This window comes from Halomonas sp. CH40 (genome assembly GCA_041875495.1).
In the GTDB taxonomy this organism is placed as follows: Bacteria; Pseudomonadota; Gammaproteobacteria; order Pseudomonadales; family Halomonadaceae; genus Vreelandella.
Genome location: CP112982.1, coordinates 459,794 through 690,479 on the forward strand (window position 1 = coordinate 459,794; position 230,686 = coordinate 690,479).

189 protein-coding genes, 7 tRNA genes and 1 pseudogene (2 of these 197 cut by a window edge) are annotated in these 230,686 nt (G+C 56.3%); 116 read left to right on the forward strand and 81 right to left on the reverse strand.

The features are described from left to right. Nucleotides 1-54, forward strand: the 3' end of a protein-coding gene (locus tag OR573_02210; GenBank protein ID XGA80497.1) for an ATP-binding protein. It extends 1,515 nt beyond the left edge of the window; only the last 54 of its 1,569 coding nucleotides appear in the window; its start codon lies beyond the left edge, outside the window; the stop codon is at nt 52-54. Between the two features lie 258 nt (nt 55-312). Here the strand turns inward: OR573_02210 and OR573_02215 are convergent, their stop codons facing one another. Then, a complete protein-coding gene (locus OR573_02215) occupies nt 313-1,353 on the reverse strand; it encodes a Fe(3+) ABC transporter substrate-binding protein (GenBank protein ID XGA80498.1) in 1,041 nt (346 codons plus the stop codon). A gap of 340 nt (nt 1,354-1,693) precedes the next feature. Here OR573_02215 and OR573_02220 point away from each other — a divergent pair, with 340 nt between their 5' ends. Further along, nucleotides 1,694-2,791 (forward strand): ABC transporter ATP-binding protein, encoded by a 1,098-nt coding sequence (locus OR573_02220; protein XGA80499.1) that lies wholly within the window; start codon nt 1,694-1,696, stop codon nt 2,789-2,791. Between the two features lie 40 nt (nt 2,792-2,831). Here the strand turns inward: OR573_02220 and OR573_02225 are convergent, their stop codons facing one another. The 4 genes from OR573_02225 to OR573_02240 form a co-directional block, all read right to left on the reverse strand. Continuing rightward, complete coding sequence (locus OR573_02225; GenBank protein XGA80500.1) at nt 2,832-4,517, reverse strand: iron ABC transporter permease; 1,686 nt, start codon at nt 4,515-4,517, stop codon at nt 2,832-2,834. Between the two features lie 342 nt (nt 4,518-4,859). Next, nucleotides 4,860-6,227, reverse strand: coding sequence for a TRAP transporter large permease subunit (locus OR573_02230; GenBank protein XGA80501.1), 1,368 nt, complete (start codon nt 6,225-6,227; stop codon nt 4,860-4,862). Nucleotides 6,228-6,248: 21 nt separating this feature from the next. Continuing rightward, entirely contained in the window at nt 6,249-6,824 is a 576-nt protein-coding gene (locus OR573_02235; protein XGA80502.1) for a TRAP transporter small permease subunit, read from the reverse strand. Between the two features lie 78 nt (nt 6,825-6,902). Further along, a complete protein-coding gene (locus OR573_02240) occupies nt 6,903-8,018 on the reverse strand; it encodes a TRAP transporter substrate-binding protein (protein XGA80503.1) in 1,116 nt (371 codons plus the stop codon). A gap of 395 nt (nt 8,019-8,413) precedes the next feature. Between OR573_02240 and OR573_02245 the strand changes: the two genes are divergently transcribed. The 4 genes from OR573_02245 (at nt 8,414) to OR573_02260 (ending at nt 14,329) form a co-directional block, all read left to right on the forward strand. Further along, nucleotides 8,414-10,522, forward strand: a complete 2,109-nt coding sequence (locus tag OR573_02245) for a GNAT family N-acetyltransferase (GenBank protein ID XGA80504.1) — start codon at nt 8,414-8,416, stop codon at nt 10,520-10,522. Between the two features lie 83 nt (nt 10,523-10,605). Then, the gene (locus OR573_02250) at nt 10,606-12,063 is read left to right on the forward strand and encodes an aminoacyl-histidine dipeptidase (protein XGA80505.1); all 1,458 of its coding nucleotides are present in this window, start codon (nt 10,606-10,608) and stop codon (nt 12,061-12,063) included. A 44-nt stretch (nt 12,064-12,107) separates the two neighbouring features. Further along, nucleotides 12,108-13,130, forward strand: coding sequence for a PDDEXK nuclease domain-containing protein (locus OR573_02255; protein XGA80506.1), 1,023 nt, complete (start codon nt 12,108-12,110; stop codon nt 13,128-13,130). A gap of 260 nt (nt 13,131-13,390) precedes the next feature. Next, nucleotides 13,391-14,329: a sugar ABC transporter substrate-binding protein gene (locus tag OR573_02260; GenBank protein XGA80507.1), complete on the forward strand. Its 939-nt coding sequence runs from the start codon at nt 13,391-13,393 to the stop codon at nt 14,327-14,329. Between the two features lie 29 nt (nt 14,330-14,358). On the opposite strand, the gene OR573_02265 is transcribed toward OR573_02260, so the two are convergent. Continuing rightward, complete coding sequence (locus OR573_02265) at nt 14,359-14,484, reverse strand: hypothetical protein (GenBank protein ID XGA80508.1); 126 nt, start codon at nt 14,482-14,484, stop codon at nt 14,359-14,361. 76 nt (nt 14,485-14,560) lie between these two features. Here OR573_02265 and OR573_02270 point away from each other — a divergent pair, with 76 nt between their 5' ends. The 10 genes from OR573_02270 to OR573_02315 all read left to right on the forward strand — a co-directional run bounded on the left by OR573_02270 (nt 14,561) and on the right by OR573_02315 (nt 24,755). Beyond that, nucleotides 14,561-15,508 carry an ABC transporter permease gene (locus tag OR573_02270; GenBank protein ID XGA80509.1) on the forward strand — a complete coding sequence of 316 codons (948 nt, stop codon included), beginning with the start codon at nt 14,561-14,563 and terminating at the stop codon, nt 15,506-15,508. Between the two features lie 13 nt (nt 15,509-15,521). Beyond that, a complete protein-coding gene (locus OR573_02275) occupies nt 15,522-16,484 on the forward strand; it encodes an ABC transporter permease (protein XGA80510.1) in 963 nt (320 codons plus the stop codon). Beyond that, a complete protein-coding gene (locus tag OR573_02280) occupies nt 16,481-18,022 on the forward strand; it encodes a sugar ABC transporter ATP-binding protein (GenBank protein XGA80511.1) in 1,542 nt (513 codons plus the stop codon). Before OR573_02275 ends, OR573_02280 begins: the two co-directional genes overlap by 4 nt. Nucleotides 18,023-18,088: 66 nt before the next feature. Then, entirely contained in the window at nt 18,089-19,168 is a 1,080-nt protein-coding gene (locus OR573_02285) for a maleylacetate reductase (protein XGA80512.1), read from the forward strand. After that, the gene (locus OR573_02290; protein ID XGA80513.1) at nt 19,165-20,538 is read left to right on the forward strand and encodes an amidohydrolase family protein; all 1,374 of its coding nucleotides are present in this window, start codon (nt 19,165-19,167) and stop codon (nt 20,536-20,538) included. Before OR573_02285 ends, OR573_02290 begins: the two co-directional genes overlap by 4 nt. Further along, nucleotides 20,539-21,468 carry an NAD(P)-dependent oxidoreductase gene (locus OR573_02295; protein XGA80514.1) on the forward strand — a complete coding sequence of 310 codons (930 nt, stop codon included), beginning with the start codon at nt 20,539-20,541 and terminating at the stop codon, nt 21,466-21,468. After that, a complete protein-coding gene (locus tag OR573_02300; protein XGA80515.1) occupies nt 21,461-22,324 on the forward strand; it encodes an intradiol ring-cleavage dioxygenase in 864 nt (287 codons plus the stop codon). The genes OR573_02295 and OR573_02300 overlap by 8 nt, the downstream gene beginning before the upstream one ends. Nucleotides 22,325-22,382: 58 nt before the next feature. Continuing rightward, nucleotides 22,383-22,973, forward strand: coding sequence for a malonic semialdehyde reductase (locus OR573_02305; protein ID XGA80516.1), 591 nt, complete (start codon nt 22,383-22,385; stop codon nt 22,971-22,973). A gap of 144 nt (nt 22,974-23,117) precedes the next feature. Then, complete coding sequence (locus OR573_02310; GenBank protein ID XGA80517.1) at nt 23,118-23,855, forward strand: sulfite exporter TauE/SafE family protein; 738 nt, start codon at nt 23,118-23,120, stop codon at nt 23,853-23,855. Nucleotides 23,856-23,903: 48 nt separating this feature from the next. Further along, nucleotides 23,904-24,755, forward strand: a complete 852-nt coding sequence (locus OR573_02315) for a hypothetical protein (protein ID XGA80518.1) — start codon at nt 23,904-23,906, stop codon at nt 24,753-24,755. Nucleotides 24,756-24,758: 3 nt separating this feature from the next. On the opposite strand, the gene OR573_02320 is transcribed toward OR573_02315, so the two are convergent. Then, nucleotides 24,759-25,562 (reverse strand): SDR family oxidoreductase, encoded by an 804-nt coding sequence (locus OR573_02320; protein XGA80519.1) that lies wholly within the window; start codon nt 25,560-25,562, stop codon nt 24,759-24,761. Between the two features lie 337 nt (nt 25,563-25,899). On the opposite strand from OR573_02320, the gene OR573_02325 reads away from it, so the two are divergent. Then, nucleotides 25,900-26,589 (forward strand): pirin family protein, encoded by a 690-nt coding sequence (locus OR573_02325; GenBank protein ID XGA80520.1) that lies wholly within the window; start codon nt 25,900-25,902, stop codon nt 26,587-26,589. A gap of 740 nt (nt 26,590-27,329) precedes the next feature. Here OR573_02325 and OR573_02330 read toward each other — a convergent pair. The 3 genes from OR573_02330 to OR573_02340 all read right to left on the reverse strand — a co-directional run bounded on the left by OR573_02330 (nt 27,330) and on the right by OR573_02340 (nt 30,635). After that, nucleotides 27,330-28,373: an IS110 family transposase gene (locus OR573_02330; GenBank protein ID XGA80521.1), complete on the reverse strand. Its 1,044-nt coding sequence runs from the start codon at nt 28,371-28,373 to the stop codon at nt 27,330-27,332. 552 nt (nt 28,374-28,925) lie between these two features. After that, nucleotides 28,926-29,402, reverse strand: coding sequence for a DNA starvation/stationary phase protection protein (locus OR573_02335; GenBank protein ID XGA80522.1), 477 nt, complete (start codon nt 29,400-29,402; stop codon nt 28,926-28,928). 99 nt (nt 29,403-29,501) lie between these two features. Next, a complete protein-coding gene (locus OR573_02340) occupies nt 29,502-30,635 on the reverse strand; it encodes a glycerate kinase (GenBank protein ID XGA80523.1) in 1,134 nt (377 codons plus the stop codon). A 191-nt stretch (nt 30,636-30,826) separates the two neighbouring features. Here OR573_02340 and OR573_02345 point away from each other — a divergent pair, with 191 nt between their 5' ends. Both OR573_02345 and OR573_02350 read left to right on the forward strand, forming a co-directional pair. Continuing rightward, nucleotides 30,827-31,462, forward strand: a complete 636-nt coding sequence (locus OR573_02345; protein XGA80524.1) for a DUF1007 family protein — start codon at nt 30,827-30,829, stop codon at nt 31,460-31,462. Nucleotides 31,463-31,545: 83 nt separating this feature from the next. Then, on the forward strand, nt 31,546-32,541 hold the full coding sequence (locus OR573_02350) for a nickel/cobalt transporter (protein ID XGA80525.1): 996 nt from the start codon (nt 31,546-31,548) through the stop codon (nt 32,539-32,541). 36 nt (nt 32,542-32,577) lie between these two features. Here OR573_02350 and OR573_02355 read toward each other — a convergent pair whose 3' ends face one another. After that, nucleotides 32,578-33,000, reverse strand: coding sequence for an HIT domain-containing protein (locus tag OR573_02355; GenBank protein XGA80526.1), 423 nt, complete (start codon nt 32,998-33,000; stop codon nt 32,578-32,580). 178 nt (nt 33,001-33,178) lie between these two features. On the opposite strand from OR573_02355, the gene OR573_02360 reads away from it, so the two are divergent. Further along, nucleotides 33,179-33,310 (forward strand): entericidin A/B family lipoprotein, encoded by a 132-nt coding sequence (locus OR573_02360; protein XGA81645.1) that lies wholly within the window; start codon nt 33,179-33,181, stop codon nt 33,308-33,310. A 29-nt stretch (nt 33,311-33,339) separates the two neighbouring features. Here the strand turns inward: OR573_02360 and OR573_02365 are convergent, their stop codons facing one another. From OR573_02365 to OR573_02390, 6 genes are all read right to left on the reverse strand, one after another. Beyond that, the gene (locus OR573_02365; GenBank protein ID XGA80527.1) at nt 33,340-33,867 is read right to left on the reverse strand and encodes an acyl-CoA thioesterase; all 528 of its coding nucleotides are present in this window, start codon (nt 33,865-33,867) and stop codon (nt 33,340-33,342) included. Between the two features lie 33 nt (nt 33,868-33,900). Beyond that, the gene (locus OR573_02370; GenBank protein XGA80528.1) at nt 33,901-35,214 is read right to left on the reverse strand and encodes a short-chain fatty acid transporter; all 1,314 of its coding nucleotides are present in this window, start codon (nt 35,212-35,214) and stop codon (nt 33,901-33,903) included. A gap of 116 nt (nt 35,215-35,330) precedes the next feature. After that, nucleotides 35,331-36,662, reverse strand: a complete 1,332-nt coding sequence (locus OR573_02375; protein XGA80529.1) for an MATE family efflux transporter — start codon at nt 36,660-36,662, stop codon at nt 35,331-35,333. A 33-nt stretch (nt 36,663-36,695) separates the two neighbouring features. Beyond that, nucleotides 36,696-36,944, reverse strand: a complete 249-nt coding sequence (locus tag OR573_02380; protein ID XGA80530.1) for a YfhL family 4Fe-4S dicluster ferredoxin — start codon at nt 36,942-36,944, stop codon at nt 36,696-36,698. An 84-nt stretch (nt 36,945-37,028) separates the two neighbouring features. Then, nucleotides 37,029-37,508: a pantetheine-phosphate adenylyltransferase gene (gene coaD / locus OR573_02385; protein ID XGA81646.1), complete on the reverse strand. Its 480-nt coding sequence runs from the start codon at nt 37,506-37,508 to the stop codon at nt 37,029-37,031. Next, complete coding sequence (locus tag OR573_02390; GenBank protein ID XGA80531.1) at nt 37,508-39,418, reverse strand: beta-ketoacyl synthase; 1,911 nt, start codon at nt 39,416-39,418, stop codon at nt 37,508-37,510. Before OR573_02390 ends, coaD begins: the two co-directional genes overlap by 1 nt. Nucleotides 39,419-39,666: 248 nt before the next feature. Between OR573_02390 and OR573_02395 the strand changes: the two genes are divergently transcribed. The 6 genes from OR573_02395 (at nt 39,667) to OR573_02420 (ending at nt 46,506) form a co-directional block, all read left to right on the forward strand. After that, the gene (locus OR573_02395; GenBank protein XGA80532.1) at nt 39,667-40,332 is read left to right on the forward strand and encodes a methyltransferase domain-containing protein; all 666 of its coding nucleotides are present in this window, start codon (nt 39,667-39,669) and stop codon (nt 40,330-40,332) included. Further along, nucleotides 40,329-40,658, forward strand: coding sequence for a multidrug efflux SMR transporter (locus OR573_02400; GenBank protein ID XGA80533.1), 330 nt, complete (start codon nt 40,329-40,331; stop codon nt 40,656-40,658). Before OR573_02395 ends, OR573_02400 begins: the two co-directional genes overlap by 4 nt. 122 nt (nt 40,659-40,780) lie before the next feature. Beyond that, nucleotides 40,781-42,199 (forward strand): D-alanyl-D-alanine carboxypeptidase/D-alanyl-D-alanine-endopeptidase, encoded by a 1,419-nt coding sequence (gene dacB, locus OR573_02405; protein XGA81647.1) that lies wholly within the window; start codon nt 40,781-40,783, stop codon nt 42,197-42,199. Nucleotides 42,200-42,255: 56 nt separating this feature from the next. Further along, a complete protein-coding gene (locus OR573_02410; protein XGA80534.1) occupies nt 42,256-42,627 on the forward strand; it encodes a diacylglycerol kinase in 372 nt (123 codons plus the stop codon). Between the two features lie 27 nt (nt 42,628-42,654). Next, nucleotides 42,655-45,612, forward strand: coding sequence for a bifunctional [glutamate--ammonia ligase]-adenylyl-L-tyrosine phosphorylase/[glutamate--ammonia-ligase] adenylyltransferase (gene glnE, locus OR573_02415; GenBank protein ID XGA80535.1), 2,958 nt, complete (start codon nt 42,655-42,657; stop codon nt 45,610-45,612). Then, nucleotides 45,613-46,506, forward strand: a complete 894-nt coding sequence (locus tag OR573_02420) for an AEC family transporter (GenBank protein ID XGA80536.1) — start codon at nt 45,613-45,615, stop codon at nt 46,504-46,506. Between the two features lie 10 nt (nt 46,507-46,516). On the opposite strand, the gene OR573_02425 is transcribed toward OR573_02420, so the two are convergent. Continuing rightward, nucleotides 46,517-46,885, reverse strand: coding sequence for a hypothetical protein (locus OR573_02425; GenBank protein ID XGA80537.1), 369 nt, complete (start codon nt 46,883-46,885; stop codon nt 46,517-46,519). A 177-nt stretch (nt 46,886-47,062) separates the two neighbouring features. On the opposite strand from OR573_02425, the gene OR573_02430 reads away from it, so the two are divergent. The 6 genes from OR573_02430 (at nt 47,063) to OR573_02455 (ending at nt 52,289) form a co-directional block, all read left to right on the forward strand. Beyond that, complete coding sequence (locus OR573_02430) at nt 47,063-47,215, forward strand: hypothetical protein (protein ID XGA80538.1); 153 nt, start codon at nt 47,063-47,065, stop codon at nt 47,213-47,215. Nucleotides 47,216-47,231: 16 nt separating this feature from the next. Continuing rightward, complete coding sequence (locus OR573_02435; GenBank protein XGA80539.1) at nt 47,232-48,590, forward strand: MFS transporter; 1,359 nt, start codon at nt 47,232-47,234, stop codon at nt 48,588-48,590. A gap of 40 nt (nt 48,591-48,630) precedes the next feature. Continuing rightward, nucleotides 48,631-49,155, forward strand: coding sequence for a TIGR02281 family clan AA aspartic protease (locus OR573_02440; protein ID XGA80540.1), 525 nt, complete (start codon nt 48,631-48,633; stop codon nt 49,153-49,155). Nucleotides 49,156-49,232: 77 nt separating this feature from the next. Then, a complete protein-coding gene (locus tag OR573_02445; protein XGA80541.1) occupies nt 49,233-49,412 on the forward strand; it encodes a PLDc N-terminal domain-containing protein in 180 nt (59 codons plus the stop codon). 452 nt (nt 49,413-49,864) lie between these two features. Continuing rightward, a complete protein-coding gene (locus tag OR573_02450; protein ID XGA80542.1) occupies nt 49,865-50,623 on the forward strand; it encodes a winged helix-turn-helix domain-containing protein in 759 nt (252 codons plus the stop codon). Between the two features lie 52 nt (nt 50,624-50,675). Beyond that, complete coding sequence (locus tag OR573_02455; protein ID XGA80543.1) at nt 50,676-52,289, forward strand: ATP-binding protein; 1,614 nt, start codon at nt 50,676-50,678, stop codon at nt 52,287-52,289. On the opposite strand, the gene OR573_02460 is transcribed toward OR573_02455, so the two are convergent. From OR573_02460 to hemB, 3 genes are all read right to left on the reverse strand, one after another. After that, entirely contained in the window at nt 52,252-53,190 is a 939-nt protein-coding gene (locus OR573_02460) for a LysR family transcriptional regulator (GenBank protein ID XGA80544.1), read from the reverse strand. The two genes, OR573_02455 and OR573_02460, sit on opposite strands and share 38 nt — an antisense overlap. A 12-nt stretch (nt 53,191-53,202) precedes the next feature. Further along, nucleotides 53,203-55,347, reverse strand: coding sequence for a polyphosphate kinase 1 (ppk1, locus tag OR573_02465; protein XGA81648.1), 2,145 nt, complete (start codon nt 55,345-55,347; stop codon nt 53,203-53,205). A 166-nt stretch (nt 55,348-55,513) separates the two neighbouring features. Beyond that, a complete protein-coding gene (gene hemB / locus OR573_02470) occupies nt 55,514-56,527 on the reverse strand; it encodes a porphobilinogen synthase (GenBank protein ID XGA80545.1) in 1,014 nt (337 codons plus the stop codon). A gap of 154 nt (nt 56,528-56,681) precedes the next feature. Here hemB and elbB point away from each other — a divergent pair, with 154 nt between their 5' ends. Further along, on the forward strand, nt 56,682-57,341 hold the full coding sequence (elbB, locus tag OR573_02475; protein XGA80546.1) for an isoprenoid biosynthesis glyoxalase ElbB: 660 nt from the start codon (nt 56,682-56,684) through the stop codon (nt 57,339-57,341). An 82-nt stretch (nt 57,342-57,423) separates the two neighbouring features. On the opposite strand, the gene tatC is transcribed toward elbB, so the two are convergent. The 14 genes from tatC to OR573_02545 all read right to left on the reverse strand — a co-directional run bounded on the left by tatC (nt 57,424) and on the right by OR573_02545 (nt 71,475). Further along, nucleotides 57,424-58,212 (reverse strand): twin-arginine translocase subunit TatC, encoded by a 789-nt coding sequence (tatC, locus tag OR573_02480; protein ID XGA80547.1) that lies wholly within the window; start codon nt 58,210-58,212, stop codon nt 57,424-57,426. Continuing rightward, entirely contained in the window at nt 58,209-58,703 is a 495-nt protein-coding gene (tatB, locus tag OR573_02485) for a Sec-independent protein translocase protein TatB (GenBank protein XGA80548.1), read from the reverse strand. The genes tatC and tatB overlap by 4 nt, the downstream gene beginning before the upstream one ends. Before the next feature lie 3 nt (nt 58,704-58,706). Further along, entirely contained in the window at nt 58,707-58,973 is a 267-nt protein-coding gene (tatA, locus tag OR573_02490) for a Sec-independent protein translocase subunit TatA (GenBank protein ID XGA80549.1), read from the reverse strand. Nucleotides 58,974-59,028: 55 nt separating this feature from the next. Then, a complete protein-coding gene (locus OR573_02495) occupies nt 59,029-59,394 on the reverse strand; it encodes a phosphoribosyl-ATP diphosphatase (GenBank protein ID XGA80550.1) in 366 nt (121 codons plus the stop codon). 79 nt (nt 59,395-59,473) lie between these two features. Next, complete coding sequence (gene ubiB / locus OR573_02500) at nt 59,474-61,096, reverse strand: ubiquinone biosynthesis regulatory protein kinase UbiB (GenBank protein XGA80551.1); 1,623 nt, start codon at nt 61,094-61,096, stop codon at nt 59,474-59,476. Next, entirely contained in the window at nt 61,093-61,746 is a 654-nt protein-coding gene (locus OR573_02505) for an SCP2 sterol-binding domain-containing protein (protein ID XGA80552.1), read from the reverse strand. The genes ubiB and OR573_02505 overlap by 4 nt, the downstream gene beginning before the upstream one ends. Nucleotides 61,747-61,780: 34 nt before the next feature. Further along, nucleotides 61,781-62,536 (reverse strand): bifunctional demethylmenaquinone methyltransferase/2-methoxy-6-polyprenyl-1,4-benzoquinol methylase UbiE, encoded by a 756-nt coding sequence (gene ubiE, locus OR573_02510; GenBank protein XGA80553.1) that lies wholly within the window; start codon nt 62,534-62,536, stop codon nt 61,781-61,783. Between the two features lie 132 nt (nt 62,537-62,668). Next, on the reverse strand, nt 62,669-63,052 hold the full coding sequence (locus tag OR573_02515) for a DUF971 domain-containing protein (protein XGA80554.1): 384 nt from the start codon (nt 63,050-63,052) through the stop codon (nt 62,669-62,671). Nucleotides 63,053-63,190: 138 nt separating this feature from the next. Then, nucleotides 63,191-64,513: an ATP-dependent protease ATPase subunit HslU gene (gene hslU, locus OR573_02520; protein ID XGA80555.1), complete on the reverse strand. Its 1,323-nt coding sequence runs from the start codon at nt 64,511-64,513 to the stop codon at nt 63,191-63,193. Between the two features lie 3 nt (nt 64,514-64,516). After that, a complete protein-coding gene (hslV, locus tag OR573_02525; GenBank protein ID XGA80556.1) occupies nt 64,517-65,035 on the reverse strand; it encodes an ATP-dependent protease subunit HslV in 519 nt (172 codons plus the stop codon). A 235-nt stretch (nt 65,036-65,270) separates the two neighbouring features. Continuing rightward, nucleotides 65,271-66,293 carry an Rpn family recombination-promoting nuclease/putative transposase gene (locus OR573_02530; protein ID XGA80557.1) on the reverse strand — a complete coding sequence of 341 codons (1,023 nt, stop codon included), beginning with the start codon at nt 66,291-66,293 and terminating at the stop codon, nt 65,271-65,273. A 345-nt stretch (nt 66,294-66,638) separates the two neighbouring features. Continuing rightward, nucleotides 66,639-67,442, reverse strand: coding sequence for an SPOR domain-containing protein (locus OR573_02535; protein XGA80558.1), 804 nt, complete (start codon nt 67,440-67,442; stop codon nt 66,639-66,641). A gap of 3 nt (nt 67,443-67,445) precedes the next feature. Beyond that, entirely contained in the window at nt 67,446-69,131 is a 1,686-nt protein-coding gene (gene argS / locus OR573_02540) for an arginine--tRNA ligase (GenBank protein ID XGA80559.1), read from the reverse strand. Between the two features lie 109 nt (nt 69,132-69,240). Continuing rightward, entirely contained in the window at nt 69,241-71,475 is a 2,235-nt protein-coding gene (locus tag OR573_02545) for a primosomal protein N' (protein XGA80560.1), read from the reverse strand. Nucleotides 71,476-71,620: 145 nt separating this feature from the next. On the opposite strand from OR573_02545, the gene rpmE reads away from it, so the two are divergent. Together rpmE and OR573_02555 are read left to right on the forward strand one after the other, a co-directional pair. Continuing rightward, nucleotides 71,621-71,836 carry a 50S ribosomal protein L31 gene (gene rpmE / locus OR573_02550; GenBank protein ID XGA80561.1) on the forward strand — a complete coding sequence of 72 codons (216 nt, stop codon included), beginning with the start codon at nt 71,621-71,623 and terminating at the stop codon, nt 71,834-71,836. A 226-nt stretch (nt 71,837-72,062) separates the two neighbouring features. Continuing rightward, entirely contained in the window at nt 72,063-73,334 is a 1,272-nt protein-coding gene (locus OR573_02555) for a malate dehydrogenase (GenBank protein XGA80562.1), read from the forward strand. Between the two features lie 101 nt (nt 73,335-73,435). Here OR573_02555 and OR573_02560 read toward each other — a convergent pair whose 3' ends face one another. After that, complete coding sequence (locus OR573_02560; GenBank protein ID XGA80563.1) at nt 73,436-74,296, reverse strand: acyl-CoA thioesterase II; 861 nt, start codon at nt 74,294-74,296, stop codon at nt 73,436-73,438. A 90-nt stretch (nt 74,297-74,386) separates the two neighbouring features. Between OR573_02560 and tadA the strand changes: the two genes are divergently transcribed. Further along, a complete protein-coding gene (gene tadA, locus OR573_02565) occupies nt 74,387-74,839 on the forward strand; it encodes a tRNA adenosine(34) deaminase TadA (GenBank protein ID XGA80564.1) in 453 nt (150 codons plus the stop codon). On the opposite strand, the gene mltF (OR573_02570) is transcribed toward tadA, so the two are convergent. Then, a complete protein-coding gene (gene mltF, locus OR573_02570; GenBank protein ID XGA80565.1) occupies nt 74,823-76,310 on the reverse strand; it encodes a membrane-bound lytic murein transglycosylase MltF in 1,488 nt (495 codons plus the stop codon). The genes tadA and mltF (OR573_02570) overlap by 17 nt on opposite strands. 188 nt (nt 76,311-76,498) lie before the next feature. On the opposite strand from mltF (OR573_02570), the gene purL reads away from it, so the two are divergent. From purL to OR573_02625, 11 genes are all read left to right on the forward strand, one after another. Continuing rightward, on the forward strand, nt 76,499-80,446 hold the full coding sequence (gene purL / locus OR573_02575) for a phosphoribosylformylglycinamidine synthase (GenBank protein XGA80566.1): 3,948 nt from the start codon (nt 76,499-76,501) through the stop codon (nt 80,444-80,446). A gap of 132 nt (nt 80,447-80,578) precedes the next feature. Further along, the gene (gene vapB / locus OR573_02580) at nt 80,579-80,809 is read left to right on the forward strand and encodes a type II toxin-antitoxin system VapB family antitoxin (protein ID XGA80567.1); all 231 of its coding nucleotides are present in this window, start codon (nt 80,579-80,581) and stop codon (nt 80,807-80,809) included. Next, nucleotides 80,806-81,219: a type II toxin-antitoxin system VapC family toxin gene (locus OR573_02585; GenBank protein XGA80568.1), complete on the forward strand. Its 414-nt coding sequence runs from the start codon at nt 80,806-80,808 to the stop codon at nt 81,217-81,219. Before vapB ends, OR573_02585 begins: the two co-directional genes overlap by 4 nt. Before the next feature lies 1 nt (nt 81,220). Beyond that, nucleotides 81,221-82,987: a DEAD/DEAH box helicase gene (locus OR573_02590; GenBank protein XGA80569.1), complete on the forward strand. Its 1,767-nt coding sequence runs from the start codon at nt 81,221-81,223 to the stop codon at nt 82,985-82,987. 51 nt (nt 82,988-83,038) lie between these two features. Then, nucleotides 83,039-83,287, forward strand: coding sequence for a DUF2442 domain-containing protein (locus OR573_02595; GenBank protein ID XGA80570.1), 249 nt, complete (start codon nt 83,039-83,041; stop codon nt 83,285-83,287). 59 nt (nt 83,288-83,346) lie between these two features. After that, nucleotides 83,347-84,195 (forward strand): ScpA family protein, encoded by an 849-nt coding sequence (locus tag OR573_02600; protein XGA80571.1) that lies wholly within the window; start codon nt 83,347-83,349, stop codon nt 84,193-84,195. Continuing rightward, nucleotides 84,192-84,950: an SMC-Scp complex subunit ScpB gene (gene scpB, locus OR573_02605; GenBank protein ID XGA80572.1), complete on the forward strand. Its 759-nt coding sequence runs from the start codon at nt 84,192-84,194 to the stop codon at nt 84,948-84,950. Before OR573_02600 ends, scpB begins: the two co-directional genes overlap by 4 nt. Further along, the gene (rluB, locus tag OR573_02610; GenBank protein XGA80573.1) at nt 84,928-85,797 is read left to right on the forward strand and encodes a 23S rRNA pseudouridine(2605) synthase RluB; all 870 of its coding nucleotides are present in this window, start codon (nt 84,928-84,930) and stop codon (nt 85,795-85,797) included. Before scpB ends, rluB begins: the two co-directional genes overlap by 23 nt. Nucleotides 85,798-85,877: 80 nt before the next feature. Further along, nucleotides 85,878-85,953: transfer RNA gene (locus OR573_02615), tRNA-Lys, on the forward strand. Between the two features lie 14 nt (nt 85,954-85,967). Continuing rightward, nucleotides 85,968-86,040, forward strand: a tRNA-Lys gene (locus OR573_02620). A gap of 276 nt (nt 86,041-86,316) precedes the next feature. Continuing rightward, nucleotides 86,317-88,065, forward strand: coding sequence for a methyl-accepting chemotaxis protein (locus OR573_02625; GenBank protein ID XGA80574.1), 1,749 nt, complete (start codon nt 86,317-86,319; stop codon nt 88,063-88,065). 51 nt (nt 88,066-88,116) lie between these two features. Here OR573_02625 and mltF (OR573_02630) read toward each other — a convergent pair whose 3' ends face one another. Next, a complete protein-coding gene (gene mltF / locus OR573_02630) occupies nt 88,117-89,499 on the reverse strand; it encodes a membrane-bound lytic murein transglycosylase MltF (GenBank protein XGA80575.1) in 1,383 nt (460 codons plus the stop codon). A 352-nt stretch (nt 89,500-89,851) separates the two neighbouring features. Between mltF (OR573_02630) and OR573_02635 the strand changes: the two genes are divergently transcribed. From OR573_02635 to nadA, 3 genes are all read left to right on the forward strand, one after another. Beyond that, on the forward strand, nt 89,852-90,316 hold the full coding sequence (locus OR573_02635) for a hypothetical protein (protein ID XGA80576.1): 465 nt from the start codon (nt 89,852-89,854) through the stop codon (nt 90,314-90,316). Beyond that, nucleotides 90,313-91,434 carry a GGDEF domain-containing protein gene (locus tag OR573_02640; GenBank protein ID XGA80577.1) on the forward strand — a complete coding sequence of 374 codons (1,122 nt, stop codon included), beginning with the start codon at nt 90,313-90,315 and terminating at the stop codon, nt 91,432-91,434. Before OR573_02635 ends, OR573_02640 begins: the two co-directional genes overlap by 4 nt. A gap of 232 nt (nt 91,435-91,666) precedes the next feature. Further along, nucleotides 91,667-92,695, forward strand: a complete 1,029-nt coding sequence (gene nadA / locus OR573_02645; GenBank protein ID XGA81649.1) for a quinolinate synthase NadA — start codon at nt 91,667-91,669, stop codon at nt 92,693-92,695. Between the two features lie 112 nt (nt 92,696-92,807). Here nadA and OR573_02650 read toward each other — a convergent pair whose 3' ends face one another. Continuing rightward, nucleotides 92,808-94,268: a M48 family metalloprotease gene (locus OR573_02650; protein XGA80578.1), complete on the reverse strand. Its 1,461-nt coding sequence runs from the start codon at nt 94,266-94,268 to the stop codon at nt 92,808-92,810. Nucleotides 94,269-94,493: 225 nt separating this feature from the next. Between OR573_02650 and OR573_02655 the strand changes: the two genes are divergently transcribed. Both OR573_02655 and OR573_02660 read left to right on the forward strand, forming a co-directional pair. Next, entirely contained in the window at nt 94,494-94,772 is a 279-nt protein-coding gene (locus tag OR573_02655) for a sulfurtransferase TusA family protein (protein ID XGA80579.1), read from the forward strand. Then, complete coding sequence (locus tag OR573_02660) at nt 94,769-95,872, forward strand: AI-2E family transporter (GenBank protein ID XGA80580.1); 1,104 nt, start codon at nt 94,769-94,771, stop codon at nt 95,870-95,872. Before OR573_02655 ends, OR573_02660 begins: the two co-directional genes overlap by 4 nt. A gap of 56 nt (nt 95,873-95,928) precedes the next feature. Here the strand turns inward: OR573_02660 and OR573_02665 are convergent, their stop codons facing one another. Then, nucleotides 95,929-96,405 carry a peroxiredoxin gene (locus tag OR573_02665; protein ID XGA80581.1) on the reverse strand — a complete coding sequence of 159 codons (477 nt, stop codon included), beginning with the start codon at nt 96,403-96,405 and terminating at the stop codon, nt 95,929-95,931. 342 nt (nt 96,406-96,747) lie between these two features. On the opposite strand from OR573_02665, the gene dapA reads away from it, so the two are divergent. The 3 genes from dapA to OR573_02680 all read left to right on the forward strand — a co-directional run bounded on the left by dapA (nt 96,748) and on the right by OR573_02680 (nt 99,554). Beyond that, nucleotides 96,748-97,650 carry a 4-hydroxy-tetrahydrodipicolinate synthase gene (gene dapA, locus OR573_02670; protein ID XGA80582.1) on the forward strand — a complete coding sequence of 301 codons (903 nt, stop codon included), beginning with the start codon at nt 96,748-96,750 and terminating at the stop codon, nt 97,648-97,650. Between the two features lie 82 nt (nt 97,651-97,732). Beyond that, a complete protein-coding gene (gene bamC, locus OR573_02675) occupies nt 97,733-98,722 on the forward strand; it encodes an outer membrane protein assembly factor BamC (protein XGA81650.1) in 990 nt (329 codons plus the stop codon). 115 nt (nt 98,723-98,837) lie between these two features. Next, nucleotides 98,838-99,554: a phosphoribosylaminoimidazolesuccinocarboxamide synthase gene (locus tag OR573_02680; GenBank protein ID XGA80583.1), complete on the forward strand. Its 717-nt coding sequence runs from the start codon at nt 98,838-98,840 to the stop codon at nt 99,552-99,554. 117 nt (nt 99,555-99,671) lie between these two features. On the opposite strand, the gene OR573_02685 is transcribed toward OR573_02680, so the two are convergent. Beyond that, nucleotides 99,672-100,421: a response regulator transcription factor gene (locus OR573_02685; GenBank protein ID XGA80584.1), complete on the reverse strand. Its 750-nt coding sequence runs from the start codon at nt 100,419-100,421 to the stop codon at nt 99,672-99,674. A gap of 1,160 nt (nt 100,422-101,581) precedes the next feature. Between OR573_02685 and OR573_02690 the strand changes: the two genes are divergently transcribed. The 10 genes from OR573_02690 to OR573_02735 all read left to right on the forward strand — a co-directional run bounded on the left by OR573_02690 (nt 101,582) and on the right by OR573_02735 (nt 133,349). Then, nucleotides 101,582-106,240 (forward strand): ESPR-type extended signal peptide-containing protein, encoded by a 4,659-nt coding sequence (locus OR573_02690; protein ID XGA80585.1) that lies wholly within the window; start codon nt 101,582-101,584, stop codon nt 106,238-106,240. A gap of 27 nt (nt 106,241-106,267) precedes the next feature. Next, entirely contained in the window at nt 106,268-110,935 is a 4,668-nt protein-coding gene (locus OR573_02695; GenBank protein XGA80586.1) for a YadA-like family protein, read from the forward strand. A 69-nt stretch (nt 110,936-111,004) separates the two neighbouring features. After that, the gene (locus tag OR573_02700) at nt 111,005-111,793 is read left to right on the forward strand and encodes an OmpA family protein (GenBank protein ID XGA80587.1); all 789 of its coding nucleotides are present in this window, start codon (nt 111,005-111,007) and stop codon (nt 111,791-111,793) included. Between the two features lie 1,881 nt (nt 111,794-113,674). Next, a complete protein-coding gene (locus OR573_02705; protein XGA80588.1) occupies nt 113,675-126,511 on the forward strand; it encodes a YadA-like family protein in 12,837 nt (4,278 codons plus the stop codon). Between the two features lie 19 nt (nt 126,512-126,530). Further along, nucleotides 126,531-127,346: an OmpA family protein gene (locus OR573_02710; GenBank protein ID XGA80589.1), complete on the forward strand. Its 816-nt coding sequence runs from the start codon at nt 126,531-126,533 to the stop codon at nt 127,344-127,346. Between the two features lie 253 nt (nt 127,347-127,599). After that, nucleotides 127,600-128,040 carry a hypothetical protein gene (locus OR573_02715; protein XGA80590.1) on the forward strand — a complete coding sequence of 147 codons (441 nt, stop codon included), beginning with the start codon at nt 127,600-127,602 and terminating at the stop codon, nt 128,038-128,040. A gap of 167 nt (nt 128,041-128,207) precedes the next feature. Further along, complete coding sequence (locus OR573_02720; protein ID XGA80591.1) at nt 128,208-128,483, forward strand: DUF6447 family protein; 276 nt, start codon at nt 128,208-128,210, stop codon at nt 128,481-128,483. 99 nt (nt 128,484-128,582) lie between these two features. Then, entirely contained in the window at nt 128,583-129,530 is a 948-nt protein-coding gene (locus tag OR573_02725) for an SH3 domain-containing protein (GenBank protein XGA80592.1), read from the forward strand. Between the two features lie 356 nt (nt 129,531-129,886). Next, nucleotides 129,887-131,056, forward strand: a complete 1,170-nt coding sequence (locus OR573_02730; protein ID XGA80593.1) for a FecR domain-containing protein — start codon at nt 129,887-129,889, stop codon at nt 131,054-131,056. Continuing rightward, a complete protein-coding gene (locus OR573_02735; GenBank protein XGA80594.1) occupies nt 130,965-133,349 on the forward strand; it encodes a CHASE2 domain-containing protein in 2,385 nt (794 codons plus the stop codon). The genes OR573_02730 and OR573_02735 overlap by 92 nt, the downstream gene beginning before the upstream one ends. On the opposite strand, the gene tsaA is transcribed toward OR573_02735, so the two are convergent. Then, complete coding sequence (tsaA, locus tag OR573_02740) at nt 133,346-134,074, reverse strand: tRNA (N6-threonylcarbamoyladenosine(37)-N6)-methyltransferase TrmO (protein ID XGA80595.1); 729 nt, start codon at nt 134,072-134,074, stop codon at nt 133,346-133,348. The genes OR573_02735 and tsaA overlap by 4 nt on opposite strands. Nucleotides 134,075-134,268: 194 nt before the next feature. Between tsaA and OR573_02745 the strand changes: the two genes are divergently transcribed. After that, complete coding sequence (locus OR573_02745; protein XGA80596.1) at nt 134,269-134,796, forward strand: GNAT family N-acetyltransferase; 528 nt, start codon at nt 134,269-134,271, stop codon at nt 134,794-134,796. A gap of 89 nt (nt 134,797-134,885) precedes the next feature. On the opposite strand, the gene nadC is transcribed toward OR573_02745, so the two are convergent. Then, a complete protein-coding gene (gene nadC / locus OR573_02750) occupies nt 134,886-135,743 on the reverse strand; it encodes a carboxylating nicotinate-nucleotide diphosphorylase (GenBank protein XGA80597.1) in 858 nt (285 codons plus the stop codon). A 101-nt stretch (nt 135,744-135,844) separates the two neighbouring features. Between nadC and ampD the strand changes: the two genes are divergently transcribed. The 6 genes from ampD (at nt 135,845) to OR573_02780 (ending at nt 144,115) form a co-directional block, all read left to right on the forward strand. After that, nucleotides 135,845-136,417, forward strand: coding sequence for a 1,6-anhydro-N-acetylmuramyl-L-alanine amidase AmpD (gene ampD / locus OR573_02755; GenBank protein XGA80598.1), 573 nt, complete (start codon nt 135,845-135,847; stop codon nt 136,415-136,417). Nucleotides 136,418-136,810: 393 nt separating this feature from the next. Further along, complete coding sequence (gene aceE / locus OR573_02760; protein ID XGA80599.1) at nt 136,811-139,483, forward strand: pyruvate dehydrogenase (acetyl-transferring), homodimeric type; 2,673 nt, start codon at nt 136,811-136,813, stop codon at nt 139,481-139,483. A 57-nt stretch (nt 139,484-139,540) separates the two neighbouring features. Next, entirely contained in the window at nt 139,541-141,547 is a 2,007-nt protein-coding gene (gene aceF, locus OR573_02765; GenBank protein ID XGA80600.1) for a pyruvate dehydrogenase complex dihydrolipoyllysine-residue acetyltransferase, read from the forward strand. Nucleotides 141,548-141,889: 342 nt separating this feature from the next. Then, nucleotides 141,890-142,543, forward strand: coding sequence for an adenylate kinase (adk, locus tag OR573_02770; GenBank protein ID XGA80601.1), 654 nt, complete (start codon nt 141,890-141,892; stop codon nt 142,541-142,543). A 172-nt stretch (nt 142,544-142,715) separates the two neighbouring features. Further along, nucleotides 142,716-143,414 (forward strand): tRNA (adenosine(37)-N6)-threonylcarbamoyltransferase complex dimerization subunit type 1 TsaB, encoded by a 699-nt coding sequence (gene tsaB, locus OR573_02775; protein ID XGA80602.1) that lies wholly within the window; start codon nt 142,716-142,718, stop codon nt 143,412-143,414. After that, nucleotides 143,411-144,115, forward strand: coding sequence for a class I SAM-dependent methyltransferase (locus OR573_02780; GenBank protein XGA80603.1), 705 nt, complete (start codon nt 143,411-143,413; stop codon nt 144,113-144,115). Before tsaB ends, OR573_02780 begins: the two co-directional genes overlap by 4 nt. 31 nt (nt 144,116-144,146) lie before the next feature. Here OR573_02780 and OR573_02785 read toward each other — a convergent pair whose 3' ends face one another. Beyond that, nucleotides 144,147-144,827 carry a YecA family protein gene (locus OR573_02785; protein XGA80604.1) on the reverse strand — a complete coding sequence of 227 codons (681 nt, stop codon included), beginning with the start codon at nt 144,825-144,827 and terminating at the stop codon, nt 144,147-144,149. 51 nt (nt 144,828-144,878) lie between these two features. Between OR573_02785 and OR573_02790 the strand changes: the two genes are divergently transcribed. The 3 genes from OR573_02790 to OR573_02800 all read left to right on the forward strand — a co-directional run bounded on the left by OR573_02790 (nt 144,879) and on the right by OR573_02800 (nt 148,686). Further along, nucleotides 144,879-145,466 carry a SprT-like domain-containing protein gene (locus OR573_02790; GenBank protein XGA81651.1) on the forward strand — a complete coding sequence of 196 codons (588 nt, stop codon included), beginning with the start codon at nt 144,879-144,881 and terminating at the stop codon, nt 145,464-145,466. Nucleotides 145,467-145,742: 276 nt separating this feature from the next. After that, complete coding sequence (gene acs / locus OR573_02795) at nt 145,743-147,692, forward strand: acetate--CoA ligase (GenBank protein ID XGA80605.1); 1,950 nt, start codon at nt 145,743-145,745, stop codon at nt 147,690-147,692. Nucleotides 147,693-148,023: 331 nt separating this feature from the next. Beyond that, nucleotides 148,024-148,686: a response regulator transcription factor gene (locus OR573_02800; protein ID XGA80606.1), complete on the forward strand. Its 663-nt coding sequence runs from the start codon at nt 148,024-148,026 to the stop codon at nt 148,684-148,686. A gap of 207 nt (nt 148,687-148,893) precedes the next feature. Here the strand turns inward: OR573_02800 and OR573_02805 are convergent, their stop codons facing one another. From OR573_02805 to OR573_02830, 6 genes are all read right to left on the reverse strand, one after another. Further along, a complete protein-coding gene (locus tag OR573_02805) occupies nt 148,894-152,835 on the reverse strand; it encodes a PAS-domain containing protein (protein XGA80607.1) in 3,942 nt (1,313 codons plus the stop codon). Nucleotides 152,836-152,981: 146 nt separating this feature from the next. Then, on the reverse strand, nt 152,982-153,410 hold the full coding sequence (locus tag OR573_02810) for a transcriptional regulator (GenBank protein ID XGA80608.1): 429 nt from the start codon (nt 153,408-153,410) through the stop codon (nt 152,982-152,984). 18 nt (nt 153,411-153,428) lie between these two features. Continuing rightward, entirely contained in the window at nt 153,429-153,719 is a 291-nt protein-coding gene (locus OR573_02815) for a type II toxin-antitoxin system HigB family toxin (protein ID XGA80609.1), read from the reverse strand. 148 nt (nt 153,720-153,867) lie between these two features. Continuing rightward, nucleotides 153,868-154,383, reverse strand: coding sequence for a hypothetical protein (locus tag OR573_02820; protein ID XGA80610.1), 516 nt, complete (start codon nt 154,381-154,383; stop codon nt 153,868-153,870). Nucleotides 154,384-154,561: 178 nt separating this feature from the next. After that, on the reverse strand, nt 154,562-156,358 hold the full coding sequence (locus OR573_02825; GenBank protein ID XGA80611.1) for a cation acetate symporter: 1,797 nt from the start codon (nt 156,356-156,358) through the stop codon (nt 154,562-154,564). 6 nt (nt 156,359-156,364) lie between these two features. After that, nucleotides 156,365-156,625 (reverse strand): DUF4212 domain-containing protein, encoded by a 261-nt coding sequence (locus OR573_02830; protein XGA80612.1) that lies wholly within the window; start codon nt 156,623-156,625, stop codon nt 156,365-156,367. Between the two features lie 699 nt (nt 156,626-157,324). Between OR573_02830 and OR573_02835 the strand changes: the two genes are divergently transcribed. Both OR573_02835 and ttcA read left to right on the forward strand, forming a co-directional pair. Next, a complete protein-coding gene (locus OR573_02835; GenBank protein ID XGA80613.1) occupies nt 157,325-159,142 on the forward strand; it encodes a DUF294 nucleotidyltransferase-like domain-containing protein in 1,818 nt (605 codons plus the stop codon). A 128-nt stretch (nt 159,143-159,270) separates the two neighbouring features. Further along, nucleotides 159,271-160,188, forward strand: a complete 918-nt coding sequence (gene ttcA, locus OR573_02840; protein ID XGA80614.1) for a tRNA 2-thiocytidine(32) synthetase TtcA — start codon at nt 159,271-159,273, stop codon at nt 160,186-160,188. A gap of 1 nt (nt 160,189) precedes the next feature. On the opposite strand, the gene fnr is transcribed toward ttcA, so the two are convergent. The 11 genes from fnr to ccoN all read right to left on the reverse strand — a co-directional run bounded on the left by fnr (nt 160,190) and on the right by ccoN (nt 171,443). Then, nucleotides 160,190-160,936, reverse strand: a complete 747-nt coding sequence (fnr, locus tag OR573_02845; protein XGA80615.1) for a fumarate/nitrate reduction transcriptional regulator Fnr — start codon at nt 160,934-160,936, stop codon at nt 160,190-160,192. Between the two features lie 77 nt (nt 160,937-161,013). Next, nucleotides 161,014-162,444: an oxygen-independent coproporphyrinogen III oxidase gene (hemN, locus tag OR573_02850; protein XGA80616.1), complete on the reverse strand. Its 1,431-nt coding sequence runs from the start codon at nt 162,442-162,444 to the stop codon at nt 161,014-161,016. A gap of 173 nt (nt 162,445-162,617) precedes the next feature. After that, the gene (locus OR573_02855; protein ID XGA80617.1) at nt 162,618-163,313 is read right to left on the reverse strand and encodes a sulfite exporter TauE/SafE family protein; all 696 of its coding nucleotides are present in this window, start codon (nt 163,311-163,313) and stop codon (nt 162,618-162,620) included. Further along, nucleotides 163,310-163,546: a cbb3-type cytochrome oxidase assembly protein CcoS gene (ccoS, locus tag OR573_02860; protein ID XGA80618.1), complete on the reverse strand. Its 237-nt coding sequence runs from the start codon at nt 163,544-163,546 to the stop codon at nt 163,310-163,312. The genes OR573_02855 and ccoS overlap by 4 nt, the downstream gene beginning before the upstream one ends. After that, entirely contained in the window at nt 163,543-165,996 is a 2,454-nt protein-coding gene (locus OR573_02865) for a heavy metal translocating P-type ATPase (GenBank protein XGA80619.1), read from the reverse strand. The genes ccoS and OR573_02865 overlap by 4 nt, the downstream gene beginning before the upstream one ends. Next, entirely contained in the window at nt 165,996-166,520 is a 525-nt protein-coding gene (locus tag OR573_02870) for a FixH family protein (protein XGA80620.1), read from the reverse strand. The genes OR573_02865 and OR573_02870 overlap by 1 nt, the downstream gene beginning before the upstream one ends. A 4-nt stretch (nt 166,521-166,524) precedes the next feature. Further along, nucleotides 166,525-167,964 (reverse strand): cytochrome c oxidase accessory protein CcoG, encoded by a 1,440-nt coding sequence (gene ccoG, locus OR573_02875; protein ID XGA80621.1) that lies wholly within the window; start codon nt 167,962-167,964, stop codon nt 166,525-166,527. 276 nt (nt 167,965-168,240) lie between these two features. Further along, the gene (ccoP, locus tag OR573_02880) at nt 168,241-169,170 is read right to left on the reverse strand and encodes a cytochrome-c oxidase, cbb3-type subunit III (GenBank protein ID XGA80622.1); all 930 of its coding nucleotides are present in this window, start codon (nt 169,168-169,170) and stop codon (nt 168,241-168,243) included. Then, nucleotides 169,167-169,385: a cbb3-type cytochrome c oxidase subunit 3 gene (locus OR573_02885; protein XGA80623.1), complete on the reverse strand. Its 219-nt coding sequence runs from the start codon at nt 169,383-169,385 to the stop codon at nt 169,167-169,169. Before OR573_02885 ends, ccoP begins: the two co-directional genes overlap by 4 nt. 3 nt (nt 169,386-169,388) lie before the next feature. Next, complete coding sequence (gene ccoO / locus OR573_02890) at nt 169,389-169,997, reverse strand: cytochrome-c oxidase, cbb3-type subunit II (protein XGA80624.1); 609 nt, start codon at nt 169,995-169,997, stop codon at nt 169,389-169,391. Nucleotides 169,998-170,015: 18 nt separating this feature from the next. Further along, nucleotides 170,016-171,443, reverse strand: coding sequence for a cytochrome-c oxidase, cbb3-type subunit I (gene ccoN / locus OR573_02895; GenBank protein XGA80625.1), 1,428 nt, complete (start codon nt 171,441-171,443; stop codon nt 170,016-170,018). A gap of 255 nt (nt 171,444-171,698) precedes the next feature. Here ccoN and OR573_02900 point away from each other — a divergent pair, with 255 nt between their 5' ends. From OR573_02900 to OR573_02925, 6 genes are all read left to right on the forward strand, one after another. After that, nucleotides 171,699-172,349, forward strand: coding sequence for an alpha/beta fold hydrolase (locus OR573_02900; GenBank protein XGA80626.1), 651 nt, complete (start codon nt 171,699-171,701; stop codon nt 172,347-172,349). A gap of 121 nt (nt 172,350-172,470) precedes the next feature. Further along, nucleotides 172,471-172,546 (forward strand) — tRNA-Val (locus OR573_02905). Between the two features lie 69 nt (nt 172,547-172,615). Continuing rightward, nucleotides 172,616-172,692: transfer RNA gene (locus tag OR573_02910), tRNA-Asp, on the forward strand. A 48-nt stretch (nt 172,693-172,740) separates the two neighbouring features. Then, nucleotides 172,741-172,817: transfer RNA gene (locus OR573_02915), tRNA-Asp, on the forward strand. 49 nt (nt 172,818-172,866) lie between these two features. Further along, nucleotides 172,867-172,942, forward strand: a tRNA-Val gene (locus OR573_02920). A 59-nt stretch (nt 172,943-173,001) separates the two neighbouring features. Further along, a tRNA-Asp gene (locus OR573_02925) sits at nt 173,002-173,078 on the forward strand. A gap of 89 nt (nt 173,079-173,167) precedes the next feature. On the opposite strand, the gene OR573_02930 is transcribed toward OR573_02925, so the two are convergent. The 6 genes from OR573_02930 to OR573_02955 all read right to left on the reverse strand — a co-directional run bounded on the left by OR573_02930 (nt 173,168) and on the right by OR573_02955 (nt 181,360). Continuing rightward, entirely contained in the window at nt 173,168-173,566 is a 399-nt protein-coding gene (locus tag OR573_02930; GenBank protein XGA80627.1) for a heme-binding protein, read from the reverse strand. An 89-nt stretch (nt 173,567-173,655) separates the two neighbouring features. Then, nucleotides 173,656-174,888 carry a glycolate oxidase subunit GlcF gene (glcF, locus tag OR573_02935; protein XGA80628.1) on the reverse strand — a complete coding sequence of 411 codons (1,233 nt, stop codon included), beginning with the start codon at nt 174,886-174,888 and terminating at the stop codon, nt 173,656-173,658. A 14-nt stretch (nt 174,889-174,902) separates the two neighbouring features. Continuing rightward, nucleotides 174,903-176,003: a glycolate oxidase subunit GlcE gene (gene glcE, locus OR573_02940; GenBank protein XGA80629.1), complete on the reverse strand. Its 1,101-nt coding sequence runs from the start codon at nt 176,001-176,003 to the stop codon at nt 174,903-174,905. A 16-nt stretch (nt 176,004-176,019) separates the two neighbouring features. Next, complete coding sequence (gene glcD, locus OR573_02945; protein ID XGA80630.1) at nt 176,020-177,519, reverse strand: glycolate oxidase subunit GlcD; 1,500 nt, start codon at nt 177,517-177,519, stop codon at nt 176,020-176,022. Between the two features lie 145 nt (nt 177,520-177,664). Beyond that, a complete protein-coding gene (dld, locus tag OR573_02950) occupies nt 177,665-179,344 on the reverse strand; it encodes a D-lactate dehydrogenase (protein XGA80631.1) in 1,680 nt (559 codons plus the stop codon). A gap of 309 nt (nt 179,345-179,653) precedes the next feature. Next, a complete protein-coding gene (locus tag OR573_02955) occupies nt 179,654-181,360 on the reverse strand; it encodes an L-lactate permease (GenBank protein ID XGA80632.1) in 1,707 nt (568 codons plus the stop codon). A 298-nt stretch (nt 181,361-181,658) separates the two neighbouring features. Here OR573_02955 and OR573_02960 point away from each other — a divergent pair, with 298 nt between their 5' ends. The 3 genes from OR573_02960 to OR573_02970 all read left to right on the forward strand — a co-directional run bounded on the left by OR573_02960 (nt 181,659) and on the right by OR573_02970 (nt 183,771). Continuing rightward, nucleotides 181,659-182,372 carry a glutathione S-transferase N-terminal domain-containing protein gene (locus OR573_02960; GenBank protein XGA80633.1) on the forward strand — a complete coding sequence of 238 codons (714 nt, stop codon included), beginning with the start codon at nt 181,659-181,661 and terminating at the stop codon, nt 182,370-182,372. A gap of 193 nt (nt 182,373-182,565) precedes the next feature. Then, a complete protein-coding gene (locus tag OR573_02965; protein XGA80634.1) occupies nt 182,566-182,931 on the forward strand; it encodes a phasin family protein in 366 nt (121 codons plus the stop codon). Nucleotides 182,932-183,063: 132 nt separating this feature from the next. After that, nucleotides 183,064-183,771: a GntR family transcriptional regulator gene (locus OR573_02970; GenBank protein XGA80635.1), complete on the forward strand. Its 708-nt coding sequence runs from the start codon at nt 183,064-183,066 to the stop codon at nt 183,769-183,771. Between the two features lie 129 nt (nt 183,772-183,900). Here the strand turns inward: OR573_02970 and OR573_02975 are convergent, their stop codons facing one another. The 3 genes from OR573_02975 to OR573_02985 form a co-directional block, all read right to left on the reverse strand. Next, nucleotides 183,901-185,367 carry an NCS1 family nucleobase:cation symporter-1 gene (locus OR573_02975; protein ID XGA80636.1) on the reverse strand — a complete coding sequence of 489 codons (1,467 nt, stop codon included), beginning with the start codon at nt 185,365-185,367 and terminating at the stop codon, nt 183,901-183,903. A gap of 40 nt (nt 185,368-185,407) precedes the next feature. Then, the gene (locus OR573_02980) at nt 185,408-186,775 is read right to left on the reverse strand and encodes an NCS1 family transporter (GenBank protein XGA80637.1); all 1,368 of its coding nucleotides are present in this window, start codon (nt 186,773-186,775) and stop codon (nt 185,408-185,410) included. 141 nt (nt 186,776-186,916) lie between these two features. After that, a complete protein-coding gene (locus tag OR573_02985) occupies nt 186,917-187,663 on the reverse strand; it encodes an aspartate/glutamate racemase family protein (GenBank protein ID XGA80638.1) in 747 nt (248 codons plus the stop codon). A 325-nt stretch (nt 187,664-187,988) separates the two neighbouring features. On the opposite strand from OR573_02985, the gene puuE reads away from it, so the two are divergent. The 17 genes from puuE (at nt 187,989) to OR573_03070 (ending at nt 206,559) form a co-directional block, all read left to right on the forward strand. Beyond that, the gene (puuE, locus tag OR573_02990; GenBank protein XGA80639.1) at nt 187,989-188,927 is read left to right on the forward strand and encodes an allantoinase PuuE; all 939 of its coding nucleotides are present in this window, start codon (nt 187,989-187,991) and stop codon (nt 188,925-188,927) included. A 9-nt stretch (nt 188,928-188,936) separates the two neighbouring features. After that, nucleotides 188,937-189,761, forward strand: a complete 825-nt coding sequence (locus tag OR573_02995; GenBank protein ID XGA80640.1) for a bifunctional allantoicase/(S)-ureidoglycine aminohydrolase — start codon at nt 188,937-188,939, stop codon at nt 189,759-189,761. An 11-nt stretch (nt 189,762-189,772) separates the two neighbouring features. Continuing rightward, nucleotides 189,773-190,267, forward strand: coding sequence for an ureidoglycolate lyase (locus tag OR573_03000; protein XGA80641.1), 495 nt, complete (start codon nt 189,773-189,775; stop codon nt 190,265-190,267). Nucleotides 190,268-190,411: 144 nt separating this feature from the next. Then, nucleotides 190,412-191,890, forward strand: coding sequence for a pyruvate kinase (pyk, locus tag OR573_03005; protein XGA80642.1), 1,479 nt, complete (start codon nt 190,412-190,414; stop codon nt 191,888-191,890). 3 nt (nt 191,891-191,893) lie between these two features. Next, the gene (modA, locus tag OR573_03010; protein ID XGA80643.1) at nt 191,894-192,682 is read left to right on the forward strand and encodes a molybdate ABC transporter substrate-binding protein; all 789 of its coding nucleotides are present in this window, start codon (nt 191,894-191,896) and stop codon (nt 192,680-192,682) included. After that, complete coding sequence (modB, locus tag OR573_03015; protein XGA80644.1) at nt 192,679-193,350, forward strand: molybdate ABC transporter permease subunit; 672 nt, start codon at nt 192,679-192,681, stop codon at nt 193,348-193,350. Before modA ends, modB begins: the two co-directional genes overlap by 4 nt. Beyond that, the gene (locus tag OR573_03020) at nt 193,343-194,482 is read left to right on the forward strand and encodes an ABC transporter ATP-binding protein (GenBank protein ID XGA80645.1); all 1,140 of its coding nucleotides are present in this window, start codon (nt 193,343-193,345) and stop codon (nt 194,480-194,482) included. The genes modB and OR573_03020 overlap by 8 nt, the downstream gene beginning before the upstream one ends. Nucleotides 194,483-194,492: 10 nt before the next feature. After that, nucleotides 194,493-195,020, forward strand: a complete 528-nt coding sequence (locus OR573_03025; protein ID XGA80646.1) for a DUF192 domain-containing protein — start codon at nt 194,493-194,495, stop codon at nt 195,018-195,020. A gap of 96 nt (nt 195,021-195,116) precedes the next feature. Then, entirely contained in the window at nt 195,117-195,353 is a 237-nt protein-coding gene (locus OR573_03030) for a DUF2798 domain-containing protein (protein ID XGA80647.1), read from the forward strand. Between the two features lie 509 nt (nt 195,354-195,862). After that, nucleotides 195,863-196,843: a TAXI family TRAP transporter solute-binding subunit gene (locus tag OR573_03035; protein XGA80648.1), complete on the forward strand. Its 981-nt coding sequence runs from the start codon at nt 195,863-195,865 to the stop codon at nt 196,841-196,843. Between the two features lie 192 nt (nt 196,844-197,035). Next, nucleotides 197,036-199,630: a TRAP transporter permease gene (locus OR573_03040; protein XGA80649.1), complete on the forward strand. Its 2,595-nt coding sequence runs from the start codon at nt 197,036-197,038 to the stop codon at nt 199,628-199,630. Between the two features lie 11 nt (nt 199,631-199,641). Then, nucleotides 199,642-200,070: a universal stress protein gene (locus OR573_03045; GenBank protein ID XGA80650.1), complete on the forward strand. Its 429-nt coding sequence runs from the start codon at nt 199,642-199,644 to the stop codon at nt 200,068-200,070. 288 nt (nt 200,071-200,358) lie between these two features. Further along, nucleotides 200,359-201,156 carry a DUF2189 domain-containing protein gene (locus OR573_03050; protein XGA80651.1) on the forward strand — a complete coding sequence of 266 codons (798 nt, stop codon included), beginning with the start codon at nt 200,359-200,361 and terminating at the stop codon, nt 201,154-201,156. 141 nt (nt 201,157-201,297) lie between these two features. Further along, a complete protein-coding gene (locus OR573_03055; GenBank protein ID XGA80652.1) occupies nt 201,298-201,810 on the forward strand; it encodes a molybdopterin-dependent oxidoreductase in 513 nt (170 codons plus the stop codon). Beyond that, entirely contained in the window at nt 201,800-204,058 is a 2,259-nt protein-coding gene (locus OR573_03060) for an ATP-binding protein (protein XGA80653.1), read from the forward strand. The genes OR573_03055 and OR573_03060 overlap by 11 nt, the downstream gene beginning before the upstream one ends. Beyond that, nucleotides 204,042-205,220 carry an FIST C-terminal domain-containing protein gene (locus OR573_03065; GenBank protein ID XGA80654.1) on the forward strand — a complete coding sequence of 393 codons (1,179 nt, stop codon included), beginning with the start codon at nt 204,042-204,044 and terminating at the stop codon, nt 205,218-205,220. The genes OR573_03060 and OR573_03065 overlap by 17 nt, the downstream gene beginning before the upstream one ends. Further along, nucleotides 205,198-206,559 carry a hybrid sensor histidine kinase/response regulator gene (locus OR573_03070; protein ID XGA80655.1) on the forward strand — a complete coding sequence of 454 codons (1,362 nt, stop codon included), beginning with the start codon at nt 205,198-205,200 and terminating at the stop codon, nt 206,557-206,559. Before OR573_03065 ends, OR573_03070 begins: the two co-directional genes overlap by 23 nt. Here the strand turns inward: OR573_03070 and OR573_03075 are convergent. Continuing rightward, nucleotides 206,518-207,207 (reverse strand): response regulator transcription factor, encoded by a 690-nt coding sequence (locus OR573_03075; GenBank protein XGA80656.1) that lies wholly within the window; start codon nt 207,205-207,207, stop codon nt 206,518-206,520. The two genes, OR573_03070 and OR573_03075, sit on opposite strands and share 42 nt — an antisense overlap. A gap of 116 nt (nt 207,208-207,323) precedes the next feature. Here OR573_03075 and OR573_03080 point away from each other — a divergent pair, with 116 nt between their 5' ends. Next, nucleotides 207,324-208,844 carry an aldehyde dehydrogenase gene (locus tag OR573_03080; protein XGA80657.1) on the forward strand — a complete coding sequence of 507 codons (1,521 nt, stop codon included), beginning with the start codon at nt 207,324-207,326 and terminating at the stop codon, nt 208,842-208,844. A 163-nt stretch (nt 208,845-209,007) separates the two neighbouring features. Here the strand turns inward: OR573_03080 and betT are convergent, their stop codons facing one another. After that, a complete protein-coding gene (betT, locus tag OR573_03085) occupies nt 209,008-211,059 on the reverse strand; it encodes a choline BCCT transporter BetT (GenBank protein ID XGA80658.1) in 2,052 nt (683 codons plus the stop codon). On the opposite strand from betT, the gene OR573_03090 reads away from it, so the two are divergent. Then, complete coding sequence (locus OR573_03090) at nt 211,051-211,233, forward strand: hypothetical protein (protein XGA80659.1); 183 nt, start codon at nt 211,051-211,053, stop codon at nt 211,231-211,233. The genes betT and OR573_03090 overlap by 9 nt on opposite strands. A gap of 32 nt (nt 211,234-211,265) precedes the next feature. Here the strand turns inward: OR573_03090 and OR573_03095 are convergent, their stop codons facing one another. Further along, a complete protein-coding gene (locus OR573_03095) occupies nt 211,266-211,691 on the reverse strand; it encodes a hypothetical protein (GenBank protein XGA80660.1) in 426 nt (141 codons plus the stop codon). 199 nt (nt 211,692-211,890) lie between these two features. Between OR573_03095 and OR573_03100 the strand changes: the two genes are divergently transcribed. Further along, nucleotides 211,891-212,859 carry an alpha/beta hydrolase gene (locus OR573_03100; protein ID XGA80661.1) on the forward strand — a complete coding sequence of 323 codons (969 nt, stop codon included), beginning with the start codon at nt 211,891-211,893 and terminating at the stop codon, nt 212,857-212,859. A gap of 6 nt (nt 212,860-212,865) precedes the next feature. Here the strand turns inward: OR573_03100 and OR573_03105 are convergent, their stop codons facing one another. The 4 genes from OR573_03105 to OR573_03120 are packed head-to-tail and all read right to left on the reverse strand — an operon-like array spanning nt 212,866 to nt 219,279. Next, nucleotides 212,866-213,558: a response regulator gene (locus OR573_03105; GenBank protein XGA80662.1), complete on the reverse strand. Its 693-nt coding sequence runs from the start codon at nt 213,556-213,558 to the stop codon at nt 212,866-212,868. Between the two features lie 20 nt (nt 213,559-213,578). After that, on the reverse strand, nt 213,579-214,982 hold the full coding sequence (locus OR573_03110) for an ATP-binding protein (protein ID XGA80663.1): 1,404 nt from the start codon (nt 214,980-214,982) through the stop codon (nt 213,579-213,581). Next, on the reverse strand, nt 214,979-218,068 hold the full coding sequence (locus OR573_03115) for an efflux RND transporter permease subunit (protein ID XGA80664.1): 3,090 nt from the start codon (nt 218,066-218,068) through the stop codon (nt 214,979-214,981). The genes OR573_03110 and OR573_03115 overlap by 4 nt, the downstream gene beginning before the upstream one ends. Beyond that, complete coding sequence (locus tag OR573_03120; protein XGA80665.1) at nt 218,065-219,279, reverse strand: efflux RND transporter periplasmic adaptor subunit; 1,215 nt, start codon at nt 219,277-219,279, stop codon at nt 218,065-218,067. Before OR573_03120 ends, OR573_03115 begins: the two co-directional genes overlap by 4 nt. Before the next feature lie 304 nt (nt 219,280-219,583). On the opposite strand from OR573_03120, the gene OR573_03125 reads away from it, so the two are divergent. The 3 genes from OR573_03125 to OR573_03135 all read left to right on the forward strand — a co-directional run bounded on the left by OR573_03125 (nt 219,584) and on the right by OR573_03135 (nt 221,083). Further along, nucleotides 219,584-220,069 (forward strand): GNAT family N-acetyltransferase, encoded by a 486-nt coding sequence (locus tag OR573_03125; GenBank protein XGA80666.1) that lies wholly within the window; start codon nt 219,584-219,586, stop codon nt 220,067-220,069. Between the two features lie 53 nt (nt 220,070-220,122). Continuing rightward, complete coding sequence (locus OR573_03130) at nt 220,123-220,521, forward strand: DUF4019 domain-containing protein (protein ID XGA80667.1); 399 nt, start codon at nt 220,123-220,125, stop codon at nt 220,519-220,521. 142 nt (nt 220,522-220,663) lie between these two features. Then, complete coding sequence (locus OR573_03135; protein XGA80668.1) at nt 220,664-221,083, forward strand: hypothetical protein; 420 nt, start codon at nt 220,664-220,666, stop codon at nt 221,081-221,083. A 180-nt stretch (nt 221,084-221,263) separates the two neighbouring features. Here the strand turns inward: OR573_03135 and OR573_03140 are convergent, their stop codons facing one another. The 4 genes from OR573_03140 to OR573_03155 form a co-directional block, all read right to left on the reverse strand. Beyond that, the gene (locus OR573_03140) at nt 221,264-222,859 is read right to left on the reverse strand and encodes an IS66 family transposase (GenBank protein XGA80669.1); all 1,596 of its coding nucleotides are present in this window, start codon (nt 222,857-222,859) and stop codon (nt 221,264-221,266) included. A gap of 56 nt (nt 222,860-222,915) precedes the next feature. After that, nucleotides 222,916-223,251 (reverse strand): IS66 family insertion sequence element accessory protein TnpB, encoded by a 336-nt coding sequence (gene tnpB, locus OR573_03145; GenBank protein XGA80670.1) that lies wholly within the window; start codon nt 223,249-223,251, stop codon nt 222,916-222,918. Nucleotides 223,252-223,283: 32 nt separating this feature from the next. Further along, nucleotides 223,284-223,604 carry a hypothetical protein gene (locus OR573_03150; GenBank protein XGA80671.1) on the reverse strand — a complete coding sequence of 107 codons (321 nt, stop codon included), beginning with the start codon at nt 223,602-223,604 and terminating at the stop codon, nt 223,284-223,286. Nucleotides 223,605-223,672: 68 nt separating this feature from the next. Beyond that, nucleotides 223,673-224,782, reverse strand: a complete 1,110-nt coding sequence (locus tag OR573_03155; GenBank protein XGA80672.1) for an IS4 family transposase — start codon at nt 224,780-224,782, stop codon at nt 223,673-223,675. A gap of 304 nt (nt 224,783-225,086) precedes the next feature. Between OR573_03155 and OR573_03160 the strand changes: the two are divergent. From OR573_03160 to OR573_03190, 7 genes and pseudogenes are all read left to right on the forward strand, one after another. Further along, nucleotides 225,087-225,245: pseudogene (locus tag OR573_03160) on the forward strand (type II toxin-antitoxin system RelE/ParE family toxin). Nucleotides 225,246-225,254: 9 nt separating this feature from the next. Beyond that, nucleotides 225,255-225,572, forward strand: a complete 318-nt coding sequence (locus OR573_03165) for a HigA family addiction module antitoxin (GenBank protein ID XGA80673.1) — start codon at nt 225,255-225,257, stop codon at nt 225,570-225,572. Between the two features lie 206 nt (nt 225,573-225,778). Next, nucleotides 225,779-226,846 (forward strand): extracellular solute-binding protein, encoded by a 1,068-nt coding sequence (locus OR573_03170; protein ID XGA80674.1) that lies wholly within the window; start codon nt 225,779-225,781, stop codon nt 226,844-226,846. Nucleotides 226,847-226,915: 69 nt separating this feature from the next. Beyond that, complete coding sequence (locus tag OR573_03175) at nt 226,916-228,043, forward strand: ABC transporter ATP-binding protein (GenBank protein ID XGA80675.1); 1,128 nt, start codon at nt 226,916-226,918, stop codon at nt 228,041-228,043. A 3-nt stretch (nt 228,044-228,046) separates the two neighbouring features. Next, nucleotides 228,047-228,904, forward strand: a complete 858-nt coding sequence (locus OR573_03180; GenBank protein ID XGA80676.1) for an ABC transporter permease — start codon at nt 228,047-228,049, stop codon at nt 228,902-228,904. Further along, nucleotides 228,904-229,755 carry an ABC transporter permease gene (locus OR573_03185; protein ID XGA80677.1) on the forward strand — a complete coding sequence of 284 codons (852 nt, stop codon included), beginning with the start codon at nt 228,904-228,906 and terminating at the stop codon, nt 229,753-229,755. The genes OR573_03180 and OR573_03185 overlap by 1 nt, the downstream gene beginning before the upstream one ends. Before the next feature lie 174 nt (nt 229,756-229,929). After that, nucleotides 229,930-230,686 carry the beginning of an OsmC domain/YcaO domain-containing protein gene (locus OR573_03190; protein XGA80678.1) on the forward strand. 1,439 nt of this gene lie beyond the right edge of the window, so the window shows 757 of its 2,196 coding nt (coding positions 1-757); it begins with the start codon at nt 229,930-229,932; the stop codon falls past the right edge of the window.

Sequence of the window (230,686 nt, forward strand, 5' to 3'; positions counted from 1 at the left end):
TCCAGCATTGAGCGGCAGATAGTGGCGTTTGATGTAGAGACGCTGACACCATAAAGATGACGTCGTTATCATTCACTGGGCGTCATCAGGCAAAGGTCAAAATGGATTCCCGATAACCCCATTCGGGAATGACAGTTTTGTGGTTGATTCGGGAATGACAGTTTTGTGGTTGATTCGGGAATGACGGTTTTGTGGTTGATTCGGGAAGTACGGTTCTGTGGTTGATTCGGGAATGACCTATACATGCCCAAACAAAACCGCCCGCAGCCAAGGCTGCGGGCGGTTTACTTAGCGAGTCAGTTCAAGTACGGATTAACGCCATTCCGCGCGGTCAAAGATGCGGATCGCTTCCGGGTTGTTTTCACCGAGTACGCTGATGTTGAGGCTGTCTTTCTTGAAGTCACCCCAGGATTCCAGTACCGGGTTCTTCTTGACCCCATCAACAACCGGGAATTCATAGTTGCCTTCTGCAAAGGCTTCCTGGGCTATGTCAGAGCTCAGGAACTCGAGCAGACGTACGGCATTTTCGCGGTTCGGTGCGCCTTCAACTACGCCGGCGCCGCCAATGTTGACGTGGGTGCCACGGCCATCCTGATTCGGGAAGATAATGCCGACATTACGGGCTACTTCACGATCAGCTTCTTCATCGGAGTGCAGCAGGCGAACATAGTAGTAGTGATTACCGACGGCCAGATCACACTCGCCGCTGGCGACGCCACGAATCTGATCGGTGTCGCCACCCTCCGGGTCACGCGCCATATTGTTCACAACGCCTTCTGCCCATTCCTGAGCGCCTTCTTCACCGTGATGCTCGATCAGCGACGCCAGCAGTGACTGGTTGTAGATATTATTGGAAGAGCGGATGCACACCTGACCCTCAAACTGTGGGTCGGCCAGATCCTCGTAACTGCTGATCTGGCTGGGGTCGAAGTTGTCACGGTTGTAGTAGATGACCCGGGCGCGCTGGCTAAAGCCAAACCACATGCCTTCCGGGTGGCGCATGCTGTCCGGCAGGCGCTCACTGAGGACATCAGAATCAACGCTCTGGAAGATACCTTCCTGCTCAGCGCGCCACAGATTACCGGCATCAACGGTGATCATCACATCGGCGGGGCTTGCCACGCCTTCGCTCTTGATGCGTTCAATCAGTTGGCTGGAGCCGCCTTCAAGAATATTGACCTCAATGCCGGTTTCCTCGGTGAAGGCTTGATAGAGCGCTTCGTCAGAATCATAGTGGCGGGCGGAGTAAACATTTACTTCATCGGCCAGTGCCTGGCTTGCGAAAGCACCCCCTGCCAGCACAGCAGCAAAGGGGGCAACAGCGCGGACAGTTTTTACGCCAGCAGTTTTCATCTATCAGCTTCCTCTTATCAGTGAACAGGACAATGAACGAGTGTCCATATCCGACGTCCTAACAGTATTGAATGATAATAAGTTGCATTACCAGTTTCGTCAATGTAAGGGTCTTTGAGCGCATCGTCAAGCAAATGAGAAAGAAAATCATCCGTTTTCACGGTGGGCGATTTTTACCGCCAGTAGGCGCAAACCCCTTATGCTTTAGGAGATAAACCGCTGTATCTGCCCGCACAGCAGGTGCATTATGTTCAGATAGAAAATAGAATGAGAATAACTTTCAGTTTTAATACGCACTTGCATTTCGCAGGCGTTATATTCAACACGATGGCGGAGAGTCATGACGGCAACAGTGAAAGCAGCAGAAATCGCCGCGCCGACAAATGCCTTGGCGCTGCATGATGTGCGTCATTCCTTTGATGGCAATCAGGTTGTCAAAGGCGTGGAACTTGAAGTTGAGCCGGGAGAGGTGGTTTGCCTGTTGGGGCCTTCGGGCTGCGGCAAGACGACCTTGCTGCGTATCGCTGCCGGGCTGGAAACCCTTCAGGAAGGCAGCGTTGAGCTTAACGGCCAGGTCATTGCCCGGCCCGGTATGCGCCATCTGCCACCCGAAAAGCGCAGTGTCGGGCTGGCCTTTCAGGATTCAGCGTTATTCCCACACCTGAGCGTGGTGGAAAATGTCACCTTTGGGCTGAAGCATCTGCCCGCAGCCAAACGTCGCCCCCGAGCTATTGAGTTGCTTGAGCAGTTGGGTATGGCGGATTACATCGATACCTACCCGCATATGCTGTCGGGCGGCCAGCAGCAGCGCGTAGCGCTGGCTCGCGCCATGGCACCTGGCCCACAACTGATGCTGCTGGATGAGCCATTTTCCAGCCTGGATGCGCGCCTGCGCGACCAGATCCGCGACGATACCCTGCATGTGCTGAAAAAAGTCGGTGCGGCGACTTTGCTGGTGACCCATGACCCGGAAGAAGCGATGTTCATGGCTGATCGCATTGCTCTGATGCGTGATGGCCAGATCATTCAGACCGGTACACCCAGGGAACTTTATTGCGCGCCCAATGACCCCTTTGTGGTGACCTTCTTTGGTGAGGTCAACGAGCTTGAAGGGGTGGTCAAGGATGGCAAGGTGCAAACACCGGTAGGCGAGGTGGAAGCAGGGGGCATCCCTGACGGCAGCCCGGCCAAGGTAATGATCCGCCCGGAGGCGCTGCGCATTGAGGAGCGCGACCTGCCCGCTGAAGCGCATGATCACAGCCACGTTATCATGGCCAAGTTACTGGGCCGCACCAGCCTGATACACCTGTGCGCGCATAACAACAGCGGCGACGAAGCGCATCTGCATGCCCGAGTTTCAGGGCTGTTCCTGCCTGGGGAAGGCCAGCCGGTGGATATTCACCTCGACCTCTCCCAGGTATTTGTCTTTCCGATGTAACGGTGCTTGGTGAATCGTGAGCAGTGAATAGTTTAGCGGCTTAGTGCCCGCTTCCAGGGCGGGCACGGCGCATGGCCATGCTAAGCAGGATAACTGGAATAATCCCCACCACGACAATCGCCAACGATGCCGTTGAGGCCTCTGCCAAGCGCTCATCCGCCGCCAGATTATGTGCCCGCACCGCCAAGGTGTCGAAGTTGAACGGGCGCAATATGATGGTGGCGGGCAATTCCTTCATGACATCCACAAACACCAGAATACCGGCAGCCAGCAGGCTGCTGCGCATCAGTGGGGTATGAATGCGCCGTAGGGTACCGCCGGCTGTCTGGCCAAGCGTGCGTGATGCAGCGTCCATGCTGGGGGTGACCTTACCCAGGCTGGCTTCCACGGCGTTGAAAGACACTGCCAGAAAGCGCACCACATAGGCGTAGATCAGAATAAAAGCTGAGCCGCTGAAAATCAGCCCGATAATCACGCCGTAAGTATCCCGAGTCCACAGGTTGATGGTGTTATCCAGCCAGGCAAAGGGAATCAGAATGCCCACGGCCACCACCGAGCCGGGAATGGCATAGCCCATGGCGGCTATCCGTGAGCTGAAGCGGGCAAAGGGTGTGTTGTGGATGCGCACACCATAGCTGAGCAGCATGGCCAGGCCGACTGCCAGCACGGCGGCCAGCGCGGCCAGCGCCAGGCTGTTAAAGGCGAAACCGAAAAAGCGCGTGCCGAACAGGCTGTCGCCTTCAGTGATGGCCATTTCGAGCAGAATGCCGCTAGGCAGCAGAAAGCCAATCAAGACGGGCAGGAGGCAAAAGATCACCGCTGCTGCCGATCGCCAGCCATACAGTACATACTCGGGCAATTGCTGGTAGCGATTGGTGGTATGAAAGTAGCGCCGCTTGCCGCGGGACCAACGTTCAAGCAGCACCAAAGCAACCACAAAAGCCAGCAGGCAAGCCGCCAGTTGAGCTGCTGCAACGGGTTCCCCCAGCCCGAACCAGGTACGATAGATGCCAGTGGTAAAGGTATCCACGCCAAAGAACTGCACGGCGCCAAACTCGTTAAGAGTTTCCATCAGTACCAGGGAAACCCCGCCCACCAGCGCTGGTCGGGAAAGCGGCACCGCCACGCTGGCAAACAGGTGCCAGGGGCCGCGTCCCAGCGTTCTGCCAACGTCAAGAACACATACCGACTGCTCCAGAAACGAGGCCCGTGCCAGCAGGTAGACGTAAGGGTAAAGTACCAGAGTGATCAGCGTAGCCGCGCCGCCCAGTGAACGGATGTTGGGGAAGTAATAATCACCGTGGGCCCAGCCAAACGTTTCGCGCAGCAGGCTTTGCAGAGGGCCGGCAAACTGCAGAAAGTCCGTATAGGCGTAGGCGATCACGTAAGTCGGCACCGCCAGAGGCAGTAGCAGCGCCCACTCAAAAATGCGTTTACCCGGAAAGCGGCACATGACCACCAGCCAGGCGGTGCCCGTCCCGATCAGTAAAGTACCGATGCCAACAAACAGCACCAGCCAGAAGGTATTGGTCAGGTAACGGGGCAGCACCGTGCTGGCCAGATGCTGCCAGATGCCGTCAGTGGGCATGAAAATATGCGCAAAAATGACGATAACGGGCAGCGCCACCACTAGAGCAATGCCAAAAAGAATCAATGACCAGACATTGAACCGGCTAACCAGCCGCTTGAGTAGCGAGTCGAATCCACGATCGGCAGTCTGAGACAACTGTCTTCTCCTTAAAACTATGAAGGTGTGAAGCGGGTTAGCATTTGCCCATCAACATCGCGAACGGAGTGAACACGGTGACGCAAGGTGTGGATTCTGGTGGTCGTCAAAAGAGTCCGGCGCGATTGATAGCAGCGTGAGGAACTGCGGGCACCCGTAACGGCGATGCGAACCAGTATCAAATGCTAATCATACCATCTGGCACCTGACTTAACGATGTGAAATCCATGCGACATGCCGCCACTTGGCCGCTCGCAGCCTACCATTTTTATAGGCCGGGAAGTAAAAAGCCCCCTGCTGGGCAAGGGGCTAAGAACAATACTTATAGATAGCGCCTGCTTCTTATCTGCTGTAAACCAGATTGGGCAACCAGGTCGCCAGCGGCTCAAAGAAGAATACCAGCATCAGGCCGAGTAGCTGGAGTAATACGAAGGGCGCCACCCCCTTGTAGATGTCCATTGTCTGAATCGAAGGGGGGCAGACCCCTTTGATATAGAAGAGCGCAAACCCGACCGGCGGGGTGATAAACGAGGTCTGCAGGCAAATCGCGAACAGAATCGCAAACCAGACCGGCTCAACGCCCAAGCTGAACACCACAGGTGCTACCAGCGGCAGAATGATCAGGGTGATCTCGACCCAGTCCAGGAAGAAGCCGAGCAGGAAAACTACCAGCAGGATGGTCAGCACGATACCGGCGGTACCAAACGGCAAACCGGTGACGGCATCACGGATAACATCATCGCCACCCAGGCCGCGCAGCACCGCTGCGAAAACGGTAGCGCCAATGAAGATGCCGAAAATGAACGCTGTGGTGCGGGTCGTCTGATAAAGCGCGCTGGACATGACGTTGAAGTTAAGACGGCGGCTGAAAAGAGCCAGCACAGTGGCGCCCAGAGCACCCACGGCAGAGGCTTCCGTCGTGGTGGCAAAGCCGGTGAAAATCGACCCCAGCACCGCAACGATCAGCGCCATAGGGGGCAGCACGGCAATCAGAACCTCCAGCAGTGCGCGCCCGTTGAGGGGCTCACGATTCTTGGGGGCGGGTGCCAGATCCTTCTTGATGTAAGCAGCGATAATGATAAAGGCGATATACATGACGCCGAGCATTACCCCAGGGATCAGCGCGCCCATAAACAAACGCCCGACAGACGCTTCTGAAGTGCCCAGGCGATCCGCCATCAGCACCAGCATGATGCTGGGCGGTACGAGTATCCCCAGGGTGCCGACCGAACAGGCCGTTCCTACCGCCAGCGATTTGTTGTAGTTGGCCTTGAGCATTGGGCCGATAGAAAGCATCCCCAGCAGGACGACCGAGGCGCCGACGATACCGGTGGAGGCGGCCAGCAGAATACCCACAATTACCACGGTGACGGCGTAGCCGCCGCGTAGGCCGCCCATCACGCGTACCAGCGAATTCATCAGGCGTTCGGCAATGCCGGAGCGGTCCAGCATGATGCCCATGAAAATAAACAGCGGCAGTGCCACCATTAGCTCATTGGCCACGATCCCGTAGAACCGCTGGCTAAGAACGCCAATGGTGCCCCCCCAGGTGAACCACAGGTTGGCGTCGAAATACTCGACCATGACGTGGCCGATAATAGCGAACAGAAAGCCGATACCGGCAAGAGACCAGGCAACCGGAAAACCCAGCAGCAATAGCCCCATGAAACTGGCAAACATGCCAATAACGAGAAGTTCTTCAATACCCATATTAATCCCCGGTATCAGGCGTTAGCGGAAGTCGGTCGGGTGCGTTGGCCGCACTTCCCGAGGAAACTTGAAGAGATAGGTGGTGCATCGTAGTAGACGCGACACCATGGCAACGGCAATCAGTATCATGCCGATGGGCAGGGTGCTCTTAAGGATGAACCGGTAAGGCAAGCCACTGGGTGCTTGAGAATTTTCGCCCTGCTCGAATGACCGGTAAGCATATTCAATTAGCTGGTCGATAATGAAATACAGCAAGGGCAGCATCAAAAGCGCGATGCCAAGCAGCTCGATCCATGCCATCAGGCGCAGTGAAAAACGCTCACGCAGAACATCCACGCGCACGTGATCATCGGTCACGATGGCATAGGCCAGTGTCATGATCATGGTGGCACCAAAGAAGTGCCAGGAAAGCTCCTCCAGCGCAATAGAGCCGCGCCCAAGGATAAAGCGGCTGAAGACGTTAGTCAGGACAACCGCAATAGTGACAACCCACAGCCAGGAAAGCAGTTTGCCGGAAAAAGCAATCATGGAATCCAGCCGAAAACTTAACGCATTGGTGGGAAGCGTCTTTGACGGATCCTGGGAAGGCGTAGACATAGTATCAGTCTCATGTGTCTTGGCATGAACAAGGCCGGAGCATCATGACGATGCCCCGGCCAGTCGTATCACAGGCAATTAGTCCAGCTGCTGGATGTTCTCAGGCAGGTAGTATTCTTTCGGCAGGTAGCCTTTGGTGCGCCACTCGCCGTGAATACGCATCCAGTCCTGCTGGCTGTCGAGCACGCGACGGAACATCTCGTCTTCGTTGGCGATTTCCTGCTGGACTTCATGGGTAATAGTGCGCAGTTCCTGCAGAACTTCTTCCGGCAGAACCTGAGCGTTAACACCTTCTTCTACGAAGCCCTGCAAGGCCAGCGGGTTTTCCCACTCGCTTTCAGACAGGCCGAAAAGCGTTGCTGAGCGGCAGCCCATCTCGATCTGGGCGCGGGTGGCATCTTCCAGGCCTTCCCAGGAATCCTTGTTGATCAGCAGGTGAGCCGTTGTAAACGTCTGGTGCCAACCTGGCATCAGATAGTTATTGACGATTTCCTGCATGCCCAGAATGCGGTCAACCGCAGGGGCCGAGAACTCGGTAGCGTCAATGGTGCCGCGCTCCATTGCCTGGTAAAGCTCGCCACCCGGCAGCATGGTAACGGAAGCACCAAGGCGCTCCATAACGCGTCCGCCAATACCCGCAAAGCGAATACGCAGTCCGTCCATCTGATCAAGCGATTCAACCGGCTCGGCAAACCAGCCAGCGGCTTCCGGGCCAATCATGCTGCAAAGTAGCGGATGAACGTTGTAGGGTTCGTAGATTTCCTTTAACAGTTCGTGGCCGTCACCGTGATAGTGCCAGGCCAGATAGGAAGAAGGTTCCATACCGAAGGGGGCGCCTGCATACAGCGGCAGTGAAGGAATGCTGCCCTGGTCATAGCCAACCCAGGTAAAGCCTGCCGGATACTGGCCTTCAGAGACCGCATCGAGAATCTCAAACGCAGGAATCAATTCTCCTGGCTCATAGTAGCGCAGGTTGATATTGCCGCCGGATACAGCCTCAAGGCTTTCAGAAAGGTGCACAACCGGTGTGCTCAAGCCGACAAGATTGGATGGAAACGCAATCGGCACCTGCCAGCGAACACTTTCCTGGGCGTTGGCTGCCGTAGCCATGGTGCCCGTTGCCATCATCACAGCAGCAGCTGTGCCGGCGAGCTTGAAACGCATTGACGCTTTTGTGCGGGTCATCATATTCATGAACCTTTCTCCGCTTACACTGATTGTTGTTTATTCAGATTGAACTGCCTTGGTGAGGCTATAGCCAGCCGTGCAGGTGCTCAAGTAACAGTTTCAACACTATTCAACTCGCTGCCAGCATTGAGGTAAGCGCTGTTTTAACGATTCGCGCTAAAATTACTGCTAAAGACGCTATAACCAGGCTAAATATAGGCTAAATGCTGTTATGTTGCGTTATTTCGGAACTATTTTAAGCCAGGCCCATACGCAGAGGCGTTAGACTAATAGATAGTGCTTTTGGCATTTTTCTTGATGAGTCTGCAGTCTGAAATGGGCGTTGATTGGTCTGACCAATATTAAATTGAAGGAGACGATTTTGCTGAGTGTCTGTTGCAATGACTTCTGATCAGGAAAAGATGCTTAATTGGTCTTACCAATTGCAAGACTGCCGTTGGCGTTGTCTGGTCAGAGTTGCTGGCGAGGCATCACAGCGTCAGGCGACTGCACTGGCGCTTTGGAAGGGTAGGCATTGGCAGTTGCCACTTTGGGTATCCAGCTCCCCGCCTGACCTGCTGGATGCCAGCACCTGCTTACCGCCTGCCAAGGCCACTACGCGCTTGGGTCAAGAGCATCAGCTGGTGGTTTATGACATTCAGCGCGATGGTTTAAACCCGGATGTATTGGGTGCTCTGGGAGGCACATTAAAGGCTGGCGGCCTGCTGGTACTTTTAACAGACTCGGATTGGGGGGCTTTACCCGACCCTGATTACCGGCGTATGGCAGATTACCCCTCCAGCTGGCAGAGCCTGTCAGCACATTATCTGGCGCGCCTGAAACGCCAGTTGAACGCTGATCCTTTGGCTATTCACTGGCAGGCGGGCAAACCGCTTGATTTGCCACGACTACAGCAACACGCCATGTCATCCGAAGACGCTACTGATAAAGGCAGTACTGATGGAGCCTGCTTGACCGGCGACCAGGCCCAGGCGGTGGCCGCCCTGGTCAATCTCAAGCGCCGCCGCCCGCTGGTGATCACTGCGGACCGGGGGCGGGGCAAAAGTGCCGCCCTGGGCATCGCCTGCGCGCGCCTGTTAGCTAAAGGCATCAATAGCCTGTGGATCACAGCGCCTCGGCCTGGGGCGGTTCAGCCGGTGTTTGAGCGGCTGGCAGAAACCTACCCTGAAGCGAGCTGGCCGTCTGCCTATAGCCTGCAGCTGCCAAGCGGCCAGCGCGTGCGTTTTATAGCCCCTGATGCATTAACGCAGGAAGTTGAGCAAGGCAGGTTAGGGGGCGATGGCAGCTACCTGTTCGTTGATGAAGCCGCTGCCATACCCGCCGCGCTGCTGGGGCGTTGGCTGAGTGCTTTCCCACGCATTGCCTTTGCCACCACTGTGCACGGTTATGAAGGCTCCGGGCGAGGCTTTGCACTGCGCTTTCGTGACCAGTTGATGCGCCACACACCGCAGTGGCGCGAAATCACCCTTGAAACCCCGGTGCGCTGGAACCCTGGCGACCCGCTGGAAGCCACCCTCAACCGGCTCCTGTTACTCAAGGCGGAGCTGCCACCCTGTTCGGCCAGCACCCGGTTTGAGTGGCTTTCCCAGGCGGCGCTGGGGCGCGATGAAGCGGCGCTTGAAGCCCTGTTCGGGCTTCTGGTTCAGTCCCACTACCGCACCACGCCCAGCGATATTCGTCAGCTGCTGGATGGCCCCGCCACCCAGCTCGGCCTGCAGGGAGAGCCAACGGCGCCCCGTGGGGTGGTGGTGACCCGCAATGAAGGCGGCTTTCCAGCCGATCTGGCCGAGCAAGTGGCCAGGGGAGAGCGCCGCCCCCAGGGGCATTTGTTGGCCCAATCGCTGGCCGCCCATGCAGGCTGTCGTGAAGCGCTGACGGCAAACTGGCGGCGGGTGACCCGCATTGCCACTCACCCTGAGGTACGCCGCCAGGGCGTTGCCAGCACATTGCTGGCACACAGCGTTGAGCAAGCGCGCCACGATGGTATGGCGCTGTGTGGTGCCACCTTTGGTGCCGAGGCAGGGTTATTGGCGTTCTGGCAGGCGGCAGGGTTTACGCCGGTGCGGCTGGGGATTTCCAAAGATACCACCACAGGGGAAGTGGCCTTGATGGTCGCCAAGGCGTTAACCCCTGAAGGTGAAAAGATCATCCAGGCTCTGCGCCAGCGCTTGCATGCTGGCCTGCTGGCCATGCTGGCGTTTGAGCTTTCCGAGCTGCCGGCGGATATCGTGGTGCCCTTACTGGCCGAAATGCCGACCAGGCCTATCGAGAGCCATCAGGTTCAGGACGCCCGGGATGTGGCCTTTGCCCATCGTGACCCACGCCTGGCACGTGGCGCCCTGCAGGCATTGGCCATTCATACCGCCCAGCAGAGTGTTGAGGAGGGCGTTAGCGCTGATTTACAGGCGGTCGCGAGCTGGGCGCTGCAGAATCAACCGCTGGCCAGCAGCCATAAAGCCTCGGTGGCGGCACTACGCAAGGCAGTCGCGGCCCTGCTAGGTGACGCCTGACCCTTTTTTGAGCACTGCCTGAAATATTTCCTGAAGCCTTGGGGACGTGTAAAGTAGCCCGATTAATCTCACGATGAGTGTTTATGAACGAACATCTGGAAACATTGACGCCAGCGCCGGTATGGCGCCATTTTCGTACCCTGTGCAATACGCCACGCCCCTCCGGGGAAGAGGCAGAACTGGTCGCCCTGCTGGAAGCCTGGGCGGACTCACTGGGGCTTGCCCATGACCGCGACAGCTTCGGCAATCTGCGCATCTGCAAGCCTGCCTCGCCAGGCTACGAGGATGCCAAGGGCGTTATCCTCCAGGGCCACCTGGATATGGTGGCCCAGGCAAACGCCGGGCACGAACACGACTTCAGCCGCGACCCGATCAGCACCTACGTCAAGGACGGCTGGCTACATGCCGATGGCACTACCCTGGGGGCTGATAATGGCCTGGGCGTAGCCGCCATACTGGCGGCGCTCGAAGATACTCAGCTGGTTCACGGCCCTCTGGAAGCGCTCTTCACCCTGGAAGAGGAAACCTCCATGGGCGGTGCGCTGAACCTGGCGCCGGATTGGCTCACCGGCCAGCGGTTGATCAATCTGGACAGCGAAGAAAGTGGCGATGTGTATATCGGCTGTGCCGGTGGCAGTGATGTGGTGGTCAATGCCCAACTGCCCGGCGCCGCTCTGCGTGATGACGAGCGTGGGCTGGCGCTTGCCCTGACCGGCCTGAAAGGTGGTCACTCCGGCATGGATATTCATCAGCCGCTGGGTAATGCCAACCGCCTGATGATGCGCGTGCTGCGTGAACTCGCTGAAATGGGCGCGCGCCTGAAAAGCTATCAGGGCGGTACTCTGCGCAATGCGATTCCCCGTGAAGCTTTTGCCACCCTGGCGTTGCCCGCTGACGCCTGGGACGACGCCCTGGAACAGATTGCAGCATTTGAACAGGTGTTCAAGCGTGAACTGGGCAGTGCCGACCCTGGCGTGACTCTGAAAGCCGCGCCTACTGACCTGGATGGAGAAGCGCTGAGTCATGATGCCAGCGCCATGCTGGTGGCTACTCTGCACGCCGCGCCTTGTGGGGTGGAAAAAATGAGTGCCGATGTCCCCGGTGTGGTGGAAACCTCAAACAACCTGGGAGTGCTCAGCCTGGAAGACGGGCGCTTTCATCTGTGCGCTCTGGTACGTTCGCTGCATGATAGCGCCGTCACCTCAATGATTGACCGCTTCAAGGCGCTGTTTGGCCTGATGGGCGCCAGAGTCAAAGCGGAAAACAGCTACCCCGGCTGGGTACCTGACCCTGAAGGAGAAATGCTGGCGCTGTTCAACGCCCAGCACAAAGTGCTTTTGGGCCATGAGCCCCAGGTCAAGGTGATTCACGCCGGGCTTGAATGCGGGATTATCGGCAGTAAATACCCGCACCTGGATATGGTCTCTTTCGGCCCCTCCATCCGCGGCGCCCACTCGCCGGATGAACGCGTTGAGCTGGAGGCCGTCACCGAGTGCTGGGCACTGCTCACGGCGCTGCTGGAAGCCGCCGCAAAGCGTTAAGCAAACCAGGGAAATAGGAGACTGGCATTTAAAGGAGCTTGGTTATGGTGCCTGAAAAAAACAAGGAATCTCAGGCTGATCTCAGTCCTCGGCTGGTATCTGACATCCGTGAGCTGGTTGCCACTGCCCGCCAGCAGGTGGTGCAAGCAGTCAACAGCACCATGGTGCAGACTTACTGGCAGATTGGCCGCCTGATTGTGGAAGACGAGCAACAAGGTGAATCCCGCGCGGCCTATGGTAAACAGCAGCTTCAGCGGCTCTCCGGCGAACTGACCCGTGAATTTGGCAAGGGCTTTGATGTTCGAAACCTGCGCAATATGCGTGCGTTTTATCTGGCGTTTCCAAATCGGAACGCACTGCGTACCGAATTGAGCTGGACGCATTATCGTATTCTGCTGCGGATTGATAACCATCAGGCCAGAGAGTGGTATATGGCTGAAGCGGCAAGCCAGCATTGGAGCAGTCGAGCATTGGAACGCCAGGTCGAGCAGGAGGCCGAGACGCTTACGCGCCCGTTAGCCCAGCAGGACGCCCGGCACTACCTGCGTGACCCCTATATTCTGGACTTTCTCGACCTGCCTGCCGAGCGCTATCTGGAGGCGGATCTTGAACGCGGTCTGATTGATAACCTACAGGATTTTTTGCTCGAGATGGGTAAAGGCTTTGCTTTTGTTGCTCGCCAGCAGCGCCTCTCTACCGAAGATCAGGACTTCTATATCGATCTGGTGTTCTATAACTTCAAGCTCAAATGCTTTCTTCTGGTGGATCTCAAACTGGGCAAGCTTACCCATCAGGATGTGGGGCAGATGGATAGCTATATCCGCATCTACGATCAGCATTACAAAGAGCAAGACGACAATCCCACCATTGGTCTTATCTTGTGCAGCCAGAAAAGCGAAGCGGTGGTGAAGTATTCGGTACTCACCGACAGCGCACAGATGTTTGCCGCTAAATACCATCCTTACTTGCCGACGGAAGAAGAACTGCGCCGTGAGCTGGAGCGTGAGCGGAGCTTGGTACAGCAGCAGCTTGCACAGGCGAAGGCATCTGGAACGAAGCCTGATTGAACAGATGTATCTGTATACCATCACCCCAGCCTTGACGCTTACCATTGAACAGTTTTGCTGTCGATGACCACAGCGATGAGGTAACCCCTGCGAAAGTGGATATCAGCCGCCGCCCGCCGTTAATAAAACAAAATATCCAGAGTGGCCATTTCTGACGGTTGATCGCATTGTGCCTTACTGAACCCTGAACGTAAGCTCCTATCCAGGCTTGCACGGCCTGCAAGCTAACAACAATTACTAAAAACGCTAGGAGAAACGCTATGTTCTTGAAAACCGCTATTGCCGCCTCGGTATTGATGGTGTCTGCCACTGCCGCTCAGGCTGAAAGCACGTACCGCATCGGTATTACCCAGAATAACGTCGGTGTGGACAGTTATCAGACCACTTATGAAAGCGCTTTTGAGGAAGCCGCTGATGAGATGGATAACGTTGACGTGGTTGTTCTGGATGCGGGTGGCGATGTGGCGCGCCAGATTGGTCAGGTGCGCAACCTTATTCAACAGGAAGTGGATGCGATCATCATCTGGCCTACCAACGGCCAGGCGGTCATTCCGGCCATTCGTCAGGCGCATAGTGCTGGCATCCCGGTGATCGTCACCAACTCCAAGATTGCAGAAGCAGGGCTTGAGTTTATCTCTGCTTTCTCTGGTCCGGATAACGTTCAGCAAGGCATTTCATCTGCCGAGATGATGTGTGATGCCTTAGGCGGCGAAGGTCAGATCTTACAGATTTCCGGCCAGCCGGGTTATACCACCGCCATGGAGCGTGCCAGTGGCTTTGAGGATCGTCTGGCAGAAGTCTGCCCTGATGTCGAGCTGATGGAGACCCAGCCGGGTAACTGGAACCGTGAACGTGCCCAGCGGGTTATGGAAGATTTTCTGACCAAGTATGAGCGTATTGATGGTGTCTATTCCGGCGATGACAACATGGGCGTGGGCGCTCTGAATGCGGCCAAGGGTGAAGAGCGGGCCGATGAGATCATCTTTATTGGCGCCACCAACTTTGCCGTTGGTTACGATGCCATTCAGCGTGGCGAGTACTACGGCTCTATCTATCAATCTCCTGTCGATGATGCCGAAGCGGCCCTGAAGACGGCCCTGGATGTTTTGTCGGGCGAAGAAGTACCGAAAATGAACTTCTTCGAAACGCCAAAAATCACCGCTGAAAACCTGGATGAGTTCGAACGCCCGGTATTCTGATGGCACAAGGGCTTTATAACGCCAGCCCCTTAGTGGCTGGCGTTATGGTTCTTCTCTGCCAGTAAGCGCAATTCCTGCACGGGCGTGCGCTGACCGTTGTGGTGATCAAGTCGCTTGATCACCACAATACAAAGTGCCTGCCAAGGTGATTTCATACAGGTGACCAGAATGGCTTCTGCAGATCAAACAAAACCTAACCTGCCCGCAGCAAAGCTGAGCAAGGCAGGTGTCATGAGCTTTTTGTCGGCTCAAGGGATTCTTATTTTCTTTCTGCTCGGGATGTTTGCGTTTTCGCTGTTTTCCGAACAGTTCCTCTCCCAGTCGAACATTATGACCGTGGTTCGACAGGCATCCATTATCGGGATTATTGCCATCGGCGTGACGGTGGTGATTATCGGCGGCAACCTGGATCTTTCGGTCGGGTCGATGCTGTCATTTTCAACCGTTCTGGTGGTGGATCTGCACGACAAGATCGGCCCCACTAACGCCATTTTGCTGATGTTTGCATTGACCTTGATGATTGGCGCCGTCAATGGCTTTCTGATTGGTTTTCTGCGCTTGAATTCGCTGATTGTGACACTGGCCATGCTGTCTGCCATTCAGGGGCTGGTACTGATCTACAGCGGCGGTCAGAACGTCGATATTGCGGATCAGGAAGGCACCTGGTTTGCCTTCTTTGGCCGTGGCTATCTGGCCGGTATTGCCGTGCCTGTCCTGATGTTTGGCCTGTTGGCCATTGTGATGCAGATAGTAATGTCCTACACCGGATACGGTCGGCGTATCTTTGCGGTGGGCGGCAACCCCATGGCGGCGGTTTACTCGGGTATTCGCAACAACTGGTGCGTGTTCAGCACCTATCTGATTTCTGCTTTCTGTGTGGCCTGTGCGGCGCTGGTGCTGGGGTCCCGGGTGATGGGGTCGCAGAACAATGTGGGCCAGGGCTATGAGTTGCTGGTACTGGCGGGGGTCATTCTGGGCGGCACCAGCCTGCTGGGCGGTGCGGGCAGTATCTGGAAGACCGTGATTGGTGTCTTGATTCTGGGCTTTATCCAGAACGGCCTGCTGCTGATGGGCTACCCCTATTACATCCAGTGGCTTGTCACCTGGGTGATTATCATCCTGGCCGTATGGCTGGATCTTGCCAACAAGCGCAAGCGCTTGCTGACCACCCACTCATAGCGCGGAGGAATACATGATGTCGTTTTTTAAAGGGTTCTTCCGTGGCAGAACAGTGATACAGCCCATCTGGGTGTTCGTCATTGCCATCTTTATCTTTTTCAGCTTCATGTCGGAGTACTTTCTGTCCTGGGGCAATATCACCAACATCCTGGTGCAGACGTCCACCATCGGGCTGATTGCGCTGGGCATGACGCTGGTCATGATCAACGGCAACATTGATCTCTCTGTAGGAGCAGTGCTGGGGCTGGCCGCATCGCTGGTGGTCGGGCTGCAGGAAACCAGCATGGTATTGGCCATTGTGGCGGCGCTCTCCTGCGGCGTCGTGCTGGGCGCCATCAATGGCCTGGTTGTCTGGAAAACAGGCGTTAACGCCTTCATCGTCACGCTTGGTGCCATGATCGGTGTAAGAGGGCTCATCTTTGTCTACACCGAAGAGCAATCTCTATATGCAATGAACTTTGCCTTTTCCGATTTTGGCATGAGCTCGATTGGGCCAATGCCGGTTCTGGCGATCATCTTCCTGGTCTGCGCGCTGATCATGCACCTGGTGCTAACGCGTACGAGCCATGGCCGCAATACCTTTGCCGTTGGCGGCAACCCTGAAGCATCCATCGATGCGGGCATCTGCCTGGGCCGCCATATGATGATCAACTTCATGATCGTGGGCTTCTTCGCTGCCTTGGCAGGGGTGTTGCTGGCCAGCCAGATGGGGGCGGCGACGCCTAACCTGGGGCGTGACTATGAGCTGTGGGTGATTACGGCGGTGGTGCTAGGCGGCACCAAGCTGACCGGTGGCTACGGCAGCATAGTGGGCACCCTGGGCGGCGTACTGGCAATCGGTATCCTGCGTAATGGCATGAACCTGATGCAGGTGCCCGCCTTCTATGTACTGGTGGTTCTCGGCCTGATTCTTATCTCGGTGCTGATCATCGACAAGAAACTCAATGCGCCCTCAACCAAGGAGGTGCGGGTATGAATGCTTCTTCTCAGTCACGTCGGCCGGTTGAGGCCGCGCCGATACTTGAACTCAAAGGCATTACCAAACGCTTTCCTGGCGTGGTGGCACTCAGCAACGTGGATTTTGACGTGCGCCCCGGCGAGGTACACGCCTTGCTGGGTGAAAATGGCGCGGGTAAGTCAACCCTGATGAAGGTGCTGGCCGGTAAACATCAGGCCAATGAAGGCAGGATCATTCTGGGCGGCGAGGAAATGGCCTTTGAAAACCCCAAGCATGCCAAGCGTGCAGGGGTGGTGCTGATTCACCAGGAACAATCGCTGGTGCCGGAAATGACGGTCGCCGAAAACATCTTCCTTGGCAGCCTGCCCAGAAAACCCTTCAACCGCGTTGACTGGCGCAAGCTGCGTGAGGATACCAACAAGATACTGGAAACCCTCAAGTGTGGCTTTCAGCATGATGACCTGGTGGGCTCGCTGTCGATTGCCAAGAAACAGATGGTGGAAATTGGCCGGGCTCTGGCGTTTACCCCTCAGGTGGTGATCTTCGACGAGCCGACCGCGTCACTGACCGACCACGAAAAGCCGGTGCTCTATGACGTGATCAATTCACTGTGTGAGCAGGGTGTGGGGATTGTGTATATCTCCCACCGTATGGACGAGATCTTTCATCTTTCCCACCGCATTTCAGTACTGCGCGATGGTGAATACACCGGCACCGTCAATACCGCAGATACCAACGAAGACGAAATCACCCGGATGATGATCGGCCGCAGTCTGGAGCTTGATCATGACAGCAAGCCAACGGAGTTCGGCGATAACCTGCTGGAAGTGCGCAACCTCTCGGTGAAGCGGGTGTTCGAGGACGTCAGCTTTAACGTGCGCAAGGGTGAGATTGTCGGCATGTATGGCCTGGTAGGCGCGGGGCGCTCTGAAGTGGCCGAAACCATCTTCGGCTTGCGTACGCCAGCTGCCGGTGAGGTGTTGCTGGAGGGCGAAGTCGTCAACTTCCGCAGCGCCCACGATGCAGTCGCCAGTGGCGTTGCGTTAGTCCCGGAAGACCGCAAAGACCAGGGGCTGATTCTGGGCATGAACTGCCGAGACAACATGACCCTGGCAAGCCTGTCTAGTGTGTCGTCAATGGGCTTTATGACGAGTTCGAAAGAGCGTGAAGTCTACGACAAATACCACCAGGCGATGAAGATCAAGACGCCCAGCTGGCGCCAGAAGGTGGGCAACCTCAGTGGTGGTAACCAGCAGAAGATTGTCATCGGCAAGTGGCTGCATACCCATCCGAAGCTATTGATTCTTGATGAGCCTACCCGGGGTATTGATGTGGGCTCCAAGGCGGAGATTCATGCTCTGGTGAAAGACCTGGCCAAGTCCGGCTATGCCGTGCTGGTGATTTCATCGGAGATGCCGGAAGTGCTCGGACTGAGTAACCGCATTATCGCCATGTACGACGGCCGCGTGACCGCTGAGTTTGATGGCGACAACGTCAGTGAGGATGCGCTGGTGCAGGGGATTACCGGCATGGGCAAGCAGGCCCAGGTGAGCTAGCGGTGTCGTGATGGGGGCGCTCTCGGGAGTGCCCGGAGACCACTTCAAACGTATAAGGAAAGTTCCATGCAACCCTTTGTTTATAATGGCTTGCCATCGCGGGTGGTATTTGGCCAGGGAACCCTGTCGCGTCTGGGGGAAGAGCTGGCTCTGCTAGGCTGTGAGCGCGCCCTGGTATTGGCCACGCCGCAGCAGCACCAGCAGGCCGAGGATGTCTTGCAGCAGTTGGGCAACAAGGGCGTCGGTGTCTATGCCCAGGCTGCGATGCACACCCCGGTGGATATCACGGATGATGCCATGCGGGTCGTCAAGGAACTGGACGTGGACTGCACCATCGCGATTGGCGGTGGCTCTACCATTGGCTTGGGCAAGGCGATTGCGCTGCGCACGGGGTTAGCCCAGATCGCTATTCCCACCACCTATGCCGGGTCGGAAATGACGCCGATCCTGGGTGAAACCCGCGACGGTGAGAAAACTACCCAGCGCACTCTGGACGTGCTGCCGGAAACGGTGATTTATGACGTTGACCTGACCCTGACGCTGCCAGCTGGCATGTCGGGCACCAGTGGTGTCAACGCCATTGCCCATGCGGTGGAAGCGCTGTATGCCCGCGACGGCAACCCGGTGATTACACTGATGGCCGAAGAAGGCATTGCGGCCCTGGCACGCAGCCTGCCGGTTATTGCCAGCGATCTGTCCAACGTCGACGCACGTGCCGATGCGCTTTACGGCGCCTGGCTGTGCGGCGCCTGCCTGGGCTCGGTAGGCATGTCGCTGCACCACAAGCTGTGCCACACCCTGGGCGGCTCCTTCAACCTTCCCCATGCAGAAACGCACACCATAGTGTTGCCTTATGCGGTGGCCTACAACGCCCCGGCCGCGCCGCAGGCCATGGCGCGTATCCAACGCGCCCTGGGCTGCGACGATGCGGCCACCGGCCTGTATGACCTGGGGCGTGCGGTTGGCGCACCCAGTGCGCTCTCGGAGCTGGGCTTCGGCATCAAAGACGTGGACAAAGCCACGGCGATGGCCACCCGTAACCCTTACTGGAACCCAAGAGAGATCACCGTTGATGGGATAGCGCGCCTGCTGGGTAATGCCCAGGCAGGCCTGCGCCCACAATCTGAACGCGGGGAGGCGCTATGAAAACCCTGTTTATTAACGCCAGCGTGATCACCATGGACCCAGCGCTGGGTGAGTTAAGCAACGGCCAGGTGCTGGTTGAGGATGAGCAGATTGCGGCCGTGGGCCATGATCTGGTGGTAGGTGCGGATGCTGAGGTGATTGACTGTAGTGGCGGCATCCTGATTCCCGGGCTGGTGAATGCCCATATGCATACCTGGCAGACCGGCCTGCGCGGCGTGGCGGCCAACTGGACGTTGCTGGAGTATTTTCGCCACGTACACCGTGGTCTGGCAGCGCTGTTCACGCCGGATGATATTTATATTGCCACCCGCATGGGTGCGATCAATCAGCTGAACTGTGGCACCACCACACTGGGTGACTGGTGCCATAACAACCCGACGCCAGAACACACCGACGCCGCCGTGCGTGGGCTGAAGGAGTCGGGGATTCGCGCCCTGTTTATGCACGGCTCGCCCAAGCCTGACCCCAAGCCCGGTCAGCCGCACTTTAGTGAAATTCCCCACCCGCGTCATGAAATCGAGCGCCTGTTGGCAGGGGAGCTGTCTGACCCTGATGGCCTGGTGACCCTGGGGATGGCGATTCTGGGGCCGCATTATTCCACCCTGGATGTCACTCTGCAGGACTTCGCGTTGGCCAAAGAATTCGGTCTGGTGGCGTCCATGCACCAGGGCGGTGGCGAAGCCGTGGCCCCCGGCGCCTGGGACGAAGTAGAAGCCCGTGGCCTGCTAGGCCCGGATATCAATATTGTCCACGGCCAGAGCCTGGATGATGGCCAGATGGCTAGGTTCTGCGCTAGCGGCGTGACCTTTTCAGTGGCGCCGGAAAACGAGATGACTCAGGGCCACGGCTTTCCGGTCACTGGCCTGGTACGCCAGCACGGCGGCGTAGTTTCACTGGGCGTGGATCTTGAGTCAGTGCTTTCTGGCGATATGTTCAGCGTGGCCCGTGCTGCCCTGGGCATGCAGCGTTCCCTGGATAACGATGCCTCGCGCCGGGAGCAGGGCAAGATCCCCGATACCTCGACCATTACCACCCGGGAAGCGCTGGGCTGGATCACCCTGGATGGCGCGAAAGCCCTGGGGCTTGATGACCGCATTGGCAGCCTGACCCCAGGCAAGCAGGCGGATCTGGTACTGCTCGATAGTAATCAACTCAATATGCAGCCGGTTAACGAGCCGATTTCCAGCGTTGTCATGCAAACAAGCCTGGCCAACGTCGACAGCGTCATGGTGGCCGGGCAGTTCAAGAAACGTGGCGGTCGCCTGTTGATAAACACCCAGCCGGGTATTACCGAGCTTGCCGCGTCAGGCCATCGCATTCACGCCGAGTTGCTGGCGCGTGAAGCGCAATCCACACAGGAGGCACATTAAATGTCCCATTCATCCTCCAAGGTCGCCTGGGTTGGCCTGGGCAAGCTGGGCTTGCCGATGGCCACCCGGATTATTCAGGCAGGGACGGCCGTTCAAGGCTTTGATCTTTCAGCACAGCGTCTGGCGCTCGCCGAAGACATAGGCATTACCCCGCATCCATCGCTTGCCAGCGCCGTAGCGGATTGTGATCTGGTGTTTGTCTCGATTCCCGATGACCGCGCCTTGATCAGTCTGTGCCTTGAGCCCGGCGAGCTGATCCGTCATATGGCACCCGGCAGTATTCTGATCGAGACCAGCACGGTCAGCGTGGAAGCCTCAGCGCGGGTAGCTGAAGCAGCCAAGGCTCAAGGCATTGCCTATCTGCGCAGCCCGGTGTCAGGCAACCCGGTGGCAGCCGAGGCAGGCACGCTGTCGGCGATGGTGTCTGGCCCGCAAGCGGCGATGGAAACCGCCAAGCCGGTGTTTGATGCCTTTACCAAAGCGCAGTATTGGCTGGGTGACGAAGAGCAGGCTCGGGTCGCCAAGCTCGCGATCAACCTAATGATTGCGGTGAGTGCCGGGATGCTGAGCGAAGCCCTGACCCTGGCGCGTAAAGGCAACATTGAATGGGACGCCATGCTGGAGCTGATTTCTGACAGCGCGGTGGGCTCACCTATGGTGAAGTACAAGGTGCCGCCGCTTTCCCAGCGCGATTTTACCTCGACCTTTTCCGCCGCCCAGATGGCCAAGGATCTTGACCTGATCCTGAACTGTGCCCATGGCTCAGGGGTGTCGGCGCCGCTGGCAGCGCAAATGCGCGAAGCCTATACCGCGCTGATCGCCACCGGGCACGGCGATGATGACTATATCGCTACCGTACATCACACCGAGCGCCTTTCCGGGCTGGGTGAGCCAACGCCTGCACAGCAGGGAGGGCAAACACATGCGTAACCTGACCACCGACAATATTACCCAGGCAGTGATTGATGAATTTTCAAGCTGTGAGGACGAACGGCTTAAAACCTTGCTCAATGGCTTGGTAAAACATCTGCATGCCTATCTGCGCGAGGTGCAGCCCACTGAACAAGAGTGGACCCAGGCGATTGAGTTTCTGACCCGTACCGGGCAGATATGCGATGACGAGCGCCAGGAGTTCATCCTGCTGTCCGACACCCTGGGCGTGACCATGCTGGTGGATGCCATCAACCACCCAAGCAGTGACCCCAAGATCACCGAAAGTACCGTGTTGGGGCCTTTCTACGTCGCTGACCCTCCCCAGGCGAACCAGGGCGACGCCATCAACTGGGGCGTTGAAGGTGAGCCGTTATTTGTTGAGGGTCATGTCCACGATGATCAGGGTAAGCCGCTGGCGAATGTCACCATTGATGTCTGGCAGTCAGACAGTGAAGGCTTTTATGACGTCCAGAAGCCTGAGCTTGAAAGCGCCTCGTTACGCGCGCGCTTTCACACCGACGACCAGGGGCGTTATGCCTTCTGGACGGTGACGCCATCGCCTTACCCGATTCCGACCGATGGGCCGGTGGGCAAGATGCTCGAAACCACTGGGCGCCACCCGTATCGCCCTGCCCACGTACATTTCATGCTGATGGCGCCAGGGTACGAAACCCTGGTGACCCAGATTTTTGCCGAAGACGATCCCTATCTGGATTCCGATGCGGTCTTTGGGGTGAAGGATTCGCTGGTCAAGACATTTACTCAGCAACCTGCAGGGCAGGGGCCTGATGGCCGGCAGATGGAAACCCCTTACCGCTACTTTACTTATGATTTTGGCCTGAAAGCGTCCTGAAGGGCGCCCATGAACGTCCGGCTCCTGTCGAGCCGTTTACACCACGAGAGGAAATGACATGAGCAAGATTGATCAAGCGGCTATTGCCAGCCTGTTTACCGAAGCACGTACCCATAACGTCTGGCAGGACCGTCAGGTGAGCGAAGAAACCCTGCGTGAGCTTTATGAGGTGATGCGCTTTGGCCCTACCTCCATGAACTGCCAGCCGTCGCGGATTATTTTTCTGACCACTGACGAAGCCAAGGAACGTCTGAAGCCAGCACTGCTGCCGGGCAACCAGGAAAAGACCATGAAAGCCCCGGTCGTGGCTGTGGTGGGTTTTGATACCGAGTTTTATGAGCATTTGCCGCGCATGTTTGCTCACAACAAAGATGCCAAATCACTGTTCGAAGGTAAGCCGGACTTCATTCATTCTACCGCCTTCCGCAACAGCTCGATTCAGGGCGGCTATCTGATCATGGCTGCTCGCGCACTCGGCCTGGATGCTGGCCCGATGTCCGGCTTCAATAACGCTGCCGTCGATGAAGAGTTCTTCCCGGATGGCAAGGTGAAAAGCAACTTCCTGTGCAACCTGGGCTATGGCGATCCAGAAGCGCTGTTCCCGCGTGGCGACCGCTTCGCCTTTGAGGAAGTCTGCCAGATTCTGTGAGCCTGCCGGGATTTATTCCGGTTAGCGTGTGACAGAATCAAAGATCCGAAAGGGGCCGTGACGATCATGGCCTCTTTTTTTATCCGCAGGCTTTCTATCTACAGGCTTTTTTCTACAGACTGTGGCGCATAAAAGAGGCGTATCATGACAATTGATTGGGTGTTCGTTCTGCTGATGGTCGTCGCTGTGCTGCTGACCGGTATTTCCAAATCAGGTTTTGCCGGTGGCGTGGGCGTTGTGGCCGTACCCTTGATCTCGCTCAAGGCGAGCCCGGCCTTTGCGGTGGCGGTCATGCTGCCGCTGCTGATCGTGATGGATGTGTTCAGTCTCAAGGCGTGGTGGCGCCAGCGGGTCGATCGTTTACTGTGGTTGATGTTTCCTCCTGCCATCTTAGGGGTGGTGATTGGCTATTTCACCTACGGCTGGTTTGATGAAGCACTGTTGAAGTTACTGTTGGGTATTTTTTCGGTACTGTTTGGCTTGTGGGGGCTATTCAAGCCGCTACGCGGTAAGTTAATGCCTGGCTGGGTGGGGTGGCTGTGCGGCGGGATAGCAGGCTTTACCAGCTTTATTGCCCATGCGGGTGGCCCGCCGTTGAATTTTTACCTGCTGCAGTGCCAGCTGACCAAGCAGCAGTTTCTGGGCACTGCCGTGGTGTTTCTGGCGATTACCAATCTGGTCAAGCTGGTGCCTTACACTCTGCTGGGTCTGATCAATATTGATAACCTGACCATAGCGCTGCTACTGATACCGGTGGCGTGGTTAGGCGTGAAGTTGGGGCTAGTGATTCAGAAACGCATTGATGGCGAGCTGTTTTTCCGGATCATCCTGGTTCTGCTGATTCTGTTAGGGTTTCGACTTATCATGGATGGCATAAGTTAAATCATGAAAAACAGGCCTTTACTGGCCAAATGATCAAGTGAGGCCGTGATGAGAAATACGCCGATGGTCGGTCAAGCCGGGTTAGATGACGTCAATCCTGAAGGGCCTTACGACAAGCTATCGCAAATACCGGTATCGAGAATATCCAGCACCGAGCTTGCGCGCTTTATTGATTTTATTGAAAAGCTGGAAGATGAGACCGAAAGCACTTTGAGCATGTCGCCGGGCTATCGCGAAATGCGCATGCTGTTGCACCTTATGCGCAATCACCTGGCTGGCAGGTTGACGACGCCCACCTCACTGGCGGATGCCTCCGGGCTTTCATACGGTACTGCCAAGCGGGGGATTGAAAGTATTCGTCAGCGTGGCCTGATTATTTCACGGCCCAGAACCAAAACCGGCAAGACCGTTTCTCTGCACCCATCGCCTGAAATGATTGAGGAGTGGGAGCGTTACGCCGAGCGGATCAAGGGAATCCTCGGGCCGCTGTTCGGGATAGACCCTGCCTCTGAGTCAGCCAGCAAGATATTTTTAGGGGCGTCAGCGTCACAGCCGGTGATATCCACGCCAGCGGTGCTTTCTGCTCGGCTTGAATTGAAAGGTGGGCTGCGGGTGTTAGCCCATGCCGACCCCACCTTTATGGCCATGCACAACCTTAAGCGCCAGCTGGAATCGATCTTTGGGCTGGAGATTCGCAACAAGGCGCGTTCGATTGATAACCTGCTGGAAGACATTCACTATAATGCGCGCCTGACGAAATCACGCTACGACATTGTGGCCTGCGACCTGCCCTGGTTTGGTGATCTGGCGGCCAGCGGTATCCTGATGCCGCTGGATGGATTCCCGCTAAGGGCATGCGGGAATGACGGTTTGGCGGGGCCGACCCTCATTCCCGAATGAGGGTTACTGCATGATCATGCCGCCATCAATCATCAGCAGCTGGCCGGTCATGTAATCAGATTCAGCGCTGGCCAGAAAGGAGGCGGTGCCGACCACGTCTTCCGGGTAGGAGTAGCGCTTCATCAGAATCATTTTCTCGGCCAGTTCATCCATCGACTGGCCCTGCTTTTCAAACTTGCCGATGCTGACCAGATCCTTGTCGAGCTGTTCCCATAGTTCGGTGCGCACCACGCCGGGGCCGTAGCCGTTAACAGTTATGTTGTGGTCGACCAGCGCCTTGGCGCCGCCGTTGATCATGGCCAGTACCGCATGTTTGCTGCATGAGTAGGGCACCACGTCGTCAAACGCCTGACGAGACAGAATCGAGCCTACGTTAATGATTTTATAAGGGCCGTTTTCCTTGCCCTGATCAATCATCTGCTTGGCCGCTTCCTGCATACCGAGCAGGCAGCCCAGCGCATTGACATCCATGATCTGGTGCCAGTTTTCTTCGGTAATATCTAGGAACATCAACGGCTTGTTGATACCCGCATTATTGACCATCACGTTCAGGCTACCAAAGGCATCGACCGTGGCCTGAACCGCCGCCTGCACATCGGCCCGGTCAGTGACGTTGAGCTTGATCGCGATGGCCTCGCCACCGTTGGCCTTGATGCGCGCAGCCACTTCCTCGCACCCTTCAAGATTGAGATCCGCCACGCATACCTTGGCGCCCTGAGCGGCGTAGTGTTCGGCCACGGCGGCGCCCATGCCACGTGCAGCGCCAGTAATCAGGCAGTGTTTACCTTGGAGTCGAGTGTTGTCCATGAGGTCACCTTGTAAGTCTTATTGTGAGTCGTTCCATGCCGCAACGGATCTAAGGTCGGGCGTATGGAATTGGCGTTAACAAGGGCTGTCATTACGTCGGTGTCATGAATGACAGAATTTGTTTCCTTGTGTGGGCATATTCTCGACAGGTCATACGGGCAATGACAGCTTGCCCCAACGCTAATATGACCAGATTGGACGTTTCTGCAGGAGGAGGAGTGAGCATGAAGAGTCAATCAAATTTATTGTGACGGTGGAGAGAAATATTTCACCTTTACCAAAGGCCTGGTGAGTGTGAAATTGATCGTTGTGATTGATATCAATACTGGAGTCCAGCATGCAGATTAGACGTTCTGAAGATCGCGGTAAGGGTAACCATGGCTGGTTGCGCTCGTTTCATACCTTTTCCTTTGCTGGCTACATGGACCCGGCGCATATGGGGTTTCGCGCCCTGCGCGTGATCAATGAAGACAGAGTCACCCCGGGAAATGGGTTTGGGGCCCACCCACACCGTGATATGGAGATCATTTCCTATGTGCTGGAAGGGGAAATAGAGCACCGCGACAACATGGGCAACGGCGCCATCGCCCGCCCAGGAGATGTTCAACGGATGTCCGCAGGCACAGGCGTGGTGCATAGCGAGTTTAACCATTCAAATGAAAACGGCCTGCACTTTCTGCAGATATGGATTGAACCTGCCAAACTGGGTATTCCGCCCAGCTACGAGCAAAAAGCGTTCCCCGTGGCAAGCCGCACGGCGCAATGGCGGCTGGTGGTGTCTCAGGATGGCAGGCACGACTCGGTAAGTATCAACCAGGATGTCAATCTCTACGCGGGTCTGTTTCAGCAAGGCGACAACATCACGCCGCCGCCATCGCGCTATGCCTGGCTGCATGTGGCGAAAGGCAATCTGGAGGTTAACGGTACCTTGCTCAGTACTGGCGACGCCGCCTCTTTCGCACCGGAGGAAACCATCCAGGTAAACTGCCCGGATCATGCCGACGTACTGTTGTTTGATCTGGCCTGAACAGGTGACGTAACGGCACTCAAAACGTTTGGCTGAGACATAAAAAAAACAGCAGCTGCCTTCAGGCACTGCTGCTGTTTTTAACGTTATGCGCGAAATTCCACGTCCAAGCCACGCATTGGGCGTGGATGGATAGCGCGCCGTCCGTCAGGACGGCCTGATTGAGTTGTCATGCGTTGTGTTTTGATATTGATACGCACCTTTTTCCTGATATATTTACAGTAGGTGTCAATCAAAAGGCGACCCATGTTTGTTAACCGCGTTGAACGCATCACCATTCGCCCCGGCCATGCTAATCATGCGGCATGCCGTCGGCTGTGTGTGGCAACGCGAAAAGTGGCCAATGCCACGTTGTATCACATGCGACAGGCACTCTTTGCCGAGGCGCCGATCAGTGCTAGTCAAGCTGACAAAATCCTCAAGCGTGAGCATAAGGACGTGTATGGACTCCTCCTCTATTGCAAGCACTTTGTTTGGTCGCGACTAAGGTACGACTGCCTACGTGTATTCGGTCTCTCTAATGATGCCGTTTTTTAGCATCAGACCCTAATGGGCTATCCGCGCACTGGTTCCCAATCGTTTACACGAGCTCGTGGCTCCATGTCCTTTAGGGGTTTCCCCGTGCCGGTTCGACCTGTTCGCCATCAATCAAAATGCCATGCAATCGCGGTGTGGAAGATCTCCAACAAAATTTTCGATACCGACTATTTCGAAGACGTGTCTATCTTCAACTAACTCACTTAAACGCCGACACTCGCCGCAGCAAGATTTTCGTCATAAGCTGTTTCATTACGTACCAGCGCCCAGGCAATCCGAGCCGTTTTATTGGCCAGGGCTACCGTTGCGACATTAATATGTTTTCGAGACGTCAGACCTTTAAGCCAATGACTCAGGCCGTCGTCCCTGCGATCTACCTGTCGCAACACGGCGCGTGCTCCGTGGACGAGCAGTTTGCGTAGATAGCTGTCACCGCGTTTGCTGATGCCTAAAAGACGGTCTCGTCCGCCCGTGCTGTGTTGTCGAGGTGTCAATCCTAGAGAGGCGGCAAAATCACGCCCTTTCTTGAATGCCTGGCCGTCTCCCAGCGCACCGGATAGCGCACTGGCCGTGAGTGGCCCAACCCCTCGCAATGTCATTAAACGCCGTGCGACGGGATCTTGTTTCACGCTTTCAACAATGCTCTCGTCGAGTGCTGTGATGCGGTCATCCAAGTGCCGAAGGTCGTCAGCCAAACCGTTAAGCAAAATGCGAAAGCTATCAGTTAGGCCGTTCTCTGCATCTTCCAGCCATCGAGGTAATGCTCGGCGCAGTTGCTGAATGCCAACAGGCGCGATAATCCCATATTCACCTACCAGTCCCCGAATCTGGTTGGCTTTAGCGGTGCGTTGCCCTACCAACTCTTCACGGATGCGATGTGCTGCCTGAACATCTTGCTGGGCAACAGTCTTGGGAGCAACAAAGCGCATATTGGGGCGGCTCATCGCTTCGCAGATGGCCTCTGCATCCACCCGATCATTCTTATTGCTTTTCACATACGGTTTGACGAACTGAGCGGCAATCAACCGGACGTTGTAACCCCGTTTCTGAAGCTCCCGTGCCCAATGATGAGATGAAGCACAAGCTTCCATGCCAATCGTTGCACCGGTGGGTACACGCTTGACGATGGCGTCCAACCACTTGCTCCGAGCATATTTACCACGCCACTGAACCTGGTCATGACGATCTACGCCGTGGACATGAAAAACCGACTTTGCAATATCAACACCGACGCGGATAATGTTCATCTGGGCTTCTCCTCATCTTCATGATGATTGATGGTTTCACCTACCATTTTCATTTTGGCACGTAGATGCCGGTTAGGTGAGGAGGAGTCCATCCCATTGTTTATAGCCTACTGCCTTCAGCGGGTGCTCAGCGCACCACACAGCTGGTTGGCGATAGCTGGAAAAGCTGGGTCAAGGCCAAGGCAGATTATGCCCGCCATCCTGAAAAATACCGCGCGCCGCCTAAAATCCCCGGCTATGGCAAAGGCGCTCGAACCTATGTCGTCAACCGTAATGGCTATAAAATCGTCAACGGTATGATCCATCTTAGCGGTGCCAAGGCGTTCGGTTTTCAGCCCGTTAAGACGAGTGGATCAGCGATCACCTTCGAGCCGGTAAGGGCGTTGTGGACACGCCCATGACCATCACGCATATCGATACGCGGTTGTCATTAGAAGCTTGCCAACGCGCAAGCGAAACCACCTCTAACGGCGTAGCCGCTTAGGGGTGGTAGTTCATACTCGCTTACTTACTGAGACGATTACTTATTAAGCTGATTACTTGGCAAGCTGATTATTTGGCAAGATAGGCACCCAGCATCCAGACGGTTTTTTCCTGCTCGCGAATGTAATCGCCTGCCTGGGCAGCGGTGCCTTCATCGTCGGCATCCGAGGCTAGTGCCAGTACTTCACGCTGCAGTTCAATCAGCGTCTGGTAACCGGTGAGCACGCCTTTAACGCAGGTCTGGCCGTCGCTGACGTTCTTGTCTTCCTTGATGCTGGAAAGCTTCAGGTAATCAGAGTAGGCATGAACCGGCTGATGCCCGAGGGTCAGGATGCGCTCGGCTACCTCATCAACCTTGGTTAACAGATCGGTGTACAGCTCTTCGAATTTGTCATGCAGTTGAAAAAACTCGCTGCCCTTGACGTTCCAGTGATAGCCACGCACGTTCATGTAAAAAACCTGGTAGTTGGCCAGCAGGTCGTTGAGTTTTTCAGCTAGCTGGCTGGCGTTACCGGAATGTAGGCCAATGCTGTTGATATCTGTCATGGTATCTCCTTGGTCGCTTTATTAAGCAATGACGACAATTGAGCGTAAAAGCTGTCTTATGCTTATAACATCTTTACATGCTGGTGTATCAATGGACTTTCAATGGCCTGCGACCCACAGCCGCAGCAGGCTTTCGCAGCGGTCTTCAAGTAAGGGGGCTGTACCTGCCATGGCATCGGCCAAGCTCATGGGGCCATCCGCCAGGGCAAAGGCGGCAGTCACGCCCTGTTGATAGGCCGCCTGCCAGCCGTCACCCAGGCTGCCTGCCAGCACGATGACTGGTTTGCCTGCCTGTTTTGCCGCACGTGCGACCCCGATAGGGGTTTTGCCCGCCATGCTTTGGCCGTCCAGGCGACCTTCACCGGTCACCACCAGGTCGGCCCAGGCCAGGTGCTCAGCCATGCCGGCCTGATCCATGATCAGTTCAATGCCGGGCTTTAACGTGGCGCCGAGAAAGGCGCGTGCAGCGAATCCCATGCCACCGGCTGCGCCAGCGCCTGGCAGGGTGCGGAGGTCGTTCCCCAGGTGCTCAGCGCTGATGTCCGCAAAGCGGGCCAGCGCCTTGTCGAGTACCTCAACCTGATCTGGGCTGGCACCTTTCTGGGGGCCGAAAATGGCACTGGCTCCCTGTGGCCCCAGCAAGGGGTTGTCGACATCCACAGCGGCATCGACCGTGAGACTCGTAAGGCGCTTATCCAGGCCGTTCAGATCAAGGGTCGCAAGCCCTGCAAGGGCCGCGCCGCCTGGGGGGAGCGGTTCACCCTGGGCATCCAGCAGCCTGCCACCCAGGGCGCAGAGCATACCGGCGCCTGCGTCATTGGTGGCGCTGCCACCAAGCAGCAGCAGGGCATGTTCCGCGCCCTGGTCAAGCGCCGCCAGCAGCAGCTCGCCAACCCCATAGGTGGAGGTGATACGGGCATCCCGCTCCGCGAGCTTGAGCTGCTGAAGGCCACTGGCTTCTGCCAGCTCAATGTAGGCGGTGCGCTGAGCCTCCAGCCATCCCCAGGTGGCATTAACAGGGCGACCCAGGGCATCCTGAACCTGAGTGTTCATACGTTTGGCATCGGTGGCAGCAATCAGCGCCTCAAGGCTGCCTTCGCCGCCATCGGCCATCGGGCAACAGATAATATCCGTGTGTGGAACGGCTTTGCGGGCGCCCCGGGCCATGGCCTCGGCCGCCTGTTCTGCGCTGAGGGCTTCCTTGTAGCTGTCCGGGCAGAATAGGATATGCATAAGATTCCCTTATCAATAAGGTCGCTGTTGTAATGGCTTGTCGTGTTCGCAAGTAACGCACATGATACCCAGATGGGTAATTGGAATAAGTATTCAAAATGAGCACTCAGGTAAGATAGTGCGATTGCCAGACGTTTTAAAACAAGGTTTTTCAAATGTATTGGAAAATAAAGCAACTTCTTTGGGCGACGATGGTTGTCAGCATCTTGCTGTTAGGGTCACCGGTAGCGCTGGCTCATCCGCATGGTTGGATTGATTTGAGTATCAAGGTGATCAGTGATGAGCAGGGCAGAGTGACCGCGCTTGAACAACGCTGGCGCATGGACCCTTTTTATAGTCTGGTAGTGATGGAAGAGTTGGGCCAGGTGGAAGGGGCCAGGATGGAGCAAGGCTTGGCAGAGTTGGGGCGCGAGATTCGCGATAACCTGGCTCTCATGGATTACTTTACTGAGATACACCTTGATGGCAACGCGATTGATACAGGTGACGTCAGCGAATACACCACCCGTGTCAGCGATGGTCGGCTGGTGTTCATGTTTCGCCTGCCGCTCATCGAGCCGCAGCCAATAGCAGATGCTCAGCTGGCCTATCAGGTATTTGACCCTACCTATTACCTTGAGATGGTACATGAGGCAGATACTCAGCAGCGTATCAACGACGATGCCTTGACGCTGCAGCAGGAAATGCCGGAATGCGCCTTGAGCGTGAAAGCAGCAGACCCGGACCCTGAGGTGGTGATGCGTGCGGCACTGCTGGATGCTGATGAGCAGGGAGAGCCAGGACTGGGGCGCTACTTTGCTGAAACAGGCTTGGTTGATTGTCGCTAGCTATTTTCGCTGTTGACGATGAGTGATTATGGCTTTCTTGTTATAATATAACGAATGTGTCAATTGACTGTCAGGAAGCTGCCATGCCGGTAATATCTCGCTATTTTACCCTTTTCGCCGTGCTGATTGTGTGTATTGGCCTGCTTGGATACACGCTTTCAACCGATGCTTTTCAGACGCTGAGTTACCAGCTATTGGCCTGGCAGCGTGATCTGCATCGTTCTCTTACCCTGGCAATAACTGAGCTTGCTCAGGCGCCAACGGCCGCTACCTGGGGAGTGCTGTTGGGGGTGAGTTTTGGCTATGGGGTTTTTCATGCCGCAGGTCCGGGGCATGGCAAGGCAGTGCTTTCCACTTATCTTGCCTCCCACGGTGGCGGATTACACCGGGCGTTGGGGTTGTCGTTTGCGGCAGCGCTGATGCAAGGAGTGACGGCTATCCTGCTGGTGGTGGTACTGGTTTACATTCTGGGCTGGGTGACCCGGCAGGCCATGGGCAGTGTCGCAACGGTCGAACATATCAGCTTTCTGCTGGTGGCAACGCTGGGCGGCTGGCTATGTTGGCGTGCCGTCAGTCAGCTGCGGGCGGCTTATGCTCCCCGGAGTGAGTCATCCTCTGCGGGTCATGATCATGGTCATGATCCAGGGGCTCACCATCACTGCTGCCATGGCGCCCATCATATTGAGCCTGAACAGGCGCTGGACAAGCGCACCGCCCTGATGACGGTATTAGCTATCGGTATTCGCCCCTGCAGTGGTGCCGTACTGATGGTGGGCGCTGCCAGCCTGCTGGGCAATGTACTGCTGGGCATGGCGGCGGTGCTGGCGATGTCGCTGGGCACTGGTTTGACGGTCTCGATGTTGGCACTGGCGACTATTTTTGCCCGCGACTGGGCCAAGCGCAGGCTGGCAGGTCAGCAGCGCCAGCTGGGGCAACGGTTGGCCGCCTGGCTGGCCTTGGCTGGGGGCAGCGTTATTGTGGTGCTCGGGTTATCGCTGTTCGCCAGCAGCGCCACTCAACCCATAGGGTCGCCGCTGCTCAATGAACCGACGCGCAGTGCGAATCCGTTAACTGGCTAGGTCGTTAACTGATCAAGTCGTTAACTGACTCAGTTATCAGGTCAGGTTCAATCTTTCAATTTCAGCCAATAGCTGGGCTCGCACGCTGGCCTGTTGATCAGGGGTGTAGGGTTCGGCGCTACCAAGGCCCCATACCGGCCCCGGCCAGGCCGCATCGTTTTTATGGCGTACGATGATATGGACATGCAGTTGGCTGACCATATTGCCCAAAGCGGCAATATTGATCTTGTCGCCCTCAAAGGCTTCCTTCATGGCCGCTCCCAGTGCTGATGCCTCTCGCCAGAGCTGCTGCTGGCTTTCCTCATCCAGGTCGAACACTTCACTGGCGCCTGGCTGACGCGGCACCAGAATCACCCAGGTAAAACGGGTGTCATTCATCAACAGAACGCGACAAAGCGGCAGCTCAGTGACGGGGAAGGTGTCTGCCTCAAGCCGTTCATCGAGGGCGATATCGTTCATCAGAGCTCCTTGGATATCAGCTAATTCGCCATAAGCATAACAGTCTCTGGCCGTGGGTCACCACAGGCTCTATGCTGAAGGTGAACGAAGCGCTTGAGGAAGCGCTTGAGGAAGCGCTTGAGATAGTGTGAGAACCAATCACTTACTGTAGAGAGGATACTCAATGCAACCATTGATGATTAAGAAAACGCTGTTAGCAAGCGTCCTGGCACTCGTGTTGCTGGGGGCCTTGAGCGGCTGCAACACAGTATCCGGCGTGGGGCAGGATGTGCAGGAAGGTGGCCGGGTGCTGCAGGACGCGGCTGACTGACGCCGACTGGCTTCAGTCAGCGCCAGATGCTACTGCTGGGCAGCCTGATGGTCGCGGTGGGTTTGGGCTTCTTCCTGTTCGGCCTGTTTCCGCAACTTCTTGCGCAGCTCGGCTTTTTCAAAACGCAGTTTCTGCAAAGGTGTTTCCAGCGTTAGTGGAGGAACGCGGGCAGGCTTGCCCTGCTTGTCGACCGCGACCATGCTGAGGTAGCAACTGTTGGTATGGCGAATCACCTTGTCGCGGATATCCTCAGCCACCACCTTGATACCAATTTCCATCGACGAGCGCCCAACGTGATTGACGCAGGCCAGAAAGGTGACCAGCTCGCCGACATGAATAGGCTGCTTGAACAGCACCTGATCGACTGAAAGGGTCACCACATAGTGGCCGGAATAGCGGCTGGCGCAGGCGTAGGCAACCTCATCAAGTTTTTTCAGGATAGCCCCGCCGTGTACCTTGCCGCTAAAGTTGGCCATATCAGGCGTCATCAGCACTGTCATTGAAAGGTCACGCTGGCCGGGAGGTTGTGCCTCCCGTTCCGGTGTTTGCGTCGGCATCGTATGCTCCTGTTAACGCTAGAATCAGTCAGGCTAGAACCACACCAGGCCTGCGGAAATAATCGCACCGGTGATAAACAGCTGGATCAGGCAGAAGCCCATGATGTCCTTGGCTTTGAGGCCAGCGATTGCCAGCACCGGCAGTGCCCAGAAGGGTTGCAGCAGATTGGTCCAGGCATCGCCCCAGGCCACTGCCATGGCAATACGCGGAATATCAGCGCCAAGCGCCTCAGCGGCAGGCAGCATCACCGGCGCCTGAACGGCCCATTGACCGCCACCGGAGGGCACGAAAAGGTTGACAATACCTGCGCTCAGGAAAGTCCAGAAGGGCAGGGACGTTTCAGTGGCAAAAGAGACCAGCCACTCCGACATGCTGGTGGCCAGCCCCGACTGGATCATGATCGCCATGATGCCCGCGTAAAACGGAAACTGGATAACGATACCCGCGCCGCCCTTGATGGCTTCATTCAGGCTGGTCAGCAGGCTGCGGGGGGTGCGATGCAGCACAATGGCCAGAAACAGGAACAGGAAGTTCACCACGTTGAGGTTCAGACCGCCACCGCGCAGGATAAAGTGATCCAGCAGGAACAAAAGCCCCGGAATCCCCACCAGCCAGGCCAGCGTGACGCTATTTTCCAGACGCTCCGCCGGGCGGGTCATCCGCACGCGTAGTTTGTCGGTATCATCAGTGAGCCGCTTGGGGTCAACGTAGACGCTGTCTTTTTCATCCGGCAGCATCAGGCGGTTGACCAGCGGAATAGCAATGAACATGCAGGCCACGATGGCCAGGTTGAAAAAGGCGAAGATGGTGGAGCCGGTGCCAATCACGCCAATCTGGTCAGCGGTAAAATGGCCGTCAGTGGCGATGGTCAAAGGCACTGAGCCCGCCAGGCCGCCGTGCCAGACCACAAAGCCTGAATAGGCGCTGGCTACCAGCAGGCGGTAATCCACGCGGATCAGCTTGGCCAGCTCCTTGGCAAACAGCGCACCGACTACTAGGCCAAAGCCCCAGTTGATCCAGCTGGCGGCCAGGGAGACATAGGTGACCAGCAGGATGGCGCCTCCCGGGCTTTTGGCGACGCTCGCCAGCTTCTGCAGCAGACGCTTAACCGGCGGCGAGCTTGCCAGCATAAAACCGGTAACCAGCACCAGCAGCATTTGCATGGAGAAGGTCAGCAGATTCCAGAAACCGTCGCCCCACATGCGCAATACCGCCAGAGGCGTCTGGCGCTCAACGGCAATGGCGGCAACCGCTGCAATAATGGTCAGCAACAGAACGAAAATATAGGGGTCAGGCAGATAACGTTCGACCAGCTTGACAGCGGGTCGCGAAATCATCTTCAACATGGCGTGCTCGCTTCTCGTTATTGGAAGTTGGGTTCGAGGTTCAGGCGACGTTCAACGATTGTTAATAGGTTAACGTTAATCGAGTTTTGCCTGTCTTGTCCATCGCCAGTGAGGCTTCAGTCGTGCCAGCGGGTCAGCCGATAATGGCGGTAATAGCCAAGCAGCACAGCGGAGCGCACCAGGGTAAACAGAGTAAAGGCTAGCCACAGGCCATGGTTGTGCCAATCCCCAAACTGTTGGGAAAGCCACCAGGCAGGCAGGTAAACCGCCAGGCCGATAAAAATGCTGTTGCGCATTTCCTTTACCGCCGTGGTGCCGATAAACACGCCGTCCAACAGGTAGCTCCAGACGGCCAGCAGAGGCATTACCACCATCCACGGCAGGTAAACAGCCGCGGTTTCGCGCACCTCGGACAGACCTGTGAGTAAGGCAATCAGCGCATTGCCGCCCAGGGCAAAGGCCAGTGAAGCAGCCAGGGCCGTCCAGAAGGAAAAACGTGCCGCCGCCTTGATGGTGGCGGCAAAGGCCGCCCAGTCGCGTTTGCCAAAGGCACGTCCGACCAGTGACTCTGCAGCGTGGGCAAAGCCATCCAGTGCGTAGCTGACCAGCAGGATGAACTGCAGTAAAACCGCATTGGCTGCCAATATGGTATCTCCCTGGCGGGCACCTTGAGAGGTGAAAAAAGCCATGGCAAACAGCAGCCCCAGGGTGCGCACAAAAAGATGCGCATTGACATGAAATAGCGCCCGGTAAGCGCTCAAGGCGAGTAGCTGGCTTTTAAGGAAATGTCCGTCAAGCAGCTTGAGCTGACGGCTAATCAGATAAACCCCCAGCAGCAGCGCCGAATAGTCGGCCAGCACACTGGCCCAGGCCACGCCGTCTGTGGTCATCCCCAGCCCGACCACAAACCAGATATCCAGCACAATATTGACGCTGTTGGTGAGCACCAGAATCATCAGGGTAACGCGGGCATTCTGCTGGCCGAGAAACCAGCCCAGAATGGCGTAATTGGCCAGCACCGCTGGCGCTGAATAAATGCGTATTGCGGCGTATTCCCGTGCCAGCGGGGTAGCAGTTGCGCTGCCATCGAGCAGCCATAGCCCCAGGGATACCAGCGGGGTGGCGAAGACAATCAGTAAAACGCCGATGACCGCTGCCATGATCAGCGCCTGGCCCAGCAGGTTGCGCACCTCGCTGTCGCTTTCCCTACCCACCGCCTGGGCGGTCAGCCCTGTGGTGCCCATACGCAGAAACCCGAACCCCCAGTAAAGGAAGCTGAACAGGGTGGCGCCCAGGGTAACCGATGCCAGATAGCGGGAGTCCGGCAAATGGCCAACCACAGCGGTATCCACCAGCCCCAGCAGCGGGACAGTAATATTGGAAAGAATAATTGGCCACGCCAGCGCCCAGATGCGCTGGCGGGGTAGAGCAGATGAGCGGGGTGTCACGTTGGAGATCAGATCAGGTTGGGCGGTGGTCGCTTATTTATCGGTGATGCGGTGATACTTTTCCATCAGCTCATCGTGGGTCTCGCGCTTGTCGGGGTCGAGGGGGATGCAATCAACCGGGCATACCTGCTGGCACTGCGGCTCATCGTAATGGCCCACGCACTCGGTACACAGATTAGGGTCGATCACATAGATTTCCTCGCCGGGCGAGATGGCGTCGTTGGGGCATTCCGGTTCGCAGACATCGCAGTTGATGCACTCATCGGTAATCATCAGGGCCATGGGGGGGTTACCTCGCGTAGGGTCTTGCCACTGGAATTTCCAGTGGCATATACCTGAGTGTTTTACTCAACAATACACTGGTGGTCAACTATTGTAGTGCCTATACAGTGCCTGTGCGACCTGTGGATGCACCATTAGCGAGACATCTCCGCCGAGCTTGGCGATTTCACGCACGATAGTCGACGAGATATACGAATTTTCCACCGCGGGGGTGAGAAAGACACTTTCCAGCTCAGGGTTCTGGGCGCGGTTCATATTGGCCAGTTGGAGTTCATATTCGAAGTCTGACACCGCTCGCAGTCCGCGCAGGATGATAGTGGCCTTCTGCTCGTACATCATAGTGGTCAACAGCGAGGAAAAGCCGATGACCTCGACGTTATCAAGCCCTGCACACACGGTGGCAGCCAGCGTCTTGCGAGTCTCCAGCTCAAGTGTGGGGCGCTTGCCTGGGCTTTCCGCAACGGCGATGACGACCTTGTCGAACATCCGCGCGCCGCGCTCGATCAGGTCAAAGTGGCCATTGGTGATCGGGTCGAAGGTGCCTGGGTAGACGGCGATATTCATCACGATGACGCGTCCTCTGGCGATGGGTCTTCAAAAAATGGATCAGACAGTTGGCCGAAGGGGTTATCGACGTTCAACGATACGGCCTGTTGGTAGCCGGGTATCGTAATGTGGTCAGCATGAATCGCAAGCTCTGGCCCTTCCAGCACCTGCTCGCCAAACTGGTAGCGCGGCTGGTAATGGCCCAGATCCGCCTGGCTCAGATAGTGAGCAGCGGCACTGCGCACGCTGTCACGGCGTGCCTTCCAGGCGCTGACGGCGGCCTCACCGTGGCGCTGCACCAGCAGGCGCTCGGTGACGTCAGGCGACAGCACCACGCCGGTGGCGTTGTTGCCACCAAAGCCCTTGGCGTTGATAAAGGCCGCATCCGCCTTGAATGCCCGACTGGTTGACGAAAAGCTCAGGCGTTCGGCATAGACATCGTCAGCCACGGCATCCAGGGTGGGGATGCCCGGCAGCAGGCCATGGGCAAAGCTGCCCAGAGCGCTGACCAGCTGGTCACCGGCGGCAGACCCCTGTGAATGACCGACAAACGCCTTAACGGCGACGACCGGCCACTGGGTAATGCCGTTGGCGCGGGCAATTTCATCAAAGACGTGGGATTCGGTGATGCGGTTCTTGGGCGTACTGGTGCCGTGAGCGTGCAGATAGGTACGCTGTTGGAGGGCCTGTTCACCCAGGATGTTGCGCACCAGAGAGGCGGCCTTGCCCAGAGTAATATAGTTGCCGATGCCCGGCGCCGAAATCGAGCGTTTGTAGCCGTCAGCGTTGACAAACACCTCGGGCACAGCACCGAGAATATCGGCGCCGGTTTCCAGCGCCAGGCCATCATCCATCAACATGACGAACTGGCTGGATTCCGCCATGGTAAACCCGCAGTTACGTGCGAAGGGACGGCAGGCGCGCTGGTAATCGGCGTCGCTGAGCAGGCTGATGGCGTCCAGCGCCTTGAGGCTTTCATCGTCGGCCAGGGCGCCCATGGCGCGGAAGCCTTCGATGATCTCCGGCGTGATCGGCGCATCAGCAGTGCCGACCATGACCACCCGCCGCCGTCCGGCGCGAATATCGTCGATGCCCAGGCGCAGGTTGTAAAGAAAGCTGGCGCAGGCGCCAAGCGCTGCCCCTGTGCCGCCTACGCTGCCCAGCACATAGGCATTGAGGAAGTCAGCCGGCATCTGGCCATAGCCAAGCGGCATCTGTTTGGAGGTGGCGCGCTGGCCGCTGACCAGGCTCTTCAGTAATCCGCCCCAGCCTTGCTCATCCAGCTGGCCAATGGAATTGCCGGCATAAACCGCAATCTGGTCAGGGTCCAGCTGCTGGCGCAGGCTTTCCCACTCAAAACCGCTGGCACCCAGGCAGTCGCTGGCGCTGAAGATGGCCATGGAAAGCCCGCGGGGGTGATGCACGCTACGGTACAGGGCGGCCGGGTCAAAGCCGCTGGGTAGCTGGCCTGCTGCGCAGACGCGGGGCATTTGCCTGTCCGGCAGCAGCACGTTGAGATCACCTGCAGGAACGCTGACTTCAACGCGCCTTGAGTCTAGCTCGCGCACCTGCCAATAGGCAGGCAGGTGTTCGGGCAGCTCGCGGCGTCGGAGTTCGAAGCGCAAGGGAGCATCCAGTGTCATCGATGCGCGACGGTTGGCAGGCATCCCGGGCGCATTGAAGCGCGGGTCTTCGTTGCGGCGGATCAAGGTGTGGCGAAGCACAGCGTCGCGCAGTTCAGCATCCGGCATCGGCGTGCCATCAGCCGATGTATCAAGACGCATCAAGGCTGCCAGGCTGTGCAGTGTCTGACGTTGCTGTTCGGCTGGGAGTGCATCAAGTACGGTGCGGCGAAAGGCCTGATGGCCCGAGGTTCTGCCGGCGGGATTGATGCCGCCCATGCCGACAATCACCGGTAAGTGTGACAAGCCGGGGTCCTCGTGGTGCGGTAGTGGTTAAGGCGTCATTACAGACGTCATTACATGTGTCATTAAATACATTGTTAAGATGTGACCAGAATATGCCAGCAGACACAGCGTTTTGTCGGTGACTGCTGTATAAACTTGGTCATTGACTGGGGAGTGATCATAGCACCGGGCATGCAATGGCGTCATGCTGGAACCCCGCCAGACTGGTAGAATCTTTCTTTTTTTAGCAATCAAAGGGCAAAATCGCCATGCAACACGCTTCCCGGGCGGTGGTTTCCAATCAGACAGGGCCGCATGAAGACGTGGCGCGCAGGGTCGCACGGGCGCTTGAACACCCGCTGCGCAAACCCTTGGCCGCTCACAATCAGCGGGCGTTTGAGCAGGCTGCCAAATGGCTGCAGGCCCAGGCCGCGCCGCTGATCCTGGACGCTGGTTGCGGGGTGGGTCTGTCTACCCGGCGGCTGGCCCAGCGCTTTCCTGAGCACGCCGTGATCGGGGTAGACCGCAGCGCAGATCGGCTCGGGCGTGATCATGGAACCGTGCCGGAAAATGCCTGCCTGATACGCGCGGATCTGGTCGATTTCTGGCGGCTGGCGCTGGATGCGGGCTGGGCGCCGCAACGCCACTATCTGCTGTACCCTAACCCCTATCCTAAGGCGGCCCATCTGAAAATGCGCTGGCATGGGCACCCGGTGTTGCCCGCCATTCTCGCATTGGGCGGGCATCTGGAAGTACGCTCCAACTGGCCGTTATATGTGGAAGAGTTTGCCCAGGCGGTGGCTCAGGTGACTGGCCTGACGGCTGATATCCGTTGCCATAACCCCAATGGTGACTACCTTACGCCCTTCGAGGCGAAATATGCCCGCAGTGGCCAAGCCCTGTGGCGGCTCACCGTTGGATTGGAATCGCGATGACTTTTATTTATCTTGTGCTCGCCGTGGTGGCTGAAGTCGTGGCGACCAGTGCGCTGAAAGCTTCTGACGGCTTTACCCGGCTATGGCCCAGTCTTTTGGTAGTGTTCGGTTATGGGCTGGCCTTTTACTTGCTTGGGCTGGCACTGCGGGTGCTACCGGTTGGGGTGGCCTATGCGATCTGGGCAGGCCTGGGGATTGTGCTGGTGACTCTGGTCGGTATGGTGGTCTTCGGTGAACGACCGGATTTGCCAGGCGTGTTGGGTCTTGTATTGATTGTCTCAGGCGTCGTGGTGCTGCAGGTATTTTCAAAGATGAGCGTGCATTAAGTGGGTGCACCGACAACAGCTGAAGGGCAGGCGCTAATATGAAGACGGACAGGTTCGGCAAGCAGCAGTTCATGGGTAAGCCCTCTTTTGGCCGCTGGCTGGCGCTAGCCTTGGCCAGCGCGATGGTGGCCAGTAGCACACTGCTGATTAGCCCAGTGGCACTGGCAGATTTTTCACGCCTCGCCCAGTTGCAGCAGAAAGGCTTTGCGATCAGCGCTGAAGCGCGCCTGATTGATGCGCCCAAGGCCACTCTCGGGAGTATCAATCCGCAAGAGTTACGCTCGCCGGCATCGGTGACCAAGGCGTATCTGGCCGCCGCAGCGCTTAGCCGTTTTGGCCCACAGCATCGCTTTACCTCACGCCTGGCTAGCCTGGGTGAGCTGGATGGCAATGGCGTTCTGAAAGGTGATCTGATATTTGACGGCGGCGGCGACCCAGGCTTGACCAGTGAAGACCTGTGGCGCCTGGTTCAGCGGTTGCAACAGGCAGGTGTGCGTGAAGTGCGCGGTGCCCTGGTAGTTAACCAGTGGCGTTTTGGGCCGGTACAATGCCTGACCACTGACCGCTGTGAAGCGCGTACCCGTGTGACCAACAGCTACAGCGCGCCCTTGTCATCGGCGGGGGTCAACTTCGGCAGCTGGTGCGTTAATGTGGCGCCTGCCACCCGTCCAGGGCAGCCCGCTAGAATCACCCACTGCGATGGGCCATCGTCCCTGGTGCGCGTTGACAATGGCGTCGTCACCCGGCCGGATAACAGTGGTACCGAGCTAAGCGCCGAGCGTATAACGGACGCCAGTGGTGATCTGATGCGCATCAGCGGACAGATATCCACCAATGCCAGGGCCCGGGATATCTATCGCGGCGCCAGCGATAGCGCCGAGCAGACTGCGCAAACCTTACACGCCATGCTCACCCGCGCGGGTATTACCATTACAGATGCGCCTCGGGTCAGCGCAGAGCGCCCGCCACAGTGGACGCAAACCCTGGCCGCTGTGGATGGCAAGCCGCTGCAGGAACTGCTGCTGCGCACCATGAATTACTCCAACAACTATATGGCCGATGTGCTGGCGCTGAACCTGGTGGAAACGCCAAGGGCCGAGTTGCGCCAGGCGGGGCAGGCGCTGGAAAGTTTTGCCAATGGCTTATCGGGCCACGGTTCGGCCACCTTTGAAAGCGGCAGTGGGTTGACCACCAGCAATCGCACCAGCGCCCATGGGGTCAATGTGATGCTGGAATCCATGTTTCATGAAACAGCGCTTTTCCCCAGTTTTGTAGCCACTTTCCAGTCGCCGGTGAACGGTGTCATGCGCTTTATCCGGCGCGGTTCGGATACCTTTCAGAATAATGTCATGATCAAGACAGGCACCCTCAATCAGCCGTTTTCAGTACGTGCGGCGGCCGGTTATTTCCGCACCGCCTCCGGGCGCTGGGGGGTGTTCAGTATTATGGTCAATGGTAATGCCAGTACGCCCTATTTAAGCTGGTCGGATGTGTTGGCGCCTTTGTCCCAGGATCTGGATGCCATGATGCTGGCCCACTGATTCTGGCCGACTGATTCCTGACAATCTGAAACCGCCATAGGATATAAGGAAACGCCATGAAATCCAGTCATACAGGATTGAAGCATCTGTTGCACTCAACCCGCTATTCGCTTAAAGGGTTGCAGGCGGCGTTTCGCCATGAAGCCGCGTTTCGTCAGGAAGTCGTGCTTAGCGTGCTGTTGCTGCCTCTGGCCTGGTGGATTGCCGATGACCCGATAAGCTGGCTGATCCTGATCGGCTCCTGCCTGGTGGTCTTGATCACCGAGTTGCTGAACAGTGCGGTCGAAAGCGTGGTTGACCGGATCGGCACGGAAAAGCACGAGCTTTCCGGGCGCGCCAAGGATATTGGCTCGGCAGCCGTGATGCTGGCGCTTCTGCTGGCGGGGCTGTGTTGGGGGCTAATGGCCTGGCAGAAATTTTTTGGCTAATCGCAAACGTGGCCTGAGGAGAAAAACATGCAACTGGATGATAGCTGTTTAGCGCTTGATACACTGCCAACGCCTTTACAGCCGCCTGCACAACAGGCGCGTACGCGATTGAATGAAGCCCTGGCCCAGGCAGACAACATTGCCTCAATGAGCGGGCAGGAATTACCGTCGGAAAACTGGGCAGGGTTATCCGCTGAGCGCTGGGCCGCACTTTTGCGGGTGATCAGCATCTCGACCTTTGCCCTGGACACTCTGGCACGCACCCCTGACGTGCTGTTTGAGCTGGATACGGCGGGCGAGCTGGATGCTACGCCGGAGCGCGATACTCAGGCTAGCTGGCTGGCAGAGCGCCTCAATGATGCCGAAGACGAAGCGGCCATGCACAGTGTCATCCGGCGTTTTCGCCGCGCGCGTATGCTGGGTATTGTGTGGCGGGATCTGAACCGGCCTGCAGGTTACACCATGTGGGATACCGCCGCGGCGGTGACGTCCCTGGCTGAAATTTGCCTGGAAGCAGCGCTGGGCTGGCTGGAAGCTTTTCTGGCGCCCCGCTGGGGGCACCCCGCCCAGCGCGCGGATGGCAGTGAACAGCGTCTGGTCATTTTGGGGATGGGTAAACTGGGTGCCGGGGAGCTTAACCTGTCATCGGATATCGACCTGATTTTTGCCTTCCCTGAAAACGGCGAGACCCAGGGTGGACGCAAGTCATTGGAGCATCAGGAATATTTTACCAAGCTGGGTCAGAAACTGATTGCCGCCCTGGATGCGGTCACTGCTGACGGTTTTGCCTTTCGCGTCGATATGCGTCTGCGCCCGCTGGGCGATGGTGGCCCTCTGGTGGGCAGCTTTGCAGCGCTTTCCGCCTACTATCAGGATCAGGGCCGCGAATGGGAGCGCTATGCCATGCTCAAGGCCCGCCCGGTGGCCGGTGAGCTGGATGCCGGAGACGAGCTTTTGGCCAGTCTGCGGCCTTTTGTATATCGCAAGTACCTGGATTTTGGCGCGATTGAATCGCTGCGCGAACTCAAGGCAATGATCAACCGCGAGGTCAAGCGCAAAGGCATCGAAGGCAATATCAAACTTGGCCCCGGCGGTATCCGTGAGGTCGAGTTTGTGGTGCAGGCCTTTCAGCTGATTCGCGGCGGGCGTGACACTGAACTGCAGGTCACCTCGTTACGCAAAGCGCTTAAGCGCCTGCCGGATCTGGGCTTGCTGCCTCAGCCGGTGGTGGATGAACTGCTGCCTGATTACGCTTTTTTACGCGACCTTGAGCATATTCTGCAGGGCATGGAAGACCGCCAGACCCAGCGTCTGCCGGATAATGACCTGGATCGTGAGCGGGTTGCCCTGGCCCTGGAAATGGAGGATTGGCCTGCAGTGATGGCGCGCCTGGATGAGGCGCGTGCCCGGGTGCGCCGCCATTTTGATGCCGTGATTGCTGACCCGGAAGACGACGTTGAAGACGCCCATGACAGCCAGGCCCAGGCGCTTGAACAGTGGCGCCTGCTATGGCGCGGTGAGCTGGAAGAAGGGGTGGCTGAGGCGAAGCTGGAACAAGCTGGCTTTATCAAGCCGGCAGAGGCGCTGAAACGGCTGCACCAGCTATACCATTCCCGTCAGGTGCAGAATATGCAGCGGATTGGCTTTGAGCGCCTGGATGCCCTGATGCCGTTATTGCTCGATGCCCTGGCGCAAAGTGACCATCCCGACACCGCCTTGCCGCGGGTTCAGCCGCTGCTGGAAGCGGTGTTGCGGCGCACCGCCTACCTGGCCCTGCTGCGTGAAAACCCTCATGCGCTGGAACACCTGATGCATCTGTGTTCCGCCAGCCCCTGGATCGCCGAGCATTTGGCGCGTTACCCGATTCTGCTCGATGAGCTGTTAACCCCGGAATCGCTCTACACGCCTGCCGACAAGACGCGCCTGGCCGATGAGTTGCGCCAGACGCTCAACCGTATTCCCGAGGACGATGAAGAGTCTTTGCTGGAAGCGCTGAGGGTATTCAAGCATGCCCAGACGCTACATGTGGCAGCGTCGGATATCGCCGGTACCCGTCATCTGATGAAGGTCAGTGACTACCTGACCTATATTGCCGAAGTCATACTGGATGCTGTGCTGGCCATGGCCTGGAAGCACCTGACCCGCAAGCACGGCACACCCCCCGGTATGCAGCAGGAAACGCCGGATTTTCTGATTGTCGGCTATGGCAAGCTGGGGGGTATCGAGCTTGGCTACAGTTCCGATCTGGATCTGGTGTTTCTGCATGACAGTGATGGCAAGGGCGCAACGGATGGCCCGCGACCGGTTGATACACCAGTGTTTTTCACCCGCCTGGGGCAGCGGGTCATTCATCTTCTGACGGCGGTGACCCCGGCGGGCAGCCTGTATGAAGTCGATATGCGCCTGCGTCCGTCCGGCAACGCTGGGCTGCTGGTCACCTCGCTGGACGCCTTTGCCGATTACCAGCGCGACAATGCCTGGACCTGGGAGCATCAGGCCCTGGTACGCGCTCGGGTGGTGGCGGGCAACGAACAGCTGGCCGCCAAGTTCAATACGCTGCGCGGTGATATCCTCGCCCAACCCCGCGACCGTGAGGCGCTGCGCGCTGATGTGGTCAAGATGCGTCACAAGATGCGCGATCACCTGGCCAGCAAGCAAGCCGATACCTTCAACCTCAAGCAGGATGCCGGTGGCATGGTGGATATCGAGTTTATCTGCCAATACGCCGTCCTGGCGTTTGCCCATGAGACCCCCGCCTTGCTGACCCATAGCGACAATATCCGTATTCTGGAAACCTTGGAGGACAGCCACTACCTGCCTCAGCAGGAAGCGGCGCAGCTGAGGGAGGCCTACCTGGCTTACCGGAGCACCACTCATCGAGCTGCCCTGACGGGTGAAAAAGCCGTGCTTGATGCCCATGCCTTTGCCAAGGAGCGGGAAACCGTCAGCCAGCTATGGGCTCACTTTATGGGCGAGGAAGACTAAGTGCTTAACCATATTCTGGCGACCCTGCTCCCGGTATTTCTGATTGCGGGATGCGGCGCCGCTTACGGACGTTTCCGTACGCCGGATATCCGCAGCCTTAACACCCTCAATATGGAGCTGTTTGTTCCACTTTTGGTGTTTGCTGTGCTGGCTGACCGTCAGGCGCCGCTGGCCGATTATGCCTGGCTGGCACTGGCGGCCGCCTGTGTGGTGCTGGGCTCTGGCCTGGTGCTATGGCCGCTGGTCAAGTGGCTGAAACTGGATGTTAAAACCTTCCTGCCGCCGATGATGTTCAACAACTCCGGCAATATGGGCGTACCGCTGATCGTGCTGGCTTTTGGCGAGCAGGCTCTGCCAGCGGCCGTCGTGGTGTTTATTGTTGAGATGCTGCTGCATTTTTCGGTTGGGCTTTACATGCTCGATCCGCGCACTCCGCTGTGGCGCCTGCTAAAAATGCCGATCGTGTTTGCCAGCGTGCTTGGGCTTGGGGTCAACATGGGGGGCGTACCGCTGCCGGGCTGGTTGCTGGAGGCCATGCACATGCTCGGCGGCATATGTATTCCGCTGATGCTGTTTGCCCTTGGGGTACGTCTTTTGGAAATTGATTTCAGCGACTGGCGCACCGGCATGCTGGGGGCGCTGCTTTGCCCGCTTTCCGGGCTGGTTATTGCCTTGCCCTTGATGTGGTTATTACCGCTGGATCCGCTGCAACTGGCGGTGTTACTGGTGTTTGCAGCCTTACCGCCTGCCGTATTGAATTACTTGGTTGCCGAACAGTACAAGCTGTCGCCGCATCACGTCGCGTCGCTGGTGTTGATCGGCAACCTGGGCAGCCTGATCGTCATGCCGTTGACGCTAGCAGCTGCCTTTGCATGGTTTTATGCACCGGTTTAGAACCAGTCTGTCATGACCGCTTGTTGGGTTGGTCGCGGTCTGCGTTTTTGACATCATAGTGGCCTTCCAGGGTGTGCTGGGAGGCGCGGTCTTCGCGTTGAGCGCTGCCACTGCCGATATCCTGAGCCTGCTGGGCGCGTATCTCGTCCATGCGTTTGTTCATCTTGCGGCGCAGAAACGGCATCATGGCCCAACCGACCAGCATGAACACCAGCCCAAGCAGCACGGCAACCAGCATGAGTGCGCCTACCGCCAGCCAGATAAAAAACAGCTTGATGGAACCCAACAGGCCGGCTGGACGTGTCTGGGCAGCGCGTGCCCGCCATTGGTTGGCTGCCTGCCAGGCTGCGTTGCGTTGCTCGCGATCGTTGTGTGGCATTCCTGTCTCCAGATGAGCTATTCGACCCATTGGAACATCAATTCAGGCGCAAGTTCACGCTGGGTAATGCTGCTGTTGTTTGTGCCGATCTTGTATATGATGACCGCTGACGCTGATCGTTGGCTTGTAGCGTGAAACACGCTGGCCGCAGGACATAAATGACAGGCAGGGTGACTGATGATGCGACAAGTACGACGTGGAGCGACCCGCCGAACACAACCCTCTGGGGCCTTTGACCGCTGGTTGAACCTTGCAGTCAGTGTTGCCGTCGGGGTGGCGCTACTGGTAGGGCTGGCAGCCGTGCTGGCGCATCTGTTCTTCACTCCTTGACATGATTGCTGACTAAATGATTCCTAATTCGTATGCTGGAAACCTGCTGACAGAGAGCCGCCGTTTGGCCTCCCGGCGTGAAATCTTTGGTTGGGCAATGTTCGATTTTGCCAATCAGGCCTTCACCCTGCTGATCATTACCGTGGTCTTTGGCGAGCTGTTCACTACCGTGATTGTCGGTGATCGCGGCGATAACTTTCGTCTTGCCAACCTGCTCTGGAGCCTGGCGCTGGCAGTGAGTTTCCTGCTGGTGGTGCTAACCGCGCCCCTGTGCGGAGCGATAATGGATTATCGCGCCGAGAAGAAGCGCTTTCTGTTTGCCAGTTATCTGGCCACAGTGGTTGCTACGGCGCTGCTCTACTTTGTGGAACCTGGTTATATATGGCTGGGTATGCTGCTGGTCATCGTGTCCAATTATGCCTATTCCATGGGCGAGTCCTTTATTGCCGCGTTTTTGCCTGAACTCGGGCCACCGGAATTTCTGGGCAAAATTTCCGGTTTTGGCTGGGCACTGGGCTATATCGGTGGCCTGTGCGCGGCAGGGTTCACCCTGATTGTGCTGGGCGAGGCCAGCGCTGAAAACTTTGAGCGGATTCGCTGGGTAGGGCCTTTTGCAGCAGGCTTTTTTCTGCTGGCAGCTATTCCAACCTTTGTATGGCTTAAAGAACGCGGCCAGGCGCAGCCGGTGGTCACTAACTATCACCAGATTGCTTGGCGGCGAGTGACCACCACTCTGCATGAACTGCATCGCTTCCAGGATCTCAGCCGATTCCTTGTCTCGCTGCTGTTTTCAATGGCGGGGGTCTACATCATTATTGCCTTTGCGTTTATCTACGGTGCTCAGGTGATTGGCTGGGATGAAAGTGTCCGTAATATCATGTTTATCATCGTCCAGATAACCGCCGCCGCCGGCGCGGTGGGGCTGGGCTGGGTACAGGATCGTATTGGCGCCAAGCGCACCTATCAGATCACCTTGCTGCTGTGGGTGTCGGCGATTATCGCCATCTGGGCAACGCCACAGGTCACGGCTCTGGTTAACCATCTGTTTGGCTGGCAGTGGCAGGCTCAGTACGTCTTTCTTGTGGTCGGCTGCCTGGCCGGTTTAAGCCTGGGGTCCAGCCAATCGGCCAGCCGTGCCCTGGTTGGGGTGTTTTCGCCGCTTTCCAAGTCTGCTGAGTTTTTTGGCTTCTGGGGGTTGGCCAACAAACTGGCGGGTGTGCTGGGCATTGTGATGTTGGGCAGCCTGCAGGCGGTGGTGGGGCTGCAGGGGGCTATCCTGCTGTGCGCGCTCCTGTTTGTAGTGGCGATTGTGGTCTGCATGGGTGTGAATGAGCGCCGTGGCCGTGAGGCGGCACAGCAATGGCGCGGCCTTTGAGTTTGTTATTGAAACTTTAGGCGGCCACGGGAGACAAACAATGAGATGGCGCGAGTATGGCAGTAGCCTGATGATGATGCTGTTATTCTGGGTGCTGTTAATGGCGGTGGGCACCTGGTGGGTTCATGGCGGCTGGCAAGCCATGCTGCACCCTAATACGCACATTCTGGAAACCGCCGAGCCGGGCAAGCCGCTGACGCTTAAACGTAATCGTGCTGGCCACTTTGAAGCCCCGGGTTTTATTAACGGGCAGCCGGTCATTTTTTTGCTGGATACCGGCGCTACCTACGTGGCTGTGTCCGCCAACCTGGCTGATGAACTGGGCCTGGAACCTGGCCGCAGCACCTGGTTCAACACTGCCAATGGCCGGGTCGAAGGGGCCTTGACGCACTTGGATGAGGTGCGCTTGGGCGCTATTCATATGGCGGATGTACAGGGCTCGATCAGCCCGGAAAGCGAACAGGATATCGTGCTGCTGGGAATGAGTTTTCTTGGCTTGCTCAATATCCAGATGCAGCAGGGCGAGATGAGAATTCGACCTCCTGAAGAAGCGGTATCGCAATAAATGGCGGCGGTTGGCGGCAGGTCGAGACAGGCTGATTGGCTTTATTTTTTACGTTAAACAGAGAAGAGAGATACACAATGGGAATTGAAGTAGGCGGGCTTCTGGGCCTGATCTGGTTGATTATCCTGATTTGGGCCATCGTCAAGGTTGCCAAAAGCTCATCAGGTGCCATATCCAAACTGTTATGGATCCTGATTCTGCTGTTTTTCCCGCTGGTCGGGTTTATCATCTGGCTGCTGCTGGGGCCCAAGGGATAGCCAGCCTCAGGCCCGTTAATAATGATGCTTCTATCAGCAGGTAAGCATTGACGTTTGCCTTCTGTACCTTGGTCTGCATCTTGAACGGTTATTCGTTATTTTCTTCTTTTATCGGCATTCTATAGTGCCCGGGAATTTTCAGACGCTCGCCATTAGGTAAGTCGTAAATCTGAGTGGGGACATAGACACGTTTGATAATGCTTTTGGGTTTGCTGTCAGGCATTGTCATTGTCTCCTTAAAGGTTGACATTTCTTGACATTCCTACCTTAGTCGCCCGGCGCGAGCGATTCAAGGCTTCATATATCGGCTGAAACCCATAAAAATGTACGTTTCAAGTGGATTAAAGCAGGCGAATATGGCTTTTTCAGGTATCCTGATACAATGTAAACAGGTGTTTCTTTGGCTGATAGCATAAGAAGCGCAAAAGATTCAAGTGGAGTATACAAGCCAAATGGTCGATGATTTAGAGAAGCGATTTGAGGAATTAGGCAATGAAGAGCCTGTGGCTCCAGATTTTCCTGATCAGGATCACGTGCTGATTATTGAAGATGATAAGCGCCTGGCTGAGCTGACCCGTGATTATCTGGAAGCCAATGGTTTCCAGGTATCCCTTGAGGCAGATGGTTCCAAAGGGGTGGATCGTATTCTGACCCTGCAGCCGGATCTGGTGATTCTTGATCTGATGTTGCCTGGAGAAGATGGGTTATCAATATGTCGGCGGGTGCGGCCTAACTTTTCTGGCCCTATCATGATGATGACGGCGCGTACTGATGACCTGGATCAGGTGTTGGGCCTGGAAATGGGCGCTGATGATTACGTCTCCAAACCGGTTCAGCCACGGGTATTGCTGGCCAGGATGCGTGCCCTGTTGCGTCGAGCTGATCAGCCATTGCCCACTGGCGAAGTGCGGTTACGTTTTGAGAACCTTGAAATTGATAACGCAACCCGCGAGGCCTGGCTGTCAGGAGAGCGCATTGACCTGACCAGCGCAGAGTTTGATCTGCTATGGCTGCTCGCCAGCAATGCAGGCCACGTGCTGACTCGGGAAGAAATTTTCACTGAGCTGCGTGGCATCAAATATGATGGCCAGGATCGTTCGATTGATGTGCGTGTGTCGCGCATCCGCCCGAAGATTGGTGACGACCCACACCAGCCGCATCGCATCAAGACGGTGCGCAGCAAAGGCTATCTGTTTGTAAAGGATAGCTAAGGGGAACAATAGCCAAGGACGACGACTGCTTGCCGGGCAAGCTGAGAGGATTATGCGCTGGATGAAATACCGTGGTTCCTTTCTACGCTTCTATCTGCTTTTGGGGCTGACACTGTTGGCAATCTTCCTGATTGCAATGATAGGGCGGATGTTGATTGAGAGGGTGGGCCACGAAGATTACCGGGAGCAGTTAGCACACTTTCCCATGGCGGTGCTGATGACTGAACTTGCGCCGCTGTCAGCCGTTGAGCGTGAACAGCGCCTGCCTGCGCTGAGTCAGCGGCTGGGCTCAGCGGTGGAGCTTGATCTGGTACCTGTGGCAGACGCTGACCTGAACTTTTTCGAACAGCAGCGCTTGAATCGCGGCGGCGTGCTGGTTGAAACTGCCCCCTGGCGGTTGCGTCAACGCCTGGATGGCTCTTCCTGGTTACTCAGCCTGACGCTGGATGAATGGCAAGAGCAGCAGTGGCAGGCGACGGTAGCGCTAGCCGCTGAAGGTTTGGCTAGCCTACCCTTAGAGCGCCGTGAAGCGCGTCTTGACGAACTAGCCAGTACGCGCTGGAGCTTGCGCCTGGTCAATCAGCTGCCGGACGATCTGTCTGCCCAGCAGCGCCAGACGCTGGCCCGCGGCGAGGTGGTCACCCGCCTTGCCGGGGAGCGCCTCGATATCACCCTGTTGACACCTCTTTCAGGCACATCGCCACTTGGCCCTCCATGGCTTGAAGCCGAGCTTCTCGCCTATGACGATCCCTTGCCGCTGCATCTGCATCTGATGCTGCTATTGAGCGTCATGATGATTCTCACCCTGGTGATCTACCTGATCATGCGCAATATCGAATCCCGTATGGCCCGCCTGGAGCTGGCTGCCACACGTATTGCCAGCGGTCGTCTGGAAACGCGTGTCAAAGTCCAGCAAGGTGATTTTCTCGGGCGTCTGGGTATGGCATTCAATGCCATGGCAAGTCAGGTGCAGACGCTGTTGCGCGGCCAGCAGGAGATGATTCGCGCTGTTTCCCATGAGCTGCGCACGCCGGTGGCACGAATCCGCTTTGCCGTACAGATGGTGGAAGACATGACCGATAAGCCGGTCATTCAACGCCAACTGCGAGGTATCGACGCCGATATTTCTGAGCTGGATAAGCTGGTTGACGAGATTCTTACCTATGCGCGCCTGGATGGTGATGCCGTCAATGCGACCGAGATGGAAACCGCACTGGTAGATTGCCGCGCCATGGTAGAGCGGGTGCTGGATACTCTTGCGCCACTGCATGACAACATGACCCTGGCGCTGTTGCCTGGGCCTGATACAGAGCTGCTTGCTGAGCCGCGCTATTTGCAGCGGGCACTACAGAATCTGGTCAGCAATGCTTGCCGGTACGGCCGCTCTCGGGTCGAAGTGCGAGTTTGGAACGAGCCACACCTGGTGCGCATTGATGTAGAGGATGATGGCCCTGGGGTGCCGAAGGATTCACGCACGGAGATTTTCAAGCCCTTTACCCGCCTGGATGATAGCCGCGCACGTAGCTCTGGCGGCTATGGCCTGGGCCTTTCGATTGTGCAGAAAATTATCATCAGGCACGGGGGTAGTATCACCACTGACACTAGCCCCAACCTGGATGGCGCGCGTTTTACGCTGTTGATTCCACGTCGCGATTCGCTGGCTTGATCCCCGCGAGTACCGCAAAAGAGGTGGCGCGTGCGGTGTCCAGAAAATCTTTTATCCACGGCATTTCCAGGCTTTCTTCGCGAATGGCCGCATATAAGGTGTTCCACACTCCCTGTTCGCCGAGCTTGACCGCTACGACATAATCGCGCTGCAGGTATTCGGTCAATGCCCAGTTGGGAAGAGCGCACACGCCGCGACCACTGGCCACCAGTTGCATCATCATCAGGGTAAGCTCAGCGGTGCGGATTTCTTTGGGGCGTACCTTGGCGGGGGTCAGGAAATGGCTAAATACATCCAGGCGGGTGTGCTCAACCGGATAGGTGATCAGGGTTTCATCAGCAAGCTGTGACGGTGTGACAAAGCGCTGCTGTGCAAAAGGGTGCTGACGGGCAACTGCCAATAAGCCTTCATAGCGAAATAGTGGCGCATAGTGAACACCTTCCAGCGGCTGGGGGTCGGCGGTAATCACCAGATCCAGCTGCTCACGGGCAAGCGCCGGTAAAGGGTCAAAATGATGCCCCCCGGGAATATCGATTTCCACTTCCGGCCAGTGGTCACGAAAATGATCCACCGTGGGCATCAGCCACTGAAAACAGCTGTGGCATTCGATGGCCATATGCAGGCGCCCTTGTTCAGCGCCGGCCATTTTGGCGATATCCCGCTCGGCACGGCGCACTTCCGGCAGGATACTGTCAGCCAGGTGAAGAAGCCGCAGACCCGCCCGGGTAAATTCCACCGGGCGGGTCTTGCGTACAAAAAGCGCGGCATCCATACGGTTTTCCAGGTCTTTCAGCTGATGAGAAAGCGCCGATTGGGTCAGGTGTACCCGCTCGGCCGCTTCCACCAGAGAGCCCGTTTCACGCAGGGCCAGCAAGGTGCGCAGATGGCGTAATTCGATCATCTTGCCAGCTTATCAGCTTTTCGACGCATAGGCGTAAAGTAAGGTTTCCTGGGCGCTGATCGGCGCGCCGTCGCCATGGCCCTGGAGTTGATAGCTGCCGTCTGATTGCAGCAGCCAGCTCTGGCAGTTGTCCACCAGGTAGGTCTCCAGATCTTTACGCACCCGGGTCGCAAGTTTTTTATCCAGCAGCGGAAAACAGGTTTCCACCCGGTGGAACATGTTGCGCGCCATAAAGTCGGCGCTGGAACACCAGGTTTCCGGCTTGCCGTCGTTATGGAAGTGGAATACCCGGGTATGCTCCAGGAAACGGCCAATGATCGAGCGAACACGGATGTTCTCGGAGACCCCTTCAATACCGGGTTTCAGGCAGCACATGCCGCGAATGATCAGGTCACATTCCACTCCGGCCTGTGAAGCGCGGTAAAGCGCCTTGATCAGCTTCGGCTCGGTCAGCGAGTTGCACTTGACGATGATATGAGCGCGTTTGCCCTTACGGGCATTCTGGGCTTCCCGATCAATCATCTCACACAGCCGCTCATGCAGGGTAAAGGGCGCGTGCAGCAGGGTGTCAATGCGCCTTGCCCGGCCCATGCCGGAGAGCTGCTGGAACACCCGGTGAACGTCGGCACACAGAGCTTCGTTGGCGGTCAGCAGGCTATAGTCTGTATACAGCTTGGCCGTCTTGGAGTGATAGTTGCCGGTGCCAAGGTGCGCATAGTGACGTAGCGCGCCTTTTTCACGCCGCACGATATGCATCATCTTGGCGTGGGTTTTGTAGGCCATGACCCCATAGATGACGATAGCGCCTGCTTCCTGCAGGCGCGAGGCGAGCTGCAGGTTATCGGCTTCATCAAAGCGCGCGCGCAGCTCAATCACCACGGTGACTTCCTTGCCCTGGCTTGCCGCATCCACCAGGGCACTGACAATCGGAGAATCCGCACCGGTGCGGTAGAGGGTCTGTTTGATCGCCAGTACATCCGGGTCGCGGGCCGCTTCGCTGAGCAGATCCTCAATGGGGGTAAATGACTGAAACGGATGATGGAGCAGAATGTCGCTTTTGCTGATGGCGTTAAACAGGCTGCCGCTCTTGAGTGACTTGGGCACACCGGGCGTAAAGGAGCGATAAAGCATCTCGGGCCGGTCAACGTCTCCCAGTACGGCCATCATGCGGGTCAGGTTGACTGGGCCTTCTACCCGGTAAAGATCTTCCTGTTCCAGGTTGAACTGACGTAGCAGGAAGTTGATCAGGTCTTCCGGGCAGTTATCGGCGACTTCAAGGCGTACCCCGCTGCCATAGCGGCGGGCGAGTAATTCACCGCGCAGCGCAGAGGCCAGGTCGGAGACTTCTTCCGGGTCGACGGTCATATCCGCGTTGCGGGTCAGGCGGAACTGGTAGCAGCCGCGTACCTGCATGCCGGGGAACAGCTCTTCGGCGTGGGCATGAATCATCGAGGACAGAAAGACATATTCCGAATAGCCTTCTTCACACAGCTCCTTGGGCAGCGTCATCAGGCGCGGCAGCGAGCGTGGGGCAGGCAGAATCGCCATGCCTCCGGCGCGGCCAAAGGCATCCTTGCCTTCAAGCTCAACAATAAAGTTGAGGCTTTTGTTAACCAGGCGGGGGAAGGGGTGAGAAGGGTCCAGCCCGATAGGGCTGATGACCGGCATGATTTCGTTGTTGAACATTTCCCGCACCCAGTCTTTCTGGGCTTGGGTCCACTGGCTGCGGCGCCGAAAACGCAGGCCTTGGGCTTCCAGGGCAGGCAAGAGGGTATCGTTGAGAATCTTGTACTGGCGGGCAATCTGCTCGTGGGCGATCTGTGAGATTTCGCTCAGCACGGCTTTAGGCAGGCGGCCATCGGCCCCTGTGGTGTCATCACCTAAGGCAATCTGATGCTTCAGGCCAGCGACCCGGATTTCGAAAAATTCATCCATGTTGGATGAGAAAATAAGCAGGAACATCAAGCGGTTAAGTAATGGGTGCGCGTCATCCAGCGCTTGCTCAAGCACACGGATATTGAACTGCAGATGAGAAAGTTCGCGGTTGAAATACAGCTGGGGATCATCCAGATCGGTTTCCAGCTGACTTTCACGTGCTTGTACACCGGTTGTGGTGCGGTTAACCCGCAAGGTCGGTGCGTCGTGTTCTCCAGCCATGGATTCAATCCCTGTCTGCGGTTGTTGTTCACCGGTGGTATCCATCACTGCTCCTGATTCATCAAATTTGCCATTCTATTCTTCATTATGGATGATAAAAATGACAACTGGGTGTCACCAAAAGGTCATCTGGCGTTCATTGGCCAGAATGGACAGCCGTGCACGTTTAGTCATTGGCCTTGAGAAGCCGGGCAGCGTCGAGTGCAAAGTAGCTGAGGATGCCGTCGGCACCCGCACGTTTGAAACACATCAGTGATTCGATAATCACGCTGTCGGCGTCCAGCCAGCCATTATCAAAGGCGGCACGATGCATGGCGTACTCGCCGCTTACCTGATAGGCAAAGGTGGGTACCTGAAGCTCATGTTTTACCCGGCGAACCACATCCAGGTAGGGCATGCCCGGTTTGACCATGACCATGTCGGCGCCTTCGGCAATATCCATAGCCACTTCGTGGAGGGCTTCATCACTGTTGGCTGGATCCATCTGGTAGGTGCGCTTGTCGGCCTTGCCCAGGTTGCCCGCTGAGCCGACGGCATCCCGGAAGGGGCCATAGTAGTGGGAGGCATATTTGGCGCTATAGGCCATGATGCGGACGTTATGCAGGTGTTCCTGCTCGAGCACCTGGCGAATTGACCCGATGCGGCCATCCATCATGTCTGAGGGAGCGACCACATCCGCACCGGCTTCCGCGTGGGAAAGCGCCTGCTTGAGCAAGGTGTCGACCGTGCGGTCGTTGATCACATAGCCCTGCTCATCAATAATGCCGTCCTGGCCGTGGCTGGTGTAAGGGTCGAGTGCTACATCGGTGATAATGCCAAGTTCAGGCAGGGCCGCCTTTAGTGCCCGCACGCTGCGCTGCACCAGTCCCGCTGAGTTGTAGGCTTCTTCGGCAAGTTCTGATTTCTGTTCCGGGCCGACCACTGGAAACAGTGCCAGAGCAGGGATACCGAGCGCATAGGCTTCCAGAGCCTGTTCAATCAGCAGATCCAGGGACAGGCGCTCAACGCCGGGCATGGAAGGAACAGCCTGACGTTGATTTTCACCCTCCAGTACAAACACCGGCAGAATAAGGTCGGCGGCAGAAAGGCTGTTTTCCTGCATCAGGCGGCGTGAAAAAGCGTCGCGGCGCATGCGGCGCATACGCGTGGCAGGAAAGTGACGCTGGGTGGGAGTCGTCAATGCTGTTCTCCTTGCTTCTCTATAAGGGGGTATGCAATCAGTATCTGTGCAGAGTATATCAGTCTACTGATAAGGCGAAAGCTGGCTTGTGGCTGTCACATAAACTGCCTAAAGTAGACGGCTGTTAATAAAATGCTATAAAAGAGGATGTTTCATGACAAAACAGGTCGCAGTCATTCTGGCCGGATGCGGTGTATACGACGGCTCTGAAATCTATGAAACCACCTTGACGCTGCTGCGTCTGGATCAGCTGGGCATTGGTTATCACTGCTTTGCTCCGGATATGGATCAGCATCAGGTGATTAATCATGTCACCCAGCAAGCCACGCAAGGCGAAACGCGCAACGTGCTGGAAGAGTCAGCTCGGCTGGCGCGTGGTGATATCAGCCCGTTAAGTGAGCTGGATGCTGGTAATTTTGATGCGGTGATTGTGCCCGGCGGCTTCGGGGTGGCACAGAACCTGTGTGATTTCGCCGTTCAGGGCGACAATATGCAGGTTCTGGAACCGCTTAAAGAGGTGCTGGAAGCCTTCCGTGAAGACGCCAAACCAATTGGTCTGATATGTATTGCGCCGGTCATGGTGCCGCGCCTGCTCGGGGAAGGCATTGCCGTCACTATTGGCCACGACCCGGGTGTTGCCGGTGCCATCAGCGCCATGGGCGGCCTGCACCGCAGCTGCGGCGTTGAAGAGATTGTGGTCGATTTTGAGAACCGTGTGGTCACCACCCCCGCCTATATGCTGGCGACCCGGATCAGCGAGGCTGCCACTGGGGTTTTCAAACTGGTAGAACGGATTGATGAAATGATGGGCTAACAGGGCGTTAACTAATTAAAAAAACCTCCGCTATGTGGATGATAGCGAAGGTTTTTTTATGCAAGCTTATAAAGTTTAAGCGTTAGCCGTTCTCGCTGAGCTCGTCTTCTTCTGCATCCTTGACGGCTTTGCGGCGTACCAGCCTTCCAAACAGCAGGCCAACCTCGTAAAGCAGGTACATGGGCACGGCCAGCAGGCTTTGCGAGACCACATCGGGCGGTGTCAGCAGCATGCCGACTACAAAGCAGCCGAGAATGATATAGGGGCGCTTCTTGGAAAGACTTTCCACGGTGGTAGCGCCACTGAAAATCAGCAGGAAGGTGGCAATCGGAATTTCAAACGCCACCCCAAAGGCAAAAAACAGCTTCAACACAAAATTCAGATACTGGTTGATATCCGTCATTACCTGAATCTCTTCCGGACCCGTCTGGGTGAAGAAGGCAAACAGTAACGGAAACACCACGTAATAGGCGAAAGCGGCTCCCGCATAGAAAAGTCCGACACTGGATATCAGCAGCGGAATCGCCAGCGCCTTTTCATTATCGTAAAGCCCGGGCGCAACAAACGACCACGCCTGATGAAGAATGAAGGGCACCGCCGCAAACACTGCCACAACAAGGGTTAGCTTGAAGGGCGCCAGAAAGGGCGAGGCCACTTCGGTGGCAATCATCTGCGAGCCTTCAGGCAGCAGCGCCATTAGCGGTTGGGCCACAAATGTGTAGATATCATTGGCAAACGAGTACAGGCCAAGAAAGATCACCAGAACCACTATCACGGCACGCATCAGGCGTGAGCGAAGTTCGATCAGGTGTTCAATTAATGGTGCTTGTGCCTGTTTGGCTTGCTGATCCTGAGAGTCACCGCTGCTCATCGGGGATTGCTATCCTGTTGAGTCGACGTCGAGTGAGGCGACGTCTTGGAAGAGGACGGAGAAGTCTGTGGGGTAGAAGCCTCGGCCGGTGGCTTTTCCTGAGTGCCTGAATCCGCGGTTGAAGCGCTGGTTTCACGCACTGTTTCCAGGGCATCGTCAATACGCGCCGATGCGTCCGCCAGACGCTGCTCCTTGCTGGGTGAAGCGCTGTCGCTGTCTGAAGACTTGGGGGCTTCAGCGATATTCTCAACGTCCAGCTTGGCTTTCTTGAGGCTGTCATCCAGTTTTTTCTGCTGTTCGTTAAGCTTCTGGCGCAGTTCTTCAGATTCAAGCTGTGCGCTGATTTCACGCTGCATGCCGGATACCGAGCGCTTTATCTTGCCGATCCACAGCCCGGCGGTACGCGCCGCACGGGGCAGGCGCTCAGGGCCGAGTACCAATAACCCAACCACGGCGATGATCAGGAGTTCAAGAAAACCGATATCCAGCATGGCTTATTTGCGCTCTTCGCTGTGTTCAGTACGCTTTTCCTGCGCCTGAACGTCATAGGTGTTGCCGTTTTCTTCATGGCTGACCTTGGCTTGAGGCGTTTCGGCGTCTTTCTTGTCGCCTTCTTTTTCCTCATCGTGAATGGCTTTCTTGAAACCCTTCACGGCGCCGCCCAGGTCGGTGCCTACATTGCGCAGTTTCTTAGTGCCGAAAATCAGGATGATAATCCCCAGAACAATCAGCAACTGCCAAATACTGATGCCACCTAACATATGCGAGTCCTCGTGTGTGCTCGGCAAGTCAACCGGAAAATAGATGTAATGACGATCAGGCCTTGTTGCGAGCGGCTTTTTCGTCGTGACCCGACACGCCAAAACGACGCGCCAGTTCGTTAATCACAGCCTGGTGATCCAAGCCTAAGTGAGAAAGCATGACAAGGCTATGAAACCACAAATCTGCCGTTTCGGCGATAAGCGCCTGCTGTTTACTTTGTTCGCCGCTTTCTGCGTCTTTGGCGGCGAGCAGGGTTTCAGTGGCTTCTTCACCTACTTTCTCAAGTATCTTGTTCAATCCCTTATGATGCAAGGAGGCAACATAGGATTCGTCTGGCGCTGCGTGACGACGTTGCCTGAGCACCTCGAACAGGGCATCGAGTACGGTGTCGTCAACGGTAGGTGATGGCGTCTTGGTCATGATGTGTCCTTTTTTACCGCTTACAGCGCTTTGTCGCTTAAAGCGTTTAAATCTCAGCTATTGCCATCCTGATAATGGCCTAGTGCCACACCAGGAGCAAAAGCCCGATGGCCGCTGCTGCCAGTACCGGCCAGTCTTGCACGCTGGCCCACTGGCTGAGCGGCTGCCAGGTGAGCGCGATGGCAAGCAGGATCAAGCCGAGCTTGAGACGGTAGTGGCGTTTGTTTTGCTGGGTCAGCGTCTGCCGGATAGAAGTGATGGCATTGGCCTGCTGGTGGCGCTGGCGATGCTCTTTCTCCATACGGCTGAGGGTCTGGTGAGCTAGTACCGGCAGCTCAGGCAGTTGATGAGCAAGCTCTGGCGCCTGGCGCTTAAGTGAATCCCATAGCCCGCGCGGGCCGGCACGTTCCTTCATCCAACTTTCCAGAAACGGCCTTGCGGTGCTCCACAGATCAAGGTCGGGATACAGCTGGCGCCCCAGACCTTCAATATTGAGCAGGGTTTTCTGCAGCAGCACCAGTTGGGGCTGTACTTCCATATTGAAGCGCCGGGCGGTCTGAAACAGCCCCAGCAAAACTTGCCCGAACGAAATGTCCTTTAACGGTTTTTCCAGAATCGGCTCACATACGGTACGGATGGCGGCGGCAAACTCATTGGCGCGGGTATCTTCGCTTACCCAACCGGATTCGATATGCAGCGCTGCAACTTCGTAATAATCCTGATGAAAGAAGGCTAGCAGGTTGCGCGCCAGGTAATCCTGATCTTCTCGGGTCAGGCTGCCGACAATGCCGCAATCGATAGCGATATATTGAGGGTTTTCCGGGTCATCGCAGTTAACAAATATATTGCCGGGATGCATGTCGGCATGGAAAAAATTATCGCGAAATACCTGGGTGAAGAAAATTTCAACGCCACGCTCAGCGAGCTTCTTCAGGTTGGTGCCTCGTGCGCGCAGCGTCTCGGTATCCGCTACGGGCACGCCGCGAATGCGTTCCTGAACCATTGCGTGGCGGCGGGTGTAGGTCCAGTGGATAGCCGGTACGTAAAGCAGCGGCGAATCCTTGAAGTTACGCTTTAGCTGAGAGGTGCTGGCCGCTTCCTTGTAGAGATCAAGCTCGTCAAACAGGGTGGCTTCGTAGTCGCGAATGACCTCCACCGGGCGCAGACGACGCGCTTCGGGAATAAAGCTCACCAACCTGGCTAACTGATACATCAGGCCCATATCCTGGCCCATGACCCTGTCGATGCCTGGACGGATAATCTTGACCACCACTTCTTCACCGCTATGCAGCTTGGCGACATGCACTTGGGCAATCGATGCCGAGGCCAGCGGCGTGCGGTTAAAACTGGCAAAGGCAGTGCTTAGCGACATGCCCATTTCTTTCTCGACTCTGGCAACCGCTGCGTCACCAGGAAAGGGCGGAACCTGATCCTGCAGACGCTTGAGTTCGTCAGCAATATCGGCTGGCAGCAGATCGCGACGTGTAGAGAGCATCTGACCGAACTTGACAAAAATGGGGCCAAGTTCTTCAAGCGCCAGTCGCAGCCGTTCGCCGCGCGGACGTTCACCGAGGGGGAACAGCTTGAGCGGTGAAATACTCATCAACAGGCGCAACCACCAGGGCAGACGGGCCACCGGGATCAGGGTATCAAGGCGGTAGCGGGCAATTACCCAACCAATGCGCAGCAGGCGCAGGCTCATGAGCCGGAATCTCCTTGTGACAAGCGCTGGGTCAGGCGTCGGTGCAGGCGGTTAAGCCGGGCTTCCAGCCGGTCGGTGGATATTTCCAGCTCGCTGAGATGATCGCGCAATACGTCGCGCTGCTGGCGACCGGGAAGCAGCTTGGCCTCTTCGAACACGTATTCAGACACGTCCGCCATCAGCTCATTGCTGGCACGCAGCCCCCAGCGGCCTGCACGACGCAAGCCTTCGGCAAGCGAGTGCGCGGGGATATCGCCCAGCCAGTTGGCCAGTTCGCCTTCCCAGTCGATATCCAGGTCGGTCAATAGCTCCTGAGTGGCTTCAAGCAGCTGGATGCGCCCGCGCACCGATAGCTTGCCTTCAAACATCAAGCGCTCGACAGAGCTGCCGCTGACCCATTCCGAGAAGGTTTCCGGCGATAGTTCAACCACCGCATCGGCGCTGGTTTCATCAATGTCTTCGGCGCGTAGCAGGTCAATGCCAGACGGATGAAACGCCATCAACAGAGCCAGCTGGGGCTGCTCAAGGCGAATCAGCAGGCGGCTGCCTGCCAGGACGTCCAGGCGCTGAGGGGAAGCCGGGTCGCGAGCCAGCAAGGCATTCAGCATACGTTCGCAGCCTGCCAGCAGCAGGGCGGGAGTTACCAGCATGCCAACCTCACTGTGTGTTTGATAATGGCGTGCTTCATAGTTTGATGCCACGGTGCAGGGCGACAATGCCACCCGTCAGGTTGGTGTACTCGACACGCTCCAGCCCAGCGGCTTCCATCATCGCCTTGAGGGTTGGCTGATCGGGGTGCATGCGGATTGATTCTGCCAGATAGCGGTAGCTTTCGGCATCCCCTGCGACCATCTCGCCCATACGCGGCAACAGTCGGAAGGAGTATTCATCATAGGCCTTGGATAACAGGGGGTTAGCGGGTTTGGAAAACTCCAGTACCAGCAGGCGCCCGCCCGGCTTGAGCACCCGTTGCATGGAGCGCAGAGCCGCATCTTTGTCAGTGACGTTGCGCAAACCAAAGGCGATGGTGATGCAGTCGAAGCTGTTATCCGGGAAGGGCAGGCATTCAGCATTGGCCTGAACGTATTCAACATTGCCGCCGACGCCGTTATCAATCAGCTTGTCGCGCCCGACGCCCAGCATGGAGGCGTTGATATCTGCCAGCACGACCTTGCCTCGGGGGCCAACCATGCGTGAAAACTTGAGCGTCAGATCGCCGGTTCCACCTGCAATATCAAGCACCTGATGGCCAGGACGAACGCCAGAACGCTCAATGGTGAGGCGTTTCCAGAGGCGGTGAACGCCCATCGACATCAGGTCATTCATGACATCGTAGCGGGCAGCCACGGAATGAAAGACGTCGGCGACGCGGGAGGCTTTTTCATCAACGGGAACTTCCTGGTAACCGAAGTGAGTCGTACGTTTTTCTGTGGGGCTCATGGAGGGGCGGCTCCCGAATTCGAGACGGTGAAGGCCAGCCTGACGGTGTGTCAATGCCTGGCTGCAACCGTCGTTAAAAAGTTGCCGCTATTGTAGCCTTGTCAGGCTAGGCTTGTCTGCGCTTGGTGTCGCTTATACCTGTTTGATTTCAATACCCAGTGGCTCGCGGGATGCGCCCACCTCTTTCAGGCGTTGCAGATAGTCGCGCCAGTAAGCGTCCTGATGGGTGCCTAAGTCGTAAAGATAGTTCCAGGTAAACAGGCCGCTGTCGTGGCCATCGTCAAAATGCAGCTTGAGCGCATAGTTGCCTGCCTGGGTAATATTCTGCAGGCCGACAAATTTCTTGCCGACCTGCAAGACCGCCGTGTCGCCGCCATGGCCGCGCACCTCAGCGGAGGGTGAATAGACGCGCAGCAGTTCAATCGGGAGCTGAAAGGTATCGCCGCTGGCGTAGCCGAGCTCAAGCTCGCGGGCTTTGCGGTGATAGTGAACGCGAGAAGGGATGGGAGCGTCCATGGGGTACCTCATAAAGAAGTTGATGTCAGTCTGACATTTACCATACGCAGACACTCACTGGCCGTGCAAGATTTTCCGTCATCCTGAAAGCCAGGTTGCCCGCTCAGAGGGGCAACCTGGCAGCGCCTTGGCAACGGCTTAGAGGATATAGCGGGAAAGATCTTCGTCGACGGCCAGTTCGCCCAGCTGGGCGTTGACGTACTCAGCGTCAATCACCAGCGGTCCGTCAAGGTCGCCGCCCTTGAAAGAGGCTTCTTCAAGCAGGCGTTCCATAACAGTGTGTAGACGGCGGGCGCCGATATTTTCGGTGCCTTCGTTAACCTGCCAGGAAATTTCCGCAATCCGCTCGATGCCGTCCGGGGTGAACTCGACATCCAGCCCGTCAGTGGCCAACAGCGCCTGATACTGACGGGTCAGCGAGGCGGATGGCTCGGTCAGGATGCGCTTGAAGTCGCCTGGGGTCAGGGCATCCAGTTCGACGCGGATTGGCAGACGGCCCTGCAACTCAGGGATCAGATCCGAGGGGCGCGACAGATGGAAGGCACCGGAGGCGATAAACAGGATGTGGTCGGTTTTGACCATGCCGTATTTGGTCGACACCGTGGAGCCTTCGATCAGCGGCAGTAGATCACGCTGGACACCCTCACGGGAGACCTCGCCACCGCTGGACTGGCCGCTGCCCTTGGCTACCTTGTCGATTTCATCCAGAAAGACAATGCCATGCTGCTCAACCGCTTCTACCGCACGGGCCTTGATGTCTTCTTCATTGACCAGTTTGCCAGCTTCCTCATCGCGCAGCAGACCAAAGGCGTCCTTGACCGCAATCCGGCGGGTTTCGCGCTTTTGTTGGCCCATGTTTGAAAACAGGCTCTGCAGCTGGTTGGTCATTTCCTCCATGCCGGGCGGGGTCATGATATCGACGCTCGGCCCCTGCTGGGAAAGCTCGATATCGATTTCCTTATCGTCAAGCTGACCTTCGCGTAGTTTCTTGCGAAACGACTGGCGGGTGGCATTTTCTTCGCGGGGCTTATCTTCCTGGCCGCGCGGTGGAGGCAGCAGAGCATCCAGAATGCGGTCTTCGGCGGCGTCCTCAGCGCGGTGGCTAACTTCTTCCTTGGCGTGCTCGCGCACCATCTTGATGGCGGCTTCCATCAGGTCGCGAATGATCGATTCCACGTCACGCCCTACATAGCCCACTTCGGTGAACTTGGTCGCTTCGACCTTGATGAAAGGGGCCTTGGCCAGCTTGGCCAGGCGGCGGGCGATCTCGGTCTTGCCGACGCCCGTCGGGCCTATCATCAGGATATTCTTGGGGGTGACTTCACTGCGCAGGTCGGTGTCCAGCTGCATGCGGCGCCAGCGGTTACGCAGGGCAATCGCTACCGCCCGTTTGGCGTCTTTCTGGCCGATAATATATTGGTCCAGGGCGTGGACAATTTCACGGGGAGTCATCTGAGTCATGGCTTATAGCTCTTCCATGGTGACGTGGTGATTGGTGAATACGCAGATGTCACCGGCGATTTCGAGGGACTTTTCGGTGATTTCACGCGCGGAAAGCTCGGTGTTCTCCAGCAGTGCCCGAGCGCTGGACAGCGCAAAGTTGCCACCAGAACCAATGGCGATAATACCGCGCTCGGGTTCCACCACATCGCCGTTACCGGTAATGATCAGCGAGGCACTGTGGTCAGCCACTGCCAGCAAGGCTTCCAGGCGGCGCAGGGCGCGGTCGGTGCGCCAGTCCTTGGCCAGCTCCACGGCGGCCTTGGTCAGGTGGCCCTGGTATTTTTCCAGCTGCGCTTCAAAACGCTCAAACAGCGTAAAGGCGTCAGCGGTACCGCCGGCGAAACCGGCCAGCACCTTGCCGCGATACAGGCGGCGTACCTTGCTGGCATTGCCTTTCATCACGGTATTGCCCAGAGAGACCTGGCCATCGCCGGCGAGAGCGACCTGGTCGCCGCGACGCACAGAAACAATCGTAGTCATGGAGTGAGCTCCTTGTGGGAGGCGTGCTCCCGATGACGGTGCAGCTGCCATGCAGCAGCCGGTGAAAAAAGGATGTTCACAACAAAATGCGGGCGGCTGATAAAAAATCAACCGCCCGCGAGACAAGTGTTGGTGCAAACAGGTCAGATGGCGTCAATTCTGCAGCTGAATCAGCAGATCGTGAACACCCTCAGGAAACCAGCCATAAGGGGGGTGACGTGAGGTAGAGCTACTGCTACCGCGTGAACATAACATCCAGACGATCAGCAAACAGAACGTCACGCATCCACTGCTGCAGTTGTTCGTGGTCAGCTTGCATCAGTTGGGTGTCTACCCAGTCAGGCACCTCGCCAAATTTTAAGCCAAGCTGGGTGCGTAGCACGTCGCGTGCTTCTGCCAAACGGCCTTTTTGAAGTCCGTAACGCTCACCTTCCTGCCGCCCTTTTTGGATCCCTACCTGCTCACCTTCTAAACGTTCTTTCTTGACCAGGTTCTCTAAATTCTCTGCCAACATGTCTTTGTCCTCCATCAGGCTGTCAAGCTGTGCCAGGTTCACCTCGGTGCCTAGCCAAGCCAGGTGCCGTTTAAGCCAGCGGGTGATGATCTTGTCAATGCGCTGTTTATCCGGGTCGGCCCGTAGAATCGCTACCACCCGATCCACGGCGGCTTGTAGTGTTTCCCAGCTTTCGCCAGCGTTTTCTACACCGAACACGCCGCTGAGCGGTGACTGGCGCAACCCGAGTTCTTCATCAGTATAACGCCCTTCGTCGATCAGGTAATAGCGCAGATGCGGTTGGTACGCTTGCAGAAAGCTTGGCGGTTCCGGCTGCACCATGGCGTAGATATCCAGCGGGGCTGTCCAGGGTTTTGAGCCGTTGTAGAGCACCACCGGAAATACCGGCGGTAGGCCCTGGCTGGGGGTGATTTTTTTCTGCTTGAGCAGTTCGCTGTAGAAACAGGCCACGTAGTGCATCAGCCGAATCGGCATGGTGCGGTCAACCGACGACTGAAACTCCAGCAAGATATACAAAAACACCCGCTGCGTAACGCCTTGCCAGGTGACCTCCACCGACCACACGACGTCTTCGATTTTTTCCTCAAACAAGGGCGTGATGTAGTGGCCGTTTTGTTTTTCAAGGGTGGTGAAATCCATCAGCCCAGCAATCTCCGGCGGGGCGAAGCCTTCCATCAATTGCTGAACAAATTCCGGGTGGCTGAAGAGTTCCTTATAGCCGGTATCGTGGTGGTGGCTTGGCATAGCGTTTCCCTGCTCCCTGCTGGGTAATACGTATTAGTCTAGTATAGTATCCAGGGCGCGATCAGCGCTGGCGTTTCCTGAGTTAAAAATTGTTTTAAAATCTGCTTCTACAGCTTTTACTTGCTGTAATTCTGTTCTTATATCTCGCTCAAAGGACCGGTATTCACGACTATTCAAAGATCAGTTGCCCGGTGATACATTCGGTGGCCCTCCTTGAAAGCCAAACTTGTCTGCATACTTGATATCAGTTCCATCAGGGGGGGTGTGGTGGTCAAACTGTATCCCGCCACAAGCGATCAGACAGCTATGTGGCAGGGGTGTGAATCGTTTTTGTGTTTGCGTAGATCAGTTCTGAAGCTGTAGCAGCAGTGGTTCAATGCCTTGGGTGTTCATCAGATCCTGAGCGCGATTAAGCTCGCGGGGGTCGTCGTAGGGGCCAACCTGAACGCGATGCCAGGTATCGCCATTAGCCTGTACCTCGCTGATATGCGCGAGCAGACTGAGATTACGCAGCCGATCGCGCATTTTGCCGGCATCGCTTGCGGAACGAAACGACGCTGCCTGAAGCATGTAGCGCTTCTGTTCTTCTTGAGTCTGTTCTTCCTGGGGCGCTGACGAAGTGGAAGTCTCGGCGTTTTCCGGGTTGTTGGCGGCAATCAGTGCCGCTATGGGGTCATCGTTGCTGACCGGCGTTGATTCGGCAATGGGTTCATCAGACATGGCTGCCTGTTCGTCGTCAGTCAGTTGATTGGTAGCGCTGGCGGGCGCTTGTTCAGCGTCATCGACGGGGGCTGGTTCGGGCCGTGTAACCCGTGAGGGCACCACGCCATCGGGGGCAATAATCTCGGTTTCCGGTAGCAGGGTATAGAATTCGAAGGTCGGTGTGGAAGCCGCCTGATCGTCTTCACCGTTCTCACTTGCTTGGCCGTCAGGCTGTTCCTTGGAAATAATGGTTGCCTGGGGGGCTTCGCTGGTATCCTGCCATGGCGCAGTGCCATGTTGGTGCTGGGCCAAGAAAAACCCCACAACAAGGCCACCCAGCCCCCACAGCCAGCCAGGCAGGCGGCTGCTGGGGGAGGGCTTTTTCGTCGCTCTATCGCGCTGCGTTGTGGCACCGCGACGGGGTGGGGTTTTACGTGGACTGGGCATTGCTTACATCTCCTCTGGCGCACGGACACCCATCAGGTCGAGGCCGTTGCGCAACACCTGGCGGGTTGCCAACCCCAGTGCCAGGCGCGTATTGCGCAGGGTGTCATCGTCTACCATGACTTTGACGGCGTTGTAACAGGTGTGAAAATCGCCCGCAAGATCCAGCAGGTATTGCGCGATCTGTTGGGGTTCACGGTTTCTGGCGGCCACCTCGACAACCTCAGGGAAGCGCGCCAGGCGGTTGAATACGGCTTTTTCCTGATCACTGTCGAGCAGGGCAAGATTGGCCAGCGCCAGATCATGATCAAATGGCTGCTGGGCGGCTTCGGCCTTGCGCAGCATGCTGCACACGCGAGCATGGGCATATTGTACATAGTAAACCGGATTTTCGTTCGACTGAGAACGGGCCAGATCAATATCAAATGTTAATTGGGAGTCGGCGCGGCGGGCGGCAAGGAAAAACCGCGTGGCATCGCGGCCAACTTCATCAATCAGGTCACGCAGGGTGACATAGCTGCCGGCGCGCTTGGAGAGTTTTACCTCAACGCCTGAGCGGGTCACCATCACCATCTGGTGAAGTACATAATCCGGCCAACCCTTGGGAATACCCACTTCCAGCGCCTGCAGGCCAGCGCGCACCCGGGTCACGGTGGAGTGGTGGTCGGCGCCCTGCTCATTGATCACCGTCTTGAAGCCACGCTGCCATTTGTCCAGATGGTAGGCGACATCGGGCAGGAAGTAGGTGTAGCCTCCGTCGCGCTTGCGCATTACGCGATCCTTGTCATCGCCAAACGCGGTTGTACGCAGCCAGGTGGCGCCGTCTTCTTGATAGGTATGGCCATTGTCGGTGAGCTTTTCGACAGTGGCATCCACCTTGCCATCCTCATAGAGCGAGGATTCCAGGAAGTAGACATCGAATTCCACGCCAAAGGCTTTCAGGTCAAGGTCCTGCTCGCGGCGCAGCCAGGCCACGGCAAAGGTCTGGATGGCGTCAAGGTCGTCCGGGTCGGCCTTGGCGGTGACTTCGCGATCATCGGCGCTGACGGTTTTTCCAGCCAGATAATCCTCGGCCACATCAATAATGTAGTCACCCCGGTAGCCGTCTTCCGGCCAGCTGCTGTGGTCGGGGGTCAGCCCTTTGACCCGGGCGTGAACGGAGCGCGCCAGGTTGCTGATCTGGGCGCCCGCATCGTTGTAGTAGAACTCACGGGTGACGTCATAGCCGGTGGCTTCCAAAAGGCGGCACAGGCAGTCGCCAATTGCGGCACCGCGGCCGTGGCCGACGTGCAGCGGCCCGGTCGGGTTGGCGGACACAAATTCCACCTGCACTTTCTGGCCCTGGCCAAGCATGCTGCGGCCGAAGGTGTCACCGCAGTCGAGTACCTGGGCGACTACCTGAGCGGCGGCGTCGGTGGCGGCAAAAAAGTTGATAAAGCCGGGGCCGGCAATATCGGTTTTCTGTACGGCGTCGCTGGCAGGCAGGGCATTCACGACGGCCTCTGCCAGGTCGCGAGGCTTCATGCCAGCGGGCTTGGCCAGCATCAGGGCAAGGTTGGTGGCGTAATCGCCGTGGGCCTTGTCTTTGGTCGGGTCAACCTTGATGGTTGGCTGAACGTCCTGGGGAAGCACGCCCTCTTGCTTGAGTGCCTCAACGGCGCCTTCAAGCAGGGTGATCAGTGTGTCTTTCATAAAATGAGTATCCGGTAACGTCGGTGGCGGCGTGCGCGTGCGCATCGTAAACGGGCGTATTATCGACGATTGTGGGTGACTTTCAAACATCATCCGGTTATCGGTCTGGCTAGCTGAGCGTTTGGGGGTCGATATCCAGCGACCAGCGTACTCGGCGAGCCTCACGGTTATTCTCCAGCCAGTGGGTCAGAAAGCTGGCGGCCTGATGCAGGTGGCTACGCTTGTCCGCGCTCAACATGACGTGCAGGTGATAGCGGTTCTGGCGGCGCTCCATAGGCGCGGGTATTGGCCCCAGGCAGCGTACCTGTATGGGTTGGGTCTCAAGCCAGTCGCGTACCTGCTGAGCGGCATGGGTGGCCAGCTGTGTGGCAGCATCGACCTGAGGGCTTTCAACCCGTAACAGGGCCATAAAGCTGAAGGGTGGCAGTTGGGCGCTGCGGCGTTCGGCCAGCAGGTGGCGCGCCAGGGCGGCGTAACCATGTTCGGCGAGCTGGTTCAGGTGCGGGTCATCCGGGTGCAGGGTCTGCACCAGCACGCGGCCGGGGTCAGCGGCACGCCCCGCGCGTCCGGCCACCTGTTCCAGCAGCTGGGCGCTGTGTTCCAGGGCGCGAAAGTCGGCGGCATACAGGCCGCCATCCGCGTTGATCACCACCACCAGGGTGACGTGTGGCAGGTGGTGCCCCTTGGCCAGCATCTGGGTGCCGACCAGCAGGCAGGGGTCGCCGCGGGAGACGTCTTTCATGATCTGCTCAAAGCTGTCCTTGCGCCGGGTGCTGTCGCGGTCGATACGATGGATGAGCGTTTTGGGGAACAGGCCCTGCAGGGTTTCCTCGGTGCGTTCGGTGCCGCTACCCAGGGCGCGCAGATCGCCGCTGGCGCATTCCGGGCAGGCGGGAGGAAGGGCCCGGCGGGTATCGCAATGGTGGCAGGCCAGCAGCGGCGGCTGGCGATGCAGGGTCATGCGCGCATCGCACTGATGACACTCGGCTACCCAGCCGCAGGCGTGGCAGGCCAGAGTGGGCGCAAAACCACGCCGGTTGATAAACACTAGCACCTGCTTGCCCGCCTCCAGCGTCTTTTTGATCGCCTTGACGGTGCCCGGCAGCAGGCCGCCACGGCAGGGCTGGTGGCGCAGGTCGGTCAGTTCCAAGCGGGCGGGAGCATGGCGACTGGCGCGCTGGGTTAACGTCAGGTGACGGTAGCTGCCTTGCAAGGCCTGCTGAAGGCTTTCCAGCGACGGGGTGGCGCTGCCCAGTAGCACCGGTATGCGGTGATGGTGGGCGCGGGCGATGGCCAGGTCCCGAGCGTGGTAGCGCAGGCCATCCTGCTGTTTGTAGGAGCCATCGTGCTCTTCGTCGACAATGATCACGCCAAGGCGGGCCAGGGGGGTAAAAATAGCCGAGCGGGTGCCGATGATAATCAGCGCGCGACCCGCAGCGGCGGCCTCCCAGGCATCCAGGCGCTCCGGGTCGGTCAGCCCGGAATGCAGGGCCAGCACCGGCACATTAAAGCGCTGGCGAAAGCGCGCCAGGGTCTGTGGCGTCAGGCCGATCTCGGGAATCAGTACCAGTGCCTGTCGGCCCTTGCTGACAACGGCGTCGATCAGCTGCAGGTAGACTTCGGTCTTGCCGCTGCCGGTCACGCCTTCCAGCAGGCAGGGGTGAAAGTCATCGAGCTTTTCGTGCAGGGCGGCAAGCGCCACCGCCTGTTCACGGTTCAGCGGCAACGCCGGGTTGGCCAGCGATTGTTGGGTGTGCGCAGGCGTGGCTGCCGTCAAGGCCTGGGTGGTAGATGTAATCAACCTCTTCTGTGCCAGGCGGTTGAGGGTGTCCTGGGTAAAACCGTGAGCGCTGATCACCCGGCTGGCCAGGCCGTTGGGGTGTTGGCCCAACAGTTCCCAGAGCTCTGCCTGACGGTGGGCGCGGCCAAAGTCGTGTTGCTCAGCGGCGCTGGGGCTGCGCTTCCAGAGTGTCTGGGTTCGCCCGGCCATGGGGTGGCCCTGGCGCAGACGGGCGGGCATGGCGTTGGCCAGCGTATCGCCCAGGCTGTGCTGATAATAGCGTGCGGTAAAACGGCACAGCCACAGCCAGTCGGCGGGTAGCGGTGTGTCATCCAGCGCATTATGTACACACTTCAGCTGCTCTCTGGGTAGCTCGCTGTGGCTGGCCAGTTCAACAATTACCCCCACTACCTCACGGCGCCCGAAAGGGACGCTGACCCGCAGTCCCACTTGCCAGCCCTCTGTCGGTGGGGTGGTTGCTGGCAGGTAATCAAACAGGCGGCGCAACGGCGATGGCAGTGCCACACGCAGCACAGGGGCGGACAAAAGAGGTGAACGCGGCAATTGGCCTCCGGCGTCAGGTTTGCTAGAATGCGCGACCGCCCAAGGTTAGAAAGCCCTGGCGGCTTGACCGGTTAATCGATTTCAAACCCGTATGCGGTGCCTGGCAAGTGATCAGGTGGCGGCATACAGCTTCGCGAGGCTTAAGATGAAACAAGGTATTCACCCGAATTACAACACGGTAACGGCAAGCTGTTCTTGCGGTGCCAGCTTCCAGGTCGGCTCAACATCCGGGCATGACTTCTCTCTGGATGTATGCTCTAACTGCCACCCTTTCTATACCGGCAAGCAGAAGCAGGCAACCACCGGCGGCCGTGTAGAACGCTTCAACAAGCGCTTTGGCGCAGCAGTGAAGCGCGGCTAATAAGCGCTTTACGTGTGTTATGGCTGGTGCCCGGAGCGTATGGGTATGTCCAGCTTTCAAACAGACCCTCAGCCTATGGCTGGGGGTCTTTTGCTATCGGGTGTCACCTTGAGGCAATGGCGGTTTTTCTATATTCTCCAATGCCGCTTTTGCGTTATCAGGTGACTTTTTCAGCATTTTTGTTGCAGTGTCGACGCCCTTTAATCTTTCAATCGGACCCTCCATCATGACGGATGCATTCAAGCAGGCTGCTTTGGATTACCACGCTAAACCTATTCCCGGAAAATTGTCGGTCGAGTTGACGAAACCCGCCGCCACCGCACGGGATCTGGCGCTGGCCTATAGTCCAGGCGTGGCTGAGCCGGTGCGTGAAATCGCCCGTGACCCTGAAAATGTGTTTCGCTATACGGGTAAAGGCAATCTGGTCGCGGTGATTTCGGATGGCAGTGCGATTCTGGGGTTGGGTAACCTGGGGCCGCTGGCCAGCAAGCCGGTGATGGAAGGCAAAGGGGTACTGTTCAAGCGCTTTGCCGGTATCAACTCGGTGGACGTGGAAGTTGAGGCGGAAAACCCTCAGGCGTTTATCGATACCGTCGCGCGGATTGCCAGCACCTGGGGCGGCATCAACCTTGAGGATATCAAGGCACCGGAGTGCTTTGAAATCGAGAAAGCCCTGATTGAGCGCTGCGCAGTTCCGGTCTTTCATGATGATCAGCATGGCACTGCCATTGTAACGGCTGCCGGTATGCTGAATGCCCTGGATATTGCCGGGAAGCGTATCGAGGACGTCAGGATTGTCTGCATGGGGGCCGGTGCCGCCGCGATTGCCTGTATGCGTTTGCTGATATCCTGCGGTGCGCAGCGGAAAAATCTGGTGATGCTGGACAGGCGTGGCGTGATCCATAGTGACCGTGAAGGGATCAATCAATACAAGGCTGAGTTTGCCCAGGATACTGATATGCGCACCCTGGATGATGCCATTGATGGCGCCGATGTGTTTATCGGTCTTTCCGGCCCTGGGTTGCTTTCGGCTGATCAGGTCAAGACGATGGCGCAGGATCCGGTGATTTTCGCCTGCACCAACCCGGACCCTGAGATCCACCCTGATGTGGCCCGTGAAGCCCGCCCGGATGTGATCATGGCCACCGGGCGTTCCGATTACCCGAATCAGGTCAATAACGTGCTTGGCTTCCCGTTCATTTTCCGGGGTGCTCTGGATGTACGCGCAACCCGGATCAATGAAGCCATGAAACTGGCCGCTGTTCATGCCCTCAAGGATCTGGCCCGCGAGCCGGTGCCCCAGGCCGTGCTGGACGCCTATGAGCGGGATTCAATGAGCTTCGGGCGTGACTACATTATTCCCACGCCGGTGGATGTCCGCCTGCTGGATCGGGTATCGGCTGCCGTCGCCCAGGCAGCGGTGGATTCAGGCGTGGCACGCAAGCCTTACCCGGCTCACTACCCGCTGCAAAGCGTCAACGACGTTTACGGTGCTTGACGGCCTGATAGCAAGTCCAGCTCTGTGGAGCTTTTGCTAACTACTAACGCCCGCTTTTGCGGGCGTTAGTGCTATATAGACGCCATTTTAAGAGATAACACTCAGCGTATGGGCGCATCGTGCAAGCGCATCAAGCCTTCCTGGGCCGTGGAGGCGATCAATTGCCCCTGGCGGTTGTAGATCTGGCCGCGCGCCAGGCCACGGGCGCCGCCCGTCCAGGGAGAGTCGGTGGTGTATAGCAGCCATTCATCCAGCCGAGCGTCCTGATGCAGCCAGAGCGCATGATCCAGGCTGGCGATCTGCAGTTTGGGGTCTTTATAGTCAACCCGGTGCGGCAGCAAGCCGGTGGTCAACAGATTGAAGTCGGACACATAGGACAGCAGGTGGCGGTGCAGGGCCGGGTCTTCAGGTAGCTTGCCCGCCAGGCGAAACCACAGGTATTGATGGGCTGGCGCCTGATGGGCGCCGCTACGCGAGAGATAGATGAACTCGATAGGGTGGCCCGGGAAGCGGCTGTGTTGCGCCTTGCCGCTGTCCAGCAATGCCTCCGGGGTAGGCACTTCCGGCATCGGGCTATGGTGGGCCAGCGGGTTGGTTTCTGGCGTCTGAAAAGATGCACTGCAGAAGAAGATGGGTCTGCCTTTCTGGATGGCGGTCAACCGGCGGGTAGTGAAGCTGCCGCCGTCACGCACTTTATCGACCTGATAAACCACTGGGCGGTGAGGGTCGCCGGGGCGCAGGAAATAGCCATGCTGGGAATGCGGCTGGCGGTCTTGCGGCACCGTGAAGCTGGCCGCTGCCAGCGACTGCCCAAGCACCTGGCCGCCATAAAGTTGGGGAAAACCCAGGTCCTGGCTCTGACCGCGAAACAGGGTCTCCTCCAGGGTTTCCAGGGCCATCAGGCTGACAAGCTTGTCGAGTGATGCTTGTGTTGAGAGACCGGTGTGAGAAGTGTCAGTCATAGTGGCGTATCCTGTCGGGCATGTCTGTTAAAGGCATTTCAATAGTCTCTATCATACGATCGTTTGTCTACCATAGCGGAGTTTGGTGCCATGCGCAGCGATGAATTCTATATGTACCGGGCGCTTGACCAGGCTCATCTGGCGTTTGAAGCAGGTGAAGTGCCGGTGGGGGCAGTTGTCGTCTCGGCAGACGGAGAGATTCTGGCCGCTGCGTATAATGCGCCTGTCTCTGACTGTGACCCCTGCGCCCATGCGGAAATCCTGGCCCTGCGAGCCGCCGGGCAAGCTGTTGGAAATTACCGCCTGGAAGGCGCCACTCTGTTTGTTACTCTGGAGCCCTGCATGATGTGTGCCGGTGCCATGGTGAACGCCCGTATTGCCCGCTTGGTATATGGTGCCGCTGAGCCACGCACCGGTATGCTGGAGTCAAAAGCCAATCTCCTGGCGCAACCCTGGTTTAACCACACAGTCGCGGTCAGCGGTGGCATCCTGGCAGCTCCTGCCCGGCGGCTGTTGAAACGCTTTTTCAGCGAGCGTCGTTAGGCTGATCTAGCGGCGGAACTATTTCAAAGTTCAACGCAGACTCATTGTCAATACTGGTCTGTTCCAGCTGGAAAAACTGCTGGCGGCTGCGCTCAACGTAATCAAGCATTTCGTAATAACGGCGGATATTGCGCACATAAATCACCGGCTCGCCGCCGCGTGCATAGCCGTGGCGAGTCTTGCTATGCCATTCGCGATGTTGCAGAAGCGGCAGAGATTCACGCACATCTTTCCAAAGATCCGGGTCTCCGCCGCGCATTTCGGTAATCTTGCGGGCATCGTAAAGATGGCCAAGCCCCACGTTATAAGAGGCCATGGCCATGTATAGACGGTCTTCACCGGTGATGCTTTCCGGTAGCCTGTCGATCACGTGGCGCAGGTAGCGGGAGCCGCCATCGATACTTTGCGCCGGGTCGCGACGGTTACTGATACCCATTTCCTGGGCGGTGGCGTTGGTCAGCATCATTAAACCGCGCACCCCGGTGGGGGAGACGGCGTCTCTATCCCAGTGGGATTCCTGATAACCCAGCGCCGCCAGCAGCTTCCAGTCAAAGCCGGTTTGCTGGGCGGCCTGTTTGAAAAGCTCGGTATATTGCGGCAGACGAGAATCCAGGTGCGACAGGAAGGTGCGCGTGCCGACATATTCCAGATAGTCGTCGTGGCCAAAGTGGCGGGTGATCAATGAATCGAGTTCGCCGTTATCATGCAGGGACTGGATAAAGTCGTTGGCGGCGTCGATCAGCCCCAGGCCTCGGCCACTGGGTAGCGCCCAGACCATGGACAAGGGTTCACCAAGCAGAAAACCGCGCTCGACCTCCGGGAAGAACAGCCGGTTAACGCGAAACTGATGATCAAAAATAATCGCCGCATCCAGGGTGCTGTTCTGGATGCTGGCGAGCAGGTCAGCAACTTCAATGTCGCTGGAGGATTTCCAGTTGAGCGCTGGATATTGCTGCTGCAGGCGCTGTAGTGTCGTCGTCAGGCCTGAGCCGTTGAGGGTGCCCACCTCCAGGTCGACCAGGTCAGCCACGGAATCAATCCCGTTTAGCCCCCGGCGGTAAACCACCAGCGGCTGCATCTCGATGATTGGGCGAGTGTAATGAATACCCTGAGTGTCAGGTGTCAGCGGTAGCCCTGCCGCGCCAATATCGCCCCGGGCGCGCACGGCTGGCAAAATGCTGTCCAGATGGTGGTTGGCATCCAGGTTCAGGCTGACCCCCAGGCGCTCGGCAAAGCGGCGCATCAGCTCGTACTCGAACCCGGTCGGGCCACGCCGACCCTCATAATAGGTGGTGGGCGAGGTGCGAGTATGAAAGGTAATAAAATCGCGACTTTTAATCAGCGCCAGGTGTTCGTTCCCGGTCGTTGAAAAAAAGGGCGGCGCGAACAGAGATACGTTCGAAACCGCAGGGATCATCACCAACAGTAATCCGCTCGAAAGTGCCAGGCACAGGCGATAAAATAACGTCATGGGGTTTTTTATAGGGCTCAGCATGGCAGCTTTCGGGTGTCTGTCATGGACTCACGATACCCAGCTCCAGCCAGGCTGTCACCATCTTGATTTCGTATGACCTCAGCTTTCCAGTATCATAGCGTCAAATGCCGCCACGCGGCGCCACTGTTTCCTGCTTGCAACTCCTGCTTTAGAGGCTCCCAGATATGCTCGAACTGCGCGGCTCGTCAGCCCTTTCTGCCTTCCGTCATGCGCGTTTACTGGCCTTGCTTCAGGCGCACGCGCCTGAGGTCGAGGCGTTATCGGCGGACTATGTTCACTTTGTTGATCATCGCACTGAGCTTTCGCCTGCCACCCGTGAGCGCCTGGAAAAGCTGCTCGACAATGGCCACTCCCAGACCTCTGCCGAGATGCAGACCCTGACCGATGGGGCGCAGCGTTTTCTGGTGGTGCCGCGTATCGGTACCCAGTCTCCCTGGTCTTCCAAGGCCACGGATATCGCTCATAACTGCGGCTTGGGTGACATTGCCCGCATTGAGCGCGGGGTTGACTACCGTCTGAGATTCAGTGCCACACCGGATGAAGAGACCTTCACAGCGCTGGTGGCGCTGCTTCACGACCGTATGACCGAAACCGTGTTGCACAATGCCAGCGATGCTGCCCAGCTGTTTGCCCGGCATGACCCAGCGCCGCTGGGCAGTGTGGATATCCTCGACGGTGGGCGTGAAGCGCTGGCGACTGCCAACGTTGAGCTGGGCCTGGCGCTGGCCGAGGATGAAATTGACTATCTGGTCGACGCCTTCCGCGAGCTGGCCCGTAACCCCACCGACGTTGAGCTGATGATGTTTGCCCAGGCCAACTCGGAGCACTGCCGCCACAAGATATTCAATGCAGACTGGGTGATCGACGGTGAAGAACAGCCCTACTCGCTGTTCAAGATGATTAAGAACACCTTTGCGACCTCGCCGGAAAACATCCTGTCTGCCTACAGCGATAACGCGGCGGTCATCAAGGGCAGCCACGCTGGGCGATTTTTCCCCACGCCGCTGACTGGCGCTGACGACGAGCAGGCCCAGTACGCCGCCCATCAGGAGCCGATCCATATCCTGATGAAGGTGGAAACCCACAACCATCCGACGGCAATTGCGCCTTTCCCCGGCGCGGCGACTGGTTCCGGCGGTGAAATCCGTGATGAAGGCGCAACGGGTATCGGCGGTAAACCCAAAGCCGGGCTGTCAGGCTTTACGGTTTCCAACCTGCGCATTCCTGAGTTTGTTCAGCCCTGGGAAGCCTTCGACTACGGTAAACCCGAACGCATGCAGTCGGCGCTTTCCATCATGCTGGAAGGCCCGATTGGCGGTGCCGCCTTCAATAATGAATTTGGCCGCCCTAACCTGACCGGCTACTTCCGCACTTATGAGCAGGAATCGCTCAACGAAGGCGGCATCGAGCGGCGCGGTTTTCACAAGCCGATCATGCTCGCGGGGGGCTATGGCAATATTCGCGCCCAGCACGTCCAGAAGGGTGATATCCCGGTGGGCGGCAAGCTGATTGTGATGGGCGGCCCGGCCATGCTGATCGGCCTGGGCGGCGGCGCGGCATCGTCCATGGCGTCGGGGGTTTCCAGCGCCGATCTGGATTTTGCCTCGGTACAGCGCGAAAACCCGGAAATCGAGCGCCGTGCTCAGGAAGTGATTGACCGCTGCTGGGCACTGGGTGACCACAACCCGATCCGCTTTATTCATGACGTGGGCGCAGGCGGGCTGTCCAACGCCCTGCCGGAACTGGTCAAAGACGGCGGCCGTGGCGGGCGCTTTGATATTCGTGCCGTGCCCAACGCCGAGCCGGGCATGAACCCGTTGGAAATCTGGTGTAACGAAGCCCAGGAACGCTATGTGCTGGCGGTGGCCGCGGAAGATCTTGATACCTTCGATGCCCTCTGCCAGCGGGAGCGCTGCCCTTACGCCGTGGTCGGCGAGGCGCTGGAACAGCATCATCTGGAAGTGCGCGACGGCCACTTTGAAAGCCAGCCGGTTGATTTGCCGATGAGTGTGCTGTTTGGCAAGGCGCCAAAGATGCAGCGAGAATTCAATCGCCAGACCCCCGAATTATCCGGCGTGATGCTGGATAACCTTGATCTGCGTGAAGCCATGGATCGCGTGCTGCGCCTGCCCACCGTGGCCTCAAAAAGCTTTTTGATCACCATCGGCGACCGCTCGATTACCGGCCAGGTGGCGCGGGACCAGATGGTCGGACCCTGGCAGGTGCCGGTTGCTGATGTGGCGGTGACCACGGCCAGTTTCGACACCCTCGCCGGGGAAGCCATGGCCATGGGCGAACGCCCGCCGGTGGCGTTGATCAGCCCGGCGGCCAGCGCTCGCCTGGCGGTGGCCGAGGCTATTACCAACCTGGCAGCAGCGCCGATTGCCAAGCTGGGGGATATCAAACTTTCTGCCAACTGGATGAGTGCGGCCAGTCATCCGGGTGAGAACCAGGCGCTGTATGATGCGGTGCATGCGGTAGGTATGGAGCTGTGCCCGGCGCTGGGAATTGCCATCCCGGTGGGCAAGGATTCCATGTCAATGCGCACTGCCTGGCAAGACACCGATGGCAAGGGGGAAAGCGAAGACAAAAGCGTGACGTCGCCGCTATCGCTGGTGGTCACCGGCTTTGCCCCGGTGACCGATGCCATGGCGACGTTGACACCTGAAATCAATCTGGAGCAGGAAGAGTCCGACCTGATCCTGATTGACCTGGGTAACGGCCAGAACCGCATCGGCGGTTCGGCGCTGGCGCAGGTATACGGCCAGGTGGGTAATGAATGCCCGGACGTGGATGACCCGGAAGACCTCAAGGCGTTCTTCGAGGTGATTCAGGGCCTCAATCGGGACGGCAAGCTGCTGGCCTACCACGACCGCAGCGACGGCGGCTTGCTGGTGACGCTGCTGGAAATGGCCTTTGCCGCCCATGCCGGGCTTGAGATCAAGCTCGACTGGCTGATTGATGAGCCGGTCGAAGCCTTCAATGCGCTGTTTGCGGAAGAGCTTGGCGCGGTGATTCAGGTCAAGCGTGCGGATACCGAAGCGGTGCTGACCCAGTTTGCCATGGCGGGTATCGAAACCTGCGGGGTGATTGCCCGCCCACGTTACGATGATCAGGTTCGCGTGACCCTGTTTGAAGAGCCGCTGCTGGAAACCACCCGCCAGCTGGCTCAGCGCACCTGGTCAGAAACCAGCTACCGCATGCAGGCGCTGCGCGATAACCCGGAGTGCGCCAAGAACGAATTTGATAACCTGCTGGATACTCGTGACCCTGGGCTTTCCGCCACGCCCACCTTCGATATCAATGACGATATCAGTGCGCCTTTTATCAACACGACTCGGCCCGCGATGGCCGTCCTGCGCGAGCAGGGCGTTAACGGTCAGGTGGAAATGGCCTGGGCCTTTGATAAAGCCGGTTTCAATGCGGTGGATGTGCACATGAGTGACATCCTCTCCGGGCGCGTCAGCCTAGAGGACTTCAACGGCCTGGTGGCTTGCGGCGGTTTCTCCTACGGCGATGTGCTCGGCGCTGGCGGCGGCTGGGCAAAATCAGTGCTGTTCAACGAGCGCGCCCGGGAGCAGTTTGCGTCCTTCTTCCACCGTGAAGACAGCTTTGCCCTGGGGGTATGTAACGGCTGCCAGATGCTGTCACAGCTGAAAGGCCTAATCCCCGGCGCCGAGGACTGGCCGGCGTTCGTGCGTAATGAATCTGAACAGTTCGAAGCGCGGGTCGCCATGCTGCGGGTTGAGAAAAGCCCTTCCATCCTGCTGGAGGGCATGGAAGGGTCACGCCTGCCGATTGCTGTCGCCCACGGCGAAGGCCGCGCTGCCTTCCGTGACGCCGCGCACCTGCGCAGCATGCAGTCGAGCAGCCAGATTGCGCTGCGCTACATCGACAACTATGGCCAGGTGACCACCCGTTACCCGGCCAACCCCAACGGCTCGCCAGCGGGGATTACCGGCCTGACCACCCCGGATGGCCGCGTGACCATCATGATGCCCCACCCGGAGCGGGTCACCCGCGCCGTGACCAACTCCTGGCGCCCGCCGGAGTGGCGCGAAGACGCCCCCTGGCTGCGCATGTTCCGCAATGCCCGGGTTTGGCTCGACTAACCTATGCCTGCCAACTACCTCTACAAGGCGACCCAAGGGTTGCCTTTGTTATGCTATGCTTGAACAGCTGGCCTATGCTTAGCCTATGTCAGCTATGTTTATGATGGGCAATCGAGATACAAGGAGGGTGAAATGCGCACAGTATCCATTTTTCGTAACGGCAGTAATCAGGCGGTTCGCTTGCCCAAGGATATGGAGTTTAAAGGCGTGCAGCAGCTGGAAATCATTCAGCAGGGCGACACCATTATCCTGCGTCCGCTGCGCCCCAGTTGGTTAACGCTAAGTGAATCCGAAAAAGCGGATAGCGACTTTCTGCAGGACAGAGTGGATGTCATTGGCGACGAGCATCGGTTCACGCCATGAAGGTCTTCATGCTGGATACCTGTATCTGCTCATTTATCATGCGTGAAATGCCGCCTTCCGTTCTGCAAAGGCTGGCAGATGAAACGGCGCAACAGCACCGCATTGTCATTTCAGCGATTACCTATGCTGAAATGCGTTACGGTCAGGTAGGCAAAAAAGCGTCGCCAAAACATCGACAACTGGTGGATGCGTTTGTCAGCAGACTTGATGCGGTCGAGCCGTGGAGCAAAGAAGCCGTTGATGCGACCATCGCTATCAAGCAGCAGTTAGCGGCGCGTGGAACACCGATTGGTAACAACGATACAGCGATAGCAGGTCATGCTATCGCGCTGGATGTTGTACTAGTGACCAATAATACCCGTGAATTCAACCGTGTTGACGGCCTTATGCTAGAAGATTGGGTGCATTAGCGTGACGCTCAGCAGTACGCCCAGCCTACGCCCTTACCAGCGTGAGGCGGTGGAGCGGGTGGTGGCGCATTTTCGCGCTGGCAGCGACCCTGCAGTGGTGGTGCTGCCGACGGGCAGCGGTAAATCCCTGGTGATTGCCGAGCTGGCGCGAATTGCCCGTGGGCGGGTGCTGGTGTTGGCCCATGTGCGTGAATTGGTTGAGCAGAATCATGCCAAGTATGAGGCGTATGGGCTACAAGCGGATATTTTCAGCGCCGGGCTCAAACGCAAGCAGGCTGAGCGCCAGGTGGTGTTTGGTTCGGTGCAATCGGTGGTGCGCAACCTGGAAAGCTTCAGCGATGCGCGCTTTACCCTGTTGGTGATTGATGAATGCCATCGCGTCTCGCCCAATGAAGATGCCAGCTATCGTCAGGTGATTGAACATCTGAGAGCGCATAATCCGCAGCTCAAGATTCTTGGCCTGACCGCCACGCCTTATCGCCTGGGGCAGGGGTTTATCTACTATCGTCATCACCACGGTATGGTGCGCGGCGATGAAGGCAGCTTCTTCCGCGATTGTGTGTTTGAACAGCCGCTGCGTCTGATGGTCAAGCAGCATTATCTGGCACCACCGGTGCGCCGGGATATGGCGGTGGCGCATTATGATTTTGCTGCCCTCCAGCCGGGAAGCTCAGGGGCATTCCGCGATGAAGAGCTTAATCGGGTGGTGGCGGGCAATCGGGCGACGCCGCAGATTATCGCCGATATTATTCATCACGCAGCCGACCGCCGTGGGGTGATGATTTTTGCCGCCACCGTGGCCCACGGCGAGGAAATACTGGGGTATCTGCCCGCTGAGCAGGCGGCGCTGATTACCGGGGCGACGGAGTCACAGGAGCGCACCCGGCTGATTGCGGTGTTCAAGGCTGAACAGCTCAAATACCTGGTTAATGTGGCGGTGTTGACTACCGGCTTTGATGCCCCCCATGTGGACTTGATTGCGATTCTGCGCCCCACGGAGTCGGTTAGCCTTTACCAGCAGATTGTCGGGCGCGGGCTGCGCCTGGCACCCGGTAAAAAGGACTGCCTGATTCTCGATTATGCCGGTAACCCCTGGGATCTTTATGCGCCGGAAGTCGGTTCGCCAAAACCGGATAGCGACAGCGAACCGGTGCAGGTGGAATGCCCGGCTTGTGGCCACGCCAACCTGTTCTGGGGCAAGCGCGAGGGTGACATTGTGATTGAGCATTTCGGCCGCCGCTGCCAGGGGCTGATTGAGGGTGGCAGCGGTAGGCAGCAGTGCGATTTTCGCTTCCGCTTTAAAGTGTGCGGTGAATGCGGCGCGGAAAATGATATTGCCGCCCGGCGCTGTCATGGCTGCCAGACGCTACTGGTGGATGCTGATGACAAGCTCAAGGATGCGCTGAAGCTGAAAGATGCCAAGGTGTTAAGGGTCAGCGGTATGCAGCTTGAGGCCACCACTAACGGGCGCGGCTTGCCACGTCTGAAAGTCACCTATCACGATGAAGATGGCGCCAGCCTGGCAGAGTGGTTTGCACTGGAAACCCCTGCCCAGCGCCGTGCTTTTTCTGCGGCCTTTCTGCGTGACCACCTGCGCGCCCCGGCATCTGGCTGGCAACCGATGTCGCCCGACGAGGTCGTAGTGGAACAGCAGTGCCTGCGCGCTCCGGATTTTGTTGTCGGGCGCAAGGTCGGGCGGCACTTCCAGATTCGCGATAAACTGTTTGATTACCAAGGCCGCTTTCGCAAGGCAGCCGAGGCTTCATAGAATCACCAGCGCTAACCATCATTAATTGCAGCTTGTTGGAGGCTTCTTGGCATGACTACTTCTCCTAAAAATGTGACTTTTGACGATAATAACTTCTGGGTGGCTTTAAATGATGGGCGCACCTTAGGGGTGCCGCTGGCTTGGTACCCACGATTACTCAGGGCGACGCCGCAGCAGCTAGCCAGCTATGAGCTAAGCGCACGAGGCATTCATTGGGATGCCCTTGATGAGGATATTTCCATTGAAGGCCTGCTGGCAGGACAGGGTGATATGACCAAGCACCGTCAGGCGGTTGCCTGAGCCTTCGCCGCGATTAAGTACATGCCATCCTCCATTCATTTCAGAGCCCGCAGACCACTATGGACGCGACGCAGGAAGCGCCAGAGCAGCAGGTGTCACAGGCCGTGGCGCGTCTGTTTGATGAACCGATTAACCAGATGCCGGAAGACCTCTATATTCCGCCGGAAGCGCTGCGCGTTTTCCTGGAGACTTTTGAGGGGCCGCTGGATCTGCTTTTGTATCTGATTCGCCGCCAGAACCTGGATATCCTGACCATCAATGTGGCGGTCATCACCCATCAGTACATCGAATACGTGGAGCTGATGAAAGCCATGCAGATTGAGCTGGCTGGGGAATATCTGCTGATGGCGGCGATGCTGGCCGAAATCAAATCGCGTACCTTGCTGCCACGCCCGCCGAAGGAACAGGACGGCGATGAAGAAGACCCGCGCGCTGAACTGATCCGCCGTTTGCAAGAGTACGAACGTCTCAAGGAGGCGGCAGAAACCCTGGATACGCTGCCGCGTATGGGGCGGGACTGGTTCAGCGTGCATGCCGGCTTGCCAGAGTTGGAATCTCAGGTCATCCATCCTGATGTAGAACTGGACGAGCTTCTGGGCGCGCTGAAAGGCCTTCTTAAGCGGGCTGATCTGGCCCAGGCGCACAATATCAGCCGTGAAGTACTGTCTACCCGTGAACGCATGTTGGCGATCATGGATCAGCTGAATCAGGCATCCAGCCGCTATGTCGCCTTTGAAGCACTCTTCGCGCTTGAAGAAGGCCGCCCCGGCGTGGTGGTGACCTTTATGGCAATTCTGGAGCTGGCTAAAGAAGCAATGATCGAGATCGTTCAGAATGCACCGCTATCGCCGATTCATGTGCGCGCCCGCCAACAGCAGGACGGCGCCTTTGACGAGGAGCCTGCATGAGTGACGTCACCACAACGTTGGATGATATTCTTGAAGCTGCGCTGCTGGCAGCCGGTGAGCCGCTGTCGCTGGAGCGCCTGGAAACCCTGTTCCGTGAGGCCGAGTGCCCGCCGCGCAGTGAACTTAAACAATCGCTAACGCGACTGGGCGAGCGCCACACCACTGGCGCGCTGGAGCTTCTGGAAACCGCCTCTGGCTACCAGTTACGCATTCGCCCACGGCTTTCGCCCTGGGTCTCGCGGCTGTGGGATGAGCGCCCGCAGCGCTATTCCCGGGCGTTATTGGAAACCCTGGCGCTGATTGCCTATCGTCAACCGGTGACCCGCGCCGATATCGAAGAGGTGCGCGGGGTGGCGGTCAGCACCACCATCATGCGAACCCTTACCGAGCGGGGCTGGATTCGCGTAGTGGGTCACCGTGATGTCCCCGGCCGACCGGCCGTGTTTGCGACGACGCGCAGTTTTCTGGATGATTTCGGCCTTAAAACGCTGGATGCCCTGCCACCCATGCATGAGCTGATTGCCGAAAGTGACGATGCGCCGCTGGACGGCGACGCCAAAACGGTGCAGGATGCGCCCCCTGAGACGGCCGAGAGTGCCGACCCACACGCCGAGACGGCGTTAACCCAGCCGCTGAGCTTTGCTGATCTAGAAGCACGGCTTGCGGCACGCGGGCAGGCGCGATCACAAGACGAGCCACCCGCGCAGAACGAGAGAAAGAGGTCAGATGACCATGAGTCAGAATCACACCAGTAATGCCCCCAGCGGTGAAAAGCTCCAGAAAGTCCTGGCTCGCGCCGGGCTTGGTTCACGTCGCGAAATGGAAAAAGCCATTGTTGATGGTCGCGTCCGCGTGAACAATCAGGTAGCCACCCTGGGCGACCGTATTGCAACCCACGATAGAGTCACCTTTGACGAGCGCCTGGTGACCCTGGTGGCTGAAGATGACGTGCCGCGCCGGGTCATCATGTACAACAAGCCTGAAGGCGAGCTGTGTACCCGCAAGGACCCGGAAGGGCGGCGTACCGTCTTTGACCGCCTGCCACGCCTGAAAGGCGAGCGCTGGATCGCCATCGGGCGCCTGGATATCAACACCAGTGGTCTGTTGCTGTTCACCACTGACGGTGAACTGGCCAATCGGCTGATGCATCCGTCCACCCAGGTAGAGCGTGAATACGCGGTGCGTGTAATGGGCGAGGTCAAGAAAGAACACCTCGTGGCCATGGTTGACGGTGTCATGCTGGATGATGGCCCTGCCCGTTTCACGGATGTTCAGGAGTTTGGCGGCGAAGGCATCAACACCTGGTTCCACGTAGTAATTCTGGAAGGCCGTAACCGTGAAGTACGCCGCCTCTGGGAATCACAGGAGCTGACGGTCAGCCGACTCAAGCGCGTTCGCTATGGCAATATCTTCCTCGACAAGCGGGCAAAAGCGGGCGAATGGGTAGAGCTTACTCAAGCAGAAGTCGATGATCTGGCCACTTTGGCAGCACTTGAATCGCGTAAGGTGCCCGAGTTGACGCCCGATGAGAAAAACCGCTGGAGCCGCGACAAGAACAAGCGGCGCCCGGTTCAGGCAATGCGCAAACCCAAGCGGCGCTGAAAGCCATAAAAAATATAGCGCAATTGTGAAAAGTGCTTGCGAATAGTCAGCAGTATCCGTACTATATGCATCCGTTCGGGGGGTCGTTAGCTCAGTTGGTAGAGCAGTTGACTTTTAATCAATTGGTCGTAGGTTCGAATCCTACACGACCCACCATCCGAACCCTGTCAGGGTCGTTAGCTCAGTTGGTAGAGCAGTTGACTTTTAATCAATTGGTCGTAGGTTCGAATCCTACACGACCCACTAGATATAGGCTTCAGAAACTCCATGTTTTTAGAAGCTGCAAAAAAAGCGCCTACGGGCGCTTTTTTTATTTCCCCATTTCTCCCGCCTATTTCCAGCAATGTCTTCTGACAAGCGTTTTCCTTTAGCACTCAAGAGTTTCTCGTCAATCTCTCTACCAACAAACCTAGGCTGATGGCAGCGAAGAGATTATGATTGTGTATGCAATTTAATCTTTTTTAACTTATCTGCTGGCGCTGCAGTTGATAACACTTAATAACAAAAGAAGGATATTCAATGTCTCGCAAGTCTCTTAAGCACCGACTCTTCAATCTTCAAGGCAAGATATTCCTGTTGGCGATGATTCCGTTGTTGATCTCCGGTTGGAGTATTCTTGGGTTGGTTGCCATGGAGCAGGTGCGGGAAAATCGCGAACAGGTGGCTGAACAACGCAGGCAGCTGCTTGAGTCGCGCCAGGAAGGCATCAAGGATGTGATGCAGATGGCGCATTCGCTGGTGGAAAACATTATTGAAACAGAAGGCAATACGGCCGCTGCGCGGGAGCTGGCCGCTGATCGTCTGCGCAGTATGCGCTTTGATGATGACAACTATGTCTTTGCTTACACCTATGACGGCATCATGCGCGTCCAGCCGCCTCAACCTTCAGTAGAAGGCACCTATATGCTGGATGTGCAAGGCCCGGATGGTGGAGAGCCGCTGCGCGAAATGCGCGACTTGGCCCAGCAGGGTGGGGGAGAGTATCAGTACGTTTGGCCTCACCCGGAAACGGGCGAAGAAGAGATCAAATATAGCTATGTGGTGCCAGTGCCCGAGTGGCAGTGGGTGATGGGTGCAGGGATTTACGCTAACGATATCGACGCCACCGTTGCTGCCCTCGAAGCCGAATATGCGGCTAATCTGAAAGAGAACCTGATCCGTACCTTTGTGTTGGCCTGTTTGGTGAATCTGGTGGTTATCGCCGGTGTGTTATGGGTCACCCGGCGCATTGTGGCGCGCATTCGCCGTGCGGCAACTGATATTACCGAAATTTCCCAGAGCGTCATCGATGGGCATGGAGATTTGACCCGTCGGCTTGAGGTAGTTGGACAGGATGAAATCAGCGATCTTGCTGAGCGTTTTAATGACTTTCTGATCAACATGCAGCGTACGCTGATTGATGTGCGTGATACTGCCCAGGCGGTTGACCGCGCCTCAGCTGATATTTCGCAAAGCAGTGAAGAACTGGCGACGCGTACTGAGCAGGCGGCAGCAAACCTGCAGCAAACGTCATCAGCGATGGAAGAAATTACCTCAACAGTGTCACACAGCGCTGAGCATGCGGTTACCGCCAGCGGTATCGCCGATAGCACTGCGGAGGTCGCGCGAAAGGGCGATGCAGCGATGTCTGATGTGGTGGAGACAATGACAAAGATCGATGCTTCGTCAACACGCATTGGCGATATCGTTGAGATGATCGACTCGATTGCTTTCCAGACCAATATTCTCGCGCTTAACGCCTCAGTGGAAGCAGCGCGTGCCGGTGAGCACGGTCGAGGATTCGCCGTTGTTGCCCAGGAAGTGCGCAAGCTGGCGCAGCGTAGCGCTGAGGCTTCAAAGGAAATTCGTGGCCTGATTGATGAATCGGTCGAGCACTCACGGCGTGGCAAGCAAATCGTCGATACGGCGACGAAGACCATGAAGGAAATCCTGATGCGTGTCAGCGAGGTTAACGACGTGATTGGCGAGATTACGGCAGGTGCTCAGGAGCAGAATGCCGGCATTCTTCAGGTCAACACGGCCATGAGCGAAATGGATACCATGACCCAGAAAAACGCCTCCATGGTGTCGGCATCGACGCGCACGGCCAAGGAAATGCGCGAAGAGGCCGAGAAGTTATCGCAGCTGATCAGTGGCTTTGTATTGGGTGACAGCAGTAACACTTTTCAGCGTGTCGGCTATGTCAGTGACCAGCGCCCTAAGAAAGAGCACGCTGTGCTGAAAAGCCCGAAGTCAGGAAGCAGTGAGGATGACTGGGAGGCGTTCTGAAGCCCGCCCCCGTGCTGGGGGCAGGTAATTTGAGTGTCATCGAGGGCAGTGCTATTCGAAGGCTGAGGCAATAACATCGCGATAGTTGCGGATGCGCTGCACATAATGAACCGGCTCATAGCCCCGAGCGTAACCGTAACGCGTGTTGGGGTAATAGCGTTTGTCGGCTTTAAGGGGCAGGACGGTTTCCAGGTCTTCCCAGGAGTCCGGGTTTTTACCCAGCTCACGGGCCAGAGTGCGCGCATCCAGCAAGTGGCCGCGGCCGATGTTGTAGCTGGCCAGGGCCTGAAACAGGCGGTCTGGCTCTGGAATGCTGTCAGGCAGGCGTTCGTGTCGGTCGGCCAGATAGCGGGCACCGCCATCAATAGCCGCCGCCGGGTCCAACCGATTGGTCACACCCAGTGATTCAGCGGTGTTCTGGGTGAGCATCATGATGCCGCGCACCCCGGTCGGCGATACCGCCGCTGGATCCCAGTGTGACTCCTGGTAGGCGAGTGCTGCCAAGAGGTCGGCGGGCATGCCGGTCTTTTCTTCGGCGGCGATGAACTGATCGATGTAGGCGGGCAGACGTTCGTCAATCCGCTGATTAAGGGCTCTCAGGTCGACAAAATCGAACTCGCTGATATAGGCGTAATAGTGGTTCTGCATGGCGTCAATGGCCTGCTTGCCCTGTTCACTTGCCATCCATGCCTGGCTGCTCTTTGCCAACGCTGCCTGCTCTTGGGGTAGATACCAGCCAAGTTCGTGTTGGGCACTCAGCTCAAGAGCAATTTCCAGACTTGGAAAGTGGCGACGAACCACCTGAACAATGTTGGAGTCGGCGACGGTGCAATCCAGCGCTTTTTCGGCCACAGCGCTTAGTAATAACTCGGTGGTGCGCTGGTCGTCCTGTTCATAGCTGATGCCCTCATGCTCGCTGGCGAGTTGGTCAAGAGTTTCGACATAGCTTGAATCAGCGGTCACCACGATCTCAATATCAGCCATCTCTTCCGGCGAGCGAGGCATGGGCGAAAGGCCGCGGTGGCAGACCAGCTGCTCGTTGATCCGGGTATGGACGGGGCCTTCTGTCAGGGTGTCTGAGCGTGATGGCAGGTGCGTCAGGCCAGCGGCCGCCATATGGGCCTCGCCCTGGTTGATGGCTTCCAGCACGGCGGATGTTGAGTCATAGACCGTCCATTCAAGTGCCCATTCCTGTGTGTCGGCAAAGGCCTTGATCAGGTCATGCTCAGGGCCTGCCGGTTGCTGATGGCGGTCAATAAAGTAAGTGGTCGGGCCGTTGCGGGTGGCGACCTGCAAAATGCCGGTTTCCGACGGTGGCGCCAGCGTGGTCTGGGGAGAAGGCTCACTGGCATCATCAGAAGAGGTGCTGGAATCACTGCATCCGTTCAAGGTGGCTAGCAGAGTCAGCCCTGCCAGAATCAGGGGTTTGCGCATTGGAGTGCCTCCTTTGGCAACAAGGAATGGCGACTGTAGATAAAGGCTGCCCCATCTCCGCCATATTTGTACAAGCAGAAGGGCAAACCGTCAGACGCCATCGGTGTGATAACCTCCTTGTCATAGAATTTAGATCCTACCTGTATACGCAATGACTTGAAATAACCCTATATTTGATTGCAGCGATGCACTGTCACGGTTATTTTCTGTGTAAGTGCTGGTGCTCAAGCAGTGGATATTAATCCTTGCTATGCTGCAGGTAACTTTAATTTACTGCTTTTTTACCCACAGAGCGTCGCATATGATCTATTTGTGTTCTCGGATATTTAGTGTACTTGTCTTCGCGGCCAGTGTGTTTTTATTACCTGTTCAGGCCGCTGAGGTCATGCCCAGCGAGCTATCTGCCTCGCAGGATCAAACGCCTATCCTAACGCTGTTAGGTCTGGAAGAGCGGCGTACCCTCAGCCGTGCCGATATTGAATCCTTGCCGCTTTATGAATCCAACCTGAAGCATTTCGAAGGCTCCCAAGGAAGCTTTTCTGGCGTATGGCTGGAAGATCTAATGGCGGCAGAGGGAATTGATGAGACAGCAACACTGCGCTTTATCGCCCATGACGATTACACCGTTTTCATCACGCCCGATGACCGCCAAGAACGACGCTACCTATTGGCGACACGGCTGGATGGTGAGCCTCTTACGTTGGAAACGTTAGGGCCCAGCATGCTGATTATTCCGGCTGATGCCGAAGCCGTTGAATTGGGTAAAGCAAGTATGATGGATTGGGTGTGGTCAATTAAAAATATCCATATTCAATGAAGCTGTACTTCAATCGGGCGCTAGGCTGTCAGATAGTGCTGGGGTTTACCTTGTTGGGTGGCATCTGCGCTTTGGCAGCGATGCTTTACATCTTTCAGGCCCGTCAGCACCTGGGGGCTAATTATACGGCCTTGGCAGCTCAGGTTGTCAGGCCACAGTCACACGCCGTCTTACTGCGCCATACCCTTTATGCACTGCGTGAGCGCCCGCAAGATCATATACTGAATGAACGGCTAAATAATCTGCTGTGGCGAATTCCCAAGCATATTGATGTCGTTGGTTCTAGTTTGAGAGCTAGCCAGCTCAAAATAGAAGATTATGCACCGTCTGTTAACCGTCTAAACGATGTAAAAAACGCGCTGCTTGAACTGCGACAGGTCAGCCAGCCGAATTCAGACGTCTCTCATAGGGAGCGTCTAGCATTGGGTTTCATGATTGAAAATGACTTGGCGAAAGCCTATAGCGAGCTCAGCGATCTGGTGCATTCAAAAGCTGGCGAGCAGCGAATCATTATGGAACGTCTGGCGCTGACGATAGCACTGCTTGTATTCGTTATCCTGTTGTTGGTAGTAGGGCTGTCATTGGCGTTACGCAAGCTGAATCGCGAGCATCAAAAAATCACACAACTCAGCCAGGTAGATGAGCTGACAGGGCTGGGGAATCGCCGCTACCTGCTGAACTTTACCGACAGCCTTTGCCAGCAAAGCCAGCGCAGTGGGCGTCCGCTAAGTCTGGTGCTTCTGGATATCGATCATTTCAAGCAGGTGAATGACACCTTCGGCCACCCTGCTGGTGACCGGGTGCTGCAGATGTTTGCCAGGGCGTTGAAAGATGAAATCCGCGCGGCGGATGTGCTGGCTCGCATGGGGGGTGAAGAGTTCTGTCTGTTAATGCCGGATACAGACGCTGACGGTGCCTGTGAGTTGGCAGAACGCATACGTATGGAAGTGGCCAGCTTGACACAGCAACAGCTGGGTATCCCCACCTCGATTACCGTCAGCCTGGGCGTAGCCACCGCCTGGCAGAGCGATCTTGATTTCAAACATCTTTATGCCCGCGCTGATCAGGCGCTTTACCAGGCTAAAACCAAGGGCCGTAATAGGGTTGAAACGGGATAAGTTCAAGCTGATCAATGTATGACGGCTGGGTGACATTTTGCTTGCACAAAACGGCTATTTTCTACCAGAATAGGTTATTATTGAATTTATTCTAGACAGTGTTGAACTAGATGATCGGCAGTGCAGCGCGATAGACGCAATGCCCTGCCACCCGGGCATGCCGGGTGTGGATGACACCCAGCATGATTGGTTTCAACAGGGGGATTCCCTGTTTGTCACAGTGGTAGACACGATGACGATTATGACTTCTCAGGCAGCGTTGGAAACATCGCTTCCCAGGGCATATTGCCCTACACGGATTCCTGCGCAAGATCAGGCGCGAGTCGCTGAAATCAAGCAGCTCCTCAAGGCACATAATTCCGTGCTGGTGGCGCACTACTATACCGATGATGCCATTCAACAACTGGCCGAAGAAACCGGCGGCTGTGTGGCGGATTCCCTCGAAATGGCGCGCTTTGGCGCTAACCATGATGCTACTACCCTGGTGGTGGCGGGTGTGCGCTTCATGGGTGAAACCGCCAAGATTCTATCTCCCGATAAGCGCGTGCTGATGCCCACGCTGGAAGCGACCTGCTCGCTGGATATCGGCTGCCCGGCAGATGAGTTCAGTGCCTTCTGCGATCAGCACCCGGAGCGTACCGTGGTGGTCTACGCCAATACCTCTGCAGCGGTGAAAGCTCGGGCAGACTGGGTGGTGACCTCCTCCATTGCAGTTGAGGTAATTGAGCACCTGCAGGCCAAAGGGGAGAAAATTCTCTGGGCGCCGGATAAGCACCTGGGGAGCTACATTCAGAAGAAGACGGGCGCTGATATGCTGATGTGGGATGGCGCCTGCATCGTGCATGAAGAGTTCAAGGCCAAAGGGGTTGAAGACCTCAAGCGGCTTCACCCGGATGCGGCGGTACTGGTACACCCGGAATCACCTGAAGCCGTAGTGAAGCTGGCGGATGTGGCGGGCTCTACTTCCCAGCTGATCAAGGCAGCGCAAACCCTGCCCAATGACAAGCTGATTGTGGCCACAGACCGAGGTATCTTTTTCAAGATGCAACAGGCCGTACCCGAAAAAGCCCTGTTTGAGGCGCCTACTGCGGGTAACGGGGCTACCTGTCGCAGCTGCGCCCACTGCCCGTGGATGGCAATGAACGCGCTGGATAACTTGGCGGGTGCTTTGCGCAACGGCAGCGGTGAAGTGCTGGTCAGTCATGCCCTGCGTTTAAAAGCGCTCAAGCCTTTGGAGCGTATGCTTAACTTCAAGGCCTGATATAACAAGGCTGGCATTGCTTGTTGTCAATCTTCTCTAACGGCCACTGCTGGACAGTGGCCGTTTTTCTATGAGCACGTCACTCAGAGCACTTTACTCAAAAACACCTTACTCAGAATTTATCCAGTGCCTCCCGGTAGTCAATAAAGGCGTCTCTGCGCTGGGCGATGCGGCCCAGTAGATTGTTATCGCCTTCCTGTTCAGCGGCATCGCGGGCAATCGCCAATTGTTGGATGCTGCGATCCACCCGTCCGGTCAGCTGTAGGTATTCAGCCCGGGCCAGATGCCCCCAACCATTGTGGCCACTTCTGCCTGCGGCATCCGCCAACAGATTAAAGGCATAGGGGGTGTCGGGGTGGTTCGTGGTGATATCACGTAACTGCGCGAAGGCTGTCTGCGGGTCGCGCTGCAGCTGAGCTTCGGCCATGATCAGCTGCGCAGGCAGGTAGTTAGGCACCAAGCGTAATAGCCGCTGACTGCGTGAAATGGCCTCTGCATAGCGGCGGGCTTCAAAGGCAACGTTGGCGGCGGAAGCGGGCAGGGCGGTGAAATCCGGGTGTTGGCGCGCCAGGCGATCAAGTGCCTGAAGCGCCTGATCGGTCTGGCCATTCTCCGCCATGATCAGTGCCTCCAGATAGATAACGGCATCCGGGTCCGGGGTCTCTGCCTTCAGGCGAGTCAAGGCGTCTTGGGGGTTGTTGGCATGAATATGCAAGAGGGCACGCCCGCGCATCATGCCGTACAGCAGGTTGTTATCGCGGCGATTGCTGACTTCCAACTGGGCGGCGCGGGCCTGGGTGTCGCTCAAGCGGCTGTCAGTGATCGGGTGAGTGAGCAGAAACTCAGGCGGCGTGTTGCCCTGCAGGCGGGCCATGTTGAGCATGGCACGAAACATCCGCACCATGGCTTCGGGGTCGTAGCCTGCTGCTGCCAGGGTCTGTAAACCTACTCTGTCGGCCTCTTCTTCAAAGCGCCGTGAATAGGCCAGCTGATCCTGAATCACGGCGGCCTGGGAGCCCATGGCGGCGGCCATGCCGGCTTCGCCCGCACCGCTGGCAGCTAGCAGCAGGCCTGCCAGCATTCCGGCCATGGCGGGCAGCTGATTCTGTTCCGCGCGGGCACTACCACGCGCATAATGGCGCTGGGAAAGGTGTCCCATCTCATGGGCCAGCACTGAGGCAAATGCGCCTTCATCCGCCGCAAAAGCAAATAAGCCGGTATTCACACCAATAATGCCGCCTGGCACCGCAAAGGCATTCAAAGACGGGCTATCGACAATGAGCGTTTGGGTGCTGAGCCCGCCGATCTGGCTATAGGGCGCCAGTCGCGCAATCAGGCGATCCAGATAATAGTGGCTGATGGGATCCTGCCACTGCGGCACCCGGGCACGAAACTGGCGAAGCCAGGCCTGGCCCAGGCGAATTTCTTCGTTGCTCACCACCTCACTGCTCGAACGCAGGGTCGGCAGTAGCGGGTCGTTTTGTGCAACGCTGTGGCTGCTGGCGGTATAGCTGCCGAGGGCCAGGGTGACGATGCACAGCCAGCGAGTACGGAAGCAACGAAAGCGTAGCATGATATCCTCTTTAGTTAGCATGACGTTCCTTTTCTTGGCTTCAACGGGGGAAGTGCCGTTAAATCAGCGGATATCTGAACCGCGATAATCATCGTACAATGCTAACGGCCATCGCAACATGACTAACATAGCTTGATAACCGCACTAATGCTTCAATGCCATAATCACTAATATGTCACAATAATGCGTTAATACAGTTTTTTCAGGTCAACCTGAGGGGGAAAGATGTCTGATCAGCCGATAACTGAGTCTACCGGGAGCCTGATGCCGGATACCACGCTGGATGCCTGTGGACTGCACTGCCCACTCCCTCTGCTGAAAGCCAAACAGGCGCTGGCCGGACTAAGTGCCGGGCAGTTGCTTGAGGTGCGCTCGACGGATGCCGGTTCCTGGCGGGATATGGCCTCCTTTACCGAGCAGAGCGACCACGTGCTGGAAGCGCGGGAGCAGCGTGAGGATGTCTACTACTACTGGATTCGCAAGGCAGGGAGCCGCGCTACATGACCATGCGCACAATTCTGAAAGGCTGGGTAGAGCGTTATCTATCCGATGAGGAAGCGCTGACATTGCTGTTGGTGCTGGTAGCTGGGTTTGCCGCAATTATCTGGCTTGGCCGTATGCTGGCGCCATTTTTGACCGCACTGGTGATCGCTTTCCTGCTGCAAGGCGCGGTCAGTGCCCTGACCCGCCGCCATGTGCCGCAATTGATGGCGGTGATCATTGTATTTATGGCCTTTATTAGCGTGCTGTTAACCATGGCCTTTATCCTGATGCCGCTGATCTGGAATCAGATGGTCAGTCTGGTTCAGGAAACGCCGCGCATGTTTGCCAGCGGCCAGAGCTGGCTTGATGAGCTGCAGGCGCGCTATCCCAACCTGATTACCCCCGACCAGATGCAGAGCTGGATCGGCGTTGCCAGCCGTGAAATCAGCCAGCTGGGTCAGCGTGCCATCACGCTTTCGCTAGCCTCGCTGGGTAATATCATGGCGCTGATCATTTACCTGGTATTGGTGCCGATTCTGGTCTTTTTCATGCTCAAGGATCGCGAGGTATTAGTGGGCTTTACGCTTTCACTACTGCCGCAAAAGCGCAAGCTGCTGACGCGTATCTGGGAGGAAATGGATGCCCAGATTGCCAACTATATCCGTGGTAAATTTATCGAGATTATTATCGTCGGCAGCGTGGCATTTTTTACCTTCGCCTTTTTTGGCCTGCCGTATTCGGCATTGCTGGCGGTGCTGGTAGGTTTTTCCGTGCTGGTGCCATACATCGGCGCGGCCGTGGCGACGCTTCCAGTCGCGGCGGTGGCGGGCTTTCATTTTGGCATCAGTGATCAGTTTGCCTATGTGCTGGTTGCCTACGGGATTATCCAGGCGCTGGATGGTAATGTCCTGGTGCCGGTGCTGTTTTCGGAAGCGGTTAATCTCCACCCTGTATCGATTATCGTCGCGGTGCTGTTTTTTGGCGGTATCTGGGGGTTCTGGGGGATTTTCTTTGCCATCCCGCTCGCTACGCTGCTTAAGGCCCTGGTGTTTGCCTGGCCGCGAGGACTGCAGGAAAGAGACGCTGAACGCGCAGCGGTGACAGACTCAGCGCCCGTGTAATATTGAAGAGCATCCGGCCGCGAGTGATTGCCAATATGCGGCCGGGTGTCAGTTGATCAGGTGCCTGAATGTAGGGCCTGAGCCGCTGCCAGCACCTCATCCACATGGCCCGGCACCTTGACGCCACGCCACTCTTGGGCCAGTTTACCCTCGCTATCAATCAGGAAGGTGCTGCGCTCAATCCCCAGGTGCTCCTTGCCATACATCTTTTTCAACTTGATCACATCGAACAGTTGGCACAGGGTTTCATCCTTGTCGGAAATCAGCTCAAAGTTGAAATCCTGCTTGGCCTTGAAGTTTTCCTGAGCGCGGATGCCATCACGGGAAACACCCAGGATGACGGTATTGGCCGCATCAAACTGAGGTTTACGATCACGGAAATCGCCGCCTTCAGTGGTGCAGCCCGGGGTGCTTGCCTTGGGGTAGAAATAGACCACTACCTGCTGGCCACGCAGTTCGGAAAGGGTAACGGTATTATCGCCCGTTGCCTGGGCAGTAAAATCATCCACTGGCTGACCTAATGTGACACCCATGCCTGACTCCTTGTGTAAGCGCGTAACAAAAACACAAGCCTACAACAGATTGTGGCTGATGATATAGATGCAATGCCCGTCTGCCAGGGTCAAAATACGGTTAGAATTGAACGATTCAGTTAAGACGGTTCAAATATAGCGGCTCAAGGGCGTTCAAAGATAATAGCTCAACGACGAGGTGCGTGTTTTGTGCTGTACACGTTGAGGTCGCCTGAGTACCATTCAAGGTTTATCTTGTGGATGTTTCGAACGGCTGACGTTCCTGAGAGACGCAGCAGGATAATCCATTACAGCCCGTCACGCGTGACGCTCTCATAACTTTTGTAGTTGAGGAATAAACGGATGATCACAGGCAGCATTGTCGCCCTCGCGACGCCGATGAAGGTCAATGGCGACATCGACTGGGAGGCGCTTCGTCGTCTGGTGAACTTCCATCTGGAAAACGGCACTGACGCCATCGTGGCAGCGGGTACCACGGGTGAACCCACCACCATGTCGTTTGCCGAGCACTTCGATGTGATTCGCAGCATTGTCGAAGAGGTTAACGGCCGCATTCCGGTGATTGCCGGCACCGGCGCCAATGCCACGTCAGAAGCCGTTGAGCTGGCGCGCTATGCCGGTGAAGTGGGGGCGGATTACTGCCTGTCAGTTTGCCCGTACTACAACAAGCCGACCCAGGAAGGTCTGTATCAGCATTTCAAGGCCGTGGCGGAAGGCAGCAAACTGCCGGTAATCCTGTATAACGTGCCGGGCCGGACCGTGGCTGATCTGTATAATGAAACCGTGCTGCGCCTGGCGGAGCTTGACAACATCGTTGGCCTGAAAGATGCCACTGGCAATCTTGAACGCGCAGAAGATCTGATCACCCGCCTCAAGGGCAGCGATTTCATGCTTTACTCCGGTGATGACGCCACGGCCTGTGACTTCATGCTGATGGGTGGGCACGGCGATATCTCGGTCACCGCCAATGTGGCGCCGAGAGCCATGCATGAATTATGTGCCGCCGCCGTGGCCGGTGATGCCGACAAGGCTCACCAGATCAATACACGCCTGATGCCGCTGCATACCAACCTGGGGATTGAGTCCAATCCGATACCGGTCAAATGGGCACTGAACCGCATGGGTTATGCCGACGCAGGTATCCGCCTGCCGCTAACCTGGCTGTCGGAAAAATACCACGCCACGGTCAGTGAAGCCCTTCAGCTGGCCGGCGTTATTGAAGAAAACGTTATTGAAAGAAAATAAGTTGAGCGACACCAGCCTCTCTGCATTCGCCAGTGCATAGAAGTTGGTGTTCGGCCCTTTTGTCAAACGTGAAGGTGGCATGATGAGTTCTGTGCTTGAAAAACGTGCGCTTAAATGGATTCCGCTAGCGCTGGCAACCGCCCTGGTGGTGTCAGGCTGCGCGCGCGATGGTTTCTACCATGACCGTAATCTGGACTACGCCGATATCGAGCTGGGTGAACCCTTGATGCTCCCGGACACGCGAGACCCCAGGCGCTATGGTGATGCGCTGCCCATCCCCCGGGCCGACATGCTGGGTGGCGTTGAAGAGGCAGCGGATGTGCGCCCCCCGCAGGCCATGCGGGTGGGTAGCAGCATGGAGCCAGAGTTTGTGGAGCGCCGCGAAGTCGGTGACCAGGCCTGGCTGGTCGTCAATGCAGCGCCAGCTGATGTCTGGCCACAGCTGGAAGGCTTTATTCGCAGCCGTGGCCTGAATGTCACAGCGGTGGATGCCAACCGTGGCCGTGTCGATACCGACCAGGGCCAGTTCCGTTTGCAACGTGCACTGCGTGCTGGCAGCAGTGAACTCCGCTGTGAACAGGGCGGGCGATCTTCCAGTGACTGCCTGGATGCCTTGCAAAGCTATTTTGAAGGCCGCAGTGCCAGCGCCAGTAATAGCACCAGTGCTGCTTCCTGGCAGGCGCAGCGTATGAATGAAAATGACGCCCTGGCTTTTCGCCAGCAAGGAGAGCGCTGGGAAGTGGTGATCCCCCAGTCGGTTGAGCGGGTGTGGGCCGAAATCAAGCATTTCATCGAACAGGATTTCACTGTGGAAGGGGAGCGTAACCTTCTGGAGGCCAACGTCAATGACTACTCCTTCCTGGTGAACTACATGACTCTTAGTGAACGTAATCGTAACCCTCTGGAGATTGTCTTCAGTCCGGATGTTCGCCAGACGTCCCAGGAAATTCGTCTGGAGCTGAACGAGAACGGGGATGAAACCGTATTGCGTGCAATCAATGCCAGTGAGCGTGATTTTACAGCAGATGACCAGCGTGAACTGCTGGAACGCATTGCTGGCTATCTACGCTGATCCAGCGCTAGCATTCACACCCAGTTGAGATAAACTGACCGGCAAATGGCATTAGCTGTCATTTGCCGTTTGAATTTTTACCGTAACCCCCCATATGTCCCGCCTCGGAGTTCCCATGGAAAAGCGCCAAGAGCTTTATGCCGGCAAGGCAAAATCCGTTTATACCACTGACGATCCTGATCTGCTGATCATGCACTTTCGTGATGACACCAGTGCCTTTGACGGCAAAAAGAAAGAATCTCTGGCGCGCAAAGGCATGGTGAATAACGTCTTTAATGCCTTCATCATGGCGCGTCTGGAAGATGCGGGTATTCCTACTCACTTTGAAAAACGCCTTTCTGACACAGAAAGCCTGGTCAAGCGGATGGAAATGATCCCGGTCGAGTGCGTTATTCGTAACGTGGCGACAGGTGGTCTGGTCAAGCGCCTTGGCGTGGAGGAAGGTATGACCCTCACGCCACCGACGTTTGAGCTGTTTCTCAAGAACGACGAGAAAGGCGACCCCATGATCAACGAGTCTTTGGCTGAAACATTTGGTTGGGCAACACCAGAGCAGTTAAGCAAAATGAAGTCACTGACCTTCAAGGTCAACCATGTACTTAAGCAGCTATTTGCTGAAGGCGACATGCTGCTGGTGGATTACAAGCTGGAGTTTGGTATTTTCAAGGGTCAGGTGATTCTAGGCGATGAGTTTTCACCGGATGGTTGCCGCCTGTGGGATGCCAAGACGCGTGAAAAAATGGATAAGGACCGCTTCCGCCAGGGGTTGGGTGGCGTGATCGAAGCCTACGAAGAAGTGGGTCGGCGCATCGGAATTCACTTTCCCGAATAGTTCGCCTTTCAGAATAATATAAACGTTTGTCAATAAAACACCCGTGATCGCTTCAGCAGCGATCACGGGTGTTTTGCGTTTTAAGAGAGGCATTGGTGCTCACTGCCAATGCGCCGCCTAGCCTTCCTTGCGTGCGATTACGGCTTCTTCAGGTTCATCAACGGTTTGCAGGCGATACCCGTAGCCGTAAACAGAAACCAGATTCCAGCCATTCTCGGCAGTCAGCTTCAGCTTTTTACGTACCCTATGGATATGCACATCCAGTGTGCGCGTGTTCGGATCGTTGCTGCGACCCCAGACATATTCATACAGGTAAGAACGGGAAAGCGGGCTGCCCAACTGGTTGAGCAACAAGTAGGCCAAGCGGAATTCCTGGCGCGTCAGCGCGACTTCCTCGCCTTCCACATAGGCCACTTCACGGTTGGAATTGAGCTTGATACGCCCGAATTCCAACTCGCTCTGCTGGGCAGTGGCGGAGGTACGCAACGAACGGCGACGAATGGCAGCAAACGCACGGGCTGCCAACTCACGCGGACGGAAAGGCTTGCTGATAAAATCATCTGCCCCGGCATTGAGAGCCTCAATGATATCGCTCTCTTCCTGGCGTTGAGTCACCATCAAAACAGCGGGCAGGGCTTCCAGGTATTTCTTCATCCAGTCAAGCAGGCCAATGCCGGTACCGTCAGGCAGGTGCCAGTCCAGAAATACCAGATCGAACGTCTCGCGGCTGGCAATCCGAATGAAATCCTTGCCGGATTCAAACGATGTGATATTGGCTTGGATGCCTCTCTCCTCGAAGCCATCAAGTAGCGCCTTGTTGATGCGCTCAAGCACTACCGTGTCATCTTCTACAACTGCAATGCGCATAGGTTTGTTTCCAGGTCAGTCTGATGAAAGCTGTGCGCGCCTGTCTTGCCTTCACGCGAGCACACATTATGCGTTCTAAAGTCCTCTTGCTGGTATCCGCCGCAATTTAGCGGATGACAATCAAGGTCTTAATCCGACCTTGATAATCTAATTATGTTCATTGCTAAATTAGATACTAGTTTATTTTGCGATTTAGAAGGTAAACGACAAGCTTGAGAAAGCATAAAATCTATAAATATCAGCTTCTTATAAATTATTTTTTGCCGCATTTCCAGATGAGTCACCGTTGCGTAACATTTTTTATATTTTTGATTCTTAATAAATCAATTTAAATATTTTTGTTAAAATACACCTTTGTGTTCATTAGCGCCAGTGTTGATTTTGCCTTGTTGTGCTCTTCTATTTTAGCGGGTGCGCACTGTCTACGGTGAGTGATGAATGTAAAAAAAGTAATTTTAACAATGTGTTAGTTATTTTTTTTGATAGCAGGCTTATATTAAATCCAGATCAGCCTGTTTGATTTTGAAACGCAATAGGGTGAGTTTTTTACAAAAGTTAAAATTAAATTTTTTCTAATTATCTAGGGCCTGTTGACGTATATGGAAGCCTAGGTCTGTTGACATTTCATCGCGCAACCCGAGGTAACAGGGCCCTTTTGGCACAGCCCTACATTTTTCGTTTCTAATTGGGAACCACCCAACCGCGTTCCTCACGCCTTGCTCTGTACTAAAAGGGTCTCTGTTGCGGCAGTGATGAAACGTCAATAGACCCTAATGGTTTGATAATTATAAAAAAGCCAGCCCATTTTTCTGTGGTGCTGGCTTTTTTTAATGTTTTATCACCTGATTTGCCTGCCGAGGTTTTTATTTTTGTGCCTGATTGAAACTATTTAAATCAATTCCGCATTAAAAAACATAGTTTCACAATAGTTAATAGTTAAGGGTCCCATGAATTAGGGATTTATTATTAACAATGATTGCATGCAATTGTGTATGTTTGATTTTGCTGCCATGTATCTTGCTAAGAAAAAAATATTGCGATCAGTTCAGGTTTTTTGAATGTTTTGTTTGCTTGGCTGAATCGTGATGTTTCCAACACAAGAATATCGGTAGCGGGAAAAATTCCCGCATCCGCTCTGCAAAAGCATGGGAGCAAGCACCATGAATAACGTATTTCGTCTTATCTGGAATCGTACATTAGGTCGTCTGGTGGTGGCATCGGAGGCAGCAGGTTCTCAGCACAAAGTGGGAGCTGGAAGCCGACAGGGGCAGGTGGGTCAGCTGTCAAAACCAGGTCATAACCTTGTGCCGGTATTGCTCAGACCTCTGGCACTTTCGGTGGTGTTAGCCACTGGAGGGAGCCTGCTATCGATTCCCACTATTCAGGCGGCCGAACAATGGGGAGGGGATGATTGCATAGCTGGTAACCCAAACGGTAGTACTAACCGTATTGCGATTGGTAATGGAGCAGAAGCTTGTGATAAAGGAGCCATTGGTATTGGCCAGAATGCTGGTGCGTCAGCCAGCACCACTAACGCAGTTGCCATCGGCACCAATTCCTTTGCAACATTTGTAAATAACGGAGGCGGAACTGATCAGGCTGGTGTAGCCATTGGGCATGATTCAAAAACCTATGGCGGTGTGGCTATTGGTTACCTTGCACGGGGGGCTGAAAATCAACCCTCTGTTGCCATTGGTGCAGGCAGTGAGGCGCTGGGTAATTTCTCGATTGCCATTGGTACCCATGAGCACCAGAGAACCACAGCTAACTTCCTCCGAGCCACTGCAGTTGGCTCTAATGCGACGGCGGGCGCTAACGAAGCTTCTGCTTTTGGTCGAGAAGCCAGTGCAACTGGAGCTAGATCTGTTGCCTTAGGGTTTCAATCAAACGCCTCTAACTCAGCCGCGATTTCAATAGGCAGCAAATCAGCAGCATCAGGAAATGGTGCGATTGCAACAGGTTCCAGTTCACAAGCTACTGAAATTGGTGCTGTTGCTTCAGGGTTGAACGCAGAGGCAACTGCCGAAGGGGCTGCGTCTTATGGGCGTTTTGCACGAGCTCAAGGGGATTTTTCTGTTGCTATAGGGCGTAGTGCCAATGCATCCAATGCCAATGCTGTTGCCGTGGGCCTTAACTCGAATGCAAGTGGCTCGGACTCGCTTGCCCTGGGTAATGGTGCTGTGGCCTCCGGCGAACAAAGTATCAGCATTGGCTACCAAAACAATGTTTCAGGCAACAACTCGGGTGCATTTGGTGACCCGAATACAATTACCGGCGCAGCTTCCTATGCAACCGGTAACAATAACACCATTGCAGCGGATAACGCCGGTGCTTTCGGCAATGACAACACTATCGCCGCTGGCGCTGATGGCACTCGAATTGTTGGTAACAACAACAATATTGATGTTGGCAACGCCATGGTGCTGGGTAATAACGCCAATGTGACGGAAGCAGGTGGCGTAGCGCTAGGCTTCGGCTCTCAGGCAACCACTGCCAGTGGCATAAACGGCTATGCGCCTGCGTGGGCCAGTACTCTCGACACAAAGGCAGTGCAAAATACACAAGCATCGCGTGCGGCTGTCGATGTCGGCAGTCGCCAGATCACCAGCGTCGCTGCAGGCACTCAGAATAGCGATGCCGTTAACGTTGCTCAATTAAAAGCAACGGAAACCCATTTCTTCAGTGTTCAAGGCACTAATACTGAAATTAATTATATGAACGAGGGTGCCCAAGCTCCTGGCGCAATGGCAGTTGGCGTAAGAGCTGAAGCAGAGGGTGTAGTTTCGACAGCCGTAGGGCTTGGTGCAAAATCAAAAGGTGATAATGCTTCTGCCTTTGGTGTTGCAGCTCAGGCAACCGGTCAGGGGTCATTGGCGCAAGGGGCGAACTCCGAAGCGCAACAGCTGAATTCCATCGCTATTGGTGCACTAGCCAAATCACAAGCAGACAAGGCCATTGCATTGGGGCTTTTATCTACTGCATCGGGCACCCAATCAGTCGCCATGGGCACGAGTGCCAATGCATCCAATGCCAATGCGATTGCCGTGGGTCTTGAATCAAATGCAAGCGGTGCGGACTCGCTTGCCATGGGAACGGGTGCTATTGCCTCTGGTGAACAGAGCATCAGTATTGGCTACAACAACAATGTTTCAGGCAACAACTCGGGTGCTATCGGTGACCCGAATGTTGTATCAGGGAATGAAACATACGTTTACGGCAATAATAACGGCACAAGCGCTGATCCAATTGCTGCCGATAACGCGGGTATTTTTGGCAGTAACAATGTCATGAGTGATGCCGCTGATGGCAGCTATATTATTGGTAACGACAACACCGCATCAGCAAAAGATGCGGTTGTCATTGGGCAAGAAGCTTTTGCCACAGGCCTGCAATCGTTTGCAGGAGGGCATGAGGCCGAAGCCAAAGCCGAAGATGCACTGGCATTAGGCACCGCAGATGCACTGGGTTTATCTTCCACTGCCGTTGGTCGAGGTGCCTATGCTTTGGAAGTACGCTCGCTTGCATCGGGTGCAGAAAGTACTGCAGAAGAGGTCAGATCGACTGCGTTGGGCGCTTTCGCAACGGCGGAGTTGGAAGATAGCGTTGCGTTGGGCTCCAACTCAACGGCAGATACACCGGCTAGCATCCTTGGTTATATACCGAATAATGCCACAGCGACAGATGCCGGTAACATCGGTACAACGGTTGCGGCCAATGCTGCCGTGGATGTGGGTAGCCGCCAGATCACCAGTGTGGCAGCAGGTACTGCGCTTGATGATGCGGTCAACGTCAGCCAGTTAATTGCGGTGGAAAATATTCCGCTGACTTTCTCTGGTGATGCTGGCACAGATGTGAACCGCAAGCTGGGGGAAACATTAGGTATTGAAGGCAACCCCACAAGTGCATTGACCACCGGCAATATCGGTGTCGAAGGCAACGGCACGGATACGCTAACCATCAAGTTAGCCAAGGATGTCAATCTTGGTGCCGATGGTAGCCTGACCATTGCAGGCGGGCCAAGCGTTAGCAGCACGGGCATCGATGCAGGTGGCTCGCCAATTTCAAATGTTGATGATGCGGTAACTGACGATCAGGCAGTTAACTTTGGTCAACTGAAGAACTTCAACTTCGGTGACGCTGTGGAATACTACAGCGTTAACAGTACCGATACTGGTGCAGGCAGTAACGTCAATAATGATGGTGCTACTGGTGTCAACGCTATGGCTGCTGGGCCAAATGCCTTTGCTGCAGGCGATAATGCAACTGCATTGGGAGACTCTTCTTCTGCGGCTGGAAATGGCTCTACTGCCATCGGTTATTCAGCTACCGCCCAGGGGGCCAACAGCTTTGCTTTGGGTGAAACATCGAATGCTACCGGCACAAACAGCCTGGCCCTCGGTGCCGACTCAACCGCTAAAAACACTTACACCACTGCCGTTGGCCGTGGCACAGCGGCCTCCGGCCAAGGTGCCATTGCGCTGGGCGGTGGTACCGCAGCGGATGCTGCCAGTGCCAACGGTACCGGCGCCATTGCTATTGGTGGCTACGGATCGGCTGCTTCAGTGGGCGCCAATGCCAGCCTCGACTATGCAGTGGCCTTGGGTAGCGGTGCTCAGGCAACTGCCAGTGAAGGCGATGTCGCGTTAGGTAGCGGTTCCCAAACCTCTACAGCAAACCCGGTTACCAGTGCCACCGTTGGGGGCACGACCTATAGCGGCTTTGCGGGCACCGCGCCTACCAGTGTGGTGAGTGTGGGCAGCGCAGGTGACGAACGCCAGATCACCAACGTCGCAGCCGGGCGCATCACCAATACTAGCACCGATGCCATCAATGGCAGCCAGCTATTCAGTGTTGTGGATACAGGTTTTAACCTCTCCGCTGACAACGGTACAAACGACACCGTTAAGTTGGGAGAAACAGTCAATTTCACTAACGACGACAGCAACTTAGTTGCCACGGTACGCGACAACGAGATCGTCTATGACCTGGCTGCTACTATCGATGTTACCAGTGTGACCGCAGGCAACAGCACGCTCAATAACGATGGTGTGACCATTACTGGCGGCCCGAGCATGACGGCCTCCGGTGGTATTGACGCCAACAACCAGAAGATCACCAACGTGGCGGCGGGCGATGTTGCCCCCGGCAGCACCGATGCGGTGAACGGTGGCCAGCTTGACCAGGTTGAAACCGGCCTGACCACGCTGGGCATGAACTTCAGCGATGGAGAAGGCAACACCCTGCAGCGTGATCTGGGCGAAACACTGACCATAGAAGACGTGGCCGATGCCAGCGGCAACAGCAACCTCAGTGTCGATGCCTCCGGCACCGATACGCTGCAGATTGCCATGACCGACCAGCCAACCTTTGGCACTGTCGCCGTCAATACCGCAGGCAATGGCACTATCACCGGGTTGACCAACACGGATCTCAGCGACCCGACGTTTGGCATATCCACTCGTGCCGCGACGGAAGAACAGCTGGACATCGTTAACACCCAGGCCACTTCACCGCTGACGTTCATCGGTGACAACGGGCCGGTTAAGGTTGACCGCAAACTGGGCGAGACACTGAATGTTACCGGCGGCGCCACCGGCACGCTAACCACCGGCAACATCGGTGTGGAAGCCAACGGCACGGATACGCTGGAAATCAAACTGGCCAGCAAGCTCAGTGACCTGGAAGAAGTGGCCATCACCGATGGCCCAACGCTGAATGATAGCGGTATCGACATGAATGGTGACAAGATCACCGGCCTTGCCGCTGGCGATGTTGCCCCTGGCAGCACCGATGCGGTGAATGGCGACCAGCTCGACTAGGTTGAAACCGGCCTGACCACGCTGGGCATGAGCTTCAGCGACGGGGAGGGCAACACCCTGCAGCGTGATCTGGGTGAAACGCTGACCATAGAAGACGTGGCGGATGGCAGCGGCAACAGCAACCTCAGTGTCGATGCCTCCGGCACCGATACGCTGCAGATTGCCATGACCGACCAGCCAACCTTTGGCACTGTCGCCGTCAATACTGCAGGCAATGGCACCATCACCGGGCTGACCAACACGGATCTCAGCGACCCGACGTTTGGCATATCCACTCGTGCCGCGACGGAAGAACAGCTGGCTATCGTTAACACCCAGGCCACTTCACCGCTGACGTTCATCGGTGACAACGGGCCGGTTAAGGTTGACCGCAAACTGGGCGAGACACTGAATGTTACCGGCGGCGCCACTGGTACCCTGACCACCGGCAACATCGGTGTCGAAGCTAACGGCACGGATACGCTGGAAATCAAACTGGCAGAAAGCGTTGATCTAGGCACCAACGGCAGCGTCCAGACGGGCAATACCACGGTCAATAATGATGGTGTGGCTATCACCGGCGGCCCGAGCATGACGGCCTCCGGTGGTATTGACGCCAACAACCAGAAGATCACCAACGTGGCGGCGGGCGATGTTGCCCCCGGCAGCACCGATGCGGTGAACGGTGGCCAGCTTGACCAGGTTGAAACCGGCCTGACCACGCTGGGCATGAACTTCAGCGATGGAGAAGGCAACACCCTGCAGCGTGATCTGGGCGAAACACTGACCATAGAAGACGTGGCCGATGCCAGCGGCAACAGCAACCTCAGTGTCGATGCCTCCGGCACCGATACGCTGCAGATTGCCATGACCGACCAGCCAACCTTTGGCACTGTCGCCGTCAATACTGCAGGCAATGGCACCATCACCGGGCTGACCAACCAGACGTTGACCGCCGCCAACTTTGCCATATGCACTGGCCGCGCCGCGACGGAAGAACAGCTGGATATCGTTAACACCCAGGCCACTTCACCGCTGACGTTCATCGGTGACAACGGGCCGGTCAAGGTTGACCGCAAACTGGGCGAGACGCTGAATGTTACCGGTGGTGCTACCGGCACCCTGACCACCGGCAACATCGGTGTGGAAGCCAACGGCGCTGATACGCTGGAAATCAAACTGGCCAGCAAGCTCAGTGACCTGGAAGAAGTGGCCATCACCGATGGCCCAACGCTGAATGATAGCGGTATCGACATGAATGGTGACAAGATCACCGGCCTTGCCGCTGGCGATGTTGCCCCTGGCAGCACCGATGCGGTGAACGGTGGCCAGCTTGATCAGGTTGAAACCGACCTGACCACGCTGGGCATGAGCTTCAGCGACGGGGAGGGCAACACCCTGCAGCGTGATCTGGGTGAAACGCTGACCATAGAAGACGTGGCGGATGGCAGCGGCAACAGCAACCTCAGTGTCGATGCCTCCGGCACCGATACGCTGCAGATTGCCATGACCGACCAGCCAACCTTTGGCACTGTCGCCGTCAATACCGCAGGCAATGGCACCATCACCGGGCTGACCAACACCACCTACGACCCCACCAACGTGGTGGCCGATCGGGCCGCGACCGAAGGGCAGGTGGATCAGGTGGCCACGGACCTGACCGATACCGGGTTCAAGATCACCGCGGATAATCAGGATCTGGGCGGTGATAGTAACGACACCGTCAAACTCGGCGAGACCGTTAACTACACCAACGACGACAGCAACCTGGTCGCCACGGTGCGCGACAACGAGATCGTCTACGACCTGGCCGCCAACATCACAGTGGACGAGGTCAAGGCGGATGATGGCCTGGGCGGCATCACCACCCTGGACAGCAGCGGGGTCACCGTCACTGACGGTACTCAGACCACCACGACTACCGCCGGTGACACCACCTACGCCGACGGCAGCGGCAACACCACCGTGGCCAGCGCCGATGGCACGGATGTCACCGATGCTGCCGGTAATAACAGCGTCTACGGCGCCACCGGCACCACCGTCACCGACGCTGCCGGTAACACCAGCCGCCTGACCGGGGATAGCCTGACCGTGGGCAGCACCAACCCCGTCGAGGTCGACGGCACAGCCGGTGAGATCACCGGGCTGACCAACACCACCTACGACCCCACCAACGTGGTGGCCGACCGGGCCGCGACCGAAGGGCAGGTGGATCAGGTGGCCACGGACCTGACCGATACCGGGTTCAAGATCACCGCGGATAATCAGGATCTGGGCGGTGATAGTAACGACACCGTCAAACTCGGCGAGACCGTTAACTACACCAACGACGACAGCAACCTGGTCGCCACGGTGCGCGACAACGAGATCGTCTACGACCTGGCCGCCAACATCACGGTGGACGAGGTCAAGGCGGATGACGGCCTGGGCGGCATCACCACCCTGGACAGCAGCGGGGTCACAGTGGGAGGGTTGAGTACCAATGACCCGACCACCACAGTGGGAGCAGGCACCATAAACGTAGCCGGTGTTGGCGGAATTAATGATATCGCCATCGACGGTAATACGGGCACCATCACCGGCCTCACCAACACCGACCTTGAAGGTGAAACCTTCGGTGAAGCAGGCCGCGCCGCTACGGAAGAGCAGCTGCAGCTGGTCAGCAATACCGCCAATGCCGGTTGGAACCTGACCGATGGTAGTAATGAAGCCAATATCGGCCCAGATGGCAAAGTCAGCTTCAGCGGCGATGCCAACATCAATGTGGCTCAGACCGGCAAACAGGATGATGGCAAGATAGAGATCACTCTGGCCAGCAAACTCAGCGGCCTGGAAGAAGTGGCGATTACCGACGGCCCAGCGTTAAGCAACACCGGTATCGATATGGGTGGCCAACCCATCACCAACCTGGCCAGTGGCCTGGGTGAAACACCAGTTCAGGATATCGAAGGCGATGCCCTTGGCAATGCCATCAATGCCGGTGACCTCAAGAACGTGGCCAGTGATCTGGGCTCTGAAGTAGCGGCTGCCAAAACCGAGGTGGAAGCAGGCCCTAGCAACAACATCACAGTGGCCGACCGTATCGGTGAAGAAGGCCAGACCATCTACACTGTGGATACTGCCGATGAACTCAGCTTCACCAAGCTGGAAGTAGGCAGCGTCACTATGGATGCTGGCAATGTGGATGAAAACGGCAACACCCTGATCACCGGTGTAGGCGCTGGGGATATCAGCGAAGGCAGCACTGATGCCATCAACGGCGGCCAGCTGCACCAGCTCGCCGGTGATATCAACAACACTGAAGGCGGCTTGGGTATTCGCTATGTACGCACCAACGACCAAGGAGAAGACCCGGTTAGCGATGCCTTTGCTGTGGGTGAAGGCTCCACGGCGGTAGGTTATGAAGCTCGCGCCACAGCCACTAACGCCCTGGCGCTGGGCTACAAGGCCATGGCAGAACATCAAGGCAGTGTGGCATTAGGTGAAAATGCCATTACCAGCGCACCGGTTGGCACTGAGACCGTCACCATTGGTGATAACACCTACACCTTTGCAGGCACCACGCCGCTGGCTACCGTCAGTATTGGCAGCCCAGGGGCAGAACGCACCATCACCAATCTGGCAGCAGGGCGTATCAGCGAGACCAGCACCGATGCCATCAACGGCAGCCAGCTGTACGCGTTTGCCAACCGCTTTGATGAACGCCTGACCCAGGTAGAAGGTGATCTGGGTGAGGTAAGCGAAACCGTGACTGGCACCCTGCCAGGCAGCGGCCCGGATGCGGTTACCTACGCCAAGGATGACCAAGGCAATATTGATAAAAACACTGTAGCACTGGGTGGCGACGAGGGCGGCACTAAGCTCACCAATGTGGCGCCTGCGAGTATCACCCCGGATAGTTCAGATGCGGTCACTGGCGGCCAGCTGCATGGCACCAACCAGAACGTAGCTGGCAACACCGCTGATATTGCAGGTAATACCAGTCAGATTGCAGGCAACACCAGCAACATCGCGGGCAACTCAGGCGATATTGCCGATAACCGTTCTCGGATTGACGGCAATACACGGGATATCGGCACCAACCGCGATAACATCGCTGAAATTGGCAGCACCGTGGATAAGGGCATGAACTTTGGCGCCGACCAGGGGGATACCGTCAATCGCAAGCTGGGTGATACCGTGGCAATTACCGGTGATAACAACATCACTACCCGCACCACCGGCAACGGCGTGCAGGTTATGCTCAACCGTGAGCTGGATGTGGATAGCGTCACCGCAGGCAATACCACTGTCAGCAATGAAGGGGTGCGCATTCAGGATGGCCCAAGCATGACGGTGGATGGCTTTGATGCCAATGGCACCACCATCACCAACGTGGCGCCCGGCGTGAACGCGGGTGATGCAGTGAATGTTGGCCAGATGAACGCTTTGGGCCAGCGCTTCGCCCAGGAAATTGGCGATGTGCATAACCGCATTGATGATGTGGCTCGGGATGCCAGCGCAGGTATTGCCTCGGTCGCGGCTATGGGCAATGCTCCTTATGTGCCTGGCAAGCTCACTTATCATGTCGGGGGTGGTCATCACAATGGCGAAAGCGCCGTTGGCGTTAACTTCCGCCGCACTGCTGATAACGGCCGCTGGAGCCTGAATGCCGGTATCTCAGGCTCACGAGCAGGTGCAACCATTGGTCTGGGTATTTCAGGTGTGATTGATTAACCCTAAATTTGGTACTCAACCCTCACCGCCGGCTGGCTCGGCGGTGAGCAAAAGGAACAGGTAACTACCATGAAACAACCACGTACACTACTGGCACTTGGCCTTGCTATCGGATTGGCAGGCTGTGCCTCATCGGCTTCTACGCCCAACGCCCAGGAAGACGAAACCCGCTTCCCTGACCTGGACAGCACCTATCTGGACACCGGCGACTTTATCGACCCGGAAAGCGTACTGCGTATTTCCCAGGGCCAGCACAAGGATCAGGTGCGTCGCCTGCTGGGCCACCCGCACTTTAGTGAAGGCATCTTCAACGTGCGCGAATGGGATTACGCCTTCAACTTCTATACCGGCGAAGGCAGTGCCTATATTACCTGCCAATATAAGCTGCGCTTTGATAATGAGAACCGGGTAACCAGCAGCCACTGGCGCGACCCCGAGTGCCCCGTGCTGCTGGTGCCCATTGAAGTAGAAGAAGAAAACCAGAGCCAGGCCTTGACCCTTTCCGGCGATGTGCTGTTTGACTTCGACAGCGCCGAACTAACCCTGGAAGGCCGCCGCGCCATAGACCGCCTGGCAGAGCAGCTGCAGCAAAACTACGCCAACCCGGTTCTGCATATCATTGGCTACACTGACCGCTTTGGATCAAAGCAATACAACATTGACCTTTCCTACCAGCGCGCCACCGCGGTAAAAAATCAGCTGGTGAGCCGTGGCCTGCCTGGCAACCGTATTGCCACAGCGGGCCGAGGCGAAGCCGACCCAGTTGTTAACTGTGCAGGCGCTGCCACCCCAGCGGTTAAGGAATGCCTGAAACTCAATCGCCGCGTTGTCATTAATATCGGCGGTGAACGCCGCTAACCCCTCCCCAATAAGGTGCAGGGTGAAACGTTGATCTCACCCTGCACCTCACGCCTCGCATATTAAAAAACAGTGTTCTGTAATGTAAACAAAAAATAACCCGCTATTTAACAATTCAGATTATGGGTGAATGTTAAATAGTGCGGTTTTGAGCATTCTTGCTTGCAAGATACACTATTTTTAACCTTTGTTTTTATTAAGCGGTAAAAAATTTAAATTGATAGCCTGATCGGGATTTATATAAAAATAAGTATTATAAAAAGTAAACAGCTGAGTTTTTATACAAGATTTTGTTTTTAAAGAATGTTTGATTATAAAATAAAATTATCTTATTAATCCGTTAATTATAAGAGTGGAAATGGTAATCTCTTGAAATGGTCAGGGTGAGTAAAAAGCCTACTATTTCAAGATGTTATCTGACTTTGAGTGGAGCATCGGAGGGCAAGATAAGCAGGGAAATCTTTCACATAAAATAATGCTAATACATGCTGTTACACTTCATAGTGTGAAACAAAACAAACGTTTAAATAGTGATGGTTTAACAATTCCGCCTGTTTTATTGGTGCTAATATGAACAATGTTTAACCGTCGTTGATAAGCCCTATTCAAGGGTCGAGAATGCTCTCCAAGTTAAAAGCCAGTGACACGCCAGCCTGAACTTTGATGTTGAAATGCGCGATATCACCCGCGATGCAAAATAAGTTGCTGCGACGAAAGGAAGCGAGGTCAGCACTTCTACCCGAAAGGGTAGCGGCGTTGGCTTTTATGCGTACCGGCTTTTGGCGTTGAAACGGAGTTTTTGGAAAAAGTGCCAGGAAGGGCGCGCGGCATTGACGCCGAAGCAAGCCAACACAGGCGCAAAAGCATTTGTGTTGGGCAACCCAACTGAATTCAGCAAGCAAAGAATAGCCTGGCGCCTCTGATAAAAAGGCACCGCCAGTAAACCTAAAAGAATGTGCAACGGGGTGATGACGCCCCTGTCACCCCAAACGCAAGTGGAGTTAGAGAATGAATAATGTATTTCGTCTGATCTGGAACCGTACCTTAGGTAGGCTGGTGGTCGCGTCTGAAGCGGCCCGTAGCTGTGATAAATCCGCTACCCGGCAAGGGGTGGTTGGCCAACTGCCGGCGCCGGAAGCCGCCTCAAGCATTCCTGCTCTGCTGCGCCCAGCCGTTATCGCTGTGGCACTCGTTGCAGGCTCGATGACACTGCCGTCCCAAACAGCTATGGCAGGGCCTGGCGAGGAAGAAAGTCCCAATAACTCTGCTTCAACTTGTAACATAAATGATATAGCAATGGGTCTGGATGCCACAGCTTGCGGGCCATTTGCAACGGCCATTGGTTATAATGCGTTTGCGGGAGGGGTGGATGGCTATGGTGTTGCAATTGGTACGAGTGCTGATGCACGTAACCGCGGTATTGCTATAGGTCAACTGTCAGTAGCTAATGAGCATGGAGTAGCTGTTGGTACTCAGGCTGTAGCTAAATTTAATACAGTCGCTATTGGCCGTTTAAGTTCAGCAGGAGGGGATGGATCTGTCGCTATTGGTTATAACAGTGAATCTGGAACTGAGAATATCAGAATTCCTAATTCAGTTTTGCCAAATTGGGACTCAAACACTTTGCAAAAAGGCGTGGCGATAGGCTATGGCACTTACGCGCCTGGCAGTGTTGCTATCGGTGATCAGGCCCGAGCTGGAGCCACCAAAGCTGATACGGGTACTAACTTTGCGAAAGTAGGTACCGCCATCGGTGGTGGTACCTTAGCTGAAGGTCATCTTTCAATTGCTATTGGTGCTGGCCGCAATAACCCGACAACAGCATCGGGAACCAGAAGTATTGCTTTAGGTAATCTTAGTGAGGCCTCTGAAAGGGGGGCTATGGCATTTGGTGTTGCGGCGGAGAGTACGGGTAGAAATGCCATTGCAATTGGTTCAGGGAATGGGGTCTTAAATAATGCTGGTGACCTCATTGCTTATGAGAAGACGCAAGCAGAAGGTGTAGATTCGGTTGCAATTGGTAGATTGACTAAAGCCTCAGGCTTAAATGCTATTGCAATTGGTCGTGAGGCCAGTGCTGCTGCGAATAACACATCTGCCTTTGGTCGTGACGCTAAAGCCTCGGGTGCTTCTAGTACTGCCGTTGGAAGAAACTCTAAAGCAACTGAGTTAGGCGCAAGCGCCTTTGGCTTGAACGCTGAAGCGACAGGAGAAGCCTCAACGGCACTTGGCCGTTTTGCGCGTTCGTCAGGCGAGGAGTCAGCTGCCGTTGGACGCAGTGCTGCGGCATCGGGTGTTAGTAGTACTGCCGTTGGTAGGCAAGCTAGCGCTTCCGCTTCGAGTGCTTCTGCCGTGGGGAATGGCGCTAAAGCAACAGCAAATTTTGCTTCTGCCTTTGGTGTGAATGCAGAGGCGAGCGGTACGAGCTCTCTTGCCTTGAGCTTCTCGAATGCAACAGCCGAGAGGGCGATTGCTATAGGTCCTAATGCTGTAGCTTCGTCTGACCGAACTGTGGCCGTAGGTAGCACCGCTAAAGCCCTAGGCTCTCAGTCAGTCGCTATCGGGAGGGATAGTACCGCACAAGATGAAAAGACGATTGCCTTGGGGGCTTTTGCGACGGCAAATAAAGGAGGCGCGATTGCACTCGGCAGTAGCACTCTAGTGGACGGTAAACACTCCATTGCCATGGGGCGTCAGTCTGAAGTATCAGGTGAAAGAAGCATGGCCCTTGGTCAGGATGCCAAGGTGGGTACCTATGATACCAATGGTGATGCAACCAGCTCTGCCAATAAAGCTATTGCATTAGGTGATTCTGCGAGTGCTAGTGCCAATAATGCGACCGCCGTGGGTTTAAGAGCTGAGGCTTCGGCTCTAAACGCTTCCGCCTTTGGTGTGGATGCAACCGCGTCTGGTAGCGGTTCGATTGCCTTGGGTTTCTCAAATGCAACGAAAGAAAATGCAATTTCTGTGGGTGCGAGCGCTAATGCAACAGCCGAGCGTGCTATCGCGATTGGCAACAGTAGCAAAGCCTCCGTCGATGATGCGATCGCCATGGGTGCCGGCGCGCAAGCCACAGGTCTCGACGCCATTGCTATGGGTTCCGGTGCCAAAGCTTCTGGTGAGCAAAGCATTAGTATTGGTTACGGAAACGAAGTTTCGGGCGCTCATTCGGGGGCCGTTGGTGACCCGAATAATATAAGTGGTACAGGCTCATACGCACAGGGTAACGACAATACCATTGAGGCCGACAATGCCGGTGCTTTTGGTAACAACAATACCCTTACGGCTACTGCAGCCGGTAGCCGTATCATCGGTAATGACAATAACCTTGATGTAGCTGATGCCTTTGTAATGGGTAATGGCGCGGATGTCACTGTTGCCGGTGGCGTGGCGCTGGGTTCAGGTTCAGTTGCCAGCACTGATGCCGGTACTACTACTGGGGTTTATGGTTACGATGTTTCCACAGATGCTGCTGCTGCCCCCACCTCCGAAATAGGGGCTACACAAAGCACCAAGGGAGCTGTTTCTGTTGGCGGTGGTACTGGAAACGATCGCCGCCAGATCACCAATCTCGCCGCCGGTGCTCAGGATACTGATGCGGTCAACGTCGCCCAGTTGAAGGCGGTGCGCGATATTGCTGGCAGCGGTTGGGATGTTAATACCAGTGACGATGCCACAGTGACGGCTAGCACAGTGGCTGCAGGTAAAGAAGTTGATTTCGTCAGCTCTGATAGCAATGTGGCTATCACCCACACGCAGGATACCAACGGCGATACAGATGTTGATTTCAGCCTGTCTGATGACCTGACGATTGCTAGCAGTATCTCAGTTACCGGTGGCCCGACCATCAATAGCACCGGCATCAACATGGGCGATGACAAAATCACCAACCTGGCGACGGGTACAGCGGATAGCGATGCCGCTAATGTGGGTCAGTTAACGGTTGTAGACGCAGGCACAAATGCCTCTGTGACAGCTGCGACTGATGCCACCACAGGCCAGACCACCTACACCGTGGATGCTGATGGCACGACGGTTAGCGCGGGTTCAACGGATGTGACTGTGGTGGCGGGTACAAAAGATGCGACCACCAACCTGACGGATTATGCAGTTGACCTGAGCCTGGATGCCAAGAACAGCCTGGAAAATGCCAACAAGGGCTGGGAACTCCAAGCCAATAGTGAACTTACGACCGACAACATCGGCCCGGGCGAAACGGCGATTTTTGCTGAAGGCAAGAATATTGACGTTAGCCGTGATGCAAACAAGATCACCGTTGCCACGAAAGATGAAGTAGAGTTCACTCAGATCACAGTAGGTGATGCGACTGACCCAGCTAACAGCACAGTGATCACCAATGCGGGTGATGGCCTGGATGTGGGTGGTGATCAGATCACCAACGTCGGCAGCGGCCTAACCAACGTCGCCGGTGATGTTGTTAACAACATTGATGACGCCAACCCGGATAACGCCGCGAACATTGGCGATCTTCAGAACGTCAATAACGACCTGATTGATACTGGCTTCAACATTACCGCTGACAATAGCGGCTTGGCAGACCCTTCAATCACTGAAGATAACGTCAAGCTGGGCGAAACCGTTGATTACACCAGCGCCGATGGCAACATCGTTACCACCTTCGGGAACAACGACAACGAGATCGACTTTGGTTTGGCGAACGTCGTCACCGTGGGTGATACCACTGACGCAACCAAAAACCCTGTCACCATTGATGGCGACGCCGGTACGGTGGGTGGCCTGACCAACACCACCTTGACTGACCCGGCCTTCGCCACGGCGGGGCGTGCGGCCACGGAAGAACAGTTAAGCGTTCTGGCGACGGATGGCCTAGACTTCACCGGTAACGATAACTCTGCAGGTGATGTGCATCGTGACCTGGGTGAGACACTTGCCATCGAAGGTGGGGCGACGTCTGGCGGCACCTATACAGGGGCTAATCTGCGCACAGTGACGGACCCAGCCAATGGCGCCATCAATCTGCAGATGACAGACTCACCTGACTTCACCAACGTCAATGTCTCTGGCGATTTAGACGTTGATGGCACAACCACGCTGGGCGACAACTTCTCCGTGGTGGGCGATCAGGTAACCTACAATATCGCACCTGATCAGATCACCAACGGCACTCAGGTCGTCAACAAAGACTACGTTGACAGCAAAGAAACTCACTACTATAGCGTCAATGATGTTGGCACTCAGCAAGGCAACTTCAATAACGAAGGCGCTGTGGGTGACTACGCCCTGGCAGCGGGTACTAATGCGTTAGCCGAAAGCGGGTTTTCAGTTGCTGTGGGTGATGGCGCTACAACAAAGGTCTTTGGAAGTGGCCAGGTAGCCATCGGTAATGACGCTACCACTTTTGGCCAAGGTGATATTGCCATTGGTATGAATGCTCAAGCCAATGGTGCAGGTAATGTGGTGATTGGTGACGGTGCTAAGGCCTCGACGGCCGGTGAGAGAGATGGTGTTGCACTTGGCCATGACGCTGAAGTGACTTATAGCGAGGGTGTTGCGCTGGGTAGCGACTCTGTTGCTGATGGCAGCACGCTGAGCACAGCGGCCTATGTGCCCACAGGCGCCACGTCTGTAGCGGCTGATGATCCCGAAAGCGAAGTCTCGGTGGGCGCTCCTACTCAGCCATTAGACTCCGCTGATTCAGAGCGTCGTATCACCAACGTAGCTGCCGGTGCGACAGATACCGATGCGGTTAACGTCAGCCAGTTGAAGGCGTTGGACAGCGTTGTAGACCAAGGCTTCAACATCACCGCAGACACTGCCGATCTGGCAGATCCAGCGGCAACGGAAGACACCGTCAAGCTGGGTGACACCGTTGCTTACACCAGTACCGATGGCAATATCACCACTACGGTGCGTGACAACGAAATCGACTTTGGTTTGGCGAGCGTTGTCACCGTCGGCGATGCCACGGACGCAACTCAAACCCCCGTCACGATTGATGGCGACGCCGGTACTGTTGGTGGCCTGACTAACACCACCTTCGATCCGGGTAACTTCACCTCTGGGCAGGCAGCAACAGAAGACCAGCTGAAAGATGTCAGTGATGTGGCCAATGCGGGTTGGAACGTTCAAACCACTGACGCCGATGCTACCGTCAGCAATGTAGCGCCAAGCAAAAAAGTTGATTTCGTCAGTTCTGATAACAATGTGGCTATCACCCACACGCAGGATGCCAACGGCGATACGGATGTTGATTTCAGCTTGTCTGATAACCTGACGATTGCTAACAGCATCTCAGTTACCGGTGGCCCGACCATCAATGGCACCGGCATCAACATGGGCGATGACAAAATCACCAACCTGGCGCCGGGGACAGCGGATACCGATGCCGCCAATGTAGGCCAGTTGACGGCTGTAGACGCAGGCACAAATGCCTCTGTGACAGCCGCGATTGATGCTACCACAGGCCAGACCACCTACACGGTGGATGCTGATGGCACGACGGTTAGCGCGGGTTCAACGGATGTTACTGTGGTGGCAGGCACAAAAGATGCGACCACCAACCTGACGGATTACGCCGTTGACCTTAGCCAGGATGCCAAGGACAGCCTGGAAAATGCCAACAAGGGCTGGGAACTCCAAGCCAATAGTGAACTTACGACCGACAACATCGGCCCGGGTGAAACGGCGATTTTTGCTGAAGGCAAGAATATTGACGTTAGCCGTGATGTAAACAAGATCACCGTTGCCACGAAAGATGAAGTAGAGTTCACTCAGATCACAGTAGGTGATGCGACTGACCCAGCTAACAGCACAGTGATCACCAATGCGGGTGATGGCCTGGATGTGGGTGGTGATCAGATCACCAACGTCGGCAGCGGCCTAACCAACGTCGCCGGTGATGTTGTTAACAACATTGATGACGCCAACCCGGATAACGCCGCGAACATTGGCGATCTTCAGAACGTCAATAACGACCTGATTAACACTGGTTTCAACATTACCGCTGACAATAGCGGCTTGGCAGACCCTTCAATCACTGAAGATAACGTCAAGCTGGGCGAAACCGTTGATTACACCAGCGCCGATGGCAACATCGTTACCACCTTCGGGAACAACGACAACGAGATCGACTTTGGTTTGGCGAACGTCGTCACCGTGGGTGATACCACGGACGCAACCAAAAACCCTGTCACGATTGATGGCGACGCCGGTACGGTGGGTGGCCTAACTAACACCACCTTCGATCCGGGTAACTTCACCTCTGGGCAGGCAGCAACAGAAGACCAGCTGAAAGATGTCAGTGATGTGGCCAATGCGGGTTGGAACGTTCAAACCACTGACGCCGATGCTACCGTCAGCAATGTAGCGCCAAGCAAAAAAGTTGATTTCGTCAGTTCTGATAACAATGTGGCTATCACCCACACGCAGGATGCCAACGGCGATACGGATGTTGATTTCAGCTTGTCTGATAACCTGACGATTGCTAACAGCATCTCAGTTACCGGTGGCCCGACCATCAATGGCACCGGCATCAACATGGGCGATGACAAAATCACCAACCTGGCGCCGGGTACAGCGGATACCGATGCCGCCAATGTAGGCCAGTTGACGGCTGTAGACGCAGGCACAAATGCCTCTGTGACAGCCGCGATTGATGCTACCACAGGCCAGACCACCTACACGGTGGATGCTGATGGCACGACGGTTAGCGCGGGTTCAACGGATGTTACTGTGGTGGCAGGCACAAAAGATGCGACCACCAACCTGACGGATTACGCCGTTGACCTTAGCCAGGATGCCAAGGACAGCCTGGAAAATGCCAACAAGGGCTGGGAACTCCAAGCCAATAGTGAACTTACGACCGACAACATCGGCCCGGGTGAAACGGCGATTTTTGCTGAAGGCAAGAATATTGACGTTAGCCGTGATGCAAACAAGATCACCGTTGCCACGAAAGATGAAGTAGAGTTCACTCAGATCACAGTAGGTGATGCGACTGACCCAGCTAACAGCACAGTGATCACCAATGCGGGTGATGGCCTGGATGTGGGTGGTGATCAGATCACCAACGTTGGCAGCGGCTTGACCGGCACAACCCTGGAAACCGCTGAAGGCGACGACCTTACCAATGCGGTAAACGTGGGCGATCTTCAGAGTGCCAATACCGACCTGATTGACAAAGGCTTCAACATCACCGCGGATAACACCAATCTGGCTACGGCTGATGACAACGTCAAACTCGGCGGGACGGTTGATTTCACCAGTGCTGACGGCAACATCATCACCACGGTGGATGATAACGAAATCGACTTCGGTCTGGGCAACGAGCTGACGGTTGGCGAAGACGGCGAGCCAGGCTCTATCACCATCGTTGGCCAGGACGGCATCGACGGTAAGGACGGCATCGCGCTGAACGGTAAAGACGGCACTATCGGCCTGACCGGCCCTGCTGGCCCCAATGGTACGGATGGTCTGACGACCATCTCGATCCAGAACGGCACGCCGGGTGTGAATGGTGTTGATGGCGAGACACGCATTATCTACACCGATCCGGAAGGCAACGATCAGGAAGTCGCTACGCTGGATGATGGCCTGAAGTTTGTTGGCGACGACGGCGAAGTGGTTGAGCGCAAGCTGAACGACACCCTTGGCTTGACCGGCGGCGCGGATACCGAGGCGCTGACCGACAAGAACATCGGCATTACCAAGAAAGACGATGGCACCCTGAATGTGCAGCTGGCCGAGAACGTCAACCTGGGTGATAAAGGTAGCGTCCAGATGGGTAACACTACGGTCAACAACGATGGGCTGACCATTGTTGATGGCCCAACCATCAGCAAAGACGGTATCGATATGGGTGGCCTCGATACTAACGGCGAGCCAACCAACAAGATCACTAACCTGGCACCGGGCACTGACGGTACCGATGCGGTGAATGTTGATCAGTTGACGGATGTTGAAGATATCGCCTCCGCTGGCTGGGATGTGTTGACGAGCGATACAACAAACGACGCGTTTAGCAACGTAGCCCCGAATGGAAAAGTCGACTTTGTCAGCGAAGACGGCAGCATCGTGGTTGAGCACACACGCGATGATCAAACAGGTAACACCAGCATTGACTTCGGTCTGGGCAACGAGCTGACGGTTGGCGAAGACGGCGAGCCAGGCTCTATCACCATCGTTGGCCAGGACGGCATCGACGGTAAGGACGGCATCGCGCTGAACGGTAAAGACGGCACTATCGGCCTGACCGGCCCTGCTGGCCCCAATGGTACGGATGGTCTGACGACCATCTCGATCCAGAACGGCACGCCGGGTGTGAATGGTGTTGATGGCGAGACACGCATTATCTACACCGATCCGGAAGGCAACGATCAGGAAGTCGCTACGCTGGATGATGGCCTGAAGTTTGTTGGCGACGACGGCGAAGTGGTTGAGCGCAAGCTGAACGACACCCTTGGCTTGACCGGCGGCGCGGATACCGAGGCGCTGACCGACAAGAACATCGGCATTACCAAGAAAGACGATGGCACCCTGAATGTGCAGCTGGCCGAGAACGTCAACCTGGGTGATAAAGGTAGCGTCCAGATGGGTAACACTACGGTCAACAACGATGGGCTGACCATTGTTGATGGCCCAACCATCAGCAAAGACGGTATCGATATGGGTGGCCTCGATACTAACGGCGAGCCAACCAACAAGATCACTAACCTGGCACCGGGCACTGACGGTACCGATGCGGTGAATGTTGATCAGTTGACGGATGTTGAAGATATCGCCTCCGCTGGCTGGGATGTGTTGACGAGCGATACAACAAACGACGCGTTTAGCAACGTAGCCCCGAATGGAAAAGTCGACTTTGTCAGCGAAGACGGCAGCATCGTGGTTGAGCACACACGCGATGATCAAACAGGTAACACCAGCATTGACTTCGGTCTGGGCAACGAGCTGACGGTTGGCGAAGACGGCGAGCCAGGCTCTATCACCATCGTTGGCCAGGACGGCATCGACGGTAAGGACGGCATCGCGCTGAACGGTAAAGACGGCACTATCGGCCTGACCGGCCCTGCTGGCCCCAATGGTACGGATGGTCTGACGACCATCTCGATCCAGAACGGCACGCCGGGTGTGAATGGTGTTGATGGCGAGACACGCATTATCTACACCGATCCGGAAGGCAACGATCAGGAAGTCGCTACGCTGGATGATGGCCTGAAGTTTGTTGGCGACGACGGCGAAGTGGTTGAGCGCAAGCTGAACGACACCCTTGGCTTGACCGGCGGCGCGGATACCGAGGCGCTGACCGACAAGAACATCGGCATTACCAAGAAAGACGATGGCACCCTGAATGTGCAGCTGGCCGAGAACGTCAACCTGGGTGATAAAGGTAGCGTCCAGATGGGTAACACTACGGTCAACAACGATGGGCTGACCATTGTTGATGGCCCAACCATCAGCAAAGACGGTATCGATATGGGTGGCCTCGATACTAACGGCGAGCCAACCAACAAGATCACTAACCTGGCACCGGGCACTGACGGTACCGATGCGGTGAATGTTGATCAGTTGACGGATGTTGAAGATATCGCCTCCGCTGGCTGGGATGTGTTGACGAGCGATACAACAAACGACGCGTTTAGCAACGTAGCCCCGAATGGAAAAGTCGACTTTGTCAGCGAAGACGGCAGCATCGTGGTTGAGCACACACGCGATGATCAAACAGGTAACACCAGCATTGACTTCGGTCTGGGCAACGAGCTGACGGTTGGCGAAGACGGCGAGCCAGGCTCTATCACCATCGTTGGCCAGGACGGCATCGACGGTAAGGACGGCATCGCGCTGAACGGCGCAGACGGCACTATCGGCCTGGCCGGCCCTGCTGGCCCCAATGGTACGGATGGTCTGACGACCATCTCGATCCAGAACGGCACGCCGGGTGTGAATGGTGTTGATGGCGAGACACGCATTATCTACACCGATCCGGAAGGCAACGATCAGGAAGTGGCTACGCTGGATGATGGCCTGAAGTTTGTTGGCGACGACGGCGAAGTGGTTGAGCGCAAGCTGAACGACACCCTTGGCTTGACCGGCGGCGCGGATACCGAGGCGCTGACCGACAAGAACATCGGCATTACCAAGAAAGACGATGGCACCCTGAATGTGCAGCTGGCCGAGAACGTCAACCTGGGTGATAAAGGTAGCGTCCAGATGGGTAACACTACGGTCAACAACGATGGGCTGACCATTGTTGATGGCCCAACCATCAGCAAAGACGGTATCGATATGGGTGGCCTCGATACTAACGGCGAGCCAACCAACAAGATCACTAACCTGGCACCGGGCACTGACGGTACCGATGCGGTGAATGTTGATCAGTTGACGGATGTTGAAGATATCGCCTCCGCTGGCTGGGATGTGTTGACGAGCGATACAACAAACGACGCGTTTAGCAACGTAGCCCCGAATGGAAAAGTCGACTTTGTCAGCGAAGACGGCAGCATCGTGGTTGAGCACACGCGCAATGATGAAACAGGTAACACCAGCATCGACTTCGGTTTGGGCAACGAGCTGACGGTTGGCGAAGACGGCGAGCCAGGCTCTATCACCATCGTTGGTGAGAACGGCATCGCGCTGAACGGTAAAGACGGCACTATCGGCCTGACCGGCCCTGCTGGCCCTAATGGAACGGATGGTCTGACGACGATCTCGATCCAGGATCGTACGCCGGGTGTGAATGGTGTTGATGGCGAGACACGCATTATCTACACCGATCCGGAAGGCAACGATCAGGAAGTGGCTACGCTGGATGATGGCCTGAAGTTTGTTGGCGACGACGGCGAAGTGGTTGAGCGCAAGCTGAACGAAACCCTCGGCTTGTCCGGCGGTGCGGATACCGAGGCGCTGACCGACAAGAACATCGGCATTACCAAGAAAGACGACGGCACCCTGAATGTGCAGCTGGCCGAGAACGTCAACCTGGGTGATAAAGGTAGCGTCCAGATGGGTAACACTACGGTCAACAACGATGGGCTGACCATTGTTGATGGCCCAACCATCAGCAAAGACGGTATCGATATGGGTGGCCTCGATACTAACGGCGAGCCAACCAACAAGATCACTAACCTGGCACCGGGCACTGACGGTACCGATGCGGTGAATGTTGATCAGTTGACGGATGTTGAAGATATCGCCTCCGCTGGCTGGGATGTGTTGACGAGCGATACAACAAACGACGCGTTTAGCAACGTAGCCCCGAATGGAAAAGTCGACTTTGTCAGTGAAGACGGCAGCATCGTGGTTGAGCACACACGCGATGATCAAACAGGTAACACCAGCATTGACTTCGGTCTGGGCAACGAGCTGACGGTTGGCGAAGACGGCGAGCCAGGCTCTATCACCATCGTTGGTGAGAACGGCATCGACGGTAAAGACGGCATCGCGCTGAACGGTAAAGACGGCACTATCGGCCTGACCGGCCCTGCTGGCCCTAATGGAACGGATGGTCTGACGACGATCTCGATCCAGGATCGTACGCCGGGTGTGAATGGTGTTGATGGCGAGACACGCATTATCTACACCGATCCGGAAGGCAACGATCAGGAAGTGGCTACGCTGGATGATGGCCTGAAGTTTGTTGGCGACGACGGCGAAGTGGTTGAGCGCAAGCTGAACGAAACCCTCGGCTTGTCCGGCGGTGCGGATACCGAGGCGCTGACCGACAAGAACATCGGCATTACCAAGAAAGACGACGGCACCCTGAATGTGCAGCTGGCCGAGAACGTCAACCTGGGTGACGAAGGTAGCGTTGTGATGGGCGATACCACGGTCAACAACGATGGGCTGACCATTGTTGATGGCCCGAGTGTCACCCAGGGAGGTATCAACGCTGGGGACGATCAGATCACTGGTGTCGGCAGCGGCTTAGGTGATAAATCGCTTAGCGAGTTGAGCGGTGATGCGCTTAACAATGCCGTCAACGTGGGTGACCTGAAGTCGGTCAACGAAACGGCGACAGCTGGTTGGGATCTGCAGGCTAATGCCTTCGCTACCGACAACGTTGCGCCGGGAGAGAAAGTACAGCTGATTGACGGGCAAAACATCGAAATCACCCGTGAAGACGATCAGGTGCTTAAGATTGCAACAGCTAGTGACCTAACGTCTGACAGCCTGACCATTAACGACAATGGCCCCACCATAAACGGCGGTGGCATTGATCTGGGCGGTCTGGATGATGCGGGTAGCCCAACCAACAAGATCACTAACCTGGCACCAGGCGATGTTGCTGAAGACAGCACAGATGCGATTAACGGCTCTCAGCTGTATCAGGTGATCAATAGCGGTGATTTTGATACACGCTACGTCAACACTAATGACGATGGCTTGACCGAGAGTGATTCTTTCGCCAATGCCACTGGCGCCACTGCTGTTGGCTATGAAGCGACTGCTGAAGCTGATCGTTCCTTGGCACTGGGTTATGAGGCCATGGCGACACTGCAAGGTAGCGTGGCGTTGGGTGAAGGTGCTGTTACCACTGAGGTGGGTGGCTATGACAATGCTGATTTCGTTTACACCCTGGGTGCGGACGAAAGCAGCAAGGACTACAGCTTCGCGGGATTGGCTCCTGTGTCTACCGTTAGTGTGGGCAGTGCGGGCAACGAGCGCACCATCACTAACGTTGGGGCGGGGCGCATCACGTCAGATAGCACGGACGCCATCAACGGCAGCCAGCTGTACGCGGCGATGGACTTCATGAATGACCTGGATGGCCGCTTGACCATCGTTGAAGGAGATGAAAGCGATGAAACAGCGGGAGGAACCTTGCCAGGTGGCGGTACGAACGGCGTTGTCAAATATGATCGCGATGGCGATCAAATCGACTACTCCAATGTGACGCTGGAAGGTGAAGACGGCACCACGGTGACCAATGTGGCTGATGGTGATATTGCTGACGATAGCTCGGATGCGATCAACGGCAGCCAGTTGTACGACACCAACCAGAATGTAGCTGGCAACTCATCCAACATTGCTGACAACAGCCAGCGTATTACTAATAACGAAGGCGACATTGCTGATAACAGCCAACGTATTACCACCAACGAAAACAGCATTGGCGATATCAATGAAACGATTGATAAAGGCCTGAACTTTGGTGCTGATGAAGGCGAGGTGGTCAATCGTCAGCTGGGTGACACCGTGGCGATTACCGGTGATGACAATATCACCACCAAGACCACTGATGATGGTGTTCAGGTAACGCTGGAGCGTGACCTGGATGTGGATAGCGTGACCACAGGCGGAACGACCATCAACGACAATGGCTTGACCATTGAAGATGGCCCAAGTGTGACGCGTGATGGCATTGATGCAGGTGGCCAGGTGATCACCAATGTGGCGCCCGGCGTAGAAGCAGGTGATGCCGTCAACGTTGGCCAGATGAACGAACTGGGACAGCGCTTCCAGAATGAGATCAACAACGTCAATGGCCGAATCGATGGCGTTGAGAAAAACGCTAACGCCGGTTCAGCGAGCGCTATTGCGGCAAGTTCTGTGCCACAGGCCTGGAGATCGGGTGAAAGCATGGTGTCGGTTGGTGCGGGTACTTATGGGGGGGAATCAGCGGTTGCGGTAGGCGTGTCACGTCTCTCGGATAATGGCCGCTGGATCATCCAGGGTAAGGTCACCGGCGATTCGCAGGGTAACTTTGGTGCAGGCGTCGGCGCTGGCTGGCACTGGTAAGGGATAACGGGAGCATACAATGCACACTAATCCAATGTTTAAGGCGGCCCTTGGGGCCGCCGGTATGGCGGCAATCGTTACCTTGGCAGGCTGTGCTAGCCCGCCCAATAACGACCGGACTGATATAGTCGATGCCAAGAATGGCTTTCCGGCGCTGGATGATAAATGGTACGACGGGGGTAAGTTTGTTGAACCTGAAGCCATCCTGCGTATTCGTGAAACCCAGAGCAAGCATCAGGTTCGCAAGTTGCTGGGCGACCCGCATTTCAGCGAAGGTTTCTTCGGTGTACGTGAGTGGGACTACGTCTTCAACCTGTATACCGGTCAAGGTAATGATTATATAACCTGTCAGTATAAAATTGTTTACGATAACGATATGGCTCTGGAAAGCACGCACTGGCGCGACCAGCAGTGCCCCGCACTGTTAGTGCCAATCGAAGTGGAAGAGGTGGAGGAAGACCGGCTGCTGACGCTTTCTGGTGATGTGCTGTTCGATTTCGATAGTGACGAGCTGACATTGGAAGGCCGTCGTGCTCTGGATCGCGTGGCCGAGCAGACATTGAACGACTTCACCTTGCCGGGGTTGATGGTGGCTGGCTACACCGATCGTTTTGGTAGCGACGATTACAATATGCGTCTTTCTCAGGCTCGATCAAATACGGTTGCCGATTATCTGGCAGGCAAAGGCATTATGCGCAGTAATATTGACACCATTGGCCGAGGTGAAGCCGATCCGGTGGTGGAGTGCCCAGGTACACGTGCAACTGCGGCAGTGACCGAGTGCTTGCGACCTAACCGTCGGGTTGAAATTACGGTGACTGAACTACAACGCTAAACAATAGCAACGAGACAGGACGTTTGACGGTAGGTGCAGTCAAACGTCCTTTTATTTTTAATAGTTATATTAGTGCTTGTTAAGTCATAAAAGTTAACACTATTTTTGACTATAAAGCCCTTTTAAGAAAAACTTGCTGGGCCTATTCTGGTCAATGTAACGCTAGGAGAGTTGAAACTTCTGGCAATAAAAGCTTTTATATCTGTCGCCTGGGTTTTTAACCAGTCAGACTCACCTGTTAAGGAAAAGAATCATGAGATTATTTGGTTATTTTGCCACCTTCATTCTGTCCGTTATCGCAGCGGTTGGTCTTTCAATTGTCAGTATGAATGCACTGGCTGAACAGGATAGTGAGAAAAATCAAAGTGCTAGAGTTGATCAGGGGTCTGTATGTGTTGCTTCCAGCGATGAGCAGGCACTTGACTGTCCTGAAGGCGAAATGTTTATGGCGCGCCTAGCCCTGAGCGAGGTCGATGTTCAGAATCCTCTGGTTAGAGAAAGTCGTTTGCTGAATACCATGGCGCTTTACTGCGATACCAACTATCAGGTTCATCAAACCCAGGCAGGCGTTTTATGTGTGTTAACCCATGAGCGCATCAATGTGGCTGCTCAAGAAGAAGCTGCTGCAGCAGAAAGCGAAGTGGAAGAAGTCGTTGAAGCTAGTGAAGAAGAATCAGTTGAAGCGGCAGAATAAAGAGTGGACATGTTTATCTTTTTTAAAATTTCACTTTTATTAATATTTTAATTTCTTATTGGTCGGGAAGAGTTTGAATGAATAAGCCACGCACTACGCGTCGTAAAAGCACTAAAGCAGAAGCAACTGAAAAACAGGTATCTGCTGAGAATCAGGGTGATAATAATATGACTGAGAATAGCACCGCTGACAACAGCGCCTCCGCCAAGCAAGAAGCCGTCGCGGTAGGTGAGAATAGCCAGCAGCCAACGATCACTATCGACGGCAAGGAATATACCCTCGAAAGCCTGGGTCAGACAGGCCGCGAGCAATTGCAGAACCTGCGTGTTACCGATCAGGAAATGCAGCGTATGCAGGATCAACTGGCAATTACCCAGACGGCGCGTAATACCTATGCACGTATTCTGGCTGAAGTGGTTAAGGATATTACCCCAGTTAAGTAATAAGCCTCCTATTGCTCCCGGATATCGCTTGTCCGGGAGCGATGTTCCAAGGCCTTTCAATTCAGCCTTCCAGTAATATTATTAAAGAGAGCTTACACCATGAAGCTTGCTCAGCGGCCAAAAGTTGTTGTTTTTGTTGCTATTGTGGGTGCTTATGCAGCCCTATCCGCAACACCGGTTCATGCTGATTATGAAAAGGGTCTGGATGAATATCAGAATGGCAATTTTGCGTCAGCGGTTCATGAGTGGCGCACTACCGCAGAGCGTGGCGATGGTGAATCCCAGTTTGCACTGGGCATGATGTTTGAACGTGGGCAGGGCGTTGGCCAGGATATGGATGAAGCCTATAAATGGTATCGGTTAGCGGCGGATAACGATGAGGTGGATGCTCAGGTGCGGCTTGCCGGAATGTTTCTGCGTGAAGAAATTGACGGTAAGGGGCCTGAAGATGCGATTGAGTGGCTACAGCGCGCCGCTGAAGCAGAAGATGTTCCCGCTCAGTTCCAATTGGGCTTGATGTACCTTGAAGGGGTGGGCGTTGATGAAGACCCCGCATTGGCTGCGCGGTGGTTTTCTCTGGCAGCTGAGCAAGGCCATATTCCTGCTCAGAATAATATCGGCAGCCTTTACGAAAATGGGCGTGGCGTTGAGCAGAGCTTTACACGCGCTTTTGAATGGTATGAGCGCGCAGCTAAACAAGAGGATCCTTTCGCTCAGAACAATCTTGGCGCCATGTATGCCCGAGGAAGCGGCGTTGAACGTAATCATGCTTGGGCCGTTTTCTGGTTTGTTAATGCGGCTCGCGGTGGTAATCAGCTAGCGTTGGAAAATATTACGATTAGCCGACAAAGCCTCACGCAAAAGCAGATAGCCGCTAGCCGGGTCAATATTCGTGCCGGTAATAGTACGGATAATGAGCGTGTGGCTCAGTTGGAGCGTGGCACCACTGTTTATGTGCTGGGTAGCACTGATGGCTGGAGTCAGGTGCATTTCGATGGTGAGCAAGGCCCCATGCTGGGCTGGGTTTCCAATACACTGATTGAGTAATCCTGGAAATAATTTTTGACAATTATATTTTTTTGTTTACATTTATTTACCCCGTGGTGTATCCTTCAGATAAACAGATGCATATCAATAACACTCCCTCGGTATATGACCACCAAGGAGTTATCATGAAGAATATCCACCATGCCACTCGTCACATCCTGAGGTTTGCTTGCCCGCAGGCTTCGCGTCTTTCTTTTGGTAAATTTGCCGTTGTTTCTGTTGCTTCCTTGCTGTTGTTGTCTTCGCCGTTGCTCGCAACAGATAAACCATCAAGTATGGCTGAAAGCAGGATCTTTGATTCTACCTTGAGTTTGCCTGCTTCAACCTTGTCAGATGCTGTCCGTCAGAATAGTGACATGCCTAAAGTGCATAAGGTAATGCCAGGCGATACCCTTTGGGATATTGCCAAGCGTTATTTTGATGACCCCTATGAGTGGTACTTTCTGCAGCAGGTCAATACCATTGATGAGCCGGTGATGTTACAGCCAGATACCCTGGTTGACCTGACCTTGCAGGATGCTTTCCCACTGTCAGTGCTATACCTTTACGGTGACGCTTGGCTAATCGAGGGTAGCCAAAGGCTGGCACTTGAACAGGGTATTGTTGTTGATGAAGGTGATATCGTCGAAACGGGTAGAGGGGCCTCACTGACACTGGAAATGAGTGACGGTGCACGCGCTGTCGTGCCTTCCAACTCTCGCGTGATGGTGAGCCGTGATGGTGAACGCGGTATCCGCCTGATTCTCGAAAAGGGTGAGGTTGAGTCCCAGGTGCCTTCTCGGCAGAACCCTGGCCGGCCTTACAACATTCAAACGACCAGCGGTGTGCTGGGTGTGCGTGGTACGCGCTTTGCAGTGGGCTATGGTGGTGATGCGGTGCTGTCTTCAGTCTATGAAGGCAAAGTGGCTGTACAGAGCCAGCAAATGTCTGAGCGCGCTCAAGTCGCTGCAGGGCAGGGAACGCGCATTTCCCAGCAAGGTGATATTGATGTTGTCGGCCTGTTGGCAGCACCGGAGCTGCTTAGTGCGACATCGCTGGCGGGCGGTGATTTAGTGGTGTTGATAAAACCGATAGCACCGGCAAGCAGTTATCGTGCACAGTTGGCACGCGATGCTCAATCGTTGGATGTGGTTGCCGATCAGCGCAGTATCACGCCAGAAGTTATTTTTCCTGAGCTTCCTGCTGGTGAGTATTACCTGCGCGTTGCCGCTGTTGGAAGCCTGGGCGTGGTAGGTGAATATTCCCAACGCTTGATTCAGCATTTTTCAACCGGTGTGACTGTGACTCGGGAAGGCGATGCCTGGCGTTTTGATTGGAAGCGCCAGAACGATACGCCTAGCAGGCTTGAGCTGGCATTTGATGAAACCTTTGAGCGACCCTTGATAAGCTACCCGCCTGTCACCACTGGGGCACTGCTGCTGCGTCAGGTGCCGGATGGCGAAATCTTCTGGCGAGTGGTCAAGCTGGATGGTGAGGGCAACGTCGCCAGCGTTATTGATAGCGGCCTGCTTGATGCCTCAGGATAATTACCAGTCTTCCGGTGTCCGCCTGACCCAGGCACTTCATCGGCGCTTTGTTGTCACTTGGTGGGCAACGGTAAGCCTTCTTCTTCCCGTTGCTTTTCTGATTTATAGTATTTCTCCGTTGCTCTCTGATAACTATCTTTATGACACCTGGTTATCGTCCCAGTCTACCCCACCTTCTCAGGATATTCTGATTATCGAAATTGACGAGCCGAGCTTGCAGTGGCTCGGGCGTTGGCCCTGGCCGCGGGATATTCATGCGCGTCTGGTTGAAAAACTTGATGCAGCCGGTGCGTCAGCGGTGATACTGGATATTCTGCTGATTGAGTCGAGCCGGGATCCACAGCAAGACCAGTTGTTGGTAGAGGCCATGAAGGCGCACGGTAATGTCCATATCCCCCTTGCCCTGTTACCCGAACGTACCTCTGGTGCCCCCTTTCGTGACACCTTGATGCCTATACCTGCCCTGATGTCGGCGGCAGCATCAGTGGGCCATATTAATATGTCCCTTGATAGTGATGGTGTTGCCCGTGAAGTCGTGTTGAAAGAAATGCGCGATAATACTGCCTGGCCACAATTAATGGCCAGTGTGGCAGGCATCCCCACAGAGGCGCTGGATGCCACTCCTGTGCGTATTCCTTATCGCGGTTGGCCTAAACATTATCCCTCTGTGTCTTACCATGATGTGCTGGAAGGACGTTTGTCAGAATCTTTCCTGAAAGACCGTATTGTGCTGGTTGGCATGACCGCCCTGGGCATGGGGGATCGTTACAATATGTCATTGCTTTCGAGCGAGTTGATGCCAGGGGTAGAAGTGCATGCTCACCTGCTGGATGCCTTGCGTGACGATAATCTGATTTATCAGGTGCCGCCATTCACAGGGGCTTTGCTGGCAGGTTTGCCGATTATTATGCTGATGTTGCTGGCTTGGTGGTTGCGCTTTCGCTTTATGCTAGGGATTGTCATTTTGCTTTCAGGCGTGGCAGTAGTTGGCTCGCTGTTTGCCCTTAGTTCGGGCTGGTGGTGGCCGCCTTCTGCCAGCCTGATTGCTCTTGGGTTGGCGTTTGTCGTGATTGTCTGGCGCAGCCAAGCCACGCTGTTATCCTGGTTTGAGCAGGAGCTGAAGCTGCTTTACCGCGAGCCGCCGATTCTACCTTATCGGCAGGTGTTGGCGCCGAATGAAGGGGGCAAGCTCTATCAGCAGCTGCAATCGCTGGAGTTTGCCCTGACCCGCCTTGTTCAGGGGCGGCGTTTGATACTGGATGTGATGCATTCGCTGCCGCTACCGATTTTTATCCTCAACGAAGATGGCTCTGTGCTACTGGTAAACAACAAGGCTGTGATGCTGGGCGAAAATGGTAAGCGTGCCCAGCCGCTTCAGCATATTGAAGATCTGCCGGAAGTGGTTAGCTTTGAGGAAGAGCGCGAGTTTGCTGCTCTATGGCCACCCACCGCCTTTGATGGCGAGAACCCTCCTCCTATATTGACCGGCGGGTTGTGCAAAGATGTTGATGGTAGCACCTACCGGTTGGAAATGGGGCGTCTGACAACATCGACCAGCGCCATGGGCGGTGGCTGGCTGGTTTGGCTGGTAGACTTGACCAGTGAAGTGACGATCGAAGCCCAACGTGCCAACATGCTGAATTTTCTTTCACATGATATGAAGACGCCTCAGACCCGTGCGCTGGCGCTTATTGACGCTCAGCAGGAGCCTGAAAATGCGCTACCTGAAGCAAGGTTTTATGAACAGATTGAACTGAGCCTGAGAATGAGCCTGGGTATGATCAATGACTTTATCAGCTTGACCCGGGCTAAATCCTTTCGTTTTGATCATGATTTTATCCTGCTTGAAGACCTGGTGATGGAAGTGCTTGATCAGGTGCGCCCGCTGGCATGCTCAAAGCGGATCGAAGTGAGCAGCGAGTTCAACGCTGAGGATGGCGCCCCGGTTCTAGGCGATAAAGGCTACCTGGCCCGTGCCGTCTTCAACCTGATAGAAAATGCCGTGAAATATGGCCGTGAAAATGGCCGGGTACAGGTACGTGTGAGCGCTAATGAGGAGTGGGCGACTCTGGAGGTCATAGATGACGGTGTGGGTATTGCCGATTCCGATATAGAGCGCATTTTTGAGGATTTTCAGCGTAGTGATAGTGCCAATATTGCCAAAGGCCATGGTTTAGGGCTGGCACTGGTAAAAGCCGTTGCCGAAAAGCACAGTGGTAGCATCAGGTGTAACAGCCAGCTGGGTAAAGGTAGCCACTTTATCTTCAGAATTCCCAGCTGCCCGCTGGATTAATTCAATGGTTCAATAGCGTCAACATACATCTCGACGTTACCTCCTTCCCTTTGAACTGCATGGAAACGCACATTCAAATCCCGTAAGGGCATCCCGTAGACTCGCTCTGAATCGTTGGCATGATACGCAGGGCGCGGATCCTGGCTGATCACCTGACGAATCAGTTCACGCAGTTCTTCACCGTCCTGGCGTGACAACAGCCTGCTTTCCGATGCTGGTGAAAAGCTGACGTTGAGAGCCTTGGGCGGTTCTGGTGCGAAACCGGCGCAGGCATCAGGGTGAATATCTGCCCAGGGCAGGTAGGGCTTGATATCGACAACCGGCGTACCGTCGACAAGATCGGCGCCTTTCAGGTGTAACCGAACTCCCTTTCTAGTATCAATACGTTCAAGGGCGACCAGCGATAGCCCCATCCGATTGGGGCGGTTGGGGCTACGGCTGGCAAATACGCCTACCTTCTTGTTGCCGCCTAATCTGGGTGGCCGAACCATGGGTGCCCAGCGTTCAGGGTTTTGATGGAAGATAAAGCTGACCCATAAATGGCTGAAATCTTCCAGGCCGCGTACGCAAAGCGGATCATCAAACGGGGGAACAAGGGTAAGAATGGCGCTGGCGGCGGTGACCAGCCCAGGTTGACGCGGTACACCAAACTTGTCCGGGTAATCACTGCTGATGTAGCCAATCGGTGATAAGCTGAAATGTAGGGCGTTATTCGGTTCAGACATGGCGTTTAATGATCTGGTTGAGAAATAGGGTGGCTGAAGACCTGGCTTGGCAGATGGCCGCTTATCAGTATAAGCTGAATTGTTATCTTTTGATTGCTTGGCACTTTTTGAGATAACAAACACCTTGATGTCCATGCACTGTGTGATATCCACAGACCCTGACTCCAGCTTTGATACTAACAGGAGAGGCAAAGATGGCAGACGTGTTGGCTCCACCTTCCGCGACAAAAACATCACGGATTGTTTATCGTCAGGCCTTGATGCGCGATGCCGCTGATCAGGCAGAAGTTTTTTATCATGCGGTGATGCAAGGGGCCTCAAACCACTATACCTTGGCGCAGCGCCGCGCCTGGGCTAACGTGCTGCCCCGTGAAGCCAACGCCTGGGCGGCGCGCCACCTGCTTTACACAACGCTGGTTGCCACCAGTGATAATCGCTGCGTTGGTTTTATCGAGCTGGATGGGCGCAGCGGGCGAGTCGAAACCCTTTATGTATGGCCGTCGTTGGCGGGGCGAGGCATCGGCACTACGCTGTTGATTCATGCCGAACGTCTCCTGCTGGAGGATGGCCACGCAGCGATTGAGATCGAGGCCAGTGAAATGCTGGTTGACCGTCTGCGCCGCCGCGGCTGGGACAACTTGAACGAGCAGCTGGTGGAACGGGGCGGTGAGCTGTTAAAACGCTACCGCTTACGTAAACAGCTAAATGCGGTTGAAACCTGATAGGGGATAGGTGAATGGTTAGTGGTGAATAGTAAACTATTCACCATTCACCATTCACCATTCACCATTCACCATTCACCATTCACCATTCACGACCCATTATAGGTCTCTGTAATTCGCATCGACAGATCAATGGCTTTTATGTCCTTGGTCAGTGCGCCGCTGGAAATGCAGTTAACTCCGGTGTCAGCAATCGCCCTGAGCGTGGTGGCGTCGACGTTGCCTGAGGCTTCCAAAGTGGCACGTCCTGCTGTGCGCTTGACCGCTTCGCGTAGCTCTTCCAGCGAGAAGTTATCCAGCATGATGGTATCGGCACCGGCTTCCAATGCGGCGTCAAGCTCAGCAAAGGTTTCCACCTCGACTTCCAATGGCAGGTCGCTGGCCAGTTTGCGGGCCTCTTTGACCGCAGCGCCAATGCCACCACAGGCAGCGATGTGGTTTTCCTTGATCAAAAAGGCATCCCATAACCCGATGCGGTGATTATGACCGCCTCCACAGGTCACGGCATATTTTTGTGCCAGGCGCATATTGGGCAGGGTTTTGCGCGTATCAAGCAGGCGCGTATCCGTTCCGGCGAGTAAATCCACATAGTGCCGGGTGGCCGTTGCCGTTGCCGAAAGCGTCTGCAACACATTCAACGCAGCGCGCTCACCGGTCAGTAAGCTGCGGGCTGGGCCTTCCAAGGTCAGAAAGGCCTGGTCTGCTTCCAGGCGGTCACCGTCAGCCGCCTGCCAGTGCAAAATAACGCGGCTATCCAAGCGGCGAAAAATTTCATCCACCCAGGCAACCCCGCACAACACAGCAGGCTCGCGAGTGATCACATTGGCCTTGGCCCACTGTGAATCAGGAATCAGCTGTGCCGTCATATCGCCCGGGCCAACATCTTCTGCCAACAGGTGGGCAGCATTGGCGCGGATTTCTTCAGCGAGGGCAGTGTAGTAGTGCATGGCAGTGTCAATTCCCTTGGCGTTAATGGTCTGGCGACCAGTATAGTGAATTAGATCCCTGAACGTCATTGTCATGTCTAACAGAATGGAGTCTGCAGCAAATGCCGGAGTTTTCAGATCAACGCGCTCCCTTAAAGTCAGTCAGCCGTTGGGTGCCATCGCCAAACGCCGATGAGCGCCCTGATGGGGAAGTGTCAGTGATCGTTTTGCATGCCATCAGCCTGCCGCCGGGTCAGTTTGGCGGCGATGCCATTGAGGCGCTGTTTACCAATCAACTGGAGGCTCAGGCGCATCCGTATTTTACCGGCATTGCCCACTTGAGGGTCTCGGCACACTTTCTGATTCGTCGCGACGGTGAGTGCGTGCAGTTTGTGGAGACCGGGCGCCGCGCCTGGCATGCCGGTCGTTCGCGCTGGTGGGATGCACGCTGTGAAAAGTGGCGGCAGGCGCTGAATGATTTTTCTATTGGTATAGAGCTTGAAGGCGATGACGAAACGCCTTTTACCCAGGCGCAGTACGCGACGCTGGCCAGCTTGGTAGATGATTTGCTGGTTCATCATCCTCAACTCGACCTTTCCCGGGTCACCAGTCATGCCAAGGTGGCGCCTCTTCGCAAGAGTGACCCTGGGCCAGCCTTCGACTGGGCCTATTTTTTCCAATGTCTTGATGATTAAGCTGTAATTAGCAGCAGAGCAGTTAAAAACACGTAATAAAACGGTAGTTTAACTACATCAAAAAAATGATACAGCACAATGGGTTCTGTAATCTATTGCTTATGCTGCGGTGCACTATGCTGTTTTCGGTACGGTTTTACCAAGATTCAGAATTGGCAGTGTGGTGACTTTGCGGTATCTTCTGCCATACGAAAAGCTAATTTTAAATTCATGTTAGTAGCTTTACTACATTTTGCTATTCTCCCTGAATCGGTGGCATTGCTGCTGCATCAGGGTCTACATTGAACTGTTAAGTCAGTGTCTTAACTGCAGAGCTGCTGATCGTCAGGACAGTTCAGGCCCCATTTCGGTTTGCGGGGCATTCGTTATTTATCGTCATTCGGAGAGACCTCAATGAGTCTGGAGACAAAAGAAGATCTCGATCCGCTCGAAACCCAGGAGTGGCTTGATTCCCTGGAATCGGTGTTGGATCGAGAGGGTGAAGAACGTGCCCGGCACCTGATGACTCGCTTGGCGGATCGCATGCGCCGGGATGGTATGAAGGTGCCCTTTTCGGTGACGACTCCGCACCGCAACACCATTCCGGTTCATCGCGAAGCCCCTATGCCGGGCGACTTGTTCATGGAGCGCCGTATCCGTTCCATGGTGCGCTATAACGCCATTGCTCAGGTTATTCGCAATAACCGTGCCAAACCCGGCCTGGGCGGCCACATTGCCAGCTTCATGTCCTCGGCCACCCTTTATGATGTTGGTTTCAACCACTTCTTCCGTGGCCCTGAGGGCGATTTTGACGGTGATCTGGTGTATATCCAAGGGCACGTCGCCCCAGGCGTCTATGCCCGCGCTTACCTGCTGGGTCGTCTGTCTGAAGAGCAGATGGACCGCTTCCGTCAGGAAGTCGATGGCGACGGCCTGTCTTCCTACCCGCACCCCTGGTTGATGCCGGATTTCTGGCAGTTCCCGACGGTATCCATGGGTCTTGGGCCGCTGATGGCCATTTATCAGGCCCATGTGATGAAGTATCTCCACTCCCGCGAAATGAAGGATATGCAGGATCGCAAGATCTGGTGCTTCATGGGTGACGGTGAGTGTGATGAACCGGAATCTCTCGGGGCGATTTCCCTGGCTGGCCGCGAAAACCTGGATAACCTGATTTTCGTGATCAACTGTAACCTGCAGCGCCTTGACGGCCCTGTCCGTGGCAACGGGCGGATCATTGATGAACTGGAAGGCGTCTTCCGTGGCGCTGGCTGGAACGTGCTCAAGGTTGTCTGGGGGCGTCACTGGGATCCGCTGTTCGAGCAGGACAAGAAAGGCATCCTGCAAAAACGCATGGATGAAGCCGTTGACGGCGAATACCAGAATTACAAGGCCAATGGCGGCAACTATACCCGTGAGCACTTCTTTGGCAAATATCCTGAGACCGAAGCCATGGTCAAGGATCTGTCCGATGATGATATCTGGAAGCTCAACCGCGGCGGCCATGACCCCTTCAAGGTGTACGCGGCCTATCACGAGGCGGTCAATAACGCCAATGGCAAGCCGACGGTCATCCTGGCTCACACCGTCAAGGGATATGGCATGGGCAGCGGCGACGGCGAAGCTGCCAACGAAGCCCACCAGGTCAAGAGCATGGAGTACGAAGCGCTCAAGACCTTCCGTGACCGCTTTGGCATTCCGCTGACTGACGAGCAGCTCAAAGACGTGCCTTACTACAAGCCGGACGATGATTCGCCCGAGCTCAAGTACATGCACTTGCAGCGTGAGCGTCTGGGCGGTTTCCTGCCTCAGCGCCGCCATGATTTCGAGCCGCTGGCGATTCCGGGGCTGGATGACAAGGCCTTTGCCTCCCAGATGGGCGGTTCCAAGGGTCGTGAAGTGTCCACCACCATGGCCTTTGTGCGCGTGCTCAATGGCTTGGTCAAGGACAAGAATATTGGTAGCCAGGTCGTGCCGATTGTGCCCGACGAAGCGCGTACCTTCGGCATGGAAGGCATGTTCCGTCAGTTGGGTATCTATACCTCTGAAGGGCAGAAATATGAGCCGGTCGATAAAGGCCAGATCATGTTCTACCGCGAGGATCAGAAAGGCCAGATCCTTGAGGAAGGGATTTCCGAGGCCGGTGCCATGTCCGCCTGGATTGCTGCCGCCACCTCTTATGCCAACCACAGCCTGCCGCTGTTGCCTTTCTACGTTTACTACTCGATGTTTGGCTTCCAGCGGATCGGCGATCTGGCCTGGGCGGCCGGCGATATGCAGGCGCGTGGCTTCATGATCGGCGGCACCGCCGGACGTACTACGCTCAACGGCGAAGGTCTGCAGCACCAGGATGGCCACAGCCTGATCCAGGCCTCCACCATCCCTAACTGCAGAAGCTATGACCCGACTTACGCCCATGAAGTCGCGGTAATCATGCAGGATGGTCTGAAGCGGATGTTTGTCGACAAGGAAAACTGCTTCTACTACCTGACGGTGATGAACGAGAACTACGAGCATCCTGCGCTGGACGAAGTACCCGCTGATGACATCATCAAGGGCATGTACCTGCTGCGTGAAACCCAGGGTGACAAAGGCCGCGTTCAGTTGCTCGGCTCTGGCACCATTTTGCGTGAAGTGGAAGCCGGTGCTGAACTACTTGAAAAGGATTGGGGCATTGCCGCAGATATCTGGAGTGTGCCGAGCTTTAACGAGTTGCGCCGTGAGGCTCTATTGTTAGACCGCGAAGCTTTCCTCAACCCGGATGACGAAGCGCCCAAACCACACATTACTCAATGCCTGGAAGGCCGCGATGGCCCGGCGATTGCCGCCACTGACTATATGAAGCTATACGCCGATCAGGTGCGCGCCTGGGTGCCGACGGATTACAGCGTATTGGGTACTGATGGTTTTGGTCGCTCAGATACCCGTGAAAAGCTGCGTTACTTCTTTGAGGTGGATCGTTACTTCGTGGTTGTGGCGGCGCTGAAGGCGCTTGCTGACCGTGGCGATATCAAACGCAAGCATGTTGGCGAAGCCTTGAAGAAATACGGCATCGACCCGAACAAACCCAACCCGCTGACCAGCTGATCCGCAGCCCGGCGGGCCTTGCCCGCCGGCTTGATCCGATTTTAAAGGAGCGCGACCTTGAGTAGCGAAATCATCAAAGTCCCCGACATCGGTGGTGACACCGATGTTGAAATCATCGAGATTGCGGTGTCAGAAGGCGACGTTATCGAAGCGGAAGACACCCTGATCACCCTGGAATCCGACAAAGCCAGTATGGATGTGCCTGCCCCCAAGGGCGGTAAGGTCATCAAGGTGCTGGTCAAGGAAGGCGACACTGTTTCTGAAGGTGACGCCATCGTTGAAATTGAAGCCGAAGGCGGTGGCGACAGCAGTGGTGGCGACAGTACAGAGAGTGCCGCGCCTGCAGAGTCAGCACCTGAGCCAACTGCCGCGCCCGCCAGTGAAGCCCCCAAGGCTTCAGCGTCTGCAGGTGGTAAGCAGACCGTCGACATCAAGGTGCCCGATCTGGGCGGCTCGGATAATGTCGAGATCATCGAGGTGGCGGTTAGCGCCGGTGATGAGGTCAACGCTGAAGACACTCTGATTACTCTGGAGTCTGACAAGGCCTCCATGGATGTGCCCAGCCCCCATAGCGGCAAGCTGATTGCATTAACCGTCAAGGAAGGCGATACCGTCTCCGAAGGCGATGTGATCGGCCAGATGGAAATTGCCGGTGGTAGTGGAGATGGCAGTGGCGACAGTGCTGCCGCTTCCAGTGACGCAGCGCAGCCCGCAGCCGAACCGGCCTCCGCTGCGCCACAGCAGGCCGCACCTGAAGCATCAAACGGTGGCGCGCCTGAGCGCAAGGAAATCCGCGTACCGGATCTGTCTGGCTCGTCGGATGTGCCGATCATCGAAATCGGCGTAGCGGCTGGCGATGAGATCAATGAAGAAGACCCGTTGATCACTCTGGAGTCTGATAAAGCCTCCATGGATGTGCCTAGCCCCTATAAGGGCAAGCTGCTTGAGCTGACCGTAAAAGAAGGCGATACGGTTTCTGAAGGCGATGTGATCGGCTATATCGAAGTGGCTGGCGCGCCAGGAGCCGCTGCCCCGGCACAGGAACCCGCCGCAGCGCAGCAGGCGCCTGCCGCTGCCAAGGCACCTGCCGCTGGGGCTCCCAGCCCGGAAGCCCAGATCGCTGCACAAAAGCCGCGTGATGCCAAGTTGGTGCATGCTGGCCCGGCCGTGCGCATGCTGGCCCGTGAGCTGGGCGTGGATCTTGGTCTGGTCAAGCCCACCGGCCCGAAAGAGCGCGTGCTGAAAGAAGACGTGCAGAACTACGTCAAGCAGGCGCTGGCCAATCCGCCCAGTGCCAAGCCAAGTGCGGCACCGGCGGCTGGCGGTGCGGGCATTCCGCTGATTCCGGAAGTCGACTTCAGCCAGTTTGGTGAAGTGGAAGAGAAGCCGATGGGTCGCCTGCTCAAAATGGGCGCGACCAATCTGCATCGCAGTTGGCTGAACGTGCCTCACGTCACCCAGTTTGATGAAGCGGATATCACTGAGTTGGAAGCCTTCCGTAAGGCAATGAAAGCTGAAGCTGAAGCTCAGGGCGCCAAGCTGACGCCGCTGCCCTTTATGGTCAAGGCCTGTGCCTTTGCCCTGAAGAAATTCCCCCAGTTCAATGTCAGCCTGAAAGGCGATGGCGAAACCCTGGTTTGGAAAAAGTATGCCCACATCGGGATTGCTGTGGATACCCCGGATGGCCTGATGGTGCCGGTGGTGCGTAACGCCGATCAGAAATCGCTGATTGAGATTGCCAAGGAAATGGCGGAGCTTGGCAAGAAGGCTCAGACCAAGAAGCTCAAACGCGATGAAATGACCGGCGGTTGCTTTACCATTTCAAGCCTTGGCTCGATTGGTGGCACGGCCTTTACGCCGATTGTCAACGCGCCAGAGGTGGCGATTCTTGGGGTTTCCAAGGCGCAGATGAAGCCTGTCTGGGATGGCTCAGCTTTCCAACCACGCTTGATGATGCCGCTATCGCTTTCCTATGATCACAGGGCGATTAATGGCGCCGATGCTGCGCGCTTCACCGCCTTCCTGGCGGATGCGTTAACGGATATTCGCCGCTTGCTGCTTTAGTAAGTTCGGTTTGGTTAGCATTGGCTTGATGAGCACAACGGCGCCTTAGGCGCCGTTTTAACTGCAACCGGTTTTATCAGCCGCGGCCAGCAAGCGGTGATATTGACCTGGCGACCAAAGTGCAACAAGCTCTATCTGGCTGTTTTGCCTATTAAAATAACAAGAAAAAGATCGTCTGAGCCTTTAGGAGAGTTGTGCCGTCAGTGAGGCGCAGGTATTGTCGATCATTAAATTTTTGGGTTGGACTTTCTTTCCATATTTATTTAATAACGCTTTTGTTAATCGCGTTTTAATTGAAACCGTCTTGATTGACAGTGTTTTTAACGAAAAAGGAGCAATTCCATGCGTTTGATCCTGTTAGGCGCCCCGGGCGCAGGCAAGGGGACTCAGGCTCAATTTATCTGTGAGCAATACAATATTCCGCAGATTTCTACCGGTGATATGCTGCGGGCGGCGATCAAGAACGGTAGCGAACTGGGCCTCAAGGTTAAAGAGATCATGAATACCGGCGGTCTGGTGTCCGACGACATCATCATTGATCTGGTCAAAGAACGCATCACCCAGCCGGATTGCGAGAACGGCTTCCTGTTTGATGGTTTCCCCCGCACCATTCCCCAGGCGGATGCCATGAAAGAGGCGGGCGTCAAGCTCGATCACGTGCTGGAAATTGCCGTGCCGGATGAAGAAATCGTTAACCGCCTGGCAGGCCGTCGCGTCCACCCGGCGTCTGGCCGCGTCTACCATGTGGACTACAATCCGCCCAAGGAAGCAGGCAAGGATGACGTGACCGGCGAAGCCCTGATCCAGCGTGATGATGACCAGGAAAACACGGTGCGCAACCGCCTGGCCGTCTACCACGAGCAGACCGCACCTCTGGTGGATTACTACCAGCAGTGGGCCAAGGAAGACCCAGCCGCCGCCCCGGCCTACCACCGCGTGGAAGGCGTTGGCAGCGTGGATGACATTACCCGTCAGGTGAAAGAAGCGCTGGCCTAACAGGTGTAATAAGTGACGTGACAGCTTGCCTCTCGTCTTTTTTGATGGCCCGCCTTGTGCGGGCCATCGTCGTATACGGGCGCGGGCGCTATAATGGCAGTCATTGCTGATATGACTCATGGCTAACGCCATGAACCTTTGACCGACTGATACCGATAAGAGTGCCCTTGCTATGTCGTTAACCCTACTGGCACTGGATGCGTCTTCCAGCGCCTGTTCTGCTGCCTTGCTACGCCGTGATGCTGAGCAGACGACCTGCCTGGCGCGTTTTGAAATGACCCCCCGCGCGCATACGCGGCGCCTGATGCCGATGATCAACGAGGTGCTGGCAGAGGCGGGCCTTGCCCCCACCCAGCTGGATGCGGTTGCCTTTGGGCGCGGCCCTGGCTCCTTCACGGGCCTGCGTATTGCCGCGGGCACGGCGCAAGGCTTGGCCTACGGGCTTGACCGCCCCTTGTTGGGGGTGTCGACCCTGGCGGCGCTGGCGTTACAGGCGCATCGCCGCTTTCATCTGCAGCATCTGGTGACCGCACTGGATGCCCGCATGGGCGAAATCTACTGTGCCAGCTGGCAGTGTGTGCAAGGCAAGCTGACGCCGCTGAGCGATGAAGCAGTGCTAGCCCCTGAGCATTTGCGTCTGCCTAATGATCAGGTTGAATGGGTCGGCGTTGGTTCAGGCTTTACGCTCTGGGAGACGTTTCCAGCCGACGTTCAGGCCGCCATGCTGCAGCATCTGGATGACCTTGAACCCAGGGCCGAGGAGATGGCCTGGCTGGCCGCTGACGATTTTGCCGCAGGGCTGGGCCAGCTCGCCTGGCAGGTGCAGCCGGTCTACCTGCGTAACGATGTGGCGTGGAAAAAGCCGGCATGACGCTGGCAAACATTGCACTGCCCCCAGGGCTGGCGCTTGAGCAGGGCAGTGAAGGCATGGTGTTGGTGGGGGATGAAAAGCGCTTTGGCAAGCCGCTAAGGGTGGATTTTACCGCTGGCAAGGTTGCTCACCGTCGTCAGTTTGGCGGTGGCCGTGGACAGCTGATTGCCAGAGCCTGTGGGTTAGCGGGAGGCATTACGCCTAGTGTCGTGGATGCTACTGCCGGCCTTGGCCGCGATGCCTTTGTGCTGGCCAGCCTGGGGGCTGAGGTGTTGATGATTGAACGCGTTCCGGCGATTGCCGCCCTGCTGGAAGATGGCCTGAACCGGGCCCGTTGTGATCAGGAAACCGCTGAGATTGCCGCCAGAATGCGGCTTTATACGGGAGATGCCACTCAGGCGCTGGCCACTCTGGTGGCCCAGGCTGGGTTCGCCCCTCAGGTGGTGCACCTGGACCCCATGTTTCCCCATCGCGAAAAGTCAGCCCTGGTCAAAAAGGAAATGCGCCTGTTTCGCGAACTGGCCGGTGACGATCACGATGCGCCCCGTTTGCTGGAAGCCGCGCTGGAGACAGCCACCCATAGGGTGGTGGTCAAGCGGCCACGCAAAGCGCCACCGATTGAAGGGCCAGCGCCGCAGCATGTGATTGAAGGCAAGACCAGCCGCTATGACCTTTATGTTCACCGTTCACTGAAGCGTTGATTCACCACTCACCACTCACCACTCACGGCCTTTAAGAGCGCCGCTGGCGCTTGCCACGTGGCTGCTGCTTGCCTCGAGGCGAGGGTTTGACGGGTTCAGGCGGCACCCGGTAATGCAGGTAAAGATCTAGCACTAGTTCAGGAAGTTGGGCGACCAGCGCTTCCTGGCGCTCAATATCGCCTGCCAGTTCCGCCATATCCGGCTCGTCTTCAAACAGACCGGAAAGTAGCATGAAGGGTAGCAAGAGGGTGGCAGCAGCTTCTTCGTCTTCAGCGAACCAGGCGGCTTCATCGCAGAAGACGCCTTCCATAAAGCCCGCGCACCAGTCGCCAATCGGGGTTTCCTCCGCGCTCAAACCGCCCAGGGTCAGCTCGAATGGCAACTCGGGGAGGCCACCCTGTTCGAGCACTGCCATGGCGTTGCGGCGCAGGCTGGAAAGCAGCATGATGATATCATCGCGCTCGGCATCATTCTGATAGCGCGGTTCGCCCTGAAACAGCTCCACAAGCCACTGTTCGGCGGGCAATTCACTGGGCGCTACGGCCAGTGCCAGCATGAAGCCATGGGCAGAAATCAGGTCGAGGGCATCTTCATCGACCTGATCGGAATCCAGGAACTCATCCAGGCGGTCTAGCTCTTCATCTTCCAGCAGGGGTTGTGGTGGAAGGGTTTGTTGAGCAGGTGTCTCGGGAGCGTCAGGGCGGGTTGACATACAAAGCCTCACTAGCAATTGGCATGACTGGAACAAGTAACAGGATCAATGATGGGCAGTTTACCATTAAATAAGGCGGTGCCTCTGCCAGCCTGGCCTGAAAACCAGCTGAACGGGATGGGCGATAGCGAGCTACATCAGGCTGCCCGGGTGCGCGCGGAACAAGCCTGGCAGCATTGCCGTGAGGTCTATCCGGCGTTGCCTTCTCCACAGGTGTGGTTTGATCTCAAGGGCGCCAGCGCCGGGCAGGCGCATCTTGGACGTGGGGGCTTGCGCTTTAATGCGGTCTTGCTGGGTGAGAATCGTCGGGCCTTCTTTGATGAGGTGATCCCGCATGAAATGGCCCACTGGCTGGTATTTCATTTGCAGGATGGCCCGCGCCTCAAACCCCACGGCCGTGAATGGCAAAGGGTGATGGTGGGCCTGTTTGGTTTGCCACCCCGGGTAACTCACCGCTTTGATATTGGGAAAGCGCAGCCCCGACCCTACCTCTATCAATGTGGCTGTCAGGAACAGGGGGGTAACCAACATAGATTTACTGCTCAGCGTCATGCGCAGGTACGCCGTGGGCGTCGCTACCGCTGCCGGTCATGCGCTCAGACCTTGGTCTATTGTGGCCAGGAATTGCCAAAAAGTTAGACATAAGCTATTGTTATAAAAAGAAAAAATGTTAATACCAATGTCTAAAGGGAAGGTTGCGCTGTGAGGTTTATGCTAGTAACACTATTTTAACGCCGGAACAGCATCATAATAAAAACCGGTAACATTCCCAAAGCCACTTTCTGACGTTGGGCTGTATTAAGATATCTTTATCAAAAGCTTGGTTTAACGTCTTCTGCAACACGCTTTACTGAACGTTTGAGCAAGCGGCTTGGTTCAACAGAAAGTGCATTTTTCACGGACAGAGGCAACTTCATGAGCGAACAACAGAACGTCTATCCGGTGAGCGAAACTTTCGCCGCCAATGCGTGGGCCGATGAAAAGACTTATCAGGCCATGTATCAGCAGTCAGTGGATGACCCGGAAGGCTTCTGGGCCGAGCAGGCGAAACGCCTTGATTGGATCAAAGCGCCCACCAAGATCAAGAACACTTCCTATGCCCGCGATAACGTCGACATTCGCTGGTTTGAAGATGGCCAGCTGAACGTGGCAGCCAACTGCCTTGATCGCCACCTAGCGACCCGCGGCGACCAGACGGCGATTATCTGGGAGGGAGACGACCCTGCGGATGCCAAGCACATCAGCTACCGTGAACTCTATGAACGCACCAATCAGGTCGCCAACGCACTGAAGGAACTGGGCATTCAGAGGGGTGATACCGTTACTCTGTATATGCCGATGATTCCTGAAGCGGCCATGGCCATGCTAGCCTGTGCCCGGATTGGCGCAGTTCACTCGGTTGTGTTCGGTGGCTTCTCACCGGATGCGGTTGCCCAGCGTGTGATCGGGGCGGACTCCAAGCTGGTGATTACCGCCGATGAATCGGTGCGTGGTGGCAAGCATGTTCCGCTGAAGGATAACGTCGATGCTGCCTTGACCCGTGACGGCACGGATGTGTGCAAGAACGTTCTGGTCGTCAAGCGTACCGGTGGCGATGTGGACTGGAACGAAGGTCGCGACCTGTGGTTCGACGACATGGTCGATAAGCAGTCAACCGAGTGTGATGCTGAAGCCATGGGCGCTGAAGATCCGCTGTTCATCCTCTACACCTCAGGCTCGACCGGTGCGCCCAAGGGCCTCAAGCACACGACAGGCGGCTACCTAGCTTACGCTGCCATGACCCACCAGTATGTCTTTGACTATCAGGAAGGTGAAGTCTACTGGTGTACGGCGGATGTTGGCTGGGTCACCGGCCACAGCTATATTGTTTATGGGCCGCTGGCCAACGGCGCGACCACCCTGATGTTTGAAGGGGTGCCGAGCTACCCGAGCCATGGCCGCATGGGCGAGATCGTTGACAAGCATTCAGTCAATATTCTCTACACAGCGCCCACAGCCGTGCGCGCCCTGATGGCGCACGGCGACAACGTCATGGATTCCAGTAATCGCGATAGCCTGCGTCTGCTGGGGTCAGTGGGTGAGCCGATCAACCCTGAAGCCTGGGAATGGTTCTACCGGGTGATCGGTAATGAAAAATGCCCGATCGTCGATACCTGGTGGCAGACAGAAACCGGCGGCATCATGATTGCCCCGCTACCTGGCGCCACACCGCTCAAGCCAGGCTCAGCCACGCGGCCATTCTTCGGTGTTCAGCCAGCGCTGGTGGATAACGAAGGCAACCTACTGGAAGGCGCTACCGAAGGCAATCTGGTGATTCTAGATGCCTGGCCGGGTCAGGCGCGTTCCATCTGGGGCGACCATGACCGCTTCGTGCAGACCTATTTCTCCACCTACGATGGCATGTACTTCACCGGTGACGGCTGCCGCCGTGATGAAGACGGTTATTACTGGATCACTGGCCGCGTTGATGACGTTCTGAACGTGTCCGGTCACCGTATGGGTACCGCCGAAATCGAATCTTCTCTGGTGGCCCATGAAGCGGTGGCAGAAGCCGCTGTGGTTGGCTTCCCGCATGATATCAAGGGTCAGGGTATCTACATCTATGTCACCCTGAATGACGATGCCGAGCCTACCGATGAGTTGAAGAAAGAGCTCACCAAATGGGTACGCAAGGATATCGGCCCGATTGCCTCACCGGACATTATCCAGTGGGCGCCTGGCCTGCCGAAAACCCGTTCGGGCAAGATTATGCGGCGCATCCTGCGCAAGATTGCCGCCAACGAATGCGATGGCTTGGGCGATACCAGTACGCTGGCTGACCCAAGCGTCGTGGATGAGCTGATCGAGCATCGTGCTATCAAGTAGTAGCGCCTTGTCACTTAGCTGATCCATCCAGATAAGGGCGAGCGCTACTTATGGTTCGCCTGCTTCAAGACTGATGTAAACCGTGCCGGCTTCTAAAGCCGGCACGGTCGTTTGCATGGCCGTCCTTTTTCGCTCAATCTGCACTGATGCGTTTTGCAGGTTCATGTATTAGCATTATATTGAACAGGGTGTGTTAGCTTTCTTACTGTAAATATAACAATTTGTGCCCATGGCGCTTGGGAATGGATAACGCCATGGGGTACCATGCCAACACAGAATAAGCCTAACGTCGCGGCAATACGCTAGCTGTTTAAGAACCGGAGGAATATCCATGGCCATAGCTCATAAATTCATTGTTGCAGACGATCACCCCTTGTTTCGCGCTGCGCTGACCCAGGCGCTGCGTCAACTGGCTCCCCAGGCGGAGATCGTTGAAGCCGATACCATGGAAGCCACTGCTGAAGTGGTTAACCGCCACCCGGACGCTGACCTGATTTTACTGGATCTGCATATGCCGGGGGCCCACGGTTTCTCAGGGCTGATTCAGCTGCGTGGCCAAATGCCGGACATTCCCGTAGCGGTGGTGTCAGGCAGTGACGAGCCTTACGTGGTGCGCCGTGCGATTGATTACGGCGCCTCCGGCTTTATTCCCAAGTCGTCTTCCTTGCAGCTGATTGCCGAAGCCGTTGGAGAGATTCTTGAGGGTGAAGTCTGGCTACCAGAAGCGCTGGCGGGCGTTCTTGATGAAAGCAGCGAAGATGAAACCAAGTTTGCTGAAGCCATCGCGTCTTTGACCCCTCAGCAGTTTCGGGTGCTGAATATGCTTACCGAAGGCCTGCTCAACAAGCAGATTGCCTACGAACTGAGCGTTTCAGAAGCCACCATCAAGGCCCACGTCACGGCCATTTTGCGTAAGCTCGGCGTCCATTCTCGCACTCAGGCGGTTATTGCCGCCCAGAAACTGGAAGTTGAACCGCCGAAAGTGTCTTCCTGAATAGTAGTGAGTAGTGAGTAGTGAATGATTGGTATGGTTCCAGGAATGACGCCACACTTTTTACGATTCACGATTCACGATTCACGATTCACGATTCACGATTCACGATTCACGATTCACGATTCACGATTCACGATTCACGATTCACGATTCACGATTCACGATTCACGATTCACGATTCACGATTCACGATTCACGATTCACAATTCACGCCTCACCCGCCCTGCTTGCCTGTAGCGTTCTGGTGAGTAGGGCGCGCAAGGCGGCGGGGCGTACCGGTTTGAGCAGTAGCTGGTAGCCTGCACGTTTAACTTCTTCAGCAACCGCCTCGGTACGGTCGGCGGTAATCACAATGCCGGGAACCGCGCCTTCCAGCCGCTCACTCAGAGCCTCAAGTGCCATCATGCCGGTCACTTCATTATCCAGATGGTAATCGGCCAGAATCGCATCCGGATCACCGTCCATGTTGCGCAAAATGGACTTGGCACCGCCGATACTGGTAGCGGTAAAGACTTCACACCCCCAGCCGCTCAACATGGCGCTCATACCTTCAAGAATCAGCGTTTCATTGTCGATACAGACGATACGTGTGCCTGAGAGCTTATTGCTGGCACGGCGCCGACTGGGTTCTTCGATGCTGCTCTGTTCGCGTGCGGCAACAACCGGCACGCTAACCGCAAAGACGGTACCCAGGCCGACTCGGGAACGCACCTTGATAGGGTGATCCAGCACACGGCTCATACGGTCAGCAATCGAAAGACCCAGCCCAAGCCCCTTTTCACTTTCTTTATGCCGAGAAGCCTGATCAAGGCGGCGGAATTCCTGGAATATCTCGGATAGCTTGGATTCCGGAATGCCAGGGCCGCTATCCCATACTTCTATGCTCAACCGGTCGCCATGACGGCGGCAGCCGAGTAGCACACGGCCTTCCTGAGTATAACGCAAGGCATTGGAGAGAAAGTTCTGCACAATGCGGCGTAGCATCTGGGGGTCGGAATCAACCCATTGCTGAGTGGATACCACATTCAGATCCAGGCCGCGATCTTCCGCCATGACATCGAATTCAGCCCGCAATGGCTGAAAAATATCGGCCAGGGCAAAATGGCTGCGCCGTGGGGTCAGGGCACCGGCATCCAGTTTGGAGATATCCAGGAGGGTGCTGAGTAGCTCTTCGGCCGCCTGCAGGGAATTATCGATATGATGGATAGTGCGCTGGGTGTTGTCGTCATGTTGACCCTGGATCAGTGCCGATGTAAACAGACGAGCCGCATTGAGCGGCTGCAGCAGGTCGTGGCTGGCAGCGGCCAGAAAACGGGTCTTGGACGCATTGGCATCTTCTGCCAGCTGCTTGGCCTGGCGTAGGGCCAGCTCAGCCTCGGCGCGTACCTGGTTTTCCTGGCGCAGGGCGGCATTGGCTTCGGAAAGCGCTTGGGTCCGCTCGCGCACCCGTTCTTCCAGGGTCTCGTTGGTTTCCTTGAGGGCGATTTCTGCCTGACGCCGCTCGGTAATATCCTGATACAGCGCAAAAAAGCCGAGTATCGATTGGCTATCGCCGAAGTGCGGCGTATAGGTCACCAGCATGTAATGCATGCTGTCATTGAACATTAAAGACACTTCAAAACTGACCCGCTCGCCGTTCAGGGCGCGCGCCACCCAGGGCGCGCGCTCCTCGGCCTGTTGCCGGGTGAGCACCTCGTCATTGCGCTTGCCAATCACGGCGTTGCGGTCAATTCCGAAGGCCTGTTCGTAGGCGCGATTGGTAAACAGGTAGCGGCATTCCTTATCGAAATAGGCGATCAGGGCCGGAACGTTATCGGTGTAGATACGGATATTGTTTTCCGAGCGGATCAAGGCTTCTTCGATCCGCTTCTGCTGAGTAATATCCTGATAGGTATACACAAAGCCGCCGCCCGGCATGGGGTTGCCCTGTACTTCCAGAACGCTGCCATCCTGGCGGTAACGCACGTAGCGGTGGGGTTGCCCATCGCGGATATTATCCAGCAGCAGCTGCACATGCTCTTCTGGGTCACCGGGGCCATATTCGCCGTTGTGAGCGTTGTAGCGGAAGATGCGATCAATAGGGGCGCCCACCCGTATCAGGTGGTCAGGAAAGCGGAACAGCTCCAGATAACGCTGGTTCCATACCACCAGGCGCAGGTTCTGGTCCACCACACTGATGCCTTGATTGATGTTCTCGATCGTCGCTTGCAAAAGGGCGCGGTTAAATTCGAGCACCTGGGAGGCTTCGTCGACGATGGAGATGACATCCGAAATACCAATGCCGCGCCCCTGCAAGGCTGAGTTGACGACGATGCGCGCCGAAGAGGCGCCCAATACCGAGGCTAGAAAACGCTCGGTGAACTGGATGATATCAATCGAGGCGCGGGTACTGTCTTCAAGCGGCTTGCCGGTACGCCGGGCGTAATCGTCAAAGGCGCGGGCGACCTGATTGGCACCGAGGAAACGCTCACACAGTACCTTGAGGTCCCCTACCGTGGTGGCGCCCGTCCAGGGACGGTTAACCGAAGTCTGGCGGGTTTCAACGCTATCGACAAACAACGAGGCCTGGATACGTTCAACCACCCGTTGAGAAGTCACCTGGGAAACAAAGATGTAGCAGAACAGGTTCACCCCGAGAGACAGCATGACACCGTGGGTGAAGGGGTCGCCAAGATTCAGGCCGAACAGAGCGGTGGGCGTTAGCCAGTGTTGGCTGAGGGGGCCGCCGAGCAGCCAGGCATCAGGTAACACGCCAGCATTGATCATGGCCGGCATCAAGAGACTGTAGGTCCAGATCATGAAACCGGCATTCATGCCGATAATCACCCCGAAACGGTTACCGCGCTTCCAGTACAAACCGCCAATCAGGGCAGGTGCAAACTGGGCCGCTGCGGCAAACGACAGCATGCCGATGGAGGCCAGTGAGGTAAATTCAGCAATTAGCTGGTAAAAGCCATAGCCCATACCCAGTACCGCGATAATGGTCAGACGCCTGGCACGTAGCACCAGGCGGCCATAGTCACGGGCCTTGGTATCAAACCAGCGCAGCCGGAACAGGGCGGGGATGACAATCTCGTTGGAAATCATGATCGAGACCGCCACAGCGGCCACAATCACCATGCCGGTGGAGGCCGAAAAACCGCCGATAAAAGTCAGCAGTGTCAGCCAGTCGTGGCCAGAGGCCATCGACAGGGCCAGCACATAGCTATCCGCCTCAATGTCACTATCACCAAACATCCACAAGCCAGCCGCCGCCAGGGGGACGACAAAGAAGGCAATCGCTACCAGATATAGGGGGAACAGCCAGCGCGCCTTGCGGGCATCGTCGCTGTGAGTGTTTTCCACCACGGCAACATGAAACTGGCGCGGCAGGCAGAGCACCGCCAGCATGGCCAGCAAGGTCTGCGCCCAGAAGCCCTGACCAAAATCCTGACTGGCCAGTTGGCGCTGCAGTTCAAGCTGGCTTTCGGCAAAATTCATCAGCTCGCCCAGGCCATCAAACATGCCCCAGGTGACGACGCTGCCCAGTACAACGAAGGCGAGAAGCTTGACCAGGGATTCAAAGGCAACGGCATGAATCAGCCCCTCGTGATGCTCCGTTGCATCGGTGTGGCGGGTGCCGAAGATAATCGCAAAGACGGCCATGACAATCGCCACGTAGAAGGCGGTATCGGTAAACAGGGGCGCCTTGGTTACATCGCCTGCATCGGTCAGGATGCTGAATGAGGTGGCAACGGCCTTAAGCTGCAGCGCGATATAGGGCAGGGTGCCAAACAGAGCCACCAGACTGGCAAACGCGGCCAGCGATTGGGCCTTGCCGTAGCGTGAGGCAATAAAGTCGGCAATTGAAGTGACATTCTGATGCTTGGCCACTCGGATCATCTTGGCCAGCACCGGCCAGAACAGCAGAAAGGTCAGAATGGGCCCGACAAAAATACTGGCAAACGACCAGCCATTGGTGGCCGCCTGGCCAACGGCACCATAAAACGTCCAGGAGGTGCAGTAGATCGCCAAGGCAAGGCTGTAAATAATAGGGCGTTTATGGCTAGCGCCATGGGTGCGGGCGCGCCGGTCACCATACCAGGCGATGCCAAACAGTACCGCGATATATGAAAGCGATACGGCAACCAGGAGTCCGCCGTGAAACATGTTATTTCCCCGCAATTACGAAAACAGGCGCCAGGCCGCTTGGAATTTAAGTATGGCCAGCTAGATATGCCCAGCACACAAGGATGCATTCTAACAGCGGTTAAGAAAGCCTGGTGTTATCAGGCTTCAATTTATCGGTGTCCAATTCAGATGCTGGCGAGCTTCTTCACAGGCTCTTTAAAAGAGTCGGTGGAAATCTTGAACCGTTCTGAAAGCTCACAGATCTGGCGCCAGTTTAATTTGCGATGGCCATTCAGGATTTCAGACACAACCGGTTGAGGACCCACTTCAGGCAGTTGGCTTTGGGATATCTGGTGCTCTTGCATCAAGTACCTAAGTACTTCGTTGGCTGGTGCATCAGGCATTGGGCGATGCTGCCTGTCGTAGGATTCAATGACATCTCCCAAGCGTTCTGCAAGACTAGCTAATGGGTGTGATTCATCATCTCCGATTAGGTCGAGAATCTCATCCAGAGCGTTCGCGCGAGCGTCATATTCCGCTTCTGTCGTTGGGTCGCTGAGCAAAGGGGCAAGGTAAGCCCAGTGTGTTGTCGCCTGTTCAACGAGTGCGTGCATACTGACTCCTTTTATTGCTTAGCTTTTTTTCCACTGACCCCTGTCATATTCGTCATGCGAAAGAATATGGCGGATGAATACCCTTTTGATATTGTAGTGAACGATAGCAATCAAGCGTAACTTATTGCCACCTATATCAAATACATGAAAATCCCCCACCTTGTCAGTCGCGGGGAAAATATTTTTCATGGCATTGAAATCCTTGGGGTCATTGAGCTTCATTAGCCGATACCATGAATCCAAGGCGGTGGCTGCTTTTGGGTACTTATCCTTTGCCTCCCAAATGCGCTTTTGTGTAATGATATGCATGCAACGCTATCCCTTTGCCTACAGTGCAGAATATATCAACTTGATATAATTGACAAGTTTATGCAATTTTGAAAGTTGACAAAGCTAATTGACATATTTTTGACGCTTTATTGTTAGATTTCATCAATCGCTTCTCTGCAGTAAGCCACTAGCGATCCCTTGGGCACACAGCCGTATAGATGCCTGAATCCTGGCGCAGGGTGCGGGTGGCCTGAGTGTCTGGCTCGCCGCTGTCATCCTCGATAGGCACCAGTTCGCGTGAGTCGCAATTAAGCACATAGCGCTGGGGGATAACGGTTTCTGTGTAGTGGCGCTCAAAGTGATAGAGCATAAAGTCAGCAACAGGTGTGGCGCCATCGCTTACACGCACGCTGTTACGGTCAACGACGGTAAACTCAGTGACCATCGGAAAGGCAAACGTCCAGGGGCGCCATATCGCACTGCTGGCCTGGCTTGAGACGACTTCGGCAGAAGGTGGCAACTGCTGTTGCTTGAGTTCAAACCAGCCGTATTCAGTCGAGATCTGATAGCCCAGCATGCCCAGGCCGCCAAACACAGGAATAATCCACTTGGGCAGGCGCTTGCCGCTGAGGGTGCGCAGGAAAAGACCGATACCTGCAGCCGCGAGGCCAGCAAATACGGCGGCGATCAAATGCCAAATCATAATAGGTAAATCCTTGAACTGAGGGGTATTGAGCTGTGGTTGGCTCATTATGCCAAAATATCAGCGTGGCAGGGGGGAAACGCAATCGGGCTTCCCAAGGGGAAGCCCGATGTGTGATCAACCCGAACGACTTACAGATACCTTGCTCGGGTTGATGGTGCTTGGGTCACTCTATGAATCAGTGATCCACTGCACCGCCAGCACCTTTCGGATAGCGTACGCTTTCCACCAGATCCTGGATTTCCTGCGGAGGCTCTGCGGTAGCGTTGGCTACCACGAAGGCTACTGCGAAGTTACAGATAGCGCCGATCGCACCGAAGGACAGCGGCGAGATGCCGAAGATCCAGTTATCCGGTGTGTTAGGCAGCATGTTGGTGCCAGGAATGAAGAACCAGCCCAGGTAGGTGAAGATGTACAGCAGGGTGGCAATCAGACCTGTCAGCATGCCGGCAACAGCACCGACGTTGTTGATGCGCTTGGAGAAGATACCCATCATCAGTACCGGAAAGAGTGATGCACCGGCAATACCGAAGGCCAGGGCCACGGTTTGTGCCGCAAACCCAGGTGGGTTAAGACCCAGATAAGTGGCGAGCAGGATGGCACCGGCCATCGAGATACGCGCTGCCAGCATCTCACCTTTTTCACTGATTTTTGGGTTGATCATGGTCTTGATCAAATCGTGGCTGATGGCGGAGGAAATCGCCAGCAACAGACCCGCTGCGGTTGAGAGTGCTGCTGCGATACCACCAGCGGCAATCAGACCGATAACCCAGGGTGGCAGGTTGGCAATTTCAGGGTTAGCCAGTACCAGGATGTCGTTGTTAACGTTCAGCTCGTTGCCGTTCCAGCCACGTGCTTCGGCCGTTTCAGCAAAGTCTTCGTTGCCTTCGTTGTAGATCTGGACGCGACCATCGTTATTCTTGTCTTCGAACGTGATCAGGCCGGTTTCTTCCCAGGTGCGAATCCACTGAGGGCGCTCTTCGTAAACCAGAGCGTTTTCAGCAGCGGCTTCGTAGTCTTCTACCTGACCCGCCATTTCTGGATAGACCGTGGTCGCCAGGTTCAGGCGCGCCATGGAGCCTACCGCAGGAGCTGTCAGGTAGAGCAGGGCGATGAAGACCAGTGCCCAGCCAGCGGACCAACGTGCATCAGCTACTTTGGGTACGGTGAAGAAGCGGATGATAACGTGGGGCAGACCTGCAGTACCGACCATCAGCGACAGCGTGAACAGCACCATGTTGAGCTTGTTATCCACGTCGGCCGTGTAGTCACGGAAGCCTAGCTCATTGATAACCTGATTAAGCTTCTCCAGCATCGGAATGCCCGATTCCGTGTGCGTGCTGAACATGCCGATGCCAGGAATGACAGTGTCTGTCAGCTGCAGCGAAATGAACACTGCCGGAATGGTATAGGCAATGATCAGTACCACGTACTGGGCTACCTGAGTGTAGGTAATGCCTTTCATGCCACCGAATACGGCGTACAGGAAGACGATCAGTGCTGCTATCCAGATACCCCAAGTGTTGGAGACTTCAAGGAAACGCGAGAAAGCAACCCCGGCACCGGTCATCTGACCGATAACATAGGTGACTGACGCGACGATCAGACAGATAACCGCTACCAGACGCGCGGTACGGCTGTAGAAACGGTCGCCGATAAAATCGGGTACCGTGAACTTGCCGAACTTACGCAGGTAAGGGGCCAGCAGCATGGCCAGGATGACGTAGCCGCCTGTCCAACCCATCAGGAAGGTTGAGTTGGCGTAGCCGCCGGAGGCCAGAAGACCGGCCATGGAAATAAACGAAGCCGCTGACATCCAGTCAGCCGCAGTTGCCATGCCGTTGGTGATCGGGTGAACACCGCCACCGGCAACGTAGAAGTCCTTTGTTGAGCCTGCACGCGCCCATATCGCAATACCGATATAGAGAGCGAACGAGGCCCCGACAAACAGAAGGTTGATTGCAAACTGACTCATATTGGCTTACTCCCCCAGGCCAAATTTTTCATCGAGCTTGTTCATCTTCCACGCGTAGAAGAAGATGATCCCGATGAAAGTAAGGATGGAACCTTGCTGGGCGAACCAGAAGCCAAGATCCGTGCCCCCTACTGGAATACCCGCCAGGAGCGGACGAAACAGAATAGCGCAGCCATATGACACGAATGCCCAGACAACGAGACATCCGACGATGGTACGGACGTTCGCTTTCCAGTATTCAGCAGCATTAGATTTATCATCTGCCATTGTGTTGCTCTCCACTTGTGGTTTTATAGGTTTGGAAAGTTAACCCATAGCGTTTGGCCCATCAGGGCAATCGCACGTTGGGCGTCACTCAAGTTGATATCCCACATGTCTGTTTTTCCGGAAAACGCTGACCCTTTATGCTTGCAGTGTCGTCGTGAGCGGGAAAATCAGGTCGCTGTAGCATGTGAAAATAGCGTGTAACGTGCGTTTACCCTGAATGACTCAAGAACATAGTGGGCAATAACGCATGAAAATAAATCCCAGACTTTGGTATCAAAACACTGGCGGTTTTAAGGGGTTGTTTTTAATTGTCTGATTTTATTGGTTTTTATATGTTTTTAGGTGGTTTTTAGGGGTGCCTTTCAGGCTATGGGACAATAGTCTAGAAGGCCTCAAAATCACTGTTTTGGACGTTGATAGAGCGATTTGGAGTCTTCTGTTTTAATATTAGCGGATGCTTGGGAGTCGCTTTGACCTCTCCTGTATGATGCTTTGTGTCATTATTGTTGTACAGCTTGGATATACTGCAACAGTAAGCTAATACTTTATATTGGAGTTTGTTGACGTTTTATAGCAGCAGTGAGGCAATGCCAGCTGACTCTGATTTCCAGGGCGACTCTCGCTACAGCCAATTCGCAGTGGATTGCTGAATGGCCGGGTGTTACGACGTTTAATACGCCAATCAATGAGGTGACCATTATGGTCGAAGTGGATCTGACGCAACCCCCTTTTAACATGCTCGACGAGACGGGCCGTGAGCAGGTGCGTCATAGTATGGATATGGTGTATTACGATCGTGATGAGATCATTCTGGAAACAGGCCAGACGGGGGAGTATGTTTTTCTGATCCACAAGGGGGAAGTGGCAGAAGTCGACCCTACTTTGCCTTCCTCATCCTCCAGGATCGGCCACTATACGGCGGGCGATCTGTTTGGCGCTATCAGCATCCTGAATGGGAAAAGCCGTTACCGCTTTATCGCTGAACAGGAGTGCCTGTGCCATTTATTGCCCAAGGCGCTGTTTGAGCAGTTATGCCGTGATTACCCTGATTTCAGCGATTTTTTCCGTCAGACCCTGGCGCATAAAGCCCGCCTGATGACAGAAAAGCGCGCTGAAGGCGGGGTAACCATGGCGGGTTTCATGCTGGCCCAGGCCAAGGAGTGCATGCGCGAGCCGGTGATGATGGAGGCCAATACCGATATTACCGACGCGGTAAAGCAGCTGAACGAGCGCCATGCCGATAGCGTTCTGGTCATGCATGACGGCGCACCCGGCATGGTCACCAAGACGGATCTGTTGAATGCCCTGGTCATGGATGGACGGGAACAGAGCAGCCCAGTGGTGGATATTGCCCACTTCTCCCTGGTCACCGTGACGCCGCAACAATACCTGTTTGAAGCCCTGGTGCTGATGACCCGCCACAAGGTGTCTCGAGTGGTGGTGGTTGAGCGCGACCAGGTGAAAGGCGTGGTTGAGCTGACTGATGTGCTCAGCTACTTCTCCAGCCGCAGCTATGTGGTCAGCCTGCAGGTCGAGCAGGCCAATGACCTGGAGACTCTGGCAGCGGCCAGCCAGCGCACCCCTGAGCTGGTCAAGGCGCTGATGGCTCAAGGGGTCAAGCTACGCTTTGCCATGGATCTGCTGGCGGCATTGAACGGGCGGATTATCAGTAAGGCATGGCAGTTTACCGTTGACGAGCGTTTTCATGCCGATAGCTGCCTGATGGTGATGGGCAGCGAAGGGCGCGGCGAGCAGATTCTGAAAACCGATCAGGACAATGGCCTGATCCTGGAAGATCATCTGGAATGGCCTGAAGTAGCAGACGATATGCAACGCCTGACGGAGACCCTGATCAAGCTGGGTTATCCCCCCTGCCCGGGGAATATCATGGTTTCCAATCCAGAGTGGGTCGGCACGGTCAGCCAGTGGCAGCGGCGGATTGCCCGCTGGGTTGAGGCGCGTGATGGGGACAGCCTGATGAAGCTGGCGATCATGCTTGATGCCCATGCGGTTGCTGGCAATCCGGCACTGCTTGAGCGGGTGCGCAGCACCCTGTTTGAAGCCGGTGCCAAGGATGAATTACTGCTTTCCTACTTTGCCCGCACCACGCTGCGCTTCTCCACTCCGCTGACCCTGTTTGGCTCCTTGAAGAAGCCTCAGCACGGCATTGATATCAAAAAAGGCGGTATCTTTCCCATTGTGCATGGTGTGCGCACCATGGCGCTGGAACGCGGCATACTGGCCACATCGACCCTCGACCGACTGGATGCCCTGGTTGAGGATGGCCGTCTTAAACGTCGCTTTGCAGACGACCTGGGGGAAGCATTGGCGCTGTTTACCGAATTACGCCTGAAGCAGCAGCTGGAGGAGGGCGAATCGAACGTCAGCAAGCGCTCCGACCGGGTTGTGGTGCAGGAGCTTTCCTCGCTGGAACGTGACCTGATGCGTGAAGCCCTGCATATCGTCAAGGATCTCAAGCAGCGTCTGTCTCACCGCTATCATCTTGAGTATTCGTAAGCAGGCATTATGGTTTCGGGCCGTCGGCAGTAAGGGAGATAAGCTGTTAGAATGCGCGGTTTGAAATAGCCGTTGAATTCTTTTTTTGCTGCAGCACGACTGTCTGGGCCCTGTTTATGTCAACCATCATGTCTTCACCACAAGCGGTCAATGCCGCTGTTGACCATCTCGATCCCGCGCCGAGCGGAACTTCCTCGAGCCATACGGCAGCACAGGCGCGACAAAAACGCGAATTCGACAAGCTGCAAAAGCGCCTGCGTCGCTGCGTCGGCCATGCCATTATTGATTACCGGATGATTGAAGAAGGTGACAAGGTGATGGTGTGCCTATCTGGTGGCAAGGACAGTTACACCCTGCTGGAGATTCTGCGCAACCTGCAGCGTAATGCGCCGGTGAACTTTTCGCTCGTGGCGGTCAATCTGGATCAGAAACAGCCGGGCTTTCCTGAGCACGTGCTGCCCGCATATCTGGATAAACTTGGCGTTGACTACCATATCCTTGAACGCGATACCTACTCGGTGGTCAAGGAAAAAACGCCGGAAGGCAAGACTACCTGTGCACTTTGTTCAAGGCTACGGCGTGGTTCCCTGTACGGGTTTGCCGAACAGATCGGCGCCAACAAGGTGGCACTGGGACATCACCGTGAAGACATTCTGGAAACCCTGTTTTTGAACATGTTCTTTGGCGGCAGCCTGAAAGCCATGCCACCCAAGCTGTTATCAGATGATGGCAAGAATATTGTCATCCGTCCCCTGGCTTACTGCAAGGAAGCGGATATTGCCGAGTTTGCCCGCCAGATGGAATTCCCGATCATTCCCTGCAATCTATGCGGCTCGCAGCCCAATATGCAGCGCCAGGTGGTCAAGGAAATGCTGGCCGAGTGGAATCAAAAACACCCAGGGCGACTGGAAAGCATGTTCAAAGCGGTAACCAACGTGGCCCCGTCTCAGCTCGCCGATCGACAGCTATTTGATTTTGCAGGGCTGGAAGCCAAACAGGCCGACCAGATGGCCGACCGTATTCATGCCTTTGAAGTGGGTTCCTGACTCAACTGGCGTCTTCGATTTCTTCTTCGGCCAGGGTCAACAGCAGCGGCATATCGAGGATATTCACTTCCCGGCCGGAAACGGCAACAACGCCCTGGCTCTGGAAACGGCTTAGAATGCGGCTGACGGTTTCTACCGCCAGCCCCAGATAATTGCCGATATCCGCCCGGGCCATGGAAAGCCGGAAGCTGTAGGGGGAATAACCGCGGCGGCGGAAGCGCTCAGACAGCGTGACCAAAAAAGTGGCCAGGCGCTGGTCGGCAGTCTTGCGCGAAAGAAGCCGCATCATGCGCCTATCATCGCGTAACTCCTTACTCATGCTGCGGTATAGCTGGCCGCGTAATTCCGGCAATTCTTCAGAGAGCAGATCCAGGCGGTCAAAAGGGATCTCGCATACCGTGGTGGTTTCCAGCGCCACCACGCTGCCCGGATAATGTCGCTCATCAATCCCGTCTAGCCCGACCAATTCGCTGGGCAGGTAGAAGTTGGTCAGCTGGTCGGTGCCACTGCCCTCGGTCGTCAACTGTTTGAGGCTGCCGGAACGCACCGCGAACACGCTGGTAAAACGGTCTCCCTGACGAAACAAAGGCTCACCCTTTTTCAGCGGCGCACGACGACGGATGATGGCATCAAACTGGCCCATGTCATCCAGCTCAAGGGCCAGGGGCAGACACAGCGAGCTGAGGCTGCATGTCTGGCAGCGGGCCTCATTGAGCCGGGCTCGCCGACGGCTCATTAGTTCCGGCATGTGCTCCTCCTTGGAAAGATAATTTATCCATTATGCGAGCAAGAGCACACCGCCGACAAGGGTGTTAAGAAAGAGTGTTAAACAATCCTGGAATAACGCTGGGTGGTATCGCCAGGCAGATGAGCATCAAAGGCCATGGCCAGATGACGGATCAGCAGCCGTCCGATGGGCGTGGCGCGCAGAAGGTCGCCGTTGTGCTCCACCAAACCATCACGCAGCGCACCCTGTAAACGTTCCAGGGTGGCGGCGAAGTAGCGCGGCGCATCAATATTCCAGCGTTTGCCTACGTCTGCCAGATCAATCTGCATATCGCACATCAGGCGCTCAATCACATCACGGCGAATCAGGTCATCAGTGCTCAGGCGTAGCCCCTTGACCGTGGCCAGCTGACCCTGATCCAGCGCCTGCTCATAGCTTGCCAGGTCAGTCGGGTTCTGGGCATAGACATCATTGACCCGCGAAATGGCCGAAACGCCCAGGCCCACCAGATCACACTGGGCATGGCTTGAATAACCCTGGAAGTTGCGCTGCAAGGTGCCTTCGCGCTGAGCAATGGCCAGGCTGTCATCCGGGCGGGCAAAGTGATCCATGCCGATATGCACATAGCCTGCGCTGGTCAGCATATCAATGGTGGTGTGCAGGATATCCAGCTTCTCTTCGGCGCTTGGCAGGTCGCTTTCATTGATGCGTCGCTGCGGCGCGAAGCGCTGAGGCATGTGGGCGTAATTGAATACTGATAAACGTGCCGGGTTAAGATCAATCACCTGACGCAGGGTATCGGCAAACCCCGCCTGGGTCTGGTGAGGCAAGCCGTAGATAAGATCAAGATTCAGTGAGCGAAAGCCCAACCGATGGGCTTCATCCATCAGGGTTTCCGTCAGCACTCGAGGCTGGACGCGGTTGATGGCTTTCTGTACCACAGGGTCAAGATCCTGCACGCCCAAGCTGATGCGGTTAAACCCTAGTGATTGCAGATGGCGCAGGGTGAACACATCCGCCTCGCGGGGGTCGATCTCGATGGCATAGTCGCGGCTGGGTGATGATGACAGACCAAAGCGCGCATCCAGGCGATCAATGACGTCACTCATCTGGCTCAGGGTCAGAAAGGTTGGCGTACCGCCGCCCCAGTGCAGCTGTTCAACGTTGCGTGTGGTATCCAGGTGCTGGGAAGTCAGTACCATCTCACGGTCGAGGCGTGACAGATAAGGCTCAGCCAGGGCAGTGTTTTTGGTGGCAATCTTGTTGCAGGCGCAATAGAAGCAGATCTTGCGGCAAAAAGGCACGTGGACGTAAAGCGATAGCGGCCGTTGGGTGGCGTTGCTGCGCTCCAGCGCTGCGGTAAAATCAGCGGCACCAAACTGGTCGTGAAACGACAGGGCCGTTGGGTAAGAGGTATAGCGTGGCCCGCTTTTATCGTAGCGACGCAACAGCGTTTCATCCCATACCGGGTTGTCTGGCGGCGCCGCTCTGTTAGCGGTTGAAGTAGCAGCGAGAGCGTGAACGGCCATGAAGGAACTCCAGTACTGAGTGAACAAGGATTAAATCCCATCCTACTCCTGGTGAACCTGGCAAGAATTGAGCTGCGTCAAGGAAGCATGGATGTGGCTGAAAAGCCGGCTTGGCAGGGGCTGTGTGGCCAAGGGTCAGTGAATGATGCTGTCAGTTCAATGACCCTATCAGTTCAATGACTATAGGATACTGTCAGATCATAAAGCTGCCACAGCGCAAAAGCGATGATGCTCAGCGCGGCGATGCTGCGCGTGGCGGGGTGGCGAATCAGCCCGCTCAGCTGGCGGGCCGCAATCCCGGTGGCCAGCAGTGCGGGCAGGGTGCCAAGCCCAAAGGCGCCCATCAACAGCGCGCCTTCCAGCGGGTCGGCAATCGCCAGGCTCCAGGCCAGCATGGAATAGACCAGACCGCAGGGCAGCCAGCCCCAAACGGCGCCCAGGGCAAAAGCCTGGGGGAGCTTGACCACCGGCATCAGGCGCCGCCCAAAAGGCTCAATATACTTCCAGACGCGTCGCCCCACGGCTTCTACCTTGAGTAAGCCCTTCCACCAGTTGGCAATATACAAAGCCATCAGAATCAGCATGACAGCGGCAAATGCCTGCAGCGCCATGCCGGCGCTAGGAGATAACGAAAGCAGGGTGCCCAGAGCCGCCACGATGGCACCGGCGATCATATAGCTCAGAATGCGGCCCAGGTTGTAGCTCAGCAAAAGCCCGCCAAGGCGCGCTGGCTGACGCATGCTGGGCGGCACGGCAAAGGTCAGGGCGCTCATGATGCCGCCGCACATACCAATACAGTGAGCGCCTCCCATCAAGCCAAAAATGAACGCTGCCAGCATGGGGGGCAGATCAAAGCCAGTGGGGTTCATGGTTGTTCACTGTCGTCGTGTGACTTGCGGGCGGCACTTTTCTTATCGCGTGCCTGCTGGCGCCGCTGGCGTTCTTCCGGGGCCAGGTCGTTTTCATCCTCATCAAACAGAATGCGATGGGCAGGCCCTTCCAGGTCGTCAAACTGATCGTGCTTGACCGCCCAGAAAAACGCCCAGACGGCCAGCCCCAGCAGAATAAGCGACAGTGGAATGAGCAGATATAAAATGGTCATGCGGATACCGTTTTGGGGGTGGGGGTCGAAATAGCCGCTGGCCGACGGCTTTTCCAGCGGGTCAGGCGTAGCGCATTACCAACCACCACCAGAGAGCTGAATGACATGCCCAGCGCGGCTAGCCAGGGCGGCACCAGCCCAAGGGCGGCCAGTGGTAGGGCCGTAAAGTTGTAGCACACCGACCAGATCATGTTCTGGCGCATGATACGCCGGGTCGCCCGCGAGATGTCAACGGCATCGGCAATGCGCAGCAGGCGCGGGTTGAGCAGCACCGCATCGGCACGGGTGCGCGCCAGGTCAGTGGCGCCGTTCATGGCAATGGCAACATCAGCGCCCGCCAGCACGGGGACGTCATTGATGCCGTCACCCACCATCACTACGCATTCGCCCTTTCCCTGCAGGGCCTGAAGGTGGGCAAGCTTGCCTTCGGGGCTGGCGCCTGCCTGCCAGGTATCGATGCCAAGCTGCTTGGCAAGTTCCCTGACCGTTGCGGTCGTGTCACCGGACAGCAGCTCAACGGCAATGCCGTTGGCTTTCAGGGCGGCAATGGTGTCGCCGGCATCATCGCGCACGCCGTCATACAGGCGAAACCAGGCCCTGGGCGCGGCGTTCTCGCTGAGCAGCAGCCACTGGCCCGGGCCGGGAGCGGTTGGCGTGGCCTCCTGACAGGCAAAGGCGGGCTTGCCCAGCCGCCAGAGGGCGCCATTCAGAGAGCCTTCAAGCCCCTGGCCGGTGAGGCTGCGCAGGCCAGTGGCCTTAAGAGTCGCATTCCGGTAAGGGCGAAAAGCGCGGGCAATCGGGTGTTCGGAGCGTGACTCCAGCGCGGCGGCAATCGCTCTGGCGCGCTCGGCATCCAGAGTATCGCTGCACAGGCGCGTCTCGGTCAGCTGCATTTCGCCGCGGGTCAGGGTGCCGGTCTTGTCGAAAATCACCCGGGTGGCGCTGGAAAGCGACTCCAGAGCATCCGCGCGAGTAATCAGCACGCCGCGTTGTCGCAACTGGCCGTGCCCGGCGGTCAGGGCGGTGGGGGTGGCCAGCGCCAGGGCGCAAGGGCAGGTAACCACCAGCACGGACAGCATCACCCAAAGCACCCGTGACGGGTCGATCCACCACCAGACGGCGGTGACGCAGACGGTGACCACCAGCAGGCGCAGGACAAACAGATGCGCCATACGCGCAGCCATCTGGGCCAGGCGTGGGCGGCTGGCAAAGGCGCGGTCGGTCAGATCGACAATGCTGGCCACACGGGCATCGTTACCGGCATGGGTGACCCGCATGACCAAGGGGTTTTCCATGTTCTGGCTGCCGCCGACAATGCGCTCGCCCGTCTGGCGGGTCACCGGCAGGTATTCGCCGGTCAGCATGGATTCATCCAGGCTGGAGTCACCTTCTTCAATAATGCCGTCAGCCGGAACGCCATGGCCGGGCTTGATCAGTACCCGGTCGCCTTCGCGCAGTTCGCTGGCGGGCAGAATGCGCTCGCTGCCGTCTGCTTCCAGACGAGTGGCGGATACTGGTAGCACGCTGCTGAGCGCATTACCGCTCTGACCGTTGCGGCGTCGGGCGCGGGCCTCGATATAGCGGCTGAACAGCAGGAAGAAGGTGAACATGGCGACTGAGTCAAAATACACCTCGCCGACATTGAAGATCACCGCGTAGGCGCTGGCGGCATAAGCACAGCCAATCGCCAGTGATACCGGTACATCCATGCCCAGTACGCCGGTTCTGAGGTCGCGCAGGGCATTGTGAAAGAACGGCTGGGCGGAGAAAAACACTACCGGTGTGGCAAGGGCAAAGGACAGCCAGTGAAACAGCACGTAAAAATCTTCCGACATGCCGTCTGCCCCGGCGACATAGATCGGAATGGAAAACATCATCACCTGCATCATGCCAACGGCGGCAATGATTAGGCGGCGTACATTCATGCGCTCTTCTTTCTGCAGGCGTAACTGGGCCTGATCCGGCTCATAGGGCTGGGCGGTGTAGCCAATCGCCGCCAGTTCAGCCAACAGTTGGGAAAGCTGGATGATTTCTGGGTCCCAGCTGATACGCACACGATGGTGGGTCAGGTTGACGGCGCTACTGGCAACCCCTTCCAAGGCATTGAGGCGATGCTCGATCAGCCAGGCGCAGGCCGCACAGGTAATTCCATCGACCGCCAGGGTGGCGCGTACATGGCCTTCATCGCCGTCAGGATGAACGAACTTGGCCTGCAGGCCGGGGTCGTCGAACACCTGCCAGGTATCCGCATTGGCGGCCTGGCGGTCATCCGGGCGTTCAGGGAGTTCGGTGCGATAGCGGTAGTAGCTTTCAAGGCCACCCTCAATGATGGCATGGGCCACGGCTTCACAGCCGGGGCAACATAGAGAGTGGGAAGTGTCGTCAATCTCGATACGCCAAGGTGCCCCGTCGGGCACCGGGTTGCCGCAGTGGTAACAGGTGTCGGCCATCAGCTCTCCGAGCGGCCTCCAGGACGCAGCACAATACTGTCTTCAGTCGGGAAGGTGGCTTCACCGATCAGCCGCCATTCGGCATCATCCTGCTCAAGCTCGGGCTGAATCTGCAAATACCAGCGATAGCGCAGATTGTCTGGGCCTTGCGTGATGTAGCGGCCATTGCGAACATGCTCAAGCACAAAGGTCTGGTCGCGGTCATTTTCAGTCGGGAAGATCAGGCTCAGGTAAAGCTCGTCCGGGCGAACATCGCCGCTTAGATCCACCACGATATCGCTGGTCAGCGGGTCGAGACGCATATCGGCGACCAGATTGAGTTCACGGGCGCGCTCCTGTTTGGCAAGCACCATGTTGATGGCCTTGCCGTGCTCGTAGTAATCCTCCTGAACCACCATGCCGTCGAAGCTTTTGATCGAGACGACGGCAAAGGTGGTACTGACAATAATCGACGAGAACAGCAGGCCGAGAAGAAACCACGGCCAGAACTGCTTGTACCACGGTGTCACCGGAGTGGATGACATTGCACTATCTCCTGAGTTCGCCAATAAAGCGTGTGTCGCGTTCCAATCGGATGCTGTCATCCAGCTCGGACTCGATAGTCAGCACGATGTCATGGCTGGGCTGTTGGATGGCGTCACCATCAGCGGTAACAGTGACGACCGTTGAGCGTGATTCACCTGCCGGAACGCTGATGCTTTGCTGGTCAAGGGTCAGCCCGGAAAGGCCAGAAGCGCTGAGCTGGTAGGTGTGATCACGTTTGTCCAGGTTACGCACTATCAGGTTATAGACATTGCTGATCTGACCGTCGCGGGTGACCTGATACAGTTCAGTGCGCTCGCGTTCTGCTTCAAAATTGAGCGGCATGCGGTCATTCACTGCCCAGGCAAAGGCACCTACCATTACTAACAGGGCCGCTAGATAACCGATCAAACGCGGACGAAGGATATGAGTGGGCTTACCTTCCAGGGCATTTTCGGTAGTGTAGCGAATCAGGCCACGCGGATAGCCCATCTTGTCCATGACGCTATCGCAGGCGTCAATGCAGGCAGCACAAGAGATGCATTCATACTGTAAGCCATCGCGAATATCGATCCCTGTTGGGCAAACCTGTACGCACAGGTCGCAGTCGATGCAGTCCCCGTGGCCTTCCGCCCGGGCCTGCTCATGGCTGAGGCTGCGCTTGCGCCTACCACGCGGTTCACCGCGGGCGGTATCGTAAGAGACGATCAGTGTATCACGGTCAAACATGACGGATTGAAAACGCGCGTAGGGGCACATGTAAATGCACACCTGCTCGCGTAGCCAGCCAGCATTGAGATAGGTAAATACGGTAAAGAAACCTACCCAGAAATATGACCAGCCGTGGGCTTGCAGGGTGGCCAGGTCAGGCATCAGCTCACGGATGGGGGTGAAATAACCCACAAAGGTAGCGCCTGTCGCGAAGGCGATCAAAAGCCAGGCTATGTGCTTGAGGGTTTTGCGGCGCAGTTTCTCACCTGTCAGCGGTTGGTTGTCGAGCTTGATGCGCTTGTTGCGCGGCCCTTCAATGCGGTGCTCAAGCCAGATGAACAGAAATGTCCATACGCTCTGGGGGCAAGTGTAGCCACACCAGACACGCCCGGCGAACACGGTAATAAAAAACAGCCCGAAGGCGCAGATAATCAATAACCACGAGAGAAGGACAAATTCCTGCGGGTAGAAGGTGCCAAAAAAGATATGGAATTCCCGGCTTGGCAGATCAAACCAGATGGCCGGTCTGTCGCCGATATTGATCCAGGGTAACAGGAAGAACGCCAGCATCAGTGCCCAGTTGGCGCTGCGTCTGAGTTTTTGAAAGAAGCCCTTTATTTCACGCACATAGATATGTTTTCGCTGGGCATACATGTCCTGGGTGACGGCTTCACCTTGGGCGCCGTGATGATCGGCTTGCCGAGGGGTAACGTCTTTACTGGGTATCTTTTCCATGGCAATTTTGCGGCTCGAAGAGGCGGGAGATTGGCAACCGCCCGAAAATGGCGGAACGTGTCTGGGCGTTAGTGCACCAACAGACGCGATCTGACTCACTACGCGTTATTCATGACCTACAATTCACTACTCACTACTCACTACTCACTACTCACTACTCACTACTCACTACCTACTCACGATCTACGCATCAGTTTAAGGCAGATACTGTCAAAAAAGGGTGCGGCTTCAAGCCGCACCCTTCAATATCAACAGCTTATAGCTAAGTTATAGCAATTAGTTGCTAAATCTTAGGCTGTAGACATAAGCGGCTACCAGATGAACGCGCTCTTCACCAATGTAGGCGGTCTGAGATGGCATGTGCCCGTTACGTCCATTGCGCAGCGTCTGGCGAATGGAGTCGGCAACGGTCTGGCCCTGAGCCAGATACAGCCAGATATCGTTCGTCAGGTTAGGCGCACCCAAGGCAATATTCCCTGTACCTTGAGGCGTATGGCAGGCAGCACAGACCGACATAAAGGTGCTTTCACCCTGTTCGGCCCGTTCGGCGTCATGCTCAAGGTCAGACAGCGACAGAACATACTGGGTCAGGTTCTCGATGTTTTCTTCCCCCAGCTGCTGCCAGGCAGGCATCAGACCATTACGACCGTTGTTCAGCGTCATCATGATATTTTCAGGCTCGCCGCCATACAACCAGTCATCGTCGGTCAGGTTGGGGAAGCCGTAGCCGCCCTGAGCATTGGAGCCATGGCAGACCGCACAGTTGTTGAGGTAGATACGCTCAGCGACCTGCATGGCGTCCGCGTCCTTTGCCAGTTCAGGAATCGGAACTTCCTGATACTGGGCAAAGATAGGCGTGAAGCGCTCTTCGGCGCGGGCGACTTCCTCTTCCCACTGGCCTTCCTGAGACCAGCCCAGAACCCCGGCAAAGTTACCCAGGCCCGGGTAGAGCACCAGATAGCCCAATGAGAAGATAACGGTACCGACAAACAGCTGGAACCACCACTTCGGTAGTGCGTTATCGTACTCTTCGATACCGTCAGCCGCATGGCCGGTGGTCTCGACATTACCCTCAGCGTCCGGCTGTTTATCGGTGCGCCGGTTAGCAAACAGCAGCCAGGCGCTAAGCGCGATCGTGCCTAGTGTGATAACGATGATCCAGGCGCTCCAGAAGCCAGGCAAGGAGTCGCCCCATAGATTATTCATGTATTTTTATCTCCCCTGTCGTGGCGGGAATCTGCTTCATCCCCGGATGCAGCAGGCTTGTCACGGGACGGTTGCTCATCATCATCGGCGAAGGGCAGGTTGGCCGCTTCCTCGAAGTCTGGTTTACGTCGCTTGGAATAGGCCCACCAGGTGATGCCCAGAAAAGCGATGATTAATATCAGCGTGATGAGGCCGCGAAAAGTTCCCGTATCCATAGCTTAGCGAGTGCCCTCAAGCACGGTTCCCAGTTGCTGTAAGAAAGCGATCAGTGCAGTGATTTCCTGAGTTCCATTGACCTCGGCAGTCGCGTTGGCGATCTGCTCATCGGTATAGGGAACGCCCAGGCTTTGGAGCGCACGCATCTTGGCCGGTGTATCTTCGCCATCCAACCGGTTTGAAAACAGCCATGGGTAGGCAGGCATGATGGACTCTGGCACAACGTCGCGCGGGTTATACATATGCGCACGGTGCCAGTCGTCGCTGTAACGGCCGCCTACACGTGCCAGGTCAGGCCCGGTACGCTTGGAACCCCACAGGAAGTTATGGTCATAGACAGACTCGCCCGCCACGCTGTAGTGGCCGTAGCGCTCGGTCTCAGCGCGGAAGGGGCGAACCATTTGCGAGTGACAGCTGACACAGCCTTCACGGCGGTAGATGTCACGTCCTTCCAGTTCTAGGGCGGTGAGGGGCTCCAGCCCCTCGACCGGCTCAGTGGTCTGTTTCTGGAAAAACAGTGGAACAACCTCAGCCAGGCCGCCGAAACTGATTGCAACCAAAATCAGTACGGCAAGCAGGCCAACGTTCTTTTCAACGATATCGTGTTTCATTGGTCTCAACTTCCCCGGTTAAGCGGCTTGTGGCATCGGCTGCTGGCTGACAGCTTCGCTACGTTTAACCGTCTGGTAGACATTGTAGGCCATGATCAGCATGCCGGTGACCCAGAACAAACCACCAATCAAGCGTACGAAGTAACCTGGCGCACTTGCCTCAACGGCTTCAACAAAGGTGTACATCAAGGTGCCGTCCGCGTTGATGGCACGCCACATCAGGCCCTGCAGAATACCGTTTACCCACATGGAGGCGATGTACAGCACGGTGCCGATGGTGGCCAGCCAGAAGTGCACGGCAATCAGGTTGACGGAGTGCATTTCAGTGCGGCCGAACAGACGCGGGATCAGGTGGTACATGGAGCCGATAGTGATCATGGCGACCCAGCCAAGCGCGCCGGAGTGTACGTGACCAATGGTCCAGTCGGTGTAGTGCGACAGAGCGTTGACGGTCTTGATCGCCATCATCGGGCCTTCAAAGGTCGACATGCCATAGAAGGACAGGGCAACCACCAGGAAGCGCAGGGTCGGATCGGTGCGCAGCTTATGCCAGGCGCCGGAGAGGGTCATCATGCCGTTGATCATGCCGCCCCAGGAAGGTGCCAGCAGAATGATCGACATCACCATGCCCAGTGACTGCGCCCAGTTAGGCAATGCAGTGTAGTGCAGGTGGTGGGGGCCAGCCCACATGTAGACCATGATCAGTGCCCAGAAATGCACGATCGACAGGCGGTAGGAATAGACCGGACGTTCAGCCTGCTTGGGAACGAAGTAGTACATCATGCCCAAAAAGCCTGCAGTCAGGAAGAAGCCTACAGCATTGTGCCCATACCACCACTGCACCATGGCATCAATCGTGCCCGCATAGATGGAGGTTGAGTACATCGGAGTAACGGGGATGGCCGCATTATTGACGATATGCAGCACCGCTACCGTCAGGATGAAGGCAGCAAAGAACCAGTTCGCCACATAGATATGCGAGGTTTTACGCTGTTTGATGGTCATCAGGAAGACCAGGGCGTAAGTGACCCATACAATGGCGATCAGGATGTTGATCGGCCACTCCAGCTCGGCATATTCCTTGGTAGTGGTATAGCCCAACGGAAGTGACACAACGGCAGAAACAATCACTGCCTGCCAACCCCAGAACGTAAAGGCCGCGAGCTTGTCAGAAAAGAGTCTCGTCTGACAGGTTCGCTGCACCACGTAATATGAGGTGGCAAAAAGTGCCGAGCCGCCAAAGGCGAAGATTACGGCATTGGTATGAAGAGGACGCAGGCGCCCAAAGCTAGTCCAAGGTAAGCCAAGGTTCAGTTCCGGCCATACCAGCTGTGCGGCAAGAATGACGCCAAGCGTCATGCCTATGATGCCCCACACAACAGTCATGATCGCGAACTGCCGAACTACCTTGTAGTTGTAGGTCGGGTGTTCTAGTGCTGTGCTCATTTCATGTTCCCATCGAACGCGGTTAGGGGGTAACCCAGTGCTATTTTGCCTGGATGCGACCGCCCGCTTGATGACGCAGGTCAAGATCCATTAAAGATTTTAACGCAGCAGGCGCCCAAGCTGAACAAGCCAATTGTTTAAGCTGGCGGTATGAGAGTGAATCACATGCCATATTATGCCCAACAGGGTTATGTTGAAATTAATTTTGATTTGTTTGTATCCACAATGCAGGCAGGCGCCTGCGGGCGGTTTTACGTGGATAATCATACACCCGTTACCCTGCAGGGGGTGCCAAAGAAGGGCTGTCTGCTGTTTGCCCATGGTGCTGGAGCGGGGCAGGAGTCTGATTTTATGCGGCAATTTGCCACATCAGCTGCCCAGGCCGGTATCCAGCTGATGACCTTTGATTTTACCTACATGCAACGCATGAACATTGAAGGCCGTCGACGCCCGCCCGCTAAAATTGAGCAGCTCGTCACAGAAATGTCAGCCTGGTATGGGTCACTCTTTGCGGCGACTGATCAACCCATCTGGGTGGGTGGCAAATCGATGGGCGGTCGAGTGGCCAGCCTGCTGGCGGCTCAGCGCCAGGTGCCTGGCGTGATTATCGCGGGATATCCGTTTCATCCGCCACGCTCACCCGATAAGCTCAGGTTGGCACATTGGGGAGACGTCTCTGCGCCGAATCTTATTATTCAGGGCGAGCGTGATCCGTTTGGCCGCCGTGATGAAGTGGCTGCCTATTCGCTGCCCGCGAATGCGAAAGTTGAATGGCTGGCAACGGGCGATCACGACTTCAACCCCCTGCGTGCCAGTGGATGGGATCAAAGCGCACTGATTCAGCAGGCGACTCGGAAAGCCGCGGATTTCATGCTGACACACCGTGATGTTAATGGGGTGTGCTAATGGGTGCGAGCATAAGAAACGGCCCAAGCAGTGCGCTCTTTTCAAAGCCGAATAAAAAAGTTGCCAATTCATTGTTGACTTCCCCCGGCGCTTAGGTAGAATGCAGCGCCACGTGACCAGCGGGTGGTTAGCTCAGTTGGGAGAGCACCAGCCTTACAAGCTGGGGGTCACTGGTTCGAACCCAGTACCACCCACCACGCCTTAAAAAGCGTTATATGGCCACGTGAAAAAGCATCTTGTTGTTAGTAATGCGATAGATAGTATGCGGACCGGTAGTTCAGTTGGTTAGAATGCCGGCCTGTCACGCCGGAGGTCGCGAGTTCGAGTCTCGTCCGGTCCGCCATTATCATCACAAAGTTTTCATTATAGATGTTTATTATTGTCGTTCAGTGGACCGGTAGTTCAGTTGGTTAGAATGCCGGCCTGTCACGCCGGAGGTCGCGAGTTCGAGTCTCGTCCGGTCCGCCACGATAATGAGATGCATTACCTGTAAAATTAAGTTAGTATGTTGGCACTTGGGTGGTTAGCTCAGTTGGGAGAGCACCAGCCTTACAAGCTGGGGGTCACTGGTTCGAACCCAGTACCACCCACCATTTACCAAAAAGTCGTTTGGTATGTGGAAAAAAGCAAAAGATAGATCGCACTTAGATGCGGACCGGTAGTTCAGTTGGTTAGAATGCCGGCCTGTCACGCCGGAGGTCGCGAGTTCGAGTCTCGTCCGGTCCGCCATTAAGTGATACCAGCAACGCTGGATAGATTCCTGAAAAACCCGGGTCATTGGCCCGGGTTTTTTGCGTCTGTCGATCATAGTACGTCGTTCAGAGCACGCTGACGGCAGCCTTGGCAACCTGCACATCCTGATCAGGCTTGACGCCGGAGATGCCTACAGCGCCCACTACCTGGCCGTCAACGATGATGGGTACACCGCCTGACAGCAGTGCCTGCATGGGCGCAGATACAAAGGCCGTACGGCCACCGTTGATCATCTCTTCAAATACCTGGGTTTCCTTGCGCCCTATGGCGGCGCTACGCGCCTTGTTGGCCGCTACATCCGCAGTAAAGGGCGCAGCACCATCCAGGCGGCGCAAGGCCAGCAGATGGCCGCCATCATCGGTAACCGCCACGGTAATCGCCCAGTTTTCGCGTTCGGCTTCCCGTTGGGCAGCATCCAGTACCTTGGCAACATCATCCTGGGTTAATACAGCTTTGCTTTGCATGGTGATTTCTCTTGGGTGGGTGATAAGTGAATGGTTGATCAAAAAGTGGGTGATCAACCAAACAGTGATGAGCTGGGCGGTAGCCGCGCTTAGCCAAGCGCGGCATCGACCACTTCAATCCAATGACGAACCGGGGTGCGGTTAGCGCCTGCCAGATGGGTCTGACAACCGATATTGGCGGTGACAATCATTTCCGGGTTGCCTGCTTCCAGTGCGTCAAGCTTGTTATTGCGCAATTCGGTGGCAAGTTCAGGCTGGGTAATTGAGTAGGTGCCTGCCGAGCCGCAGCACAGGTGAGCATCCTGAACCGGCGTCAGTTCAAAACCGAGCTGGGTCAGTACGCCTTCTACGGCACCGTTAAGCTTCTGTGCGTGTTGTAGGGTGCAAGGGCAGTGGAAGGCGAGGCGTTGGTCTGTCTTGACGCTGAGCTCATCCAGCGGCTCTTCGCGCAGCACTTCCACCAGATCTTTTGCCAACTCGCTAATACGCTCGGCCTTTGCCGCGTAGTCCGGGTCATCCTTGAGCATTTCGCCATACTCTTTAACGAAGGCGCCGCAGCCGCTCGCGGTTTGCACAATGGCTTCGGCGCCCTGTTCAACCTGGGGCCACCAGGCATCAATATTGGCGCGGATGCGTTCCCGCCCGTCGTCCTGGGCGTTAAGGTGGAAGTCGATAGCGCCGCAGCAACCGGCTTCTGTCGCAGGCGTGATGCTGATTCCGAGGCGGTCGAGGACGCGGGCAGTGGCAGCATTGGTGTTCGGCGACAAGCCGGGTTGCACGCAGCCTTCGAGCATCAGCATGCGGCGCGAATGAGTCGTAGCCGAAGGACGTGCCCCGGCATCAAGGGGCGCGGGGGGCATCTTGTCGCGCAGCTTGCCGGGCACCAGTGGCTTGAAGGTCTGGCCAAGCTTGAGCAGGGCAGAAAAGCGCTTGGGCTCGACCAGCATCTTGCGTAACGCATAGCGCTGGGCGCGTTCTGCCGCTGGGCGCGGGACGCGGCGTTCAATTTCAGCGCGGCCGATATCCAGCAGTTTGTGGTACTCCACCCCAGACGGGCAGGTGGTTTCACAGTTGCGGCAGGTCAGGCAGCGGTCAAGGTGAAGCCGGGTTTCCTCGGTGACCTGGTCATCGTCATCCTGGCTTTCGAGCAGTTCCTTCATCAGGTAGATGCGCCCGCGCGGGCCATCACGCTCGTCACCGAGTATCTGGTAGGTTGGGCAGGTCGCGTTACAGAAGCCGCAGTGAACGCAGCTGCGTAAGATACGTTCCGCTTCCTGAATATGCGGCTTCTGGCGGTCTGCGTCGGTAAAATGCGTCTGCATGTCAGCTCTCCTGGTTAAAACGCCGCATAAAGACGCCCGGGATTGAAAATACCCTGGCTATCCAGCTGTGCTTTCAGCTGACGGTGATATTTTTCCACCACTGGATTGAGTGGTGTGAAGGGGGCTTGCGCACCGCCATAGACAGCAGGCGTGTAACAGGTGGCATGGCCGCCTGCCTGTTGGCAGACGTCGCGGAGGGTGTCGGCGTCAAGCGATGTCTTGATAAAACGCTGGCTGCCCGCCCAGTCATAGAAAATATCGCTCTCGGCAATATCCAGCGCCAGGGCTGGGGTGTTGGGGGGCAACGACAGCCGCCATAGTGCCTTGTCGTTATTCTGGGTGAAAAAAGCGTGCTCCAGATCGCGCAGCTCTCGCCACAGATCCTCACTGATTTCCTCGCCGCCCAGTTGTTCACGGGTAGCGCTTACGGAGCTTTTGCCGCCTTCCAGGCGCAGAAACAGCTCACCGGCGTGCCAGGCAGCAGCGGTGATTGGCAGCGGCTGGCGGCCCAGCTTGGCCAGTTTTTTGAGCGCATCATCCAAGGGCATGGAGAGCTTCAGGCTGTGGCTTGCAGTGGGTTTGGGCAGCACCTTGAAGGAAATATCTGCCAGCACACCCAGAGTGCCTTGGGCACCCACCATCAGGCGCGACATATCGTATCCGGCCACGTTTTTCATGACCTCGCCACCAAAGCGCAACAGCTTGCCTTCCTGGCTGATGACCCGTGCGCCCAGCACGAAATCGCGGGCGGCGCCAGCCCAGGGGCGGCGTGGCCCGGAAAGCCCGGTGGCCACCGCGCCACCAATGGTGCTGGCGCTGCCAAAGCGCGGCGGTTCAAAGGCCAGTATCTGGTTATGCTCGGCAAGAGCGTCTTCAAGGTCGCTGATACGAGTGCCAGCACGCACGGTAACCACCAGCTCGATGGGGTCGTAGGAGACAATGCCGGTGTGTCCAGCCATTTCCAGCGGTTCGCCGTCAACCGGAAGACCGTAGAAGCCCCGGGTATTACCGCCAACAATACGCAGCGGTGAGCGTTCGGCGTAGGCCTGTTTGACCTGGGCGCAAAGAGAATCAGCAATGTCTTGATCAGCGTTCAGCGTGGCGGTCTCAGTCATAATCTTTCCTGCAGGCTCAGAAACGGGGCAGTTCCGGATGCGGAAGCTCGTTGTTGTGTACATGCATGGCGCCAAATTCAGCGCAGCGGGCAAGGGTCGGGATGTTCTTGCCAGGGTTGAGCAGACGGTCAGGGTCAAAGGCCGCTTTCAGGGCATGAAAGACACTGATCTCGTCGGCCTGGAACTGGCTGCACATCTGGTTGATCTTCTCGCGCCCAACGCCATGTTCACCGGTAATCGAGCCACCGGCGGCCACGCAGAGTTCAAGAATCTTGCCGCCGACCTCTTCTGCCAGCGCCAGTTCGCCTTCGCGGTTGGCATCAAACAGAATCAGAGGGTGCATGTTGCCATCACCGGCATGGAATACGTTGGCCACGGGCAGGCCGCTTTCCTGGGACAGCGCCGCAATGCCCTTGAGTACGCGGGGCAGTTCGCGGCGCGGAATGGTGCCGTCCATGCAGTAGTAATCCGGTGACATGCGCCCCACCGCCGGAAAGGCGTTCTTGCGACCCGCCCAGAACTTGGCTCTTTCGGCTTCATCACGGGCCAGTTTGATATCGGTGGCGCCGGCTTTCTCAAGCACCTGGCGAACGGTCTGGCAATCGTCGTCGACGTCGGCTTCCACGCCATCCAGCTCGCACAGCAGAATGGCCTCGGCCTCAACGGGGTAGCCCGCCTTGACGAAGTCTTCCGCGGCCTGGATGGCCAGCTTGTCCATCATTTCCAGGCCACCGGGAATAATCCCTGCAGCAATGATATCGCCCACAGCGCGGCCGGCTTTTTCAACATCATCAAAGCTTGCCATCAGCACCTTGGCGGTTTCCGGCTTGGGCAGCAGTTTGACGGTAATCTCGGTGACCACACCGAGCATACCTTCAGAGCCATTCATCAGTGCCAGCAGGTCAAAACCAGGGGCGTCCAGCGCCTCGGAGCCCAGCGTCATGCATTCGCCTTCGATGGTAATGATATCGACACGCATGACATTGTGAACGGTCAGGCCATACTTCAGGCAGTGAACACCACCGGCGTTTTCAGCAACGTTGCCGCCAATGGAGCAGGCAATCTGGGAAGACGGGTCTGGCGCATAGTAAAGCCCGTAAGGCGCAGCGGCCTCGGAAATGGCCAGATTGCGTACCCCGGGCTGAAGGCGGGCAAGGCGGGCATCCGGGTCGATGGCCAGGATCTTCTTGAAGCGTGACATTACCAGCAGGACACCGCGCTCCAGCGGCAATGCGCCGCCGGAAAGGCCGGTGCCAGCGCCGCGAGTGACCACGGGGACACCCAGCGCGTGACAGCGTTTCAGCAGTGTCTGCACCTGCTCAAGCGTCTCGGGTAGGGCGACCAGCATGGGAAGAACGCGGTAAGCGGCTAAGCCGTCGCATTCGAAAGGACGCAGGTCTTCTTCGCGATGCAGTAGCGTCAGTGAGGGCGCTGACTGCTGTAAATCTGCGAGGATATCGCTTTTTTCAAAAGACTGCAGTTCACCATCGATACGTTCATCATAAAGAATGTTCATGGCTGCTCCTGAGGGCAAGGAGGGCGTAAGAAAAACGCTGGTTTTGATTCTATGGAAAATGTTTTCATAAATCTATCCCTGCTATTAAAAAGCGTTAACTTAGCGCCCGCTAATTGACCAAGTTCATCAGTGACTGAACGCTTGCCTACTTGTAATAGGGCGTGCGCGGTAGCTTGCCGATGCCAGGGTTAAAGCAGTTGGTCGGGTCGAGCTTGCGATAGAACGCCGCCAGATCCTTCTTGGCCGGATAGAGATGCCCGACATTATGCTCGGCAGGGTATTCAGCGCCCCTTTCATCAAGAATTTTCAGCATGGCCTTTTTCAGCGCATCCACATCAGCGCCGCGGCGGAAGATATAGTCCTGGTGAAACACATGGCAGAAGAAGTGGCCGTAATAAAGCCGATGGACAATATCCTTGGAGATGCTTTCTGGCAGTTGCTCGAACCATTCAGGGTCATTACGTGACAGCGCAATATCCAGGGCCAGAATGTCTTCGACGTCCTTGTGGTGAATGGTGCGGTAGCGCACCGCCGCCCCAGCCGCCGCAAAGCGATGGAGCATGGCGCGCTCGCCTTCATCCGGCGTGCAGCGGAACCAGGCATCCTGGCCAAAGCATTCGCTCAGGAAGCGCTCGGTCTCTTCGCACATGTCGCCGTTAACGCGGATGATCAGGTGGTGCTCATAGGCATCCCGCCAGGTGTGCAGGCGCTTGGGCAAGGGAGATGGCAGTACGCGAGAAACCGCTTGTAGAACGTGGTCGGTAAAGGGTTCTGGTAAAAACGGAATCTTGCGGAACAGGCTATCCACCCGGTTCTTGAGGCGGAAGGCGCCAGGCAGGCGCTGGGTGCCCAACCACTTGATCAGCAGGAAGCTGTCCTTGCCGTAGCGTTTGGCGACATCAAACAGCTCGCGGTGCAGGTATTCGGTGGTAATCGGCAGGCGTGACGCTTCTAGCAGGAAGCGGAAACGGAAATCCGCCAACTGCTGGGTATCGTTGGTACCCACGTAATAGGTAGTGACATCTTTTTCCTGCTCGAAGGTGTCCAGGCGTACGGCAAACACCACGACCTTACCGGCACTGCCGGAAGCACCATGCAGCAGGCGCGGGTCGTTGTTATAGCGCGCGGCCCCAGGCTGGTCGGCGCCACGGATAATGGTCTGATAGTCATCGTCGGAGGCCTTGCCGACATCATGGCGCACACTATCTTCCGGGAAGTCTCCCTGCTCAACCCGTGGCAGGATCTCTTCCGGCGTATCGCCCAGGTCGATGCCCAGGTCATTGATCAATTCAAGCTCGTTGTTCTCATTCACCCGGGCATAGAGGGCAAGTTCGGTATAGGCCGGGCCGCGGCGGCACAGAGCACCCCCGGAGTTGTTGCACACACCGCCCACCACAGAAGCGCCAATCGAGGTGGAGCCAATCACCGAGTGGGGTTCCCGGCCAATGGGCGCCAGCTGCTGGCTAAGCTCGAACAGGGTGGCACCCGGCAAGGCGACCACCTGCTTGCCTTCCTGCAGAAAGTGCAGGCCTTTCAGGCGCATGGTGCTGAGGATGACCGCTGGCCGCCCGTAGTCGTCCTTGGGCGTCGAACCTTCGGTCAGGCCGGTGTTGGCCGCCTGGGGGATGATGACAGCATCATGCTGATGGCAGGCTTTCAGCACTTCCCATAGTGCCAGCAATGAAGTGGGGTACACCACGGCAGCGGCTTCGCCATAGCCGGAGCGGTAGCCGGTTTGGTGCGGGCGCTTGGTGGCGTCGTCGGTGGCAATGTTGTCACTGCCAGCCGCGGCAGAAAGTGCGTTGATAAGCGTCGATGCGGACATTGGCTGCTCCTGTGTCTGTCGAGTGGCGGCAAGCAGTTGAATCGCCATGGACAGTCAATAGTGTCGAATAAGGCTCTGGAATCTTGGGGTGTCATAACGTTTTGACACGAATCCTGAGCATTAAGTTGAGCATTAACCTTGAGAAGGCGGTTGCAACATGCTCTTGAAAACCGTTCGTAGTGGTCATGGCTTGGCGGGAAGCAGGGCGCTAGGGGGTAGGGGAAGCGTCTGCGTTTGCACAACGTCATGGAAATAACGTTGACCTTCGCCGGGGTTGCCCCGGCGAAGGTGCTTGCAGGGAGTAAGGCGTTATCCTCCCAATACCTGCATAAGCGGATCGCTTAAGCCAATAACATAGAAACCAATCAATCCAATCACACCCGCAGCGACAAGGTAGTAGATAGTCGGCAGGATGGTTTTGCGAATGGTGGTTCCCTCACGTCCGAGTAGCCCGACTGTTGCCGATGCGGCCACCACGTTATGAATGGCAATCATGTTACCAGCGGCGGCACCCACGGCTTGCAGTGCCACCATAAAGGCCGTTGAGAGCCCCAGCTGATTGGCCACGTTGAACTGGAAGTCTGAAAGCATCAGGTTGGAGACGGTGTTGGAACCTGCAATAAAGGCACCCAGTGCACCCACGGCGGGGGCAAAGAATGGATAGACGCCGCCGAAGCTGTCGGCCACCAGTTGCGCCATGGCCACTGGCATGGAAACAAGATCGGCACCATTGACGCCGGAGTTGATCAGAATACGTACCATCGGGATGGTGAAAATCAACACAAAGCCGGCGCCCAGAATCGTCTTGGAAGAGTCAGTAAAAGCATCCTTCAACTCGCCAAGCTTCATACGGTGCAAGAGGGCAGTCAAAATAACCACCATCAGCAGAATCCCACCGGGAAGGTAGAGCGGCTGTATGGCGCCGGAGATACCCGCTTCGCCGAGAATATTGCTCCACCCGAAGCTGAGTGACTGAAGGGCTTCACGGAAAGGATCAACCACCCGTGATGCCACCAGGATTATGGCCAGCAGCCCATAGGGAACCCAGCCCATGAAGGTGGAGACAGGCGCCTTACCGGCAATGTCGTCCATCTTGATTTCCAGCTTGCCAATCCACTCATCAGGCCAGGACTTGGAATCCGGGAAGTCCCAGGTGTCTTTCGGCAGCAGGAAGCCGCGCCGTGCAGCGGGCACCACAATCGCCAGGCCAACCATGGCGCCAATCATTGACGGGAATTCCGGGCCAAGGAAAACCCCAGCCAGCATATAGGGAACGACAAAGGAAACACCGGCAAACAGCGCAAAGGGCGTAATCGAAAGGCCTTCCTTCCAGGAGCGGTTGGCCCCGAAGAAGCGCACCATGATGATCACCATCAAAAGCGGCATCAGTACACCGACAAGCCCGTGGACAATGGCGACTTCGCTGACGACCAGGCGGAAGTATTCCATCCAGGTAACATCGCCCGTTGCCAGCGTTTCAGTAATGCCGTCACGGTCAATACCTCCCGTAACGCCGACGACAATGGGCGTGCCCACGGCGCCGAAGGAAACCGGCGTGGACTGGATCATCATGCCCACCACAACGGCCGCCAGTGCCGGGAAGCCTAGCGCTACAAGCAGCGGTGCGGCAACCGCCGCTGGCGTGCCGAAACCGGACGCCCCTTCAATGAAGCAACCAAATAGCCAGGCGACAATAATTGCCTGCACCCGGCGGTCAGGGCTGATACCCGAAAAACCTTTACGGATCGCCGTGATGCCCCCGGAGTGCTTCAGCGTGTTGAGGAGCAGGATGGCCCCGAAAATAATCCAGAGTATCGAGATTGTCAGGATCAACCCTTGCAAGGTTGACGCCAGTACTCGAGAGAATGTCATATCCCAGGCAAGCAGTCCGATCAGGGCTGTGACCACAAAAACAATCGGCATGGCCGTTTTGGCCGCCATTCGTAATCCGATCAACAGCACACCTGCCAGTACCAAGGGTACGAAGGCAAGTAATGCGAGTAGTGTGTCATTCATGGGAGGCATTTCCCCTGTTATTAATAATGATATGCTCCGCTATTGATCAACTACATAAGCAGTCATCGTAACGGCTGTAAAGATACGTAGTCAGTCGGCGCATGGCTATTGCTGGTTAATTGGTCAGACCAATATTTGAATGTACTTTTACTGCCAGCCAGACACCGACTAAAGACTAAAATATTGTTTATAAATGGAATATGTGCAAATTTCAGGAAGATTAAAGGTTAGGTTTATTAGACTAATAGACAATTTTTAGAGATCCAATATTTTCAAGATCCAACAAAAGGAATCAACAATGGCGCGTATTCTCTATGACCTCTACGGCCGCGATGAGCAACTACGTTTTTCACCCTATTGCTGGCGCGTAAGGATGGCGTTGGCCCATAAGGGGCTGGATGTCGAGGTGAAACCCTGGCGTTTTCAACAAAAAGACGCCATTGCCTTTGCCAACACCGATAAGGTGCCGGTGCTGTGTGATGGTGATCAGGTCGTTGCCGATAGCTTCGCGATCATGCGTTATCTTGACGATGCCTACCCGGATACCCCGGCTGTGCTGGGTAGCGGTGTCAGCTATCAGCGCGCGCTGCTGTTCTGCCATTTTGTTGACCGCCAGGTTGCCCCGGCCCTGTTCCGCATTGTCGCCTTGGATCTGCTGGCCGCCATTCATCCGGATGATCGGGATTACTTCCGTGCCACCCGTGAGGCCCGCTTTGGTTGCACATTGGAAGAGTTTCACTCACCCGAACAGGGCCAGGCATTGCTGTATAAAGCCCTGGCGCCGGTAAGGGAAGTATTACGCACCAGCCCATTTCTGGATGGCGAGACTCCCAGCGGTGCTGATTACCTGCTGTTTGGTAGCGTCATGTGGGCAAATATCGTCTCCCGACAGGCGCCGGTGATTGAAGAGCCTGTGGTTGGCGACTGGTTCAAACGGCTATGTGCTGCCCATAACGGGCTGGGTGATCAAGCACTTACCGTACGTGACCTGGGCGACGAACAGTCGGCATGATAAATCTCTGGGTAAATTATGTTGCACTGCACAAAAATGCCTGCTAGCTTGATGGATAGCAGAGGCCACTGCATGAACCTTGCAGCGTAGAGATTGATTATGACCAGAGGGTTGTTGCTCATCGCTGCTCATTCATTGCCTATTTATTGTCATAACGTTTTAGACGAACGATCAAAAACGTTGCGGAGGAAGTATGAATAAAGCTACCGAAAAGACGACCCAGCAGTTGGAATCCATCGTGGCTGCACCAATGCGCGCCTACGCTGCCAAGACGCTTGATTATTGCGATCAGATGTTAAGCGCCCAGGTTGATGCAGCACGCGCCTACAGCGATTTTTCTGTCGCCCAGATGCGCACCTGGCTGGACGTGAAAGATGCAGACAGCATGAAAAAAGCCGCCGAGAGTCAGCAAAAGGCAGCGACGGATCTGATGGAACGCTTCAAAGGCGACGCAGAAAAAATGAACGCTCTTAGCCAGAGCTTCTTTCAGGACAGCCAGAAACTGGCTGAAGACAGCCTGAAAAGCGTGACTGAGGCCACCCAGAAAGCCGCCAGCTAATACTGACTGACCGCCAGAGCCCCGTTGAGCAGCCCGAGCTGCCAACGGGGTTTTTTTATGTCCAGGCGTCAGTGGAGATGGCAAGTATCGGCCTCTGGCGGGTAACATAACGACCTTGCAAAGGAGATTGATATGCAGGGCGTTCAGCAATCGCAGGCCACCGGCAAGCAAGGCAAACATCGCCATGAAGAGATTTATCGGTCAATCAGTGATGCCATTATCGAGCACCGCCTAAAGCCAGGCGCGCGTCTGCGTGAAGATGCATTGGCGGATGTGTTCTGTATCAGTCGTACCGGGATTCGCAAGATTCTGCAACGCCTGGCGTTGGAACAGCTGGTGACTATTGCCCCCCATCGCGGCGCCAGTGTTACGCGGCCCAGTGCCGATGATGCCAAGGATGTGTTTGATGCCCGCCAGCTGGTCGAGTGTGGCCTGATGCCGGATGTGGCGCGTAACATGCGCGCCGCTGAGGCGGCCGAGTTACGTGAGATGGCAAATCAGGAACGACAGGCCTTGCGTAAAGGGCAGCAGAGCATAGCGATTCGCCTCTCCGCTGATTTTCATGTCCGCCTGGCACAACTGTCCGGCAATGAGGTGCTAGCGGATTTTGTTGAACGGCTATGTTCACGGTCATCCTTGATTCTGGCCGTGTATGGCAACCCGGGCCATCTGGGATGTGAGTCCCACGATCACGATGAGTTGATCCGCTTTCTGGAGGAAGGTGACGGAGAGCGCGCCAAAGCCTTTATGAGTCGCCACCTTAAAACCATCGAATCGTCGCTTTCGATCATTGAAGAAGACAGCAGCGCCCCCGACCTGCGTCAGGTATTTGGCGTTTAACCTTGGGTGTGTGACAAATAGGTATGACAATCAGGGGTGCCATTAAAAACGCCCGGCTAAACCGGGCGTTTCTATTGATACAGGCAGGTAAGTGTCAGCGTTGCGGGATGGTCATGCAATCACTCAGGCTCAGCTGGCAAGCGCAGGCGCTGCTTTGAACTGGCGCATCAGCATAAAATAGAAGACGCCACCCAGGCCCGCGCCAATCATCCAGCCAAAACCACCCAGGCTTGAAAATGCCGGCACTAAGACGGTGGACAGCGAGAACAGCGCCGCACCGCCAAAGGCCATCATGGCCCGAGCATTCCAGCCGTTAACATAATAATAGGCACCGCTGGGGTCTGACGAGAACAGATCCTGCATATCAAGCTGTTGGCGTTTGATCAGGTAATAATCGACCACAATGATGCCGTAGAAGGGCGCCACAATCGCTCCTAGTGCATTGACGAAGCCTGGCACCCCAATCTGGCTGATCACCGAAATCCATAGCGCCCCGACAAAGAAGGCAATCACAGCCGTAATCAGGCCGCCTGTCTTGAAGCTGATCTTGCTGGGAAAGAGGTTAGCCAGATCGTAGGCAGGGGGAATAAAGTTGGCGACCAGGTTGATACCTACCGTGGCGGCGAAGAAGGTCAGAGCAGCCACTATGGTCAGCGGTAGTGAATCAACGCGCTCAACGATGTCAGCCGGGTTGGTCAGGGCATCGCCGAACAGCACCAGGGTACCTGCTGTGATGATCAGGGCGATAAACGAGAAAAACGCCACATTGAGCGGCAGGCCGAGAAGGTTGCCAAGCTTCATCTGGCGCTCGGTTTTGACAAAGCGGGTGAAATCACCAAAGTTGATCACAACGGCCGCGAAGTAGGCCACCATGGTGCCTACAATCGCCATAAAGGCACCGATACCACTGCTACCTTCTGCCTCGTTGCCACTGAAGATACTACCGATGGCAGGCAGCAGCTCACTCCCGGCCTGAAACCAGACAACCAGCATCAATACAACCATGACCACGTAGACCAGCGGGCCTGCCCAGTTAAGGAAGTGCTTGATGCGCTCAATGCCTTGCCAGAAAATCGCAATCTGAAACAGCCAGACAATCACAAAGGATAGCCAGGCGACGCCAGAGAGCCCCAGGAAAGTGCTGCCATCTCCTGCGCCAAACAGGGCAGTGATCAGCAAGGCCACGGCGGTTGAGGCAAAGTAGGTCTGCACGCCGTACCAGAAAATGCCCACGATAGCGCGCAACATGGCAGGCAGGTTGGCGCCGCGTACCCCCATGCTGGCGCGCACCATCACGGGAAAGGGAATGCCGTATTTAACGCTGGGTTTACCAGTCAGGTTGACCAGGTACATGACGATGATGCCAGCGACAATGATCGCCGCCATAACGGCCCAGCCGTTCAGGCTGTAGGAAAGAAAAAGCGAGGCTGCCAGGGTATAGCCAAACAGGCTCTGGATGTCGTTTGACCATACATTGAAGATTTCAAAGGCGCCCCAGTTACGGTGCTCAGGCTTTAGAGGAGCAAGATCCTCATTATAAAGGCTGGGGTCAATCTGCTTGATGTCGAGATCGCTACGCGCTGATGGTTCATTCATGGTTAATGCTCTCTTGTCCGGTGTCTTGACTGGCTCGGGCTTACTGGTTGAACCGCTGGCAGGGAGCCCATGACTTCATCAGCAGGTAATAGGTCACACCGGCCGGGATCAGGCTGGCATACCAGGAAACCGCCGAGAAGGTAAGAGCCGCGATGATGCCCACCGCCGTGGCGATAAGAGCGGCCGCATTGACGCCTTTATAAGGGCCCTGTTCGTCATAGAGCTTGTCAAGATCAAGCGTGCGCTTGCGGATCAGGTAGTAATCCACCACCAGAATCGCAAAGATAGGCCCAAGGAAGGCTGAGTAGGTCTGAACAAACAGCTGCAAACCGGCGGCAGAATCCGGCTGAACCAGTTTCCAGGGGAAGGTGGCGAAGGCCAGTAAACCAACGATGATGGTTGAGGTGGTGAATTTAAGCTTGAACACATCCATCAACACATAGGTGGGTGGTACGACGTTGTTCAGTACGTTGGTCGTGACCTGGGCAAAGGCGATGAACAGCAAGGTGGTCATCAGCAGTGGCGTGTTATCCACGGCGTTGGCAAACACCTGAATCGGGTCAGCGGTGCCGGTGGCTTCCGACACCATATAACCGATCAGCCCCATGAACAGGGTGCAGGGCAGAATCGACATGGCGTAGATAGTGGTCAATAAGCTTTGGGCAGTGCCTTTTTCATGCTCGCGTGAGTAATCACTAACGTTCAGCATCATGGTGCTGTAGATGCCGAGAAACAGCATGGTGGCACCCCAGAACGGCATTCCCCAAGAGCCTTCCATGGTCAGCAGGTTGGCGGACAGCTCATCACCGTAGCGCTGCACGGTGGCATAGAACATGTACATCAAGGACAGCAGAATAAAGGCGCTGCCGATATTTTCCAGCCACTTGATGCCCTGGAAACCCATCACGGACAGGCCGATCTGCAGGAGCTGGAAGGTAATGAAGTAGAACACCAGGTTGTCAAAGCCAAACAGGGTGGCGGAGACCATGTTAAGCGCGCCTGCGCCGATCCAGCTTTGAAAGCCATACCAGACAATCGCCGGAACCGCGCGCACCAATCCGGGCAAACGCGTACCGGCAAAGCCAAACGCGCTGCGGGCCTGCACCATAAAGGGGATGCCGTACTTGTAGCCCGCAGCACCGTTAAGCGCCAGGGCGATACCGATCACAAAGCAGCCAATGGCAATCGCCAGGGTCGCTTGGAGCAGGTTGAGCGTTCCTACAACGCTTGAACCCATGGCAAAGGTGCCAATGGAAACACAGCCACCAAACCAGGCCAGAAAGTAGGAGGCCCTGCCCATGATCCGGGTCTGCTGGGGGGCTAGGGACTCTTCACCGGGCGCTTTGCCCGGGGAGGTATCTGGCTTGGCAGTGCCCGCTGCCAGGTCAGAGGGTGTTGATTGGGTCATGATGTGTTTCCTCGCAAGAAATTATGGTTGTCTTCCGGTCTACCTGACCGGGAAGGCTTGCGGCTGGCGTGCCTGTTAATGGCGTCAACTATTGTTGTTAGTGCAATTATTGTTAGTGCAATCAAGCAAGTGGTGTGCCACTTAGCGTGCTGGCTGCCAATCTGAAAGATGCTCAAATTGGCCGGTAAAGCGTTTGGGGCGTGGAAAGGCGAGATCGCCAAATTTGCTGGTACCCAGCCCCAGGCCGACCAGCGCTTCGGCGAGCTTGACCGCTGCTGTCACACCCTCCAGAACGGGAAGGCCCACCTCACGAGAGATCGTCTCGGTCAGATCAGCCATGCCCCCGCAGCCCAGTACAATGGCGCCGATATTGTCTTCATCCCGGGCGCGCTGGCACTCGGCAATGATGCGCTCAAGTGCTGCATCGCTATTTTCTTCCAGATCCAGCACCGGAATTTCCGCCGCGCGCACCCGCCGACAGTGCTGGGAAAACCCGTACTGCTCAAGCAGGTGTTCAGCAATGATGCCGGTGCGCCCCAGAGTGGTGACGATTGAAAAACGCGTACTGATCAGGGTGGCCATATGAAAGGCCGCTTCGGCAATACCCACCACCGGAGCACGGGTAAGCTCGCGTGCGGCCAGCAGGCCCGGGTCGCCAAAGCAGGCAATCACATAGGCGTCGGTGGCGTCACGCTCACCCTTGATGATTTCTTCGGCCACGCCGACGGCACTGATGGCCTCGTCAAAATGGCTTTCAATCGAGACCGGCCCGGCATCAGGTTGCGTCGCCACGATATGCGTCCCCGGCGCTGCCACCCTTTGAGCGGCCTCGCCAATGGTTTGCGTCATACCGTGAGTAGTATTGGGGTTAATGATGCGTAGCTTCATGAATCATCCAGAACGATAAAGGGTAATCTTGTATACAAAATAGATTTCTTTTATGTGCAGTACAAGAGAGTAGCAGGGTGTAAGGAGGTGCATTTTTCAGCCAACGAGCGGATAAAACGGCGAAAGAAAAGGAATTTTGTATATATATAAAGGTTTTACTGGATGGCTAGACCTTGGTATCAAAATATTATAAAACAGTGTTTGAATATATGTGGCCTTAATTTGTATACAAGTTAGCTGCTATATTGATCTGAGTTTACTCAGCTTGGTGATATCTTCACTTGTGAAGCTGTTATGTCCTGCAACCCATTTGTGAGAGTGTTTTATGCCTGTGGATACCCTGTCGGAATACCCGCGTGATCTTATCGGCTACGGCCGTCAGCCACCTCAGGCCAACTGGCCCGGCAAGGCCCGCATTGCCGTTCAGTTTGTGCTCAACTATGAGGAAGGCGGTGAAAACTGCGTGCTGCACGGCGACGCGGGGTCAGAGCAGTTTCTTTCCGAGATTATTGGTGCGCAGAGTTATCCTGACCGTCACCTGAGTATGGAATCCATCTACGAGTATGGTTCGCGGGCAGGCGTGTGGCGGATTCTGCGCGAGTTTGAAAAACGTGATCTGCCGCTCACCGTGTTTGGCGTTGCCATGGCGCTGGAGCGTCATCCCGACGTGGCCATGGCGTTCAAGGAGCTTGGGCATGAAATTGCCTGCCACGGCTATCGCTGGATTCACTATCAGGAAGTGCCTGAGGCGGTTGAACGTGATCATCTGCATAAGGCAATGGCCATATTCCAAAAGCTCTATGGCGAAAAGCCCCAGGGCTGGTATACCGGACGGGATAGCCCGAACACCCGCCGCTTGATTGTTGATGAAGGCGGCTTTCTCTACGATAGCGATTATTACGGCGATGACCTGCCATTCTGGACGCAGGTGACGGATAGCCAGGGGCGCGAGCATGACCATCTGATTGTGCCCTACACCCTGGATACCAACGATATGCGCTTTGCAGCCCCCCAGGGGTTTAATACCGCCGAGCACTTTTTTACTTACCTGCGCGATGCTTTTGATGTGCTCTATGCCGAAGGTGGCAAGTCGCCCAAGATGCTTTCAATAGGCATGCACTGCCGCCTGCTTGGGCGCCCTGGGCGTTTTCGCGCATTGCAGCGTTTTCTGGATTACATTGAAGCCCATGACCATGTCTGGGTTGCCCGTCGTGTGGATATTGCCCGCCACTGGGCTGAACACCATCCTGCGCCTAATCGCTAAAGGTCAATCATGCACCCATCACCTTACTATGCGCCCCAGGGCGGGCATCCGCCGCAAACGCAGTTGACCGCTGACCGCGCAGTCTTCACCGAGGCTTATGCGCTGATTCCCAAGGGCGTCATGCGCGATATCGTCACCAGCTACCTGCCTTTCTGGGAAAAAACCCGCCTGTGGGTGCTGGCTCGGCCGCTGTCCGGTTTTGCGGAAACCTTTTCACAGTACATTATGGAAGTGCAGCCTGAAGGGGGCAGCCACAAGCCTGAGCTGGACCCCAGGGCCGAAGGCGTGCTGTTTATCGTGGAGGGGGAGCTGACGCTGTCGCTGGAGGGTAATCGGCATCTGATGCAGCCGGGCGGCTATGCGTTTATCCCTCCCGGCAGCCGCTGGCAGGTGCGCAATGCGTCAGCCGCGCCGGTACGTTTTCACTGGATTCGCAAAGCCTACGCCTTTGTGGATGGCTTGGAGGTGCCTGACCCCTTTGTCACCAACGAGCAGACCATTACGCCGATTGAAATGCCCGGCACCGAAGGGCGCTGGGCAACGACGCGCTTTGTCGACCCCGCTGACGTTCGCCATGATATGCACGTCAATATCGTCACCTTCCAGCCCGGGGGTGTGATCCCTTTTGATGAGACCCATGTGATGGAACATGGCCTTTACGTGCTGGAAGGCAAGGCGGTCTATCACCTCAATCAGCAGTGGGTGGAAGTCGAAGCCGGTGATTTCATGTGGCTGCGTGCCTTCTGCCCCCAAGCCTGTTACGCCGGTGGCCCGGGCCCGTTTCGCTACCTGCTCTACAAGGACGTTAACCGCCACGCAGCGCTAACGCTTTAGGATGGAACACCATGCTCGAACTGATTGCTGAACCCCTGACCGCTGAAGCCTTTGCTCCCTTTGGCGAGGTCATCGATGCCCGTACGTCAGCGTCATTCCCCATCAATGCTGGCCGCACCCAGCGCCATCACGATCTGGCGACGGTACAGACCCTGGGGGAAAACGCCCGACCCCTGATCAGTCTCTTTGTCAGCCAGCCAGTGACCCTGCCCCTGGAGCTGACGTTTCTTGAGCGTCACCCGCTGGGCAGCCAGGCCTTTATGCCGCTGCACGAGGAGCGCTTTATTGTTGTCGTGGCGCCGCCCGGAGAAAACATTGACGCGGCCGATGTGCGCGCTTTTGTGACCGACGGCCGTCAAGGTGTGAACTACCGGGCGGGAACCTGGCATGCGATTCAGTCAGTGCTCGATCGGGAAGGCGAGTTTCTGGTGGTTGACCGTGGCGGCGAGGGCGATAATTGCGATGAGTATCCATTGCTCATGCGGATCAGGTTGGCACTGGCATAACGTCATGATCGTAACCGTCATCTTGATGGCGCTACAATGCTAGGCTAGAAGATGGTCGGTTAAAGCCTGATGTTTCTGAGTGCTTAATAAAGGCAGTTTCAGAAACGTTTTTTAGACAGTTTATCTGCATACCCTGGGAGCTTTATGAACGCACTGCATTATTCCTCTATTCGTCGCACCAAAATTGTCGCCACCCTGGGGCCAGCCAGTGATCGCGAAGGTGTGCTTGAAGCCATGCTGGCGGCAGGGGTGGATGTGGTGCGGCTGAATTTCTCCCACGGCAGCCCCGAAGACCATCAGCGCCGTTTGCAGGCAGTACGGGAAACCGCCGCCCGCCTGGGCCGCAGCGTTGCAGCACTGGGCGACCTGCAGGGGCCGAAGATTCGCATTGCCCGCTTCAAGGAAGGTGCGGTGGTGTTGAAGGAAGGCGAGCCCTTTACCCTCGATATGGCGCTTGATAGCGATGCAGGCGATACCCAGCGGGTAGGCTGTGACTATAAGACGCTAGCAGATGATGTCAGCGCAGGCGACCGTTTGCTGTTGGATGATGGCCGTCTGGTGCTGGATGTCACTGGCGTAGAAGGAAAGCAAGTGCTCACCCGGGTTGTCGTGGGTGGCAAGCTTTCCAATAACAAAGGCATCAACAAGCAGGGCGGTGGCCTGTCGGCGCCCGCACTGACGGAAAAAGACAAGCAGGACCTGAAAACCGCCGTTGCCATTGGCGTTGACTACCTGGCTATCTCATTTCCCCGCTCGGCACAGGATATGTTGGAAGCGCGTAAGCTGCTGGGCGAGGCAGGCGCTGACATTGGTCTGGTGGCCAAGATGGAGCGGGCAGAGGCGGTGATGGATGAAGCCACCATGGACGGGATTATTGAAGCTTCCGAGGCCGTCATGGTAGCGCGGGGCGATCTGGGCGTTGAAATTGGTGATGCCAAGCTGGTGGGTATTCAGAAGCAGCTGATCAAACGCGCGCGCACCCTGAATCGTGCGGTCATCACGGCGACGCAGATGATGGAAAGCATGATCAGTGCGCCGCTGCCCACCCGCGCTGAAGTGTTTGATGTGGCCAATGCCGTGCTGGACAGCAGCGATGCGGTCATGCTGTCAGCAGAAACCGCTGCAGGAGATTACCCGGTGGAGACCGTCGAGGCGATGGCGCGGGTCTGTCTGGGCGCCGAGCGGGAAAAAATTGCCCAGGAATCCGGCCACCGTATTCATGAGGGTTTTTTGCGCGCGGATGAAACCATAGCGCTGTCTGCCATGTATGCGGCCAACCATATGCAGGGCGTCACGGCGATTGCCTGCATGACCGCTTCGGGCTACACCCCGCTGATTGCCTCACGGATTCGTTCCGGGTTACCGATTGTCGGGCTGGCGCATAACCCGATTGCCCAGCGCCGTATGGCTCTGTATCGCGGCGTGGTGTCGTTGCCGTTTGATACCTCTGAAATGAGTGCCACTGAGTTAAATGACCGCGCCCTGTCATTGCTGGTGGCGCAGTGCATTGTCGCCCCGGGTGACCATGTGATCCTGACCCGTGGCGACCATATGAACGCCCATGGCGGCACCAACACCATGAAAGTAATGACGATTACCGAACAGCACCTGGGTAAGGAGTGAACCATGCGCGGTCTTGTCACTGCCTCCTGCCTGTGGCTGGTAACCCTGTGTTTGCCTGCCAGCGTACAGGCACAGTCAGCGCCGCCGGTGGTGGCCGCCGCGTCGGATCTACAGTTTGCGCTGACCGAGGCAGCCGAACGTTTCGAGCAGCAGAGTGGCCATGCCTTGCGGCTTAATTTTGGCTCTTCCGGTAACTTCCGGCGTCAGATTGCCCAGGGCGCGCCGTTCGAGCTCTACCTTTCCGCCGATGAATCCTATGTGCTGGCGCTGCATCAGGAAGGCCATGTGCAGGATGAGGGTGTCATCTATGCGATTGGGCGCCTTGCCTGGCTACAGAGCCCCGGTACGGCTGAGCTTGATGAAGATAACCCCTTGGCCGCCGTGGAACAGGCGCTGGCTGCTCATCAGGCGGGTGAGCGCCAGCGGATTGCCCTGGCCAACCCGGAGCATGCTCCTTATGGCGTCGCCGCCAAGGAAGTGCTTGAGCATGCTGGGCTGTGGGAGGCGACGGCCGATTTGCATATTCTTGGCGAAAACGTTTCCCAGGCGGCGCAATACGCCCTTTCCGACGACGTCAGTGGTGGCCTGGTGGCCTATTCCCTGGCACTGGCGCCTGCACTTGAAGCGCGCAGTGAGCACCTGCTGATTCCTGAGAGTTGGCACAACCCGCTGCGCCAGCGCATGGTGCTGACAAACCAGGCCGGTGAAGTAGCCGAACAGTTCTATCAATGGCTTCAGCAGGACACCGGGCGGGCAATATTGAGTGACTATGGTTTTGTTGTGCCGCAATGATGGATTGGGCAGCACTTTCTGTTTCTTTACGTCTGGCGGTACTGACCTGCCTGATTCTGCTGCCTTTGGGCATCTGGGCAGGGCGGGCACTGGCCTATGCGCGTTTCAAGGGGCGCGGGTTTTTTGAGGCGCTGGTGGCCTTGCCCCTGGTGTTGCCGCCGACGGTGCTGGGCTTCTACCTGTTGATGGCGTTCAGCCGCGATGCGCCCCTTGGTGCTTTTTGGGCCAGTGTGTTTGGCAGCGGCCTGAATTTTACCTTTACGGGTATTCTGTTGGCCTCGCTGGTCGCCAACCTGCCCTTTGCCATCCAGCCAATTCAGCGCGCCTTTGAAAATATCCCCGCCAATTTGCGAGAAGCGGCCTGGTGCAGTGGCCTGTCTCCCTGGCAAACCCTATGGCGGATTGAGTTGCCGCTGGTATGGCCGGGTTTGCTGTCGGCGTTTGCGCTGACCTTTGCGCATACCCTGGGCGAGTTTGGGGTTGTCCTGATGGTAGGCGGCTCTATCGATGCTGAAACGCGTACCCTGGCGATTGCCATCTATGACCGCATGCAGGCGTTTGACGAGGCAGCCGCTGCCCTGATGTCCGCCGTGCTGCTAAGCGTTTCGTTTATCACCATTGGTGTGGTGTACGGTCTGGCCGGGCGGCGCAGGAGGGTGCATGGCTGAACTGTCGCTACAGCTCGCCCAGCCGGGGCCGATTCCTTTACAGGCTGAGTTTGCCTGCCAGAGTGGCGAATTGCTGGCGTTGGTCGGCCCTTCTGGCAGCGGAAAAACCACCTTGCTGCGGGCCATTGCCGGTCTTTATCAGCCCGCTGAAGGGCTTATCCGCTGTGGAGAAACATGCTGGTTTGATGCTCAGCGTAAGCACTCACTTAGGCCACAGCAGCGCCGAGTGGGGATTGTCTTTCAGGATTATGCGCTGTTTCCGCATCTGAGTGCGCGGGATAATATTGCCATACCGCTACGCCATCTGCCCAAGCCCGCTCAGGCCCATCGGGCCGAAGAATGGTTGGCGCGGGTCAAGCTCGAAGGGTTGGGAGGGCGGTTTCCCCATCAGCTATCGGGTGGCCAGCGTCAGCGGGTTGCGCTAGCGCGCGCCCTGGCACGGGAGCCTGAGGTGCTGCTGCTGGATGAGCCTTTTTCCGCCGTGGATCAGGTCACCCGCCGTCGCCTGCAGCGCGAACTGGCCTTGCTACGTCAGCAGATTGCCATTCCCATTGTGCTGGTGACCCATGACCTGACCGAAGCAGCGGCCCTGGCAGATACCATGTGCGTGCTACATAATGGCACCACCCTGCAAAGCGGCCCGCCAGAGGCGCTGTTTCGTCGTCCGGCATCATCTGCTGTGGCCAGGCTACTGGATCGCCATAACCTGTTTCGTGCCACGCTGAGACACTATCAGGGCCGCTACTGCCTTGAGTGGGGGCGTTTTCTGCTCGAAGTAAGTGCTGAGGTGCAAGCCCAGTTGGGAGGCTATAGGGTAGGTGACAAGCTGGAATGGTATCTGCCGCCTTCAGATATTGTGCTGCATCGCCGCGAGCGCCCTTCCAATGGCGAGCGGGAAAACCCGGTCGCCGCCATGGTCAGCGAAGTTGTCGCGCTTGGAGGGATGACATCGGTGGCCCTGAGGGTTGCCCATGGCGATATGCTACGGTTTGAAATCGGCACCCATGCGGCGCGTCGTAACCAGTTGGCGCCCGGCGCCATGGTGAAGGTGTCCTTGCTGGCATCCGGCATTCATGTGATGGGGCCGGTGGCCAATGAAGTATCCACATCCCCTGGCGTTTATGAAACCTGAGGAAACCACCATGCATCTCAATCGCCGTGCATTTTTAACCGCCTCACTGGCAGTACCGCTTCTGGCGCTGGCCTGGCCGCTATCGGCACTGGCCACTACACCAGAAGCAGCTCCGCTTGAACGGATGGCCTTGGCCGTGCATGGCGCTGAAGGGCCGCATCGTCTGGATGTTGAGGTCGCCCGCACGTCAGCGCAGCGCCAGCGTGGCCTGATGGGGCGGGAAAGCCTGCCAGCCGACCACGGCATGCTGTTTATGTACCCCCGCGAGCAATCCGGGCGTAATGGCTTCTGGATGTTTCAGACCCTGATTCCGCTGGATATTGCCTTTATCAACAGTGAAGGCACTATCGTGGCGATCAGAACCATGCAGCCGTGCGGCTCACCATCCCCCAGCGACTGCCGCTCCTACACGCCGGATACGCCCTATGCGGCGGCGCTTGAAGTCAATGCCGGTTACTTCGCCCAACGGGGTATTCGCGAATGTGATTGCGTGGCCTTGCCGGTTACTAACGGTAGATGCGCCCAGGATAATGAATAGTTTTACGTCTGCCTTGTCGGGTTTTAATGTTATTAGTATATTTTTTCTGGTTATTTGTAATGTAAGCAGGTAATCAAAACTCGATGAGGAGACGTCATGTTTTTTCCACCCCGTTATGCGCGCTGGGTTTTTGCGGTTCTGATGTCGATCTACATGGTGACATTGATGACATTCGTGATCACCTGGGCAAATACCGGTCTGGCCGAGGGCTTTCTGGGGCGCTGGTGGCGAGCCTTCTATATTGCGTGGCCAATTGCGTTCGCGCTGATTTTGATCGGCGCGCCGCAGTTGCAGAAGGCCACCGCCAAGCTGGTTAAAAAGCCTGAACAATAGTGCGTGAAACACCGCTTGTGGGCGCCTGCGATGAGGCGCTATGAGCGTATAAAATCTTGTGTCGCCTACCTGAGAAGCCACTGTTTTCATAAAGTGTTTGAAAAAACAGGCATCTATGCCATGCTGAATTGAAAGCTAAAATTTTTAGACTGTTTATCGCCATATGAACAGTAGGCGACGAAACGTCGGTAGGTTCTAAACTTTTCTGTAATGCCTTATGCAACGTCGGCATAAAAAATAAACGCCTACCAACGCTTCAAGCCGTTAGACTCAGGTATAACCTGTAAAACGCGACGTAATGTTTTTGTTTGTTAATGCTTGCATATTCGCCAACAGGTTTTTTTTCGCTAAAGTAGCGTTTGCCAGCTAGCAAAGCTGGTGTGTTGAGTGCTTCATCTTGAAATGATGACCTGCAGCAACGGGTCGTCAGTAAAAAGAGTGCTGGCGGTGCTCTGTCACCACAGCACCATATGCGTCATCTAGATAACATCAAGAAAAGAGGTAAGCCAATGAATCGTCATGTATTTTCGACCGCAGCTTTTTCCGGTGCGCTGATCGCAGCAGCAACGTTTGCCTCTCCCGCAGTGGCCCAGGATGAACAGTTCATTACCATTGGTACCGGTGGCCAGACGGGTGTCTATTACGTAGTGGGTCAGTCGGTCTGCCGTCTGGTCAACCGTGGCAGTGATGAGCACAACATTCGCTGTAACGCCCCGTCTACCGGTGGTTCTGTTGCCAACGTCAACGGCATCAAGTCCGGCGAGCTGGATATGGGGGTTGCCCAGTCTGACGTTCAATATCAGGCTTATAACGGCACCGTTAATTTCGAAGACGAGGCCTACGAAGATCTGCGTGCCATTTTCCGTATTCACGGCGAGCCGCTGACACTGCTGGCCCGTGCTGATTCCGGCATTGAAACACTGGATGATCTGGAAGGTAAGCGCGTTAACATCGGCAACCCGGGTTCTGGCCAGCGTAACACCATGGAAGTCGTCATGGATGCCAAGGGCTGGGATGAGGATACCTTCTCACTGGTTTCCGAGCTGGGCGCTTCCGAACAGGCGGCAGCACTGTCGGATAACAACATTGATGCCATGGTTTACGTGGTAGGCCATCCGAATGGCTCCATTCAGGAAGCGACAACCACGGTCGATTCACACCTGATTCCGCTCAACGATGAAGACATTGATGGCATTGTTGAAGAATTCCCCTACTACTCCAAATCTGTGATTGCGGGCGGTCTGTACAAGAACAACCCGGATGATGTGGAAACCTTCGGTGTAGCGGCCACATTGGTCACCACAGCGGAAACATCTGAAGAAGCCGTCTACGAAACAGTCAAGGCTGTTTTTGATGACTTTGATCGTTTCAAGCGTCTGCACCCTGCCTTTGAGAACCTTGATCCAGAAGACATGATTTCATCAGGCCTGTCAGCGCCGCTGCATGATGGCGCGGCGCGCTATTACCGTGAGCAGGGCTGGATTGAGTAAGTCCATCTTAATCAGCCACTAATATTGTTGTTAACATTAGCGGCTGTAAAAGCGAGGTAAACTGCCTCAATGGAAATGATGCGCGGTCCCTCTGGGGGCCGCGCATTGTGTTTAGGGTGCCAAAAGGCATTGGATTAACAAGACGCCATGTCATCTATCGACAGCGTCTTCCACTTATAGCAGGGCATGCTTATGACAGAGAACAACAGGGCCCCCGACGCGGCTGTTGATCTTGAGGATATGGTCGCCTCATCCGACTCCGGGGCACGTAAGCCCACGGGTATGCCGGGCAAGCTGCTAGTGAGCATTGCGGCCATCTGGTCGCTGTTTCAGCTTTGGATTGCTTCACCGCTGCCCTATATGCTGGGGTTTGGGGTGTTCAATGCGACGCAGTCGCGTTCCATTCACCTGGCTTTTGCACTCTTTCTGGCCTATATGGCGTATCCCGCGCTCAAGCGCTCTCCGCGTGATCGTATTCCCATTCAGGACTGGGTACTTGCCAGTGTCGCTGCGTTTTGCGGTGCTTACATGTTCCTTTTCTATGAAGGGCTTTCGGCGCGCCCTGGGGCGCCTTTGCTGCAGGATGTGGTGATTGGTGTCACAGGTCTGGTGCTGCTGCTGGAAGCGACCCGGCGGGCGCTGGGGCCACCTTTGATGATCGTCGCTTCCGTGTTTCTGATCTACTCGCTGGCAGGGCCTTACATGCCAGGCTTGTTGGCCCATGGGGGCGTTAGCCTGTATGGCTTGATCAACCATCAGTGGCTGACCACGCAAGGTGTATTTGGTATTGCCCTGGGGGTTTCTACCAGTTTTGTCTTTCTGTTTGTACTGTTTGGCGCCTTGCTGGATAAAGCTGGCGCGGGTAACTATTTCATCAAGGTGGCCTTTTCTATGCTGGGCCATTTCAAGGGCGGCCCGGCCAAGGCAGCGGTGGTGGCCTCTGGTATGACCGGCCTGATTTCCGGCTCCTCAATTGCCAATACCGTCACCACAGGGACTTTTACAATCCCGATGATGAAGCGGGTCGGTTTTTCATCGGAAAAGGCCGGTGCGGTTGAAGTCGCTTCGTCGGTGAATGGTCAGATCATGCCGCCAGTTATGGGGGCAGCGGCCTTTTTGATGGTTGAGTATGTGGGCATTTCCTATGTCGAAGTGATCAAGCACGCCTTCCTGCCTGCACTGATTTCCTATATTGCCCTGATTTACATCGTCCACCTTGAAGCGTTGAAAGCCAACATGCAGGGACTGGAAAGCAGTAATCCACCCAAGCCGCTGGTACGCAAAGTGATTGGTTTTTTGGGTGGTCTGTTGTTGATGATGATTACCGCGCTGGCGGTTTACTACGGCCTTGGCTGGTTGAAGCCAACGCTGGGCGGCGCTGCTCCCTGGGTCATAGCGGCAGGCCTGGCGGTCATTTATATTGCACTTTTGAAGATGGCGGCGGCTTACCCAGAGCTGGAAATGGATGACCCCAATGAACCTGTCATCAAACTGCCGCAAACGCGCCCAACCGTTATGGTCGGCCTGCAGTATATCCTGCCGGTGATTGTGCTGGTCTGGTGCCTGATGGTGGAGCGCCTGTCGCCAGGACTGTCGGCTTTTTGGGCAACCGTCTTCATGATTTTCATCATGCTGACGCAGCGCCCGATTACCGCTATTTTCCGCGGTAAAGGCGATATGCAGGCCGATTTACGCGAAGGTGCCATGGATTTGTGGAACGGCCTGGTCACCGGTGCCCGCAACATGATCGGTATCGGTATTGCCACGGCGACGGCCGGGATTATTGTCGGTGCTGTGTCGCAAACCGGTGTTGGCCTGGTGCTGGCGGATGTGGTGGAAACCATTTCCATGGGCAACCTGATGCTGATCCTGTTCTTCACCGCCATTCTGAGCCTGATCCTGGGGATGGGCCTGCCGACCACGGCCAACTACATCGTGGTGTCTGCCCTGTTGGCACCGGTGATCATTCAGTTGGGCCAGCAGAATGGCCTGATTGTGCCGCTGATCGCCGTGCATCTGTTTGTGTTCTATTTCGGCATCATGGCGGATGTGACGCCACCGGTGGGGCTGGCCTCCTTTGCCGCAGCAGCGGTCTCCGGCGGCGACCCGATACGTACCGGTTTCCAGGCCTTCTACTACAGCTTGCGCACGGCTGCCTTGCCGTTTCTGTTCATCTTCAATACGGATCTGTTGCTGATTGATGTGACCTGGCTACAGGGGATAGTGATATTTATCATTTCCACCATTGCCATGCTGATATTTGCAGCGGCGACGCAAGGCTTCATGATTACCCGCAACCGCTGGTATGAATCGATTCTGCTGCTGTTGGTTGCCTTTGCGCTTTTCCGTCCTGGCTTCTTCATGGACATGGTTCATGACCCTTACCGTTCTGTGCCGCCGGCTGAATTTGTGCAGGCGCTGGGTAATGTCGATGAAGATTCCACTTTGCGGGTTCAGATTGAAGGGCTCGATGATTTCGGTGATCCGATGACGACCTATATGCAAGTGCCGGTGCCTGAAGGTGAAACCGGTCAGGAGCGTCTGGATAATCTGGGTCTGATGCTGCTGTTTGAGGATGACAGGGCGATTGTCGATATGGTGACCTATGGCAGCCAGGCATCCGACATTGGCTTTGATTTTGACCAGGAAATCACCGAAGTTCTGGCGCCGGTGGAACGCTGGACAAAGGAACTGATGTGGATTCCAGCCTTTGTGGTATTCGGGTTTGTGGTTGTGTTGCAACGCCGTCGGCGCAGCAAGTCTGACGCGCAAACGGCAACGGCATAGGAGGCGTACAGATGTACAAGAAAATTTTATTGCCGGTTGACCTTAACGCAGAAGAATCCTGGCAGAAGGCTTTGCCAACGGCGATCACGCTGTGCCAAACCTTTGGGGCGTCCCTGCATGTGGTGACGGTGATGCCGGAGTTCAACATGCCAATGGTTGGTGCCTATTTTCCGAAGAATTTCTCCAAACAGGCGCATGAAGCGATTTCGGAAGCGCAACATGCCTTTATCAAGGAGCATATTCCTGAGGACATTGTGACTCAGAGCGTGATTGTCGACGGTTCGCCCTGGGAAGCCATCATCAAGGCAGGCAAGAAGCTGGAGGTCGACCTGATCGTGATGGCATCGCACAACAAGCGCAAGTTTGTGGATTACGTGTTGGGCCCTAACGCCGAACATGTTGTACACCACGCCAAAATGTCAGTGATGATAGTGCGCTAACGGCCAACACAGAGTAAGGCGCTATTGCACTGCGCATCGCTAAGGCGTCCGAAAGCCCCGGTCATTTGATCGGGGCTTTTTTTGGCCTCGCTGATGGTTCTTCTGATTGATGTTTAACACTTTGGTAGGGTTTTTGTACATATCTTGAATAACTATTTGCGGATGCCGTGAAGTCCGCTACAGTGAAAATATGAGATTAAGTGACACTTTGCATGCTAATGGGTACTTAATCAGTCTGGATTTTTACCGGCAGCTAGCGACAGGTAACCGTGACAAAGGGGTTTCACCATGGGTACATCAATAACAAAGCCACTTGATCAGGCGGGTTTAGCCGTGACCAAAATCAACATCAAGCACATCGATACAGACCGGCCCAAGGCCTGGCTTGCCGCCGGTTTTGAAGATTTCCGTCGGGCACCGATCGTCAGTCTCACCTATGGGTTGTTCTGGGTGGGCTTGAGCATTGTGATTACCGCCGGTACCGTCAACATGGGGTTCTGGCATTGGCTGTTACCGCTGATTGCTGGTTTCATGTTTGTGGGCCCCATGGTGGCGGTTGGATGCTATGGCATCAGCAAAGCGATTGAGGATGGAAAAACACCGCATCTGGGCCATGCTCTGGGTCATTGGCGGCCGCATGGCAGCCAGCTGGCGATGGTCGGCGTGATGATGATGATTTTCTTTCTTGCCTGGATTCGCCTGGCAACCCTGCTGTTCGCGCTATTTTTTGGCCTTGAAGTGCCCAGCCCGGAAGTACTTTACGCTTCCTTGCTGACAACGCCCCAGGGGCTAGGCTTGGTAGGAGTGGGGACTGTTATCGGCGGTTTGCTGGCATTTGGTGCCTTTGCGATCAGTGCGATTGCCATTCCGGTTGTCATGGATCGTGACATGAGCTTTATGGAAGGCATAGAAGCCAGCATTCGCTGTGTGACCACCAACTTCCGCCCCATGCTACTCTGGGGAGCCATGCTGACGGTTAGCTTCATTATTGGTGTTATGACTTTCTATATTGGCTTGGCGTTGATATTACCTGTACTGGGTTACGCCAGCTGGCACGCCTACGAAGACTTGGTGAGCTTTGAGTGAGTAACTGAGTTTTTGATAGAAGGCTTCGTTCCGGCTTCATTTGGTAACTATTAGCCAAGTGCCTTTTGACTGACCTTGCAAGCGAGATGGCGTATTCTTACGCCATCTCTTTTTCATAGGGCACTTGCGAGGAGGCCATGAATGAAAAAACGCTTATCAATTGCTGTTTTGTGGCTAGCTTGTGCCTTGCAGGTAGGGGTTGCCAATGCTGGGCAAGATTTGCCTATGCCCGAAGGTCAGGTCATTCTGAAAATGTCCGGTAATATTGCCCGCACTAATGTTGGTGAAGAGGCGCACTTTGACTTTGCCATGCTTACTGATCTGCCTCAGCATCAGTATTACACTGGCACGCCTTGGACCAATCAGCCCTTTCACTATAGTGGCCCCTTGATGCGCGATCTGCTGGGCTATCTGGGGGCAGAGGGTGAGCGTACTCACGTGTCAGCGCTGAACGGTTATGAAGCCTATATTCCTACCCGTGACTTTGTTGAATACGATGTATTACTGGCCTTGAAGCGTAATGGTGAGCCTATTTCCATTCGTGAATATGGCCCGCTCTGGGTACTCTATCCTTTTGATCACAATACGGAGCTTCTGAGCGAAATGTTTCGTTCCCGCGCTGTCTGGCAGGTCATGAAGATTAATGTGCGCTGACACTGTGTCTCTACGCCAGCCGTCCTTGCTGCGCTACCCCAGGCGGGTCAAGTTTGTCACCATTGTCTCTGTGGTGTTGTTTGCTTCTGCCTTGATGGTGGCGGCGCTGGCGGCCTGGCGTCAGGACAGCCTGACTCAGGGATTGCGTGAAGATACATCCTGGGTGGTCTATAAGCTTGACCGGGATACTGTCCAGTTGCTGAATGCCCTCCTGACGGCACCCCGCGAATCACTTTCGGCAGAAGAGCAGGACGCAATCAACCTGCGTTTTGAATTGCTCTATAGCCGCATCAATGTGTTGACCCAGGGGGAGTTTTCCCGTCTGCTTGGGCAGGTTCCCAATGCCCAGGTGTTGGTTGAAGACATTCGCCAGGCACTGGATATTCTCGACCAATTGATTATGCCCTATGAGCAGCAAAGCCCTTTGGCGATGGCTGACATTGAGGACGGCCTGCAAGCGTTGGCGCGGCACACTGAGCGTCTGGTGATGACCATCAACGCCTATCAGGCCGAAGCCGCTACCCAGGAACGCGCCCAGCTAAGTGCCCTGTATCGCTTGTTGATCACGCTACTTGTTGGCATGAGCGTTTCGGCCTTGCTGGTCGTGATGTTTCTGGTGCGTGAAATGCGTGAAAGTGCCTCTGCGCGGCGCGAACAGGAACTGCTTGGCTTGCGACTTGAAGAGTCAGCCAAACAGGCACGATCAGCCAATCAGGCCAAGTCTGATTTTCTGGCGGTGGTCAGCCATGAAATCCGTACACCGTTGAATGGGGTACTGGGAATGAGCGAGTTGCTGATCCAGCCGCAGCAGCATACGCCGAGTCCTCACGAAGTCCGTGTATACGCTCGTACGATTCATGACAGCGCCACCCAGCTGATGAATATGATCAACGACATCCTGGATTTTTCCAAGATTGAAGCCGGGCATTTAACCCTGGAAGAAAAACCTGTTGAGCTTGAGGCGTTGATGCGTGGCGTTATTGCCCTGTACGAACCGCGCGCCCAGGCCAGAGGCATCCATCTGCAGATGCATATTGATAGCACTGCGCCTGCCTGGGTCAGTCTGGATGCCTATCGGGTGCGTCAGGTGTTGCAGAACCTGGTGGCCAATGCGCTTAAGTTTACTGAGCAGGGCCAAGTGAAGCTGTCGCTAAGCTGCCATGATGAAGATCAGCTGTTATTGACGGTGACGGATACGGGCTGCGGTATTCCAGCGACACAGCAGGATTATCTGTTTGAACCTTTCCAGCAGGCAGATGCTTCGGTCACCCGGCGTTATGGCGGCACAGGGCTGGGGCTGGCGATCTGTAAACGTCTTTGCGATGCCATGGGAGGCCAGATAGGTGTCAAGAGTCAGCAGGGCCGGGGCAGCACCTTCTGGATGACCTTGCCAAGAGTGGATGCGCAGCCGCAAGCGCCGTTGGCTACGCCACAAATTAGCCATTTCAGTGATTGCCCGGTACTGCTGGTGGAAGATGATATCGTCAATCGTCGCGTGGCAGTGGGGATGCTACGCCGTCTGGGTTGTCAGGTGGAGGTGGCAGAAAATGCCCAGCAAGCCCTTGGCCTGATTGAACGCAGACCCTACGATATTATTCTGATGGATGTCCAGCTACCCGATCAGGACGGCTTGACGCTGACCCGTCAGCTTCGCCAGCAGCCTGGCTGGCTGGCAAAGGTGCCCATTGTAGCCATGACCGCCGGTGGCGCTGTCGATGATCGCAAACGCTGCCTGAGTGCAGGAATGAATGACTACCTGACCAAGCCGTTGAGCCTGGCCACACTTAGCCAACGCCTGGCGCTGTATATCACTGTCGACAGTCAGGTGGTTGAAAAACCGCCCTCGATAGCACCGCTGAATGTTGACAGGCTGTTTGATGGATTGATTGATGGATTAATTGATGGCCGGGTACTGCAACAGCTGGAAACCAGCTTGGGCAAGCCAGGGTTAGATAAACTGCTTGGCCTTTTCCTGAAACATGCCGCTGAGTACTTTGAACAGCTTCGCGGGCAGCTCGCTGTCCAGCCTACACCAACAGCAGATATTCAGCGGCTGACACATCAACTGCGTGGCGAAGCGGCCAGCGTGGGCGCTTTTGCCATGGCCGATGCTGCCCATAAGCTGCAACAGGCTGTAGAGGCTGAGCGCGCGATAGAGCAACACTGGAAAGCCCTTGAACAGTTTTCCCAGGATACCTTTAGCGCATTTAAGGCTCTGAAGAAGGGGGTTGATGTTTCATCCTCTTGACGAACAAGGTGCTCACGAGCCTGACAATGGCATTATCACTGCCGTGAGCAGCCAACGCCATGCCTGGCGAGCAGTGGCTGAGCTGGCCGCCAGGCTTCATCACCCGGCATTGGGTGGCGTGGTCTTTTTCTGCTCGGCTGAATACGACCTTGAGGCGCTGGGGCAAGCGCTATCGGAAAGCTTTGCCAAGGTGCCCATATGTGGCTGTACCACAGCCGGGGAAATTACGCCTTCTGGCTACGGGCGAGGCTGTATCGTTGCGATTGGTTTTGATTGCCGGGTATTCAGCGTGGTGCCTGCCCTAGTGGATGATCTGGTCGGGTTTGACCTGCCCCGCGCCCAGCAGCTGGTGGATTCCCTGCTGGCCAACTGTCGACCCAAGGCAGTGGCGCCACTGAATGAAAACAGCTTTGTCATGACCCTACTGGACGGCCTTTCCAGCCGTGAAGAACAGGTGCTGGCGACCCTGGATGCCGCTCTGGGGCGTATTCCCAGTTTTGGCGGCTCTGCCGGAGATGACAATCACCTGACCCACACCCATGTGTTTGCCGAAGGGGCTTTTCATACCCAGGCAGCGGTCATGTTGATGATCAACACCCGGCTGCCCTTTGATGTCTTTTCTACTCACCATCTTGCCCCGCGTACCGAAAAGTTTGTGGTAACCGCCGCCGACCGGGAGCAGCGCCGGGTGCGGGAGCTTAACGGTGTGCCTGCCGCCACCCTGTATGCTCAATGGGTGGGTGTGGCGGTGGAAGACCTGATGCCTGCGCTGTTTGCCCGCTACCCGCTGGCAGTGCGTCTGGGGGATCACTATTTTGTGCGCTCGATCCAGCGCGCCAATCAGGATGGCAGCCTGAGTTTCTACTGCGCGGTGGAAAACGGCATTGTGCTCAGCGCCATGCGGCCCTTGCCGCTGCTGGCGGATCTGGAAAACATGCTGGATGAGATCAAGGCGCGTGTGGGGCCGCCTGCCCTGATGATCGGCTGTGACTGCTTTCTGCGCCGCATGGAACTTGAAGCACTCGGCCAGCTGGAGTCAGCCTCGGCGCTGTTGCGCGCCTCCCAGGTGGTTGGTTTCAATACCTACGGTGAACAGCATCATGGTATGCACGTTAACCAGACCTTTACGGGGGTGGCCTTTGGCACTCTTTCAGCTGGATGATGAGCATGACCAGAACGCTGACCCTCAGGCGCTGGCGGAAGAAAACCGCCGCTTGCGCAAGGTCTGTCAGGCACTGATCGAACGGGTGGAATCCGGTAGCGCTGCCAATGGGGCTCCCTATGCGGCGTTCGAGCACGCTGTGTTGCTTGCCGAACAGGTGCGCGAGCGCACGGATGCCCTGCATCGCGCCCTGGATGAGCTAAACCAGGTCAATGCGCAACTGCGCGAAGCCCATGCCGAGGCCCAGGCCGCCAACCAGTCGAAGAGCAAATTCCTGGCAGCGGTCAGCCATGATCTGCTCCAGCCGCTCAACGCGGCCCGCCTGTTTACCAGCGCCCTGGAAACCCACGCCTTGCCGGAAGATGCCCAGCCATTGGTGGGCCGGATCGGCCGTTCATTGAAGGATGTCGAATCACTGCTCGGCACCCTGGTTGATATGTCACGTCTTGATGCCGGCGTATTACAGGCCGATAAAGCACCTTTCAGCGTCGATACGCTGCTGGATGCCCTGGCCGAGGAATACCGCCAGGTGGCGGGGGTGCGAGGGTTGGCACTGCATTATGTGGGCTCTTCGGTGGTCGTGGAGTCTGACCTTTCGCTGTTGGCACGCATCATTCGTAATTTCCTCAGCAATGCCGTGCGCTACACCCCTCAAGGCCGGATTCTGCTTGGCTGTCGCCGCCGCCCAGGCGGGCTTGAAATCATGGTGGCCGATACCGGCCCGGGCATTGCCGAGCAGCAGCGTGAATGGATTTTTCAGGAGTTTCAGCGAGATGCACTCACCAGCCAACAACATAGCCGTGGGCTGGGGTTAGGGCTGGCGATTGTCGATCGCATCAGCACCATGCTGGCCCATCCGGTGACCCTGGTCTCCAAGCAAGGCCAGGGCGCCTGCTTCTCGGTGACTGTGCCTTATGGCCAACACGCGCCGCGCCTGCCTGGCCCGGTAACCGCGCGGCTGGAAACGGACTTTAGCCGTCAGGTGGTCTGGGTGATTGATGATGATCCGACCATTCTGGAAGGGATGCAGGCGCTTTTGGGGCAGTGGGGTTGCCGGGTGCGGGCGGCGGGGACTGTCACGGCGCTGGAAGCCGCCAGTGACGGTGAACGCCCGCAGGTACTGCTGGTTGACTATCAGCTGGGCCAGCGGCGTGAGAATGGCCTGACGCTGGCCAAGCGTCTGGAAAGACGATATCCGGGGCTGGCAACGGTGGTGATTACCGCCAACCATGATGCTGAAATCAGCCGTCAGGCCCGTGAAGCCGGGATGCACTGTCTGTTGAAGCCGCTGAAACCGCTACGCCTGCGTATGCTGTTGACGTCGCTGCTGGCGCAGTGATTCGATATCGGCATCCCCCGCCATTACCACGGCATGCACCCGGCTGCTGGCGCCCAGCTTGCGCAGGATGGCAGAGACGTGGGTTTTAACCGTGGTTTCAGCAATCTCCAGTTCCCGGGCAATTTCCTTGTTGGAACTGCCGCGCCCCATGCAGGCCAGCACCGCTAGCTGTTTATCGGTCAGCTTAAGTACCGCACTATTGATGATAGGCGGCGCGACGGCACTGGCCGCCGGGGCCTCGTCAATTGGGCGGCGCATGATGTCGGAGGGCAGGTAAACCTGGCCGCCAAGAATCTGTTCCAGTGCATTCAGCAGTGCTTCGCGCGGGGTGGATTTGGGAATATAGCCCACCGCACCTAATGCCAGGGCATCGAGTATATGCTGGCGGGTCTGGCTGGCCGAAATGATGGCCACCGGCAGCCAGGGCTGCTGCTGACGCACCTGCTGTAAACCTTCCAGCCCCTGGGCATCTGGCAGGCTGAGATCCAGTAGTAACAGATCCAGATCCGGGTGCTGCTCAGCCAGGGTAAGCGCTGCGGCCAGGGAATCGGCTTCATGTAGCTGGCAATCCGCCATGCCGCCCAGAATCACCGCCTGCAGGGCATCGCGGAACAGCGGGTGGTCATCAGCAACCAGCAGTGAAACCATGCGAGCTCCTACCAATGGATGAGGGTGGCTAGTGCCAATGGGCGATGTTGTCCGCTCCCGGCATGGCCAACACTGTGAAAGCACCTTTAATAATCATAATACTCAGGAGCACTTTCATGATTTACGCCAACCCCGGTGAGACCGGCTCAGTCATTACCTTCGACAAGCGTTACGGCAACTATATTGGTGGCGAGTTCGTAGCGCCAGTCAATGGTCAATATTTCGACAACGTCAGCCCTGTCAACGGCGCGGTATTCTGTGAAATTCCCCGCTCCACCCAGGAGGATATCGACAAGGCGCTTGACGCCGCCCATGCCGCGGCGCCTGCCTGGGGGAAAACCTCTGCCGCCGAGCGCAGCAATATTCTGCTCAAGATTGCCGACCGCATGGAGCAGCACCTGGAAATGCTCGCCGTCGCCGAAACCTGGGACAACGGCAAAGCGGTACGTGAGACCGTGAACGCTGACTTGCCGCTGGCCGTTGACCACTTCCGTTATTTTGCTGGCTGTATCCGCAGCCAGGAAGGCACTGCCGCGGATATCGATGCCAACACCGTCGCCTATCACTTCCATGAACCGCTGGGTGTGGTCGGGCAGATTATCCCGTGGAACTTCCCACTGCTGATGGCGACCTGGAAGCTGGCCCCGGCACTGGCCGCCGGTAACTGCGTGGTACTCAAACCCGCCGAGCAGACGCCAGCCTCCATCCTGGAATTTGCCAAACTGGTCGGTGATCTTTTACCCCCAGGCGTGCTGAATATCGTCAACGGCTATGGCGCTGAAGCTGGCCAGGCGCTGGCGAGCAGCAAGCGCATCGCCAAGATCGCCTTTACCGGGTCAACGCCAGTCGGCTCACATATTCTGAAATGCGCGGCCGAGAACATTATTCCTTCGACCGTTGAGCTGGGTGGCAAGTCACCCAACATCTATTTTGCCGATGTCATGAACGCCGAGCCTGAGTTTATTGATAAATGCGTGGAAGGGCTAGTGCTGGCGTTTTTCAACCAGGGCGAAGTGTGCACCTGCCCATCGCGGGCTCTGGTTCAGGAGTCCATGTACGACGAGTTTATGGCCAAGGTGGTTGAACGTACCCAGAACATCAAGCGCGGTAACCCTCTGGATACCGATGTACAGGTAGGCGCCCAGGCCTCCCAGGAGCAGTTCGACAAGATCATGTCCTACATGGATATTGCCCGTGATGAAGGCGCCCAGTTCCTGACTGGCGGCGACCGGGAAACACTGGATGCCAGCATCAATGATGGTTTCTACATCCAGCCGACCCTGCTCACGGGCGACAACAAGATGCGTGTCTTCCAGGAAGAGATCTTCGGGCCTGTGGTGGCGGTCACCACCTTCAAGGATGAAGCGGAAGCGCTGGCGATTGCCAACGATACCGAGTTTGGCCTGGGCGCGGGTGTCTGGAGCCGCGATATGAACGTTGCTTTCCGCATGGGGCGCGGCATTCAGGCAGGGCGCGTGTGGACCAACTGCTACCACCAGTACCCGGCACACGCAGCCTTTGGTGGTTACAAGAAATCCGGCGTCGGGCGCGAGACCCACAAGGTAGCGCTGGAGCACTATCAGCAGACCAAGAACCTGCTGGTCAGCTACGATATCAACCCGCTAGGCTTTTTCTAGGCAGCCGATATCCGCTGAGCTGGCGTTAACGCCATAAAACCTATATCACAAAACCCATACCACAAAACCTATGCCACAAAAAATCCCGGCCCCGGTGTTCTTAAACATTCGGGGCCGGGATTTTCGTTTGCGAGACTTGCTAATCCAGCACGTTAGCGCCGTGTTATGTCTGCTGAGAATCCTCAGGTAGATCGCCGATGGTGCCCGGCATGGCCTGGACGTTGCCCAGTTGCTGGTCGGCCAGGGTGAGGAAGTGGATGTGGCGCTCGTATTCCGCAACCAGATCACCAATCACCTGACCCCGTGTGTAGCCGTTGAGATCCTTATCCTGGCCACCTTCGGCAAGGTAGACATCCAGACGCACATAGTAATCATCGTCGGCGGGCAAAAAGCTGGGGGTGCGCAGCCGCTGCGGGCAGACCTGATAGACAAAGCTTGCCGCGTTGTCCAGATCCACCTGAAGCGTCAGGCGTGGCAGCGATTCACCTTCCAGGGCTTCTTCGGTCACGTTGGCTGTCTGGCCACGGCTTTCAAGTTCCTGTGCAAACTGGGTCATCGCCGGGCGAATAGAGTGCTCAATCGTCGCCGCAGCACCGGCGCGGTTGGAAGTGTCCAGCGCCCGGTCCAGCCGTTCACGCCAGTCACCGCCCGGCGCACTACCCGCTATCATACGGCGAGCATCCGCTTTGCTGCCTTCCAGTTTGAGGGCTTTATACATGCCTATCATGATGGCAAAGATCACCACCGAGAACGGCAGGGCGGTAATTACCACAGCGCTTTGTAGCGCATTCAGACCACCTGCCATCAAGAGGGCAATAGTGATCAAGCCGATCACGGCCGCCCAGAAAATACGCAGCTTGATCGGCGCATCATGGTTCACATCTGACAGAATCGAGGTGAAGTTGGCCAGTACCAGGGCACCGGAGTCCGCCGAGGTAATGAAAAACACAATGCCCAGAACGGTGACCACTGCCGCTGAGATAGCCACATAGGGGTAGTATTCCAGCAGGGTGTACATAGTGGTCTGCGGTGTATTCAAGGCCTGTTCGCCCAGTTCGGCCACGCCCTGGTTGGCCACCAGCTCAATACCGCTGTTACCGAAGATCGACATCCAGACCATCATGAAGGCCAGCGGGATAAACAGGGCGCCTGCCACAAACTGGCGAATGGTACGTCCACGGGAAATACGCGCCAGGAAGAGCCCGACAAAAGGCGTCCAGGCAATCCACCAGCCCCAGAAGAAGATGGTCCACCACATTTTCCATTCCTGGGCACTTTCATCGGCATAGGCGTAGGTATCAAAGCTTGCCGCAACAAAACCGGCAAAGTAATCCCCGGCGTTGTTAACCACTTTATCCAGCAGCATCAGGGTATTGCCGTTGAACAGCACAAACAGCATCAGCCCCAGCGCGAGCAGCATGTTGAATTCGGATAGACGACGGATACCTTTATCCACGCCGCTGACCACCGAGATGGTCGCCATGACAACCACCATCACGATCAGGATGATCTGCACGCCAAGATTTTCCGGCACATCGAACATGTAGTTCAGGCCGTAGTTCAGCTGCAGGACGCCAATCCCCAGGCTGGTGGCGATACCGAAAACGGTGGAAATGACAGCGGTAATATCCACCGCATTACCGATCGGGCCGTGAATGCGCTTGCCCAGCAGCGGGTACAGAGCGCTGCGGATAGCGAGCGGCAGGCGGTGGCGATAGCTGAAGTAGGCCAGCGCCATACCCATCAACACGTAAAGGCCCCAGCCGGAAAGCCCCCAATGCAGATAGGTTTGGACGACGGCATTACGCATGGCGGCCTGGCTTTCCGGCGTCAGGTCGGGCGGTGCCAGGTAATGGGCGACCGGCTCGGCAACGCTGAAGAATAAAAGATCAATGCCGATACCGGCGGCAAACAACATCGCCGACCAGGACAGCAGCGAAAACTCGGGCCGCGAGTGGTCAGGCCCCAGCCGGATGCTGCCAAAGCGTGACATGCCGATCATCACCACAAAGACCAGATACGCCACGATAGCCAGCATGTAATACCAGCCAAAGGTCTTGCTGACCCAGGCCAGGCCCGCATCAAAAAACGCGCCAGCCTGTTCGGTAAACAGCATGGTCATGACAAGAAAAACGAGGATACCCGCAACGCTGCCGTGAAAAACCACGGGGTTTAAGCGGTCTCGCGAAGGAAGCTCGGAATCATTATGCGCCATAAAGACGATCTCCTTGGTTCGCAGTTCAGGGAAAGGTTCTTATTTTTGAATGAACGTTCAAATAAAATACGCACTTTACCCGGAGGCTTCAAGACCGGAACAGAGATTCTTCGTCAGGAAAATGGCGATTCAACGCTGATTGGACACAAAAATGCCCGGGAAACCGGGCATTAGCTGACTGTATTAAATTAAGTAAGAATTAACGTTTATTCGGCGTTTTGTGGGCTATTACCCTGGCCATGACCTTTTTGGCCCTGCTGGCGGCGGTCCTCATGAAACTCCTCACGCATTTCGCGCATGGTTGACTCAAGAGACTGGCGCTCTTCGTCGCTTAAAATGGTCCGAATACGTGCCTGATGCTCTTCACGGACTTCGCGCATGGCGTTGTAATGCACTTCTCGTGCTTCCTCCAGTTGCGTCTGCTTTTCCTCGCTGATGCCGGCACGCTGGTACATCTCTGCCCGGCGTTCCTGCATCCGTTCCTGCATCTGCTCGGCCTGGTTGCCGCGCTCGCCGTCGTGCTTGCCGTGTTGGTCGGCCTGAGCGGTCAGGGCCAGCGGCATCAGGGCGAGCGCCAGCAGTGCCGGGGTAAGTGAACGGCGTAATGCATGAGTCAATGATGATATTTGCATGGAGGCTCTCCTGTTGAAGGGGCGGGAAGATGATAACGGCCCCTGGACACAGCAATAATGGCATTTGCTAGTGCAAGGGCATTGCACAGAATGTGCAATAAAGAGGGTGATTCAGCCACCGGGCAAGCGTGACATCCAGATAAGGGCGGGTCAGACTGTGCTTCAGGGGGAGGGGTTATCACGCTCAAGGAGCCGTACCATGAAGCTTGCCAAACCGCACCGAACGCCGTCAGCGATAGATAATGCCCAAAGCTCTGGTTTATTCAGCCAGTTTGCCCGTTTAACCGGATTGAGTCTTGCGGCGGCGCTGCTGTCAGGCTGTGGCGTGATTCATCAAGCCAGCCAGGGAGAAACGGCGTTGGAAACCCAGGGGCTGAATGCGCCGGTGGCCTTTACCCGCCTGCCTGCCCAGCGCTATTCCCCGGAGGATTGGCCGCAGCCGCTAAACGCCGATGTCTACCTGCCCGAGGCCAACGGCGATCTCCGCCCAGCGGCACTGGTGGTCCACGGCGGCGGCTGGCGCAACCGCGGGCCGGAGGATATGACCGATATCGCCGAACAGCTGGCGGCCCAGGGCTATGTCACCGTCAGTATCGAGCACTGCTTTGCCCCTGACTACCGCTTTCCTGCCCAGGTGCATGACCTGCAGCAGGCCATGCGCTGGCTGCATGACAATGCCGATGACTGGCAGTTGGATACCGACAGGATCGTTGGCGTGGGCTTTTCGTCCGGCGCGCACCTGGTCAGCCTGCTGGCCCTGGCCGGTGCTGAAGGCCCCTTGGCGGAGCCTTATGGCGGCGAGCACGCGCGCCTGGCAGCGGTGATGGCGGGCGGTGTGCCCAGCGACCTGCTCAAGTTCGACGATGGTCGCCTGGTGGTGCAGTTTATCGGCGGCACCCGGGCGGAGAAGCCCGAGGCCTATGCGCTGGCGTCGCCGGCGCGCCAGATCAGCGACAATGCGCCGCCTTTCTTTATCTACCACGGCCGACTGGATCAGCTGGTGCCGGTGGATCACGCCACGGATTTTTACGCCCAGCTCAAAGCAGAGGGCGTTGAAAGCGAGCTTTATCTGCTGCGCGGGCGCGGCCATATCACCAGCTTTGTTCTGGAAGGGCAAGCGATCGAAGCGGGTATCGCCTTTCTTAATCAGCAAGTAAACCCGCGTTGAGGAGCGTTATCCCATCGGCTGATACTTGTAGCCCACGCCGTAGACGGAGCGGATGATTTCCTTTTCGGGAAGCGCATCGGCGATCTTGCGACGCAGCTTCTTGATATGGCTGTCGACGGTACGCTCGGAGACAATGCGGTTATCGCGGTACATATGATCCATCAGCTGCTCGCGGGTAAAGATACGCCCGGGCGCGTCCATCATCACCCGCAACAGCTGGAACTCAACCGCAGTGAGGCCCAAGTCCTCGCCAGCGGCAAAAGCCTGCCAGCCGTCTTCGTCAAGTGTCAGCAGGGCGGCGTCGGGTGAAACGCCTGCCTCGTTGGGCTGGCCGCGTCTTAACACAGCTTTTACCCGCGCCACCACTTCACGGGGGCTGAACGGTTTGCAGATATAGTCATCGGCGCCCAGCTCCAGGCCCAGCAGGCGGTCGACCTCTTCCACCCGGGCAGTCACCATGATAATGGCGACCCCAGGGTGGTGCTGGCGAATCTCGCGGCATAGCGTCAGGCCGTCCTTGCCGGGCAGCATCAGGTCCAAAAGGACAAGCGCCGGGGCGTTGTTGGCCAGCCAGGGCAGGACGTCGTTGCCATTTTCCAGCGCCAGGGTGGTGTAACCATCGGCCTGAAGGTAATCGGCCATCAGGCGGGCGATCTTGGGTTCATCCTCGACAATCAGCAAGCGGTGGTCATCCGCCATAAGTCTCTCCTTGAAGGCCATCAATCAGTCGGTAAAAGTGCCAGGGTCAAAGTCCAGCGCAACCCGCCCAGCGGCGAAGCGCTGGCCTGCAGCTGCCCACCATGGGCGTGCACCAGAGCATTAGCAATTGAAAGGCCCAGGCCACTGCCGCCGCTGGCGCGATTGCGCGAGCCTTCCACCCGGTAGAGGCGCTCAGTCAAACGGGCCAGCTCGCTTTGCGGCACACCAGGAGCACTGTCTTCCCATATCAGCACAGCATGCTGGCCGTCACGGCGTAACGTTACGCGCAGGGTGCCGGGCGCCTGGGTATAGGCGCAGCTGTTATCCAGCAGGTTACTCCATAGCTGGCGCAGGCGTTGGGCATCGCCGTGCACCTCAATATCAGGTTCGATCCGGCTTTCCAGGGTCAGGCCTGCGTCTTCCAGCCAGTGGCAGGCGTCGTCCAGACGGTGTTGCAGGTGGTCGCTGAGGTTGAGCGGCGCCAGCTGGATCTCGAGAGCACCGGCGTCGCTTTGCGAGAGCAGCCGCAGGTCGGTCACCAGGCGTTCCAGCTGAGCGACCTCCTGGCCCAGAGAGCCGAGGTTTTCCTGGGTCAGGGGGCGAATGCCATCCTGCATGGCTTCGATCTCACCTCTTAAAACGGCCAGCGGAGTGCGCAGTTCGTGGGCGGTATCTGAGACCCAGCGGGCGCGGGCTTCGCGATTGGCCTCCAGGGTTGCGGCCAGCACGTTGAAGTCCCGGGCCAGGCGTGAAAGCTCATCGCGCCCGCGCTCTTCCAGGCGGGTATGGTAATCCCCCTGGGTGAGGCGCTGGGTGGCGCTTGCCAAGGCCCGGGCGCGACGCCCCAGCCACCAGGCAAGCCCACCGGCCAGCAGCAGGGAAGCAAGGCCCAGAGAGGCAACAATAATCACCAGATTACGCTGCTGGCGTTCCAGAAAGCGGCTCTCCATGCGCTCCATGACCTGCCGGGGTGGACGGTAACCCAGGGTGCCAATGGTTTGGCCCTCCACCTCAAGCCTCAGCCAATGCCAGGCATCTGGCCCGCTTGCCCGCCGGCTATCGGCCTGAATCACGAAGTCGCCATCCGGGTCGCGGAGTACAAAGTCCCGGGCTTCCCCCAGCAAGGAAGGCCGCTCACGGTAGGACTTGCCCAGCGCATGGCGCACCACCGCAGGCCAGCGGTCGGGTTCGTCGGCCAGCCACGCCCAGCCCTGGTGATATTGCCAACGAGTCTGCAGCCCTTCGGCCAACACCTGGGCACGGCGTTCCTGGGCCTGGTTCAGATACTCAAAAAAACCGCGATCAATGCTGTGGGAAACCGCCATAAATACCCCGGCGGAAATCGCCACGTTAACGCTGAGAATGATCACAAACAGCTTGATTCCCAGCCGCGAGGTCTGGCGCAGTGCGGCAAAAAGCTTCATGACGTGGCCTCCGCTGTGTTCGTCTGGCGGGTAAAGCGCTCGCGCAGATTCTCAAGGCCCAGGTAAAGGCAGGGCACCAGCACCAGCAGGATCAGGGTGGCGAACAGCATGCCAAAGCCCAGCGAAATGGCCATGGGGATCATGAAGCGCGCCTGACGGGAGGTTTCCAGCATCATGGGGGCCAGCCCCAGGAAGGTGGTCAAGGTGGTCATCATGATCGGCCGCAGGCGGCGGGTTGCGGCGGCGACAATCGCCTCGCGGGCAGCCATGCCTTCGCGGCGCTTGCGGTTGGCGTAGTCAATCAGCACCAGAGCATCGTTGATCACCACGCCGGAGAGCGCCAGCATGCCCAGCAGGCTGATAATCGACAGGCCAAAGCCCAGAATCACATGCCCGCCCATGGCCCCAACAATGCCGAACGGAATCGCCGCCAGCACCAGCAGCGGCTGGGTATAGCTGCGAAACGGAATGGCCATGAGAGAATACAGCGCGCCGAGCATCAGCCACATGGCGGTACGTAGTGTGGCTAGATTATCGGCGGTGTCCTGCTGGCGGCCACCCAGGCCGACTTCCAGACCGCTGAACTGCGCCTGAAGGTCGGGGAAGACCTCCTCGCGCAGGGTCGCCAGCACCTGATTGATCGCCACATCGCCCTCGCTGTCCGCCGTCACGGTAATGATCCGCCGGCCGTCAATGCGTTGAATGCTGCTGGACGCCTGGCTCAGGGTGAACTCCGCGACCCGAGACAGCGGCACACTCAGCCCCTCCGGGGTCTGGATCGGCAGCCGATAAAGCGCGTCAAGGCTGTCGCGGGCGTCAGGGGGCAGGCGTACTTCAATGCTGACCTCGCTGCGGCCGCTGAACTGCTCGATGGCCGTGGCGCCCTGCAAGGGGCCGCGCAGGGCGCTTGCCAGCTCACTGCCGTTCAGGCCCAGCGCCCGGCCCTCGCTGGAAAGGCGCATTTCAAGCTGGGGTTTGCCATCGCCCAGGCCGCTGTCGACATCAATCAGGCCAAAGTTTGTCAGCTCAGTCGCCAGCCGTTCGGCGGCGCTTTCCAGCACCTGGGTATCCGGGTGGGAAAGCCGCAGGCTAAGCGCCGCACCGCTTCCCGGGCCGCCAACGTCTGATTCAAAACGCACCGACTGGGCGCCCACCAGGTCACCGCTCAGCTCCCGCCAGGCCGGGGCGATGCGTGAAGGGGGCCAGTCGTCGAGGCTGTCCGCGGCGATATCCAGGCGTACGCTGAGGCTTTCGCCATCCAGCTGGGTGCGTGAGCTGCTAAAACTCAGGCTGTCTTCGCTCTCTGCCAGGGTGTCGGCGGCGTCGAGCAGTTGCTGGCTCAGGCGGCGGCTAAGGCTGATGGGGCTGCCAATCGGCAGAGTGATGCTGGCCTGCACCTGATCGGATTCGACTCTGGGCATCAGCGAAAAGCCCAGCCGCCCGCTCATTGCCCAGGCCAGGGTCAGCGCCAGAATGACCACCCCAATGGAAATCGTCAGCAGGCGCTGATTCAGGGCGCGTTGCAGAAAAGGCTCGAAACGCTGGTAGGTGAAATCATGCAACCCGGCCTGCATCCGCTGGCGCAGTCGGTCCAGCCAGTTGGCCTTTGTTTTCTTGTTCGCCCGGCTATGGGCCAGGTGGTTGGGCAGGATAAACAGCGCTTCCACCCAGGAAATAAGAAAGACGGTGATCACCACCAGGGGTACGGTGGCGAATATCAGCCCCAGGAAACCGGGCAGGAACAGCAGCGGCAGAAAGGCGACGATATTGGACAGAATGGCAAAGGTCAGCGGCGTGGCAATCTCGCGTGCCCCGAGAACCGCCGCATCGCGCAGGGAATAGCCCTGCTCGCGGTAGCTGTAGATGTTTTCACCCACCATGATGGCATCATCCACGACGATGCCGAGGGCGATAATAAAGGCGAACATGGAAATCAGGTTCAGCGAGACGCCCATCCAGGGCAGAAACAGCAGAGCGCCCAGAAAGGCAATCGGAATGCCCAGGGTGACCCAGAAAGCCAGTCGGGCCTGGAGGAACAGCGCCATCAGCACCATCACCAGGGTCAGCCCCAGCCAGGCATTCTTGAGCAGCAGATCCAGACGGCCCTGATAGTACTCTGAGGTATCGCGGGAGACATCCAGGCCCACGTTTTCCGGCAGGTTGGCGCGCAGGCGCTCAAGCTCGCCCTGAACCGCACCGGAAAGCCCGGTGGGGGTCTGGTTGCCCACCTGATACACATTGACCGACAGCGCTGGCTCGCCGTTATAGAAAACTTCGCGATCCGTTTCGGCAAAGCCCGCCTGCACGCGGGCAATATCCCCCAGGCGCACCGGCGCGCCCTGGGTGCTGGTGATGACCGGTAAATCGGCAAACTCAGCGGCGCCGTTACGCCGCCCCTGGTAGCGCACCAGCCATTCGCCTTCCCGGGTACTCAGCTGGCCGCTGGCCAGGTCCAGAGCTTCCTGGCCAATCAGGTTGGCCAGCGCCTGGTGGTCAATGCCGTAGCGCTGGATGGCTTCCTCATCCAGATGGATCTGGATTTCCCGGTCACGGTCGCCGGAAACCTCCACCCGGGAGATGCCCTCAGCCGCCAGCAGTTCAGCGCGCACGTTTTCGGCGGCGTCGTGCAGGGCGCCTAAGCCCACCTGGCCGTAAACCTGCAGGCTGAGCACGCTGCGCGACCCGCCCGAGAGGCTGATCCGTGGCGGATTGGCGGCCTCCGGCAGAATGGTGATGGCATCCACTGCCTGCTGGATATCCTGGTAGACGCGCATCACGTTGATACCTTCGGTCAGCTCGGCGCGCAGCTGGCCACTGCCTTCATTGGCGGTGGCGGTTAGTTCGTCAATGCCCTCGACATCGGCCAGCGCCGCTTCCACCGGCAGCAGGATACTTCGCTCGATATCCTCAGGCGTAGCACCCGGGTAGCTGATGCTGACATTGATAATCTCCATCTCGAAATCGGGAAACAGCTCCTTCTTGATGCTCAGCGAGGCCAACAGGCCGCCGGCAATCAGCAGAATCATCAAGAGGTTGGGGGCGACGCCATGGTCGACCATCCAGGCAAGCGGGCCACGGCGGTTCATGGTGCTTCCTCCTCGCCCGTTTCCTTATTCTCTTCTTCACCCGCTTCCTCACCCGTGCGAACGCGCTGGCCTTCACGGGGGTTAACAAGCCCGGCCACCACTACCCGCTTGCCCGTTTCAAGGCCGCTGCTGACCAGCACCTCCCGCTCGCCACGGTGGGCCAGGGTGACCTGGCTTTGCTGCAGCTGGTTCTGGTCATCCAGCCACCACACCAGATTGCCGGGCCGCAGCGCTGCGGCGGGCAGGGCGATCAGGGCTTGCGTATTTGCCGGGTCAATCTCGGCGCGTAGCACATCCCCCAGGCGCAGGGCCGGGCCGGGGCTTTCCAGGGCCAAGGGGTCATCCACGCCAATCAATAGCTGCACCTGCAGGCCGTTTTCTTCCAAGCTGGGCAGCACGGCCAGCAGCTGGCCAGTGCGCTGGCTATCGTCAGGCCAGCCCCGGCTGGTAAGGGTGACGCTATCGCCAGGCGCCAGCCAGCTTGCGTGTTCGCCGGGCAGGGAGGCACGCACCCAGAACTGCTCCACGCTGATCAGGCTGACCACTTCAGTGCCCTGGCTAAGCAGGCTGCCCGCACCCACCAAACGCTCCTGCACCATGGCCCGGAAGGGCGCGCGCAGGGTGGCGCGTTCAAGGTTCAAGGCCGCCTGATCGCGAGCGACCCGCGCCTGGGTCAGCTGCGCCTCGGCCTGGCGTTGCTGCGGTTCACGCAGCACCAGGGCACGGCGCTCCGGCGAGAGCTGGCGCCCAAAGGATTCGTATTCGCTACGCGCGCGCTGCTGTTCTGCCTGCTCAAGGGCCAGCTGGGCCTGGGCATTTGCCAACTGGGCCTCGGCATCCTGAAGCGCCAGCTGCAGGTCGGCCTGGTCAATATGTGCCAGCACCGCATCCGCTTCCACCACGCTGCCGGGCACCACGTTATCGCCAAAGTGCTCCAGCTGACCCGCCACACGGCTGGCGATATTGGCCTGCTGCTCGGCCTCCACACGCCCGAAGGCGAGCAAGCGCGGCGCCTGCTCGCTGGCCTCCACACGCACCACCTCCACCCGAGGCGGCACCGGCTCCGGCGGCGGGCGACGCTCCACCCGCGGCGGTTCATTCAACAACCACCAGGCACCCCCCAGCCCGCCCACCAGCACCAGCAGGGCAATCAGAATACCGGGCCGAAAACGGCCCCGTTGGCGAGTAAGGCACAGGCGAGCAGCAGGCATAAGCGTGAACACTTCCGAGATTCAAAATAACGTCAGGCGAAAAGGCCATAAAGATAACATGCCCCCAGCATGCGCGATGCACGCGCAACCAATCGACACACAATGTGCAAAGTGTGTGGAAGGTGGTAGGTTTGCTCAGTGACAAGGCCGGAATAAAAGAAATAAAAGGGGTCAGATCCAAATTAAATGGTCGGCTTTCATCATCCTTACACTTCAGGGATCCCATTTAATTTGGATCTGACCCCTTTTATTCTTGGATCTGACCCCTTTTATTTGTCAGTCGGGTGTTCATGGAGGAACTAGGATGCAGGAAGTCAGCACACCAGCCGTTCGAAAAATGTACAAACAAGATCTTGAGTGTGCAGCGAAGGTGCATCAAGAAGCGTTCCCTCGACAGCGTTCTTCCTACCAATGGCTGGAATGCAACCTGAATGCGGCACCACGAATGCTGAGCTATGTGGCCTTGATCAATCATCGCTGCGTTGGGTACATCATCTGGTCACAGAAAAGTGGGTTTCGCCCTGAAGTCATTCTTGAGTTGGAGCAAATTGCGGTGGCCGCGAACTACCGCGGACAAGGCATTGGGCGACAGTTAATAGTGGCATCATTGCCGGATGTCAAAACGCAGCTGTCTCATCAAGGCGCAGTGTTAAAGCATATTGTTGTCACAACAAGAAGCGATAACCATGCTCAAAGGTTGTATAAAGAAAGCTTAGGGGCAGAGGTTGAAGCGGTCATAAGCAATCTGTACTCGGCAGATGAAGTGTTCATGGTGGCACGTCATCTGTGACATTTTCTAAGGATCATTCACTATAAAGAGCGACTGCCCAGGGAGGGCGAAAAATGAAAATTCTCGTTACAGTGCTTTTACTACTTTTTCTGTCTTCTCACAGTACAGCTGACGACGATATGGCTAGAGAGACGGCCATGAGCTGGCTATCGCTGATTGATAACGGTGATTATCTCGAGAGTTGGGAACAGGCGGGGGCGTATTTTCAGCAAGAAGTTCCTTCTGAACAATGGCGGGAGGCAGTCAGCGAGGTGAGAGATCCGTTGGGCAGTGTTATTTCCAGGCAGCAAGTGGAAAGAAAAGCGTATCAATCACTTCCGGGCGTGCCTGAAGGGGAGTATCTGGTCTTGCGTTTCTCGACACGCTTTACCCATCAAGCGGAAGTCATTGAAACTCTGACCCTCCAGTCAGTTGACGGTGACTGGAAAGCGCTTGGATATTTTGTCCGCTAGCTACACGCAACAAGGCGTCATTTCCGAATAGGGTAATCGGAAAACAATCTTGAACTTTTTCGCTGAGAATCGTAAGTAAGTGGACTAGAGTTGGCCTGAAAAAAGTAGCGACGTAGAAATTTAATTTTTGATGAGGTTTAAAGTGAGTTCGAATATAAAAATTTACGTTAGTCGAGAAATGGTTTTTCCTTACATGTTTGTGGGGATGCTTGCCCCTATGGCACTGGCTAACTCTGGTGTGAATTTTTTAATTGTTGCTATCTTTATAGCTTTTTGGACTGCTATTTTTTTTATTGTTTTTATGAAATTTAAAAAAAAGGTGCTCTGGGAGGATGGTAAGTATGTATTTTTTAATAATAGTGGCGTTGTTGATAAGGTGTTAAAGTTTAATATTGAATGTATAAATTGTGATATAAACAATCAAGGGTTTTTTTTGATCAGGGTTGTGACGCGTACTGAAGGAAAGTTTATTATTCCTTTGCCTCATAGCATGAGTCGGTCTGAGTTTGAAGAAGTAGAAAAGCAGATTAACGAGTATTCCGTAAAAAATGCACGCTTTTAAAGGCTGAAGAATCCCCACGAATTTGGCGCTATGCGTCGCATAATGCCTGATCGTGGGCTTCTTCTCTCAGGCTGGCCTTCAGCGATGTCCAGCAAGGCCAGGGCACAGCGCCGGAAGGTTGTCGACGCAGCCATTCCGTAAGCGCCCTTAAATCGACACACTTGACCTAGCCGTGTTCTTTCACTTTTTTTCGGCGGGCGCCAAGTTCACGTTCCAGGGCAGCAGCGTTTCCAGTGCCTCTAACGTATCAGCGGTGGCGATGTGCTCCAGCACATAATGGATATAGGCAGCAGGCTCCAAGCCATTGGCTTTTGCCGTTTCGATGAGTGAATAACAGGTGGCACTGGCGTGAGCGCCGCGGGAGGTATCCGCGAACAGCCAGGCTCTTCGACCAACGGCAAACGGGCGAATGGCGTTTTCTGCCAGAACATTACTGATATGCAGGTCGCCGCGCGCACAATAGCCGATGAGGAAGTCCCATTGGTTCAGCGTATATTCCATCGCCTGACGCGTCAGGCTGCCTTTCATGACGCGGGTAACATTAGCCTCTAGCCAAGCCTTGAAGGCCTCAAGACGCGGAAGGCTCAGCTCCTGGCGGACACGGTAGCGTTCCACTTCGCTGAGATCCTTGATCTGCCGTTCGATGGCGTAGAGTTTGTTGATATGGCTAAGCCCTACCTCGGCCTTGGCCGGCGTGGCGCCCTTGCCTTTCGCGTTGACCTTGGCTGCCTTAGACGCTTCCACGAACTTGCGTCGCGCATGGTCCCAACAGCCAATGCGGGTAATGCCGTTGGCACGGCATACCTGGCCGTAACCGGCGTAGCCATCGGCCTGCAGGATCCCTGAGAAGTCGTCGAGTAGGCGCACCGGCACGCTGCCGCCGCGGGACGGGTCGTAGGCAAAGAGCACCGACGGTTGATCCGGTGGGCCACCTCGGGTGACCCACATCCATTTATCTGACTGAGCGGTCTTGCCGTCTTCCTTGAGCACTTGCAGCCGCGTTTCATCGGCTTGCAGATACGCGCTGCTGTTTTGCACTTCGCGCATCAGCGTGATCAAGGGCGTGAAGACGTCATTCAGGCGGATGATCCAGTTGGCCATCTGCGTGCGGCTAACAGCGTGGCCTAACCGCTTGAACATGCCTTCCAAGCGGTACAGCGGCAAACCGTCTGCGTACTTGGAGGTGATCACGTACGCTAGCAGTGACGTCGACGCCGTGCACTTGCCTAGCGGATGAACCGGACGCTCCGCAGTAAGGAGATGGTCGTTGCCCTCAAGCGGGAACACCGCTTTTTCCTGCCAGTATTCGAGGACTTTCAGCTGCGCGGGGATGAACTGAAGCTCTTCTTTTACCTTGGCGAAGAAGGTCTTGGTCGCCCCGACTTTTTCTTCTTCGCTGAGCGTAAGCTCAATACGCTCACGGACCAGAGTGTCGGAGAAGCCACGTTGGCGACGTTGACGTGAGGGACGCGGCGCGTCTTGCTCTTCGACATCGTCGGGTAACTGATCGCGTAGCGCCTCGATGTCAGCTTCCAACTCCGTCTCATCGAACAGATGAGCCTGGTTCGCAGACTTTTCACTGCGCGCGGCGAACTGCTGAATGCGCTGCAAGCGCAGCTTCTCTTCGAGCAATTGAATATAGAGATTACGTTGCTGTAACGCCGTCTGTTGAGCCGTCACCTGTTGCTGAAGCCCCGCCACAAGAGCCACTACCTCAGCGGCGGAGAGGCCACTGAGATCAGGCAGTTGGGAGGAGACTTCGGGGTGCTTTTTCATGGGCCAATGATACCAGATTCGGTGTGTTAAAGCACTGAAAATAAGAGCTTTATGGCCTATCCGACGCTGTCGTAATGCAGTGTTTTATGGCCGCGCATCAGGGTGATATCGTAGCCATCCAACAGCCAGTTGATCTGCTCGCCAGTCAACGCCATAACGTCATCCGAGGGGCCGGGCCACTTGAAGCGCTCCTCGGCCAGCGCCTTGTAGTAGAGCACGAAGCCATTGTCTTCCCACATCAGGCACTTGATTTTATTTCGCTGCCGGTTAGTAAAGGCATACAGCGCCCCGCTAAAGGGGTTGTGTCCCAGTTCTTGCTCCACCAGTAACGCCAGGCCGTTGGCTTGCTTGCGAAAATCGACCGGTGCGCGGTACAGGTAGATCTCGGGCATTTCCCACGCGGGGCGTAAATAGCGCGGCCGCTTCACAGTTGCCTCAGGATATCGCCCAGTAACGCCACGTTGCCCGCGTGCAAGCCCGTGACCGTGATACCGCCGGGCAGTGATACCGTAAGCCCCGTGGAGTCTATTTCTTTTGCGGTGCCGGTATTGGAATATGCGACGGTGGCAAAACCGGCGACTGGCTCTTTTGTTGACGATGCGCTGGCCAAGAGCTTTTGACGCCAGTAAGAAAGCTGATGGTACTTTAGCGCTTGTTGCTTGCAAAACGCCATGCCGGACAAGCCAGAGGTTTGCCATTCGGTGACTTGTTGCTGCCAATATTGCTCACGTTCTTGATGCGTCATGACACCCCCTCACAAAGATCTGATGGCATCAGTGTGAGGGGATAAAAGCGAGAGCGGTAGATGCCGGTTTAAGGGCGCTTACGCCATTCCAGCCCAAGGCGCCATACCGATAAAACATTGCGATGATTGATACTGTTGCTCTGGTAGTGTTTCTGCTGCCCTCTGGTTTTCACGCCCAGGCCAGCGACCATCATCGCCATATTGGCCAACATCGCGATCAGCAGCAGGATCTCGATACGCCTGCCCTGACGCGATTGATGCATACCAAAGCCCAGCCCAAAAAGGGGGCTTTTGACGTCGCGAAAACCTTCTTCGATCTGCATTCGTTGCCGGTAGATGGCGACCACTTTTTTCGCCTGTGTCGAGCGCTTCGGCAGATTAGTGACCAATACCCAGGGTTCTTCCTGACGGCGGGCGATGGCTCTGCTCGCACTGTCCTGAGAGGCCTGTCCACGCTTGTTACGATCTTTACGCCCCTTGGGCGATTGGTGATAGAGCACCATCTGAGTCGTCAGTGGGTTGCTGCGCGCTATCTGAACTTCTCCAAGGGCACTGGGTACCGAGGTGGCTTGCTGAAACAATGAACTGACCGCCTGCCACGCTGCACCGGATGCCTGATAATGGGTGGGGCTACGTACACGCCCGACGTAATACCAGCCACGCTTCTCTACAGCGCGAAACCACGGGTTACGAAAACCGGCATCGGTCACCAGCACAGGCGTTGCCCCTTCAGGCAACAGGCGGGCAATGGCTTCTAATAGATACGCTTCGCAATACGCACATCCATTTTTGTGATGAACCTTTTCAAAGATCGGCAATGAGCGCCCGGCAAAGGGGATAGCAGCACGCAGCAAAAATTGCTGCCCATAATGATCGATAGGCGACCAATCGACCAGAATCAGGGGACGTGTCATATGACCGATCAACACATTAGCCACCAGCCAATAAAACAAGGGGCGCTCCTCGTGCAAATGGTGGTTGCCCAATAGCCGGTCGACGCGCTTAATGGTATGCCGAGGCGCTACCGGCCCTGGCAAAGCACGCCCGAGCGCTGTTAACCCCAATCGACGATCCGTCAGCAAGGCACCCACCGTATCCAGAAGTGCTTGAAGACGTTTGGCATGTATTGAGGGGAGTGCTGATGTGAGCCAATTGTGTAAGAATCGTGGGGCCTGCATGGGTCTCCTTAGGCATATTGTTTGTTTGGCGATTAACAACATGCCGACTCATGCAGGCTCCTTCAACATTACCTGCTGATTTTATTGAAATATTTGTGGGGATCCCTCAGTTTTAAAGGTGAAGTTAGCCTTAGTGTCTGATGTGGTAGTTGGCTCGCGGAAATGACGAGGCTCTTATCTGTCATTCCCGAGGGGGTAATCGGGAATCCACCTTGACCTTTCTCGCCGGAGCTTGAAACCCAAGGTCAAAATGGATTCCCGCTAAAAGCATGCGGGAATGACGGGGTGGTGGGCATGCGGGAATATCAGAGATGAGTTAAAAGTTCCTCTAGGTAACCGCTTGGAGTCCTTATCTGGCGACAGAAAGGGTCAGCACAGCATTCGAGTGAACGAGCAATACAGGATTTGCTTCAAATGGACTGACGCTGAGCCCGACGAAGTAGAGTTAACTGATTACCATTAGAGGTGAAGTATGGTCCGCATTCCTACACATAGGCAGCCGAGTCATCCTGGCGAAATGCTGGTAGAGGAGTTCCTGCGTCCAATGCACATTACGCAGCGCCAGCTAGCAGATGCTATTCATGTTCCTTATCAAAGAGTTAATGAATTAGTTAATCAGAAGCGTGGTATTACGCCTAGCACTGCGCTGCGTTTGGCTCGGTTCTTTGGTATCTCAGCCGATTTCTGGTTGAACCTGCAGGTCAGGTGGGATCTCTATAAGACGCAACAAGCCGAAGAGGATGAATTGGCGGAAATTCAAGATGTCACGCACTGGCAAAAGGTTGTTTAATCCTACAATTTACGCAGCAAATCGATTCGTCCTTGTACACTGCCATTCTTTATGATGCCCAGCAGCGTCGTTCCCAGAAACCCTCAGAGCTATCATTCCCGCTAAAAGCCTGTGGAAATGACGGGGTAGTATATGTCATGAAAATGCAATGCCGCTGTGCTTAGTATGTTGTGTTGCTTTTCTGGTTAACTAACAGGGGCTTTTTAATGAAAACCATCATGCTTGCACTGACCGCAGGTGTTGTTAGCACTGTGGTGATGACGTCTACTGCCAGCGCCGAAACGCTGCGTCTTTTGACTTGGGGCGGCTACGCGCCTGAAGATGTCATCGAGAAATTTGAGGCCGAGACGGGCCACACCGTCGAAGTGACCATGTCCAATAATGAGGAAATGATCGCTAAACTGCGCGCCACCGGTGGCAGTGGTTTTGACCTTGCCCAGCCTAGCCAGGACCGTATCGCGGGCCCGCAAGCTGAATTCGGCATCTACAAACCGATGGATATGAGCCGGATCAATGAAGACCTGTTCATTCCCTCTATGCTTGAAGCGACGAAAGCCAACACTACCGTCGATGGCGAAGTCTATGGTGTTTCGCACGTCTGGGGCACCAGCGGCCTGATTGTCAATGGCGCAGAAGCTGAAGGTGTGACGGATTACACCGACCTTTGCGATCCCGCACTCGAAGGCAAAGTCTCTTACCGCCTCAAGCGTCCGACACTGATTGGTTTTGCTTACTCAATGGGGCTCGACCCCTTTGCCGCCTATGGTGACGAGGCGGCTTATACCGAGATCATGAACCAAGTCGAGGCCAAGCTTGTTGAGTGTAAGCCGGTTGTTAAAACCTACTGGGACGGTGGTGACGAGCTGATCAATCTGGTGCGCTCCGGCGAAGTAGTCGCTGCAATGGCATGGGACACTGGCGGCTGGAAACTGAACGCAGACAATGCTGACATCAATTTCGTCGCCCCTGCTTCAGGCGCTCTGGGCTGGATCGACACCTTTGTTCTGCCTGCTAAAGGTAGGGCTGATAATGCGGCCTATGACTGGATCAACTTTGTCATGCAGCCCGAGGTGTCGGCGATGATCACCGCATCCGCCGGTAACTTTACGGCATCGGCTGGCGCGGATGAATTCGCATCCGATAAGATTAAAGCCCAATATCAGGCCAGCTTCCCACCCGAAGCCGTTAATAACATTAAATGGTATCCCCCGGTGCCTGCTGGTCTCGAAGCGATTGAAGGTGGCGTGCTGGACCGAGTGAAAGCCGCTCAGTAATCTCCTTAATCGTGGGCGGCCCATTTACGTGGGCCGCCCGTTTTTTTGAATGTCTGGAAATGTCTTTTTATGACTGTTGCCCGCGATGATGCCCGCACCCAGGTTTACGATCTTGAATGCACCAATCTGACACGCCGTTTTGGCGATACGCTGGCAGTCGATGATGTGTCGTTTTCGGTACCCGCTGGTTCGTTTTTCTCGATCCTGGGTCCCTCAGGCTGTGGCAAGACAACGATCATGCGCATGATTGCGGGTTTTCTTGAACCGTCAACCGGCGACATTGCGATCAAGGGGCGTTCGGTTCTCAATGCCCCACCCAACAAGCGCCCAGTCAATATGGTGTTCCAGCATCTCGCTCTCTTTCCGATGATGAATATCGAGGACAACATTGGCTATGGTTTGCGCCGGGCCGGAAATTCAAATGCCGAGATCGCCCAAAAGGTCGATGAAGTGCTCGATCGCATCGGCTTGCGCGGTATCGGCAAGCGAAGAACGGATGAGTTATCAGGTGGACAGAAACAACGTGTTGCTATTGCTCGCTGCATGGTGCTTGAACCTGATGTGCTGCTGCTCGACGAGCCGCTGGGGGCGCTGGATCTTAAGCTGCGTGAGCGTATGAAGGTCGAGTTGAAGTCCCTGCAAGCTGCCTTTGATACCACTTTTGTTTACATTACCCACGACCAATCCGAGGCGCTGGTAATGTCCGACAGCATCGCAGTGATGAACGAAGGCAAGTTCGAACAGATCGGCAGCGGTCAGGATCTCTACTACCGCCCACAGACGTCTTTCGTTGCCAGCTTCGTAGGTGACAGTAATGCCTGGTGCGGTAAGGTTCTGCGCGTCGAGGGAAACACCGTCGAGCTGCGTACCGATACCGGCTTGATCATGCGCGCGGCCACTAAGAGCGCGACCACTAAAGGGGCAGATGTAAAAATTTTCGTACGCCCCGAGGCGATTCGCATCGGCCGCTGTTCCGATGATCTGGCCCAATTCGATAATCGGATTTCAGGCAGGGTCGGCAGCCTGCTGTTCAACGGTGCTGCCAGCCGCATCATCGTGACATGCGACAAGAGCGGCGGCGAGGTCGAAGTCACCCTGCCTCAATCGGGTGAATTCACCGATCTGCAACGTGGCGACTTCATTCATATCGGCTGGGCTGCTGATCAGGCCAATTGCTTTGATGCAAGGGAGGGCTGAGCGATGGCTAATAGCGCTCGCCTTGGTTTTATCCTACTGTTGATGCCACTCCTGCTCTGGCTGATTCTGCTGATCCTGATTCCCCATATCGACATGCTGATGCTCAGTTTGCGCGAGCGTGTAGGCGTTGGCGAATACGCGGTCAGCCTTGCCAACTACACAACAATCTTGACTGAACCGCTTTATATGCGCACCTTTATGCGCACAGCTGTGATGGCGATCATGGCGACACTCATCACTCTCTTGATTGCTTTTCCGGTTTCCTACTACATTGCCAAGATGGTGCGGGGTCGCGCACGCTCGATTCTCTTTTTGCTGTGCCTCATTCCCTTCTGGGTCTCCGAGCTAGTGCGCACCTTCGGGTGGATGATTCTGTTGCGTGAGACGGGTGTAATCTCGCAATTCTTGCAATGGTCAGGCGCCGTGTCGGGGCCGGTCGAAATGCTGTATAACGATGCGGCTATCATGACGGGCCTAGTCTATACTTCGATGCTGTTCATGGTTGTTCCGCTGGTGACAACGCTTGATAGCCTTGACGATGCGGTGATCGAAGCGGGCTATGATCTGGGTGGTTCGGGCTGGTCTGTTATGCGTGAGATCGTGATCCCCCATCCGGTGCCCGGCATCGTATCGGGCTGCATTGTTGTCTTTATGCTAAGTCTTGGTAATTATCTGACCCCTACTATGCTAGGCGGCAAGGACAGCCTTTGGTTTACTGAGATGATCTATTCGCAGTTTATCGTGCGCTTCAATTGGGAGCTGGGGGCCACTTTCGGCTTCATGCTGTTGGCAGCGTCGTCTTTCATTGTTTGGGCGATGTTGCGCCTAACGGGCCAGACGTTAGAAAGGACGATGGGCTGATGATACCAACGATTCCCACATCTCGTGCGCTCAACGTCATCTGGGCGAGCTACGTTGTCCTCTTTTTCATCTACCTGGCACTGCCTTTGCTGGTCGTTGCCACTTTTGCGTTCAATGACAGTCAGTTCCCGTCTTTGCCTTGGGAGGGGTTCACGCTCAACTGGTTCTTTGGCGATAGTGATCCTAAAATCGGTGTGTTTCACGAACACAGCATCCTTGGTGCCATCGGGACTTCGACCCTTGTCGGTGTTTCCGTGGCTACCCTCTCGGTTGCTGTTGGCACGTCTAATGCATTTCTCTTTAATCGTTACAAGTTTCGCGGGCGCGGGGTGCTGTATGTGTTAATGCTGTTGCCGCTAGTGGTGCCCGGTATCGTGCTTGGTATTTCCATTCTGGTGTTTTCCTCGACCTTAGCCAACGGGCTGTGGGAAGTGGCGAATATCGACGCGCAACTCCTGCGGCCAGGCCTTGCGCTGGTTATTCTGGGGCAGTTTTCTTTCATCACCACTATCGCCACACTGGTCATCTCGGCACGATTGCAGAAGTTTGATATCACACTCGAAGAAGCAGCGTTGAACCTTGGAGCAAACCGCCTGACGGCCGTGCGTACCATTACTATTCCTTTTTTGATGCCCGCCATTGCCGGTGCGGCGGTTGTTGCCTTTCTCATGAGCTTCGAGAATTTTAACACCACGCTAATGCTGGTTGGGTCGGACGCACCATTGACCATTGCTATGTTTGACCGTCTGAAAGAAGGCTCGACTCCTCTGCTTAACGCCGTCTCGTTGATGCTGATGATCGGTTCGTCCCTTCTTGCACTGATCCTGATCGCCTTCCAAAAGCGTGGTTAAAGTATTGGCCAGAGGGCATCTTAGAATAACGAGCCCTCCCGTCGTTTGACTGTCTCAGAAAACGCTCGGATATTTCGTCCTCTCGCCACACGGCCCAAGACGTACCGGGGTAAAAACTGGATAATGGCGCCATTCGTCTAAAGGCGACTCTCATTCATTTATCCGGGTATCAGCATGGAAATTAAAGTCAACTATCTCGATAACCTGCGTCTGGAAGCGAAGTTTGACGACTTCAGCGTTATTTCCGACCAGCCGATTCGCTATAAGGGCGATGGCTCGGCGCCGGGGCCGTTCGATTATTTTCTGGCGTCGTCCGCCATGTGCGCGGCGTATTTCGTCAAGGTGTACTGCAACGCCCGGGATATTCCCACCGAGAATATCCGCCTGTCCCAGAACAACATTGTCGACCCGGAAAACCGCTACAAGCAGATCTTCAAGATCCAGATCGAGCTGCCGGAGGATATTTCCGAGAAAGACCGCCAGGGCATGCTGCGCTCGATTGACCGCTGCACGGTGAAGAAGGTAGTGCAGACCGGGCCGGAGTTTGTCATCGAGACGGTCGACAATATCGACGAGGACGCCCAGGCGCTGCTGATGGGCGCGCCAGAGGGTGGCGAGACCTATATCGAAGGCAAGGACAAACCGCTGGAAGAGACCATCACCACCATGAGCGGCCTGCTGGCGGATCTGGGCATGAAGATCGAGATTGCTTCCTGGCGCAATATCGTGCCCAACGTCTGGTCGTTGCATATCCGCGATGCTGCCGCGCCGATGTGCTTTACCAACGGCAAGGGCGCGACCAAGGAAGCCGCCTTGTGTTCAGCCTTGGGCGAGTTTATCGAGCGCCTGAGCTGTAACTTCTTCTACAACGATCAGTATTTTGGGCCGGAAATCGCGGGCAGTCAGTTTGTCCACTACCCCAACGAGCGCT

Excerpts from the sequence above, each read along its gene's own strand:
- acs (XGA80605.1), top strand. The coding sequence starts at position 145,743 with ATGAGCGAACAACAGAACGTCTATCCGGTGAGCGAAACTTTCGCCGCC.
- OR573_02395 (XGA80532.1), top strand. The coding sequence starts at position 39,667 with ATGCAACACGCTTCCCGGGCGGTGGTTTCCAATCAGACAGGGCCGCAT.
- OR573_02885 (XGA80623.1), bottom strand. The coding sequence starts at position 169,385 with ATGGATACGGGAACTTTTCGCGGCCTCATCACGCTGATATTAATCATC.
- OR573_02825 (XGA80611.1), bottom strand. The coding sequence starts at position 156,358 with ATGAGTCAGTTTGCAATCAACCTTCTGTTTGTCGGGGCCTCGTTCGCT.
- rpmE (XGA80561.1), top strand. The coding sequence starts at position 71,621 with ATGAAACAAGGTATTCACCCGAATTACAACACGGTAACGGCAAGCTGT.
- OR573_03140 (XGA80669.1), bottom strand. The coding sequence starts at position 222,859 with ATGAAAAAGCACCCCGAAGTCTCCTCCCAACTGCCTGATCTCAGTGGC.
- OR573_02835 (XGA80613.1), top strand. The coding sequence starts at position 157,325 with ATGGTCGAAGTGGATCTGACGCAACCCCCTTTTAACATGCTCGACGAG.
- coaD (XGA81646.1), bottom strand. The coding sequence starts at position 37,508 with ATGAATATCGCCGTCTACCCAGGCACCTTCGACCCGATCACCAATGGC.
- OR573_02275 (XGA80510.1), top strand. The coding sequence starts at position 15,522 with ATGATGTCGTTTTTTAAAGGGTTCTTCCGTGGCAGAACAGTGATACAG.
- puuE (XGA80639.1), top strand. The coding sequence starts at position 187,989 with ATGCCTGTGGATACCCTGTCGGAATACCCGCGTGATCTTATCGGCTAC.
- OR573_02335 (XGA80522.1), bottom strand. The coding sequence starts at position 29,402 with ATGACAGATATCAACAGCATTGGCCTACATTCCGGTAACGCCAGCCAG.
- OR573_03110 (XGA80663.1), bottom strand. The coding sequence starts at position 214,982 with ATGAAGCTTTTTGCCGCACTGCGCCAGACCTCGCGGCTGGGAATCAAG.
- OR573_02650 (XGA80578.1), bottom strand. The coding sequence starts at position 94,268 with ATGCTACGCTTTCGTTGCTTCCGTACTCGCTGGCTGTGCATCGTCACC.
- OR573_02435 (XGA80539.1), top strand. The coding sequence starts at position 47,232 with ATGATTCCTAATTCGTATGCTGGAAACCTGCTGACAGAGAGCCGCCGT.
- elbB (XGA80546.1), top strand. The coding sequence starts at position 56,682 with ATGACAAAACAGGTCGCAGTCATTCTGGCCGGATGCGGTGTATACGAC.
- OR573_02680 (XGA80583.1), top strand. The coding sequence starts at position 98,838 with ATGGAAAAGCGCCAAGAGCTTTATGCCGGCAAGGCAAAATCCGTTTAT.
- OR573_02255 (XGA80506.1), top strand. The coding sequence starts at position 12,108 with ATGGTGCCTGAAAAAAACAAGGAATCTCAGGCTGATCTCAGTCCTCGG.
- OR573_03170 (XGA80674.1), top strand. The coding sequence starts at position 225,779 with ATGAAAACCATCATGCTTGCACTGACCGCAGGTGTTGTTAGCACTGTG.
- OR573_02705 (XGA80588.1), top strand. The coding sequence starts at position 113,675 with ATGGCATTTGGTGTTGCGGCGGAGAGTACGGGTAGAAATGCCATTGCA.
- OR573_02665 (XGA80581.1), bottom strand. The coding sequence starts at position 96,405 with ATGGGTGTCACATTAGGTCAGCCAGTGGATGATTTTACTGCCCAGGCA.
- OR573_02555 (XGA80562.1), top strand. The coding sequence starts at position 72,063 with ATGACGGATGCATTCAAGCAGGCTGCTTTGGATTACCACGCTAAACCT.
- OR573_02285 (XGA80512.1), top strand. The coding sequence starts at position 18,089 with ATGCAACCCTTTGTTTATAATGGCTTGCCATCGCGGGTGGTATTTGGC.
- OR573_02660 (XGA80580.1), top strand. The coding sequence starts at position 94,769 with ATGACCATGCGCACAATTCTGAAAGGCTGGGTAGAGCGTTATCTATCC.
- OR573_02720 (XGA80591.1), top strand. The coding sequence starts at position 128,208 with ATGACTGAGAATAGCACCGCTGACAACAGCGCCTCCGCCAAGCAAGAA.
- OR573_02785 (XGA80604.1), bottom strand. The coding sequence starts at position 144,827 with ATGTCAACCCGCCCTGACGCTCCCGAGACACCTGCTCAACAAACCCTT.
- OR573_02800 (XGA80606.1), top strand. The coding sequence starts at position 148,024 with ATGGCCATAGCTCATAAATTCATTGTTGCAGACGATCACCCCTTGTTT.
- OR573_02300 (XGA80515.1), top strand. The coding sequence starts at position 21,461 with ATGCGTAACCTGACCACCGACAATATTACCCAGGCAGTGATTGATGAA.
- dacB (XGA81647.1), top strand. The coding sequence starts at position 40,781 with ATGGTGGCCAGTAGCACACTGCTGATTAGCCCAGTGGCACTGGCAGAT.
- OR573_03100 (XGA80661.1), top strand. The coding sequence starts at position 211,891 with ATGAAGCTTGCCAAACCGCACCGAACGCCGTCAGCGATAGATAATGCC.
- glcD (XGA80630.1), bottom strand. The coding sequence starts at position 177,519 with ATGAACATTCTTTATGATGAACGTATCGATGGTGAACTGCAGTCTTTT.
- OR573_02460 (XGA80544.1), bottom strand. The coding sequence starts at position 53,190 with ATGATCGAATTACGCCATCTGCGCACCTTGCTGGCCCTGCGTGAAACG.
- rluB (XGA80573.1), top strand. The coding sequence starts at position 84,928 with ATGAGTCAGAATCACACCAGTAATGCCCCCAGCGGTGAAAAGCTCCAG.
- OR573_02745 (XGA80596.1), top strand. The coding sequence starts at position 134,269 with ATGGCAGACGTGTTGGCTCCACCTTCCGCGACAAAAACATCACGGATT.
- aceE (XGA80599.1), top strand. The coding sequence starts at position 136,811 with ATGAGTCTGGAGACAAAAGAAGATCTCGATCCGCTCGAAACCCAGGAG.
- OR573_02235 (XGA80502.1), bottom strand. The coding sequence starts at position 6,824 with ATGTCTACGCCTTCCCAGGATCCGTCAAAGACGCTTCCCACCAATGCG.
- nadA (XGA81649.1), top strand. The coding sequence starts at position 91,667 with ATGACGATTATGACTTCTCAGGCAGCGTTGGAAACATCGCTTCCCAGG.
- OR573_02685 (XGA80584.1), bottom strand. The coding sequence starts at position 100,421 with ATGCGCATTGCAGTTGTAGAAGATGACACGGTAGTGCTTGAGCGCATC.
- OR573_02295 (XGA80514.1), top strand. The coding sequence starts at position 20,539 with ATGTCCCATTCATCCTCCAAGGTCGCCTGGGTTGGCCTGGGCAAGCTG.
- ampD (XGA80598.1), top strand. The coding sequence starts at position 135,845 with ATGCCGGAGTTTTCAGATCAACGCGCTCCCTTAAAGTCAGTCAGCCGT.
- ttcA (XGA80614.1), top strand. The coding sequence starts at position 159,271 with ATGTCTTCACCACAAGCGGTCAATGCCGCTGTTGACCATCTCGATCCC.
- OR573_02340 (XGA80523.1), bottom strand. The coding sequence starts at position 30,635 with ATGCATATCCTATTCTGCCCGGACAGCTACAAGGAAGCCCTCAGCGCA.
- dld (XGA80631.1), bottom strand. The coding sequence starts at position 179,344 with ATGTCCGCATCGACGCTTATCAACGCACTTTCTGCCGCGGCTGGCAGT.
- OR573_03185 (XGA80677.1), top strand. The coding sequence starts at position 228,904 with ATGATACCAACGATTCCCACATCTCGTGCGCTCAACGTCATCTGGGCG.
- tadA (XGA80564.1), top strand. The coding sequence starts at position 74,387 with ATGCGCAGCGATGAATTCTATATGTACCGGGCGCTTGACCAGGCTCAT.
- OR573_02355 (XGA80526.1), bottom strand. The coding sequence starts at position 33,000 with ATGAACGATATCGCCCTCGATGAACGGCTTGAGGCAGACACCTTCCCC.
- OR573_02455 (XGA80543.1), top strand. The coding sequence starts at position 50,676 with ATGCGCTGGATGAAATACCGTGGTTCCTTTCTACGCTTCTATCTGCTT.
- OR573_02735 (XGA80594.1), top strand. The coding sequence starts at position 130,965 with ATGGCGAAATCTTCTGGCGAGTGGTCAAGCTGGATGGTGAGGGCAACG.
- OR573_02445 (XGA80541.1), top strand. The coding sequence starts at position 49,233 with ATGGGAATTGAAGTAGGCGGGCTTCTGGGCCTGATCTGGTTGATTATC.
- OR573_03165 (XGA80673.1), top strand. The coding sequence starts at position 225,255 with ATGGTCCGCATTCCTACACATAGGCAGCCGAGTCATCCTGGCGAAATG.
- OR573_03035 (XGA80648.1), top strand. The coding sequence starts at position 195,863 with ATGAATCGTCATGTATTTTCGACCGCAGCTTTTTCCGGTGCGCTGATC.
- OR573_02215 (XGA80498.1), bottom strand. The coding sequence starts at position 1,353 with ATGAAAACTGCTGGCGTAAAAACTGTCCGCGCTGTTGCCCCCTTTGCT.
- OR573_02790 (XGA81651.1), top strand. The coding sequence starts at position 144,879 with ATGGGCAGTTTACCATTAAATAAGGCGGTGCCTCTGCCAGCCTGGCCT.
- tatA (XGA80549.1), bottom strand. The coding sequence starts at position 58,973 with ATGTTAGGTGGCATCAGTATTTGGCAGTTGCTGATTGTTCTGGGGATT.
- OR573_02280 (XGA80511.1), top strand. The coding sequence starts at position 16,481 with ATGAATGCTTCTTCTCAGTCACGTCGGCCGGTTGAGGCCGCGCCGATA.
- OR573_02805 (XGA80607.1), bottom strand. The coding sequence starts at position 152,835 with ATGTTTCACGGCGGACTCCTGGTTGCCGTATCGCTTTCATATATCGCG.
- OR573_02730 (XGA80593.1), top strand. The coding sequence starts at position 129,887 with ATGCCTAAAGTGCATAAGGTAATGCCAGGCGATACCCTTTGGGATATT.
- OR573_02815 (XGA80609.1), bottom strand. The coding sequence starts at position 153,719 with ATGCATATCATTACACAAAAGCGCATTTGGGAGGCAAAGGATAAGTAC.
- OR573_02365 (XGA80527.1), bottom strand. The coding sequence starts at position 33,867 with ATGCCGACGCAAACACCGGAACGGGAGGCACAACCTCCCGGCCAGCGT.
- OR573_02930 (XGA80627.1), bottom strand. The coding sequence starts at position 173,566 with ATGCAAAGCAAAGCTGTATTAACCCAGGATGATGTTGCCAAGGTACTG.
- OR573_03125 (XGA80666.1), top strand. The coding sequence starts at position 219,584 with ATGCAGGAAGTCAGCACACCAGCCGTTCGAAAAATGTACAAACAAGAT.
- OR573_02715 (XGA80590.1), top strand. The coding sequence starts at position 127,600 with ATGAGATTATTTGGTTATTTTGCCACCTTCATTCTGTCCGTTATCGCA.
- ppk1 (XGA81648.1), bottom strand. The coding sequence starts at position 55,347 with ATGGCTGGAGAACACGACGCACCGACCTTGCGGGTTAACCGCACCACA.
- OR573_03040 (XGA80649.1), top strand. The coding sequence starts at position 197,036 with ATGACAGAGAACAACAGGGCCCCCGACGCGGCTGTTGATCTTGAGGAT.
- OR573_02585 (XGA80568.1), top strand. The coding sequence starts at position 80,806 with ATGAAGGTCTTCATGCTGGATACCTGTATCTGCTCATTTATCATGCGT.
- modA (XGA80643.1), top strand. The coding sequence starts at position 191,894 with ATGCGCGGTCTTGTCACTGCCTCCTGCCTGTGGCTGGTAACCCTGTGT.
- hemN (XGA80616.1), bottom strand. The coding sequence starts at position 162,444 with ATGGCCGTTCACGCTCTCGCTGCTACTTCAACCGCTAACAGAGCGGCG.
- OR573_02560 (XGA80563.1), bottom strand. The coding sequence starts at position 74,296 with ATGACTGACACTTCTCACACCGGTCTCTCAACACAAGCATCACTCGAC.
- OR573_02230 (XGA80501.1), bottom strand. The coding sequence starts at position 6,227 with ATGGGTATTGAAGAACTTCTCGTTATTGGCATGTTTGCCAGTTTCATG.
- OR573_02505 (XGA80552.1), bottom strand. The coding sequence starts at position 61,746 with ATGCTGGTAACTCCCGCCCTGCTGCTGGCAGGCTGCGAACGTATGCTG.
- betT (XGA80658.1), bottom strand. The coding sequence starts at position 211,059 with ATGGCGCATAATGATTCCGAGCTTCCTTCGCGAGACCGCTTAAACCCC.
- OR573_02655 (XGA80579.1), top strand. The coding sequence starts at position 94,494 with ATGTCTGATCAGCCGATAACTGAGTCTACCGGGAGCCTGATGCCGGAT.
- OR573_02330 (XGA80521.1), bottom strand. The coding sequence starts at position 28,373 with ATGAACATTATCCGCGTCGGTGTTGATATTGCAAAGTCGGTTTTTCAT.
- hslV (XGA80556.1), bottom strand. The coding sequence starts at position 65,035 with ATGACTACGATTGTTTCTGTGCGTCGCGGCGACCAGGTCGCTCTCGCC.
- vapB (XGA80567.1), top strand. The coding sequence starts at position 80,579 with ATGCGCACAGTATCCATTTTTCGTAACGGCAGTAATCAGGCGGTTCGC.
- OR573_02370 (XGA80528.1), bottom strand. The coding sequence starts at position 35,214 with ATGTTGAAGATGATTTCGCGACCCGCTGTCAAGCTGGTCGAACGTTAT.
- OR573_03020 (XGA80645.1), top strand. The coding sequence starts at position 193,343 with ATGGCTGAACTGTCGCTACAGCTCGCCCAGCCGGGGCCGATTCCTTTA.
- OR573_03025 (XGA80646.1), top strand. The coding sequence starts at position 194,493 with ATGCATCTCAATCGCCGTGCATTTTTAACCGCCTCACTGGCAGTACCG.
- OR573_03150 (XGA80671.1), bottom strand. The coding sequence starts at position 223,604 with ATGACGCATCAAGAACGTGAGCAATATTGGCAGCAACAAGTCACCGAA.
- nadC (XGA80597.1), bottom strand. The coding sequence starts at position 135,743 with ATGCACTACTACACTGCCCTCGCTGAAGAAATCCGCGCCAATGCTGCC.
- OR573_02965 (XGA80634.1), top strand. The coding sequence starts at position 182,566 with ATGAATAAAGCTACCGAAAAGACGACCCAGCAGTTGGAATCCATCGTG.
- OR573_02265 (XGA80508.1), bottom strand. The coding sequence starts at position 14,484 with ATGAAATCACCTTGGCAGGCACTTTGTATTGTGGTGATCAAGCGACTT.
- tnpB (XGA80670.1), bottom strand. The coding sequence starts at position 223,251 with ATGCCCGAGATCTACCTGTACCGCGCACCGGTCGATTTTCGCAAGCAA.
- OR573_02240 (XGA80503.1), bottom strand. The coding sequence starts at position 8,018 with ATGAATATGATGACCCGCACAAAAGCGTCAATGCGTTTCAAGCTCGCC.
- tsaB (XGA80602.1), top strand. The coding sequence starts at position 142,716 with ATGTCGTTAACCCTACTGGCACTGGATGCGTCTTCCAGCGCCTGTTCT.
- OR573_03080 (XGA80657.1), top strand. The coding sequence starts at position 207,324 with ATGATTTACGCCAACCCCGGTGAGACCGGCTCAGTCATTACCTTCGAC.
- OR573_02425 (XGA80537.1), bottom strand. The coding sequence starts at position 46,885 with ATGCCACACAACGATCGCGAGCAACGCAACGCAGCCTGGCAGGCAGCC.
- OR573_02380 (XGA80530.1), bottom strand. The coding sequence starts at position 36,944 with ATGGCCCTGATGATTACCGATGAGTGCATCAACTGCGATGTCTGCGAA.
- OR573_02495 (XGA80550.1), bottom strand. The coding sequence starts at position 59,394 with ATGACCAAGACGCCATCACCTACCGTTGACGACACCGTACTCGATGCC.
- OR573_02700 (XGA80587.1), top strand. The coding sequence starts at position 111,005 with ATGAAACAACCACGTACACTACTGGCACTTGGCCTTGCTATCGGATTG.
- OR573_02305 (XGA80516.1), top strand. The coding sequence starts at position 22,383 with ATGAGCAAGATTGATCAAGCGGCTATTGCCAGCCTGTTTACCGAAGCA.
- ccoN (XGA80625.1), bottom strand. The coding sequence starts at position 171,443 with ATGAGCACAGCACTAGAACACCCGACCTACAACTACAAGGTAGTTCGG.
- OR573_03065 (XGA80654.1), top strand. The coding sequence starts at position 204,042 with ATGTTTCATCCTCTTGACGAACAAGGTGCTCACGAGCCTGACAATGGC.
- OR573_03045 (XGA80650.1), top strand. The coding sequence starts at position 199,642 with ATGTACAAGAAAATTTTATTGCCGGTTGACCTTAACGCAGAAGAATCC.
- tsaA (XGA80595.1), bottom strand. The coding sequence starts at position 134,074 with ATGTCTGAACCGAATAACGCCCTACATTTCAGCTTATCACCGATTGGC.
- ubiE (XGA80553.1), bottom strand. The coding sequence starts at position 62,536 with ATGAGCCCCACAGAAAAACGTACGACTCACTTCGGTTACCAGGAAGTT.
- OR573_02290 (XGA80513.1), top strand. The coding sequence starts at position 19,165 with ATGAAAACCCTGTTTATTAACGCCAGCGTGATCACCATGGACCCAGCG.
- OR573_03180 (XGA80676.1), top strand. The coding sequence starts at position 228,047 with ATGGCTAATAGCGCTCGCCTTGGTTTTATCCTACTGTTGATGCCACTC.
- argS (XGA80559.1), bottom strand. The coding sequence starts at position 69,131 with ATGAAAGACACACTGATCACCCTGCTTGAAGGCGCCGTTGAGGCACTC.
- ccoG (XGA80621.1), bottom strand. The coding sequence starts at position 167,964 with ATGGAAAAGATACCCAGTAAAGACGTTACCCCTCGGCAAGCCGATCAT.
- OR573_02695 (XGA80586.1), top strand. The coding sequence starts at position 106,268 with ATGAGCTTCAGCGACGGGGAGGGCAACACCCTGCAGCGTGATCTGGGT.
- pyk (XGA80642.1), top strand. The coding sequence starts at position 190,412 with ATGAACGCACTGCATTATTCCTCTATTCGTCGCACCAAAATTGTCGCC.
- OR573_03060 (XGA80653.1), top strand. The coding sequence starts at position 201,800 with ATGTGCGCTGACACTGTGTCTCTACGCCAGCCGTCCTTGCTGCGCTAC.
- mltF (XGA80575.1), bottom strand. The coding sequence starts at position 89,499 with ATGCGCAAACCCCTGATTCTGGCAGGGCTGACTCTGCTAGCCACCTTG.
- OR573_02515 (XGA80554.1), bottom strand. The coding sequence starts at position 63,052 with ATGGACGCTCCCATCCCTTCTCGCGTTCACTATCACCGCAAAGCCCGC.
- modB (XGA80644.1), top strand. The coding sequence starts at position 192,679 with ATGATGGATTGGGCAGCACTTTCTGTTTCTTTACGTCTGGCGGTACTG.
- OR573_02970 (XGA80635.1), top strand. The coding sequence starts at position 183,064 with ATGCAGGGCGTTCAGCAATCGCAGGCCACCGGCAAGCAAGGCAAACAT.
- OR573_02640 (XGA80577.1), top strand. The coding sequence starts at position 90,313 with ATGAAGCTGTACTTCAATCGGGCGCTAGGCTGTCAGATAGTGCTGGGG.
- tatB (XGA80548.1), bottom strand. The coding sequence starts at position 58,703 with ATGCTGGATATCGGTTTTCTTGAACTCCTGATCATCGCCGTGGTTGGG.
- ccoP (XGA80622.1), bottom strand. The coding sequence starts at position 169,170 with ATGAATAATCTATGGGGCGACTCCTTGCCTGGCTTCTGGAGCGCCTGG.
- OR573_03075 (XGA80656.1), bottom strand. The coding sequence starts at position 207,207 with ATGGTTTCACTGCTGGTTGCTGATGACCACCCGCTGTTCCGCGATGCC.
- OR573_02345 (XGA80524.1), top strand. The coding sequence starts at position 30,827 with ATGGTTGTCAGCATCTTGCTGTTAGGGTCACCGGTAGCGCTGGCTCAT.
- OR573_02400 (XGA80533.1), top strand. The coding sequence starts at position 40,329 with ATGACTTTTATTTATCTTGTGCTCGCCGTGGTGGCTGAAGTCGTGGCG.
- OR573_03120 (XGA80665.1), bottom strand. The coding sequence starts at position 219,279 with ATGCCTGCTGCTCGCCTGTGCCTTACTCGCCAACGGGGCCGTTTTCGG.
- ubiB (XGA80551.1), bottom strand. The coding sequence starts at position 61,096 with ATGAGCCTGCGCCTGCTGCGCATTGGTTGGGTAATTGCCCGCTACCGC.
- bamC (XGA81650.1), top strand. The coding sequence starts at position 97,733 with ATGAGTTCTGTGCTTGAAAAACGTGCGCTTAAATGGATTCCGCTAGCG.
- OR573_03130 (XGA80667.1), top strand. The coding sequence starts at position 220,123 with ATGAAAATTCTCGTTACAGTGCTTTTACTACTTTTTCTGTCTTCTCAC.
- OR573_02690 (XGA80585.1), top strand. The coding sequence starts at position 101,582 with ATGAATAACGTATTTCGTCTTATCTGGAATCGTACATTAGGTCGTCTG.
- glcE (XGA80629.1), bottom strand. The coding sequence starts at position 176,003 with ATGACTGAGACCGCCACGCTGAACGCTGATCAAGACATTGCTGATTCT.
- OR573_02320 (XGA80519.1), bottom strand. The coding sequence starts at position 25,562 with ATGGACAACACTCGACTCCAAGGTAAACACTGCCTGATTACTGGCGCT.
- hslU (XGA80555.1), bottom strand. The coding sequence starts at position 64,513 with ATGACTCAGATGACTCCCCGTGAAATTGTCCACGCCCTGGACCAATAT.
- mltF (XGA80565.1), bottom strand. The coding sequence starts at position 76,310 with ATGACGTTATTTTATCGCCTGTGCCTGGCACTTTCGAGCGGATTACTG.
- OR573_03000 (XGA80641.1), top strand. The coding sequence starts at position 189,773 with ATGCTCGAACTGATTGCTGAACCCCTGACCGCTGAAGCCTTTGCTCCC.
- OR573_02220 (XGA80499.1), top strand. The coding sequence starts at position 1,694 with ATGACGGCAACAGTGAAAGCAGCAGAAATCGCCGCGCCGACAAATGCC.
- OR573_02325 (XGA80520.1), top strand. The coding sequence starts at position 25,900 with ATGCAGATTAGACGTTCTGAAGATCGCGGTAAGGGTAACCATGGCTGG.
- OR573_02430 (XGA80538.1), top strand. The coding sequence starts at position 47,063 with ATGATGCGACAAGTACGACGTGGAGCGACCCGCCGAACACAACCCTCT.
- OR573_02725 (XGA80592.1), top strand. The coding sequence starts at position 128,583 with ATGAAGCTTGCTCAGCGGCCAAAAGTTGTTGTTTTTGTTGCTATTGTG.
- OR573_02625 (XGA80574.1), top strand. The coding sequence starts at position 86,317 with ATGTCTCGCAAGTCTCTTAAGCACCGACTCTTCAATCTTCAAGGCAAG.
- OR573_02975 (XGA80636.1), bottom strand. The coding sequence starts at position 185,367 with ATGAATGAACCATCAGCGCGTAGCGATCTCGACATCAAGCAGATTGAC.
- OR573_03095 (XGA80660.1), bottom strand. The coding sequence starts at position 211,691 with ATGCAAATATCATCATTGACTCATGCATTACGCCGTTCACTTACCCCG.
- OR573_02955 (XGA80632.1), bottom strand. The coding sequence starts at position 181,360 with ATGAATGACACACTACTCGCATTACTTGCCTTCGTACCCTTGGTACTG.
- OR573_03030 (XGA80647.1), top strand. The coding sequence starts at position 195,117 with ATGTTTTTTCCACCCCGTTATGCGCGCTGGGTTTTTGCGGTTCTGATG.
- OR573_02535 (XGA80558.1), bottom strand. The coding sequence starts at position 67,442 with ATGCCCAGTCCACGTAAAACCCCACCCCGTCGCGGTGCCACAACGCAG.
- OR573_02530 (XGA80557.1), bottom strand. The coding sequence starts at position 66,293 with ATGCCAAGCCACCACCACGATACCGGCTATAAGGAACTCTTCAGCCAC.
- tatC (XGA80547.1), bottom strand. The coding sequence starts at position 58,212 with ATGAGCAGCGGTGACTCTCAGGATCAGCAAGCCAAACAGGCACAAGCA.
- OR573_02995 (XGA80640.1), top strand. The coding sequence starts at position 188,937 with ATGCACCCATCACCTTACTATGCGCCCCAGGGCGGGCATCCGCCGCAA.
- OR573_03050 (XGA80651.1), top strand. The coding sequence starts at position 200,359 with ATGGGTACATCAATAACAAAGCCACTTGATCAGGCGGGTTTAGCCGTG.
- ccoO (XGA80624.1), bottom strand. The coding sequence starts at position 169,997 with ATGAAACACGATATCGTTGAAAAGAACGTTGGCCTGCTTGCCGTACTG.
- OR573_02780 (XGA80603.1), top strand. The coding sequence starts at position 143,411 with ATGACGCTGGCAAACATTGCACTGCCCCCAGGGCTGGCGCTTGAGCAG.
- OR573_02315 (XGA80518.1), top strand. The coding sequence starts at position 23,904 with ATGAGAAATACGCCGATGGTCGGTCAAGCCGGGTTAGATGACGTCAAT.
- OR573_02350 (XGA80525.1), top strand. The coding sequence starts at position 31,546 with ATGCCGGTAATATCTCGCTATTTTACCCTTTTCGCCGTGCTGATTGTG.
- OR573_02600 (XGA80571.1), top strand. The coding sequence starts at position 83,347 with ATGGACGCGACGCAGGAAGCGCCAGAGCAGCAGGTGTCACAGGCCGTG.
- fnr (XGA80615.1), bottom strand. The coding sequence starts at position 160,936 with ATGCCGGAACTAATGAGCCGTCGGCGAGCCCGGCTCAATGAGGCCCGC.
- OR573_02830 (XGA80612.1), bottom strand. The coding sequence starts at position 156,625 with ATGGCAGATGATAAATCTAATGCTGCTGAATACTGGAAAGCGAACGTC.
- glnE (XGA80535.1), top strand. The coding sequence starts at position 42,655 with ATGCAACTGGATGATAGCTGTTTAGCGCTTGATACACTGCCAACGCCT.
- OR573_02855 (XGA80617.1), bottom strand. The coding sequence starts at position 163,313 with ATGAACCCCACTGGCTTTGATCTGCCCCCCATGCTGGCAGCGTTCATT.
- OR573_02710 (XGA80589.1), top strand. The coding sequence starts at position 126,531 with ATGCACACTAATCCAATGTTTAAGGCGGCCCTTGGGGCCGCCGGTATG.
- OR573_02865 (XGA80619.1), bottom strand. The coding sequence starts at position 165,996 with ATGGCCGACACCTGTTACCACTGCGGCAACCCGGTGCCCGACGGGGCA.
- OR573_02310 (XGA80517.1), top strand. The coding sequence starts at position 23,118 with ATGACAATTGATTGGGTGTTCGTTCTGCTGATGGTCGTCGCTGTGCTG.
- OR573_02595 (XGA80570.1), top strand. The coding sequence starts at position 83,039 with ATGACTACTTCTCCTAAAAATGTGACTTTTGACGATAATAACTTCTGG.
- OR573_02450 (XGA80542.1), top strand. The coding sequence starts at position 49,865 with ATGGTCGATGATTTAGAGAAGCGATTTGAGGAATTAGGCAATGAAGAG.
- OR573_02820 (XGA80610.1), bottom strand. The coding sequence starts at position 154,383 with ATGATTTGGCATTTGATCGCCGCCGTATTTGCTGGCCTCGCGGCTGCA.
- OR573_02245 (XGA80504.1), top strand. The coding sequence starts at position 8,414 with ATGCTTAATTGGTCTTACCAATTGCAAGACTGCCGTTGGCGTTGTCTG.
- OR573_02250 (XGA80505.1), top strand. The coding sequence starts at position 10,606 with ATGAACGAACATCTGGAAACATTGACGCCAGCGCCGGTATGGCGCCAT.
- OR573_02870 (XGA80620.1), bottom strand. The coding sequence starts at position 166,520 with ATGTCATCCACTCCGGTGACACCGTGGTACAAGCAGTTCTGGCCGTGG.
- OR573_02270 (XGA80509.1), top strand. The coding sequence starts at position 14,561 with ATGAGCTTTTTGTCGGCTCAAGGGATTCTTATTTTCTTTCTGCTCGGG.
- OR573_03105 (XGA80662.1), bottom strand. The coding sequence starts at position 213,558 with ATGGCGGATGACCACCGCTTGCTGATTGTCGAGGATGAACCCAAGATC.
- adk (XGA80601.1), top strand. The coding sequence starts at position 141,890 with ATGCGTTTGATCCTGTTAGGCGCCCCGGGCGCAGGCAAGGGGACTCAG.
- glcF (XGA80628.1), bottom strand. The coding sequence starts at position 174,888 with ATGCAGACGCATTTTACCGACGCAGACCGCCAGAAGCCGCATATTCAG.
- OR573_02410 (XGA80534.1), top strand. The coding sequence starts at position 42,256 with ATGAAATCCAGTCATACAGGATTGAAGCATCTGTTGCACTCAACCCGC.
- scpB (XGA80572.1), top strand. The coding sequence starts at position 84,192 with ATGAGTGACGTCACCACAACGTTGGATGATATTCTTGAAGCTGCGCTG.
- OR573_03115 (XGA80664.1), bottom strand. The coding sequence starts at position 218,068 with ATGAACCGCCGTGGCCCGCTTGCCTGGATGGTCGACCATGGCGTCGCC.
- OR573_02810 (XGA80608.1), bottom strand. The coding sequence starts at position 153,410 with ATGCACGCACTCGTTGAACAGGCGACAACACACTGGGCTTACCTTGCC.
- OR573_03090 (XGA80659.1), top strand. The coding sequence starts at position 211,051 with ATGCGCCATAAAGACGATCTCCTTGGTTCGCAGTTCAGGGAAAGGTTC.
- OR573_03175 (XGA80675.1), top strand. The coding sequence starts at position 226,916 with ATGACTGTTGCCCGCGATGATGCCCGCACCCAGGTTTACGATCTTGAA.
- ccoS (XGA80618.1), bottom strand. The coding sequence starts at position 163,546 with ATGACCATTTTATATCTGCTCATTCCACTGTCGCTTATTCTGCTGGGG.
- OR573_02260 (XGA80507.1), top strand. The coding sequence starts at position 13,391 with ATGTTCTTGAAAACCGCTATTGCCGCCTCGGTATTGATGGTGTCTGCC.
- OR573_03055 (XGA80652.1), top strand. The coding sequence starts at position 201,298 with ATGAAAAAACGCTTATCAATTGCTGTTTTGTGGCTAGCTTGTGCCTTG.
- OR573_02985 (XGA80638.1), bottom strand. The coding sequence starts at position 187,663 with ATGAAGCTACGCATCATTAACCCCAATACTACTCACGGTATGACGCAA.
- OR573_02440 (XGA80540.1), top strand. The coding sequence starts at position 48,631 with ATGAGATGGCGCGAGTATGGCAGTAGCCTGATGATGATGCTGTTATTC.
- OR573_03155 (XGA80672.1), bottom strand. The coding sequence starts at position 224,782 with ATGCAGGCCCCACGATTCTTACACAATTGGCTCACATCAGCACTCCCC.
- OR573_02980 (XGA80637.1), bottom strand. The coding sequence starts at position 186,775 with ATGACCCAATCAACACCCTCTGACCTGGCAGCGGGCACTGCCAAGCCA.
- dapA (XGA80582.1), top strand. The coding sequence starts at position 96,748 with ATGATCACAGGCAGCATTGTCGCCCTCGCGACGCCGATGAAGGTCAAT.
- purL (XGA80566.1), top strand. The coding sequence starts at position 76,499 with ATGCTCGAACTGCGCGGCTCGTCAGCCCTTTCTGCCTTCCGTCATGCG.
- OR573_02960 (XGA80633.1), top strand. The coding sequence starts at position 181,659 with ATGGCGCGTATTCTCTATGACCTCTACGGCCGCGATGAGCAACTACGT.